General features: G+C 59.1%; 201 protein-coding genes, 3 tRNA genes and 2 pseudogenes (1 of these 206 cut by a window edge). 102 read left to right on the top strand and 104 right to left on the bottom strand.

The window, feature by feature from the left end; translation table 11 throughout:
• Positions 1-741, bottom strand: partial view of an FAD/NAD(P)-binding protein gene (locus AGR2A_RS19730; protein WP_072494970.1) — the 5' portion only. The gene continues 645 nt to the left of window position 1, outside the view; the window shows 741 of its 1,386 coding nt (coding positions 1-741); its start codon is at positions 739-741; its stop codon lies off the left edge, out of view.
• Between the two features lie 423 nt (positions 742-1,164).
• Here AGR2A_RS19730 and repA point away from each other — a divergent pair, with 423 nt between their 5' ends.
• The 6 genes from repA to AGR2A_RS19700 all read left to right on the top strand — a co-directional run bounded on the left by repA (position 1,165) and on the right by AGR2A_RS19700 (position 7,057).
• Positions 1,165-2,379 carry a plasmid partitioning protein RepA gene (gene repA / locus AGR2A_RS19725; protein ID WP_022563274.1) on the top strand — a complete coding sequence of 405 codons (1,215 nt, stop codon included), beginning with the start codon at positions 1,165-1,167 and terminating at the stop codon, positions 2,377-2,379.
• Positions 2,376-3,389 carry a plasmid partitioning protein RepB gene (gene repB, locus AGR2A_RS19720; RefSeq protein WP_072494971.1) on the top strand — a complete coding sequence of 338 codons (1,014 nt, stop codon included), beginning with the start codon at positions 2,376-2,378 and terminating at the stop codon, positions 3,387-3,389. Before repA ends, repB begins: the two co-directional genes overlap by 4 nt.
• A gap of 185 nt (positions 3,390-3,574) precedes the next feature.
• A complete protein-coding gene (gene repC, locus AGR2A_RS19715) occupies positions 3,575-4,852 on the top strand; it encodes a plasmid replication protein RepC (RefSeq protein WP_072494972.1) in 1,278 nt (425 codons plus the stop codon).
• A gap of 404 nt (positions 4,853-5,256) precedes the next feature.
• Positions 5,257-5,469: a hypothetical protein gene (locus AGR2A_RS19710; RefSeq protein WP_035207316.1), complete on the top strand. Its 213-nt coding sequence runs from the start codon at positions 5,257-5,259 to the stop codon at positions 5,467-5,469.
• Between the two features lie 65 nt (positions 5,470-5,534).
• On the top strand, positions 5,535-5,819 hold the full coding sequence (locus AGR2A_RS19705) for a hypothetical protein (RefSeq protein WP_072494973.1): 285 nt from the start codon (positions 5,535-5,537) through the stop codon (positions 5,817-5,819).
• Between the two features lie 38 nt (positions 5,820-5,857).
• A complete protein-coding gene (locus tag AGR2A_RS19700; protein ID WP_072494974.1) occupies positions 5,858-7,057 on the top strand; it encodes a low temperature requirement protein A in 1,200 nt (399 codons plus the stop codon).
• A 10-nt stretch (positions 7,058-7,067) separates the two neighbouring features.
• Here the strand turns inward: AGR2A_RS19700 and AGR2A_RS19695 are convergent, their stop codons facing one another.
• On the bottom strand, positions 7,068-8,537 hold the full coding sequence (locus AGR2A_RS19695) for a glycosyl transferase family protein (protein WP_072494975.1): 1,470 nt from the start codon (positions 8,535-8,537) through the stop codon (positions 7,068-7,070).
• Between the two features lie 142 nt (positions 8,538-8,679).
• Between AGR2A_RS19695 and AGR2A_RS19690 the strand changes: the two genes are divergently transcribed.
• Together AGR2A_RS19690 and soxR are read left to right on the top strand one after the other, a co-directional pair.
• Entirely contained in the window at positions 8,680-10,785 is a 2,106-nt protein-coding gene (locus AGR2A_RS19690; RefSeq protein WP_072494976.1) for a TonB-dependent receptor plug domain-containing protein, read from the top strand.
• 156 nt (positions 10,786-10,941) lie between these two features.
• The gene (soxR, locus tag AGR2A_RS19685) at positions 10,942-11,397 is read left to right on the top strand and encodes a redox-sensitive transcriptional activator SoxR (RefSeq protein ID WP_003584914.1); all 456 of its coding nucleotides are present in this window, start codon (positions 10,942-10,944) and stop codon (positions 11,395-11,397) included.
• A gap of 30 nt (positions 11,398-11,427) precedes the next feature.
• Here soxR and amyA read toward each other — a convergent pair whose 3' ends face one another.
• The 6 genes from amyA to AGR2A_RS19655 form a co-directional block, all read right to left on the bottom strand.
• Positions 11,428-12,915: an alpha-amylase gene (gene amyA / locus AGR2A_RS19680; RefSeq protein WP_072494977.1), complete on the bottom strand. Its 1,488-nt coding sequence runs from the start codon at positions 12,913-12,915 to the stop codon at positions 11,428-11,430.
• 111 nt (positions 12,916-13,026) lie between these two features.
• On the bottom strand, positions 13,027-14,757 hold the full coding sequence (locus AGR2A_RS19675) for an acetyl/propionyl/methylcrotonyl-CoA carboxylase subunit alpha (protein WP_072494978.1): 1,731 nt from the start codon (positions 14,755-14,757) through the stop codon (positions 13,027-13,029).
• On the bottom strand, positions 14,754-16,364 hold the full coding sequence (locus AGR2A_RS19670) for a 5-oxoprolinase/urea amidolyase family protein (RefSeq protein WP_072494979.1): 1,611 nt from the start codon (positions 16,362-16,364) through the stop codon (positions 14,754-14,756). Before AGR2A_RS19670 ends, AGR2A_RS19675 begins: the two co-directional genes overlap by 4 nt.
• A 7-nt stretch (positions 16,365-16,371) precedes the next feature.
• A complete protein-coding gene (locus AGR2A_RS19665; RefSeq protein ID WP_072494980.1) occupies positions 16,372-17,181 on the bottom strand; it encodes a putative hydro-lyase in 810 nt (269 codons plus the stop codon).
• Positions 17,182-17,192: 11 nt separating this feature from the next.
• Entirely contained in the window at positions 17,193-17,960 is a 768-nt protein-coding gene (locus tag AGR2A_RS19660) for a LamB/YcsF family protein (protein WP_072494981.1), read from the bottom strand.
• Between the two features lie 19 nt (positions 17,961-17,979).
• Positions 17,980-19,236 carry an NRAMP family divalent metal transporter gene (locus AGR2A_RS19655; RefSeq protein WP_004437230.1) on the bottom strand — a complete coding sequence of 419 codons (1,257 nt, stop codon included), beginning with the start codon at positions 19,234-19,236 and terminating at the stop codon, positions 17,980-17,982.
• Between the two features lie 266 nt (positions 19,237-19,502).
• Here AGR2A_RS19655 and AGR2A_RS19650 point away from each other — a divergent pair, with 266 nt between their 5' ends.
• From AGR2A_RS19650 to glpK, 19 genes are all read left to right on the top strand, one after another.
• Positions 19,503-20,168: a GntR family transcriptional regulator gene (locus AGR2A_RS19650; RefSeq protein ID WP_004437233.1), complete on the top strand. Its 666-nt coding sequence runs from the start codon at positions 19,503-19,505 to the stop codon at positions 20,166-20,168.
• Between the two features lie 100 nt (positions 20,169-20,268).
• Positions 20,269-20,856, top strand: a complete 588-nt coding sequence (locus AGR2A_RS19645) for an ANTAR domain-containing response regulator (protein WP_006699921.1) — start codon at positions 20,269-20,271, stop codon at positions 20,854-20,856.
• Positions 20,857-20,889: 33 nt separating this feature from the next.
• Positions 20,890-22,185, top strand: coding sequence for a CmpA/NrtA family ABC transporter substrate-binding protein (locus tag AGR2A_RS19640; protein WP_072494982.1), 1,296 nt, complete (start codon positions 20,890-20,892; stop codon positions 22,183-22,185).
• A gap of 376 nt (positions 22,186-22,561) precedes the next feature.
• Positions 22,562-23,854, top strand: a complete 1,293-nt coding sequence (locus tag AGR2A_RS19635; protein ID WP_072494983.1) for a CmpA/NrtA family ABC transporter substrate-binding protein — start codon at positions 22,562-22,564, stop codon at positions 23,852-23,854.
• Positions 23,855-23,967: 113 nt separating this feature from the next.
• Positions 23,968-24,861 (top strand): nitrate ABC transporter permease, encoded by an 894-nt coding sequence (gene ntrB, locus AGR2A_RS19630; protein ID WP_072494984.1) that lies wholly within the window; start codon positions 23,968-23,970, stop codon positions 24,859-24,861.
• 13 nt (positions 24,862-24,874) lie between these two features.
• The gene (locus AGR2A_RS19625; RefSeq protein ID WP_072494985.1) at positions 24,875-25,672 is read left to right on the top strand and encodes an ABC transporter ATP-binding protein; all 798 of its coding nucleotides are present in this window, start codon (positions 24,875-24,877) and stop codon (positions 25,670-25,672) included.
• 5 nt (positions 25,673-25,677) lie between these two features.
• A complete protein-coding gene (gene nirB / locus AGR2A_RS19620; protein ID WP_072494986.1) occupies positions 25,678-28,125 on the top strand; it encodes a nitrite reductase large subunit NirB in 2,448 nt (815 codons plus the stop codon).
• A 5-nt stretch (positions 28,126-28,130) separates the two neighbouring features.
• Positions 28,131-28,466 carry a nitrite reductase small subunit NirD gene (gene nirD / locus AGR2A_RS19615; RefSeq protein ID WP_004437252.1) on the top strand — a complete coding sequence of 112 codons (336 nt, stop codon included), beginning with the start codon at positions 28,131-28,133 and terminating at the stop codon, positions 28,464-28,466.
• 238 nt (positions 28,467-28,704) lie between these two features.
• Entirely contained in the window at positions 28,705-31,353 is a 2,649-nt protein-coding gene (locus AGR2A_RS19610) for a nitrate reductase (protein ID WP_072494987.1), read from the top strand.
• Positions 31,325-32,791 (top strand): siroheme synthase CysG, encoded by a 1,467-nt coding sequence (gene cysG, locus AGR2A_RS19605; protein ID WP_072494988.1) that lies wholly within the window; start codon positions 31,325-31,327, stop codon positions 32,789-32,791. Before AGR2A_RS19610 ends, cysG begins: the two co-directional genes overlap by 29 nt.
• A 142-nt stretch (positions 32,792-32,933) precedes the next feature.
• Positions 32,934-33,707 (top strand): DeoR/GlpR family DNA-binding transcription regulator, encoded by a 774-nt coding sequence (locus AGR2A_RS19600; RefSeq protein ID WP_072494989.1) that lies wholly within the window; start codon positions 32,934-32,936, stop codon positions 33,705-33,707.
• 108 nt (positions 33,708-33,815) lie between these two features.
• Positions 33,816-35,339 carry a glycerol-3-phosphate dehydrogenase gene (locus tag AGR2A_RS19595; protein WP_072494990.1) on the top strand — a complete coding sequence of 508 codons (1,524 nt, stop codon included), beginning with the start codon at positions 33,816-33,818 and terminating at the stop codon, positions 35,337-35,339.
• Positions 35,340-35,375: 36 nt separating this feature from the next.
• Positions 35,376-36,446: an ABC transporter ATP-binding protein gene (locus tag AGR2A_RS19590; RefSeq protein ID WP_006699929.1), complete on the top strand. Its 1,071-nt coding sequence runs from the start codon at positions 35,376-35,378 to the stop codon at positions 36,444-36,446.
• Positions 36,447-36,458: 12 nt separating this feature from the next.
• Positions 36,459-37,529 (top strand): ABC transporter ATP-binding protein, encoded by a 1,071-nt coding sequence (locus tag AGR2A_RS19585; RefSeq protein WP_080823304.1) that lies wholly within the window; start codon positions 36,459-36,461, stop codon positions 37,527-37,529.
• A gap of 2 nt (positions 37,530-37,531) precedes the next feature.
• On the top strand, positions 37,532-38,398 hold the full coding sequence (locus AGR2A_RS19580) for a carbohydrate ABC transporter permease (RefSeq protein ID WP_004437268.1): 867 nt from the start codon (positions 37,532-37,534) through the stop codon (positions 38,396-38,398).
• A gap of 3 nt (positions 38,399-38,401) precedes the next feature.
• On the top strand, positions 38,402-39,325 hold the full coding sequence (locus AGR2A_RS19575) for a carbohydrate ABC transporter permease (RefSeq protein ID WP_004437272.1): 924 nt from the start codon (positions 38,402-38,404) through the stop codon (positions 39,323-39,325).
• Positions 39,326-39,327: 2 nt separating this feature from the next.
• Entirely contained in the window at positions 39,328-39,621 is a 294-nt protein-coding gene (locus AGR2A_RS19570; protein WP_072494992.1) for a DUF2160 domain-containing protein, read from the top strand.
• 73 nt (positions 39,622-39,694) lie between these two features.
• Positions 39,695-41,416 carry an ABC transporter substrate-binding protein gene (locus tag AGR2A_RS19565; RefSeq protein WP_004437278.1) on the top strand — a complete coding sequence of 574 codons (1,722 nt, stop codon included), beginning with the start codon at positions 39,695-39,697 and terminating at the stop codon, positions 41,414-41,416.
• Between the two features lie 69 nt (positions 41,417-41,485).
• Positions 41,486-42,985: a glycerol kinase GlpK gene (gene glpK / locus AGR2A_RS19560; protein WP_072494993.1), complete on the top strand. Its 1,500-nt coding sequence runs from the start codon at positions 41,486-41,488 to the stop codon at positions 42,983-42,985.
• 6 nt (positions 42,986-42,991) lie between these two features.
• Here glpK and AGR2A_RS19555 read toward each other — a convergent pair whose 3' ends face one another.
• Positions 42,992-43,852, bottom strand: a complete 861-nt coding sequence (locus AGR2A_RS19555; RefSeq protein ID WP_035207360.1) for a LysR family transcriptional regulator — start codon at positions 43,850-43,852, stop codon at positions 42,992-42,994.
• Positions 43,853-43,950: 98 nt separating this feature from the next.
• Between AGR2A_RS19555 and AGR2A_RS19550 the strand changes: the two genes are divergently transcribed.
• Positions 43,951-44,970 (top strand): bile acid:sodium symporter family protein, encoded by a 1,020-nt coding sequence (locus AGR2A_RS19550; protein ID WP_037090407.1) that lies wholly within the window; start codon positions 43,951-43,953, stop codon positions 44,968-44,970.
• 62 nt (positions 44,971-45,032) lie between these two features.
• Here AGR2A_RS19550 and hspL read toward each other — a convergent pair whose 3' ends face one another.
• Positions 45,033-45,515 (bottom strand): heat shock protein HspL, encoded by a 483-nt coding sequence (gene hspL / locus AGR2A_RS19545; RefSeq protein WP_004437287.1) that lies wholly within the window; start codon positions 45,513-45,515, stop codon positions 45,033-45,035.
• A 151-nt stretch (positions 45,516-45,666) separates the two neighbouring features.
• Here hspL and AGR2A_RS29665 point away from each other — a divergent pair, with 151 nt between their 5' ends.
• Together AGR2A_RS29665 and AGR2A_RS19540 are read left to right on the top strand one after the other, a co-directional pair.
• Positions 45,667-45,888, top strand: coding sequence for a hypothetical protein (locus tag AGR2A_RS29665; protein WP_167378211.1), 222 nt, complete (start codon positions 45,667-45,669; stop codon positions 45,886-45,888).
• Complete coding sequence (locus tag AGR2A_RS19540; protein WP_035207362.1) at positions 45,885-46,826, top strand: alpha/beta fold hydrolase; 942 nt, start codon at positions 45,885-45,887, stop codon at positions 46,824-46,826. The genes AGR2A_RS29665 and AGR2A_RS19540 overlap by 4 nt, the downstream gene beginning before the upstream one ends.
• Before the next feature lie 21 nt (positions 46,827-46,847).
• Here the strand turns inward: AGR2A_RS19540 and hisN are convergent, their stop codons facing one another.
• Positions 46,848-47,624: a histidinol-phosphatase gene (gene hisN, locus AGR2A_RS19535; protein WP_037090409.1), complete on the bottom strand. Its 777-nt coding sequence runs from the start codon at positions 47,622-47,624 to the stop codon at positions 46,848-46,850.
• A gap of 314 nt (positions 47,625-47,938) precedes the next feature.
• A complete protein-coding gene (locus tag AGR2A_RS19530) occupies positions 47,939-48,823 on the bottom strand; it encodes an N-formylglutamate amidohydrolase (protein WP_037090410.1) in 885 nt (294 codons plus the stop codon).
• Positions 48,824-49,004: 181 nt separating this feature from the next.
• Here AGR2A_RS19530 and cpdR point away from each other — a divergent pair, with 181 nt between their 5' ends.
• From cpdR to AGR2A_RS19480, 10 genes are all read left to right on the top strand, one after another.
• Positions 49,005-49,367 carry a cell cycle two-component system response regulator CpdR gene (gene cpdR, locus AGR2A_RS19525; protein ID WP_003497910.1) on the top strand — a complete coding sequence of 121 codons (363 nt, stop codon included), beginning with the start codon at positions 49,005-49,007 and terminating at the stop codon, positions 49,365-49,367.
• A gap of 81 nt (positions 49,368-49,448) precedes the next feature.
• Positions 49,449-49,523 (top strand) — tRNA-Val (locus AGR2A_RS19520).
• A gap of 282 nt (positions 49,524-49,805) precedes the next feature.
• On the top strand, positions 49,806-50,819 hold the full coding sequence (locus AGR2A_RS19515) for a substrate-binding domain-containing protein (protein WP_037090412.1): 1,014 nt from the start codon (positions 49,806-49,808) through the stop codon (positions 50,817-50,819).
• A 70-nt stretch (positions 50,820-50,889) separates the two neighbouring features.
• On the top strand, positions 50,890-52,410 hold the full coding sequence (locus AGR2A_RS19510; protein WP_072494995.1) for a sugar ABC transporter ATP-binding protein: 1,521 nt from the start codon (positions 50,890-50,892) through the stop codon (positions 52,408-52,410).
• Between the two features lie 12 nt (positions 52,411-52,422).
• Positions 52,423-53,424 carry an ABC transporter permease gene (locus tag AGR2A_RS19505; RefSeq protein WP_037090420.1) on the top strand — a complete coding sequence of 334 codons (1,002 nt, stop codon included), beginning with the start codon at positions 52,423-52,425 and terminating at the stop codon, positions 53,422-53,424.
• Positions 53,425-53,465: 41 nt separating this feature from the next.
• Positions 53,466-54,440 carry a sugar-binding transcriptional regulator gene (locus AGR2A_RS19500; RefSeq protein WP_037090422.1) on the top strand — a complete coding sequence of 325 codons (975 nt, stop codon included), beginning with the start codon at positions 53,466-53,468 and terminating at the stop codon, positions 54,438-54,440.
• Positions 54,437-55,435, top strand: a complete 999-nt coding sequence (locus tag AGR2A_RS19495; protein WP_072494996.1) for an aldo/keto reductase — start codon at positions 54,437-54,439, stop codon at positions 55,433-55,435. The genes AGR2A_RS19500 and AGR2A_RS19495 overlap by 4 nt, the downstream gene beginning before the upstream one ends.
• Positions 55,436-55,550: 115 nt before the next feature.
• Positions 55,551-57,275, top strand: a complete 1,725-nt coding sequence (locus AGR2A_RS19490; RefSeq protein WP_037090425.1) for a glycerol-3-phosphate dehydrogenase/oxidase — start codon at positions 55,551-55,553, stop codon at positions 57,273-57,275.
• A 2-nt stretch (positions 57,276-57,277) separates the two neighbouring features.
• Complete coding sequence (locus tag AGR2A_RS19485) at positions 57,278-58,120, top strand: class I fructose-bisphosphate aldolase (RefSeq protein WP_037090675.1); 843 nt, start codon at positions 57,278-57,280, stop codon at positions 58,118-58,120.
• Positions 58,113-59,615, top strand: coding sequence for an FGGY-family carbohydrate kinase (locus AGR2A_RS19480; protein ID WP_037090427.1), 1,503 nt, complete (start codon positions 58,113-58,115; stop codon positions 59,613-59,615). The genes AGR2A_RS19485 and AGR2A_RS19480 overlap by 8 nt, the downstream gene beginning before the upstream one ends.
• A 21-nt stretch (positions 59,616-59,636) precedes the next feature.
• Here the strand turns inward: AGR2A_RS19480 and AGR2A_RS19475 are convergent, their stop codons facing one another.
• Positions 59,637-60,578 carry a bifunctional helix-turn-helix transcriptional regulator/GNAT family N-acetyltransferase gene (locus tag AGR2A_RS19475; protein ID WP_037090430.1) on the bottom strand — a complete coding sequence of 314 codons (942 nt, stop codon included), beginning with the start codon at positions 60,576-60,578 and terminating at the stop codon, positions 59,637-59,639.
• A 176-nt stretch (positions 60,579-60,754) separates the two neighbouring features.
• Between AGR2A_RS19475 and AGR2A_RS19470 the strand changes: the two genes are divergently transcribed.
• Positions 60,755-61,099, top strand: coding sequence for a hypothetical protein (locus AGR2A_RS19470; RefSeq protein ID WP_006699943.1), 345 nt, complete (start codon positions 60,755-60,757; stop codon positions 61,097-61,099).
• A 27-nt stretch (positions 61,100-61,126) separates the two neighbouring features.
• Here AGR2A_RS19470 and AGR2A_RS19465 read toward each other — a convergent pair whose 3' ends face one another.
• From AGR2A_RS19465 to AGR2A_RS19435, 7 genes are all read right to left on the bottom strand, one after another.
• Complete coding sequence (locus AGR2A_RS19465) at positions 61,127-62,275, bottom strand: alpha-hydroxy acid oxidase (protein WP_022563314.1); 1,149 nt, start codon at positions 62,273-62,275, stop codon at positions 61,127-61,129.
• Positions 62,276-62,402: 127 nt separating this feature from the next.
• The gene (locus AGR2A_RS19460) at positions 62,403-63,395 is read right to left on the bottom strand and encodes a 2-hydroxyacid dehydrogenase (protein ID WP_022563315.1); all 993 of its coding nucleotides are present in this window, start codon (positions 63,393-63,395) and stop codon (positions 62,403-62,405) included.
• Between the two features lie 60 nt (positions 63,396-63,455).
• Positions 63,456-65,078 carry an ABC-F family ATP-binding cassette domain-containing protein gene (locus AGR2A_RS19455; protein ID WP_037090434.1) on the bottom strand — a complete coding sequence of 541 codons (1,623 nt, stop codon included), beginning with the start codon at positions 65,076-65,078 and terminating at the stop codon, positions 63,456-63,458.
• A 123-nt stretch (positions 65,079-65,201) separates the two neighbouring features.
• Entirely contained in the window at positions 65,202-66,440 is a 1,239-nt protein-coding gene (locus AGR2A_RS19450) for a vWA domain-containing protein (protein WP_037090436.1), read from the bottom strand.
• A 166-nt stretch (positions 66,441-66,606) separates the two neighbouring features.
• The gene (locus AGR2A_RS19445; protein ID WP_037090437.1) at positions 66,607-67,488 is read right to left on the bottom strand and encodes a transglutaminase family protein; all 882 of its coding nucleotides are present in this window, start codon (positions 67,486-67,488) and stop codon (positions 66,607-66,609) included.
• A 4-nt stretch (positions 67,489-67,492) separates the two neighbouring features.
• Positions 67,493-69,898, bottom strand: coding sequence for a circularly permuted type 2 ATP-grasp protein (locus AGR2A_RS19440; RefSeq protein WP_037090438.1), 2,406 nt, complete (start codon positions 69,896-69,898; stop codon positions 67,493-67,495).
• Between the two features lies 1 nt (position 69,899).
• Entirely contained in the window at positions 69,900-73,226 is a 3,327-nt protein-coding gene (locus tag AGR2A_RS19435; RefSeq protein ID WP_037090440.1) for a DUF2126 domain-containing protein, read from the bottom strand.
• Between the two features lie 71 nt (positions 73,227-73,297).
• Here AGR2A_RS19435 and AGR2A_RS29660 point away from each other — a divergent pair, with 71 nt between their 5' ends.
• The gene (locus AGR2A_RS29660) at positions 73,298-73,561 is read left to right on the top strand and encodes a hypothetical protein (protein ID WP_037090442.1); all 264 of its coding nucleotides are present in this window, start codon (positions 73,298-73,300) and stop codon (positions 73,559-73,561) included.
• Positions 73,518-75,329, top strand: a complete 1,812-nt coding sequence (locus AGR2A_RS19425; RefSeq protein WP_037090444.1) for an ABC transporter ATP-binding protein/permease — start codon at positions 73,518-73,520, stop codon at positions 75,327-75,329. Before AGR2A_RS29660 ends, AGR2A_RS19425 begins: the two co-directional genes overlap by 44 nt.
• 39 nt (positions 75,330-75,368) lie before the next feature.
• On the opposite strand, the gene AGR2A_RS19420 is transcribed toward AGR2A_RS19425, so the two are convergent.
• Positions 75,369-75,563, bottom strand: a complete 195-nt coding sequence (locus AGR2A_RS19420) for a hypothetical protein (RefSeq protein WP_004437341.1) — start codon at positions 75,561-75,563, stop codon at positions 75,369-75,371.
• A 174-nt stretch (positions 75,564-75,737) separates the two neighbouring features.
• Here AGR2A_RS19420 and AGR2A_RS19415 point away from each other — a divergent pair, with 174 nt between their 5' ends.
• The 4 genes from AGR2A_RS19415 to AGR2A_RS19400 all read left to right on the top strand — a co-directional run bounded on the left by AGR2A_RS19415 (position 75,738) and on the right by AGR2A_RS19400 (position 80,464).
• Positions 75,738-76,127 carry an acyl-CoA thioesterase gene (locus AGR2A_RS19415; protein ID WP_004437343.1) on the top strand — a complete coding sequence of 130 codons (390 nt, stop codon included), beginning with the start codon at positions 75,738-75,740 and terminating at the stop codon, positions 76,125-76,127.
• A 156-nt stretch (positions 76,128-76,283) separates the two neighbouring features.
• Positions 76,284-78,527, top strand: coding sequence for a polysaccharide deacetylase family protein (locus AGR2A_RS19410; protein ID WP_037090446.1), 2,244 nt, complete (start codon positions 76,284-76,286; stop codon positions 78,525-78,527).
• 184 nt (positions 78,528-78,711) lie between these two features.
• Positions 78,712-79,752 (top strand): four-carbon acid sugar kinase family protein, encoded by a 1,041-nt coding sequence (locus tag AGR2A_RS19405; RefSeq protein WP_037090448.1) that lies wholly within the window; start codon positions 78,712-78,714, stop codon positions 79,750-79,752.
• A 4-nt stretch (positions 79,753-79,756) separates the two neighbouring features.
• Positions 79,757-80,464, top strand: a complete 708-nt coding sequence (locus tag AGR2A_RS19400) for a FadR/GntR family transcriptional regulator (protein ID WP_037090449.1) — start codon at positions 79,757-79,759, stop codon at positions 80,462-80,464.
• A 56-nt stretch (positions 80,465-80,520) separates the two neighbouring features.
• Here the strand turns inward: AGR2A_RS19400 and AGR2A_RS19395 are convergent, their stop codons facing one another.
• The 3 genes from AGR2A_RS19395 to AGR2A_RS19385 are packed head-to-tail and all read right to left on the bottom strand — an operon-like array spanning position 80,521 to position 83,794.
• Positions 80,521-81,648 carry an iron-containing alcohol dehydrogenase gene (locus AGR2A_RS19395; protein WP_037090450.1) on the bottom strand — a complete coding sequence of 376 codons (1,128 nt, stop codon included), beginning with the start codon at positions 81,646-81,648 and terminating at the stop codon, positions 80,521-80,523.
• The gene (gene pdxA / locus AGR2A_RS19390; RefSeq protein ID WP_037090452.1) at positions 81,645-82,601 is read right to left on the bottom strand and encodes a 4-hydroxythreonine-4-phosphate dehydrogenase PdxA; all 957 of its coding nucleotides are present in this window, start codon (positions 82,599-82,601) and stop codon (positions 81,645-81,647) included. The genes AGR2A_RS19395 and pdxA overlap by 4 nt, the downstream gene beginning before the upstream one ends.
• The gene (locus AGR2A_RS19385) at positions 82,598-83,794 is read right to left on the bottom strand and encodes a sialidase family protein (RefSeq protein WP_037090455.1); all 1,197 of its coding nucleotides are present in this window, start codon (positions 83,792-83,794) and stop codon (positions 82,598-82,600) included. Before AGR2A_RS19385 ends, pdxA begins: the two co-directional genes overlap by 4 nt.
• A gap of 320 nt (positions 83,795-84,114) precedes the next feature.
• Between AGR2A_RS19385 and AGR2A_RS19375 the strand changes: the two genes are divergently transcribed.
• From AGR2A_RS19375 to AGR2A_RS19350, 6 genes are all read left to right on the top strand, one after another.
• Positions 84,115-85,623, top strand: a complete 1,509-nt coding sequence (locus tag AGR2A_RS19375; protein ID WP_004437354.1) for an ABC transporter substrate-binding protein — start codon at positions 84,115-84,117, stop codon at positions 85,621-85,623.
• Between the two features lie 76 nt (positions 85,624-85,699).
• On the top strand, positions 85,700-86,614 hold the full coding sequence (locus AGR2A_RS19370; RefSeq protein ID WP_037090457.1) for an ABC transporter permease: 915 nt from the start codon (positions 85,700-85,702) through the stop codon (positions 86,612-86,614).
• 15 nt (positions 86,615-86,629) lie between these two features.
• Complete coding sequence (locus AGR2A_RS19365; RefSeq protein ID WP_037090460.1) at positions 86,630-87,553, top strand: ABC transporter permease; 924 nt, start codon at positions 86,630-86,632, stop codon at positions 87,551-87,553.
• Positions 87,546-89,189, top strand: coding sequence for an ABC transporter ATP-binding protein (locus AGR2A_RS19360; RefSeq protein WP_037090463.1), 1,644 nt, complete (start codon positions 87,546-87,548; stop codon positions 89,187-89,189). The genes AGR2A_RS19365 and AGR2A_RS19360 overlap by 8 nt, the downstream gene beginning before the upstream one ends.
• Positions 89,186-90,067 (top strand): dihydrodipicolinate synthase family protein, encoded by an 882-nt coding sequence (locus AGR2A_RS19355; protein ID WP_037090465.1) that lies wholly within the window; start codon positions 89,186-89,188, stop codon positions 90,065-90,067. Before AGR2A_RS19360 ends, AGR2A_RS19355 begins: the two co-directional genes overlap by 4 nt.
• A gap of 196 nt (positions 90,068-90,263) precedes the next feature.
• A tRNA-Ser gene (locus AGR2A_RS19350) sits at positions 90,264-90,353 on the top strand.
• A gap of 235 nt (positions 90,354-90,588) precedes the next feature.
• Here AGR2A_RS19350 and AGR2A_RS19345 read toward each other — a convergent pair.
• From AGR2A_RS19345 to AGR2A_RS19325, 7 genes are all read right to left on the bottom strand, one after another.
• A complete protein-coding gene (locus tag AGR2A_RS19345; protein WP_234797418.1) occupies positions 90,589-91,434 on the bottom strand; it encodes a DUF3387 domain-containing protein in 846 nt (281 codons plus the stop codon).
• Positions 91,435-91,500: 66 nt separating this feature from the next.
• Positions 91,501-91,713, bottom strand: coding sequence for a hypothetical protein (locus AGR2A_RS30140; protein WP_234797419.1), 213 nt, complete (start codon positions 91,711-91,713; stop codon positions 91,501-91,503).
• Positions 91,713-91,862 carry a type I restriction enzyme subunit R domain-containing protein gene (locus tag AGR2A_RS30135; protein WP_234797420.1) on the bottom strand — a complete coding sequence of 50 codons (150 nt, stop codon included), beginning with the start codon at positions 91,860-91,862 and terminating at the stop codon, positions 91,713-91,715. Before AGR2A_RS30135 ends, AGR2A_RS30140 begins: the two co-directional genes overlap by 1 nt.
• Before the next feature lie 629 nt (positions 91,863-92,491).
• Entirely contained in the window at positions 92,492-94,102 is a 1,611-nt protein-coding gene (locus tag AGR2A_RS19340) for an ABC transporter ATP-binding protein (RefSeq protein WP_072494999.1), read from the bottom strand.
• Position 94,103: 1 nt separating this feature from the next.
• Positions 94,104-95,234 carry an ABC transporter permease gene (locus tag AGR2A_RS19335; protein WP_004437370.1) on the bottom strand — a complete coding sequence of 377 codons (1,131 nt, stop codon included), beginning with the start codon at positions 95,232-95,234 and terminating at the stop codon, positions 94,104-94,106.
• Positions 95,227-96,150 (bottom strand): oligopeptide ABC transporter permease OppB, encoded by a 924-nt coding sequence (gene oppB, locus AGR2A_RS19330; protein ID WP_004437372.1) that lies wholly within the window; start codon positions 96,148-96,150, stop codon positions 95,227-95,229. Before oppB ends, AGR2A_RS19335 begins: the two co-directional genes overlap by 8 nt.
• 51 nt (positions 96,151-96,201) lie before the next feature.
• Positions 96,202-97,797, bottom strand: coding sequence for a peptide ABC transporter substrate-binding protein (locus tag AGR2A_RS19325; RefSeq protein ID WP_004437374.1), 1,596 nt, complete (start codon positions 97,795-97,797; stop codon positions 96,202-96,204).
• Between the two features lie 528 nt (positions 97,798-98,325).
• Between AGR2A_RS19325 and AGR2A_RS19315 the strand changes: the two genes are divergently transcribed.
• Both AGR2A_RS19315 and AGR2A_RS19310 read left to right on the top strand, forming a co-directional pair.
• Entirely contained in the window at positions 98,326-100,551 is a 2,226-nt protein-coding gene (locus tag AGR2A_RS19315; protein WP_037090473.1) for a bifunctional diguanylate cyclase/phosphodiesterase, read from the top strand.
• A gap of 308 nt (positions 100,552-100,859) precedes the next feature.
• On the top strand, positions 100,860-101,966 hold the full coding sequence (locus AGR2A_RS19310) for a cache domain-containing protein (RefSeq protein WP_072495000.1): 1,107 nt from the start codon (positions 100,860-100,862) through the stop codon (positions 101,964-101,966).
• 13 nt (positions 101,967-101,979) lie between these two features.
• Here AGR2A_RS19310 and AGR2A_RS19305 read toward each other — a convergent pair whose 3' ends face one another.
• The 4 genes from AGR2A_RS19305 to AGR2A_RS19290 form a co-directional block, all read right to left on the bottom strand.
• Positions 101,980-103,953, bottom strand: coding sequence for a glycosyltransferase family 2 protein (locus tag AGR2A_RS19305; RefSeq protein WP_072495001.1), 1,974 nt, complete (start codon positions 103,951-103,953; stop codon positions 101,980-101,982).
• Between the two features lie 3 nt (positions 103,954-103,956).
• Entirely contained in the window at positions 103,957-105,150 is a 1,194-nt protein-coding gene (locus AGR2A_RS19300; protein ID WP_004437388.1) for an HlyD family secretion protein, read from the bottom strand.
• Between the two features lie 297 nt (positions 105,151-105,447).
• Positions 105,448-106,401 (bottom strand): DUF808 domain-containing protein, encoded by a 954-nt coding sequence (locus AGR2A_RS19295; RefSeq protein ID WP_072495002.1) that lies wholly within the window; start codon positions 106,399-106,401, stop codon positions 105,448-105,450.
• Between the two features lie 79 nt (positions 106,402-106,480).
• A complete protein-coding gene (locus AGR2A_RS19290) occupies positions 106,481-107,446 on the bottom strand; it encodes a magnesium and cobalt transport protein CorA (RefSeq protein WP_037090480.1) in 966 nt (321 codons plus the stop codon).
• 224 nt (positions 107,447-107,670) lie between these two features.
• Here AGR2A_RS19290 and AGR2A_RS19285 point away from each other — a divergent pair, with 224 nt between their 5' ends.
• The 4 genes from AGR2A_RS19285 (at position 107,671) to AGR2A_RS19265 (ending at position 111,427) form a co-directional block, all read left to right on the top strand.
• Complete coding sequence (locus tag AGR2A_RS19285) at positions 107,671-109,356, top strand: FAD/NAD(P)-binding protein (RefSeq protein WP_037090483.1); 1,686 nt, start codon at positions 107,671-107,673, stop codon at positions 109,354-109,356.
• A 19-nt stretch (positions 109,357-109,375) separates the two neighbouring features.
• The gene (locus tag AGR2A_RS19280) at positions 109,376-110,134 is read left to right on the top strand and encodes an MOSC domain-containing protein (protein ID WP_037090485.1); all 759 of its coding nucleotides are present in this window, start codon (positions 109,376-109,378) and stop codon (positions 110,132-110,134) included.
• 361 nt (positions 110,135-110,495) lie between these two features.
• Positions 110,496-110,687 (top strand): hypothetical protein, encoded by a 192-nt coding sequence (locus AGR2A_RS19270; protein ID WP_072495003.1) that lies wholly within the window; start codon positions 110,496-110,498, stop codon positions 110,685-110,687.
• Between the two features lie 140 nt (positions 110,688-110,827).
• Positions 110,828-111,427 (top strand): hypothetical protein, encoded by a 600-nt coding sequence (locus AGR2A_RS19265; protein WP_072495060.1) that lies wholly within the window; start codon positions 110,828-110,830, stop codon positions 111,425-111,427.
• Positions 111,428-111,695: 268 nt separating this feature from the next.
• Here AGR2A_RS19265 and AGR2A_RS19260 read toward each other — a convergent pair whose 3' ends face one another.
• The gene (locus AGR2A_RS19260) at positions 111,696-113,258 is read right to left on the bottom strand and encodes an IclR family transcriptional regulator (protein WP_072495004.1); all 1,563 of its coding nucleotides are present in this window, start codon (positions 113,256-113,258) and stop codon (positions 111,696-111,698) included.
• Between the two features lie 412 nt (positions 113,259-113,670).
• On the opposite strand from AGR2A_RS19260, the gene AGR2A_RS19255 reads away from it, so the two are divergent.
• The 9 genes from AGR2A_RS19255 to AGR2A_RS19215 all read left to right on the top strand — a co-directional run bounded on the left by AGR2A_RS19255 (position 113,671) and on the right by AGR2A_RS19215 (position 124,832).
• Positions 113,671-115,281 (top strand): ABC transporter substrate-binding protein, encoded by a 1,611-nt coding sequence (locus tag AGR2A_RS19255; protein ID WP_072495061.1) that lies wholly within the window; start codon positions 113,671-113,673, stop codon positions 115,279-115,281.
• Between the two features lie 72 nt (positions 115,282-115,353).
• A complete protein-coding gene (locus tag AGR2A_RS19250; protein ID WP_004437414.1) occupies positions 115,354-116,295 on the top strand; it encodes an ABC transporter permease in 942 nt (313 codons plus the stop codon).
• Between the two features lie 29 nt (positions 116,296-116,324).
• Positions 116,325-117,182, top strand: a complete 858-nt coding sequence (locus AGR2A_RS19245; protein WP_223215483.1) for an ABC transporter permease — start codon at positions 116,325-116,327, stop codon at positions 117,180-117,182.
• The gene (locus tag AGR2A_RS19240) at positions 117,179-118,849 is read left to right on the top strand and encodes an ABC transporter ATP-binding protein (protein ID WP_052114198.1); all 1,671 of its coding nucleotides are present in this window, start codon (positions 117,179-117,181) and stop codon (positions 118,847-118,849) included. The genes AGR2A_RS19245 and AGR2A_RS19240 overlap by 4 nt, the downstream gene beginning before the upstream one ends.
• 18 nt (positions 118,850-118,867) lie before the next feature.
• On the top strand, positions 118,868-120,370 hold the full coding sequence (locus AGR2A_RS19235) for a M81 family metallopeptidase (protein WP_037090487.1): 1,503 nt from the start codon (positions 118,868-118,870) through the stop codon (positions 120,368-120,370).
• A gap of 32 nt (positions 120,371-120,402) precedes the next feature.
• The gene (locus AGR2A_RS19230; RefSeq protein WP_035207445.1) at positions 120,403-121,563 is read left to right on the top strand and encodes a M20 aminoacylase family protein; all 1,161 of its coding nucleotides are present in this window, start codon (positions 120,403-120,405) and stop codon (positions 121,561-121,563) included.
• A gap of 81 nt (positions 121,564-121,644) precedes the next feature.
• The gene (locus AGR2A_RS19225) at positions 121,645-122,775 is read left to right on the top strand and encodes a M20/M25/M40 family metallo-hydrolase (protein WP_037090490.1); all 1,131 of its coding nucleotides are present in this window, start codon (positions 121,645-121,647) and stop codon (positions 122,773-122,775) included.
• Positions 122,776-122,785: 10 nt separating this feature from the next.
• Positions 122,786-124,210 (top strand): amidase, encoded by a 1,425-nt coding sequence (locus tag AGR2A_RS19220; protein WP_037090491.1) that lies wholly within the window; start codon positions 122,786-122,788, stop codon positions 124,208-124,210.
• A gap of 259 nt (positions 124,211-124,469) precedes the next feature.
• Entirely contained in the window at positions 124,470-124,832 is a 363-nt protein-coding gene (locus AGR2A_RS19215; protein ID WP_037090493.1) for a hypothetical protein, read from the top strand.
• 176 nt (positions 124,833-125,008) lie between these two features.
• On the opposite strand, the gene AGR2A_RS19210 is transcribed toward AGR2A_RS19215, so the two are convergent.
• The 3 genes from AGR2A_RS19210 to AGR2A_RS19200 all read right to left on the bottom strand — a co-directional run bounded on the left by AGR2A_RS19210 (position 125,009) and on the right by AGR2A_RS19200 (position 128,277).
• The gene (locus AGR2A_RS19210; protein WP_037090496.1) at positions 125,009-125,938 is read right to left on the bottom strand and encodes a sugar phosphate isomerase/epimerase family protein; all 930 of its coding nucleotides are present in this window, start codon (positions 125,936-125,938) and stop codon (positions 125,009-125,011) included.
• 182 nt (positions 125,939-126,120) lie between these two features.
• Positions 126,121-127,293: a Gfo/Idh/MocA family protein gene (locus tag AGR2A_RS19205; protein WP_037090680.1), complete on the bottom strand. Its 1,173-nt coding sequence runs from the start codon at positions 127,291-127,293 to the stop codon at positions 126,121-126,123.
• 81 nt (positions 127,294-127,374) lie between these two features.
• Positions 127,375-128,277, bottom strand: a complete 903-nt coding sequence (locus AGR2A_RS19200) for a sugar phosphate isomerase/epimerase family protein (protein ID WP_037090498.1) — start codon at positions 128,275-128,277, stop codon at positions 127,375-127,377.
• On the opposite strand from AGR2A_RS19200, the gene AGR2A_RS19195 reads away from it, so the two are divergent.
• Positions 128,264-128,545, top strand: a complete 282-nt coding sequence (locus tag AGR2A_RS19195; RefSeq protein ID WP_139786391.1) for a hypothetical protein — start codon at positions 128,264-128,266, stop codon at positions 128,543-128,545. The genes AGR2A_RS19200 and AGR2A_RS19195 overlap by 14 nt on opposite strands.
• A complete protein-coding gene (locus tag AGR2A_RS19190; RefSeq protein ID WP_037090504.1) occupies positions 128,542-129,582 on the top strand; it encodes a LacI family DNA-binding transcriptional regulator in 1,041 nt (346 codons plus the stop codon). Before AGR2A_RS19195 ends, AGR2A_RS19190 begins: the two co-directional genes overlap by 4 nt.
• A 185-nt stretch (positions 129,583-129,767) precedes the next feature.
• On the opposite strand, the gene ehuA is transcribed toward AGR2A_RS19190, so the two are convergent.
• The 11 genes from ehuA to AGR2A_RS19135 all read right to left on the bottom strand — a co-directional run bounded on the left by ehuA (position 129,768) and on the right by AGR2A_RS19135 (position 141,691).
• Positions 129,768-130,547 (bottom strand): ectoine/hydroxyectoine ABC transporter ATP-binding protein EhuA, encoded by a 780-nt coding sequence (ehuA, locus tag AGR2A_RS19185; protein WP_072495005.1) that lies wholly within the window; start codon positions 130,545-130,547, stop codon positions 129,768-129,770.
• On the bottom strand, positions 130,544-131,236 hold the full coding sequence (gene ehuD / locus AGR2A_RS19180) for an ectoine/hydroxyectoine ABC transporter permease subunit EhuD (RefSeq protein ID WP_022563363.1): 693 nt from the start codon (positions 131,234-131,236) through the stop codon (positions 130,544-130,546). Before ehuD ends, ehuA begins: the two co-directional genes overlap by 4 nt.
• A gap of 12 nt (positions 131,237-131,248) precedes the next feature.
• Positions 131,249-131,914, bottom strand: coding sequence for an ectoine/hydroxyectoine ABC transporter permease subunit EhuC (ehuC, locus tag AGR2A_RS19175; RefSeq protein WP_037090508.1), 666 nt, complete (start codon positions 131,912-131,914; stop codon positions 131,249-131,251).
• 60 nt (positions 131,915-131,974) lie between these two features.
• Complete coding sequence (ehuB, locus tag AGR2A_RS19170; RefSeq protein WP_004437452.1) at positions 131,975-132,826, bottom strand: ectoine/hydroxyectoine ABC transporter substrate-binding protein EhuB; 852 nt, start codon at positions 132,824-132,826, stop codon at positions 131,975-131,977.
• Between the two features lie 60 nt (positions 132,827-132,886).
• Positions 132,887-133,900: a N(2)-acetyl-L-2,4-diaminobutanoate deacetylase DoeB gene (doeB, locus tag AGR2A_RS19165; protein ID WP_037090509.1), complete on the bottom strand. Its 1,014-nt coding sequence runs from the start codon at positions 133,898-133,900 to the stop codon at positions 132,887-132,889.
• Between the two features lie 4 nt (positions 133,901-133,904).
• Positions 133,905-135,083: an ectoine hydrolase DoeA gene (gene doeA / locus AGR2A_RS19160; protein WP_037090510.1), complete on the bottom strand. Its 1,179-nt coding sequence runs from the start codon at positions 135,081-135,083 to the stop codon at positions 133,905-133,907.
• On the bottom strand, positions 135,080-136,093 hold the full coding sequence (eutC, locus tag AGR2A_RS19155; RefSeq protein WP_037090512.1) for an ectoine utilization protein EutC: 1,014 nt from the start codon (positions 136,091-136,093) through the stop codon (positions 135,080-135,082). The genes doeA and eutC overlap by 4 nt, the downstream gene beginning before the upstream one ends.
• Positions 136,090-137,109, bottom strand: a complete 1,020-nt coding sequence (gene eutB / locus AGR2A_RS19150; protein WP_080823303.1) for a hydroxyectoine utilization dehydratase EutB — start codon at positions 137,107-137,109, stop codon at positions 136,090-136,092. The genes eutC and eutB overlap by 4 nt, the downstream gene beginning before the upstream one ends.
• A 68-nt stretch (positions 137,110-137,177) precedes the next feature.
• Positions 137,178-138,626, bottom strand: coding sequence for a PLP-dependent aminotransferase family protein (locus AGR2A_RS19145; protein WP_037090515.1), 1,449 nt, complete (start codon positions 138,624-138,626; stop codon positions 137,178-137,180).
• 169 nt (positions 138,627-138,795) lie between these two features.
• Entirely contained in the window at positions 138,796-140,199 is a 1,404-nt protein-coding gene (locus tag AGR2A_RS19140) for an aspartate aminotransferase family protein (protein WP_072495006.1), read from the bottom strand.
• A gap of 13 nt (positions 140,200-140,212) precedes the next feature.
• Positions 140,213-141,691 (bottom strand): NAD-dependent succinate-semialdehyde dehydrogenase, encoded by a 1,479-nt coding sequence (locus AGR2A_RS19135; protein WP_037090519.1) that lies wholly within the window; start codon positions 141,689-141,691, stop codon positions 140,213-140,215.
• Between the two features lie 120 nt (positions 141,692-141,811).
• On the opposite strand from AGR2A_RS19135, the gene AGR2A_RS19130 reads away from it, so the two are divergent.
• Positions 141,812-142,279: an Lrp/AsnC family transcriptional regulator gene (locus AGR2A_RS19130; RefSeq protein WP_006699972.1), complete on the top strand. Its 468-nt coding sequence runs from the start codon at positions 141,812-141,814 to the stop codon at positions 142,277-142,279.
• Positions 142,280-142,497: 218 nt separating this feature from the next.
• Here the strand turns inward: AGR2A_RS19130 and AGR2A_RS19125 are convergent, their stop codons facing one another.
• The 3 genes from AGR2A_RS19125 to AGR2A_RS19115 form a co-directional block, all read right to left on the bottom strand.
• A complete protein-coding gene (locus AGR2A_RS19125) occupies positions 142,498-142,941 on the bottom strand; it encodes an SRPBCC family protein (protein ID WP_022563373.1) in 444 nt (147 codons plus the stop codon).
• Positions 142,942-142,964: 23 nt separating this feature from the next.
• Positions 142,965-143,588 carry a TetR/AcrR family transcriptional regulator gene (locus AGR2A_RS19120; RefSeq protein WP_072495007.1) on the bottom strand — a complete coding sequence of 208 codons (624 nt, stop codon included), beginning with the start codon at positions 143,586-143,588 and terminating at the stop codon, positions 142,965-142,967.
• Between the two features lie 193 nt (positions 143,589-143,781).
• Positions 143,782-144,681 (bottom strand): LysR family transcriptional regulator, encoded by a 900-nt coding sequence (locus tag AGR2A_RS19115; RefSeq protein ID WP_004437488.1) that lies wholly within the window; start codon positions 144,679-144,681, stop codon positions 143,782-143,784.
• A 119-nt stretch (positions 144,682-144,800) separates the two neighbouring features.
• Between AGR2A_RS19115 and AGR2A_RS19110 the strand changes: the two genes are divergently transcribed.
• The 6 genes from AGR2A_RS19110 (at position 144,801) to AGR2A_RS19085 (ending at position 151,149) form a co-directional block, all read left to right on the top strand.
• Positions 144,801-145,733 (top strand): ring-cleaving dioxygenase, encoded by a 933-nt coding sequence (locus AGR2A_RS19110; RefSeq protein WP_072495008.1) that lies wholly within the window; start codon positions 144,801-144,803, stop codon positions 145,731-145,733.
• 140 nt (positions 145,734-145,873) lie between these two features.
• Positions 145,874-146,563, top strand: a complete 690-nt coding sequence (locus AGR2A_RS19105; protein WP_037090526.1) for a hydrolase — start codon at positions 145,874-145,876, stop codon at positions 146,561-146,563.
• A gap of 73 nt (positions 146,564-146,636) precedes the next feature.
• Positions 146,637-146,927 carry a XapX domain-containing protein gene (locus tag AGR2A_RS19100; RefSeq protein WP_006699976.1) on the top strand — a complete coding sequence of 97 codons (291 nt, stop codon included), beginning with the start codon at positions 146,637-146,639 and terminating at the stop codon, positions 146,925-146,927.
• On the top strand, positions 146,927-148,909 hold the full coding sequence (locus AGR2A_RS19095; protein ID WP_037090527.1) for an amidohydrolase: 1,983 nt from the start codon (positions 146,927-146,929) through the stop codon (positions 148,907-148,909). The genes AGR2A_RS19100 and AGR2A_RS19095 overlap by 1 nt, the downstream gene beginning before the upstream one ends.
• 204 nt (positions 148,910-149,113) lie before the next feature.
• Positions 149,114-149,554, top strand: coding sequence for a DoxX family protein (locus AGR2A_RS19090; RefSeq protein WP_037090529.1), 441 nt, complete (start codon positions 149,114-149,116; stop codon positions 149,552-149,554).
• Complete coding sequence (locus AGR2A_RS19085) at positions 149,551-151,149, top strand: MFS transporter (RefSeq protein WP_006700134.1); 1,599 nt, start codon at positions 149,551-149,553, stop codon at positions 151,147-151,149. The genes AGR2A_RS19090 and AGR2A_RS19085 overlap by 4 nt, the downstream gene beginning before the upstream one ends.
• 49 nt (positions 151,150-151,198) lie before the next feature.
• On the opposite strand, the gene AGR2A_RS19080 is transcribed toward AGR2A_RS19085, so the two are convergent.
• Positions 151,199-151,981, bottom strand: coding sequence for a pyrroline-5-carboxylate reductase (locus AGR2A_RS19080; RefSeq protein WP_004437508.1), 783 nt, complete (start codon positions 151,979-151,981; stop codon positions 151,199-151,201).
• Between the two features lie 119 nt (positions 151,982-152,100).
• Positions 152,101-152,952 (bottom strand): LysR family transcriptional regulator, encoded by an 852-nt coding sequence (locus AGR2A_RS19075; RefSeq protein ID WP_004437510.1) that lies wholly within the window; start codon positions 152,950-152,952, stop codon positions 152,101-152,103.
• Between the two features lie 170 nt (positions 152,953-153,122).
• Between AGR2A_RS19075 and AGR2A_RS19070 the strand changes: the two genes are divergently transcribed.
• Positions 153,123-154,601, top strand: coding sequence for an MFS transporter (locus tag AGR2A_RS19070; protein WP_376750272.1), 1,479 nt, complete (start codon positions 153,123-153,125; stop codon positions 154,599-154,601).
• Positions 154,602-154,609: 8 nt separating this feature from the next.
• On the opposite strand, the gene AGR2A_RS19065 is transcribed toward AGR2A_RS19070, so the two are convergent.
• Together AGR2A_RS19065 and AGR2A_RS19060 are read right to left on the bottom strand one after the other, a co-directional pair.
• Positions 154,610-155,767 (bottom strand): ATP-binding protein, encoded by a 1,158-nt coding sequence (locus AGR2A_RS19065; protein WP_037090533.1) that lies wholly within the window; start codon positions 155,765-155,767, stop codon positions 154,610-154,612.
• Entirely contained in the window at positions 155,764-156,462 is a 699-nt protein-coding gene (locus tag AGR2A_RS19060) for a response regulator (protein ID WP_037090535.1), read from the bottom strand. Before AGR2A_RS19060 ends, AGR2A_RS19065 begins: the two co-directional genes overlap by 4 nt.
• Before the next feature lie 298 nt (positions 156,463-156,760).
• On the opposite strand from AGR2A_RS19060, the gene AGR2A_RS19055 reads away from it, so the two are divergent.
• Positions 156,761-157,471, top strand: coding sequence for a phosphatase PAP2 family protein (locus AGR2A_RS19055; protein WP_234797421.1), 711 nt, complete (start codon positions 156,761-156,763; stop codon positions 157,469-157,471).
• Between the two features lie 86 nt (positions 157,472-157,557).
• Here the strand turns inward: AGR2A_RS19055 and AGR2A_RS19050 are convergent, their stop codons facing one another.
• From AGR2A_RS19050 to AGR2A_RS19020, 7 genes and pseudogenes are all read right to left on the bottom strand, one after another.
• Positions 157,558-157,842, bottom strand: coding sequence for a copper-binding protein (locus tag AGR2A_RS19050; protein ID WP_006698154.1), 285 nt, complete (start codon positions 157,840-157,842; stop codon positions 157,558-157,560).
• Positions 157,843-157,865: 23 nt separating this feature from the next.
• Positions 157,866-158,342, bottom strand: a complete 477-nt coding sequence (locus AGR2A_RS19045; RefSeq protein ID WP_004437529.1) for a cupredoxin domain-containing protein — start codon at positions 158,340-158,342, stop codon at positions 157,866-157,868.
• 35 nt (positions 158,343-158,377) lie between these two features.
• Positions 158,378-159,727, bottom strand: coding sequence for a multicopper oxidase family protein (locus AGR2A_RS19040; RefSeq protein ID WP_037090540.1), 1,350 nt, complete (start codon positions 159,725-159,727; stop codon positions 158,378-158,380).
• Positions 159,728-159,741: 14 nt separating this feature from the next.
• Positions 159,742-161,220, bottom strand: a complete 1,479-nt coding sequence (locus AGR2A_RS19035; RefSeq protein WP_037090542.1) for a TolC family protein — start codon at positions 161,218-161,220, stop codon at positions 159,742-159,744.
• Positions 161,217-161,447 (bottom strand): hypothetical protein, encoded by a 231-nt coding sequence (locus tag AGR2A_RS19030; protein ID WP_004437539.1) that lies wholly within the window; start codon positions 161,445-161,447, stop codon positions 161,217-161,219. Before AGR2A_RS19030 ends, AGR2A_RS19035 begins: the two co-directional genes overlap by 4 nt.
• Positions 161,448-161,533: 86 nt before the next feature.
• Positions 161,534-161,962, bottom strand: a pseudogene (locus tag AGR2A_RS19025) (hypothetical protein).
• A gap of 268 nt (positions 161,963-162,230) precedes the next feature.
• Entirely contained in the window at positions 162,231-162,677 is a 447-nt protein-coding gene (locus AGR2A_RS19020) for an acetyltransferase (protein WP_037090545.1), read from the bottom strand.
• Positions 162,678-162,908: 231 nt separating this feature from the next.
• Here AGR2A_RS19020 and bioB point away from each other — a divergent pair, with 231 nt between their 5' ends.
• The 5 genes from bioB to AGR2A_RS18995 are packed head-to-tail and all read left to right on the top strand — an operon-like array spanning position 162,909 to position 168,018.
• Positions 162,909-163,928, top strand: a complete 1,020-nt coding sequence (gene bioB / locus AGR2A_RS19015; protein WP_037090547.1) for a biotin synthase BioB — start codon at positions 162,909-162,911, stop codon at positions 163,926-163,928.
• Complete coding sequence (locus tag AGR2A_RS19010; RefSeq protein WP_037090550.1) at positions 163,925-165,070, top strand: 8-amino-7-oxononanoate synthase; 1,146 nt, start codon at positions 163,925-163,927, stop codon at positions 165,068-165,070. The genes bioB and AGR2A_RS19010 overlap by 4 nt, the downstream gene beginning before the upstream one ends.
• Positions 165,067-165,705, top strand: a complete 639-nt coding sequence (gene bioD, locus AGR2A_RS19005; protein ID WP_037090553.1) for a dethiobiotin synthase — start codon at positions 165,067-165,069, stop codon at positions 165,703-165,705. The genes AGR2A_RS19010 and bioD overlap by 4 nt, the downstream gene beginning before the upstream one ends.
• A complete protein-coding gene (locus AGR2A_RS19000; RefSeq protein WP_037090556.1) occupies positions 165,702-166,994 on the top strand; it encodes an adenosylmethionine--8-amino-7-oxononanoate transaminase in 1,293 nt (430 codons plus the stop codon). The genes bioD and AGR2A_RS19000 overlap by 4 nt, the downstream gene beginning before the upstream one ends.
• A 37-nt stretch (positions 166,995-167,031) precedes the next feature.
• The gene (locus AGR2A_RS18995) at positions 167,032-168,018 is read left to right on the top strand and encodes a beta-ketoacyl-ACP synthase III (protein WP_037090683.1); all 987 of its coding nucleotides are present in this window, start codon (positions 167,032-167,034) and stop codon (positions 168,016-168,018) included.
• Between the two features lie 14 nt (positions 168,019-168,032).
• Here AGR2A_RS18995 and AGR2A_RS18990 read toward each other — a convergent pair whose 3' ends face one another.
• Both AGR2A_RS18990 and AGR2A_RS18985 read right to left on the bottom strand, forming a co-directional pair.
• The gene (locus AGR2A_RS18990) at positions 168,033-168,926 is read right to left on the bottom strand and encodes a DMT family transporter (protein ID WP_037090559.1); all 894 of its coding nucleotides are present in this window, start codon (positions 168,924-168,926) and stop codon (positions 168,033-168,035) included.
• Between the two features lie 44 nt (positions 168,927-168,970).
• Positions 168,971-169,372: a tautomerase family protein gene (locus AGR2A_RS18985; RefSeq protein WP_034500184.1), complete on the bottom strand. Its 402-nt coding sequence runs from the start codon at positions 169,370-169,372 to the stop codon at positions 168,971-168,973.
• A 90-nt stretch (positions 169,373-169,462) separates the two neighbouring features.
• Here AGR2A_RS18985 and AGR2A_RS18980 point away from each other — a divergent pair, with 90 nt between their 5' ends.
• Positions 169,463-170,305, top strand: coding sequence for a LysR family transcriptional regulator (locus tag AGR2A_RS18980; RefSeq protein WP_072495011.1), 843 nt, complete (start codon positions 169,463-169,465; stop codon positions 170,303-170,305).
• Positions 170,306-170,363: 58 nt separating this feature from the next.
• Here the strand turns inward: AGR2A_RS18980 and AGR2A_RS18975 are convergent.
• Together AGR2A_RS18975 and AGR2A_RS18970 are read right to left on the bottom strand one after the other, a co-directional pair.
• Positions 170,364-170,437 (bottom strand) — tRNA-Gln (locus AGR2A_RS18975).
• 122 nt (positions 170,438-170,559) lie between these two features.
• Positions 170,560-170,997 (bottom strand): Lrp/AsnC family transcriptional regulator, encoded by a 438-nt coding sequence (locus AGR2A_RS18970; protein ID WP_035207623.1) that lies wholly within the window; start codon positions 170,995-170,997, stop codon positions 170,560-170,562.
• Positions 170,998-171,126: 129 nt separating this feature from the next.
• On the opposite strand from AGR2A_RS18970, the gene rocF reads away from it, so the two are divergent.
• Positions 171,127-172,047, top strand: a complete 921-nt coding sequence (rocF, locus tag AGR2A_RS18965; RefSeq protein WP_072495012.1) for an arginase — start codon at positions 171,127-171,129, stop codon at positions 172,045-172,047.
• Positions 172,048-172,060: 13 nt separating this feature from the next.
• Positions 172,061-173,116 (top strand): ornithine cyclodeaminase, encoded by a 1,056-nt coding sequence (locus AGR2A_RS18960; RefSeq protein WP_072495013.1) that lies wholly within the window; start codon positions 172,061-172,063, stop codon positions 173,114-173,116.
• 23 nt (positions 173,117-173,139) lie between these two features.
• Here AGR2A_RS18960 and AGR2A_RS18955 read toward each other — a convergent pair whose 3' ends face one another.
• The 5 genes from AGR2A_RS18955 to AGR2A_RS18930 form a co-directional block, all read right to left on the bottom strand.
• On the bottom strand, positions 173,140-174,021 hold the full coding sequence (locus AGR2A_RS18955) for a DMT family transporter (RefSeq protein ID WP_004437576.1): 882 nt from the start codon (positions 174,019-174,021) through the stop codon (positions 173,140-173,142).
• Between the two features lie 292 nt (positions 174,022-174,313).
• The gene (gene iolG / locus AGR2A_RS18950) at positions 174,314-175,306 is read right to left on the bottom strand and encodes an inositol 2-dehydrogenase (RefSeq protein ID WP_037090562.1); all 993 of its coding nucleotides are present in this window, start codon (positions 175,304-175,306) and stop codon (positions 174,314-174,316) included.
• Positions 175,307-175,539: 233 nt separating this feature from the next.
• Positions 175,540-176,790: an adenylate/guanylate cyclase domain-containing protein gene (locus AGR2A_RS18940; protein WP_037090563.1), complete on the bottom strand. Its 1,251-nt coding sequence runs from the start codon at positions 176,788-176,790 to the stop codon at positions 175,540-175,542.
• Between the two features lie 231 nt (positions 176,791-177,021).
• Positions 177,022-177,252 (bottom strand): helix-turn-helix domain-containing protein, encoded by a 231-nt coding sequence (locus tag AGR2A_RS18935; RefSeq protein ID WP_004437583.1) that lies wholly within the window; start codon positions 177,250-177,252, stop codon positions 177,022-177,024.
• Positions 177,253-177,500: 248 nt separating this feature from the next.
• Positions 177,501-178,610: an RHE_PE00001 family protein gene (locus AGR2A_RS18930; RefSeq protein ID WP_037090564.1), complete on the bottom strand. Its 1,110-nt coding sequence runs from the start codon at positions 178,608-178,610 to the stop codon at positions 177,501-177,503.
• A gap of 292 nt (positions 178,611-178,902) precedes the next feature.
• Between AGR2A_RS18930 and AGR2A_RS18925 the strand changes: the two genes are divergently transcribed.
• Positions 178,903-180,207, top strand: coding sequence for an MFS transporter (locus tag AGR2A_RS18925; RefSeq protein WP_037090565.1), 1,305 nt, complete (start codon positions 178,903-178,905; stop codon positions 180,205-180,207).
• 61 nt (positions 180,208-180,268) lie between these two features.
• Here the strand turns inward: AGR2A_RS18925 and AGR2A_RS18920 are convergent, their stop codons facing one another.
• The 5 genes from AGR2A_RS18920 to AGR2A_RS18900 form a co-directional block, all read right to left on the bottom strand.
• On the bottom strand, positions 180,269-181,606 hold the full coding sequence (locus AGR2A_RS18920) for a sensor histidine kinase (protein ID WP_037090566.1): 1,338 nt from the start codon (positions 181,604-181,606) through the stop codon (positions 180,269-180,271).
• Between the two features lie 21 nt (positions 181,607-181,627).
• Positions 181,628-182,281, bottom strand: coding sequence for a response regulator transcription factor (locus tag AGR2A_RS18915; protein WP_004437591.1), 654 nt, complete (start codon positions 182,279-182,281; stop codon positions 181,628-181,630).
• A 66-nt stretch (positions 182,282-182,347) separates the two neighbouring features.
• Positions 182,348-184,015 (bottom strand): phosphoethanolamine transferase, encoded by a 1,668-nt coding sequence (locus AGR2A_RS18910; RefSeq protein WP_037090567.1) that lies wholly within the window; start codon positions 184,013-184,015, stop codon positions 182,348-182,350.
• 186 nt (positions 184,016-184,201) lie between these two features.
• The gene (locus AGR2A_RS18905; protein ID WP_022563408.1) at positions 184,202-184,465 is read right to left on the bottom strand and encodes a spike base protein, RCAP_Rcc01079 family; all 264 of its coding nucleotides are present in this window, start codon (positions 184,463-184,465) and stop codon (positions 184,202-184,204) included.
• 241 nt (positions 184,466-184,706) lie between these two features.
• Positions 184,707-185,618, bottom strand: a complete 912-nt coding sequence (locus tag AGR2A_RS18900) for a LysR family transcriptional regulator (RefSeq protein WP_037090568.1) — start codon at positions 185,616-185,618, stop codon at positions 184,707-184,709.
• Positions 185,619-185,806: 188 nt separating this feature from the next.
• Between AGR2A_RS18900 and AGR2A_RS18895 the strand changes: the two genes are divergently transcribed.
• The 6 genes from AGR2A_RS18895 to AGR2A_RS18870 all read left to right on the top strand — a co-directional run bounded on the left by AGR2A_RS18895 (position 185,807) and on the right by AGR2A_RS18870 (position 192,947).
• Positions 185,807-187,939 carry a TonB-dependent siderophore receptor gene (locus AGR2A_RS18895; RefSeq protein ID WP_037090570.1) on the top strand — a complete coding sequence of 711 codons (2,133 nt, stop codon included), beginning with the start codon at positions 185,807-185,809 and terminating at the stop codon, positions 187,937-187,939.
• 28 nt (positions 187,940-187,967) lie between these two features.
• Positions 187,968-188,870: an iron-siderophore ABC transporter substrate-binding protein gene (locus AGR2A_RS18890; RefSeq protein WP_037090571.1), complete on the top strand. Its 903-nt coding sequence runs from the start codon at positions 187,968-187,970 to the stop codon at positions 188,868-188,870.
• Complete coding sequence (gene fhuB / locus AGR2A_RS18885) at positions 188,867-190,831, top strand: Fe(3+)-hydroxamate ABC transporter permease FhuB (RefSeq protein ID WP_037090572.1); 1,965 nt, start codon at positions 188,867-188,869, stop codon at positions 190,829-190,831. Before AGR2A_RS18890 ends, fhuB begins: the two co-directional genes overlap by 4 nt.
• A 34-nt stretch (positions 190,832-190,865) precedes the next feature.
• Entirely contained in the window at positions 190,866-191,675 is an 810-nt protein-coding gene (locus AGR2A_RS18880; protein WP_037090686.1) for an ATP-binding cassette domain-containing protein, read from the top strand.
• Between the two features lie 248 nt (positions 191,676-191,923).
• A complete protein-coding gene (locus AGR2A_RS18875) occupies positions 191,924-192,451 on the top strand; it encodes a DUF992 domain-containing protein (RefSeq protein WP_004437608.1) in 528 nt (175 codons plus the stop codon).
• 88 nt (positions 192,452-192,539) lie between these two features.
• Positions 192,540-192,947 (top strand): c-type cytochrome, encoded by a 408-nt coding sequence (locus tag AGR2A_RS18870; protein ID WP_037090573.1) that lies wholly within the window; start codon positions 192,540-192,542, stop codon positions 192,945-192,947.
• A gap of 2 nt (positions 192,948-192,949) precedes the next feature.
• Here AGR2A_RS18870 and recX read toward each other — a convergent pair whose 3' ends face one another.
• The 6 genes and pseudogenes from recX to AGR2A_RS18840 all read right to left on the bottom strand — a co-directional run bounded on the left by recX (position 192,950) and on the right by AGR2A_RS18840 (position 199,008).
• On the bottom strand, positions 192,950-193,540 hold the full coding sequence (gene recX, locus AGR2A_RS18865; protein ID WP_037090574.1) for a recombination regulator RecX: 591 nt from the start codon (positions 193,538-193,540) through the stop codon (positions 192,950-192,952).
• A 62-nt stretch (positions 193,541-193,602) separates the two neighbouring features.
• Complete coding sequence (locus AGR2A_RS18860) at positions 193,603-194,523, bottom strand: SMP-30/gluconolactonase/LRE family protein (RefSeq protein WP_006698128.1); 921 nt, start codon at positions 194,521-194,523, stop codon at positions 193,603-193,605.
• Between the two features lie 32 nt (positions 194,524-194,555).
• Complete coding sequence (locus tag AGR2A_RS18855; RefSeq protein ID WP_037090576.1) at positions 194,556-195,503, bottom strand: ABC transporter permease; 948 nt, start codon at positions 195,501-195,503, stop codon at positions 194,556-194,558.
• Positions 195,500-196,441 carry an ABC transporter permease gene (locus tag AGR2A_RS18850; RefSeq protein ID WP_004437626.1) on the bottom strand — a complete coding sequence of 314 codons (942 nt, stop codon included), beginning with the start codon at positions 196,439-196,441 and terminating at the stop codon, positions 195,500-195,502. The genes AGR2A_RS18855 and AGR2A_RS18850 overlap by 4 nt, the downstream gene beginning before the upstream one ends.
• Positions 196,438-197,901, bottom strand: a complete 1,464-nt coding sequence (locus tag AGR2A_RS18845; protein WP_037090578.1) for an ATP-binding cassette domain-containing protein — start codon at positions 197,899-197,901, stop codon at positions 196,438-196,440. Before AGR2A_RS18845 ends, AGR2A_RS18850 begins: the two co-directional genes overlap by 4 nt.
• Before the next feature lie 90 nt (positions 197,902-197,991).
• Positions 197,992-199,008: pseudogene (locus AGR2A_RS18840) on the bottom strand (ABC transporter substrate-binding protein).
• Between the two features lie 303 nt (positions 199,009-199,311).
• Here AGR2A_RS18840 and AGR2A_RS18835 point away from each other — a divergent pair.
• Entirely contained in the window at positions 199,312-200,547 is a 1,236-nt protein-coding gene (locus AGR2A_RS18835; RefSeq protein WP_037090579.1) for a GAF domain-containing sensor histidine kinase, read from the top strand.
• Position 200,548: 1 nt separating this feature from the next.
• Positions 200,549-201,271 (top strand): response regulator transcription factor, encoded by a 723-nt coding sequence (locus tag AGR2A_RS18830; RefSeq protein ID WP_072495015.1) that lies wholly within the window; start codon positions 200,549-200,551, stop codon positions 201,269-201,271.
• 4 nt (positions 201,272-201,275) lie between these two features.
• On the opposite strand, the gene AGR2A_RS18825 is transcribed toward AGR2A_RS18830, so the two are convergent.
• A complete protein-coding gene (locus AGR2A_RS18825) occupies positions 201,276-202,292 on the bottom strand; it encodes a DNA topoisomerase IB (RefSeq protein WP_004437641.1) in 1,017 nt (338 codons plus the stop codon).
• An 86-nt stretch (positions 202,293-202,378) separates the two neighbouring features.
• Complete coding sequence (locus AGR2A_RS18820; protein ID WP_072495016.1) at positions 202,379-203,608, bottom strand: PQQ-dependent sugar dehydrogenase; 1,230 nt, start codon at positions 203,606-203,608, stop codon at positions 202,379-202,381.
• A 184-nt stretch (positions 203,609-203,792) separates the two neighbouring features.
• Between AGR2A_RS18820 and AGR2A_RS29655 the strand changes: the two genes are divergently transcribed.
• Positions 203,793-203,978, top strand: a complete 186-nt coding sequence (locus AGR2A_RS29655; RefSeq protein ID WP_004437649.1) for a hypothetical protein — start codon at positions 203,793-203,795, stop codon at positions 203,976-203,978.
• Here AGR2A_RS29655 and AGR2A_RS18810 read toward each other — a convergent pair whose 3' ends face one another.
• The 3 genes from AGR2A_RS18810 to AGR2A_RS18800 form a co-directional block, all read right to left on the bottom strand.
• Positions 203,979-204,605, bottom strand: coding sequence for a class I SAM-dependent methyltransferase (locus AGR2A_RS18810; RefSeq protein WP_037090582.1), 627 nt, complete (start codon positions 204,603-204,605; stop codon positions 203,979-203,981).
• A gap of 7 nt (positions 204,606-204,612) precedes the next feature.
• The gene (locus AGR2A_RS18805) at positions 204,613-205,281 is read right to left on the bottom strand and encodes a pseudouridine synthase (RefSeq protein WP_037090585.1); all 669 of its coding nucleotides are present in this window, start codon (positions 205,279-205,281) and stop codon (positions 204,613-204,615) included.
• A gap of 136 nt (positions 205,282-205,417) precedes the next feature.
• Positions 205,418-206,005, bottom strand: a complete 588-nt coding sequence (locus tag AGR2A_RS18800) for an IMPACT family protein (protein ID WP_037090588.1) — start codon at positions 206,003-206,005, stop codon at positions 205,418-205,420.
• 68 nt (positions 206,006-206,073) lie between these two features.
• Between AGR2A_RS18800 and AGR2A_RS18795 the strand changes: the two genes are divergently transcribed.
• Positions 206,074-207,303: a TIGR03862 family flavoprotein gene (locus tag AGR2A_RS18795; RefSeq protein WP_037090591.1), complete on the top strand. Its 1,230-nt coding sequence runs from the start codon at positions 206,074-206,076 to the stop codon at positions 207,301-207,303.
• Here the strand turns inward: AGR2A_RS18795 and AGR2A_RS18790 are convergent.
• The 3 genes from AGR2A_RS18790 to AGR2A_RS18780 all read right to left on the bottom strand — a co-directional run bounded on the left by AGR2A_RS18790 (position 207,295) and on the right by AGR2A_RS18780 (position 210,447).
• Positions 207,295-208,356: a quaternary amine ABC transporter ATP-binding protein gene (locus AGR2A_RS18790; protein WP_004437660.1), complete on the bottom strand. Its 1,062-nt coding sequence runs from the start codon at positions 208,354-208,356 to the stop codon at positions 207,295-207,297. The two genes, AGR2A_RS18795 and AGR2A_RS18790, sit on opposite strands and share 9 nt — an antisense overlap.
• Positions 208,349-209,236: an ABC transporter permease gene (locus AGR2A_RS18785; protein WP_006698119.1), complete on the bottom strand. Its 888-nt coding sequence runs from the start codon at positions 209,234-209,236 to the stop codon at positions 208,349-208,351. Before AGR2A_RS18785 ends, AGR2A_RS18790 begins: the two co-directional genes overlap by 8 nt.
• Positions 209,237-209,448: 212 nt before the next feature.
• On the bottom strand, positions 209,449-210,447 hold the full coding sequence (locus AGR2A_RS18780; RefSeq protein WP_022563423.1) for an ABC transporter substrate-binding protein: 999 nt from the start codon (positions 210,445-210,447) through the stop codon (positions 209,449-209,451).
• 364 nt (positions 210,448-210,811) lie between these two features.
• On the opposite strand from AGR2A_RS18780, the gene AGR2A_RS18775 reads away from it, so the two are divergent.
• Positions 210,812-213,775 (top strand): PAS domain-containing protein, encoded by a 2,964-nt coding sequence (locus AGR2A_RS18775; protein WP_072495017.1) that lies wholly within the window; start codon positions 210,812-210,814, stop codon positions 213,773-213,775.
• Between the two features lie 17 nt (positions 213,776-213,792).
• Here the strand turns inward: AGR2A_RS18775 and AGR2A_RS18770 are convergent, their stop codons facing one another.
• From AGR2A_RS18770 to AGR2A_RS18725, 10 genes are all read right to left on the bottom strand, one after another.
• The gene (locus tag AGR2A_RS18770; RefSeq protein ID WP_037090597.1) at positions 213,793-214,737 is read right to left on the bottom strand and encodes a 2-hydroxyacid dehydrogenase; all 945 of its coding nucleotides are present in this window, start codon (positions 214,735-214,737) and stop codon (positions 213,793-213,795) included.
• A gap of 245 nt (positions 214,738-214,982) precedes the next feature.
• A complete protein-coding gene (locus tag AGR2A_RS18765) occupies positions 214,983-217,331 on the bottom strand; it encodes a polysaccharide biosynthesis tyrosine autokinase (protein ID WP_004437674.1) in 2,349 nt (782 codons plus the stop codon).
• A gap of 108 nt (positions 217,332-217,439) precedes the next feature.
• Positions 217,440-218,345: a UTP--glucose-1-phosphate uridylyltransferase gene (locus AGR2A_RS18760; RefSeq protein WP_004437677.1), complete on the bottom strand. Its 906-nt coding sequence runs from the start codon at positions 218,343-218,345 to the stop codon at positions 217,440-217,442.
• Between the two features lie 67 nt (positions 218,346-218,412).
• Complete coding sequence (locus AGR2A_RS18755; RefSeq protein ID WP_072495018.1) at positions 218,413-219,408, bottom strand: glycosyltransferase family 2 protein; 996 nt, start codon at positions 219,406-219,408, stop codon at positions 218,413-218,415.
• Positions 219,408-220,352 (bottom strand): glycosyltransferase, encoded by a 945-nt coding sequence (locus AGR2A_RS18750; RefSeq protein ID WP_037090602.1) that lies wholly within the window; start codon positions 220,350-220,352, stop codon positions 219,408-219,410. Before AGR2A_RS18750 ends, AGR2A_RS18755 begins: the two co-directional genes overlap by 1 nt.
• Positions 220,349-221,347, bottom strand: a complete 999-nt coding sequence (locus AGR2A_RS18745; protein WP_004437687.1) for a glycosyltransferase family 2 protein — start codon at positions 221,345-221,347, stop codon at positions 220,349-220,351. Before AGR2A_RS18745 ends, AGR2A_RS18750 begins: the two co-directional genes overlap by 4 nt.
• A gap of 17 nt (positions 221,348-221,364) precedes the next feature.
• The gene (locus AGR2A_RS18740) at positions 221,365-222,546 is read right to left on the bottom strand and encodes a hypothetical protein (RefSeq protein WP_037090603.1); all 1,182 of its coding nucleotides are present in this window, start codon (positions 222,544-222,546) and stop codon (positions 221,365-221,367) included.
• 65 nt (positions 222,547-222,611) lie between these two features.
• A complete protein-coding gene (locus AGR2A_RS18735; protein WP_037090604.1) occupies positions 222,612-223,403 on the bottom strand; it encodes a glycoside hydrolase family 16 protein in 792 nt (263 codons plus the stop codon).
• Positions 223,404-223,407: 4 nt separating this feature from the next.
• Positions 223,408-224,556, bottom strand: a complete 1,149-nt coding sequence (locus AGR2A_RS18730; protein ID WP_022563429.1) for an acyltransferase family protein — start codon at positions 224,554-224,556, stop codon at positions 223,408-223,410.
• 371 nt (positions 224,557-224,927) lie between these two features.
• The gene (locus tag AGR2A_RS18725; RefSeq protein WP_072495019.1) at positions 224,928-226,406 is read right to left on the bottom strand and encodes a lipopolysaccharide biosynthesis protein; all 1,479 of its coding nucleotides are present in this window, start codon (positions 226,404-226,406) and stop codon (positions 224,928-224,930) included.
• A gap of 117 nt (positions 226,407-226,523) precedes the next feature.
• On the opposite strand from AGR2A_RS18725, the gene AGR2A_RS18720 reads away from it, so the two are divergent.
• The gene (locus tag AGR2A_RS18720; protein WP_004437703.1) at positions 226,524-227,489 is read left to right on the top strand and encodes a glycosyltransferase family A protein; all 966 of its coding nucleotides are present in this window, start codon (positions 226,524-226,526) and stop codon (positions 227,487-227,489) included.
• Positions 227,490-227,540: 51 nt separating this feature from the next.
• Positions 227,541-228,506, top strand: coding sequence for a polysaccharide pyruvyl transferase family protein (locus tag AGR2A_RS18715; protein WP_004437706.1), 966 nt, complete (start codon positions 227,541-227,543; stop codon positions 228,504-228,506).
• A 180-nt stretch (positions 228,507-228,686) separates the two neighbouring features.
• On the opposite strand, the gene AGR2A_RS18710 is transcribed toward AGR2A_RS18715, so the two are convergent.
• Together AGR2A_RS18710 and AGR2A_RS18705 are read right to left on the bottom strand one after the other, a co-directional pair.
• Positions 228,687-229,676 (bottom strand): glycosyltransferase family 2 protein, encoded by a 990-nt coding sequence (locus AGR2A_RS18710; RefSeq protein WP_037090606.1) that lies wholly within the window; start codon positions 229,674-229,676, stop codon positions 228,687-228,689.
• 109 nt (positions 229,677-229,785) lie between these two features.
• On the bottom strand, positions 229,786-230,064 hold the full coding sequence (locus tag AGR2A_RS18705) for an exopolysaccharide production repressor protein (RefSeq protein ID WP_004437712.1): 279 nt from the start codon (positions 230,062-230,064) through the stop codon (positions 229,786-229,788).
• Between the two features lie 339 nt (positions 230,065-230,403).
• Here AGR2A_RS18705 and AGR2A_RS18700 point away from each other — a divergent pair, with 339 nt between their 5' ends.
• The gene (locus AGR2A_RS18700) at positions 230,404-230,670 is read left to right on the top strand and encodes a DUF6074 family protein (protein ID WP_004437715.1); all 267 of its coding nucleotides are present in this window, start codon (positions 230,404-230,406) and stop codon (positions 230,668-230,670) included.
• Positions 230,671-230,686 lie beyond the last annotated feature (16 nt).

Here is a 230,686-nt window from a genome sequence, read left to right as displayed (position 1 = left end):
AGAACTTTCAGGCAGACGCGGAGCGCTCGGCGGCACAGGCGGACTAACATGCGGATGCGGAATGAGCCCGCGGCGGGACAGGACATGGATCGGGCCCCGGTGACCTTTTCCGCGCAGCGTCAACACCTGATCGATCATCGTGAGGCCGGAACCAAGGATACAGATACGATCCCCGTTCTTCACCCGGGACAACCATCCCGGCTGCCAGCAGTGGCTCACCACGCGCTGCACGCCCTCTTCACGTTTTGCGACAGTTTGCACCGGCAAACTTGCAGCACCAACGCCGAGACACAGAACGACATTGCGTGCCTGCAATGTCTCGCCGTTTTCCAGGGTGAAGGTAAAGCCGCCTTGTGATTCGGGCCGGCAAGCGGATGCCTTCGCCCGAATAAAATCCACACGCGCCCGCTGTTCCCGGCTTCTGAGAAGACTGGCGAGCCGGTCCCGCAAATAGAGCCCATAATCGCCCCTCGACGCGAATAGAAGGGGATCGTTTCCCAGCCCGTTCTGCGCCAACCATTCGACAAAATCGTCTGGGCGGTCCGGGAAGACGCTCATACGCCCCGCGGGCACATTCAGCCGATGATAGGGTAGTTCCGTGCGATAGGCGGTTCCGCGGCCAAAATCCGACTCGTCACCAACGATGGCAATCGACGCCTCCGCTGGCAGTGATGACAGGAGATGGGCTGCTGTACAAATGGCCGAGAAACCCGAACCGACTAGAGCGACGTCATAGGACATTCAATCCTCCAACCAACGACAATGGAATTGCCCGGCAACCGGCGCGAGGCGTCCCATACTCTAGTCATGCAGTAGAGATTAACCAGCTGCGAATGTCTACCCTTGAATTTCCCAACTGCCCCGCCCTAGCGAGATAGCGAAAGTTAGCCGCGGCAAACTTCCGGCCCACCTGCTGTCATAACTCAAGCCGAGGGAGCGAGGGAGCGAGGGAGCGAGGGGAAAAACGAGGCCAAGTTAGCCGCGGCAAACCAGAAAACGCCAAGAAGGGAAAAGTGATTCTTCCACAATGCTTTAGCGGCGTCTCTGTACATGAGAAAAAAGCCTATTGCGCCAAAAAGAGAATCGGCGCTTATATCTCAGTTGCGGAAAAAACCGCCTTTTTCGAAAAAAACCGCTACTGCAATTTCGAGCGAAAGAAGACCGATGACACAGAGTGCCGATTTAAGACGTGCCGCAGGAGCACCTGACCTGACGAGTCTTATACAACAGCATTCGGCTGCGTTGTCAGCCCAGTTGCAGGCGCATAACGCAAATACATTTTCCCCCCATACCGAAAAGAGCATGCGGCATTTCTCTCCGGCGGAGACCGCAAAGCTCATCGGCATTGGCGAAGCCTATCTGCGCCAGATCGCTTCCGAGTTGCCTGAGCTTGATGCCGCGCAGGTATCCGGGCGTCGCTCCTATTCCGTAGAAGACATGCGCGATATCAGGGGTTTTTTGGACCAGGGTGCGCGTGGCACACGCCGCTACCTGCCCCACCGCCGGGAGGGCGAAGAGTTACAGGTCATCGCCGTCATGAATTTCAAGGGCGGTTCGGGAAAGACAACCACCTCTGCCCATCTGGCGCAATATCTGGCACTACGTGGCTATCGGGTTCTTGCCATCGATCTCGACCCCCAGGCCAGCCTTTCCGCGCTTTTTGGTCACCAGCCCGAGATTGATGTCGGGCCGAACGAGACGCTTTATGGCGCGATCCGTTATGACGATGAACGCCGCCCCATCGCCGAGATTGTCCGTGGCACCTATATTCCCGATCTCCACATTGTTCCTGGCAATCTGGAACTTATGGAGTTCGAACACGATACTCCGCGTGCGCTGATGCGCCGTGCACCGGGTGACACGCTGTTCTTCGCCCGTATCGGCCAGGCGATCGCCCAAGCGCAAAATTTCTACGACGTTGTCGTCATCGATTGCCCACCGCAACTCGGTTATCTGACGCTTTCGGCTCTGACAGCGGCGACATCGGTGCTCGTCACCGTCCATCCGCAGATGCTTGACGTGATGTCGATGAACCAGTTCCTCGCCATGACCGGCGACCTTCTGGCGGAAATTGGCCGGGCCGGTGCTCGGTCGGATTATAACTGGATGCGTTACCTGATCACCCGTTTCGAACCGAGCGACGGGCCGCAGAACCAGATGGTCGCTTTCCTGCGATCGATCTTTGGTGAAAACGTCCTCAATCATCCGATGCTGAAAAGCACGGCGGTCTCGGACGCTGGATTGACCAACCAGACGCTTTTCGAAGTGGAGAGGACGCAATTCACCCGGTCGACCTATGATCGCGCGCTGGAAGCCATGAACAATGTGAACGCTGAAATCGAAGGACTGATTAAAAAAGCGTGGGGTAGGGCAGCATGAGCAGAAAACAAATCTTCGCAAATCTTGGCACACCGGGTAGCGACAACAACGATACCACGCCGGAGCGTTCACGACCCCGTATCAGGCCTATCCTCGGCTCCCCCGAGCTGGTGACGGATGTTCTGAACTCCCCCGTTGGTATGATCGGTCAATCGCTGAATGAAGTCTCGGAGCGCGCCAAACGGGCTGAAGCCATTGAAAAGCAGCTCGCCGAAGGACTGACGATTGTCTCTCTCGACCCCGCGGATATCGATCCCTCCTTCATACCGGATCGTATGCCCGCTTCCGAAGAGGCCGATGCCGGTCTGGTGGAGGCAATTCGTGAGCAGGGGCAGCAGGTGCCGATTCTCGTGCGCCCGCATCCCGATTTCCCGGGCCGTTATCAGGTCGCCTTCGGTCATCGCCGCCTTCGCGCCGTTTCAAGTCTTGGCATTCCGGTCAAGGCCGTTGTGCGGGATCTCAGCGATGAACAGCTGGTGGTGGCCCAGGGCCAGGAAAATAACGAACGTCGCGACCTGACCTATATCGAGAAAGCACGGTTTGCGCAGAAACTGCAGATGCGGTTCCCTCGAGACACGATCATGGCGGCAATGTCGCTTCACAAGGGCGATCTGTCCAATATGCTTTCGGTCGTTGGACGCATTCCAGAGGATCTGGTCGATCTCATAGGCCCCGCACCCACTGTCGGCCGCCGCAACTGGATGGATCTAGCCGACCAGCTTTCCTCCTCACAGGTCAAGGAGGCGGCCCGCGCATATGTCAGCGAACCTGCGGTTGCCTCGCTTCCTTCCGAAGAACGCTTCAAGGCGCTTCTGGACTTTTTGAAGCCAAAGACACAGGTCAAGAAAACCGGCGTATGGTCTTCGGATACGGGCCGTCGCCTGGCGAAAGTGGTCGAGAGCGACCGGAAGCTGGATATATCGATCGACAAGAACGAAGCACCGGAATTTGCCGAATTCGTTCTGGAACATCTTCAGACGCTGTTTGCCGAGTACCGGTCCAAGCAGTGATTTCTAACCCGAACGACTAACAGGAGACGCATCACAAAAGAAAAAAGCCCCCGAACGTTGCCGCGCGGAAGCCTTTCTTTGATTTAAGCACCCGAAGAATCTCATTTCCGCGAATCATAGTCAAGAGTCTTGGCATCGAATTTTTCGGTGAGCGATTTTCTTTTGCCTTGTGAAAGGTGAAAGACATGAACAGCACATGTGTAACGACGCCCTTTGGGCGGCGAGCGATGTCGTTTGGCGTGCTCGCAACCCAGTTTGCCGCGCAGAAAACCAGAAAATGCGAAGCAGTCGACAAATGGAAACTCTATCGGTCCGTCTGTGAAGCAAGACCGCTGCTCGGCGTAACCGATCGCTCGCTTGCCGTTCTGAACGCGCTCCTGAGCTTTTATCCCAAAAATGAGCTTTCCAGCGAAGCCGGATTGGTGGTGTTTCCATCCAATACGCAGTTGTCGCTCAGGGCACATGGCATGGCGGAACAGACATTGCGCCGGCATCTTTCGGCTCTTGTCGAAGCCGGCCTCATCATCCGCAAGGACAGCCCGAATGGGAAACGTTACGCACGGAAGCACAGGGGTGGCGAGATCAGCGAAGCCTACGGGTTCTCACTCGCACCGCTTCTTGCCCGTAAAACGGAAATAGAGGAACTGGCCGAACGCATCATTCGCGAACGGCTCGATCTTCAACGGCTTCGCGAGACGATCAGCCTCTGCCGGCGGGACATCCAGAAACTCTGCGAAATGATTGCTGCCAGCGGCAAGATCGAGATCTTTGACGGGTTTCAGGCCCGCTACAACGACATCGCGCGGACTCTAGGGCGCAATTCGAAGACAGCTGAACTCAAGGAAATCGCCGGTTTTCTGGCTTCACTCCGCGCAGAAGTGACCAACTATCTGGAAAATCTTGAAAAATCGAAAAATTTGAGCGGCAATGACTGCCAAAATGAGCGCCTCATAAAGAATTCAGAATCCGAATCCATATCTGAACCGCAGGAATTGGAGGATGCCGCGCCGGTTCGAACTGCTGCAACAATCGCGTCCACATCCGCAGATGCCGCGGTCGCTGGTGTCACTCCTGCAAAGCCAACACCCAGGAACGATCTTCATAAGCAATTTTTTGTTCCTGATATTGTTTTGGTTTTGAAAGCGTGCCCCGATATTTCCCTCTATGCACCTGGAGGTGCGGTGACTGGCTGGAGAGATATGGAGGTGGCAACTTCCGTCATCAGAACCATGTTCAGCATCAGCCAGTCGGCCTATCAGGATGCATTAGCCACCTTCGGGAGGCAGGGAACAGCGGCCATCCTCGCTTGCCTGTTGCAGAAGGCTGATCAAATCAGTTCGCTTGGCGGATATCTGCGCAATCTCACACGTAAGGCCCAGGAAGGCAGTTTCGATCTCAAGGCCATGCTCACGGCGCAACTGCGTGGCCGAACAGACAAGCAGGAAGCGGGAACGAGATCATGAGGGCGTGATGAGCGGCGCGGCGGCAGCTTGCGAAAAACCGGCTATGCGGTTAGATTCTTGCTGTTCACGCAAACACCAAAGGATTCGTTGGAACGAAGCTGCTAGAACACTTTGTGTCCGATCGGGGCTTCCCGTGGTGAATGCACAGTAACGCAAGTTAAGTCCAATTTAGGTTTCGTTTGCGCTTTTCCGTGATTGGTTTCAATTGCTTGAGTCTGGAGCATTTTGAATGCGGAGTAGCGGTCTGAACACATCAGATTGTGCAGTTCGGGCAGAAGTTCCTCCCTGCGGCCTCGAAAAAAGTTCCGCGATATGTCGCCAATCCGCGCTACCTTGGCGCCGACGAATTGAACTTTCGCTGGCACTGCGCGTTCCAGTCAATGGTTTAACGGAACGCCACGCTCATGACATTTCCGGATGATATAGAACTGGCCGTCGCCCTTTACATGGCGGATAAAGCTCTGCCCCGACATATTGCGATTGCAGAGCTCGTGAAATCAGTCCTCGAAGACACCGGCTATCTCCCAGGGGGCGAGGGGCGGCCGCCTGAAGTCGTCGATGGGCAATCGAGCGGTGATTACGTGCAATACCGCACTTACCTTGACGGCGATACCTGAAGCTGTGCGGAACAAATGCAGGGGATGGCTGTTATTGGCGCAGATAAAAGCGTCAGGGAATTTCGATGTTACCCAAGCCCCTCTTTCTCGCCGCCGGCCTCGTCTGCGTAATGGTCGTGCCGGTATTTTCCCAGTCCCTGGAAATCAGCCGGCTGGAAGATAAAAAAGACGGTAACGCAGCGGTTTCATCGGCGCCTTCCGCCCAAAGTTACATTATTGATGTCTCCGGAAAAACGGTGCGGCTGGTGGGACCGCAGTTCCTTCCCGACAGCGCGCGTGGGCTGGAATTCCCCGGCCGCGGGTCAGATCATAACAATACCGGGGCTGAAACCCACTTCTTGCGACAGTGAGGGATTGCGATGATCTATGCTCCGCAAACGGAAGCAGAATGAGAACAGGAACCAAGATTTCCCGACGGGCGCCGAGTGCAGAAAGCTGGATCCGGCATGACGGTCAGGAGACGGGAAAGGCGACATTTCCTGAGCTGTTCTTTGATCTGGTTTTCGTTTTCGCTCTTATTCAGTTATCCCATTCTCTGGCGAAAGACTTTGGGCCAACGGCGGTGCTGGAAGCCGGCATCCTGATATTGTCCCTGTGGTGGCTGTGGATACACACCACCTGGATCACCAATCTGCTGAATACTGAGAAAGAACCGGTCAGGATTTTGCTCTTCGTGCTGATGTTTGGCGGTGTACTGCTGGCCATCGCTTTGCCGGAAGCCTTTGCCGAACAGGGCCTGGTCTTCGCGCTGATTTACAGCGTCATGCAGATCGGTCGAAGCCTGTTTGCTCTCTATGCCTTCAGGGATGAAGACCGGCAGTCGTTTCTGGTGTTCGTGAGGGTGACGATCTGGCTGGCCATCTCGAGCCTGTTCTGGCTGGCAGGCGGGTTTTGCGATCTGGGGGAACGCATTCTCCTGTGGGGCATGGCGCTCGCAATCGAGTATGCCGGTCCGGCCTGCCGCTATGTTGTCCCCGGCTTGCGTTCTCGCGATGACGACAGTCTGCATCTTTCCGGAGAGCATCTGGCGGAACGTTGCGCCCTGTTTGTCATCATCTGTCTGGGGGAAACAATTCTGACCACTGGCCGGACGGCAACCGAATATATGAACTCCGGGCTGACATTTGTCGTTTTCTGCTCCGCCTTCATCAGCACCGTCGCGATGTGGTGGATTTACTTCCATCACGGACAGGCGGAAGCCTCCAGAAAAGCCGAGAACGCCGACGAGAAGGCGAAGATCGCCCATAATCTCTTCAATTACGGACATTTGCCAATCGTCGCCGGTATCATTCTAACGGCGGTGGGAGAGGATTTCAGCCTGTCCCACGCCCACGAGGCCGCAACGATAAGGGAGGCCATCGCAATCGTCGGTGGTCCCGTCCTCTTTCTGGCAGGCAATATCGGTGTCAAGATCGCCGCGACCTATCAGCGCCCCGTCTCGCATTTTGCGGGCGTGGCAGCGCTCTGCCTATTGTTGCCGGTGCCGGGCATTCCGCTATTCATCCTGCAGCTGGTCAGCACGGGTATTCTGCTGCTTGTTGCCCTGTGGGAATATCTGGCTTTGAAAAAGTCAGTCGCCACGGCGTGATCTCGAATGCTCAGACGCTGACCAGATTGCGCGTCCTCTCGTTCCAGAGCTTAAGGCTTTTCGCGTAAGCTTCATCAAAGGAAAGCCCCATGTCATTGACGAGCATCAACGCGGCGGCGGCGGTGTATATGATGATGGTTTCCGCCCTTTCGTCTTTCGCGGCTCCCGTCCAGACTGCACGCCAATATTCGAAGGTGGTAAACATGGTTGGCATTTCGGCAGGCGGTGCTTCGCGGGCGGGGACCAGGACCTCCACGTCCCTTCCGCTTGAAAGACCGAAAATCCGTGTGCTGCGGAATGGCGTGAACTGTGCGAAATCCCGCGTGTTACCGAGTATGGCGAGATTCTCCACGGCGAGCAGGCGGGCGGTATCGCGATGCAGCTCCTGATAGGCCGGACGGGCGAGCCCTATAATGGTGCTCCTTGCGCGCAGTGGATTGAGAAGGTGGACGACAGTATGCACCGGCAGGCGCATTTCCAGAATGCCATGGAGACTGAGCAGGCTCTGGAATTGCAGAGACAGGCCGCCCAGGGGTAGATAGGCGATCCGTTCGGATGACGTGGCCTCGGCCGCCTGCGAAAGCGAATGGCAAAGGGGAATACCGCTGGCTTGTGCGGCGCGTTCAAGCTTGCCGCCATTTTCGCCCTGACCAACATGGCCGTGCAGCAGCACCCTGTATCCCGCCATGGAAACGAGGCGGGCGGAATGCACGAACCATGGCGCATCGCAGTGTTTGGGGGACATATAAGCCGGCCAGTCGAGATCGACGGTGACAGGCCGGTGCCGGTCTCGCCCGACATGTCGCCACGTGGCCTGGATGAAGCCGGCCAGTTCGGCCGCCGTCACGCCGCGATAATGCATGGTGGCGAGCAGTGCCCCGATCTGTATCGGATCGGCATCCCCTTCCAGAATGATCGACAGTGCATCCGTCGCCTCCGATTGGCTGAGCGGACGGCTGTTGCCTATTCCCATCGCAGACGTTGCAATATACTTGGCGAGCCGTTCCTGTGGGGCAGAATTGTGGCCGATGCGGGCGAGACGCTCGGCAATGTTTTCCGGCGTCGGCTGACCTTCAAGAAGAATGCTGGGGCGAAGGGAAAGTGGCGGTGCTTTCATCAATGCCGGCTGCTCCCAGCCGTTCTTATTGATGGTGGCCGGCGCGTCGGGTTCTTCCTGCGAATAATCGATCAGATTTTCGGCCTCGGCCGCCAGGGAGCGGATGCGCAGGCGCATGGCTTCGGCAAAGGGAGTGGGGCGCAGGCCTTGGCCGGTGCGGAGAAAGAGCTGGTCCCCGTATTTTTCCCGTAGCTGCTGCAAGATCCGGCTCATCGATGATGTTGGAAGTCCCATGCCCGCCGCGGCGCGGCTGACACTACCTTCCCGCAACAAAGCATCAAAAGCGACAAGCAGTTTCAGCTGCCCAAGCCTGTCGGGTTTTGCCGTGGAAGCCGGTCCGTCTTTTCTCTTGCTGGTTGTCATCTGGCGAATTTTTACTCCACTCCTCTTAAGAGGGAGCCCTTTTTGCAATTTCTAGAATTTAGAACCGTTCGAAAACAAACCTGTTGCACCCGCACCCCCTCGTAAATAAGTGGGGTACTCAAGTTAAATGCGGGGGCGTAACATGGAATTGAAGTACCGGGGCTGCAAAAAGGCTTCGATGACAATAAAGACTACTTTTTCGGCAGCAATGGCGGGAACCGCGTTAAATATTGCTCTGCCCGCTTTTGCGCAGCAGGCATCCGAAAATACCACTGTTCTTGAGCAGATCGTCGTCACCGCGTCCGGTTTCGAGCAGAATGTAAAAGACGCTCCGGCCAGCATCACCGTCGTCACACGGGAGGATCTGGAAAAGGGGGCGTATCGCGACCTGACTGACGCCTTGCGCGAAGTGCAGGGCGTGTCCGTCACCGGAATCGCCAACGAAAAGGATGTTTTCATCCGCGGCTTGCCGGGCGCCTATACGTTGATCCTCGTTGACGGCAAGCGGCAGAGCACGCGCGATGCCCGCACGAATGGCAACTCCGGCTTCGAACAGAGCTTCGTGCCGCCGGTTTCGGCGATCGAACGTATCGAAGTGGTGCGCGGTCCCATGTCCTCGCTTTATGGCTCGGATGCCATGGGCGGCGTGATCAACATCATCACCCGCAAGGTCGGCGACGTCTGGTCGGGCTCCGTCACCACCGAGGGCACGGTTCAACAACATTCGAAATTCGGCAACAGCGGCCAGGTCTCCTGGTATGCGAACGGTCCGATCCTCAAGGATCAGCTTGGTCTGCAGTTCTGGGGCAGGGGCTTCACGCGCGGCGAAGACCGCATTTTGAGCGGGACCACCGGCGCCAAGGAATATGATTTCAACGGCCGCCTGACGTTTACGCCGAACGAAGATCACGACATCTATCTCGAGGGTGGCAAGACAAGGCTACGCCGGAGCGCCGAGCCTGGCGAATCGCTCGCGGCCAATAGCGACGGCACCTACAACATCAACACGCGTGACCACTGGTCACTCTCGCACACCGGCCGCTGGGGACCGACCACATCCGAATTCTCGTTGCAGCAGGAATGGGCGGAACGCACCAATTTCACCAGAAACATCCGAACCGGCCGCGTGACTGAAAATGCACGCTCGCCGGAGGTGCGCAATACCGTGCTCGATGGCAAGTTCACCACGCCTTTCGAGCTCTTCGGCAACCACACACTGGTCACGGGCGGCCAATATTTCGAGGCACGGCTGACGGACCAGAACCCGGGCCGCCGTACCGGCCGGGACGAGACGTTTTCGGCCACGCAATGGGCTCTATTCCTTGAGGATGAGTGGCGCATCGTCGACAATTTCGCGCTGACGGGCGGGCTTCGCCTCGATAACCATGAAAAATACGGCAATCATTTCAGCCCGCGTCTTTATGGCGTCTGGAGCGCCACGGAAGAGCTGACCATCAAGGGCGGCGTTTCCACCGGTTTCCGCGCACCGGAAATCCGTCAGATCGCGCCGGGTTATGCCTATACGACAGGTGGGGGCGGTTGCACCTATGGTCCGAGCGGCACCTGCGGTGTGATCATCGGCGATCCTAACCTCGAAGCGGAAAAAAGCACGAGTTACGAAGTGGCGGCACTTTGGGAGAATGGTGACGTCGCTCTGGGGGCCACCTATTTCTACACCGATTTCAAGGACAAGATTTCCAACGCGCTGGTGCTCAATCCCGATGGAACGCCTGTCCGCTGGAGCGAAGACCGCAACTACCGCCTCTGGTATAATTACAATATCGACGATGCGGTCATTCAGGGTGTGGAATTGACGGCGACCTGGTACGCGACGCCGGAACTGACGCTGCGCGGCAACTATACCTATACGCATTCCGAACAGAAGACCGGTGATTACCAAGGTTTTCCATTGGCGCGGACACCGGAGCATATGGCCAATCTGCGCGGCGACTGGGTGACACCGATCGATGGTCTTGAAGCCTGGGCCTCGCTGAATTACCACGGATCGGAAATCAATGCCGGCCCGCGCATCGGCACGAACGGCACGCCGGTGACGATCAACGGCAAGGCCGGTCGAAAATATGACGCCTACACCACGCTTGATATCGGCGCGAAATATGCGGTCGCCGAAAATGTCGATCTCAATGCCGCCGTCTACAACGTCTTCGACAAGGATGTCGGCACCGACGATTTCAACACCATCATGGAAGGCCGTCGTTTCTGGATCAGCATGACAGCGAAGTTCTGATCCAGTCATAGCCGCGAAATTCGGAGGCGCCATAGGGCGCCTCTTTTTTTGACCGTTGGTCTATTGACCTCAACTATGGTTGAGGAATTATACCGGCTGCTCTTCGTTGTGTTTCCGCGTTTCCGAGCGGAAATCGGTCCGGAAGCAGGAGCCAGAATGGAAAATACCATACTCAAACACAGCCTGACGGTGGGAGAGGTTGCCCGCCGCAGCGGCATCGCCGTCTCCACCATCCATTTTTACGAGGCGAAGGGATTGATCGAGGGCTGGCGCACCGCCGGCAATCAACGCCGTTATCATCGCGCGGTTCTGAGGCGCATCGCCATCATCCGCATTGCACAGCGGGCGGGTATACAGCTGAGCATCATCAGGGACGCGATGGCCGACCTGCCGCAGGACCGGGTGGCGACAACAGCCGACTGGCGCAGGTTCTCCCAATCCTGGCGGGAAATGCTCCAGCTTCGCATCAACAACCTGATCATGCTGCGCGACCAGCTTACCGGCTGTATCGGTTGCGGGTGCCTTTCGCTGGATGATTGTCCGTTGCGCAATCCGAACGATGTTCTCGCCGATAACGGCGCAGGTCCCCGCCGCCTCGTTTCGGCAGAGTGAGCATAATTTTCGGACCGTTAGCCTTGTTGCTCACCCGGATTCGGCTGGCACCCAAACACTGACACTGCCGCCATTGGTGGGGAAGGCGCCCTTGCCGCTCTCATCGAGGGTGACCTCCTCTTGACGGTGCCCGAGGAAGTCGCGCCAGACCGCCCCTGCATGATCCGGACCGAGATCGACATGCTTTTCCGCCGGTTCGCCATTCGACATCACCACGACACAGCCCGGCGCATCGGCGGTGCCATGGCGAATGAAGGCGATGCAGTTCGGGTCATCGAAAATGTCCGTCTGTACGCCATTGGCGAAACGGCTGCGCGCCTCTATGAGCTTCGGCAGGCATTCGATGGCCGGCATATCGATTTTGTACTCATTGCCGTCATTACCCGTGTCGGTATAGCTCGTGCCGAACAGATCGGGATAAAAAACGCAAGGCACGCCGTTTTCACGCAGCAATATGATCGTATAGGCGAGGGGCTTGAACCAGGGCTCCACCGGAGCCTCCAGCGATTGCAATGGCTGGGTGTCGTGGTTATCGACAAGCGTGACGGCGTGATCGGGAACGGCGGAAACAAGCGCACCATCGAAAATGCTGCGCATGTCAAAATCAACGCCCTGTTTCGACGCGTCGTGGAAGCTGTGGTGAAGGGCGACATCGAAAAGCATCAGCTGCTTGTCGACGAGTTCGAGATAGCTCTTCAAGGCCTCAAGATCGGGGTGCCAATATTCCGCTACGACGAAAAGATCGGGATCAATAGTCTCGCGCATATGGCCGACCCAGTCGCGGAAGAACCATGCCGGAATATGTTTCGCGGCATCCAGACGGAAGCCGTCCACCTGGACCTGCTCGGAAAGCCAGCGGCCCCAATATTTGAGCTCTTCATAGACGGCCCGATTGCGAAACTCGACGTCCGCGCCCATCAGATAGTCGAAATTGCCGTTTTCCTGGTCGACTTCCTCGTTCCACTCACCGTCGCCATATTCGTTGACGAGCCGGAAAATGCCGTCTTCGGTCGGCTCTTCGATGTGGTCGACGCCGCTGAAACATTTCTGGTCCCAGATGAATTTGGAATGCGCGCCGCCTCGGCCGGGAAAGGTAAAACGTGTATAAGCGAGCGCGGAAAAATCCTCGTCGTCGATATCCGTGCGATCGTCCGGGTTGACGCGGCGAACCCGTACCTTTTCCTTTTCATCCGCCCCCATCTTGTGGTTGAGGACGACGTCGTGAATGACACGGATGCCATTCTCTTTCAGTGTCTTGCCCGCATGCTCTAGGGCACCACGATCACCGTATTTGGTGGCGACGGTGCCCTTCTGGTCAAATTCGCCGAGGTCGAAGAGATCGTAGGTGTCATATCCAACCGAATAACCGCCGGCGGCGCCCTTGTAGGCGGGCGGCAGCCAGACGTCGGTAATGCCCATTTTGGCAAGGCTTTCGGCCTTCTCGGCCACCTCGCTCCATAATTTCCCTCCGTCCGGATAATACCAATGGAAGAATTGAAGCAAGGTGCGTCCGGCCATATGTCCCTCACGATGGTTAGCAGGTCGCGCCATAAACGGCCCGGTGACGAAAGGGTTCCGCCACCCTGGATGCGCGATCTGCGATTATGAGGTCGTTGCGGCGCTTCAATATTAGCCGGCTATTTCGAGCACCCTATCGCCGGCCTGAAGATAGTCGCCTTCCTTGCCGATCAGGCGGACCCTGCCGGCCCTGGTGGCGACAATCTGCGTCTCCATCTTCATTGCTTCCATGATTGCCAGGAGATCACCTTCCGAGACCGTGTCGCCATCTTTTACCTTGAAGGACTGCAAGGTGCCGGAAACGGGAGCAGTGATTTCACCCTCGTTCCTGTCGACCGCAGTGCCGGAAACGGACGCCTGGCCACCGTTGACGCTGCCGAGGCTGGAAAGGAGAATGCTGGGCAGGCCGACCGAAACACGCTTTCCGTCAATCTCGAGATAGGTTCGTGTCATGGAAGGATCGTCGGCCGGTGCCGGGCGCTCCATGGCGTCGGGCATGGCGGCAAAATCGGTTTCTATCCAGCGGGTGTGGACCTTGAACCCATCCGTGCCGATGAAGTCGTCCGTCTCGATCGCGGCGCGATGGAACGGAAGAACGGTCGCGATACCCTCGATGCGGAATTCCTTCAGCGCGCGGCGGGCACGGCGCAGGACCTGATCGCGGTCGACACCTGTCACGATGAGCTTCGCCATCAGCGAGTCGAAGACACCAGGCACGACGGAGCCGCTGACGACACCGCTATCCATGCGAATGCCGGGACCGGACGGCGCGTCGAAAACCGAGATCGAGCCGGGCGTCGGCAGGAAGCCGCGGCCAGGGTCTTCGGCATTGATGCGGAACTCCATGGAGTGCCCGAGCGGTTCGGGCGTTTCGAGGATACGCAGCTTCTGGCCTTCGGCAATACGGAACTGTTCGATGACGAGATCGATGCCGGTGGTTTCCTCGGTGACAGGATGTTCCACCTGCAGGCGCGTATTGACCTCAAGGAAAGAAATGGTGCCGTCAACGCCGAGCAGGAATTCGACGGTGCCGGCGCCGGAATACCCGGCTGCGGCGCAGATCGCCTTGGCGGCGTCATGGATTTTTTGGCGCTGCTCATCGGACAGGAAGGGGGCTGGAGCCTCTTCGATCAGTTTCTGGTTCCGGCGTTGCAGCGAGCAGTCCCGGGTGCCGAGAACAAGCACATTGCCGTGTTTATCGGCCAGAACCTGCGCTTCGATATGGCGCGGCCGGTCAAGGAAGCGCTCCAGAAAGCATTCGCCACGACCGAAGGCGGCGGTTGCTTCGCGCACGGCGGATTCATAGAGGTCGGCGATCTCCTCCATTTTCCATGCGACCTTAAGACCTCGGCCGCCCCCGCCATGGGCGGCCTTGATGGCGACGGGCAGGCCGTGTTGTTCGGCAAAAGCGATGACTTCTGTGGCAGAAGAAACCGGACCGTCGCTGCCGGCCACCAGCGGTGCGCCGACGCCGGTGGCGATGCGCCGTGCTTCGACCTTGTCGCCCAGCGCCTCGATGACATGAGGATCCGGCCCAATCCAGATCAGGCCGGCATCGATGACGGCCTTTGCGAATTCCGCGCGTTCAGAAAGGAAGCCGTAACCCGGATGGACGGCATCTGCGCTGGCGCGTTTGGCAATCGAGATCAGCTTATTGATATCGAGATACGTCTCGGCGGGCCGCACCCCTTCCAGCGCATAGGCTTCATCCGCCAGCCGGACGAAAAGCGCGTCCTGATCGGGATCGGCATAAACGGCGACCGATTTCAGGCCGTAATCGCGACAGGCGCGGATGATGCGCACCGCGATCTCGCCGCGATTGGCAATCAGCACTTTTTTCATCGCTTTTCTCCTCGGGATTCTATGTTCCTGGCCGCGATTTCGGCAAAGGGGCCGATCGGGCGAAATTTGATTTTGGCGTTGACGGGGATCTGCCCGGCAAGATCGAGATGATATTCCGCTACCGCGCCGATGACAGGATAACCTCCGGTCAGCGGGTGATCGGCAAGGAAAAGAACCGGCTGGCCGCTATGGGGAATCTGGATCGCGCCCGTTGCCGTGCCTTCGCTCGGAAGCTCCGCACTGTCCTTGCGTTCCACCGGCACGTCGCCTGAGAGGCGAATGCCGACCCGGTTCGATTGTGGGGTGACCTGCCAGAGCTGGCCAGTCAGCGTCTCGATACCCCTCTGCGTGAACCAGTCCGTTCGGGGCCCGAGAACGACATCCAGTGTCACGACCTCACCTGTTGCCGGCGGCTCGAAAGCCGGAACCTCGTCGATCGATACGCTGGAAAGGCCGGACGTCTCACCCTTAAGCGGCAGGATGGCGCCTGCACCGACCGGCTCCGGGCCGACAACGGCAAGTGTATCCGTCGCGAAACTGCCGAGCACCGGCTCGACATCGAAGCCACCGCGCACCGCGAGATAACAACGCATACCTTTCGATGGTTGGCCGAAAGTGACAACATCACCGGCCTCAAGGGAAACCGGTGCATGCGCCTTTGCCACGAAACTGCGATCTGCCGCCGTTATGGTGATGGGGCAGGGGGCGCCGGCTGTGCCAATGACTGCTCGGTTCGTGCTCCTGAAAGAAAAACCGCCGAGCGTCAGTTCGAGGCACGGCGTATTGACCGGATTGCCGACGATACGGTTTGCGGCGTTGAACGCGCCGCGATCCAGCGCGCCGGAGGCCGATACGCCCTGTCCGGTCTGGCCAAAGCGGCCAAGATCCTGGAAAATTGCCGGCATCGGAGCGGCGAGCACCTCGAAATGCGGGCCGTCCTTTGTTTGCCCTTTTTCGCGCTGTGTCGGGGCTGGAATGTCGACCGATCTGCCGGCCTTGTCCATGTCGAAGAAACGGACCCGGTAACCCGGCTGGAAAAGCGCGCCGGGCTCACGGTCGATGTCCCACATCTTCACCGGCGTGGTGCCGATGATCTGCCAGCCGCCGGGGCTGTTTTGCGGGTAGACGCCGCTGAAAGCACCGGCCAATGCTACGGAGCCGGCCGGAATACGGGTGCGCGGGCTTTGCCGGCGCGGGACATGCAGCGCGGGATCGCCTCCGACCAGATAACCAAAACCGGGAGCGAAGCCGCAGAAGGCAACGGTGAATTCGCTTTCGGTGTGCCGGCGGATAACCTCCTCGATGCTCAGGCCGGTTAGTTCGGCAACATCTGCAAGGTCTTCGCCATTATAACGGACGGGGATTTCGACAAGATTGTCCGACGGCGCGATCTTTGCCGAGAGATCGCGGCTCGCAAGCCGCGCAGCCAGCGCTTCGGAGCCGATCTTCTCGGGCCGGAACCGGATCATCAGCGTGCGGGCAGCCGGCACCGTCTCTTCTATACCTTCGATGGGATCGTTCTGCAGCGAGGCGAAAAGCGCAAGCGTTTCATCGAGATCGGCGAGTTCGACAAGAATGGTGGCGAGGCTGACGGGAAGAAAACGCATCATATCCTCACGCGTGGTAGGCGGAATCGGGAATATCGGTAATGAACATGTGTCCCGGCGCATGGGTAATGGCAAAGGGAACACCGGATGCCATCACAGCCGCCTGTGGGGTGACGCCGCAGGCCCAGAAGACCGGAACCTCGCCGGGTTCAATCCGCACCGCGTCGCCGAAATCGGGCTTTGCGAGATCGGTAATGCCGATCTCCTCGGGCGCACCCACATGCACGGGCGAACCATGCACCGCTGGAAAACGTCCCGAAATGGTCGCCGCATCAGCGACGCGCGATGCCGGGATCGGCCGCATGGAAACGACCATATTGCCCTTCAGCCGACCGGCCGGACGGCAGGGGCGGTTGGTGAGATACATGGGCACATTGCTCTTGTCCGTCATATGGCGGATTTCGATACCCGCCTCCACCATCGGTGTTTCGAAGGTGAAGCTGCAGCCAATGAGGAAGGCGACGAGATCGTCGCGCTCAGCCCATGCGGCGGTGGCATCAGCGGTTTCGTCAACAAGCTTGCCGTCACGCCAGATGCGATAAAGCGGCAGATCAGTCCTGAGATCGGCGCCAGGCGCCAGAAGAGTGGTCGGCGATCCCGGATCGGACACGTCGAGTACCGGGCAGGGCTTGGGATTGCGTTGCGCATAAAGCAGGAAATCGAAAGCCCAGTCGCGCGGCAGCACGATCATGTTCGCCTGCGTGAAGCCGGGCGCGATGCCGGAGGTAGGGGCGACAAGACCGCCGCGATAGGTGGCGCGGGCCTTGCGGGCGGCGTCCGCGTCCGTGTGATTGAGATAGGATGTGGGTATCGTCATCGGCTATCCTTTCAGCGACTGGATGCAAAAGAGCGGATGTCGATGCCATCAGCCTCGAAGCGCCGGCGGATTTCCTGGGCGATGGCGACCGCACCGGGGCTGTCGCCATGTACACAGATGGATTGCGCCTCGATTTTTATAATACTGCCATCGATCGCCTCCAGCGTGCCTTTGCGGGCAAGCTGCACCATACGGTCGGCAATTTTTGCCGCGTCATGCAATACGGCACCGGCTTCCCGGCGGGAAACGAGCTGGCCCTGAGGCGTATAGGCGCGGTCGGCAAAAGCTTCGGCAACGACGGCAAGACCGGACTTGCGGGCGAGATCGAGGATGGGCGCGTTCGCAAGACCCATCAACACCAGTGAAGAATCTATGGCCTTGATGCCGTCGATCACGGCCTGCCCCTGTTTCGCATCATTGGCGATGCGGTTGTAAAGTGCGCCATGCGGCTTCACGTAACGCACCGTGGTGCCCGCAGCGGCGGCAACACCCTTCAGCGCGCCTATCTGGTAGATGACATCGGCAATCAGTTCTTCCGAGGTGGCGTCCAGATCGCGGCGGCCGAAGCCGACGCGGTCAGGATAGGAGACATGGGCGCCAACGACCACGCCCTTTTCGGCAGCGGCCTTGACGGTGCGGTAGATGCCGGCCGGGTCGCCTGCGTGAAATCCGCAGGCGATGTTGGCGCTGGAAACGATGGCGAGCATCGCCTCGTCATCACCCATACGCCATGCGCCGTAACTTTCGCCAAGATCGCTGTTGAGATCGATAGCGGCCATGTTTGCCTCCCTTATTCCATCAGTAGCCGAGCAGGGCAAAGATCGCGCCCGCCGATTTATAGGCCATATACCAGGTGAGCGCGCAGGTCAGCACGCCAAGCACCAGCAGCCAGCGCGGGTAGTGGTACCCGTGCATCAGATCCGCGCGCTTCCAGGCGGCATACATGAAGATCGAAAGACCGATCGGCAGGACGAGACCGTTGAGACCGCCGACGAAGACGAGCATGGCTGCAGGCGGGGTGGTGATGATGACATAGGCAATCAGCGAAATGGCGATGAAGCCGACCGTTGCCAGATTACGCTGACGCTCCGTTATGTCAGGCTTGAAAGCTGTCAGGAATGACACGGAGGTATAGGCCGCGCCGATGATGCTGGTCATGGCCGAGGCGAGGAAGACGGCGCCGAACAGGCGGTAGCCGATATTGCCGGCGGCGGCATGGAAAGCTTGGCCGGCCGGATTCGCCGCCTTGCCGGAGAGATCGATGACCACGCCACTTGCGACAACGCCGAGGATGGCAAGGAACAGGACGTAGCGCAGGACGCCGGTGATGGCGATGCCGCTGAGCGCCGCGCGATTGACCGCGTTGATATTTTCAATGCCCACCATGCCCTTGTCCAGCAGGCGATGCGCACCGGCATAGGTGATGTAGCCGCCAACCGTGCCGCCGACGATGGTGGTGATGGTGACGAAATCGATGGTGTCTGGCAGGAAAGTCTGGCGGAAGGCTTCCGCGACCGGCGGGCCGGAAACATATGCCGCATAAACGATCAACGCCAGCTTGACAAAGGCCGCGACGAAAACCACGCGGTCCATGGCAATGCCGGCGCGGCGGGACAGGAAGATTCCGATGGCCGCCAGTGCACCGATTGCACCGCCGATCTTCGGATCGAGATCGATCATGGCGTTGAAGCCGAGGCCCGCGCCGCCAATATTGCCGATGTTGAAGAACAGGCCGCCGATAATGACGAGAATCGCAAGCAGATAACCCGAACCCGGAATAGCGGCATTGGCAATGGCCGGTGCCCGCATGCGGGTAATGGTGACGATGCGCCAGATATTGGCCTGCACGACAAAGTCGATGAGGACGGAAATGACGATGGCGAATGCGAATGCGGCGCCCAGTTTAACCGTGAAATTTGCGGTCTGTGTGATGAAGCCCGGTCCGACGGCCGACATCGACATCAAGAACATTGCCGAAAGCAAGGCATACCGTTGATTCTTCGCCTTGCGCGCAACCTCGTTAGGGTCGGCGGGCGAGAGCTTATTCTGCTCCATGGATTTTCTCCGCTCCATTTGCAATCCGCCCCTCGCGGATGCTTTATGAGACCGAGTTTGGCCTGTTCCGCGAAATTGTCAACATTGTTCAACAATAAATAATAATCGTTCTCTTATTTTGTCTATTTGTTGGACGTTATGCGCATGAATTCAGCATGTTTTTTTCGTGCTTTGCTAATGCTTTGTGCTATGGGCAGAACATGCCGTGTCCGAACATGCCTGTCACGGAATTCCCGATGCTGCATTGCTCTTAGGAAAGGAGCGCCATGACGGAAACGATAGAGGGTCTGCCGCTTGCGGATCGATTGGCCAAGGGTATTCGTACCCTGCTGATATCAGGTGAGCTGGCGCCGGGGCAGCGCCTGTCAGAGGCAGCCTTCAGTGAACGTTTCGATGTCTCCCGCAATTCGCTGCGCGAGGCATTCCGGCTTTTGACCAAGGATGGGCTTCTGCGTCATGAGGCCAATCGCGGTGTGTTCGTCGCAGTTCCCACCATGTCCTCGGTCATCGATATCTACCGGGTGCGGCGCATGGTGGAATGCGGCGCGCTGCGGCAGGCCTGGCACAAGCACCCCGCGATCAAAACGATGCGGGCGGCGGTTGAGGATGCGAAGGTGAAGCGTGAGGCTGCTGATTGGCTGGGCGTGGGCAGCGCCAACATGAAATTTCATGCCGCTGTCGTTGATCTCCTCGACAGTGCCCGGATCAGCGATTTTTACGAGCGTATTGCCGCTGAACTCCGGCTGTGTTTCGGTCTCTTGAAAGATCCCGAACAGCTTCATTCTCCATTTGTCGACATGAACAGCAAGATTCTGTCACTGATGGAGGAAGGCAAGGCGCAGGAAGCGGGTGACGAGATGGACACCTATCTCAATCTTTCAGAGCGTACGGTCCTGAAAGCGCTCGAACGTGCCGTGGAACACGCCTCCTGACATAGCGGGAGGCGGCGGCGAAACGTCTCGTGCCGTACTGTTTCACTTTTGCCGATCAGGGCGGTTGCCAAGTTTGCTGCGCTGCGTCATCAATGCTGGCATGACGCTTCGCGACCTGACAATTCTCGTTATCGACGAAAACGCGATCCGCGCTTCCATCATAGAGGAGGGCCTGCGCGAGGCGGGCTATCAGCGCGTTACCGTCATCCACGAGGTGAACGGGGTGGCGCGCACCATCGAGACGCTGCAGCCTGATGTCATTTTCATCGATCTTGAAAATCCCAATCGTGACATGATGGAGCATCTGTTTCAGCTCACCCGCACGGTTGGCCGGCCTATCGCCATGTTTGTCGATCGTTCCGACACCGCCTCCATCGAGGCAGCCGTCGAGGCCGGTGTCTCCGCCTATGTGGTGGACGGGTTGAAGAAAGAGCGTGTGAAACCGATTCTCGATATGGCGGTCAGCCGCTTCAATGCTTTCAGCCGCCTGCAGCGGGAGCTGGCCGATGCGAAATCGGCGCTTGAGGAGCGCAAGGTCATCGAACGCGCCAAAGGCATATTGATGAAGATGCGCGGCCTTTCTGAAGAAGAGGCCTTTGCACTTCTGCGGCAAACGGCAATGAACGAGAAAAAGAAGATATCCGAGATCGCGCAAAGCGTGGTCACCGCGGCCGGTCTGTTGATGTGACGAAGACCAGCCGGACAGCGTGGAGTGAATAACATGGCGGCACCGGAACAAACGGCAGGACCAGACAGCGGAGCGACGAAAGCCCCCGGCGCACCGGCACTGGTCGGCAGTGACCGGCAGAAAATCCTGCGTGCTGGCTTTATACCCCTTGTTGACGCATCGGTTCTTATCGCAGCGGCCGAATTCGGCTTTGCAGAACGCGAGGGCATTACGCTCGATCTCGTGAAAGACGTTTCCTGGGCAAATGTTCGTGACCGGCTGGCGTTCCGGCAATTCGACATTGCCCATATGCTATCGCCAATGCCCGTCGCCTCCATGCTCGGGCTCGGTTCCAACCCGTCGCCGACGATTACGCCTTTTTCACTCGGACGCGGCGGCAATGCGATCACGCTTTCGACCCGCCTGTTTGACCGCATGGAGGCCGTGACCGGACTTTCCGAAACGGCGGGAGCGCTCGAAAATGCTGAGGCGCTGAAGCGTGTGCTCGATGATATGCGTGCCCGCGGCGAGCCGCCACCGACGCTTGGCATGACCTACCCGTTTTCCTCGCATAATTACGAATTTCGCTACTGGCTTGCCGCTGGTGGCATTCACCCCGATAACGATGTCAAGCTTGTGGTCGTGCCGCCGCCGTTGACATCGGATGCGCTCGCTGCGGGAGCGATTGACGGTTTCTGCGTTGGAGCGCCGTGGAATATCGTCGCCGCCGAACGCGGTGTCGGTCGGATCGTTGCCGCCAAGCAGGATTTGTGGCCTTCCGCACCCGAAAAGGTCATCGGCATGCGGCCCGAATGGGCGGCAAACCAACAAGAAGCGGTCGGACGGCTGCTGACGGTGCTTGATGGGGCCGCGCGCTGGTGCGACCTTGCAGAAAATCACGATGAACTAAGCCGGGCCCTTGCCGATCCGCGTTACATCGGAGCGCCTGAGGCGATTATCCGTCGTGTGCTTGCCGGTGAATTCAGCATTGATAGCATGGGGAATAGGCGCGTGATCGACAAATATTTCACTTTTCATGGCGGCCATGCGAATTATCCCCGGCAAAGTCAGGCTTTGTGGATTTACAGCCAGATGATCCGCTGGGGGCAGGCGGAATTTTCTCGCAAAGGCGTGGCGGCCGCCTTGTCTTCCTACCGGCCGGATATTTACCGGGCGGTGCTGGGCGACGCCAATGCACCTGATGATGCCGATATCCGTGTCGAAGGGCAGGAAGAAGGTGATCGTTTCGTAGATGGCCTCATATTCGATCCCGCCGACATAGAAGGCTATGTGAAGAAATTTTCAGTACGTACATCTACGGCTGTTTCTCACGCTTCCGGTGAGGCATAAACGGTCCCCAAGCTGGTCAAGCTGCGTAAAATTCAAGCGCTGGATTTCTCCATTTGCCCAAATGCAAGTCAAGAAAATCCCTGATTAAAATTTAGTCGTAAAGCTCATCTCCTGAAATACGCCTTTCTTTTCAGGGTTATAATCTAATTTTGATAAACTGGCACGCCTCTTGCTTTTTGTTTTTCGCACCGGTCAACGGCGATCGGAGCGAGCAGGGCGCGGCATAGGCGCTTTCAAAGACACAGACGTCGCAAGGTTTTGCAGTCCGGACTTCTCCCGTCCGCAGACGCAAACACCGAGCGGCGTTTTTTTATTTTCCGGTTTTTTCGCAAGCGAAAACGTCACCCACGGGTGGCCCAATAAGGGGAACATGCGAATGAAAAAGATATTCTCCGGCGCTGTCAGCCGCCGCGCGATTTTGAAGACCACGGCCACCGCAGCCCTTGTCAGTGCGGTACGCGGCGCGTTTCCCTCCGGGGCTTTCGCAGCCACCGCCGAGCCTGAGGTCAAAGGCGCAAAACTCGGCTTCATCGCACTCACCGACGCCGCACCGCTCGTTATCGCCGCGGAAAAGGGCCTCTTCGCCAAGCATGGCATGCCTGACGTCGAGGTTCTGAAGCAGGCGTCATGGGGCGCAACGCGCGACAATCTGGTGCTCGGCGGCGCTTCGAACGGTATTGACGGCGCGCATATTCTGACGCCGATGCCGTATCTGATGCATACGGGCAAGGTAACCCAGAACAATGTGCCGGTGCCGATGACAATCCTCGCCCGCCTGAACCTCGACAGCCAAGGCATCTCCGTCGCCAGGGAATATGCAGATACCGGCGTTCAACTCGATGCCTCCAAACTGAAGGTGGCGTTCGAGAAAAAGAAGGCGGAAGGCAAGGAAATCAAGGCCGCGATGACGTTCCCGGGCGGCACGCATGATCTCTGGATCCGCTATTGGCTTGCCGCCGGCGGTATCGATCCCGACAAGGACGTTTCCACCATCGTCGTTCCGCCGCCGCAGATGGTCGCCAACATGAAGGTTGGCAACATGGACGTCTTCTGTGTGGGCGAGCCCTGGAACGAGCAGTTGGTCAATCAGGGCATCGGCTTTACTGCCTGTACGACAGGCGAACTCTGGAAGGGCCATCCGGAAAAGGCGCTCGGCATGCGCGCCGACTGGGTGGAAAGGAACGCCAACGCCGCCAAGGCGCTGCTGATGGCGGTCATGGAAGCGCAGCAATGGTGCGACGAGATGGCGAACAAGGAAGAAATGTCCACCATCCTCGGCAAACGCCAATGGTTCAACGTGCCGCCGAAGGATGTGCTTGGCCGTCTGAAGGGCAATATCAATTACGGCAACGGCCGCGCGCTCGAAAACACCGGCCTGCAGATGAAGTTCTGGCAGGACCATGCCTCCTATCCCTTCCGCAGCCACGACAGCTGGTTCATCACCGAAAACATCCGCTGGGGCAAATTCGCGCCCGACACCGATGTGAAGGCGCTGGTTGCGAAGGTGAACCGAGAGGATATCTGGCGCGCGGCCGCCAAGGATCTCGGCGTAACCGATCTTCCCGCCTCCATCTCGCGCGGCAAGGAAACCTTCTTCGACGGCAAGGTCTTCGACCCGGAAAACCCGTCGGCCTATCTCGAAAGCCTGTCCATCAAGGCGGCCTCCTGAGGAGGAGACCCGGGCGTCGCCCTTCATCCGCCGGCCGCGCTTCCCAACCGGTGCGGCTGAAGACCGGGTGAGGGGCGAGCCCAGACCGTAACCGACATCAAGAGGAAATGCCCATGTCCGCATTGGCCCGAAAATTCAACGAAGAGCCGCAGCAGCAGGCAGCGAAGAAGGCAAATGTCGTGGCGCTCGCGCCGAAACAGTCGCCGCGGATTGATCTGCGCAAATGGGCTGTGGTAGCGGCCCGCAACATCATCCCGCCGTTTGTCGTTCTCGCCATTCTGCTTGCTGTCTGGCAGCTGCTCTGTTCCGCCCCCGGCGCCTCCCTGCCGCCGCCGAGCCAGGTTTTAGAGGAGAGCTACGATCTCATCGTATCGCCGTTCTTCCATAACGGCTCGCAGGATATAGGTCTCGGCCTGCGCGTGCTGGTCTCGCTGGAGCGGGTGGCCTACGGTTTCGGCCTTGCCGCCATCGCCGGCATCATTCTCGGGGCTGTCATCGGCCAGTCGGTCTGGGCGATGCGCGGGCTCGATCCGATCTTTCAGGTGCTGCGCACCGTGCCGCCGCTCGCCTGGCTGCCGCTTTCACTGGCCGCCTTCCAGGACAGCAATCCGTCGGCCATTTTCGTGATCTTCATCACCTCCATCTGGCCGGTCATCATCAATACCGCAGTCGGCGTGCGCAACATTCCGCAGGATTACCGCAACGTGGCGCAGGTGCTGCGGCTGAACCAGCTCGAATTCTTCTTCAAGATCATGCTGCCTTCGGCGGCACCCTACATCTTCACCGGCCTGCGCATCGGCATCGGCCTGTCATGGCTCGCCATCGTGGCGGCGGAAATGCTGACCGGCGGCGTCGGCATCGGCTTCTTCATCTGGGACGCTTGGAATTCCTCGCGCCTGCCCGACATCATCGTGGCACTCGCCTACATCGGCGTCGTCGGCTTCATGCTCGACAAGCTGGTGGCGGCGCTCGGCAACGTCATCACCCGCGGCGCTGCGGCCAACTGAAAGGGCGATAACTATGAACGCATATCTCAAGCTCGATCACATCGACAAATATTTCGACAAGGGCGGCTCGCGCGCCGAGGTGCTGAAAGGCATCAACCTCACTATCGAAAAGGGTGAATTCGTCTCGGTCATCGGCCACTCCGGTTGCGGCAAATCCACCATGCTGAACCTCATCGCCGGGTTGACGAAAGTCTCCGCCGGTGCCGTGCTCCTCGAAAACCGGGAGGTCAACGAACCCGGACCTGAACGCGCCGTCGTGTTTCAGAACCACAGCCTGCTGCCTTGGCTTTCGGTTTATGAAAACGTCAATCTCGCTGTCGAGAAGGTCTTTCGCAACGCCAAGACCCGCCCCGAGCGGCATGACTGGGTCATGCGCAATCTCGATCTCGTTCAGATGGGGCACGCGAAAGACAAAAAGCCTTCGGAAATTTCCGGCGGCATGAAACAGCGTGTCGGCATTGCCCGGGCGCTCGCCATGGAGCCGAAAATCCTGCTGCTGGACGAGCCTTTCGGGGCGCTAGATGCGCTGAACCGCGCCCATCTTCAGGACGCGGTGATGGAAATCCACGCCCGGCTCGGCAACACCATGGTCATGATCACCCATGACGTGGACGAGGCTGTGTTGCTCTCCGACCGTATCGTGATGATGACCAACGGTCCCGCAGCTCACATCGGCGAAGTGCTCGAGGTGCCGCTGGCACGCCCGCGCAACCGTATCGAGCTTGCATCCGACAAGACCTACCTCAAATGCCGCGAGGCCGTGCTGAAGTTCCTTTACGAACGTCACCGCTTCGTCGAAGCCGCGGAGTAACGACCATGACGCAAAAACTCGTCATCATCGGTAATGGCATGGCGCCGGGGCGCATGCTGGAAAACCTGTTCGAAACCGCGCCCGGCCTCTACGATGTCACCATTTTCAACGCTGAGCCGCGTGTTAATTATGATCGCATCATGCTCTCGCCGGTGCTTTCAGGCGAAAAGAGCTACGAGGACATCGTCATCCACAATGACGACTGGTATGCGGCCAATAATGTGACGCTGCACAAGGGTGCGAAGGTCACCGGTATCGATCGGGACAAAAAGACCGTCACCAGCGAAAACGGTATTACGGCTTCCTATGACAAGCTGGTGATCGCCACCGGTTCTCTGCCCTTCATCATTCCCGTCCCCGGCCATCAATTGCCCGGCGTGCTCGCCTATCGCGATCTCGATGATGTGACGAAGATGCTGGAGATCGCAGAAGGAAAGGGCCGCGCCATTGTCATCGGCGCCGGGCTTCTCGGGCTGGAAGCCGCCTATGGTCTCAAGCGTCAGGGAATGGACGTCACCGTCATCCACCTGATGCCGACGATCATGGAGCGTCAGCTTGATCCGGCAGCGGCCTATCTTCTGGAGAAGGCGCTCACCGAGCGCGGCATCGACATCATCACCAAGGCCAATACCAAATGCATTCTTGGCAAGGAGAAGGTCGAAGGCATCGAGCTGGAAGACGGCAGGATCATCAAAGGCGACATGGTGGTGATGGCGGTCGGTATCCGTCCCGCTTCCGGTCTTGCCAGGGAAGCCGGTCTTGCCGTCAATCGCGGTATCGTCGTTGACGATGGCATGATGACGTCGGACGCCTCGATCTATGCGCTCGGCGAATGCGCGGAACATCGCGGCATGTGCTACGGGCTGGTTGCCCCGCTTTATGAATCGGCCCGGGTGTTAGCCGACCGCCTTTGCGGCGGTTCGGCCGAATATCACGGCTCCGTCACTAACACGAAGCTCAAGGTCACCGGCATCAACCTGTTTTCCGCCGGCGATTTCGCAGAAGGCGACGACCGCGAGGAAATCGTGCTGCGAGACGCCACGGCCGGCGTCTACAAGCGCCTGATCCTCAAGGAAAACCGCATCATCGGCGCGGTGCTTTACGGCGAGACGTCGGACGGATCGTGGTTCTTCGACCTGATGAAGAAGTCCACCGATATTTCTGCCATGCGTGAGACCCTGATCTTCGGTCATGCCTATCAGGGAGGGTCGCCGCTGGACCCTATGGCGGCCGTTGCAGCCTTGCCGGATGATGCGGAAATCTGCGGCTGCAACGGCGTTTGCAAGGGTAAGATCACCTCGTCCATCACCTCCAAGGGATTGACGTCTCTGGATGATGTGCGCGCCCACACCAAGGCTTCCGCCTCCTGCGGCAATTGCACCGGCCTCGTCGAACAGCTGATGACGCTGACGCTCGGCGACAGTTATAACCCCGCTGCCGTGCAGCCCATGTGCAAATGCACCGATCTCGGCCACGACGATGTACGCCGTCTCATCAAGGCCAAGGGTCTTAAGACCATTCCCGCTGTGATGCAGGAGCTTGAGTGGAAAACCTCCTGCGGCTGTGCGAAATGCCGGCCGGCGCTCAACTATTACCTCGTCTGCGATTTCCCGGACGAATATGCCGATGACTATCAGTCGCGTTACATCAATGAGCGCGTCCACGCCAACATCCAGAAGGATGGCACCTATTCCGTCGTGCCGCGTATGTGGGGTGGGGTCACCTCCTCCTCCGAACTTCGGGCGATTGCCGATGTGGTCGACAAGTTCGAAATCCCGATGGTGAAGGTGACGGGCGGCCAGCGCATCGACCTTCTCGGCATCGAGAAGGAGGATTTGCCGGCGGTCTGGGCCGATCTCGGCAAGGCCGGGTTCATTTCCGGCCAGGCCTATGCCAAGGGCTTGCGCACCGTGAAGACCTGTGTCGGCCAGCAATGGTGCCGCTTCGGCACGCAGGATTCCACCGGGCTTGGCATCCGCATTGAAAAATTCATGTGGGGCTCGTGGACACCCGCCAAGCTGAAGCTTGCTGTTTCAGGCTGTCCGCGCAACTGCGCCGAGGCCACCTGCAAGGATATTGGCGTCATCTGCGTCGATTCCGGGTTCGAGATCCACTTCGCCGGCGCCGCCGGTCTCGATATCAAGGGCACTGAAGTTCTGGGTCTTGTCAGAACCGAGGATGAGGCGCTGGAGCATATCGTGGCGCTCACCCAAATGTACCGTGAGCAGGCGCGCTACCTTGAGCGCATCTACAAATGGGCCAAGCGCATCGGCTACGACGAGGTTCGTCGCCAGATCATGAATGATGCGGAGAAGCGTCGAGCCTATTTCGAACGCTTCGTCTTCAGCCAGAAATTCGCACAGGTCGATCCCTGGTCCGAGCGTGTGTCCGGCCACGACAAGCACGAATTCAGGCCCATGGCGGCAATCGGTTTCAGCGAGGCAGCGGAGTGAGAACGATGGAAGGCAACTGGGTCGATATTGGTGACATCTCCGACATCCCACTGCGCGGCGCACGGTGCGTAAAAACGCCGATGGGCAAGATCGCCGTGTTCCGCACAGCGGAAAATCATGTCTTCGCCATCGAGGATCATTGCCCGCACAAGGGCGGGCCGTTGAGCCAAGGCATCGTGCATGGCGCTTCAGTGACGTGTCCGCTGCACAATTGGGTCATTTCGCTGGAGACCGGCAAAGCGCTGGGGGCAGACGAGGGCGAGGTGCGGACCATCCCGGTGCGTAATCTGGATGGAAGGCTTTCGATAGCGCTCGAAACCCTGATGATTGCGGCGGAGTGAATTGCGATGGCGGTGGCTTTACCCCCCTTTGCCCTGCCGGGCATCTCCCCCTCAAGGGGGGAGATCGACAAGCGGAGGGCTCCTCGTTCCCTCTCCACCGGCGACGACGCCAGTTGTGAATGGAAGTTTGTGCCGCGATTGATCTCTCCCCTTGAGGGGGAGATGCCCGGCAGGGCAGAGGGGGGTAAGCGCTACACGTTGAGGCGGCGGAACCGCCACACGCTGAGAGGGCAAACCCATGCCCGTTGAAACCAAAACCACCTGTCCCTATTGCGGCGTCGGCTGCGGCGTCATCGCCACCGTCAACGACGATGGCATCGTTTCCATCAGAGGCGATCAGGACCACCCCGCCAATTTCGGCCGGCTGTGCTCCAAGGGCTCGGCTCTCGCCGAAACCATCGACCTTGAAGGACGCATTCTTCACCCTGAGATCAATGGCAAATGGGCAACATGGGACGAAGCGCTTGATCTCGTCGCTTCCCGCTTCTCCGACACCATTGCCGAACATGGCCCGGATTCGGTCGCCTTTTACGTCTCCGGCCAATTGCTGACGGAGGATTATTACCTTGCCAACAAGCTGATGAAAGGTTTCATCGGTTCGGCCAATATCGATACCAACTCAAGGCTCTGCATGTCGTCCTCGGTCGCCGGCCATCGCCGCGCTTTCGGGGCCGATACGGTGCCGGGCACCTATGAGGATATGGAGCTTGCCGATCTGGTGATCCTCACCGGTTCAAATCTCGCCTGGTGCCATCCCGTCCTCTACCAGAGGCTAGCGGCGGCAAAGGCGGCACGGCCGGAAATGAAAGTCGTTGTCATCGATCCGCGTCGCACGATGAGCGCCGATATTGCCGATATGCACCTCGCCATCCGCCCGGATGGAGACGTGGCCTTGTTTACCGGCCTGCTGGCGCATCTTTCCGGTAGTCCTGCAGTCGATCACGCCTTTGTGGAAGATCACACGGTCGGTTTTGATGCTGCGATGCAGGCAGCAACCGAATATAGCCTGCCTGATATCGCTGAGGCCACCGGGCTGACGATTGCCGAACTGATTTCCTTTTACGAATTGTTCGAACGCACCCAAAAAACCGTCACCTGTTACAGCCAGGGCGTCAACCAATCGCAAAGCGGCACCGACAAGGTCAACGCTATCATCAATTGCCACCTTGCGACCGGTCGCATCGGCAGGCCCGGCATGGGACCGTTTTCGCTGACCGGTCAGCCGAACGCCATGGGCGGGCGCGAGGTCGGCGGGCTGGCCAACATGCTGGCCGCCCATATGGCCATCGAAAGTGCCGGGGATCGTGATCGCGTGCAGCGCTTCTGGGCCTCGCCTGCCATTGCGGAAAAACCCGGCCTCAAAGCCGTTGATATGTTTCGGGCCGTGGCCGATGGCCGCATCAAGGCGCTGTGGATCATGGCAACCAATCCAGTGGTGTCCATGCCTGACGCCGGTGCTGTCGAAGCGGCCATCAAGGCCTGTCCATTCGTCGTGGTGTCCGATGTCATGGACAAGACCGATACGGCGCGCCATGCCCATGTGCTTCTGCCATCGCTTGGCTGGGGGGAAAAAGACGGCACGGTCACCAATTCCGAGCGGCGCATTTCCCGCCAGCGCGGTTTTCTCGATGCACCCGGTGAAGCGAAAGCGGACTGGTGGCAGATGGCGGAAGTGGGCCGGCGCATGGGTTTCGGCGCAGCCTTTGCCTTCCGGCACGCGTCGGAGATTTTCTCCGAACATGCGGCTCTGTCTGGCTTCGAAAATCTGGGCAGTCGCGATTTCGACATCAGTGGCGTCGACCCGAAAGTCTATGACGGGATGGCGCCCTTCCAATGGCCAAGACCGCAGGCAGGTGACGCCGGCACGGCGCGTTTCTTCGCAGATGGCCGGTTTTATCACGCCGATGGCAAGGCGCGGTTCATCGTCACAGCCTTGCCGGAGGTGGACAGAACGTCGGCGGACTATCCGCTGACGCTGAATACCGGGCGCATTCGCGACCAGTGGCATACCATGACCCGCACCGGCAAAAGCGCACGCCTTACCGCCCATATCGCCGAGCCATTCGCCGAGCTTCACCCGCGCGATGCACAGGCGCTGGGCATCGAAAGCGCCGATCTGGTAGAGCTGGAAAGTCCACATGGTAAGGTTCTGCTGCGGGCGTTGATCAGCGAAAGGCAGGCGCGCGGGTCGGTCTTCGCGCCGATGCACTGGAACGACCAGTTCGCCTCGCTGGCGCGGATCGATATGGTTGTGGCCCCGGTCACGGACCCTTATTCCGGCCAGCCCGCCTCGAAAAACACGGGCGTGAGGGCAAGACGTTTCGAAGCGAAGGCTTACGGTTTCGCCATTTCCCGCACCCGGCCCGATGCGCCGGACTGCACCTATTGGGCCATTGCAAAGGCGGATGGCGGCTATCGCATGGAGCTTGCCTTTGCGGAAGAGCCGCAGGACTGGACGCTCTGGGCGCGACAGGTCTTCGGCATCGACGCCGGGATCGAGCCGCTGGGTTACAGCGACCGGCAAACCGGCGATCTGCGCCTTGCCTTTTTCGATGGCGATATACTGCTGGTGGCGCTGTTCATCGCAAGGCGGCCGGTGGCTGTTGCCCGCAACTGGGCGATTTTACAATTGACCGAGCGCCATGAGGATCTGCGAATGCGATTTGCGCTGATCGCCGGTCGCCCCGGAGCCGGCCGTCCCGATCCGGGGGCCACGGTCTGCTCTTGCTTCAATGTCGGCGTCAACCAGATCACGGCCGCAGTCCGGGATGGCTGCCATAGCGTCGAAGCCATCGGCAAGGTGTTGAATGCCGGCACCAATTGCGGCTCGTGCCGCGCCGAAATCAAGGGGGTCATCAATGGATGCCTTAAAACCGCAGCGGAATGAACCGGCCCGCATGGAGAAACTCGCCAAGCTGCCGGTTTTCTGGGGGCTTGAGGGCAAGCGCGTGGTGCTGGCGGGCGGATCGGATGGGGCCGCCTGGAAGGCGGAGCTGTTGCTGGCCTGCGGCGCGGAATTGCATGTCTTTTGTGAGAGGGGTGACCTGTCCGAGACATTTGCAGGGCTCGTTGCCAGAAGCACTCGCCTGCATTTCCATGCCATGCGCTGGCATAGTGGCATATTCGCCAATGCGGAACTGGCGCTGGCGGATTGCGAAACGGATACGGAGGCGGCAGCCTTTCATGCCGCTGCGCGGGCAGCGGGTGTTCCCGTCAACGTCATCGACAAGCCGGAATTCTGCCAGTTCCAGTTCGGCTCCATCGTCAATCGCTCGCCAGTGGTCGTCTCGATCTCCACCGATGGCGCAGCACCTATTCTGGCTCAGGCCATCCGTCGGCGCATTGAGACATTGCTGCCGCCCTCGCTCAGGGATTGGGGCGCGCTTGCCCAGACCATCCGTGAGCGGGTTAACCTGCGGCTGACGCCAGGTCCGTCCCGGCGGCTGTTCTGGGAGAAATTCGTTGATCGGGCCTTTACCGAAAGGCTGGACGAAGAGAGCGCAGAACGATTGCTGATGGCTACCGGAATGCAGGCTTGCGAGGTTGGGGGGCGGGTGACGCTTGTGGGCGCCGGCCCTGGAGACGCCGAACTTCTGACGCTGAAAGCGGTGCGCGCCCTGCAGGCGGCAGATGTCATTCTGTTTGACGATCTTGTCTCAGCCGAGGTGCTGGAGCTGGCGCGGCGGGAGGCCAAGCGCATGCTGGTTGGCAAGCGCGGCGGCCGCGAAAGCTGCAGGCAGGAAGATATCAACGACATGATGATCCGGCTTGCAAAGGCGGGAAAAAGGGTCGTGCGCCTGAAATCCGGCGATCCGATGATTTTCGGGCGCGCCGGTGAGGAGATCGCCGCGCTGGCGGCTGAAAACATTCCCGTCGATGTCGTGCCCGGCATCACCGCGGCAAGCGCCATGGCCTCCCGCATGGGCATTTCCCTGACCCATCGCGACCACGCCCAGTCGGTGCGCTTCATCACCGGCCATTCCCGTCAGGGAAAGCTGCCGGAGAATATTGACTGGACATCGCTTGCCGACCCCGCCGTAACCACGGTTTTTTACATGGGCGGGCGAACCGCGGCGGCAATCCAGTCCTCCTTGCTCGCCCACGGCATGGACGCCTCGACGCCCGTTGCCGTCGTGGTTTCCGTCACCCGGGCGAATGAGCAGCGCTGGTGCGGCACACTCACGCAACTGTCTGCGGCAATCGAGCGGCTGGGGGTAAACGAGCCCGTTCTGATCGGCATTGGCGACGCGTTCCGAGGCGCTTCCCCGGCGCTGTCCTTGATGGACGCAAAGGAGATCCTTCCGCCCGTTCTGATAGCTCGATGACGGACCACGCGCCGCCCCGGCGCAAATTTTTGACACACGACGTCGACGCGGCCACCCACGGTCGGCCTAAACCATCCCTTGACATTGGTTTTTCGTTCGCTCTTCAATAAAACGAAAAAATTGAAAGAGGAGGGAGGGCGAAATGTTGCTCACACCGCGTCAGGATGAAATCGTCGCGCTGGCGAAAGCGAACGGGCGAGTGCTGGTCGACGAGCTGGCATCGCGGTTTTCCGTCACCCCTCAGACGATCCGCAAGGACCTGAACGACCTCTGCGATACCCGTGTTCTGACCCGCATCCACGGCGGCGCGCTTTTTCCAAGCGGCAATGAAAATGTCAAATACGAGGCTCGGCGGGCGATTGCTTCCGTGGAGAAACAGGCGATCGGGGCCGCTGCCGCCGCTCTCATTCCCAACAATTCGTCGCTTTTCATCAACATCGGCACGACCACGGAGGCGGTGGGCGAAGCGCTGGCGGATCATCACGAACTGATGGTCATCACGAATAATATAAATGTTGCCAACAGGTTACGCGTTTTCCCGGGTATTGAGGTGGTGATTGCCGGTGGTGTCGTGCGCGGCTCCGATGGCGGCATTGTCGGCGAAGCGGCCGTGGATTTCATTCGCCAGTTCAAAGTGGATTTCGCCGTCATCGGCGTGTCCGCCATCGATGAGGACGGCGCCCTGCTGGATTTCGATTTCCGCGAGGTCAAGGTTGCGCAGGCAATCATCTCCAACGCGCGCCATGTGATTGTGGTATCGGATTCGCTCAAATTCGAACGGACGGCCCCTGTCCGCATCGGCCATCTTTCGCAGGTTCATACCTTCATCACCGATCATTGTCCGATTGATTCCATCCGCGGTATCTGCGCCGATCATGATGTCCGGCTGATCGAGACGGAGGCCCGCGGCACCTGATCCACGGGCTGTCGGAATTTCGATTGACATTCGTTTTGTCTTCGAATTAGATGGTCGTGCTTTCAATATATCGATGAGGAGAGCGTCGATGAAAGCGCGGGAGGGTGCATGTCTGACGAGGCAATTCACGATATTTTCGTGATCGGCGGCGGTATCAATGGCTGCGGCATTGCGCGCGACGCCGTCGGCAGGGGCTATTCCGTCGCACTTGCGGAAATGAACGATTTCGCCTCCGGTACGTCGTCTGCTGCAACCAAGCTCATTCATGGCGGCCTGCGTTATCTCGAACATTACGAGTTTCGTCTGGTGCGCGAAGCACTGATGGAACGCGAGGTTCTGTGGGCGATGGCGCCTCATATCATCTGGCCCATGCGTTTCGTGCTGCCCTTCCAGAAGGGCGGTGTGCGTCCGGCGTGGCTCGTGCGTCTCGGGCTCTTCCTTTACGATCATCTTGGCGGCCGCAAGCTTCTGCCCGCCACCCGCTCGCTCGATCTGCGCCGTGATCCGGCCGGAAAGCCTTTGAAACCGATTTTCGCCCGGGCTTTCGAATATTCCGACGGATGGGTCGATGACGCCCGCCTGGTCGTGCTGAACGCCCGTGATGCCGCTGACCGTGGCGCGTTGATCCTCAATCGGACGCAGGTGATTTCCGCGCGGCGCGACGGCGCGTTCTGGCGGGTCGAGACGAGAAATGCCGCCGGAGAAACGCAGGTCCACCGGGCACGGATGTTGGTGAATGCCGCCGGTCCATGGGTCGACAGGGTTCTGTCGGCGACCTTCGGAAAAAACAACGTTCACAATGTTCGCCTCGTCCAGGGCAGCCATATCATCGTGCGCAAGAAGTTCTCCGATCCGCGCGCCTACTTCTTTCAGAATCCGGATGGCCGCATCATTTTCGCCATCCCTTACGAACAGGATTTCACCCTGATCGGCACGACGGATCGCGACTATACCGGTGACCCCCGGGCTGTTAAGATCAGCGACGAGGAAATCAGCTATCTCTGCAGCGCGGCGAGTGAATATTTTGCCGAACCGGTGAAGCCGTCCGATATCGTCTGGACATATTCCGGGGTGCGGCCGCTTTTTGATGACGGCGCGTCAAAAGCGCAGGAGGCGACGCGTGATTATGTCTTGAAGACCGAGGGGACCGACGGCGAGGCACCACTTCTCAATATTTTCGGCGGCAAGCTCACCACTTATCGGCGACTCGCCGAACATGCTCTTGAAAAGATCGGCGATGCGCTGGGAACAAAGGGAGCCCGATGGACAGCGGGTTCTCATCTGCCGGGCGGAAATTTCAATGTAGAAGCTTATGCTGCGGAGGTTTCTGCGCTGCTATCGCGTTATCCCTTCCTGGAAAAGCGTCATGCGGAGCGGCTTGTCCGCTGCTACGGCACCGATGTGGCGGCGATGATAGGCAATGCGACAGACGCGCCGGCGCTTGGGCGGTATTTCGGCGGCACGCTCTACGAAGCTGAAGTTCGCTGGCTGATGGCGCGGGAATGGGCGCTGACGGCGGAGGATATTCTGTGGCGCCGTACCAAGCAGGGGCTGTTTTTGACCCCCGACGAGGTGCGCGGGTTGGAGGACTACATCGATGACATTGCAGGTGGACGATTGAAGGCAATCTGACGATCCGGACAAAAGCGGAGGAGGCTTTGGATCACCATGCTTGAATTGCGAAATGTCTCGAAGATGGTGGGCGGTGACTATCATATTCATCCCACGGATCTGACGTTGCAGCGCGGAAGCCTGAACGTTCTGCTTGGACCGACGCTTTCGGGCAAGACGTCGCTCATGCGGCTTATGGCGGGGCTGGACAAGCCAAGCAGCGGCTCGATCCTGGTCAACGGCGAGGATGTGACCGGCTGGCCGGTCCAGAAGCGCAATGTCGCCATGGTGTACCAACAGTTCATCAACTATCCGGCGCTCAGCGTTTACGAAAACATTGCCTCGCCGATGCGGGTTGCGGGCAAGGATCAGGCAACCATCGACCGGGAAGTGAGAAAAGCCGCGGAGCTTCTGAGGCTTACACCCTATCTCGACCGTACGCCGCTCAATCTTTCCGGCGGCCAGCAGCAGCGCACGGCACTTGCCCGCGCCATCGTCAAGAACGCCACTCTGGTGCTGCTCGATGAGCCGTTGGCCAATCTCGATTACAAGCTGCGCGAAGAATTGCGCGAGGAGCTGCCGCGCATTTTCGCGGAGTCGGGCGCGATCTTCGTTTATGCCACCACAGAGCCGTCAGAGGCGCTGCTGTTGGGCGGCAATACGGCAACACTCAACGAGGGCAGGGTAACCCAGTTCAGTCGCACCATCGAGGTTTACCGGCGCCCGGTGGATATTGTGACGGCGGAAATTTTCGCCGACCCGCCGCTCAACACCATCGAGGTCATCAAGACGGGTGGAGCCTTTACCCGTGCTGATCGCGCCGTTGTCGCGGTGCCGGCGCACCTTGCCACCGTGCCGGATGGACCTTTGACCATCGCTTTCCAGCCGCATCATCTTTTCCCGCAGGCGAAGGGTGAAGCACGGCAGTCTATACGGGCGCGGACGCTGATCTCGGAAATCGCCGGGTCGGAAAGCTTCGTGCATGTGGAATTTTCGGGCCGACGCTGGGTCATGCTGGCGCATGGCATTCACGACATCGAACCGGACAGGGATATCGAGCTGTTTCTCGATACAAGCCACCTGATGGCATTCGACGCAAATGGCCGCGCCATCGGCGAAGCGGCGTAAGGGGGATCGGTCATGGCAAGTATCACGCTCGATCATATCCGCCACGCCTATAACGCCAAGGCGCAGGCTGCCGGCGATTATGCGCTGAAGGAGGTTCATCACGAATGGGAGGATGGCGGGGCCTATGCACTTCTCGGTCCCTCCGGTTGTGGTAAGACCACGCTGCTCAACATCATTTCTGGCCTGCTGCGCCCCTCCGAAGGCCGCATCGCGTTCGACGGAACAGACGTCACGGATTTTGCGACTGAAGATCGCAATATCGCCCAGGTGTTCCAGTTCCCGGTCGTTTACGACACGATGACAGTTTACGACAATCTTGCTTTTCCGCTGCGCAACCGGCATGTGCCGGAGGCCGAGGTCGACCGCCGCGTGCGGGAAATCCTTGAGATGACCGACCTTTCCGGTATGGCCAAACGCAGGGCCCGCGGGTTGACGGCGGACCAGAAGCAGAAGATCTCGCTGGCGCGCGGCCTCGTACGCTCCGACGTCAACGCCATTCTCTTTGATGAGCCGCTGACGGTCATCGATCCGCATATGAAATGGGTGCTGCGCTCGCAGCTGAAGCGCCTGCAACGCCAGTCCGGTTTCACTATGGTCTACGTCACCCATGACCAGACCGAAGCGCTGACCTTCGCCGACAAGGTGGTGGTGATGTATGACGGCCAGATTGTCCAGATCGGCACGCCGGCTGAGCTTTTCGAGCGGCCGGGGCATACATTTGTCGGTTATTTTATCGGCTCGCCGGGCATGAATGTGCTGCCCGCCAATATCGAAGGGACGACGGCCGTAGTCGGCGGTCTTGGTGTGCCGCTGGCAGGTGCGCCGACGATCGCATCGGGGCAGCGCATCGAAATCGGCATCCGCCCGGAATTCGTCCGGCTGGAACGCGGCGGCATGCCCATCACTGTCGATAAGGTCGAGGATATCGGCCGGCAGAAGATCGTGCGCGCCCGGTTCGCCGGCCAGAAACTCGCGATCGTCGTGGCCGAAGACGAGGAAATCCCGGCGGAGGCCGGTGTGCGCTTCGACCCGGCCGCCATCGGTGTTTTCGCCGATTCCTGGCGTGTAAAGATGGGGGCCTGACCATGGAAAAAAGCTGGAACAACAAGGCATGGTTCATGGTGCTGCCAGTGCTGGTGCTGGTCGCCTTCTCCGCCGTCATTCCGCTGATGACCGTCGTGAATTATTCGGTGCAGGACACCTTCGGCAACAACCAGTTCTTCTGGGCGGGAACGCAATGGTTCGAGGAAATCCTGGCGTCGGACCGGTTCTGGGATGCGCTGGGGCGCAACCTGCTATTCTCCGGCATCATCCTCGCGATTGAAATTCCGCTCGGCATCTTCATCGCACTCAAAATGCCGAAATCCGGCATCGGCGTGCCGATCTGCCTCGTCACCATGGCACTGCCGCTGCTGGTGCCGTGGAATGTGGTGGGCACGATCTGGCAGGTCTTCGGGCGCAGCGATATCGGACTTCTCGGTTATTACGCCAATCAGCTCGGGCTCGACTACAACTATGTCAACGATCCCGTCGATGCCTGGATTACCGTCGTCATCATGGATGTGTGGCACTGGACGAGCCTTGTCGTGCTTCTGTGTTATGCCAGCCTGGTTTCCATTCCTGACGCCTATTATCAGGCGGCAAGGATCGATGGCGCGTCGCGTTTTGCGGTGTTCCGGTTCATCCAGCTGCCGAAGATGAAACGGGTGCTGCTGATCGCCTTCCTGCTGCGCTTCATGGACAGTTTCATGATCTATACCGAACCCTTCGTCGTCACCGGCGGCGGCCCGGGCAATTCCACAACCTTCCTGTCCATAGATCTCGTGAAGATGGCACTTGGCCAGTTCGACCTCGGCCCGGCAGCGGCCATGTCGCTGATCTACTTCCTCATCATCCTGCTGTTATCGTGGGTGTTCTATACCGTGATGACCAGCCACGACGCGGAGACCTGAGTCATGAGCGCCTCCAATGTCACGACCGGCGTGGAACGTAACGGCTTGGTCTCCGGCTCGTCGGGCGTTGCCACGTCGGCAAGACCCAGCTTTGCCGCAACGGCGCGCTCACGCCGCCATCACGGGCCATCCCGGTTTTCCTGGCTGGTGCCGACCATCTACATCCTGCTTCTGCTCGTGCCGATCTACTGGCTTATCAATATGAGCTTCAAGACGAATGCGGAAATCGTCTCTTCCATGACGCTCTATCCGCATCAGCCGACGCTGCAGAACTACAGGACGATCTTCACCGATTCATCCTGGTATTCCGGCTATATCAATTCGATCATTTATGTCGTCATGAACATGGTGATCTCGGTGGCTGTCGCGCTGCCAGCGGCCTATGCCTTTTCGCGTTACCGTTTTCTCGGCGACAAGCACCTGTTCTTCTGGCTTTTGACCAACCGCATGGCGCCACCGGCGGTCTTTGCCCTGCCGTTCTTCCAGCTCTATTCCGCTTTCGGGCTGATTGACACGCATATTGCGGTGGCGCTCGCGCATTGCCTGTTCAACGTGCCGCTGGCGGTTTGGATTCTCGAAGGTTTCATGTCCGGCGTGCCGAAGGAAATCGACGAGACCGCCTATATTGACGGCTACTCCTTCCCGAAATTCTTCGTGAAGATCTTCATGCCGCTCATCGCTTCCGGCATCGGCGTGGCCTGCTTCTTCAGCTTCATGTTCTCGTGGGTCGAGCTTCTGATCGCCCGCACGTTGACCACCACGGACGCAAAACCGATCGCCGCGACGATGACGCGCACCGTCTCTGCCGCCGGCATGGACTGGGGCCTGCTTGCCGCTGCCGGCGTGTTGACGCTGATACCCGGCGCTCTGGTGATCTGGTTCGTGCGCAATTACATCGCCAAAGGCTTTGCGCTGGGAAGGGTTTGACCATGACGAAGATGCCCGATTTTACCTGGATGGCGTGGACGTGGCAGACGGCTGCCTTTTTCGGCACCATCGCGGTTTTGCTGGTCGGCATGTGGCTCTGGGAACGTCTCTCGCCCGGCGGCAATCCCCGCTTCGGCCTGTTGCGCTTCGAAACGACGCGTGGTGACAGGTTGTTCATCTCGCTGCTTGGCAGCGCCTTCATTCATCTCGCATGGCTCGGGCTGGTCGGCCCGAACCTGTGGTGGGCTCTCGCTCTATCCGTGGTCTACGCCGTTGGCGTTTTCCGTTTTGTCTAGAGCAGGAAAAGATGCGGCGGAGGAAACCGCATCTCGCAGACTTCATGCAATCGCAACCCTTGGGAGGACTGATATGCGACGGCATCTGATGACGACGACGGCAGCCATGCTGCTGGCAATGACAGGTTCGGCTTTTGCCGGAATGGAGGAAGCAAAGCAGTTTCTGGACAAGGAAATCGGCGACATGTCGGCGCTTTCCCGTGCAGAGCAGGAAAAGGAAGTACAATGGTTCATTGATGCCGCGAAGCCTTTCGCGGGCATGGAGATCAAGGTCGTATCCGAATCCCTGACCACGCATGAATATGAATCAAAGGTTCTGGCGCCTGCATTTACCGCCATTACCGGCATCAAGGTGACGCACGACCTTATCCAGGAAGGTGACGTTGTCGAAAAGATCCAGACCCAGATGCAGACCGGCCAGAACCTTTACGATGGCTGGGTCAACGACAGCGACCTCATCGGCACCCATTGGCGTTACCAGCAGGTGCGCAACCTGACGGACTTCATGGCCAATGAAGGCAAGGATGTCACCAATCCCGGTCTCGACCTCAAGGACTTCATCGGCAGCGCGTTCACGACGGCACCGGACAAGAAGCTCTACCAGCTTCCCGACCAGCAGTTCGCGAACCTCTACTGGTTCCGTTACGACTGGTTCAACGACGACAAGAACAAAGCGGACTTCAAGGCCAAGTACGGCTACGACCTCGGCGTTCCCGTCAACTGGTCGGCCTATGAGGACATCGCCGAATTCTTCACCGGCCGCGACGTCGGCGGCAAGAAGGTCTTCGGCCATATGGACTACGGCAAGAAGGACCCCTCGCTCGGCTGGCGATTCACCGATGCCTGGCTTTCCATGGCCGGCAATGGCGACAAGGGCCTGCCAAACGGCCTGCCGGTCGATGAATGGGGCATCAAGGTCAATGACAAGTCGCAGCCGGTCGGCTCCTGCGTGGCGCGCGGTGGTGATACCAATGGTCCCGCTTCGGTCTATTCCATCGAGAAATATCTCGAATGGCTGAAGAAATATGCGCCGCCGGAAGCGCAGGGCATGACCTTCTCCGAGTCAGGCCCGGTGCCGGCACAAGGCAACATCGCCCAGCAGATCTTCTGGTACACGGCCTTTACTGCCGACATGGCCAAGCCCGGCCTGCCTGTGGTGAACGAGGACGGTTCGCCGAAATGGCGCGTCGCACCCTCGCCGCACGGCGTCTACTGGAAGGACGGCATGAAGCTCGGTTATCAGGATGTGGGTTCCTGGACGTTGATGAAATCCACGCCAGACGACCGCGCCAAGGCCGCATGGCTCTATGCGCAGTTCGTGACCTCAAAGACCGTGGATGTGAAGAAGAGCCATGTCGGTCTCACCTTCATTCGTGACAGCACCATCCATCACAAGAGCTTCACGGACCGGGCCTCCAAGCTCGGTGGTCTTGTCGAGTTCTATCGCTCGCCGGCCCGCGTTCAGTGGTCGCCGACCGGCACCAACGTTCCTGATTATCCAAAGTTGGCGCAGCTCTGGTGGCAGGCAATCGGCGATGCGTCGTCGGGTGCCAAGACCGCACAGGCTGCCATGGACTCGCTCTGCGCTGAACAGGAAAAGGTCATGAGCCGCCTGGAACGTGCTGGCGTGCAGGGCGATATCGGCCCGAAGCTGGCGGAAGAGCATGATATCGAATACTGGAACAAGGACGCCGTTTCGAAGGGCAATCTCGCGCCGCAGCTGAAGATCGCCAACGAAAAGGAAAAGCCGGTCACCGTCAATTACGACGAACTGGTGAAAAGCTGGCAGAAGTGATGTCTGCATAAAATCTTAAATCGGGGCGGCTCTGCCGCCCCGTCATTGCGTTTGAAAGGGAGTGACATAATGGGCGGTTATATTCTGGCGATCGATCAGGGCACGACATCGACAAGGTCGATGGTCTTTGATCGCGACATGCGGGTCATCGGTGTCGGGCAGCGAGAATTTCCGCAGCATTTTCCTGCCTCCGGCTGGGTCGAACACGATGCCGAAGACATCTGGAAAAGTGTGCTTGAAACCATCCGACTTGCACTTGCCGATGCCGGCATCGCCGCAACCGATATAGAGGCGATAGGCATCACCAATCAGCGGGAAACGACGGTGCTGTGGGACCGCAACACCGGCGAAGCGGTGCACCGCGCCGTGGTCTGGCAGGATCGCCGTGCCGCCCCGGTCTGCGAGGATTTGAAAAGAAGGGGGCTGGAACCGCTCTTCTCTAAAAAGACCGGACTGCTGCTCGATCCATATTTTTCCGGCACGAAGCTGAAATGGCTCTTGGACAGCGTCAGCGGTCTTCGCGAAAGGGCGGGCAAGGGAGAAATCTGCTTCGGTACCGTCGACAGTTTCCTGATCTACCGTCTCACCGGCGGCCGCCGGCACGTGACCGACGCCACCAACGCCTCGCGAACGCTGATCTATAATATCGAAGACAATGTCTGGGATGATGAGCTCCTGTCCATCCTCGACGTCCCCCGCGCCATGCTGCCGGAGGTTCTGGATTGCGCCGCCGATTTCGGCGTAACTGACAAGTCGCTTCTGGGCGCGGAAATTCCCATCCTCGGCGTTGCGGGCGACCAGCAGGCGGCGGTGATCGGCAATGCCTGCTTCGAGCCGGGCATGATGAAATCGACCTACGGCACCGGCTGCTTCGCACTTCTCAATACGGGCACAGACCGGGTGGCCTCCACAAACCGGCTGCTGACGACGATTGCTTATCGTCTCGACGGCGTGACGACCTATGCGCTGGAAGGCTCTATCTTCATCGCCGGGGCGGCGGTGCAGTGGCTGCGTGACGAGCTTGGTTTCATCTCGGTTGCATCAGAAGTCAGCGCGCTTGCCGAAAAGGCCGATCCAAAGCAGCGCGTTTATCTCGTGCCTGCCTTTACCGGTCTTGGCGCGCCTTATTGGGATGCCGAAGCGCGGGGTGCGATCTTCGGCCTCACACGCGGGACGGGCCCGGCGGAATTTGCCCGCGCGGCGCTCGAAAGCGTTGCCTATCAGACGTTCGACCTGCTGGATGCGATGCGCAAGGACTGGGCAGGTGACAATGGCAAGACGGTGCTGAGGGTCGACGGCGGCATGGTCGCCTCCGATTGGACGATGCAGCGGCTGGCAGATCTTCTCGCCGCGCCCGTCGATAGACCGGTGTTTCTCGAGACGACAATCCTTGGTGCCGCCTGGCTTGCGGCCTCACGTGCCGGCATCTGGCCGGACCGCAAGGCCTTCGCCGACCATTGGCGGCGCGACCGCCGCTTCAGCCCCGAGATGGAAGAGAGCGAGCGGAAGAACGCTATCGCAGGCTGGCGCGACAGCGTCGGCCGTTGCCTCTCGAAACGGGACAATTAAGGCCGGTTACACGAAACTGCCGGGTGCGATGCTCTTGCTGGAAACGAGATCGGAAAGGGCGCGCACCAGCTCCGCCTCCGCGCCCTTGCTCGGTTGAAGCACGAATTCCACGTCTTCCAGCAGCGGCAGCACGCCTGCGGCAATCTCCTTCAGACCAGCCGGCGCCATGCTGCGCGGCTGCACCAGAATGCCCATGCCCGCCCTTGCTGCGGCGGTTAGTCCACTGAGACTGCCGCAAGTGCAGACGATCCGCCAGGCGAGACCGGCCCGGTCCAGCGCCTCCTGCGCCGCCTTCCGGGTGATGCTCGGTGGCGGAAAGGCAATCAGCGGGAGCGCATCCGGCTGGTTCAGCATCCGCTCAGGATCGCGCGCCAGCCAGACGAGCGGTTCGCGATAAAGGAAATGACCAAGCTTGTCGCCGAGACGACGCTTGGCCAACACCACGTCAAGTTCGCCATTGTCCTGCATCTGGTAAAGCACACCGCTCAGCGAGACCGTTAGTTCAAGGTCAACCAGCGGGTAAAGCCGAATGAATTCCTCCAGAATGGTCGTAAGGCGACTGGCGACAAAATCTTCCGACACACCAAGCCGCAGGCGCCCACGCAGGCGGCTTTCGCTGAAGAGCGAAGAGACCTTGCTATCGATATCAAGCATGTTGCGAGCGTAACCGAGTAATGCCTCACCCTCGCCGGTCAGTTTTACCTGATGGGTGTTGCGTGCGATCAATCGGCGGCCAAGGGAGGCTTCAAGCCTCTGAATATGCTGGCTGACAGTGGATTGGCCAATGCCGAGCCGTTCGGCAGCAAGGGTAAAACTGCCGGTTTGCTGGAGCATGACGAAACTGGCAAGATGTTGAAGGTTCAGCATTATCTCAAATCATGATAACTGTTAATCTTTGCATCCGAAATCATGATGAGCGATAGTGGCGCGCGTTTCAAGCAAAACCGCTGCCGGAAAGACCTCCCATGACCCGCTTCCTGCCCGACCGTTTCACCATGATGCTGGTGGCCACCGTAATTCTGGCTTCCATCCTGCCGATCAGCGGCGAGCCGGCAGAATATTTCGGGCTTGCGACAAAACTCGCGATCGCTCTGCTGTTCTTCCTGCACGGCGCGCGGCTTTCGCGGGATGTGGTGATTGCGGGCATCCTGCACTGGCGTCTGCATCTGGCGATCCTGCTCGTGACCTTCGGCCTTTTCCCGCTTCTCGGTGTGGCGATAGGCTTCATTCCCGAAAACATCCTGCCGGCACCGCTCTATATGGGCGTGCTGTTTCTCTGTGTGCTGCCATCCACCGTGCAGTCATCCATCGCCTTCACGTCAATGGCGGGCGGAAACGTGCCGGCGGCGATTTGTTCAGCCTCGGCTTCGAATATTTTCGGCATGTTCCTGACGCCGTTGCTGGTTGGCCTGCTGTTCACGGTCGGCGGCCATGGCGGCGGATTTTCGCTGGATGCTTTCCTGCAAATCTTCCTGCAGCTGCTTCTGCCTTTCATTGTCGGTCAGGTCCTGCAGCCCTGGATTGGTGACTGGATCAGGGCGCGCAAGAAATTGCTTTCTCCGGTCGATCGCGGCTCCATTCTGATGGTCGTTTATCTCGCCTTTTCCGATGCGGTCATCGAGGGCATATGGCACACGTTTTCGCTCCGGGATATCGGTGTGGTCATCGTCATCAATATCCTGCTGCTGGCGCTTGTCCTATGTGTGACGATGTTCGGCAGCCGACTATTGGGTTTCGACAAGGCCGATGAAATCACCATCACCTTCTGCGGCTCGAAAAAGAGCCTCGCCAGCGGCGTGCCCATGGCCGGCGCGATCTTCGCCGGCCAGAGCATCGGTGCCATCGTTTTACCGATCATGCTCTTTCATCAGATCCAGTTGATGGTCTGCGCTGTCCTTGCCCAGCGTTATGCCCGCAAGGCCCATGAAAAGGCAGCGATAGCCGAAGCGGCTGCGGCAGAAGGCGCCGCAGCCTCCGCTCGATAAAACGCGCTCCCGCCAACAAAAACGGCCCCTCAAGGGGGCCGTCTGTCTTGCATGTGGAATACTTAGTTGACCTGAGCCGGGGTGACCTGGGCTTCGATGGTCTTCGGCGCATCGGCGCTGTCGGAAGAGATCGCAATGCGGCGCGGCTTCATGGCTTCCGGAATATTGCGAACAAGATCGATGTGAAGCAGGCCATTCTTCAGGGAAGCGGTCTGCACTTCTACGTGGTCGGCAAGCTGGAAGCGGCGTTCGAAGGCGCGCGTGGCGATGCCGCGATACAGAAATTCGCCTTCCGTCGTCTTCTCATCCGTGGCCTTCTCGGCTTTCACGGTCAGCGCATTGGCGCGGGATTCGATGCTGAGTTCATTTTCATCGAAACCGGCAACCGCCATGGTGATGCGATAGGTATTCTCACCGGTCCGCTCGATATTGTAGGGCGGATAGGACTGGGCCTGCTCGGGCTGGCCGAGGCCGTCAAGCATCGAAAAAAGACGGTCGAAACCCACGGTGGAACGATAGAGAGGGGAAAAATCAACGTGACGCATGGTGTCCTCCTTAAGAAGCGACTGTTTGCGGTTAAGTCCGCCATCCCATTCTGGCGACGGTCGGACATTTGGCGCGGCCCCGCTTTGGCGACCGCATGAAGGAGATGGGAATGGCGTCGCGCGGCGTCAAGGGGTGGATGCAACATGAACCATGTCTGAACATCCGGTTCCGGCATCGTTCAGTTTGAGAGCCATAAAAATCCCGTCATCGGAGACATTCTCCGTGGACAGAAGCAATAACGTCCCTTCTTCTTCTGTCTTACTCGCCGGAACCGCGACTGCTTTAACCGACGGTTCCGGCAATTTTTTCTTTGACCTTCCCGCGCCGCCGACCTATCCGAAAAGAGTTGAAAAGCCGGAAAAAGACCGATGATCGAAGCCACATTGCGCGCCAGTGAAGACAATCCGGTTCCCGATAGCCATGTGGTTGGATATTTTTCTGGCCATGGCGGCAAACAGCTCCGCTATGCGATCTTTCGAACCCATCGTCATGTTGCCCGCGGAACGGTGGTTCTGCTGCATGGCAGAAACGAATGTATCGAAAAATATTTTGAAACAGTGGCCGATCTGACGGCCATGGGCTTCTGGGTCGCGACGTTCGATACGCGCGGGCAGGGCGGTTCCGAACGGCTGCTGAAAAGGCCGGGTGCCGGGCACGTGCGGCGCTTTTCCGATTATCAGCACGACATCAGCCTTTTTCTGGAACAGGTGGTGCTTCCGGATACGAGGCTGCCGTTCTTCATGATTGCACATTCTACCGGCGCGCTTGCCGCGCTTGCCGCAGCGCCCGGGCTCGCGAACAGGATTGATCGGCTGGCGCTTTGTTCGCCCTTCATAGAACTCGACAGTCAGCAATCCGTCCCGTCATCCGTTATCCGGCTGGTCGCCACGGCTTTGAGCCTTGCCGGCCTGGGAAAAGTTCAGCTTGGCAGGGACCAGCGCGAACGGGATTTTGACGGCAATCCGCTAACCTCGGACGCAAAACGTTTCGCAAGGAATCTCTCGCTGCACAGGCAGTTTCCGGAACTGTTCATTGGCGCGCCAACGGCCCGCTGGGTCTATGAGGCGTTGAAGACCATGGGCCGCGTGACCCGTCAGGATCATCTGACGAACATAACCATTCCTACCCTCATTCTGGCGCCCATGCTGGACACGATAACGCCCTATAAGGCGCAGGAAGAGCTGTCGCGCAATTTCCGGGCAGCGCAGCTTCTTCCCATCACCGGCGCGCGTCATGAACTGCTGCATGAGCGGGATGTTTTCCGCAAGCAGGCACTGGCCGCCATCGACGCGTTTTTCGCGCCGGAGTGATGGCCGCCTTGAAGGGCAGGTCTATAGTCTGGAGAGAATGGCAAGCGCCTGTTCGTGTACGGATTTAGAGCCGGCGGCCAGAATGCGGCCGCCATTTTCAGGACGTCCGCCATCCCATGTGGTGATGATGCCGCCGGCCTGCTCGATGACCGGAATAAGTGCGCCCACATCGTAGGGCTTCAGGCCGGATTCAATGACGAGATCGACATGACCCGCGGCCAGCAGGCAATAGGCGTAACAATCCACGCCGTAGCGGAAAAGGCGGACCTGATCCTGCACCTTTTCGTAGAAGGGCTTTTCCTCGGCGGTGAAAATATGGGGTGTTGTGGTAAAAAGTATTGCGTCCGATAGCGAAGTGCAGTCACGCGTGCGGATGGTTCGTTCGCCCTCGGGTCCGAAATACCAGGCGGAGGTGCCGTCGGCAAAGTAACGCTCCCCGGTGAAGGGCTGGTCCATCATGCCCATCGTGGCGCGGCCGGCAGACTGGAAGCCGATCAGAGTTCCCCATACGGGCACGCCGGAAATGAAGGCGCGTGTGCCGTCAATGGGGTCGATGACCCAGACATGCTCGCGGTCGAGACCGACATTGCCATGTTCTTCGCCGAGGATGCCGTGCTGGGGAAAACGAGCCTCGATGAGCGCACGAATGGCGCTTTCGGCCGCTTGATCGCCTTCCGTCACCGGATCATAGCCGCCATCCTGCTTGTTGGTAACGGCAACGCCCGTGCGAAAGCGGGGAAGCGTTTCGGCGCTGGCCGCATCAGCAAGTTCGAAGAAGAAATTCCGGTCGGGCAGCATGCGAAACCTCATTGCCTGAATTGATGGCCTCAATTGTGTCGCGAAATGCATAGACCGGAATCACATCCGCCGTCCACTCGTATGGTGACGAAGCCGCGGTTTCCATATTTTCGGCAAAAGCACAAAAAACATGCAAAAAATAAAATGATTGACAATTGTGCAATTACTGCGTAGCGTGATGGTACAGTCTTTGACTGTAAATACCCTCCTTGGGTGTTTCCTCCCTAGACTTGACCGCGCCAAGGCGCGGTTTTTTTTGCCCGGCGCACAGCCAGGCAAGGGGGCGAACGATTTAATTGAGAAGCTTGGCTGTGCTATTCGGCGGCAAGCGAAGTTTCGATCGCATATTCCGACACGAAAGCCCCGAGCTGGCGCATGAATATTTCCAGCGAAGCCTGAATGGCGGGGAAATCGCCTTTCTTCAAAAGCGTTTTTTCATCGACATAAAGCGACCGGTTGACCTCTATCTGCAGCGCGTGAAGCGAGCGTATGGGACGGCCGTAATGTTCGGTAATGAAGCCGCCGGCATAGGGCTTGTTGCAGACGGCGACGAAGCCAAGTTCTTCGAGGAAATGCAGGGCCGCACGCGAGACTTCCTGGGAGGCGCTGGTGCCGTAGCGGTCGCCGATAATAACATCAGGTCTGAGGTTTGACCCGGTGACCCGGATGTTGCCGGGCATCGAATGGCAATCGATCAGGACCGCCATGCCGAAATGTGCGTGCGTGCGGGACAGCAGGCGGCGCAGACAGGCGTGGTAGGGTTTGTATATGGTCTCGATACGGGAGAGGGCTTCATCCACCGGCAGGCGATGGGCATAAATATCCATGTTTTCCGCAACGATACGCGGCACGGTGCCAAGGCCGCCTGCAACCCGCATGGAGCCGATATTGGCGTAGGGCGGCAAGGTGCCCTCGAACATGCGGGGATCGAGCTCATAGGGCTCTCGATTGACGTCGAGATAGGCGCGCGGAAAATTCGCTTTCAACAGCGGCGCGCCAATCTCTGGGGCGGCGCCGAAAAGCTCGTCGACGAAGTGGTCCTCGGAGCGACGGATGTCATGCGAATCGAGCCGCGCCGATTCTAGAAAGGAGATGGGATAGCAGCGGCCGCTATGGGGGGAATTATAGACGAATGGCAGGGTTTGAACGGCAGGTTCCGTTACTTCGAACAGCTCATATTCACCTGTTACCCAGTCCATTCAGGCCATTTACCATGTCGCAAACTATCAGGAGGTTCATGTTGCCAGTTACGGTGCGGCAAGTCCATACTGTCGCCCAAGTAGCGCTATACCGATTCACGTGTTCACAGGATATTTACCGTGAAAATCCTATAATCGGGCTAGGGTATTCCAAACATTGAGCAGTTACGGTCACTTAACCATGAATCAGAAAATTCTTCTCGCTGAAGACGATAACGATATGCGCCGCTTCCTCGTCAAGGCGCTGGAAAAAGCCGGTTACAAGGTTTCTTCCTTCGACAATGGCGCAAGCGCTTACGACCGGCTGCGCGAGGAGCCCTTTTCCCTTCTGCTCACCGATATCGTCATGCCCGAAATGGACGGTATCGAGCTTGCACGACGCGCGACCGAACTCGACCCGGACCTGAAAGTCATGTTCATCACCGGCTTTGCAGCGGTTGCGCTGAATGCCGATTCGAAGGCTCCGAAGGACGCCAAGGTGCTTTCCAAGCCGTTCCATCTGCGCGATCTGGTGGATGAGGTCAACAAACTCCTTGTGGCGTAAGGCCTCTCAAAAAACCTTCACAAAACCGAAAAAAAGCAGTTGACGCATGAACCGGTTTTGTGGTCTATCCGCCGCCACGGAGGGCGTGTAGCTCAGCGGGAGAGCACTACGTTGACATCGTAGGGGTCACAGGTTCAATCCCTGTCACGCCCACCATCCGAATTCATAAAAGGGTTTCTGAGCAGTCAGAAACCCTTTTTCGTTTCTCCTTCAGCCCGGCCCTTTTTCCTCGGAAGCGATTTCTGTCGCTGCTGGCTTTCGCCTGCGATGAGCTTCAAGTCACCGCGTGGCGGGACATGCTTGCAATAAATTTCGCATTGAAAAATAAAATTCAATGCCGTTGACGTCTCCAGTTTTTCCAGCTATCCCATCAGCGTGCAATAAATTACAGAGACTAAAATTTATTGCGCGACAAGTCATTATCCTTGGGAGGGGAATATGTTGGCTTTTCTGAAATCGACCGTTGCTGCGGGTGTATTGGCCGTGGCGCTTGCGGCTGGCGCCGGTTCGCCTGCCCCCGCCGCAGGCAAGTTTGCCTGTGAACCCGGCGAAACCTATGTGATGAATGTCATGGTTTCCAGCCATCCCTATTGGGTTCCGGTATTTGAAGGGTTCAAGCAGGCCGCCAAGGCGCTCGGCTGCGAAGCTGTTTTCACCGGCACGCCGGAATATGACATCACAAAGCAGATCGCGTCCTTCGAGCAGGAGCTGGTGAAGAAGCCGAAAGGCGTTCTCCTGCACCCGATGCAGGCCGATCCTTTCATCGAGCCGATCAACAAGGCGATCGCCTCAGGTGTATCCGTCACCACTTTTGCCGCCGATTCTCCGAAGTCGAAGCGCACCGCCTATATTACCTCGGACAATGTCGCAGAGGCGAAGTTTGCGGCTGACGAAATCGTCAAGAAGCTTGGCGAAAAAGGCGAATATGCCGTTCTGGAAAATCCGGGCCAAAGCAACCATGATCTGCGCGTTACCGCCCTCATAGACTATATGGGGCGGACTTATCCGCAGATGAAGCTCGTTGGCCGGCAAGCGACCAACCAGGATGCAAACGTCGCTTATCAGGCAACCGCCGCACTACTGCAGGCCAATCCCAATCTCGGTGCATTGTGGATCCCCGAGGCCGGTTCGGCTGAAGGTGCGACGACCGCCGTTCTCGAGGCAAAAAAGAAGGTCCTGATCCTGCATGCGGATATCACGCCGGCAACGCTGGAACACATCAAGCAGGGTAATATCTATATGGCCATCAATCCCAATCAGGGGGTTCAGGGCTTCATGGGTTTCATGAACACGTTTCTCGGTGCTCATTCGGACCTGATCGACCCGTTCAACGACTACAAGGTCTCCGGCTTCAACCCGATGCAGGTGCCTTCGATGGACAATGGTTTTGCCGTCATCACCAAGGCGAACGCCGCCTCCTTCGATCTCAACGAATATATGAAGGGGCGCTGAGGCGTCGATCTGGACCCCGGCGAGGTTTACGCCTCGCCGGCCATGTGGAAAGCCGGTTCGGGAGGGCGTTATGGGTGAGGTCATCCTCCGCATGACGAATATTCATAAGGCATTCGGGCCCGTAAAGGCGTTGCGGAGTGCTGCACTTGACCTGCGGCGCGGCGAAATCCACGCGCTGGCGGGGGAAAACGGTGCCGGAAAGTCGACGCTGATGCATATCATCGACGGCATTCTGCAGCCCGATGGAGGGGAGATCCTGCTGGATGGCAAGCCGGTCAAGATATCCTCGCCTAATGTGGCGAACCGGCTTGGCATCGGTTTCGTGCATCAGGAGATCGCTCTTTGCCCTGATATTTCGGTTGCCGAAAACATGTTTATGTCAGAGACCGGTCGAAGCCGTTCCCGGTTCATGAATTACCGCGACCTGGAAAAGCGGGCGGCAGCGGTGCTGCGGGAGATCGGCGACATCGATCCCGCCAGCCGCGCGGGCGGCCTTTCGATTTCGCAGCAGCAGATCGTTGAGATTGCCAAGGCGTTGACGCTGGATTGCCGCATCCTGATCCTCGATGAGCCAACGGCAGCGCTGACAGAGACCGAAGCCCAGACACTTTTCCGGATCATGCACCGGCTGGCCGACCGCGGCATTGCCATCATCTATATTTCGCATCGCATGGCGGAGATTTTCGAACATTGCGACCGCATCACCGTCATGCGCGACGGTTGCCATATCAGGACGGAGAATATTGCTGATATTTCCCCTGAGGAAGTCGTTAACAGCATGGTGGGACGGGTAGTCGACAAGCTCTACCCGTCGAAGCTCTCGGATGATGAGAAATCTGACGACGTCATTCTCTCTGTTCGGGGTCTGAATGAAGGAAAGCGCGTTTTCGATGTCGGTTTCGATCTGCATCGGGGTGAAATCCTGGGGTTGGCTGGACTGATCGGTGCGGGAAGAAGCGAGATCGCGCGGGCGGTCTGCCGGCTGGAGGGCAAGCCGACAGGCGAGGTTATGTTACGTGGCCGGCGGCTCGGTCTGAAAGACTATCGTGACAGCATCCGGGAAGGGATCGTTTATCTTTCCGAGGACCGCAAGGGGGACGGGCTGTTCCTGAACATGTCCATCGCCGCCAATGTCTCCGCGCTCGACATAGGCAGGATATCGAATGGCATGGGTTTCATCGAACGGCGCAAAGAGATGAAGCGCGCAGATGAGCTGGGGCGCCGGCTGAAACTGCGGGCGAACAGCGTCGGTGATTCCGTCTCGACCCTGAGCGGCGGCAACCAGCAGAAGGTGGCGCTGGCGAAGATGCTGTCGGTGGAACCGAAGGTCATCTTTCTGGATGAGCCGACACGGGGGGTGGATGTGGGTGCCAAGGCGGAAATCCACCGCCAGATCCGGGAACTGGCGCGTGAGGGGGTTGGCGTGGTCGTCATCTCCTCCGAACTGCCGGAACTCATCGGCGTCAGCGATCGTGTGCTTGTCGTGCGCGAGGGGCGCATCACCGGCGAGGTCGAGGGGGACGACATGACGGAGGAGAAGATCATGCAGCTCGCGTCGATCACTATTATGCAGAATGCGGCGGAAGCCTGAGGGAGCGGGAAAATGGCAACATCGGAAACACCTTCAAGCCTTGCCGGGACGGCGGTTCGCCGGACAGCGTGGTGGGAGCCGGCGCTCAAGGCGCGGGAAACCGGGCTGATCGTAATCATTCTCGCGCTTTTTGCCGTGATGTCCTTCATCTCGCCGTACTTCCTGACCGTGGACAATCTGCGGGCCATGGCCATGGTCTTCGCTATCGAAAGCATCGTCGTGGTGGGCATGACGATTCTTCTGATCTCTGGTGGCATCGATCTTTCGGTGGGATCCGTTACGGCGCTCGCGATGGTGGCAGCCGGCTGGCTTTTCCTCAACGGCGTCGACCCCTGGGTGGCGGCGGGGTTGGCAATCTGCCTGACGACATTGGTCGGCATGGTCATGGGATTTCTGACCACGGTCATCGGTCTGCATCATTTCATCGTGTCGCTGGGCGTCATGGTCATTGCGCGCGGTGTTTGCCTGCTGGCGACCGGCGGGCGGCCGCTCGGGCTCTACTCCCTGCCGCCGGAATTCAAGTTCATCGGTCAGGGTGTGATTGGCGGCATTCCGCTGGTGCTGATCATATTTATGGTGGTGGTCGTTTCTTTCGATCTGCTGCTGCGGCGCACGACTGCTTTCCGCAAGGTTTTTTACACCGGCAGTAATCCCAAGGCCGCGGCCTATTCCGGCATCCGTGTCGGCCGCGTGGTCTTCACCACCACAACGCTTTGTTCGATGCTTTGCGGTGTTGCAGGTGTCATCTACATGGCGCGCTTCGGTTCTGCCCAGCCAAGCTTCGGCATCGGCATGGAACTCAACGTCATTGCGGCCGCGGTCATCGGCGGCGCCAGCCTTTCGGGCGGTTCGGGTACGATTCTTGGCGCGATCCTGGGAGCCATTCTTCTCTCGGTGGTTTCCAGTTCGCTTGCCTTGCTCAATGTGTCTGTCTACTGGCAGGACATCATCAGGGGCAGCATCTTGCTGGCTGCGGTACTGTTCGACCACTATCTGGTCAGGCGCCGCCGTTGAGCGCCGTTCGCTCGCCCGAAGGTAACTGGAGAAAGACGATCATGCTGGATATCAAGGACGATTTCGATCAACAGAGGCAGATGTATTCCGTCCTGGTGCTGCATTTCATCGAAGGGGTGAAACAGTCCGAAATCGCCGAGCGGCTCAACCTTTCCCACACCAAGGTGAACCGCATGATCGCGGCCGGCCGCAAGGCGGGCATGGTGAAGATCAGCATCTCCAGTCCTTATCAGCGGCTTGTGGACCTTGAAAACGAGGTCACCCGCCGGTTTGGCCTTAGACAATCCGTCGTTACGCCAACGGTATCGGACAATCCGGAAACAGCCTTGCAAATGGTCGGGCGGGTGGCCGCAAACCATTTGCTGGAAACGATCCGCGACGGCGATGTGATCGCGATTACGGGCGGCAAGGCGGTGAGTGCGGTTGTCGACAATCTGCAGGCGGAGCGCCGTTTCGATGTGCGGGTAGTGCCGCTCACCGGCGGGGTGCAGGGCAAGCATTACACCGATGTCAATCATCTCGCCACGCAACTGGCGGAAAAACTTGGCGGCAGCGCCTCGCTGCTGCACGCACCGTTATTCGCCGAAGACGAGGAACAGCGCGATCTCCTCATGAATGTTGCATCGATCCGTGAGGTTTTCGATCTGGCGCGTCAGGCGCAGGTGGCGCTGGTCGGCATTGGTTCGGTGGAGGCGCCAGGCTCTGGCTATTACGATCTTCTGCCGGATGCCGCCCGTGGCGGACAGGCGCTGGTGGATGCCGGCATTGCCGGCGAGTTCCTCGCCCACCTCACCATGGCGGACGGCCAGCTTGCCCGGATCGATCTCAACTCGCGCGTGGTGGCGCTGGACCCCGGGCAGCTTGCCCGGTGCCCAAACATCATCGGTGTCGCAGCAGGCGCCATCAAGGCCGGCCCGGTGGCGGCCACGCTTGCCGGCCACTATCTGACCTCGCTGGTCGTGGATGAAGCGATAGCCGGCTGCTTATTGGATCATGAAGGAGGGGAAACCTCGTGACGGACAACGCAATATTGACCCGGACGATAGGCAAAAGCGGTATCAACTCATCTGCCGTGGGGCTTGGAACCTGGGCCATCGGTGGCTGGATGTGGGGCGGCACCGACGAGCGGCAGTCCATAGCAGCCATCCAGGCCTCCATCGATGCGGGGATTTCCCTCATCGATACTGCGCCAGCCTATGGCATGGGGCTTGCCGAAACAATCGTTGGCAAGGCAATTGCCGGCAGACGCGACAAGGTGGTGCTGGTCACCAAATGCGGGCTTGTGTGGCATGTGAATGAGGGCGCTTATTTCTTCCATCAGGATGGCAAGCCGGTTCATCGTTATCTCGGCGCCGCATCCATCCGGTACGAGGTCGAAGAGAGCCTGAAACGGCTTGGGACAGATTATATCGACCACTACGTCACCCATTGGCAGGATGCCACGACGCCGATTGCCGAGACAGTCGGGGCTTTGGTGCGGCTGAAGGAAGAGGGGAAGATCCGTTCGATCGGGGCAAGCAACGTCTCGCAGGCCGATCTGGAAGCCTATATCGCCACCGGGGCGCTGGATGCCATTCAGGAAGAATATTCCATGGTAAAGCGCGACATCGAGACGGCGCTCCTGCCCGTTTGCCGGGAGAATGCCGTCTCGGTTCTCAGCTATTCGTCGCTGGCGCTCGGTCTCCACTCGGGCAAGGTCGGGCCGGAGCGGGTTTTTGCGGAAGATGACCAGCGCCACGGCAATCCGCGCTTCAGCCAGGCCAACCGTGAAAAGATCGCGCGTTTGATCGGCGTGCTGAAACCGGTGGCGGCCGCCCATTCCGCCTCAGTGGCACAGGTGGTGATTGCCTGGACGATTGCCCAGCCGGGTATAACATTCTCGCTGTGTGGCGCACGCGATCCGGCTCAGGCGGTTGAAAACGCCGCCGCCGCGCGTCTTCGCCTCACAGAGAGTGAGTTGGCGCTCATCAGCACTGGTATCGCGGAGCATCTCGTGGGTCTCGATACCTGATTATGTAGCTGGAACGGGGTTTCAGGCGCACATCGCATAATTTCGTTCCCTTTCTCACGTCGCTTAACGTTCAACAACATTGGGACGCTGGTCATCGCCAGCGAACGGTATTCCTATGTCCAGTTTTCGCGAGGACGCTCTCCATCGCATCCGGCAAGACGGTGATTTCGACGCCGTGGTCATCGGCGGCGGTATCAATGGCATCGCCGCCTATCGTGATCTTGCCCTGCAGGGGCTGAGAGTTCTTCTGGTCGAGCGCAGCGATTTTTCCTCGGGCTGCAGCGCTGCTCCCTCGCGGATGATCCATGGCGGCCTGCGTTATCTGGAAAACGGCGAATTCGGCCTGGTGGCCGAATCCCTGCGGGAGCGCGATGCACTTCTGAGGCTCGCACCGCATATGGTTCGGCCGCTGCCGACCACGATCCCGATTTTTTCGACTTTCAGCGGCCTGTTCAATGCGGCAGCAACCTTTGCCGGCTCCGGTGGGAAACCCGCAAGCCGGGGCGCGCTCGCCATCAAGGCGGGTCTGATGCTCTATGATTTCGTCACTCGCAAAAACCGCATGCTGCCCCGTCACGTCTTTCGCGGCGCGGCCGATACTTTGCAGCATTGGCCGGATCTGACACCGGAGATCAGATATTCCGCCACCTATTACGATGCTTGGATAAGCCAGCCCGAACGGCTTTCTCTGGAGCTTCTGATCGACAGCCAGTCGGATGCGCCGCAAAGCGTTGCACTGAACTATGCCGAACTCATCCGTGTGGGTGATGAATATGGTCTGCGGACGGAGGAAGCGGACGAAATCCTGCCGATACGGCCCCGGATCATCATCAATGCAACTGGAGCCTGGATCGACGAGACGATCGGTGTATTGGCCGATGGCCCGGCGTCGGACAGGGCAAAACCAACCGTTTCAGGCACCAAGGGATCGCATCTGATCCTTGCCAATGACGAACTTCTCAAGGCGCTGAACGGCCACATGATTTTCTTTGAAAACACGGACAACCGGGTCTGCATCCTCTTCCCTTATCTCGACCGGGTTCTTGCGGGATCGACCGATATCAAGGTGGATCGGCCCGAGCGGGTGCGCTGCGAGCCCGAGGAACGGGACTACATTCTGGACGCGATCCGGCAGGTCTTTCCGCAGATTGCCGTCGATCGCTCCGACATCGTCTTCAGTTTCAGCGGTATACGCCCGCTGCCGCGAAGCGATGCCGCCTTCACCGGGAAAATATCCCGCAGCCATTTCATCCACCGCGTTGCAAGTGATCCGCCGCAGCTCTGCATGATCGGCGGCAAGTGGACCACTTTCAGAGCTTTTGGCGAACAGGTGACCGACGAGGTTCTGGCCTTTCTTGGACGAAAGCGACTGACCGGCACCATGGACCGCGCAATCGGCGGCGGCAGGAATTTTCCGGCCGGTGCAGGCGGCCTGCCTGCCTTGTTGTCGGAGGAGTTTTCCATTGCCGAAGACCGGGCGGAGCATCTGGCCCTGGCTTACGGCTCCCGCGCGTTTGAGCTGATGGGTTTTTGCCGGGATCGTTCTGATGACGTGCGGCTTTCAGAAAAATCGCCGATCACGGCAGCGGAAGTGGTCTGGCTCATCCGTTGCGAACAGGTGCGGCACCTGACCGATCTCGTCCTGCGTCGCACGACGCTCGCCATCACCGGCGTCATCGATGCCGATCTGATCGACGCGATGCTCGCCGTTGCAGCGCGCGAGTTGGGCTGGCTGCCAAATCAGGCGTCAGCGGAACGTCAGCGGCTCATTCACGAGCTGGAGACCTTTTACGGGGTCACGCCGGCAATGCTTCAACACAGATGCAAGGAGAATGCATGATGATGCGGATTTCGAAGAAGGCGCGCATGAACAGGCTGTTCCGCAATGGCGGCTGTCTGGATGTGGCCATCGATCACGGGGTTTGTAACGAGCCGAGCTTCCTCGTCGGGCTGGAGGATATGTCGCAGACCGTGGACCGGCTGGTAGAGGCTCGCCCCGACGCCATCCAGATGGCCTACGGCCAGGCAGACCTGCTGCAGCAGCGGCCGGAGCGCGACAAGCCGGCGCTCGTCATGCGCATTGACATGGGCAACCCCTATAACTCAACACGCCACAGGACCATGTGGTCGCAGCTTCAGAATTATCGTGACCCGATCATCGGCGCGCTGGAAATGGATGCCGCCTGCGTCGTCGTGAACCTGTTCATGCTGCCGGACGAACCCGAGCTCTTTCGTCAATGTGTTGAAAACATCAGCCGCGTGCGTGCCGATTGCCATCGTTTCGGCATGCCGCTGATGATCGAACCTTTGGTCATGCTGCCGAATGATGTGCGCGGCGGTTATCAGGTGGATGGCGATGCCGAAAAGATCGTTACGCTGGTTCGTCTTGCCTCGGAAATGGGAGCCGATATCATCAAGGCCGATCCGACCAGTAACCCGCAGGACTTTCACAAGGTGATCGAGGCGGCGCGGTGCCCGGTGCTGGTGCGGGGCGGGGGGCGTGAGGACTTGCGCAATGTATTGGCGAAATCGGCGGCTCTGGTGGCCGAAGGTGCAAACGGCATGGTTTACGGGCGCAATATTTACCAGCACGACAATCCCAAGGCCGTTGTTGCGGCGTTGATGGCCATCATCCATCAGGGTGCGGGTGGTGAGGAAGCATGGGATATCTATAATCGTGGCTGACAAAAATCACATATTGGGTCTGGATGTCGGCAACACGGTCATCAAGGCCGTGCTGTTCGACACGGCGGGCCGACAGGTTGCGCAACACGCGATCGACGGACAGTCGACATTCCCGCAGCCCGGCTATGTCGAGCGCGATCTCGAGGAATTGTGGCGCAACGGTTGCGAGGCGATCCGGCAGCTTGTGGTAAAAGCGGCTGTCGACCCTCGCAGCATCCTCGCGGTAGGCTGCGCCGGCCATGGCAATGGTCTTTATCTTCTAGACAAGAAACAACAGCCCCTGATCGGCATCCAGTCGCTCGACAGCCGCGCCGCCGATGTGGCGGCCGAGCTTGACGGGAAAAGCGGAGCGCAATTGCAGGCCCGCTGCCTGCAGCGGCCATGGCCTGCGCAAACCCCGAGCCTTTTGGCCTGGGTGAAGCGACATGCACCCGATCTTTACGCCCGGACCGGCACGGTGTTGTTCTGCAAGGATTTCGTCAATTTTCGCCTGACGGGCCGCCTTGCCAATGATATTTCCGATCTCAGCGGCGCGGGACTTTTGGCTTTGCCGGAAGCGCGGCTCGACCGCGAGCTTCTGTCTCTTTACGATATCGAGGACGCGTTCGCGTTTTTCCCCCATCGCGTGGAATCGGCCGACATCGTCGGCCGGGTGACCGGCGAGGCTGCGGCCATCACGGGGCTGTCCGAAGGCACACCCGTCATCGGCGGTTTCTTCGATGTGGTCTCCAGCGCCATGGGGTCGGGCGTCATCAATGCCGGGGAAGCTTCGATCATCGCCGGCACCTGGAGCATCAACCAGGTTTTCGCAGACAGGCCGGTCATCAGTCCCGATGTCTTCATGGTTACGACCTTTGGCCGCAACCGCTATGTCAATATCGAATCCAGCGCCACCTCCGCCGCCAATCTCGAATGGTACGTGCATCGTGTTCGCGGTGACCACGGCGCCCACGCCTTCGAGCGCTGCAACGAATTGGTCGGCTCCGTTACTCCGCGCGCCGACGATCCGTTCTTCCATCCGTTCATTTTCGGCTCACGGTTGGGTGCGGAATTTCGCGGCGGCTTTTACGGCCTCGCGGGATGGCATGGTGAAGGGCACATGTTACGCGCCCTTTTCGAGGGTGTGTGTTTTGAGCATCGCCGCCACATCGGCGTCTTGCGCGAAGCGGGCTTGCCGGTGGAAAGCGCCGTGATGTCTGGCGGCGGTTCCCGCAGCCAGCATTGGCCGCAGATCATGGCTGATGTCCTGGAAATTCCGCTGCGTGTCGCGGAGGCCCGCGAGACAGGTGCGCTCGGTGCTGCCATTGGTGCGGCCGTGGCGATTGGACTTTATCCCGATTATGAGGAGGCGGTTTCGGCGATGACACGGGTTGCGAATGCCTACCAGCCGGATGCTGCGCAAGTCTCGCATTATGCGCGGCGTTATGGTCTTTATGCGGAGTTGACCGCGCAGTTGCGTGGCTTCTGGAGCGCCTTGCGGCTGGCGCGAACCTGAAAGTGCACCACGTGCAGACGATCAACCGGGCCGCCGCCGGACAAAGCGTTGCTCCAAGACCTCGTTTCCCCATTGGCTGCCCGGATATTCCTCGACGCATGTAAAACCATGGGTCTCGTAAAGGTGGCGTGCGGTCGAGAGACCGTTGAATGTCCAGAGATGGGTTGCGGTGAAGCCATTTTTGTCGACAAAGGCCAGTGCTGTTTCGAGCAGTCTGCGTCCGACACCGCTGCCGCGCACACCGTCGTCGACAATAAACCAGCGCAGATGCGCAATATCCGCTCCGAGATCTTCACCGTCGATCGCGACGGAGCCGATGATTTGCTGGCTGCGCATTGCAACCCAGATCGCGTTCTTCGGGCTGTCCAGCCGGTTGCAAAAAGCCGCGAGGCCCTCTGCTACAACGGATTCGAAACGCTGGCCGAAGCCGGATGTCCGGGCGTAATAAAGCGCATGCATCTGCGTGATGCGAGCGATGAGCCCCGGCCTGTAGCCTTCGATGACCTCGACGGCGGGAGCCGCGACATCGCCCCTGTCTCCCAGCGCATCGGCATAAAGGCGTAGCCCTTCCAGAACCGTGAGAGCTTGCGCCGGGCCGATCCGTGTTAAGGCACTCGATACCTGCCGATTTGCGAAGGCGTGAATGGTTCCCACCCTATTGTGCCCGGGTTTGGTCAGTCGGAGCCGTTTGATTCGGCTATCGTCGATATCCGTCTCCTCCAGGAGGTCTCCTGAAAGGACGAGTTTGCGAAGCATTCGGCTGACGCTCGATTTCTCCAGCCTGAGCAACTTCGCCAGATCCCGAGCTGTGATGCCCGGGCACGCCTCGATCTCGATCAGCGCGTGCACGGCGGAGGGCGGCAGATCAGTGCCGGCAAAATCTCCTCCCATAAAGCCGAGTTCGCGAACAAGCCGCCGTGAGATGGAGCGGATATCGTGTATGGGAAGGGGCTGTTCAGGCATGGTTAATCCAATATGGTTGCATGGTGCAACCATATACACATGCGGAACGGTCTGCCAAGGCCATCTCGGCATAAGGACTGGCTTTCTTGGCAAATATTGGCGATCCTCCTTCCATGCACCGATAAAGCGTCTCTTGGCCGCACCAGGGAGGTCAATAATCCGGTCAGGGAGCAGATATGCCCGATACGCCCCGCTTTTTCCGTTATGCCGTTTTGGTTGCGATGTTCCCCGTCGCCGCCCTCGGGCTTGTGGGAACGCCGAATGAATATCGCGCCGTCGGTATCGAGGCTATCGATTGCGACGGCCCTCTATCGGTTCTTGTCGCTGCCGTGCCGGCGTTTTTGGCCTATGCCGTCATCGGCTGGCTGTTTTTGTCTGGCGCCAGGCGCCATCGTTCGCTGATTTCCGGTGGCATTTGCGTGCTGGTATCCCTGGCGCTCACCTGGAACATCGGTCTGGCGCTTCAGGAACATCAACGAAACGCGGCTGAAATGGTCTGCGGTGGCAGTGGCAGGCTTTGACCTGCCCTGAGATCGTGGAACGCTTCCCTAGTCCCGGAACCGGAGGTTGCGGCGGGTCAACTGCTCGACAGTTGTGCAGCCCATCAGCTTCATGCCGCGCTCGATTTCGATACGCATTGTTTCCAAGGCCCTCTCGACCCCCGCCTGGCCTGCAGCGGCAAGCGGGAAAAGATAATAGCGGCCAAGCCCCACGGCTTTTGCCCCCAGAGACAGGGCTTTTAGTACATGGGTGCCACGCTGAATGCCGCCATCCATCATCACGTCAATCCGGTCACCGACCGCATCGACGATCTCGGCCAGCTGGTCGAAAGCGCTGCGGGAACCATCAAGCTGGCGGCCGCCATGATTGGAGAGCACGATGCCGCTGCAGCCGATCTCGACGGCACGCCGGGCGTCGTCCACCGACATGATGCCTTTCAGGCAAAAAGGTCCGCCCCATTCGCGCACCATCTGCTCCACGTCCTCCCAATTCATGGAAGGATCGAGCATTTCGGTGAAATAGCGGCTGATGGAGAGCGCTCCACCGTCCATCTTGATGTGATCGTCGAGTTGCGGCAGGCTGAAGCGCTCATGGGTCAGATAATTGATGCCCCATGCCGGCTTCATGGCAAATTGCGCAATGCCGGAAAGATTGAGCTTGAAGGGAATGGCAAAGCCGGTGCGCTTGTCGCGCTCGCGGTTTCCGCCGGTGATGCTGTCCACCGTCAGCATCATGGTTTCCACACCGGCGCTTTTTGCGCGCGCCATCATATCGCGGTTGAGGCCACGGTCCTTGTGGAAATAAAACTGATAGACCTGCGGCCCGCCGCTGATCCGGCGCGCTTCCTCCAGACTTGTGGTGCCTAGAGAGGACACGCCGAACATCGTGCCGAATTTGCCGGCCGCCGCAGCAACCGCCCGTTCACCCTGATGGTGAAAGAGGCGCTGAAGTGCCGTCGGGGAACAATAGACCGGCATTGACAGCTTCTGCCCCATGACGGTGACCGACATATCCACATCGGCAACGCCGCGCAGCACGTCCGGAACCAGATCGCATTTTTCGAAGGCGGCCGTGTTTCGTCGATACGTCACCTCGTCATCGGCTGCGCCGTCGATGTAGTTGAAGATCGGTCCGGGAAGACGCTGTTTGGCCATGCGGCGAAAATCGTGGAAATTATAGCAGTCTTTGAGTTGCATCTGTTGCCCGACCGGTCAGCTTTGAAAGCTCGAAAAAGATCGAGTGAACCTATACCGGGTCTCAGGGGCGGGCAATTGCGTCCGGGGCGAATTTTGCAGTTCTCAGGCGGTTAGCGATCCCGGCGACCTAGGTCCTCGAGACGGCATGCAGCGCCTTGCCGGTATCAAGAAAGCTCGCAATGTTGGCGATTGTCGTGACCGCAATGTTTGTGAGTGCTTCCTGTGTGAAGAAACCCTGATGACCGGTTACCAGAACATTGGGAAAGGTCAACAACCGCGCGAAAACGTCATCGCGCAACACGTCATTGGACAGATCCTCGAAAAAGAGATCGGCTTCCTCCTCGTAGACGTCAATGCCGAGGGAACCGATTGTGCCGTCTTTCAATCCGGCAATCGCGGCCTGCGTGTCGATGATGGCGCCGCGGCTGGTATTGATGAGCATTACGCCCTTTTTCAGCAGCGGCAGCGTTTCGCTACGAATGAGATGGCGGGTCTCCGGTGTCAGCGGGCACATCAGTGTGAGTACGTCCGACGCGCGGAACAGCTCCTCTCGCGTGACATAGGTCATGCCCAGCGCCACGCAATCCGGATTCTGGCGGATATCGTGGCCGAGCAGACGGCAGCCGAAGCCGGCCGCGATACGCGTGAAGATCGCTCCGATCTTTCCCGTCCCCACAACACCAACCGTCTTCCCGTGAAGATCGAAGCCAAGCAGCCCGTCAAGTGCGAAATTTCCCTCGCGAACGCGATTATAGGCGCGGTGAATCTTGCGGTTGAGCGACAGGATGAGCGCCATGGTGTGTTCCGCCACCGCATAAGGCGAATAGGCCGGCACGCGCGCAATGGTGAGGCCGAGCTTTTCGGCGGCCTGAAGGTCCACCTGATTGAACCCGGCGCATCGCAGGGCGACAAGTCGCACACCCATTGCCGCAAGTTTCTCGAGCACCGGTCCGGACAGGTCGTCATTGACGAAGGCACAGATCGCCATCGCTCCCTCCGCCAACGCCACCGTTTCGGCAGACAGGCGCGCTTCGCAATATTGCATCTTCATGCCAGGGTGGGCGGCAGCGTCAAGGAACTGCCGGTCGTAGGGCTTGGCGCTGTAAACCACGATCCGCATCTGCTTCTCCAGTCTCCAAAAGAAAGCTGCCGTCACAGGGCGGTGCGTTCGGCAGATGGCTCAGCTGTGAAGGCCCGGGGCTTCCTGTCCGGTGCTTTCGACATATTCGGTGTACCCGCCACCATATTGATGGATACCATCGGGCGTCAGTTCCAGAACCCGGTTCGAAAGGGCGGCCAGGAAATGACGGTCATGCGAAACGAACAGCATCGTGCCTTCATAATCCGAGAGGGCCTTGATCAGCATTTCCTTGGTGTCGAGATCGAGATGGTTGGTTGGCTCATCCAGCACGAGGAAATTCGGCGGATCGAACAGCATGGCAGCCATGACGAGACGGGCCTTTTCACCGCCGGAAAGAACGCGGCAACGTTTTTCCACGTCGTCGCCGGAAAAACCGAAACAGCCGGCAAGGGCGCGCAACGGTGCCTGCCCCGCCTTTGGAAAGCGCTCTTCCAGCCATTCCAGGATGGTGCTGTCACCGTCAAGAACATCCATGGCGTGCTGGGCGAAGTAACCGAGCTTGACGCTGGCGCCGAGGGTAACCTTGCCGGAATCCGGTTCCGCCGTGCCGGTCACGAGCTTCAACAGCGTTGATTTTCCTGCACCATTGACGCCCATGATGCACCAGCGTTCCTTGCGCCGCACCATGAAGTCTAGATCGCCATAAATGGTGCGGCTGCCATAGGCCTTGTGCACCTTCTTCAGCGCCACGACATCCTCACCCGAGCGGGGCGCCGGCGCGAATTCGAAAGCAACAGTCTGGCGCCGGCGTGGCGGCTCGACGCGATCAATCTTGTCGAGTTTCTTCACGCGGCTCTGCACCTGCGCGGCATGCGAGGCGCGCGCCTTGAAACGTTCGATGAACTTGATTTCCTTGGCGAGCATGGCCTGCTGGCGTTCAAACTGTGCCTGCTGCTGCTTTTCATTCTGCGCGCGCTGCTGTTCGTAAAAGCCGTAGTCGCCGGAATAGGTGGTGAGACTCCCGCCGTCGATTTCGATGATCTTGTTGACGATGCGGTTCATGAATTCCCGGTCGTGCGAGGTCATCAGCAGCGCGCCGTCATAATTCTTCAGGAAATCCTCAAGCCAGATCAGGCTTTCAAGATCGAGATGGTTGGAGGGTTCGTCAAGCAGCATCACGTCCGGCCGCATCAAAAGGATGCGGGCAAGCGCGACGCGCATCTTCCAGCCGCCGGAAAGCTTGGAAACATCGCCGTCCATCATCTCCTGGCTGAAGCTCAACCCGTCCAGCACCTCACGCGCACGGCCTTCCAGCGCGTAACCATCAAGCTCTTCGTACCGCGCCTGCACTTCGCCGTAACGTTCGATGATGGCGTCCATCTCGTCCATCCGGTCGGGATCGGACATGGCGGCTTCCAGTTCCCGAAGCTCCGCCGCGACCTCGCTGACCGGGCCTGCACCCTCCATAACCTCGGCCACGGCAGAGCGGCCGGACATTTCACCGACATCCTGATCGAAATAGCCGACCGTCATGCCCTTTTCGACGACGACCTGACCCTCGTCCGGCTGCTCCTCGCCGGTGATCATCCGGAAAAGCGTGGTCTTGCCGGCACCGTTCGGACCGACAAGGCCGATCTTCTCACCGCGATTGAGCGCGGCGGAGGCCTCGATATAGAGAATGCGGTGACTGTTCGACTTGCTGATGTTTTCGATGCGGATCATGACAGGGCCTGTGAATGGGAGCGGCCCTCCTATGCCACGGGCCGCCGCCGCTGTCACCTGCCGCACATGTTCTGTCAGCCATGCAGCGGACAAGGCGCTCCGGCGCGGCGCGCCGGAAGCCGATCAGTTGGTGAGCGTGGCTATGCTGCCTGCAGCCTTGCGGGCGATTTCGCCAAAGGCTGTTACGATCTGCTCCATGTTTTCAGGGGCGTAATAATTGTCAGCGCTCGATGCGCAATATTGCAGCAGCGCCTTGCCCTTGTCCGGCGCCATGAAGGCGACGCTGAAAATCTTGATTCCATCTTTCTTGGCAGTCTCGCAGGTGGTGCGCACCGACTGGTCGATGCTGGAATTCCACGAGGCGCTGTTTCCCGTCATTTCGCCATCGGTCATCAGAACAATATAGCGCTCGAAGGATTCGTTCCCCTGCGTTTTATGTGCCTTCGCCTCGTCGGGATTGGCTTTCTTGAGCGCGTTATAGGCGGCGTTCAGGCTGCTGCGGGCATCCGTGCCGCCGGTGGGAAATTCCGGAATCTGTTTGTCCACATAGCTGACAACACTGCTCGTGCCCCAGCTGAGGGGCTGGACGGCATAGGTCTCGTGCGTATAGACCGAGGCACCTGTCCGCACCAGTTGCGAACTGCCGTTGGCAGTGTAAGTCGGGTCGGCCTTGTTCAATGTGGCGACGAGAAATCCGACCGCGGTTTTGAGCGACGTGGCCTTGTTGACATAGCAGGGGGATGTCTTTCCCAGATTGGGATATTTACCCCAATTATCAGCCGTGTAGTTCTGGCATGACGTTTTTTTGGTATCGATTGTATCCGTCTTGAACGACATCGAGCCGGAACGATCTAGCGCCAGATACATGGAGATTGGAGCACCCTTGTTGACGGTGCTCTTTGCGGTGCCGGTTACCGAAAGATCGAGTGTTTTTGCGCCAATGAACCCGAGCAGCGGATTGAGCTGAACCTTGTGGTTGATCGTGGTTTCGATCGTGTAGGTCTTGCCGCGGGCATTTTCCGTCGTCGTAATGCTGGTTGGAGAATTCTCCTCCAGTTTCTTCTTTTCTTCTTCGGTCAGGCTTTTTTCCATCTGCGCGGCAATGAAGCCCTTGGCGATTTCCTTGATCTGCTCATCCGTCAGATCGCCCTTTTTCAGCCGCGCCTCGGTTGCCGCCGCAAGGGCGGCTGAATCCGCAGTGTTCTGCATGTCCGCTTTCACCTGCATCACATTCGCCAACTCCATGCCGGCACCGGCAAAACCTAGCAAGACAGGCAGTAGGATTGCCGTCATGATGCCGAAATTGCCGCTCTTATCGGTCAGGAAACGGCGCTTCAATTTGTCAGGTGCGGAGGCGGTCATAGGGGGGCTCACCGATTAGAATATTCGACTGAGCGCAGGAAACCCGCAAACGATGTAAAATCCGCTAAGGTGATCGGTTCAATTTTACGCAGTGGTCAAATTGACGCAGCTTTCAAAGTATTTTCAAGAATTGTCGTCGCGAAGGTCTGGAATAATACACGTTGTGTCATTGCTGGATAGGGATCACGTCGACCGCCTGTTTTATCTGCTGGTTGCCGTAGCTCTTCAATACCCCGATAACGGGGGCGACATCGGAATAATCCCTGCCATAACCGACGACGATATGGTCGCTCCCCGCCACGATGTCGTTGGTGGGATCGAGCTCCAGATAACCGGCAGCCTCGCCGCACCAGATGCGCACCCAGGCGTGCATTGCATCGGCGCCTTCAAGCCGTTCCTTGCCGGGCGGAGGAATGGTTCGCAGGAAACCGCTGACATAACCGGCGGGAATGCCGAGGCTGCGCAAGGCCATGATCATGATATGCGAAAAATCCTGGCACACGCCGCGCTTTAGTTTGAAGGCTTCCGCAGGTGTCGTATCAACGGTCGTCGCCTCGCCGTCATAGCTGAAGTCCTTATGGATCCGTTTGCACAGAGAGAGCGCAATTTCGCGAATGGTCATTCCGGGCTTCAGCACTTCCCGGGCATAGGCGGATATCGCCGTGTCCATTCCGATCCTTGGACTAGCGCCGATAAAGTGGTGCGGTGACTGGAAATCGAGCGACCACACGCCGGCGAGGTCCTGCGGCAGGCGGGAAAGCTCGGGCGAAAAATCCGCCGTCAATGCCGGGGCTTCCACCATCACCCGCGCCTGCATGCGAATATCGAGCTTTTCATGCGGTGCGCGCAGATGCACCGATGTTGCCGAGAGATGAAAGAAATCCTCGAAGACGGCCCGTTCTTCCGGCGTCGGCGAAACGTCGATGGAGCCGGCGACAAGCCGCTGTCGACCCGGGATGGAGAGCGGCAGGACGCGGATGATGTGGCGTGCGCCATGGGCCGGCGTGTCGTAGGTGTAACCCATATGCAGGGAAAGATCATAGAGCATAGGATTATCCAAGATAGGTCCGGGCCAGAACATCGGAAAGATGCTCCATGTCGGTTTCGAGCTGGCGGTAGATCGCGCCATTCATGTTTTCCGGCGTCATGACCGCCAACCCGGAATGCAGACGCATCGCCTCGCGGTAGAAGGGCGACATCTGGCCGTTGACGAAGGCGTTTGGAAGCTGCTCCACCTCGGTGCGGATCTCGTTCAGCTGAAACAGGATCGAGCGGGGATTGAGCGGGTCGAGTGCCAGAAGATCGGTCACGGTCAGACCTGCCGTATTGACGTTATAGCGCCGGCGATGGGTCATGACGCTGTCGCCGATTTCAAGCAGCATGTCATAGGATCCATCTGGCGCGTCCGGGCCGGTCATATGGCCGAGAAGACGCGTCATATGCAGTCCGCGTTCGAGATAACGGCCGATCGACAGGAAACGCCAGCCGGTAAAGCGATACATGTTTTCGTGCACCAGGCCGGCAAAGCCCGCAAGCTTGCGCAAGAGGACCGTCATGGCATGGGTCGCGTCGTCGCCGGGAGCCACTTTCGCGTGGAAACGGCGGGCTGTCTTGGCAAGGTCGTTCAGCGCCAGCCATCCGTCCGGTGAAAAGCGGTCACGAATGTTGCTGGCGGAATAAAGCGCGCTGTTGATGTTGGTAAGCAGGCTTTCCGGCACGGCATCGTTCATCTCCACATCAAGCGCTTCGAGATACCGCGTGACATGCGCGAGCAGCGGCTGGCGCGGATCAGCGGATTCGGCATAACGCCCATGCCAGGCGCGAAGGATGCGCAAGGCGCCTTCAGAGCGCTCGATGTAACGACCCAGCCAGAAGAGATTGTCGGCCGCGCGGCTTGGCAGGCTGCCCGGCATGTTGCGGGTGAAGCTCTCTTCCGCCGGCAGAAGCGTGGTGCGCTCCACCGGTCTGTCGCTGACGATCCAGACATCAGCCGCGCTTCCGCCCGATTGCATGGCGATGGCGGACACGTCGTCACCGCTGCCGATCCGGGCAAAGCCACCCGGCATGATCTGCCAGCCATCCTGGGTACGGGCGGCAAATACACGAAGGCTCATCGGGCGCGGCACGAGCTTGTTGTCAATATAGGCCGGGGTGGTTGAAAGCTTCACCACTTCCTGGCCCACCAGCCTGTGGCCATCGGAGGCAAGCCAGTCGCTGATCGATTCCTTTGCAGTTTCTCTCAGGGAAGAGCCGAGCACGGACTGGCCGTTATCGTCGAAGAATGGAAGCCGGGAATAGGCCGGGCCAATGACCATGCCTTCGATATTGCCGGCGACGTGACGGCGTTCAGCCTCCTGTCCGCACCACCAGGTGGCGATGGACGGCAATTTCAGTTCTTCGCCGAGAATGTGGCGGCAGATGCGCGGCATGAAGGCAAGCAGCGCCCGCGTTTCCAGAATTCCGCTGCCGAGCGCGTTGACGATGGTGAGCGCTTCATTGCGCAATGCCTGTACCATGCCCGGCGTGCCGATATGGGATTGCTGGTTGAGCTCCAGCGGATCGGAATAGGATGCGTCGAGACGCCGCCAGAGGACGCCGATCGGCTTCAACCCGGCAACCGTTCTGACCATGACGCGGCCATTGACAACGGTCAGGTCTTCGCCCTCCAGCAGCATGAAGCCAAGATAACGGGCGATATAGGCGTGTTCGAAATAGGTCTCGTTGGCCGGGCCGGGCGTTAACACGGCGATCCGGTCGTCAGGGTGTTTTCTTTGCGCCTGCAGCGTGTCGCGGAAAGCACCAAAAAACGAGGCCAGACGGTGAACATGGGTTTCGGCATAGATGTCGGAGAGCGCACGCGTGGTCGCCACCCGGTTTTCGAGCGCGAAACCCGCACCGGAGGGCGCCTGCGTCCTGTCGGCCAGCACCCACCAGTTGCCATCTGGCCCACGCCCGATCTCGAAGGAACAGAAATGCAGGTAATGACCGCTTGCCGGCTTTACGCCGACCATGGGGCGCAGATATTCGGGATTGGAGGCAATCAGCGCCGGCGGCACATAACCTTCCTTCACCAGTCGGTTTTCGCCGTAAAAATCGGCGACCATGGCTTCCAGAAGATTGGCGCGCTGCTTCAACCCCTCGGCAAGAACCGTCCATTCCCGGTCGTCGATCAGCACCGGAATATGGGAGATCGGCCAGTTTCTTTCGCTGCTGCCCTTGCCGTAATCGCGGTAGAACACGCCGGCATCGCGCAGATAGCGGTCAGTGCGGGCAAAACGCTCATGCAGCTCCCGCTCAGACATGCGCGAGAGGGCCTCGAGCAGGGTCTTCCAGACCGGTCTCACCGCGCCGTTATTATCGAGCATTTCGTCGGCAACGCCAGGCAAGGGCGAATATTCAAGCCCGCTTGGTCGCGCGCTCGTTTCCGTCTTGCGTTCCGTTGCCGGGGCTTTGGACAATTTATACTCCGTAAGGCCGGCGCAGATCGAGCGTCAGCGGAAATTCTGGCGACACGGTTTCCGCCCGAAGCGGATATTGCCCTGCCGTATGCCCCCATGGTTCGAAACGGGCGAGGCGGCGTGCCTCCGCCTCATTGCCGTTGACGGGAAATGTCTCGTAATTGCGCCCGCCCGGATGAGCAACATGATAGATGCATCCGCCGATCGATCGCCTCGACCATGTATCATAAATGTCAAAGGTCAAGGGTGAATTGACGGGCAGCACGGGATGCAGGCCGGAAGTGGGCTGCCATGCCTTGAAGCGGACGCCGGCAACTGCGACGCTGCGGTTTTCCGTCGGAGTCAGCGGAACGGCGCGGCCGTTGCAGGCCACCGCGTAGCGGGCGGGATTGGACGTTTCGAGCCGCACCTGCAGGCGCTCGACGGAGCTGTCGACATAACGCACGGTGCCGCCGATGGCGCCCTGTTCGCCCATCACATGCCAAGGTTCCAGCGCCTGGCGCAATTCCAGCTTTGATCCTTCATATTCCACCTCCCCGAAGAAGGGGAAACGGAACTCCTGCTGGGCGGTGAACCATTCGGGCTTCAGGTCGAAACCGTTTTCCCTGAGGTCTGCAAGCACATCCAGGAAATCCGCCCAGATATAATGCGGTAGCATGAAACGATCGGCGAGTGCCGTGCCCCAGCGCACGAATTTGCCGACGGCCGGGTTTTTCCAGAAACGCGCGATGAGAGCACGCACCAGCAACTGCTGGGCAAGCGACATGCGCGCATTCGGCGGCATTTCGAAACCGCGAAATTCCACCAGCCCGAGGCGGCCGGTCGGTCCATCAGGCGAAAACAGCTTGTCGATGCAGATTTCGGCGCGGTGGGTATTGCCCGTTACATCCGTCAGGAGATTGCGGAACAGGCGGTCAACCAGCCATGGCAAGGGCGGAACGCCTTCACCGGGCAGCGGCACCTGCGCAAGCGCGATCTCCAGTTCGTAGAGACTGTCGTGCCGGGCTTCGTCGATACGTGGCGCCTGGCTTGTCGGGCCGATGAAGAGCCCTGAGAAGAGATAGGAAAGCGAGGGGTGCCGCTGCCAGTGCAGCACAAGACTTTTCAGAAGATCGGGTCGGCGCAGGAATGGGCTGTCATTGGGATTGGCGCCGCCCACCACCACATGGTTGCCGCCGCCGGTGCCGGTATGACGGCCATCGATCATGAATTTGTCGGCACCGAGACGTGACTGGCGCGCCTCTTCGTAGACTGCGGTGGTAATGTCGACACAGTCCTTCCAGCTTGAAGCGGGGTGGATGTTGACCTCTATCACACCGGGATCAGGCGCGACGCGGATTACATTGATACGCTCATCATGCGGCGGCGCATAACCCTCTATGTGGACTGGCAATCCAAGCTCGGCGGCAGCCGCCTCCGCTGCTGCAATCAGCTCGAGATAGTCCTCGATGCGTTCCACTGGCGGCATGAAGACGCAGAGCCTGCCATCACGCGGTTCCACCGACATGGCGGTGCGCACCGCGCCGCCGATTTCGCCGATCGTCTGCTCTACGCGTTCCTGCCCCGCAGCTTCGCTGGCATGGAAAGAAGCTTCGGGCATGGCGCGGCCCGATGGCGTGAAGACGTCGGGAAGCGGACCGCGAGGGATCGAGGGGTCGGCCTCGTGAATATAGGGATAGGCGGAGGGCGGCACATAGGGCAGCGTGCCGAGTGGCAGGCGGTAACCCACCGGGCTGTCACCCGGAACGAGGAATATTTTACCGCGCCGCGTCTTCCATTTTTCGCTGATCCAGCGCTTGCCGGCGGCGCGCGCATTCCACGCCTGAACGGGAAGAATATAGCCGGTCGGTGTCGTCAGTCCCCGCTCGAAGACGCGGGCTATGCGGTTTCGCTCCTCCGGGTCCTTCAGCTTGGAATTTGACGGGTCAACATTGTCGGGAAGGCTGCCTTCCTTGATGATCCATTCCGCCGGATCCTCATAGGCCGGCAGCACCAGCTCCCGTTCGATGCCGAGATGGGAGGCGATGCCGCCCAGCAGTTTCTGCGCGTCTTCCGCCTTTGCGCCGGTATTCGCGCCCTCCTCGGCGATAAGCGCCGGGTTCTGCCAGATTGGCAGGCCATCCTTGCGCCAATAAAGCGAGAACGTCCAGCGCGGCAGGCTTTCGCCCGGATACCATTTTCCCTGGCCGTAATGCAAAAACCCACCCGGTGCGAAACGCTCGCGCAGGCGGCGGATCAGCAGGTCGGCCTTTTCGCGCTTTGTCGGCCCCACCGCACCGGTGTTCCACTCATCGGATTCGAAATCGTCGATGGAAACGAAGGTCGGTTCGCCGCCCATGGTCAACCGGACATCATGGGTATTCAGAACCTCATCGACCTCCTGGCCGAGCGCATTGAGTTCTTCCCAGCTTTCGTCCGAAAAAGGCTTGGTGATGCGCGGCGTCTCGGCAACCCGCCGGACCTGCATGTCGAAGGCGAATTCCGTGTTGGCATGGCCGTAATAGCCGCCGGAAATAGGCGCGGCGTTGCGGTAATGCGGTGTTGCCGCCAAAGGAATATGGCTCTCGCCGGTCAATAGACCGGAAGTGGGGTCGAGGCCGATCCAGCCCGCACCCGGCATATAAACCTCGGCCCATGCGTGCAGATCGGTGAAGTCCACTTCGGTGCCGGAGGGGCCGTCCAGCGCCTTGAGGTCCGGTGTCAACTGGATGAGATATCCCGACACGAAACGGGCAGCGAGGCCAAGATGCCTCAGGACCTGCACGAGCAGCCAGCTGGTATCGCGGCAGGACCCCTTGCCGGAAGCAAGCGTCTCCTCAGGTGTCTGGACGCCGGGTTCCATGCGGATGACGTAACCGATCTCCTGCTGCAGGCGGGCGTTGAGGCCGACGACCATGTCCACCGTCTGTTGACCTGGAGTGCGGTCGACAGTGGCCATGAAGGCGGCGAGCAGAGGACCGGTCGGTTCCGGCTTCATGTAGATGGAGAGATCGTCGCGCAGTTCCTGCGGATAGTCGAAGGGCCACTTTGTCGCCTCTTCCTCCACAAAGAAATCGAACGGATTATAAACCGTCATATCGGCGACAAGATCGACCTCGATCTTGAATTCACTCACCGGTTCCGGAAAAACGAAGCGGGCAAGGTAATTACCGTAGGGATCCTGCTGAAGGTTCACGAAGTGATTGGAGGGTGAAACCTTGAGAGAATGGCTGATGACGCTGGTTCTGGAATGTGAGGCGGGCTTCAGTCTGATGATCTGTGGTCCAAGGCGAACCGGATTGTCGTATTTATAATGCGTCAGATGATAGATGCTCGCTTTGATCGCCATTAATCTGCCTTGCCCGGTTTTCCGGCTTATGCGGTTTGTCCGCCCCTCTGAAATTACTCGGATTTTGTGCAATGCAGGAAAAGAAAGCAAGGATCATTTCCTGGGGCAATCGCATTGTTGGTCGAAGCCGCTTCGTTTGCCTGCACGAAGAATTGCGCGGGCTTTCAGGTTGTCGCCGCGGAGATTTCGCCGGCATTGTGGACATGGTCGAACGGCGTGTTATTGCTTGGCATCGAAAGGCGCAGAATCGCGACCGGCTTTCTTTGCCCACTGACGTTTCGGAATGGATGAATGGCAACATCGGTAAGCGACGATCAGCGCAAGGGCGCGGCTAACCTTTCGGGCTTCGATCTCGATTTTCCGGCTCAGCTGCGCGTGATGGGGCGCGCCTTCTGGACATCGCCGGTGCGCAACCGTCTGATCTTGCTGTCGATGGCCCTTCTCACGGTGATATTGCTGACGGCCTACGGGCAGATCAGGCTCAATGAATGGAATGCGCCGTTTTATAACGCGCTGGAACGGCGCGATCTCGACGCCTTCCTTCATCAGCTCGAGGTTTTCGCGGTTATCGCCGGGCTGTTGCTGCTCCTCAACGTCATTCAGACCTGGCTCAACCAGATGACGGCGCTTAACATGCGCGAGGGTCTTGCCAAGGATATGGTGGACCAGTGGCTGAAGCCGGGTCGAGCCGCCCGCCTCGCCAGTTTCGGTACGATAGCCATCAATCCGGACCAGCGGCTCCATGACGATGTCCGCAACCTCGCCGAAAGCAGTACGGCGCTTTCGATCGGTCTTGTGAACGCGACGATCCTGCTTGTCAGCTTCATCGGCGTCCTCTGGTCGCTCTCGGCGGGCTTTGCCATTACCATCAGCGGCGATACCTATGCTATCCCCGGCTATATGGTCTGGGCGGCAATCCTTTATGCCGGTTCCGCTTCCCTGCTCAGCAACCTCGTCGGTTATCGGCTGGTGGGGCTGAACGCGGAGCGTTATTCCAAAGAGGCTGAGCTTCGCTTTTCGTTGATGCGGGCCAGCGAAAATCTTGCCGCCATTGCCCTTGCGCGTGGCGAAAAAAATGAGAGGCGGCGGATTGGCGTCGATATCGATGCCGTCCTCGGTGTCATCCGGGGACTCGCCATGGCGCTGACACATCTGACCTGGGTCTCGGCGGGATATGGCTGGCTGGCGGTGGTGGCGCCGATCCTGATCGCGGCTCCGGTCTATTTTTCCGGCAATCTCACTTTCGGCGGGCTGATGATGGCGGTCGGCGCCTTCAATCAGGTGAATACGGCGTTACGCTGGTATATCGACAATTTCGGGCCGATCGCCAGCTGGAAGGCGACGTTGCAGCGTGTCTCCGTGTTCCGGAACGCTTTGATCCAGATGGACAGCGTGGAACAGCACGGCCTGACGATCGATCTGCAACGCAGCGCGGAGAATGACAGAATCCGTCTTCAGTCGGTTACGATCTGCCGCGATGCGGGCGGGCAGGACATTGAACGCGGGTTCATGCTGCATGAGGCGGATGTCGAGGTCGGGCCGGGCGAACGGCTGATGATCAATGGCGAGCAGGGTGTGAACCGGCGGCTTTTGTTCGCAGCTATGGCGGGGCTGTGGCCCTGGGGCCAGGGCAGGATAGAGATGCCGGATCAAACCGACACGCTTTTCATTGCTCAGCACGGTTATCTACCGGCAGGAACGCTGCGCGAAATCATGGCTTATCCGCGTGCACCCCAGCGCTTTGCGGATGAGGACTATGTTTCGGCGCTCGCCGCATCGGGTCTCGGCGAGATGGCCTCTCGTCTTGATGAAAACATCCGTTGGGACAAAAAACTGGATTCGGACGAACAGGCCAGCATCCGGGTTGCCAATGCGCTGTTGCTGAAACCGAAATTCATCGTCATTGACGATCTGCTGGAAGGCTTGGAAAAACAGACGCAGGACACGCTGGCCGGGGTTTTGAACGGGATCGAGGGCGCGGCGATTGTTTATATCGGCCGGTCCGAGACTTTTCTGTCGATTCTTTCTCCGGCGGTCGCCCATCTAGACCACGTCTCCCAGAAGGACGGGACCGACAGGCGCGATGGCGGCACCTCGCAATAGCTCAATGGTCGTGCTGCCGGGTGTGCCGATCGAGGCGTATCAGAGCCGCAAATGCCATTTTTCAGAGTTGAGCCGCTGTTGTTTGGCGATACTTATGGTGTTGTTCGGCTCCACCTGTGAGCGGAAAGCCAGTGTACCTGTTGCCAGGCTGATGGCGACAACGCTAGCGACCGCCAGAACTATACGATCGTAACGCTGCTGTATCGTGTTGTTTCCACTCCAGTCATAGGCCATTTGTACGCCCCCGCGCTTTTTTGGAATCGTGCCCCATCATGGTTAACCGAAGCTTACGATGCCCCTGTGATTCCTTGCGGTTTTGGAAGGGCTGCCGCGACAAATCGGCTATTGGCGGAAGGGGTGCGGTTGTTTAAGTCCGGCAGCGGGAGGTTTGTGAAAGGAATTTGACAGATGGATCAGCAGCCGCCCGCCGATATGGAACTGACGCTCAGAACGCTTGCCATGCCTGCCGATGCCAATCCGGCCGGCGATATTTTCGGCGGCTGGGTCATGTCGCAGATGGACCTTGCCGCCTTCGTCCGCGCCAATGATGTGGCCGGCGGCCGAACCGTCACGGTCGCAGTCAACGAGATCGTCTTCAAGAAGCCGGTCAAGATCGGTGATACATTGTGCGTCTATACCCGCATCGAAAAGATTGGCCGCACCTCCGTCACGCTCAAGATCGAAGCCTGGACGCGCCGGCACTATCGGGATTCGCGTGAAAAGGTGACAGAGGCCGTCTTCATCATGGTCGCCGTCGATGAGAACGGTGAGCCGCGCCCGGTTCGGAAAGACGTATGAGGCGTTGATTTTCCTTCCGGATGCTGTCCGGAACGCATCGTGGAGAGACCGGCAGCGCAAGCGCCTTGGCCTTTCCGCGACCCCCATATTTCGGAAATATCGAATTTATTTATCAATTTTTGCGATCAAGATATGGAGTAGGACGGGGATCAGGCTTTGACCATTCCAGGTGTTGTTATTGTCGGCGGCGCTCATGGCACGCTCGCCCTCGCGCGCAGCCTCGGGGCCCTGAATGTGCCTGTTTATTACCTCACCCATGACTCACCCCTGCCTAGCTGGTCGCGTTTCGTGCGGGAGACAATACGCTGGGCCGGTCCGCACGACGCAGGGGCAATGTCTTTCCTGCGGCAGATGGCCGACAGGCATCATCTCAAGGGTTGGCTGCTGGTCCCATCCGGCGATGGTGAGGTTCAGCTCGTTTCGCAGCATCACGATGAACTTTCGGCTCTCTACAAGATCGTTCTGCCAGACTGGGCGGCGCTGCAATGGCTGTGTGAAAAACCGCTGCTATACAGGCGTGCGGCGGAACTCGGCGTCAGCATTCCCAGGACCTATGCGCTGGCATCAGCCGCTGATATCGATGCGCTTGACGTGCTGTTTCCCGTCATTCTCAAGCCAAATATGGGCGGCGGCGATACTGCGATTGCCCGCGCCAAGGTCGTCCGCGCCGAAGATCGGCAGGCCCTGAAAGCCGCCTTTGCCGAGGCCAGCGAAGAGATCGGCGCCGGCAATGTGGTGGTGCAGGAACTCATTCCAGGTGGCGGACGAAACCAGTTCTCCTATGCTGCCCTGTGGCTGAACGGAGAACCAGTGGCGGAATTCACCGCCCGGCGCATCCGTCAGTATCCGGTCGATTTCGGTTACACCAGCACTCGGGTCGAGATTGTCGACAACCCGTCGGCGATCGATGCCGCCCGGACAATATTGAGGTCCGCCGGTCATAGCGGACTGGTCGAGGTGGAATTCAAGTTCGATGACCGGGACGGGACGCTGAAACTTCTCGATGTGAATCCGCGTCCTTGGTCGTGGTTCGGCCTCTGTTCTGCTGCCGGCATTGATCTTGGCGCATTGTTATGGCGTGCCGCCAACGAAGAGCCGACCGGCGAGCCGGTCAAGGCCCGCAACGGCACGTCGTGGTCCTATCTTGTCCGTGATCTTGTTGCCGCATTTACCCTGGGGCGGAGAGGGGAGGTGCGGGCTGCCGACTATCTTGCGTCCCTCGCCAAAGTCCGCAGTTGGGCTGCATTTGCGCTGAATGACCCGCTGCCGGGCCTGATCGACCTGCCGCTCACAGCCTTCAGGGTGTTGAAAAAGCGGATATTACCCGGCCTGTCGTCGCGACAACCGGCGGGACTTTTTCTGCAGCCGGTAAAACGCCTTGTGAAATACACCGTCATAAGGGCCGGGCTGGAGGTGAGTTCCCTTCCGGCTGTCCGCTCGGCATTCCCTTCGCTTGCCGGGCGAGGTGTCATCTTCACGCTTCACCACGTGCGTCCGGGCGGCGCTGTTTCGGCTTTCGCGCCCAATGTACAATTGTCCGTCACGCCGGAGTTCCTCGAAGAGGCCATACAGGCGGCGCTCGAATCGGGTCTCGTTCCCGTGCACCTGCATGATCTTCCGGCACTGCTTGCCGGCAGCGGAGAAGACCGGTCGTTTTGTGCCTTCACGCTTGATGATGGCTATCGCAACAACGCAGACTACGCCGCGCCGATCTTTCGCAAATATGGCGTTCCCTACACGATCTTCATCACGCCCGGTTTTGTCGAGCGTAAACGCGGCCTGTGGTGGGAGACCGCCGCCGCCTTGACGCAGAAGGCGGCGTGGTTCGATTTCGATTTCGGGGCAGGGCCGGAGCACGTGACATGCGGAACGCCCCTGCAAAAAGCGGATGCATTCGCGCGGCTGGAAAATTTTGTCCAAAGTGCCGCCGAAGATGAAGCGGTGGAGAGGATCGATCGCGCCGCTCGACAGTGTGGAATCGATCCGGTTGACATCGTGGACGAGCTTATCATGGATGCGGCAGAACTCAGGGCGCTGTCGGAGGATCCTCTGGTGCATCTCGGCGCCCATACCATGACCCATGTGAATATGCGCAAGATCGACGCTGAGCGCCTGGCTTACGAGATTGCGGAATCGAAGCGCCGGGTAGAGGAATATGCGGGCCATACACCGCGCTCCTTTTCTTATCCCTATGGTTGGACGAAGGCGGTGGGCGAGCGCGAGGCGAAGGCGGTATCGGACGCAGGGTTTTCCGCGGCAGTTACCACACAGGCGGGGGTTCTCGGCCTCGGCAGTCTCGAAAAGCCCACACTCTTGCCGCGTGTTTCACTGAACGGCCGCTTTCAGAAAAAGCGCTTCGTCAAAGCCCTTATCTCCGGTCTGCCTTTCCGCTTCGTTTAGCGACGCGAGGGTTCGTCATCCTTGCTGGCACCCGCTACCGGTGGGCATGGCTGATCTTGCTTTCCATTTTTCTCCGGCGACTTGAAAGGTCCGTGCGATCAATTTTGTTATTCACATCTCTTTATCTATTGAATATAAATAAATTTATCGATGTCAAACCTTACAACTTTTCGAAGGCGATGCCGTGCTGTTGATTTTTGCCGATGATCTGACCGGCGCGCTCGACGCGGCCGCCCCCTTTGCCGGGCGCGGAATGGTGACAGAGGTGGCAACGGGGCTGGAAGGCGTGCATGCGGCGCTGGCCGCTGCCCCTGCCGTTCTCAGCGTCAATCTTGGATGCCGCGATGGGAAGGCGGACGAGGCCCGACGTCGCACACAGGAACTACTGGCACTGGTTCCAGCCGACACGATCCTGTTCAAAAAGATCGATTCCCGCCTGAAGGGACATATAGCGGCTGAAATGGATGCAATTTCTTTCCGGCGCGCTCTTGTCGTGCCGGCGATTCCGGATTTCGGACGTATCGTCAGTGGCGGCGCCGTCTCGGGCTTTGGGGTTGAAACCGCCATCGCGATTGATGAAAAACTGGGAAGACATGCCCTGCGTTGTTCAATACCCGATACGCGAACGACTGACGATATCAGGCAGGCCCTTTCTGCCGCGCAGGCTGAAGGGGTTGATCTTTTCATTGGCGCGCGTGGTCTTGCTGAGACGCTGGCTTCGGTGATGGCGGCGCGCGTCCTGCCCGATGTTGCAACCGTTCCACCTGGCAAGGGGATCTTTGTCATCGGTTCCCGCGATCCGATTACATTGGAGCAGATTGACGTCCTCAAGAGCGCGGATCTGGTGTCGATCATTGAAGCGCCCAACGGTGCCGTTCCGCGGGACGAGGAGGAAGACGTCGACCTTTCCCTCATTCAGGCAACCCAGGGGGATGAGTATCTTTCTTCGCTTGAAGTTTCAGACCGGCTGGCGGAAGGGGTCGTTCCGCACTTCACGGCCGGCGCGGGCAGGCTGCTTCTGTCGGGTGGGGCAACGGCCGAGGCGGTGCTGCGCGCGATGGGCATTTTGCGGCTGCGTCTTGCCGGCGAGTGCCTGCCGGGCCTCGGTGTCGGCTGGGCGGGAAACCAATGCATCATTGCGAAATCGGGCGGTTTTGGGCAAGCTGACACACTGAAACGTATCGCGAAAATGATGCTTGGCGCGACAGATGCTGGAGAGAGCTGACCAGATGGGGCTGATGAAAGAAACGGCGCGCAAGGCACTTCCGGACATTATTTTCGAAAGGATGCACCGGGCGATAAAATCCGGCGCCTACAAGCCGGATGAAAGATTGCCAACCGAACATGAACTCGCCATGGAATTCGAAGTGTCCCGGCCGGTCGTTCGCGAGGCACTACGGCGATTACGCGAGCAGGGTTTCATTTACTCCCGCAGAGGTTCCGGCAGCTATGTCCGGGCCTTCGGTCTGCGTGAACCGCTTGGCTTCGGACAGCTGGAAAACGTTGCGGACCTTCTGAATTGCTACGAATTCAGGCTGACGCTCGAGCCCGCGGCGGCCGCTGCCGCGGCATTACGGCATGACGCCGAGAGACTTTCCGCCATCAGGAAGGCGCTTGAGCTGATGCGGGATGCGACCAACCGCCAGTCCCACCGCGAGGATGCCGACTATCAGTTCCACCTTGCCATCGCGCGGGCGGCGCGGAACAGCTATTTCTCCACCGCGATGGAGGCTCTCAAGGATCATATCGCGGTCGGGATGAAATTCCACGGCATGTCCGTAAAGCGCGAGGCCTCGGGCCTGACCCGCGTTTTTGCCGAGCACGAGGCCATCGCAAAGGCGATCGCGGATGGAGATGCCGATTCAGCCCGCCAATTGATGCTGCAGCACCTGACAGGATCGCGCGACCGGCTCTTCGAGTCATCGCACGGAGATTAGGCGGCTCAAGTAAACGGCCCGAGAACCGATGCGCGGTCACGCGCATCGGTTCTGCTTCAGTAGGCGTGACGGTAAATTCCCAGCACGTCCTGCAGGGTCATGTCGACGGGGTTGTTATCCATCAACCTGCGGATGGCATGGGCATCCTCGGCATAGCGGGTCAGTTCGGCCTCGGCTGCTCCGTGTTTGGCAAGCGACATTTCGATGCCGAGCGCCGCGCAGAAATCGGTTGCTGCCTTGCGCAGATCACCGGGCGAGAGATTGTCACGAAGCCCCAACGCTCCAGCCACTTCCGCCGTCTTCGCGGAAACCGCAGGCTGATTGAAGGCCAGCACATGTGGAAAGACGATGGCGTTGGCCAGCCCGTGCGGCAGGCTGAGACGCGTGCCGAGCGGATAGGCGATGGCGTGGCCGGCCGCCGTGTTGACCGGGCCGAGGCAAATGCCGCCATAATAGGAGGCGAGCATCATGCCTTCCCGCGCTTCCGTATCCGAACCGTCGCGAACGGCGCGGGCGAGATATTTCCCGACCAGCGTGAAGCCCATGCGGGCAAAGCCGTCAATCATTGGATGGGCCTTGCGGTTGGTAAAGGCTTCGACGCAATGGGCCATGGCGTCGATGCCTGTTGCCGCAGTTACGGCCGATGGTACGGAGTAGGTGAGTTCCGGATCGAGAATAGCGAAATCCGCGATCAGATATGGGCTTTCGACGGCGATCTTGCTGCCCTTGAGGGGATCGGTGATCAGCGAGCGGATGCCTGCTTCCGAGCCGGTGCCGGCCGTGGTGGCTATCTGCACGAGGCGCGTATCGCGACGGGCGACCTTGTTAGGTCCGGCGACGTCCTCAAGCGTCTGATCTGAATTCCACAATGCGGCGACAAGCTTTGCCACATCCATCACCGAACCGCCGCCGAGGCCGATGATGAGATCGGGCCTGGCAGTGCGCGCCGCGTTGAGAGCGGCGTCCAGTGTCGTCGTATCCGGCTCACCCGGAATGGCGTCGAAGACGGCAAAGGGCCCTTGCAGTTGCAGACGTTCGGCGAATTTTGCCGTCAGCGGCGTCGCGATTACCAGTGTTGAGGCGGTTTTGCCGGCCCAGTCACCAACCTGCGCGACGGTGCCTGCGCCAACCGCGAGCCTGCGCGGCTGGTGGATAAGAATGGGAGCCGTAGGCATGGTGCTCATCCCTTTCCACCCTTGCCTGCCACGAGCTTGCGCGCATAGGCGATGGCCGCATTCATGTTGCCGTGATTGGCGATGCCCTTGCCGGCTATGTCGAAGGCGGTGCCGTGATCGACGGAGGTACGGTCTATCGGCAGGTCGACGGAGACATTGACGGCGGTGTCAAAGGCGACGAGTTTGATGGGGATATGCCCCTGATCATGATATTGCGCGACGACGAGATCGAAAGCGCCTGAATAGGCGCGATGAAATACGGTATCGGCGGAAACAGGCCCTTGTACTTCGATGCCTTCGGTGCGTGCGGCCGCAACCGCCGGCGCGATCTGATCGTCGTCCTCGGTGCCGAAAAGACCGTTTTCGCCGCAATGCGGATTGATGCCCGCCACCGCGATGCGGGGTCGTTCGTAGCCGATGCGCTTCAAGTGGGCGTTGCCGGCGCGAATGGTGGCCAGCACCCGCTCCGTCGTCGCCCGGCGTATGGCCTCCTGCAGCGAGACGTGGGTCGAAACATGAATGACCTTCAGCCGCTCGGATGCGAGCAGCATATAAGCGGCCGAGGCACCTGTCAGGCTGCGCAGCATGCCGGTGTGGCCGTCATAATGGTGGCCCGCAAGGTTCAACGCTTCCTTATTGATCGGCGCGGTGACGATGCAGCCGATCCGCCCTGCCTCGGCGTCCCGCACAGCCGTTTGGATGAAGCGGAATGCGGCGTCGCCGGCCACCGGTGAAAGCGTGCCCCAGGGCAAAGGCGCACCCTCAACGGGCAAGTCTGCCACGTGGGGGGCAAGATCGATATCGAGACCGAGCGCCTGCCTTGCTGCCTCCAGCGTGGCGAGGTTTCCGTAAATCCGCGTTGCGGCCTGGTCGGAAGCGGACATTTCAGCAAATGCCCGGACAGTGATCTCGGGACCAACCCCGCAAGGATCGCCCATCGTGATGCCTATAATATTGCTCATCTTTTTCTCCCGTCCGCAGTTTCGGCCCAGCCGGGCTCCAGCCGCACATATTTGATGGCGCGACGATGATAGGTGTAGCTCGCGTGCAGCGCACCGTCAGGTGTCTCCAGAAGCCATGGATAGGACATTTCCAGGTTTCGGCCATCCGTCGAATCGTTCGACAGACATGTGCCCGGCCCGTCCTCGATCAGGATACGGGTCGGAAAGCTGCGCCCGTTGTCATCGGAAAGGCAGATTGTGACGGGTGCGCGCGGCACCCCCCAGACGGGCACGCATCCGCCGCTTGGATCAGCATCCGGCCTGCCATCGTCCTCTCCGAGTTCGTCATAAAGCGAGGCGCGGCGGTCGCTCGACTGGGCGGCGTTGACGGGATTGCAAATCATTGCCAGCCGGCCGCTACCGAGCCTTGTCACGGCGATGGAAGAATTGTTGTTCGGCACATCGGTCGGATGCGGCCTTGACCATGAGCGACCGCCATCCTTGCTTTCGGTGCGGTAGACAAAATCGGCCTGGCGACGGCGGAAAAAAGCGGAGTGTTGCCCGTCCGTTCCCGCCACCGGGCTCATATGCACGCAGCCGATCGAGTCCGGCAATTCCTGCAAAGTCCATGTATCGCCATCGTCCGTGGAAATGCCGAGCGCTGCCGTATCGTGGCTGCCGTTCCATTTCTGTCCGGGTCGCTGAACGCAACGGAAGATCGGCAACAGCCACGCTCTATCATCGCGGATACGCAGCGGCGCGCGGATGAAACAGCCCTTCGGAAGATCGAGAAATCGTCCGTCCTCCGAAATGAGCTTCTCCGGTTCCGACCGATTACGATGGATTTTCGCCATGCGGATGCGGCACTCATCTTGATTGCCGGAGGGCTGGGCGGTGTGAAACAGCCAGAGAGCGCCATCCGGCGCGGTGAAAAAAACAGGATTCTGTTCGGAGTGGGCCGTATCATGACTGAGGCGCTGCGGCGCTCCCCAGCGTCCGGCTCCGGGCGTCAGCACGGATGCGAAGATGGAAATATCCGACTTTCCCTCGAGCGTTCCCCCGAACCATGCGCAGAGCAGCACGCCATCGTCCAGAAGATGCAGGAAGCTCGCATGGTTCTGGATCATGGGCGATGGCAGAAAGGCTTCACGCCGTTTTTCTGACGTGACGTGGATATCTCCGGTCATGGCCTGAGCGATGTCATCAGGGGTCATCTTGATCTCCTCTTGGGCAGATGAAAACGGCACATTCGAAAAGTTGTCAAGTTTATTATGTAAAAAATATCGTGATATTCATTCGGAGTTTTATATCTAATATGTTGATTTACAATAATAAAAATTATAAACAGAGACTGATCTGAAATCGGTAAGGAAAAATAAATTGACAAAAAATGCGATAGCGTCGATGCTTTGATGACGGGTGGAGGAGACGATCATCCGCACGCCATGCTCCCCGATGCGGGAGACGGGGCCTTTAACTGCCTCTTGCGGTCCACCGCCATGTTGCTGAATTTCTGATCTGGGAGGAGAACGGAATGAAGAAGTCATTGATTGCGGGCGCCCTTGTTTTGGGTTCCCTCAGCGCCGCCGGCTCGCCGGCGTTTGCAGCTTCGGGGCCGATCAAGATCGTGCTGGCGGAAGAAGCGGACCTGCTTGAGCCCTGCATGGCCACGCGCTCCAACATTGGCCGTATCATTATGGAAAATGTCAGTGAGACCCTGACCGAGCTTGATGTGCGCGGCAAGAACGGCGTTCAGCCGCGCCTTGCTGAAAAATGGGAGCAGAACTCCGATGGCAGCTGGCGCTTCCACCTGCGCCAGGGCGTGAAATTTTCCGACGGTACGGATTTTGACGCCAAGGATGTGAAGCACAGCTTCGAGCGCATCATGAGCGACAAGAACGCCTGCGAGTCCCGTCGCTATTTCGGCGGCATGACGGTGACGCCCACGGTTGTCGACGACCATACGATCGATTTCAAGACGGATCCGGCCCAGCCGATCCTGCCGCTGCTGATGTCGCTCGTGACCATCGTTCCCGAAGAAACCAAGATGGAATTCATCCGCGAGCCTGTCGGCACCGGGCCCTACAAGCTGACCAACTGGACTCCCGGCCAGCAGATCGTACTGACGTCGCGTGATGATTATTGGGGCAAGAAGCCGCAGGTCACGGAAGCGACCTATCTCTTTCGCGCCGATCCCTCGGTGCGGGCCGCCATGGTGCAGACTGGCGAGGCGGATCTCTCCCCCTCCATTTCACAGCTAGACGCGACAAATCCGAAGACCGATTTTTCCTATCTCGACAGTGAAACGGTCTATATGCGCCTCGATCATAATATCGCGCCGCTGAACGATGTCAGGGTGCGCCGCGCGCTTAACCTTGCCATCGACAGGCAGGCATTTCTCGGCACGCTGGTTCCCGAAGGAGCGGTCCTGGCGACGGCGCTGGTTCCGCCGACCACGCTCGGCTGGAATCCCGACGTCAAGGTCTTCCCCTATGACCCTGAGGGTGCAAAAAAGCTGCTCGAAGAGGCAAAGGCCGCCGGCGTAAAGGTGGATACACCGATCACCGTCATCGCGCGCACGGCGAATTTCCCGAACGTTACCGAGATCATGGAAGCGATCCAGCAGCAATTGCAGGAAGTCGGCTTCAAGATCGACCTGAAATTCGTGGAAGTGGCCGAGCACGAAAGCTATTATTCGAAGCCATTCAAGGAAGGCCGTGGACCGCAGATCGTCGCCGCCATGCATGACAATTCCAAGGGCGACCCGTCCTTCACGATGTTCTTCAAATATGCCACCAAGGGTACCCAGTCCGGCTTTTCTGACAAGAAGGTGGATGATCTGATCGAACGCGCCTCCGCAGCCGTGGGTGACGAGCGCGCCAAGCTCTGGTCCGAACTCATCGCCTATCTGCATGATGACGTGGTCGCGGATGTGTTGCTGTTCCACATGGTCGGTTTCTCCCGTGTCTCCGAGCGGTTGGACTTCAAGCCGACCATTGCCACCAACTCGATGCTGCAGCTTTCGGAAATCGGCATCAAATAAGGTCCCGTGTCCTGTCAATGAAGAAGCGGCGGCGCGGCGGAAGCTTCGCCGCCGCATTGAAAAACCGGAGGCAACAATGCTGAGCTTCATCCGAAAACGTTCCTTTGCGAGCCTGATCTCCCTGATCGGCCTCATCGTGATGGTTTTCTTCCTGTCCCGTCTGACGGGGGACCCTGCGGCGCTGTTTCTGCCGGTGGAAGCCTCCGAGGAATTGAAGCAGCAGTTTCGCGCCTTGCACGGTTTGAACGACCCGCTGATGGTGCAGTTTCTGCGCTATGCCGGCGATGTGATGACGGGTGACCTGGGTGAATCTCTCCGAAAGGCGCGCCCGGCGCTGGATGTGGTGCTGGAGGCTTTCGTCTGGACGCTTTGGCTTGCCGTTATCACCATGTCGCTGGTCACCACGGCTGCCATCATCATCGGCTCGCTCGCGGCGTTCCGTTCCGGCGGCTTTTTTGACCGCGTCGCTTCGAGTATCTCACTCATCGGGGCATCCGTGCCGGATTTCTGGCTGGCGATCGTTGCGATCGTGGTTTTTTCCGTCAACCTGGCCTGGCTTCCCACGTCCGGCACAGGGTCTGTGCTGCACTGGATATTGCCTATCGCGGTCCTGTTTGTGCGCCCCTTCGGCATTATCGTGCAGGTGGTGCGCGGCTCGATGATCGGCGCGCTGTCCTCGGCCTATGTCAAAACGGCGCGCGCCAAGGGTGTGAAATCGGGTCCGATCATCTTCATCCACGCCTTGCGCAATGCCATGTTGCCCGTGATCACCGTTATCGGCGATCAGGCGGCGAGCCTTCTCAACGGCGCCGTCGTGGTTGAAACCATCTTTGGTTTCCCCGGCGTCGGCAAGCTGATGATCGATTCCATCCTTCAGCGGGATTTCAATGTCGTTCTGGCCGCCATCCTCGTCACGGCGTTGGCCATCTTCCTGATGAACCTTCTGATCGATATCGCCTATGCGCTGCTCGATCCGCGCATCCGGCACTGAGGAGGTCGTCCAGCCATGAGCCTTATGAACGCCGATACTGAGATCATCGATGAACCGTCTTTCGCAACCCGCATGCTGCGCATGTTGTGGGCGGACAAGTTTGCGCTCTGCGCGGCCATCTTTCTCGTCATTGTCGTCATTCTCGCTTTTGTCGGCCCGGCCTGGCTCGGCGATCTCGCGACGAAACAGAACCTGCGCGGGCGCAACCTTGCACCGTTCGACTGGCAGCGCGAGTGGTATTTCTGGCTGGGGGCGGATGCACTCGGCCGCCCGCTTCTCGCGCGCATCGTCGCCGCCACACAAAACACGGTGATGATCGCCGCCGGCGCGGTTTTTCTCTCCGCCGTTACCGGAACCGTACTCGGCCTCATCGCCGGTTTTTCCTCCAGCCGCACCGGCCAGATCATCATGCGGCTTGCGGATGTGATCATGTCCTTTCCATCGCTGCTGATTGCGGTCATCGTGCTCTATCTGCTGGGCTCCTCCATCCTCAACCTGATGCTGGTACTCGCCATCACACGGATTCCCGTTTATATCCGCACCACCCGGGCGGAGGTGCTGGAGGTGCGCGAACGGATGTTCGTGCAGGCGGCAAGGGTCATGGGCGCTTCGGGAAAACGCATCCTCTTCCGCCACATCTTGCCCGTGGTGCTGCCGACACTGACGACCTTGGCAACGCTTGATTTCGCTTATGTTATGCTCGCGGAAAGCGCGCTGTCCTTCCTCGGCATCGGCATTCAGCCTCCGGAAATCACCTGGGGCCTGATGATTTCGCAGGGGCGGCAATATCTCACCAATGCCTGGTGGCTGTCCTTCTGGCCGGGGCTCGCCATCATTCTCACCACCCTGTCGCTCAACCTGCTGTCCAACTGGCTGCGCATCGCGCTCGACCCGGTGCAGCGCTGGCGACTGGAAATGAAGGGCCGTAAAAATGGCTGATCATCTTCTCGAGGTACGCAATCTTTCCGTGGAATTCCACACCGTAAGCGGTGTCGTGCATGCGGTGAAGGATGTCTCCTACCATATCGACCGAGGTGAGACGCTGGCGATCCTTGGCGAAAGCGGTTCCGGCAAGTCGGTGTCCTCGTCGGCCATCATGAACCTCATCGACATGCCGCCCGGCCGCATCGGCGGTGGAGAAATATTGCTCGACGGCAAGGACCTGCTGACCATGCCGACCGAGGCGCGCCGCGAGATCAACGGCCGGCGCATCGCCATGATCTTTCAGGATCCGCTCAGCCATCTCAACCCGGTTTATACTGTTGGCTGGCAGATCCGCGAGGCAATGACCACGCATGGCATGGGCAAGGCCGAGGCAAAAGCGGAAGCGAGGCGGCTTATATCGCGTGTGGGCATTCCCGATCCTGACAGGGCGCTGACGAAATATCCGCATGAATTTTCCGGCGGCCAGCGCCAGCGCGTGATGATCGCCATGGCGCTGGCGTTGCGCCCAGATCTTCTGATCGCCGACGAACCCACCACCGCGCTCGACGTGACGGTGCAGGCGGAAGTGCTTTCGCTGCTCAGGGAACTGCAGCGGGAAACGGGCATGGCAGTGCTCATCATTACCCATGATCTCGGCGTTGTTGCCGAAATTGCCGACCGGGTCGTGGTGATGGAGAAGGGCGTTCTGGTAGAGGCCGGCACCGTTCGCGAGGTTTACAGCAATCCGCAGCACCCCTACACCCGCAAGCTGATCAACGCCGCCCCCGGCCGGGGCGAGATGCATGAGCCGGAAGCAACGGGTGAGCCATTGCTCAGCGTGCGGAATGTGCGCAAGCGTTACGGCGCCTTCGAGGCGTTGAAAGGTGTCTCTTTCGACCTGATGGCCGGAGAAACCATCGCCGTCGTCGGCGAAAGCGGTTCCGGCAAGTCGACGCTCGCCCGCATCCTGCTGCGGCTCGATGAGCCGGATGCCGGCAGCGCCGTCTGGAAGGGGCGTGACCTGTTCAGGCTGTCGCCAGCGGAGCTTTATGCGCTTCGGCGCGATCTGCAGATGGTGTTTCAGGACCCTACCCAGTCGCTCAATCCCCGCATGACGGTGTTCCAGCTGATTTCCGAAGCCTGGGTCATCCATCCGGACATAGTGCCGAGGGCGAAATGGCGTGAACGGGTTGGCGAGTTGCTACAGCAGGTCGGTCTTTCACCGGATCATATGCGCCGGTATCCGCACCAGTTTTCCGGCGGCCAGCGGCAGCGCATCGCCATTGCCCGGGCGCTGGCGCTGGAGCCGAAGCTGATCATCTGCGACGAAGCGGTTTCTGCACTCGACGTTTCGGTTCAGGCGCAGGTTATTGCGCTGCTGGACAAGCTGCGCCGCGAAATGGGCCTCTCTTTTATCTTCATCGCTCACGACCTGCCGGTGGTGCGGGATTTTGCCGATCACGTCATGGTCATGCAGCGCGGGGAAGTGGTGGAATTCGGCACCGTCCGCCAGATTTTCGAAGCGCCGGGCGAGGCTTACACGCGCGCGCTCCTATCAGCCAGTCTCGACCCCGACCCCGATAGGGAGGCCGGACATAACGCTGCATCGCCTGTCCAGGCCACCGGAAATTCAAGCGGAGTTCTTTCATGAGCAAACAAGCCTTCGTTGCGCTCGTCACCTGTTTTAATGAAGACGAAACCATCAATTATGAGGCGACGCGTGCGCAGGTGCGCCGTCAGGTAGCCGCCGGCAACAACATCATGTGCGCCGGTACCAACGGCGATTTTACCGCGCTGACGCATGATGAAAAGATCCGGCTGACGGAGGAGGTGGTGGATGAGGTGGCCGGCCGCGCCAAGGTCATCGTGAATGCTGGCATGCCGGCCACCTTCGAAACCCTGCAGCTCGCGAGATCCTTCGACCGTATCGGTGTCGACGGCATCGCCGTCATCACGCCCTTCTTCATCGCCTGTACGCAAGATGGCCTGATCCGCCATTTCTCGACGGTGGCCGACGCTGTCGACACGCCGGTCTATCTCTATGACATTCCCGCCCGCACCCAGAACCACATAGAACCGGAAACCGCCCGCAAGCTCGCCACTCACGGCAATATCGCCGGCATCAAGGATTCCGGCGGTGCACAGCAGACGCTCGAAGCCTATCTTCGGGTGGCGAAGGATGTGCCCGGCTTCGAGGTCTATTCCGGCCCGGACCATCTCGTTCTGTGGTCGCTGCAGAACGGTGCGGCAGGCTGCATTTCCGGTCTCGGCAACGCGCTTCCGGATGTGCTCGCCGGCATTCTCGATGCTTTCAACGCCGGCGACATCGCCGAAGCCGAACGCCAGCAGGCCATTTATGCGGCTTTCCGCACCGATCTTTATGCCCTCGGTTTCGCGCCGGCCATGGTAAAACGTTCGCTTTATCTCCAGGACCCTTCCGTCGGCGCCAGCCGACAGCCGGCGCTCCTGCCGGATCCTGATCAGGATGACCGGATCATTGACATCCTCCGGCGCTATCAGCGCCTGTAGGCCCGATCGATCAATCACACGCGCCTGGCAAAATCCGAGGCGTGTCATCAGTAAATATCGGCAAAAACAATCAAACTCCAACCCCATTCCGTGAGCTCGTTCAAGACGAATAATTGTGACACAAACGCGAAATTCCGCTTGTCAGCCCGGCCATTGATGTTTAAGAGGAGCGCGCAACGCAAGCGTTCGCGCATGCGGAGAGGTGGCAGAGTGGTCGAATGCACCGCACTCGAAATGCGGCATACCTGCAAGGGTATCGTGGGTTCGAATCCCACCCTCTCCGCCATTGATGCAAAAAAGCGTAATTTTATCAATGTGTTGTAATTAATTTGCGCCTTCGCCCCACAAAATGACCCACATAATTGTTGTGTGAGGATCATCATCGTTGGCTTGGCTGTTAGATAAGTGTCGCGAACGTCGCACCGTGGGTAAAGTCTTCGTGCCTAGGCCCCGAAAAAGTTCGCTTTGCGCTCTTGGTTGACCAAAGAGTGCAGTGGCGTTTTCTTCAGCCTCGACTTATCTCATGCAAAAGTAGCTCGCACCATTTGTATGGCCTCCTGCTCCAGGTCTGGCGGATATCCAAACTTCTTGAGGATGCGTTTCACTAGGATGCGCATCCTGGCGCGGGCACTTGCCTTGTGTTGCCAATCAACGGTGACTGAGCCCCGCATATTCTCGACCAGTTCGTGGGCGATCACACGCAACTGTTCGCTACCCATGACCTCGACGGCCGTCTCATTGCCAGCAAGCGCGTCATAAAAGGCGATCTCCTCCGGAGAGAGACCAAGCTCATCACCACGTGCGGTCGCCGTTTGGATTTCCTTCGCCAGCGCGATCAGTTCCTGAATCATTTCGACCGTCGAAATCGCATTGGCATGATACCGGGCCACCGCCTCCTCAAGGCGTCGAGAGAAGGTCTTGGACTGAACGACGTTGGTTTTGGACCGGCTCTTGATCTCCCCGTTCAGAAGCTTCTTCAGAGCTTCCAGCGCGAGGTTCTTCTTTTCCATCTTCTGGACGTCCATCAGGAACTGGTCAGAGAGAACAGAGATGTCGGGCGACTGCAGCCCCGCAGCCTTCAGGATGTCTACGATCTCGGCGTTGGCTACGGCCTGGTTGAGAAGCTGCTCCACCGCCATTGATTTGGCCTTGTCGGACATCTTGCCGGTAGCCGTGGTTTTCACCAGAGCGGCGCGAACGGCCTGGAAGAAGCACACCTCATCACGAATTTCCGTTGCCGCATCGCTGGCGGAGACAAGGGCATAGGCCTTGCTCAGCTCCAAAACCGCATCCTGATATCGGCGATGCGCCTGTTTCTTGACCTCTGGGCTTTCGACTTTTGCTGCTTCCGCCTGCTGCCACTTCAAGATCCAGGCGATACCGTCTGCCAGCGCCTTCAGCCGCTCGATAGGCTTGCCCGTGACACCCAGGCTTTAGTCATGCCCGGTGAACATGCCCCGGACGATCTCGTATTTCTCCAGGAGGACGGCGACGGTTTCCTCTTCATCAATCCCCGTCTTGTCTTGATCGGATTGAGAATACTGCGCGGGCGCTTTCTTCAGGTTGGTGGCGATGTCGATGTAATCGACCAGGAGGCCGCCTGGCTTCTCCTTGAAGACACGGTTGACGCGGGCAATCGCCTGCATCAACCCATGACCCGCATCGGCTTGTCGATATACATCATGTGCATGCAGGGCGCATCGAACCCCGTAAGCCACATGTCGCGCACGATGACCAGTTTCAGCGGATCATCGACCTTTCGCGCCCGCTTGGCGAGATCGTCGCGGCCGGACATTGCCTTGGCGACCCTCGCCGTCCGGATGCAAATCGACTGTCATGTCTGCTAACAGGATAGATCAATCCGGCGCTTGGGTGAAGCCAGTTTATGTCAAGCAGCAGCGTACTTGCGATCGATCATCAAATGAGGAAGACGATCGCCTCTGGTCGGTCGAGTGGCGTTCAACGGCTGATGAGGGCGGAAGTTTGCATGGTCCGACTGCCGGTCTTTCCTGGCGTTTCCACGTCATCAAACAATCGAAGAGGGAGTAAACAGATAACGACCAACGACAGGCGGGTAACAACGGCCTCCTGTGCTCCTAAGGGAATGACGCGTGGTCGTCAGCTCGCACGTCCGCAATGGCGAGGCGCCCTGAGGTTTTTGCGAAATCAGCACCTTCGATAGTGCCCGGCGCGTTCAATACCGGTTGCAATGACGCGCGCAACGAGCGCATCGACCTCTCAACGGTCGGCAGGCTCTGACAAGTCGCGAGCCTCACAATTGAGCGACTAAGGAGGTGCTAACCCCGATATGTTGCACTGTGCCACCCGCGCCGGACGTCATAGCCTGATGAGCACCTGCCAAAAGCAACTGGTTTCGCACAGGCGGGACTACGGCGCTGCGGTCTGCGTGCGCTCCTTTTTTATCTACGGCACGACGGCGGGCGAAAAAGCTGATTTGATAAGTGTTCTAGTGTACTCAGCCGAAGGCCGGTTGAAGATGGCGTTTGTCTCTCCCTCCTCGACAATCTTTCCGTTTCTCATGACGATGACGTAATCTGAAATGGCCTTGATGACGGACAGGTCGTGGCTGATGAAGATGTAGGAAAGGCCGTGGGCCTTCTGTAGATCACGCAGGAGGTCGATAACCTGGCCCTGAACGGACCGGTCCAGCGCCGACGTGGGTTCGTCAAGAATGATGACCTCTGGTTTGAGAATAATGGCGCGGGCAATGGCGATACGTTGGCGTTGCCCCCCGGAAAATTCATGGGGATAGCGGTTGCGGGCGGCGGGATCGAGGCCGACTTCCTTCAGCGCCTCGATTGCGCGCCTGTCCCGTTCCGCACGGTTGAGGTCCCGGTCGTGGACGAAGAGCCCCTCGGTGATGATCTCGCCTACTGTCTGTCGCGGCGAAAGCGAACCATAGGGGTCCTGGAACACGAGCTGGAGATGCCGCCGTAGCGGCCGCATGGCCTTTCGATCAAGCCCGGTGATTTCCTGTTTTCCGAAAAAAATCCGGCCATCGGCCTGGATCAGGAGCAGCAGAGCGCGACCGAGCGTGGATTTGCCTGACCCGGATTCGCCAACAATGCCGATCGTCTGTCCCTGATGAAGATTGACGTTCACGCCATCAACGGCCCGGAACTTGCTCGATTTCGACAGGAAGCCGCCCGGAATTGTGTAATCGATCGTTACGTTCTGGCCGGAAAGCACGATCGGAGCCTCTCGGCTGACTGCAGGCTTGTTCCCTCGGGGCTCGGCATCGAGAAGCATCCGGGTATAATCCGCCTTCGGGCGCTCGAAGATATCCTCCGTGGTCCCAGCCTCTACGATTTCCCCCCGTCGCATGACCGCGACGCGATCGGCAAAGTGGCGGACGACGCCGAGATCATGCGTGATCAGCACGATCGCCATCCCGAAACGCTGCTGCAGCGACTTCAAAAGATCAAGGATCTGGGCCTGGATCGTAACGTCGAGGGCGGTGGTCGGCTCATCCGCAATCAGGATGTCCGGCTCGTTCGCGAGCGCCATGGCGATCATGACGCGCTGGCGCTGACCACCGGAAAGCTCGTGAGGATAGCTGTCTATACGCCGCTCGGGCTCCGGAATTCCGACGAGCCTCAGCAGTTCGAGAACGCGTGCGCGCGCCTCCTTTTTACTGCCACCGCGGTGGTGAATGATCGGCTCAGCAATCTGCGCACCGATCCGGTAGAGAGGATCGAGCGAGGTCATCGGCTCCTGGAAGATCATGGTGACTTTCGCGCCACGGATTTTGTTCAGCTCGCCGACAGGCAGTCCAAGAAGTTCCCTTCCGCGATATTTCGCCGAGCCGCTGATCTCACCGTTGGAGGCAAGCAATCCCATGATGCCCATCATCGTCTGGCTTTTGCCCGAGCCGGACTCCCCGACGACTGCGAGCGTTTCACCCTGTTTAACGTCAAGGTCGATGCCCTTGACGGCATGGACAGTGCCATCCGGCGTGGTGAAATCGACCTTGAGGTCGCGAACGGAAAGAATGGTGTCAGTTGTCGTCTTCATGTCAACGATCCTTGGGATCGAGTGCATCACGCAACCCATCGCCGACGAAATTCAGCGAAAACAGGGTCAGCACGAAAAAGATCGCCGGGAATATCAGAAGCCACGGGGCGGACTGGATATTGTTGGCACCTTCGGAAATCAGCGCTCCCCAGCTTGTCAGCGGCGCCTGAACGCCGAGACCGAGGAAGGACAGGAAGCTTTCCAGAAGAATGACTTTGGGCACGACGACCGTAACGAAAACGACCACGGGTCCGATCGTATTGGGGATGATATGACGGCGGATAATCTGCCAGTCGCTTAGTCCCAGAGCCTGCGCCGCACTGACAAACTCCCGTCGTTTCAAGGCGAGCGTCTGGCCACGCACGATGCGCGCCATGTCCAGCCATTCCACCGCGCCGATGACGAGGAAGATCAGGATGAAGCTGCGGCCAAAAAAGACGACCAGAACCACAACCAGAAAGACGAAGGGGAGTGAATAGAGGATTTCGACGAAGCGCATCATCACGTTGTCGACGCGCCCGCCGATATAGCCCGCTGTTGCACCGTAGACCACGCCGATTCCCAAGGAAACGAGGCTCGCCAGGACACCGACCGCAATCGAAATCTGACCGCCAAGCATGACGCGCGCAAGCATGTCGCGGCCGTTGGAATCTGTACCGAAGAAAAAGTATTCGCGGTTGACGTCGCCTTCCAGCTTCAGCGTGCGTCCGTCGTCTTCGGTCGCAGTCACCTTGGTATTTTTGAATTCATTGGCACGGTCGAAGTAGCGCGTTGCGCGCGGATCGATTGCGCTGCTGGAGGTGATGGTCGCCGTGAAAGTCTGGCCTTCAACGGCAAATTCCTTCAGCTCGACGCGGGCCCGGCTCGCAACACCCTCCATCACGTCCTGAAGGTTATTCACATCCGGGCGTGGCTCGAGACTGGGTGCCACCGAGACATAGGAGGAAAACACCTGATCATAGGTATGTGCCAGGAAATGAGGCCCGACAAACGAGAACAGAGTGATAAGGAGCAACATGACGGAACCCGCCATGGCTGCCTTGTTGCGTCTGAAACGCAGGACTGCCAGCTGGAACAGGCTGCGGCTTTTGATTTGTTGCGAATGAGGGTTAGTGCCGGGGCTATCAGTCATGTCTGACCCTCGGATCAAGAAGGCCGTAGAGAATATCGACGACTAAATTGAACAGGATGACGAAAATGGCGACGAGAACAACGGTGCCCATCACCAGCGTATAGTCACGATTGATGGCGCCGAGAACGAAGTAGCGGCCGACACCGGGAATGGTGAAGATCGTTTCGATGACTGCCGAGCCAGTCAAAAGCGCGGCGGCGCAGGGAGCGAGATAGGAAACGACCGGCAGCATTGCCGCGCGCATGGCGTGGAAAACGACGACGCTGCGCGCTGGAAGGCCATAGGCCTTGGCCGTGCGGATGTGGTCCATTCGCAGTGCCTCGATCATGGCACCGCGCGTCAGCCGGGCAATGACCGCAAGCTGCGGCAGCGCAAGTGCGATCATCGGAAGAATGAGGTAGCGTAGCGACCCGTCACCCCAGCTGCCTGCCGGAAGAAGCCCGAGCAGCACGGCAAATACAAGCGTGAGAACAGGGGCCACGACGAAGTTCGGGACGGTGACGCCCACTGTCGAGATTGACATGATCGAGAAATCGAAAGCGCTGTTTTGCCTGAGTGCTGCGAGCGTGCCGGCGAGCACGCCGCCCACCAGAGCCAGCAATAGAGCATAACAACCCAGTTCGAGCGAATAGGGCAGGCCCTTGCCGATCAGCTGCGCGACGGTGTTGTCCTTATAGATGTAGCTTGGGCCAAAATCGCCAGTGACGGCATTGCCGAGATAGATGAGATACTGGCGCCATAGTGGCTCATCCAGATGATAGGTTCTCATCAGATTTTCCATGGTCTGCGGGGGGAGGGGACGTTCGAGATTGAACGGACCACCGGGCGCAAAACGCATCAGGAAAAACGAGATCGTGACGACGATAAACAACGTCGGCACGGCGCTCGCCAAACGGCGCAGAATAAACGAGATCATGTTTTTGGGCTCCGGCATGGCACGGTGGCGGGGCCACCGTGCCAGTGCTGCTTATTCGGAAACGCTCAGGAAGCGGCTGAGGTGTTGATTGGCAGCGTTGTCCACCCAACCCTTGACGCGGTTGGACACCAGCCAAAGATCGGCCTGTGTCAGAAGCGGCGCTACCGGCTGTTCCTTCATGAGGATCGTTTCGGCCTCGTGCAGCAGCTTGGAGCGAGCTGCCGGATCCTTTTCCTCATAGGACTTCTTCAGCAATGCATCATACTCGGCGTTGTTGAACTTCGAGTAATTGAAGGTCTTGTTGGACGAGATGGAGAGCGCAAGGAAGTTTTCCGCATCCGCATAGTCAGCGACCCAGCCAGCACGCGCCACATTGAACTTGCCGCCTTCCTGGAGGTAGCCGTAGTGCGAGGCAACGTCGAGGTTCACGAGGGAGACCTTGGCGCCGAAGGTGTTTTTCCACATGTCGGCAATCGCGGTCGCAACGCGTTCGTGGTTGGGGTTGGTATTGTACCGGATTTCGATGGATAAAGACTTGCCACCTTCACCGTAACCGGCCTCCTTCATGAGCTTTAGAGCTTCGTCTTCGCGATCAAGCTGCGACAGGGTTGCAAAGTCGGCCTTGGCGGGCTCACCGTAGGAATCCATGCCGGGTGGAACCATCGAATAGGCCGGAACCTGCGAGCCGCTGTAGATTTCCTTGGCGAGGAAGTCGCGGTCGACAGCCATGGATAGCGCCCGGCGCACGCGGACGTCGTCATATGGCGCTTCGCGTGTATCGAAGGTGTAGTAGTAGGTCGCGAGCGTCGGTGAAACGTGCACCTGGTCGCCATAGGATTTGCGCAGACGGTCGATCTGGTCAGCTGAAAAATTGTAGGCGAGGTCCATTTCCTTCGCCTCGAAACGGCGAACGGAGGCGGCCTGGTCGTCAACCGGGTAGAAGATCACCTTGTCGATCTTGGTATTGGCAGCATCCCAGAAATTGGTGTTCTTGACCACAGTGAGGCTGTCGTTCGGAACATGAGCTTCGAGTTTGTAGGCGCCGTTCGACACCATCACGCCCGGTTTCACGAAATCCGCGCCGTTCTTTTCGTAACTCGCCTTGGAAATGGGCAGAGCCGTTTGATGGGCGAGCAGTTCAAGGAAGAACGGCGTCGGCCGCTCAAGCGTGATCTCCAGGGTCTTGTCATCCACCGCCTTGACGCCAAGCTGGTCAACAGGCGTTTCGCCCTTGTTGATCTTTTCGGCGTTCTTGATCGGGTAGAGAATATTGGCGTATTTCGCTGCGGTCTTCGGGTCTTCGACGCGCTTATAAGAGAAGACAAAATCTTCCGCCGTCACGGGTGTACCGTCCGACCACTTCGCATCGGCGCGCAGTTTGAACGTGTAAACGGTACCATCGTCGGACAGCGTCCAGCTTTCGGCCGTGCCCGGAATGATCTTGCCGGTCGCGTCATAGATGGTCAGACCTTCATAGAGATCCTTGACGATGAAGGCCTCGATGTTGATGGAGGTCTGTGCCTGATCGAGCGTCTGTGGTTCGCCGGCATTACCGCGGTGTAACACTGTTTCTGCAAGCGCAGAGCTCGCCCCCAAGAGAAGCGCAGCCATCACCACCGCGACCCGAGACCTAGCATTTATCGACATTTTTTCTTTCCCCGTGACTATTGAGCCGACAAATATGGCCAAATCGCCAGGAAGCGCAACCGAGACGAAATCATCAGGTAAAATTGCCACTGCAGAGCCAGGGGTAGGAGAAGCGGATGCAGCGCGTGCCCGAACTTACAAATAACGAACCTCAAAATGCGCACGCCCGTGAAGCGACGGTGCTCCACCGTTTTGACCAGTCGCCCAAATTTTCTGTTATTTTGGTGCCTCATCGCGTCTGGCAACTTTGCAGTCGGGCTGAGCGCCGGCAAGCCAAGAGGTTGCCATCGTAAGCCAAGTTGGAAGCGGACCGGCACCGGGTGTTACTCCTGCGGGATGAAAATACCATCGTTACAACCATGTCGATGGAGAGATTGCCAAGCGCTCCGTGACAGCGCGATCCCTCTTTCGAAACCGTTTTGTGCGGCACCGTACGAAAGCGATTTCGACCGGACTTAACCATGTTGGTTCCAGCCGCTTTAAGTTTCGTTCACGTAGTCTGGACGAAACACAGGCGGATATGAAACGATGCAAACCCTTCTGCAGTCGAAATGGTTTTGGAGATTTAGCCTGCCCGTCATGGCGTCATTCGCCATCTGCGGGCTGCTTCTCTTGTCACTCTATTTTGCGGCGATCGCAAGCGACGGTATCGCAGTTGCAAGGCAGCGTGACGTGGTCGCCCTGACGGTATCGAAACTCAAGTCATCGATTGCTCATGATCAGGAAAGCGCCACTGTCTGGGATGACGCCGTCACGAACTCCCTTGCCCGTAATCCAGACTGGATGGAAACCAATCTCGGCGTATGGATGAATACCTATTTCGGACACGATGCAGCAATCGTGCTGACAGCGGACCTTAATCCGACCTATCAATTTCTTGTCGATCACAATGACGCGTCCACCGCCGATGGTTTGCGGACCGCCTATCTCCCGTTAGCGACGAAGCTGAAGGAACGCCTTATCGCAGGCGATCAGGACGGAACGAGTAGCAAGGTGCTCTCCATAGGAGAAGCCGACATCGTCTACGTTGGCTCACGTCCGGCGATCATAAGCATAAAACCGATCGTTTCCGACACGGGTGATATCGAGCAGCAACCGGGGCGAGAAAATCTGCATGTTGCGGTCCGATTTCTGGACGGAGATCTCGCAGCAACGGTGGGTCAGGAATACCAGTTCGAAAATCTTCGATTTGCCCTTCATCAGCCAACGGACCCGCGTTTTTCTTATCTTGCGTTGCATTCAACATCCGGACAGGTCGTTGGCTACTTCGAATGGCAGCCGTTCAGGCCCGGCCAGCAAGTCCTTGAAGCTACCATTCCCGCGATCGCATTTGCTTTTTTTGCCATATTCAGTGCAGCGAGCGTCGGCGGAAACGCCCTCTGGAGACGGTCGAACCGATTGAAGGCGAACCAGGAGCAGTTGCGGTATCAGGCGGCACACGACATTCTAACCGGCCTTGCCAATCGATCGGAATTCAATGCGAGAGTTGCGACCGCCGCGCAAAATGCGAGGGAAGACGAGGCACACGCCGTGCTGTTCATCGATCTCGACAGGTTCAAGGAGGTGAACGATTCGCTTGGACATCCTGCAGGCGATAGATTGATATCACTTGTCGGGGCGCGGCTCACGAGCCTTTTGCCCGACAGTCTTGTTGCGCGGATCGGTGGTGATGAATTTACCGTCCTTGTCACATCGAACGATCTGCTGCAGCCCGAGCATGTTGCAAAAGCCATTGTGGACGACCTTCGATTGCCGTTCGAGATCGAGGAGACGCAAGTCACGATTGGTGCCAGCGTCGGAGTGGCCGTAAAGAACGGCGCCTTTGATGCAAACGAGGCGATACGTCAGGCCGACATCGCACTGTATCACGCCAAAGCAGCTGGCAGAAATACTTACGCAATATTCGGCGACCACATGGACGAGTTGCTTCGCAAGAGAAGGGCTATGGAAGCCGACCTGCGCAAGGCGGTCAACGGCCGCGCGGAGATAGAGATATTCTATCAGCCAGTCTTCTCAGCACGGGACGGGATGCTCTGTTCCCTCGAGGCGCTGGCCCGATGGAACCACCCCACACTTGGATACGTAAGCCCCGGAGAGTTTATTCCGCTCGCCGAAGAGTGCGGTTTGATCCACGAAATCGGAGCCATTGTGCTAGAAGACGCCTGTTCCATGCTGGCGCACTTTCCCGACATCGACATCGCGCTCAACGCCTCCTTGCTGGAACTGTGTTCGCCGGCCTATCCGCTGAACGTGATTGCTGCGCTCGAAAAATGGAAGGTTTCGGCTAACCGCCTGGAAATCGAGATAACGGAAAGCGCAGCTACCGGAGAAGACGGTCGATCGGAACGGACCATTGCGGCCCTGCGCGCAGCCGGAGTAAGATTTGCGATCGATGATTTCGGAACAGGATATTCGTCATTCTCGCGGGTTCAAAAGATTGAGGTGGATCGCATCAAGATTGACAGATCATTCATCGAGGAAATCCACCGAAGCGACAACAGGGCTCTCGTCACTGCCATGATCAATGTCGCGCGGGCCAAGGGGTTGAAGATTACAGCTGAAGGTGTTGAGACAACGGAGCAGCGCGATGCTCTAGAGAGCCTCGGTTGCCATCATCTGCAGGGCTTTCTACTCGCACGGCCCTTGTCGCCGAATGCTGCTCGCGCGCTGCTCTCGGCCCCTGATCCCCTCTCGACGCTGCCCGGTCACGCGGGTTTCTGGCCTGACCGACAGTCGTACAACGTAAGCCGCTGATCAACCGTCGCACTCCGCGGCGGGCGGAGCCAGGTAACTCTGCTCCCCCGCTTGTTCCTCGTCCTGTTATCGCAAAACACGACCTGCTTCTGGCGAAATGCGTCGTTCTCCTCAACACCAATGGGATGCAAGCCTTCCAAGCTCGTCACATTGGCTCCGTGCAGGAACGAGGTTGGTCGCGATGCCTGGCAGATCCGAATTCGCGACCTCACGCCGAAAAAACAACCCCTGATAATCGGCAGATTGCTCGCCCGCCGGCCGTTATCTAGTTTCGGTCGAGGTTGACACGACAAAACGCGCGGGTGTCCATGTCCAATGAACCAAAAAGTCGCCTGCCATCGTTGAGTGCGGTCACGGCGGGCTTCATGTTTGCCTGTATCCTCGTCGGTGCCGCGATTGTGTTCAAGGTGATCGACGATCGAATGCTCAGTTTTCAGGAGGCAAGTCTGCGTACTGCCGTGGAAACGAGGGTACGGGGCGTTCAAACAGCCTTCGCCGCTTCCCTTTATCGAGAATGGACAAACCTCGAAACGCTGGGAAGGTCGCTTGCGGTGAGCCAGCCTGAAGAGATCCAGGACGATCTTTCAACGCTCGTGGGAAGCGGACGGGTTGTGTCGTGGGCAGGTTATGCCGGAAATGACGGCAAAGTCCGTGTCGCGTCAAACGGTCTGTTGGTCGGCGCCGACGTGTCATCCCGTCCGTGGTTTCAGAGGGGGCTTCAGGGCAACTTCGCCGGGGATGCGCACGAAGCGGTTCTTCTTGCGGCTAAACTTCCTGCTCCCGAAAGTGGGGAGCCGTTACGGTTCCTCGACCTGGCAGCCCCTGTAACCGGTGTTGGTCAGTCAGTAACAGGAGTTCTTGGGCTTCATCTCAATCTGGAGTGGGCAAAAGCCTACATTCGTGAGCTGAGTGATGCCCTGGACGTCGACGTCCTCATAGTCAATCCCGAGGGCAGGGCTGTTATATCGTCCACAAACGAGAGCCCTTCAAACCTGGATCTGCCAAGCTTTCGAAGAGCAAGGACAGGTGCCACCGGCGTGAGCCTCGAGTTATGGCCGGATGGCAAGAATTACTTCGTAGCCACGCTTCCCGAGGCCAGCTACCAAAGCCTACCGAGGTTCGGGTGGTCCATTGTCGCGAGGATCGATGCGAACGCATTCAGCAATGCGGCCAGTAGCTTCTCCAGCGGTCTTTTTATTAGTTTGTCTCTTCTGACCCTGCTCCTTCTGCTCCTCATGTCATTGTTCATTGTCTCGTTTATCCGGCCGTTCCATCACCTCGCCGTCAATGCCAAAGCCGTTGCGGATGGACAGAACGTATATCCCTACGAGAGCAGGAGAACTTCCGAACTAGCGACAATCGGCTCGGCAATTTCTCGCTTGCAGGCAAGTGCAGACCGGCAGGACGGCGGTTAAGTAAGCTAGACCACTACTGGCGGGCAAAACGGGTGGTGGCATCCTTGATGATCGCCGATAGCCGTGTTGACGTGACACTTGGTACGCTCCCTCCAGCGTAAAGTCTTTTCAGCAAGAGCTGGTACTGTGTTTCATCCAACCCCAGCGCAACGACCAGGCCGTCGTCGGTCCGATCCAGCACCGTGGCGGTGAAATCTCCGATTTCTTTGAGTTTCATGATGATCTGGGTAGCTATAGGCGCGTCTACCCCTCTGAGACGGGCCGTTTCCTGCGTCAGGTCCGTCATCCAGACGCGCTTCAGCGCACCGCCGAGGGATATTACGACCCGCTCGGGACGGTCCGCATAGTGTTTCTCACGTCGTGGCAACTCGACGCAGACCAGCAGCGTTACGGCAAGGATCACCAGATTGTAAACAGTCCAGAACAGGATAACGACCTTCCCGTCTCCTGCGTCATTGAACGCGAAACGGTCAGAGACCAGACCGATCAGGACCCCGGCAACGGTCAGAAACGTCAAAAGAAGGAAGGGGCGCATAAGACGCCATTGGACAACGACTTTGGTTCGGTCTCCTCCCTTTGCCGTAACACTGAAAGGGTGACCTTTCGGTTTCACAAGCCCCACAATGGCGGCTCTCGATATGGGGAGCGCACCAAGCAACTGGCTGACGTCATTGACGATGGGGATCACCATTCCGGACGAGATGAAGTTCAACACGAACAGGATCCACACCATATACGCCCCGAAATAGCTGATGACATCGGGGACAGATGCGTTGACCACCGTGATGTTGAAAAACCAGTAAAAGAGAGGAAAGGTCATGGAGGCGATGCGGAATGTGAAGGTGGTGAGCCAGAAAAATACCGAGTCAACGACGCTCCAGCGATCGCGCAGCCGCAAATTGTTCCGCGAAAAGGGACCCAGCCTTCCCCGGGCAATCTGCATGAGCCCCAGGCACCATCGCGCTCGCTGAGTGACGTATTCCTTCAACCCCTCCGGAGCAAGGCCCTCGGTCAACGCTTCGTTCAGATAGACCGTCCGATAGCCGTGCTCCTGCAACTGAAGCGTCAGCATGAAATCTTCCGTGATGCTGTCTGTCGGGAACCCACCGGAGGCCTGCACTGCCCTCCATCTGATCACCGACGACGTGCCGCAGCAGAATGCGATCCCCCACCCGTCGCGGCTTGGTTGCAAATGATCAAAGAAAAAGCGCTGCTCGTCGGGATACGATCGGCTGAGCCCGAGATTATGCTGGATAGGATCCGGATTGAAGAAGTGCTGGGGTGTTTGAACCAGTCCGACCTCCTGGTCGTGGAAAAGCGCAAGTGCGCGCGAGACAAAATCCGTGTGAGGAACGAAGTCCGCGTCCAGCACGGCTATGAAGTCTGGCGGTTGATCGTCTTGCGCAAGAACGCCCAGGGCATGATTGATGTTGCCGGCTTTCGAGCCCTTGTTATCTGGCCTGCGAAGGTATCGAACGTCGTGCTCCTCGCAGAAGTCACGCAGCCAGTCACGGCGCCCGTCATCCAGCACAAGAACCTGGACGTCCGGATGATCGCTGGCCTTTGCCCCGACGACCGTCCGTTCCAGAACGGCTTGCTCCTCGTTGTATGTGGCGATCAGAATCGCGACTTTTGGAGGCGGATCCGGTTGCCACCAGGATTTATTCTCCTCGACTTCAGGGGACCGATCGGTGGTTCTGGTCAGGATTGTAAACGCGCTCAGCGACGAGAGAACAGATAATGCTTCCAGAGCAAAGAATGACCAACTGAACAGACAATCCAGCGTGAAGCCGGGCGGGGCCAGGGTCTGGGTTCCTCGCCACCAGATATATCGCACCGCTAAAGCCATTCCGATTGCGAAAAGGAACGTCCTGTGGGTCCAGTTACGATTGTTCAGGAGGTATGGCAGGACGAGTGCGCACCCGAAGGCCAGAGCCAGATGAGCGAAGCTCGACTGAAGTTCGCTAAGATAGAGAAAACTGTCCAAGTCCTATCTCCATAGTCCTCGCAGCCAGTCAAAAGCGCGCGTTTCGAAAAACACCCTGCCCGTGCGCCCTGCGAGGCACCGAAGGTCGGGGTCGTCCCGCAGAGCCGGCACATCAAGTGCCACGTCGTACCTTTGGAGGTGGCGCTGACTCGGTGCTATTGCCATGTTTTCATAGATCGTAGCCGCGCCGGAACCCGCAAGGCGGATTACCGATCCCTGAAGAACCTGACGGCTTCGGTTAAGGCGAAAGGTCGCGGGTGCGCCGACCCTGAGGGAATTGTAGACGCTTTCCGACACGGATAAGGTCACAATTGCGGAGTCGCAGTCGATCAGGCGCATGAGGTCCTGACCGCGCTGGACCGTTTCGCCCGAAGCGGAGAGGTACTCCCACAGCGCACCATTCACATTCGCCACCAGATCTGAGGAAGAAAGTCTGTTTACACGAAGACGCTCGTTTGCCAGCCGATCGGAAATTGCAGCCAATGCCAGTTTCTTCGCCTCAAGTTGCGCTTTTAATTCCAGACGCTGCACGTCGATCTCGGAAATCCTCTGTTCGGAGTAGGGGGCGTCGTTAAATCCGTCTCCGAGGAATACTCCCCGCTCGGCCGCCTTCTGTGCCACAACGATTTCGGCGGCCTGAGCCTTTGCATTTGCGACCTCCAGCGCGGAAACCTCGGAAAGTGACTGGGCCTGTTCAAGGGACTGTGCGGTAGAAATGCCCTGACCGCTTAGCCGTGATGATCGCTCGCGGCTGAGTTCCGCGTATTTCAGACGTGCCTCGGACGCAGCACGCGAGGCGTCGGCAGACTGAGCCTGAGCCGCGAGCTGGCGTTTTCTTTCCTCACGATAGATAGCCGCGCGGGTCTGCAACTCATCAATCGATTCATCGAAAGACGTGACGACGGTCTCGAGCCTTTTTATTTCGGTCTGAGCATCGGCCTGTTGAAGTTCGAGATCAAGGAGACGGATGCCGTCAACAAGAGGATCCTCAAGAGAGCCCAGTGGATCGCCTTGCGCAACCTGGGCGCCCAGCGGCCTGGAAATCAATTCAATTTTGCCAGCGATGGGAGCGCGTATCGTCGTCAAACGGGCATTTATGAACGCATTCGCACTCGCGCCGCTAAGCTGCTCCCCAAGCACCACATAAAGAGCACCGCAGATCAGCAACAAACCGAATCCGATCTTTATGAGCTTCATGTTTCCTCCTCCGCATCTACCTAACAAAACGTACGGCCGGGGATCGGTTCACCCTGCTTGAGAAAACCCGCTCCCAGAGTTAGCGCGCGGTTAAATGACAACCGGCGCATATAGACTTTGACCTATCAAACCACCGAGCGCTAAACGTGTCTCAGGTCAAAACTTGCCCGCGAGTTTTTGTGGAGCGCTCGCTTTGCACGATTATCGACAGGAAAGGGCGAGAACGCGCGCGACGATCACCGAGAGGAGGTGGCTCGGCGAGCGTCATGGATAGATCAAGAAGTTCGGGAGACGTGACTAGGGTCGTTCGATACGCCGCGTGAATTTCGTCCAGATCGACAGCAATAAGATCGTGACACCGCCGGTCGCTATACCGATTACCGCCTGAATAAACGCGGTGGCCAGCCAATTTGTCACGGAGGGGACAATCACCAGGGTTTGTTCTATCCTTGATGCGACTGTTTCGATCAGATGTTCAGGCTGATGCCATCCGATCCCAGCGAGGCTGTGTACGATAATGCTTCCGCCTACCCAGAGCATCGCCGCCGTTCCGACGATTGCCAATGCCTTGAGAAGAAACGGTACACCTTTGACCAGGCCGGCACCGACCGTTCTTGACAAGGGTCCACCGGACTTCGTCAGGTGCAATCCGACGTCATCTGCTTTGACGATGAGCGCGACCACGCCATAAACGGCTGCGGTGAGCAGGATGCCAACCGCCGCCAGGACCCCTGCCTGGGTATAGATGCCGGAGGAGGAGACACCAGCGAGTGTCAGCGCCATGATCTCGGCCGAGAGGATAAAGTCGGTACGAATCGCGCCTGCGACCTTGCGGTTTTCCAGATCTGTTGCATCAAGCGCCGCGTTGTCGTCCGGACCGTGTTCCGGGGCATGAGCGAAAAATGCCTCATGTAGCTTCTCCGCGCCTTCGTAGCTCAAGTATATGCCACCGATCATCAGGAGCGGTGTGATGAGCCAGGGAGCGAAATATCCGAGGACGAGAGCGATGGGCAGGAGGAAGATCAGCTTGTTTTTAAGCGATCCAAGCGCAATTTTGCCAATGATCGGCAGTTCACGCGCGGGAGTCAGACCGACGACGTAGGCCGGCGTGACGGCGGTGTCGTCGATCACGACACCTGCCGCCTTCACACTGGCTTTGGCAGTCTGGGTTGCGACGTCGTCGAGGGACGCGGAGGCAGCCTTAGCTATCGCTGCCACGTCGTCAAACAATGCGATCAATCCGGTAGCCAATTTAACTCCTGAACAGGTTCAGCGTTGTCCGTGATTTGGGGCCGTTGCACAGAATGGAGAGTAAAGGTTGCTCGATATATCACAGCCATCCTGTCCTCTTGAACCGGTAATAAAGTATCGCGCAAAGGGTGATGATTACGGCGATCACGACATAATAGCCGTATTCCGATTTCAGTTCCGGCATGTGCTCGAAGTTCATTCCATAAATGCCGGCGATCGCCGTTGGGACAGCCAGGATCGCGGCCCAGGCTGCAAGCTGGCGGGTGATCATGCCTTGGCGCTGCTGTTCAAGCAGGTTCGAGGCCTCGAACACGGAAGTGATAACTTCCCGCAAGCCTGACATCATGAATTCGACGCGCCGTACATGGTCAAGCACGTCCCGAAAATAGGCTTTGGCGTTCTCGTCAATACAGGGCAGCTCCAGATTGGCGAGCTTGCCAGCGACCTCCTCCATCGGGCCCAGAATGCGCTGAAAGCGGATCACCTGCCGTCGCATGCGGAAAAGCCGTCTGATCTGCTCCCGTTCGAGAAATGCAATCAGCATGTGCTTTTCCATCTCAAGCACCTTGTCCTCCAGCGTCTCGACCATCGGCAGATAACCGTCGACGACGAAATCGATGATACCGTGCAGGACATAGTCCGGGCCATGTTCGAGGAGTTGCGGAGACTGTTCGAGATGCTCCCTCAATTCCTTGTGGGAGCGTGCAGAACCATGCCGGACCGAAATCACATGGTGCCGTCCGACGAAAATACAGGTTTCGCCATAGGCAATCTTGTCGCCCTCAAGATGAGCGGTCTTGATGATGACGAAGAGCTGATTGCCGTACACCTCAACTTTCGGCACCTGCCTCCCGTTCAGTGCGTCTTCGACGGCAAGCGGATGCAGGTCAAACATCGACTTCAGGCTCGCCATTTCCTCGACGGTCGGGTCGGTGATACCGATCCAGGCAAACTCGCCGTCCCTCTCGGGGAACGGTCGGCCAGTCAAGGGGAGTTCTTCGGCACGCTTGCCAAGGCGGTAGATGTAGGAAGCTATAACTGTCATGAAAACCGCAGTGAGTTAACCGTCATGATTTGGTATTCTGATATCGTCGTGACAAGATGGAACGGGCGATATCCTATCCGTAGCGAATCTGCACACCAGCGTCATTGGCAGAATCGCCGCGTCACGGCGCGTCCATCGAATGTAAGTTTGCCGTCACTGGAACAGTCCGCGCTGCACACCGTTATAAACCGGCGCTGCAAAGGGTGGCGTTGGAGATGGTTTGCATGAACAGTCGCATTTGCATTATCGGTTCGGGGCCTACCGGAATCTTTTCCCTTCAGCGACTTATTCATTCTCCTTCCCCAATGAGTATTACTGTTTTCGAAGCGGAAATGTTGGCAGGGAAGGGAACGCCCTATCTTCCCGGCTCAAATGATCCTGTCATGCTTTCCAACATTCCGAGCATCGAGATACCGCCGTTGCCGCTGTCACTGGTGGAATGGCTATCTCGCCAGGAAGACGATTACCTTAACCGTTTTGCCATTGTGCGCGATGCCATCAGCGAGCGTGCGTTTTACCCGAGGTTGGTTCTCGGGGATTATTTTCAAGAGCAGTTCAGTGCGCTTGTGGATTATGGAGTCGAGAAAGGTCATCAGATCGATATCCGCCCCGGGCACCGCGTCAGTGATATATCGCTCGACGTCGACCATATCCGAATTTGCGTCGAAAGCCCTGACGGAAAGTTCGACGCGATCTATGACCACGTCGTGATGGCAACGGGCCATAATTGGCCTGATAAGACCGAAGTGCAGCCAGGCTACTTTGCGTCTCCGTGGCCCGCTTCCGCGCTCAAAAGTTCCTGCTATGGAAGGCTTGGGATACTTGGGACGTCGCTCAGCAGTATCGACGCGCTTTTGACCGTCGCGGTATCCTGCGGCTCGTTTGTTTATGACGACACGGGAACAATGAGGTTTCACGCATCCACCGGGCACGAAAACTTCACAGCCGTGATGATGTCCCGCAAGGGACTGTTACCGGAGGCGGATTTCTATTGCCCGCTTCCCTACCGGACACCGAGTGTTTGCACGCAGGAAGCTGTCAATGGAGAAATCGAGATTGGCTCTGCCGGTTTGCTCGACAGGGTTTTCGAGCTCTTCAAGCGGGAAATCGCGACCGCCGATCCTGACTACGCAGCCGAAATAGGGCTAAATTGCCTGACGGCAGACACCTTTGCTGACGCATATTACTCTCGCCGGTCGGGAGTGGATCCGTTTGTCTGGGCAGCAGCAAACCTAGCCGAAGTCGAACGCAACGCGGAGCTGCGGTTCACTGTGCCTTGGCGCTACGCCATACTCATCACACATGAAATCATCGCCAGAGCAATCCCGCACCTGGACACGCGTGACCTAGCGCGGTTCAACCGATCGTTTAAAAGTATATTCATCGATGAATATGCGACCGTACCCCACCTTTCGATCAAGCGTTTGCTTGCGCTTCGAAACGCTGGCAGGTTGGAAATTATCGCGCTGGGAGAAGATTACGCAATAGACACGTGTGGCCTTGCGCGGGGCGCCAGAGTGACCACGGGCGACTCGGAAGAAGTCTTCGAAAGTTTCATCGATGCGACCGGCCAAACGGCGTTATCGGCACGGGACCTCCCGTTTCCTTCGCTCGTGAAGCAGGCGGCTGTCAAACCGGCTGTCACGCGCGTGGCTTCGACTGGATTAATAGCCGATACTACAGGCCACAACTTCAAGAGGACCGGCGGTATCGAGGTCGACGAATGCTATCGTCCACGCGATACCGGCTTGTTATCCAACCGGCTTTATTGCGTGGCGATACCATTCCTGTTGCATAAGAACCCCTTTGTACAGGGTATCACCAGCGCCGCTGAGTTAGGGCAGGCGGCCGCGCAGGCTATCCTCGACGATATTCGGGCGACGACAGCCGACTTGCTGCTCACAGCCTGACATAGCGGACAGAATAGATATGACGGTCACTTTTCGCTCAAAACACGCTATCGGGAAAGTCGCTGAGATCTGGCGTTTCCCGGTAAGTTCGCTTGGTGGAGAACGATGCAAATGCGCCGAAATTGAGCCAGGGGGCATCGTCGGCGACAGGCGTTTTGCGCTGTTCGACAGTGTATCCGGCCTCGCGGCAGCGCCGGAAAAAGACGTTCGATGGCGGCCGGCACTTTTCCTCCGCAGCGCCATTGATGATGGCGGTGTGCGGATCACGTTTCCAACTGGGTGTAATTTCTATATTGAAGATCCTCAATTAGGACTGGAACTTTCGAAGTATTTTGGTTTTGACGTCGGTATCGGAAGTTACATCGATGCTGACCCGCTTGCCCCTTCTCTTCCCACCGTTGAGAACCGATACTCGAGATCGGCACTTCACTTGGTCACCACTTCGTCACTGGCCGAGCTTCAACAAATGTTATCGGATAGTACGGTTGACCGTTTGCGCTTTCGGCCAAATATTCTACTCGAAACCAGTAATGTGACAGGTTTTGCTGAGTTTCAATGGATCGGTAAGGTCATTCGTTTCGGGCTGGCGGAGGTCGAGGTGACAGACCTCACAAAACGGTGCGGAATGATCCTTGCCGCACAGCCTGATCTGCCGGAACAGCCGGAGATTCTCAGAACGGTATTGAGAAAAGCAGGTCGCGCGTTCGGAGTTTACTGCGAACCTGTCAAAATAGGAAATATCGAATCCGGCCAGCGCGCAGAGTTGATTTCCGGCTAGTCATTCCAAAGGTCGATTTCCAGGGATTAAAAGCAGGCCGAAAACCCTATAAATTATGCGGTATTTTACGCCATTTCTTCTCTTCAGTAGCGCGACATTGGCTTTTGGTCATTCCGCCATCGATGGCGTCTTGAACTGGTCGCCCGGCGCAGATGGTACGCCGAGGTTGTTCCGGAGCTTGATGACAAGACTGTCGGGGTTGAGACTTCTCCGAACGCGCGTCCTGTAGTAGAAGAAAAGGCAGCGGTCCGAGAAGGCGAAGTCTCGCAGGCGGAGCCTCCGGCAAGGCAGTTGAACCGCCTTGATGAACTGAGGCAGGAGCGCGAAGACAAGCGCGATCGAGACGACCAGGAACGGTAAGATGAACGGAAAAAGCCTGCTTCACATGTACCACGAGCAGAAATTGGCGGACGAGTTTGCGCGTGATCGCAATCCTGAGGTGCCAGCGATTTTTGTTGCGGTCGCACTGTTCGTTGTAGTGTTCGTGGTGGGTGCAGCGCTCGACACCGCTTGGGTCTACCTACAGCAATGGTATCACGTCGCCACCAGCTAATGGCCGTTCCGATGAGTAATGAAAGCCGGGTTAGCCCGGCTTTCTGATTTTGAACGCACGAGAGCCCTTGATTGCAGACGGACGCCCCTCCTTCGTACAGCTTTACCACGCAAGTCGTGATGCCTCGCGTGGGATCCACAATGATCACAACCGCTTACGTCATCGACGCCAAAGGCCTTTTGGTGACGCAGGCAGGATCCGTCCGTCTCATCCCGTGGACCTCTATTCGGTTCATACACGTTCACGTAACGAGTGGGGTCGGCTCCACCGGTTTTCCCGTCTACAGCGCCCGTTTGCGGATGCTCTTCGCGTCGAGGGAGATATCCTCGCTGCATTGGCAGGGAGAGGCACGTACCGATCAATCAGCCGGCTACGTTCGCTTCATGGAAGAACTTATTCCATTTGCAATCGCCCGTAACCCGCGGATTCGCCTCCGACACGGTGGCGACCCTATGCTCGAGGCAGCGATCCCGACGGTGCTGTTTCTCGTCTCCATGCCATTCTTGGTGATACCGTTCTTGATCGTTAAACCGCTTGGTGCTCTTGTTTCCGGCTTCAAATTTTCCGGGTTGAACAAATTCGGAACCAGGCCCGTAGTTGCTGCGATCATCGCGGGGCTTGGTGTGGCGCTCAACATGCTTCCCTGGTCGACCGGCAAGCAGTTCAAGGTCGACGATCTGCCAACCGCAGAACTTCCGCCGAAATATCGGAAAGCTCGCGTCTCATCTCATGTGGGATGAAAGCGCGGGTAGTTCCATAATAGAGCTTAGCCCGAGGGAGTCTGGAAACGTTCATGCTGACAGCTGCAGTCGGGAGCAATGGACGGTCGGTCGAAAACTGGTTCGCCGATTATCGGTGCTCGTCATTATGGCTTCGGCTCGATGTCACTGCTCAAGCTGTGAAACCAGCGCCTGCATGTTCACACGCAGTCCGTCAGGACCGTAATTGATCCCGACGCCCCCCTTCCCGGGAGGCCCATGCGGATCAGAACATCGGGTGAGGCAGGTCTTATCCGCCACGGGCGTGGGACACCAGCAGGGGCACGACTTCGCGCTCAAGCCGCTCGACAGACCAGCTGTGCACAGGAGCGGATACGACGATGGCTCCCGCCGGACGACCCTCTGGCCCTGGTACCGCAGCGGCAACATTTACCTCGTCGCGGATCGACTGGCGATCCGTGAAAGCCACGCCTCGAACGCTTGCCTCCAGAATCTCTGTGCGGATTTCGTCCTTGTTCGTAACGGTAAAGGGAGTACCGGGCTGGACGGGGCTTTCCGAAAGAATTCTGCCAATCTCTCCAGGTGGCAGCCACGACAGGATCGCCCGACCACCGGAGGATGAAACGGCTGGAAGTCGCCTGCCCGGATAGGCGGTTCTGAAAGCCGGTTGTGGTCGGCTTTGAACATGCAGCAGGTGGATGATTTCCGTGCCATCCAGGATGCAGAAGGAACAACGCAGCCCGCATTCTTCCCGCAGCCTTACAAGCCGAGGCCATACCGACCGGAGCAACGCGTTTCCCATCTGGAAACGATAAAGAAGATCAAGCGCCCGCTCCGAGACATGGAAAGCGCGTTTGGGCTGGTCTTTCTTCAGATAGCCCAGTCCCGCCAGCGTATCTGTAATGCGCTGGACAGTCGGCACCGGAAAACCGGTCTGCTGTGAAAGTTGCGTCAGGGTGAGCAGCGGCGTTTGTGGGTGGAAAAACTGCAATAAATGCAGGCTTTTGGAAACTGCGGTCACCGCGAGCGGATCATTCTCGTCGTCGACCAGCGGCCACAGCGTGCGTGGATTTGGCTCGAGGTTGGCCGGGCGTACCGCCCGTGTCACCATCAACTCCCCCATGCGTGAGACGGTTTCGCAAAGTTGCCCGGTCACCGTGCCTGCTGCCTCTGTGTCTACAGGACCGGAAAGCGAAATCGCAGCAAGCGGCTGGCCGGCTGCATCGCGAAAAGCGGTCGCAATGACTTGGCGGGATCCGCCTTCGACAGTACCGTCAAAGGAAAATCCCATGCTGCGCTCAGAGGCTATCCGCTCGCGCAGCAAACCCGCGTCGCCTGTCCATGTTGCCAGAAATGTATCGAGTGTTGTCGCATCCATAAGAGACAACAGCGCCCGGCCTGGCGCGGTCTCGGCAAGTGCGACGCGGCTGCCAACCGGGGCAAGTGCCAGGGATGCGGCGGGTGAGGGGACCCGGGCCAGCGTAACGGCGGTCTTGCCGTCGAGGAGCCAGAGGTCGGTGCTGAGGCCGGTGCGTGCATTCAGTTCGACGACCAGCGGCATCACGAGATCGATCAACTCGTTGCTATAAAGATAGACATGTGCGGGATAACACGCCCGGTGCCCGAGAGAAAGGACACCGCTCAGTGCGTCGCGTTCAAGCCAATGGGATTTGACAAGTGTATGAACCAGACGCTGGGCGCTGGACCGGTTCATCGCGCCTCGCCTCGCAACATCGGCAATTCTCAGTTCAGGCGTTTCCGGCCCGAACATCTCAAGAACGGCAAATGCCTTCTCCAGCGCGGCAATACGGGCCCGGTGATCGAACCCTTCTGAGGGTTTGGTAAAATTCATTTTGCGACGCAGCAAGATCGTTGACAAGGCTTTCAACGAACCTATAATCGATAGTCGAGAATAGCAATCGCATCGCGGTAAAATAATCCTAAGGGGAACGCCTTGCACTCTATGCCAATCGGAATGACGTCATAGTCAGCTATGCCCACATGCTCGCCATGTGACGGTAAGCTGAACCTTGCAAGCCTGTCGCGTTGCGGTCTCACAGCCGCAGTTGCGCAAGATATTGCAGTCGTATGTTTCGCCGCACCTTTGCGGCGGTACAAGTGCTCTTCGCTGCGCAAACTTTGAGGGATCGCAGCGACATTATCGAAAACGGTCCGGATCGGAAGGGTGCCGTGCGCTTGCGTGCGGGCCAATGCCCGCGCGTTTCGGTCGCTACCTGCCAAACAAAAAAGGGAACAGCGAAATCATGCACGCTCAGTTGACCAGAAAAGCAAGCCGGGCAAGAAGCGGGCTCGTTGCGGCGATCATCGCCCTTTCAGCCTGTGTTGCGGGCTTTGGAACGGATGCCTCGGCCACAACAATGATGGCCGTACCGCATTCTGGCCTGCGTATTCTCGATCCGATCATCACGACCGCTCATATCGTGCGCAATCACGGCTACATGATCTATGACACGCTGCTGGCGCTTGATGCCGATTTCAAACCGCAGCCCCAGATGGCTGACTACACTGTTTCGGATGACAAGCTGACCTATACATTCACGCTGCGCGACGGTCTGAAATGGCACGACGGCACACCTGTGACAGCAGAAGACTGCATTGCCTCGCTTCAGCGCTGGGGCAAGCGGGATACTTCCGGTCAGATCCTCTTCGACAAGACAGAAAGCCTGACGGCTACGGACGACAGGACCTTTGTTTTCAAGCTGAAGGAACCCTTCGGCTTCTTACCCAACGTTCTGGCCAAGCCGTCTTCGGTCGTGCCGTTCATGATGCCGAAACGTATTGCCGCAACCCCGGCCGATACCGCCATTACCGAATTTGTCGGTTCCGGCCCCTTCAGGTTCGTCACGGCCGAGTACCAGCCGGGCGTCAAGGCGGTCTATGAAAAATTCACCGATTACGCACCGCGCAACGAGCCTGCGAGCTGGCTGGCCGGCGGAAAGGTGGTCAAGGTCGACCGTGTGGAATGGTTGAGCATGCCCGATGCCCAGACCGCAATCAACGCTATCCAGTCCGGGGAGATCGACTATATCGAAGCTCCGCCGGTTGATCTTCTACCACTTGTCGAGAGCAATGACGAACTGACCGTCAAGACGCTAAACACGCTTGGCTCGCAGACCATGGGCCGCATGAATTTCCTCTACCCGCCATTCGATAACAAGAAGATCCGCCAGGCTGCTCTCAAAGCGATGAACCAGAAGGATGTTCTCGACGCGCTGATCGGCAATCCGGACTACTACACCATCTGCGGCTCCGTCTTCGGCTGCGGCACGCCGCTTGAAGCACTGGCCGGTTCGGAAAGCCTGACCGGCGCGGGCGATATGGAAAGCGCAAAGGCACTCCTTAAGGAGGCCGGTTACGACGGAACTCCCGTTGTCATCCTTCAGCCAACCGACGTCGTGACCGTCAAGGCCCAGCCCGTCGTGGCGGCGGCTGCGCTGCGGGCTGCGGGCTTCAACGTCGAACTTCAGCCCATGGACTGGCAGACGCTCGTCACTCGCCGCGCCTCGCAGAAGCCGGTGGCTGAGGGTGGCTGGAACATGTTCTTCACCAACTGGATTGTGCCGGAAATCATGACGCCGCTTAACAATCCGATGTTGAACGGTCGCGGCGCCAAGGGATTTTTTGGCTGGCAGACAGACGAGAAGCTGGAAGCGTTGCGCGCCAAATACATCGCCGCGGCGACAGCTGAAGAGCAGAAGGCTGCGGCCGCCGAGCTTCAGGCCCATGCCATGGACGAGGTCAGCTACGTTCCACTTGGCCAGTACAAGAACCCCTCCGTGTGGCGCAACCAGCTTTCCGGCTTCCTGGAATCGCCGGTTCCCGTGTTCTGGAACATCGAGAAAACAGAAGACTGAGCCTCGTGGAAGAACATGGCGGCATCCTGCGGATGCCGCTGCCCTGCCTGCCCAACCGACGTGAGGATGCTTATGCTCGCCTATACGTTCCGCCGAATTCTGGCCTCCGTTCCGGTAATGATCACGGTCGCCGTCTTCGTTTTTCTCCTGCTGCGCATAACGCCCGGCGATCCGGCCGCCATCATCGCCGGCGACATGGCCACGCCAGAGCAGCTTGAGAAAATCCGCGCTGCCCTCGGCCTCGACAAACCAATCGTCGTGCAATTCGTCTCGTGGTTCTGGTTGCTTCTCCAGGGCGACCTTGGCGTGTCGCTGATTTCCAATACGCCAGTCACTGCGATGATCGGCAAGCACATCGAACCGACCGTGAGCCTTGCGCTCGTCACGATCGTCCTGTCGGTGCTGATTGCCGTTCCACTTGGGGTCATCGCTGCGTGGCGCCACGGCACGTGGATCGACTATGCCGTCATGACGGTGTCGGTCGTCGGCTTCTCCGTGCCGGTTTTCGTGATCGGCTATATCCTCATCCAGGTCTTCGCCATCGACCTCAAATGGTTTCCGGTGCAGGGCTTCCGGAGCATCACCAAGGGCGTCGGTCCTTTCGCGGAACGCGCCATTTTGCCGGCCCTCACACTTGCTTCCATTTATATCGCGCTGATCGCCCGCATGACACGCGCCTCCGTGCTCGAAGTGCTGGGCGAGGATTATGTGCGAACCGCCCGCGCAAAAGGGCTGAAGGAAAATACCGTCCTGTTCCGCCACGCGCTGCGCAATGCCGCGGTTCCTGTGCTCACCATTATCGGCACCGGCTTTGCGCTGCTTATTTCCGGCGTCGTGGTAACGGAGAGCGTATTCAACATTCCCGGCATTGGAAGGCTCACGGTCGATGCCATTCTTGCCCGCGATTACCCTGTCATTCAGGGCATGATCCTGCTGACAAGCGGCATCTATGTGATGGTCAATCTCCTCATCGACCTCTCCTACTCCTTCTTCGATCCGAGGATACGGTACTGATGGCCAATTCCACGCTTTTTGGTGCCGCCATGCGGCTGCCCGTTTTCGCCGGCAGAAAAAAACGCGGACAAGCTGTCCTCGTCCCTGCCATCGCGCTTGCAATTCTTATCCTGATCATTCTCATGGCTGTTCTCGCGCCATGGCTTGCTCCGCATGATCCCGTGGCCATGACGCCCTCTGCCCGCCTCAAGCCCGCCAGCGATATTTACCCGCTCGGTTCCGATGCCTACGGACGGGACCTGCTGTCGCGTGTGCTCTACGGGGCTCGCATCTCCCTTTTTATTGGTATCGGAGCGACTGTCATCTCGGTGGCTGTCGGACTGGGGATTGGCCTGGTCTCGGGCTTCTTTCGGTTCCTCGACGCCGTGGTCATGCGGATCATGGACGCACTGATGGCAATTCCAAGCCTGCTGCTCGCCATCGCCGTGGTTTCGCTCACCGGGGCAAATATCTGGACCGTCATGTTCGCCATTACTGTCCCGGAAATTCCTCGTGTGGTGCGTCTTGTTCGCTCGGTGGTGCTGACTGCACGCGAAGAGCCCTACGTCGAGGCCGCGATCGCTGCCGGTTCGGGCCTTCCGAAAATCCTCTGGCGGCATCTGATGCCGAATACCCTGGCGCCGCTCATCGTGCAGGCCACCTATGTCTGCGCCTCGGCGATCCTTACAGAAGCGATCCTGTCTTTCCTCGGGGCTGGTGTCTCCACGGAAATACCGACATGGGGAAATATCATGGCCGAGGGACGCGCCTATTTCCAGATCAATCCGCAACTGATCTTCTGGCCAGGTCTGGTGCTCTCGCTCTGCATTCTATCCATCAACCTTCTCGGTGATACGGCGCGCGATCTGCTCGATCCGCGCATGAAGAAAAGGGAGGCCGCGAAATGACGGCTGTTGCATTCGATCCCGCCACCGCGTCCGAAGTATTGCGCGTCGAGAACCTCGTCATCCGCCTGACCGGAGACGATGACAGCGTGCCGGTCCTCAACGGCATTTCGATCACCATCCGAGCCGGAGAAACTGTGTGCCTTGTGGGCGAGAGCGGTTCTGGCAAATCGGTGACCTCGCTCGCTACGATGGGGCTCCTGCCGCGAAATTCTCTTGAACCTGCAGGGGGTACAATCCTCTTTGAAGGTGAAGACCTCCTCAAGGCCGACGCCGGTCGCATGCGGGCACTGCGCTCGAAAAATATTGCCATGATTTTCCAGGAGCCGATGACAGCACTCAACCCGGTGCTGACGGTTGGCAGGCAGATTTGCGAGGTGCTTCAGGAGCACACGACGCTTTCAGCAAGAGAGCAGAAGATCGCCGTTCTTGAGATGATGCGGGAAGTGCATCTGCCCGATGTCGAGCGGATATTCGCAGCCTATCCCCATCAGCTCTCGGGTGGACAGCGCCAGCGTATCATGATCGCCATGGCCTTGATCCTCAAACCCAGACTGCTGATCGCCGACGAACCGACCACGGCCCTTGATGTGACGACCCAGAAGCAGATCCTCAAGCTCATCAATGAACTTCAGGAAAAGCAGGGTACCGCCGTTCTCTTTATAACCCACGACATGGGCGTAGTGGCCGAGATTGCAGACACCGTCTACGTCATGAACCGTGGCAATCTCGTCGAGAGTGGTCCGGTCGACACGATTTTAAGAGCGCCGGAAATGGACTACACCCGCACGCTTCTTTCTTCCGTGCCAAGCCTTCAACCGCGCGAGCCGCGCCCCGCGCTCTCGGACGAGGTCGTGCTCTCGGCCTCGGAGCTTGAGAAGGTGTATGGCAAAAAAGGCTTTTTCGGAAAAACCGCGGCCGGAACAAAAGCCGCGACGGATGTGTCCTTCACACTGAAGAAGGGTCGTACTCTCGGTATCGTCGGTGAAAGCGGCTCTGGCAAGTCGACCGTCGCTCGCTGTATCATGCGGCTGATCGATCCCACCTCCGGCTCGATCCGCATTTCGGGACAGGAAATCGCCGATTTCTCCCGCCGGACCCTGCAGCCATATCGCCAGCATATCCAGATGGTGTTTCAGGATCCCTATCGCTCGCTCAACCCGCGTATCACGGTGGGGGAAAGTATCATTGAAGGGCCAGTAAATTACGGTACGCCGAGGCGGGACGCCCTGAAGCGAGCGCGCGAACTTCTCGCAATCGTCGGCCTGCCCCCGGATGCAGTGGGCCGCTATCCTCACCAGTTCTCAGGCGGCCAGCGCCAGCGCATCGCGATCGCCCGTGCCGTTGCCATGAGCCCGAAGGTTCTCGTGGCCGACGAGGCAGTGTCGGCACTCGACGTATCGGTTCAGGCACAGGTACTCGACCTTCTTGCGGACTTGCAGGAAAAGCTCGGTATTTCCATCCTGTTCATCACGCATGATCTTCGCGTTGCCGCCCAGATATGTGACGACGTGATCGTTATGCAGAAAGGTCGCATTGTGGAATATGCCAGCGGCTACGAAGTGCTCACCAGTCCGGTTCATGCATACACCCGCCAGCTTATCGATGCCGCCCCGGGGCGGCATTGGGATTTCGCCAATTTCCGGCCGCTTGCCCCCGAAGCTGCATAATTTCCAGGAGAATGACCGATGACGTCCCGGCGTGTCGCCTTTGCCGGTTTCATTCATGAGACCAATACATTTGCTCCCACCAAAGCCACTTATGACGCCTTTCTGAAGGGATCCGGCCATCTGCCGCTCTGCCGTGGCGAGGAGATGATCGCTCTCGTCCGGGGCGCCAATACCGGTATCGAGGGCGCGCTCGATTACGCCCGGCAAGCAAACTGGGAAGTTGTTCCTATACTGCGGGCCAGCGCCGTTCCTTCTGCTCATGTTACCGAGGATGCTTTCGAGCGCATTGCCGGTGAGATCGTTGCCGGCATCGTGGCAGCGCTGCCCGTCGACGGAATCTACCTCGATCTTCATGGAGCCATGGTCTGTGAACATCTGGACGATGGCGAGGGCGAACTTCTCGCCCGCATCAAAAGCGCAGTCGGCCACGACATCCCCGTCGCTGTCAGTCTCGACCTGCACGGCAACATAACTAGGCGGTCGGTCGACGACGCCGATGTCATGATCGGCTACCGCACCTATCCGCATGTGGACATGGCCCTGACTGGCAAACGTGCCGCGGGTTTGCTTGACCGCCTGATGGATGGTGAGCGTTTTGCGAAGTCCTATCGTCAGATCGACTATCTGATCCCCATATCGTGGCAATGTACTGAGATGGAGCCGGCGCAATCCATCTACGCCCGCCTCGCAGGACTGGAAGAAGAGAAAACAATTGTCTCGCTCTCCTTCTTTCCCGGCTTCCCGGCTGCCGATTTCAACGATTGCGGTGCGACTGTTCTCTCCTATGGAACGACGCAGGAAGCAGCTGATCTTGCCGCCGACGAGCTGAAGGCCCTGATCGACGCCAGTGAGCCCGCCTTTGCCGGGCGCGTCTACAGCGCTGATGAGGGCGTAAAGGAGGCAATCCGTCTTTCCGCAACCGCCGCAAAGCCTGTCGTGCTTGCGGATACGCAGGACAATCCCGGCGCCGGTGGCGATTCCGATACGACCGGAATGCTGCGGGCTCTCATCGACAACGGTGCACAGAACGCGGCGCTTGGCCTGCTCTATGACCCTGAGGCTGCGCTGGCAGCACAGGCAGCAGGCGTCGGCGCAACGATCCGCATCGCACTCGGTGGAAAATCCGGCATTCCCGGTGACGAGCCGCTTGAGGCCGAGTTCATCGTCGAAGCATTGTCCGACGGGTTGACACGCGTCACCGGTCCCTACTACGGCGACACCCTGATGCGGCTTGGACCTTCAGCGTGCCTCAGGATCGGTGGCGTTCGCGTAGCCGTAGCCTCTCACAAGGTGCAGATGGCCGACCGCGGGCTGTTCCGTTATCTCGGCATCGAGCCGGAAACGTCGAGCATTCTCGTCAACAAGAGCTCGGTGCACTTCCGCGCAGATTTCGAACCGTTTGCCGAGACAATTCTCGTTTGTGCCGCACCCGGTCCAATGGCCGTTGACCCGGCTGCCCTTCCATGGAGGAGGCTTCGCCCGGGCGTCCGCCTCTCCCCTCTCTCTGCCGCCCTCTCCTGATCCGTCACTTTTTTGAATTCAAGGATACAGCAATGCCCGTTATCGAGAAAATTGCCGCCTGGCACGATGAAATGACTGCCCTTCGCCGTGACATTCACGCTCATCCGGAAATCGGTTTTGAGGAGATACGAACTTCCGCCATCGTTGCCGACAAGCTGGTGAGCTACGGCATCGAGGTGCATCGCGGCATCGGCAAGACCGGCGTTGTCGGCGTTTTGAAGGGGGCTAAGGGGAGGGGGCGTACCATCGGCCTGCGTGCCGACATGGACGCGCTGCCGATGGAGGAGCGTACCAACCTGCCTTACTCGTCGAAAATCGCGAACCGCTTCCACGGCTGCGGCCATGACGGTCACACGACCATGTTACTTGGTGCCGCGCGATACCTCGCCGAAACCCGCAATTTTGCCGGCACGGCCGTATTCATTTTTCAGCCCGGCGAAGAAGGCTGCGGAGGGGCTCGCGCCATGCTTGCAGACGGCCTGTTTGAACGTTTCCCCTGTGACGAGCTCTACGGGTTGCACAATATGCCGAACGAAGAGCCGAACAAGATCGGCATCAAGCCGGGCACCGCAATGGCCGGCGCTGATTTCTTCGATTTTCACATCAAGGGACGCGGCAGCCACGGTGCGCGTCCCGAAGGGTCGAAGGATCCCGTCATTGTCGCAACTCACCTGGTCTCGGCTCTGCAATCGATCGTGTCGCGCAACATTTCTCCACTTCGGTCAGCCGTGGTGTCGGTCACGCAGATTCATGCCGGCTCCGCCTATAATGTCGTTCCGGAAGAGGCGACAGTCTCCGGCACCGTGCGTTATCTCGATCGCGAGGTGAACGAACAGATCCGTGAGCGTATGCGCACCATCGCAGCCGGCCTTGCCGCGTCTTTCGAAGTCGAAATTGTAACAGACATTCGCAATGTTTTCGACGTCCTCATCAATACGGAAGAACTTGTAGAGGGCTTCGCTGATGCCGCCCGCGACATCGTGGGTGCAGACCTTGTCTATACGAAGGACGAGCCTGTCATGGGCAGCGAGGACTTTGCCGATATGCTCTACAAGGTGCCCGGCGTCTACTGCACCGTTGGCCATGCCGGATCGGTACAGCTGCACAATCCGGGCTTTGTTCTGGATGACAATATTCTGCCGGTTGGTGCGAGCCTTCTGGCGCGTGTCGTCGAAAAACGTCTGGCCGCCTGACGCCCATGCCCTGCCACAAGATCGGGATTGCTCCCTCCCTTGAGCGCGGGCGTCCCGTCACGATGAAACGAGCCCCCTATTATGGATTTCACCAAACTTCCCCTTGATATAGACGCCATGCTGAAGCGTCTCAGGCCCTGGATAGAATGCGAAAGCCCGACATTCGATGCTGCAGCCGTAGATCGCATGATGGATCTTGCTGCCACCGATTTCGCAACAATCGGTGGCACAATAGAACGAATCCCCGGCCGTATGGGACTTGGCGGCAGCCTTCGTGCACGTTTTGGCGACACCCGCGACACGCCCGGAATTCTCGTCTCCGGTCATCTCGATACGGTTCATCCGGTTGGCACGCTGAAAGAACTCCCGTTTCGTATCGAGGATACACGTGCCTACGGCCCGGGCATACTCGACATGAAGGGTGGCAACTTTCTGGTCTTCGAGGCAATGAGGCAGCTTCTGAACACGGGCATCGGCACCCGCCTGCCGGTCACCGTCTTGCTGACCCCCGACGAAGAGATCGGCACACCCTCGACGCGGGACCTGATCGAGGCTGAGGCCCGGCGCAACAAATACGTGCTGGTTCCCGAACCGGCACGGGAGGAGAACGGGGTGGTCACCGGTCGCTATGCCATCGCCCGCTACAACCTGGTGGCCCGCGGCAGACCCTCGCATGCCGGCGTTTCGCCGAAATCCGGGCGGTCTGCAATTCGCGAAATGGCCCGCAGGGTGATTGAAATAGATGCAATGAGCGACGACGACTGCACTTTTTCCGTTGGCGTCATGCATGGCGGGCAATGGGTCAATTGTGTCTCTTCGCTGTGCACGGCCGAGGCACTGTCCATGGCGAAAACCGATGACGATCTCGCGTCCGGTGTCGCCCGAATGCTCAATTTGTCAGGGGTGGAAAACGAGGTGGAGTTCTCGGTCACCTGCGGCGTCACCAGACCCGTCTGGCCACCGGACCGTCCGGAAACCATGGCGCTTTACGAAAAGGCTCGTTTGCTTGCCGACAGTCTTGGGGTTTGCCTTCCCCACGGCAGTTCAGGCGGCGGTTCCGACGGCAATTTTACGGGCGCGCTCGGCATTGCCACGCTCTGTGGCCTGGGGCTGCGTGGCGCAGGTTATCACACCCTCGAAGAGCACATCGAAATTGACAGCCTGATTGATCGCGGCAGGCTGATGGCCGGTCTTCTGGCGACGCTGGATTGAGGACAGAGTAATGACAGGCGACATCACCCGGCTCTCCGCAGCCGCGCTTTCCAGGGCAATCCACCTGCGGCAGGTTTCCTGCCTCTCCGTGATGGAAGCCTATCTCGATCGCATCGACAGTCTCAATCCGGCCGTGAATGCGATCGTCTTTCGTCGACCAAGCACACAGTTGCTGGAGGAGGCGCGCGCCTGTGACCGGGAACTTGAGGGGGGTCGCTCGCGCGGATGGATGCACGGGTTTCCCCAGGCGGTAAAAGATCTCTCCGAAGTTCAGGGCCTGCCGTGCTCCTGGGGGTCGCCGCTCTTTGACAATTTTGTTTCCACCGCCGACAGTCTCCATGTGGAACGTGTTCGCGCCGCCGGCGCGATTTTCATTGGCAAGACCAACACGCCCGAATTTGGCCTTGGGTCCCATACGACCAACCCTGTCCATGGCCCAACCCGAAACCCCTATGACAGGACCAGAAGCGCCGGTGGTTCTTCCGGTGGCGCGGCGGCGGCGCTCGCCTGCCGGATGCTGCCGGTCGCAGATGGCTCTGATATGATGGGCTCGCTGCGCAATCCTGCCGCCTTCAACAACGTTGTCGGCTTCCGGCCGAGTTTTGGGAGGGTTCCAGGCACAAAAGGGAACGAGTTTTTCCTTGGCCAGCTTGCCACTTCAGGCCCCATGGGCAAGACGGTGGAGGACGCCGCTTTGCTTCTCGCAACGCAGGCAGGTTATGACCGGCGCGACCCGCTATCTCTGGCGGACGAAAGTCTCGCAATCCGAGGTCCTGCAACGACACAGGGAATGAAAGTCGCCTGGTTTGGTGATTTCGGTGGATATCTTCCCTTTGAGCCCGGGGTTCTGGATGTCGATCGCAAGGCTCTCGCCGTCCTGGCGAACATGGGCTGCGATATCGATGAACTCGTGCCGGATTTCGAACTGCCGAAACTCTGGGAAGCGTGGATGACATTGCGCAGCTTCAGCGTGACCCACGGCCTGCGCGCCTTTTATGACCAGCCGGAAACACGGTCGCTTCTCAATCGGCAACAGATGTTTGAATTCGACATCGCGCTTTCGTGCAGTGCCGCCGATATCTTTAATGCGTCCGTCGTCCGGACAGCCTGGTACCAGTATCTCTGCAGATTGTTTGAACGGTACGATTTTATTTTGATGCCGAGTGCACAGGTATTCCCTTTCGATATCGATCTCTCGTGGCCGACCGAAATCGACGGCAAAGCCATGGACACCTATCATCGCTGGATGGAGGTCGTGATCGGTCCCACGCTGGCTGGACTTCCCGTGGCGGCCGTTCCCGCGGGATTCGGGGTTAACGGATTGCCGACTGGTATACAGCTGGTGGGACCACCACGCAGTGACCGGGCAACCCTTGAATTTGCACTGGCGTATGAGCAGTCAGCTGACATCCAGACGGGTGATGCGGTCATGTAAACCCCTTTGGCGCTCCTGGGCTTTCTTTGAAGCGCGAGCCGGTCTGAGACGGATAGCTTATGCGGCTTGTAGCAAGTAATATCGTCTCGTTGGACCGGGTCTTGCGTTCAATTGCAGAGCCATGAGTATGGTTTCTGTTGCATCCCGGGCTTCCGTCTGTTCGCAACAACAAATCTCTGCCATTGCCTGTAGCGGCTGAGGCGCTATCATGGGAGTGCTGTGGGGCGCTAAGCTTTGGGAGGAGCGATACGTGAGACGGATGTGGCCAGATGAATTTGCCTTTCTGCTGGACGATGCGGAAGAGGTCGACTTGCATATTCCACCGGTGGCACATGAGGAAGGATCGCCGGGAAAAACCATTTCCAGGAAAGCCTTGAAAGTTCGTATCAGCCAGCAGGACTTCGAGAAAATTTGGCCGCTTGCCGAGGCTCGCTATCGGTTGAACGGCAGGTTTGCGGGCAAGGCCATTACGCTGATCGCCAATAATCCCCATTACCAGAAGTGGCATCCCTCCGATGGCGGCAGTGTCGAAAGCGTGTCGGATAGCGGTCAAAAATACACCACGCCTTATGTGATCGTGCACTTTCTGCTGGATGATGTCCGCGAGCCTGTCGAGGTTTAGTTCGCAGAGCCGGCTCTGTCGTCAGGTAGCCCCAGCCTTTCATGGCGTCGCGATATTGGCGTTGAGGGAATAGTGTCTCGCTTCAAAAGCTCTCGCATATGATCGAACGATCGTTGAAGATTGAGGCAGCCATGGTATGAAAACGGGAGACGCGGCCGCTGGCCGCGCCCTTCGGTTCAGAAGCCGCTTTTTGCAAGAAATGCCCTGCTGGCTGCCAGATCATCGAGAATGCTGCCAGTATTACGCGGATCGCGTTCCTGTTCGATGGTAATATAGCCGCCATAACCAAGTTCGGTCAGGAGGCTGCGGATGGCTGGATAGTCAATCGAGCCGCGGCCGATCGGACACATCACGCCCTTGGCGCAGGCCTCGAAGAAGCGGATGCGCTCCGCCATCACCTCCTGAAAGACCGCGGCGTCGATATCCTTGAAATGAATGTAGTCGACGCGATCCCAATAGCGGCGCAACGTGGCGACGGGGTCCATGCCGGAATAGGCCATATGGCCGGTATCGAGGCAGAAACCCGCAAGATCTGCGGGAATGTCCTCAACGATCTGCTGCAACTCATCGGCAAACTCGATGTAGCCGCCGGCATGGGGATGTAAGGTGGCGCGCACGCCATATTTGTCCCGGGCGAGCGTTGCGATGGCCCGGATGTTCTCCACCATGCCCCGCCAGGCGGTTTTATCGAGACGTGGCGCGCGGTCAGAATGTCCGGCGGCATAATCACGCTCGTCATGGCCCCAGTCCATCACCGTCAGATAGGGAGCGGAAAAGCGTTGGCCCGCATGGGTTTCCGGCTTTGGCAGGCGCGTTATCAGCGCGCAGATCTCCTCAGTCTGGCGTAGCAGATTGTCGCGATTTCCGGGTGAGACCAGATCGTCGAAGATGGTGCCGGCGACGATCTTGAGGCCTCGTTCATCCAGCGCCTGCGAAACGCGCCTGAGGTCGAGCGGCAGATAACCGTAGGGGCCGAGTTCCAGACCGCCGAAACCGGCTGCTTTCGCTTCGTCCAGCACCCTTTCCCAGTGGGGAAGATGCGGGTTCTTGACATCGTCGACGCCCCAGCAGCAGGGAGCGGTGGTGATGGTGATCGGGTTGGTCATTTGATCCTCATGGCGGCAGCGGCATCGGCCTGTTCTCTAGCCCGGTGCAACGTCTTATCGGCTGATGGCGGCTTGCAGGGCAACGATGGAGGGCCGGCTGTCCGCTTGGTGAATATGATGAAATCCTCACATGAAGGCTGACCCAGCCGGAGGAGGATTGATCCGGAATGCCCTTAAATCCATTATGCGAAATCGACCCAGGTGGCACCGGCATCGGCCGAACGAACGCAGTTTTCCAGCCAGCGAACGCCTTCTGTGCCGGCTGCGATGCCGGGATAGTGATGGGTCTTGAGAAAAGCCCTGTCACCGCGATTGGCCGCATCGATTGCCTGGGCGATCCAGAGGTAAATGTTCGACCAGCTATCACCGAGACCTTCGGTGTGCAGCGCGCCCATACGATCGACAGCAAGGCTCTCCTCTTCCAGATACGGCATGCCGTGATGCAGGATACGCTCCGGCTCGCCCTGAACCTGATAGATCAGCTGATCGGGACGCGAATCTGACCATTCAAGCGATGCCCTGGAACCGATGAAGCGGTAACGCTGCGACCCCATATTGCCGGCATTGACGGAAGAAACCCACAGACGCCCGCGTGCGCCATTATCATAATGCATGAGAACCGTCGCATGGTCCTCCAGCGGCGCCCGCGTCGGGATGAAGGCCTTCCGGTCGCAAAGCAGTCGTTCCACCTTCATGTGCGGCAGCACGATTTCCGAGAGATAATAGAGATGCGTACCGATATCGCCGAGCACGAAGGTCGGGCCAGCGGTACGGGGATTGGTGCGCCATTTGACGGCCTCGCCTGCGCCCACATCGTCGCCGGCATTGAAGCCGTGGGTATATTGCAGATCGACGATGCGGATATCGCCCAGCATCCCCTTTTTGACCATGGCCGCCATCTGGTGCACCAGCGGATGGCCGGTATAGCCATAGGTGACGCCGACGATCAGTCCCTTCTGTTCGGCCAGCCGCGCCACCTCGTCACATTCTGCAACGGTGAAGAATAACGGTTTTTCGCAGATGACGTGCAGCCCGGCTTCAAGGCAGGCCTTGGTGATCTCGTAATGGGTAAAGTTGGGGGTGGCGATGGAGACGACGTCGATACCGTCTTTGCGCGCGGTTTCGCCAGCTATCAGTGCCCTGTAATCCGGATAGCAGCGTTCCGCCGCCACGCCGAGATTGACGCCGAAATCGCGGCCCATTTCGGCATCGAGGTCGAAGGCACCGGCGACGAGCTGGTAATTGCCATCGCGCAGAGCGCCGGTGCGGTGCTTGTATCCTACCTGTCCCGTGCGGCCGCCGCCCACCATGGCCCAGCGCAGCGGTCGCGAAATCAGTCTTTCTCCATTGATCATGTCGATCGTCTTTCCGTCGGATGTTTCGAATGGCGTAGCCAGAGGCAGGTTCCGCCTGGGCACCGGCACCGGTTTTTCGCGTTATTTCTTGAAATAGAGGTCGATATAGTCCTGCATCTTGGCGCGCATGAACCGGCTCGATTCATCCGCCCTGTCTTCCCAGGCGAAGACGCAGGAGGTCATGATGCCGTCAAAACCGATTTCAGCGAGCGTGCCGAAGAAGTCGTCCCATGGCACTTCGCCCTGACCGATATTCAGGTGCTGGTGCACCCTTGCCTGTGTACCGGGCGGGTTGAGAATGTAGCGGAGCCCAGAACTTGCCCTGTGGTTGAAGGTGTCGCCGACATGCACATGGGCCAGCACGTCCTTGGCTTCCCGAAGCATCGCCTTGGTGTCGTCGCCGAAATAGAAGGTGTGTGGCGCGCAATAGAGGAATTTGACGTTCCTGGAGTTGACCGTGCGGATGATATCAAGCGCCGGCTGCAGCGTTTCGCACCAGTCTTCCGGATGCGGCTCGACATGCAGGCTGATGTTCTCGCGCTCGAAGATCGGTACCAGCTCTTCCATCGAGCGCCACCATGCATCCTCGCAGGCCTCGATCATCGAACCCGTATGGCAGCAATAACATGAGCCCTTGTCGGGATGCGGTCCACGGCCGAACTCCGAGTTCATCGTGTCGACCTCAAGTTCGATTGCGATCTCGATAGCGCGTTTCCAGTGCTTGACCGCTGCCTGCCGCTCGATTTCATCATTGGAGGCCCAGCGATACATTGGCAGCAGCGCGGCGATGCCGACATCGGCGTCTTTCAAAGCCTTCTTGAAGGACCTGATACGTTCGGGAAACACGCGCGGCGCCTTGAACCATTCGAGGAAATCGGCGCGCGGGCTGAGTTCGATCCAGTCGTAACCGAGCTCCTTAACTTTGGCGGGCAGCTCATCGAGGCTGGTGAAACGGTGCATGTGGGGGTCGATGGCGATTTTCATTGATCTTGATCCTTCTTATGTCTCGACCGGATGGCGAGGGCGGATGGCCGCAAAGGCACTGGACGCCATCACAAGCGACGCGGTTCGTATCGCGAAAGATTTTCTGAAAAATGCCATTGCTTCCTCCCCGCCCATCCTCCCGATGGGCCTGAATGACAGGCCGATTTATATCTTTCATTTTCGCGGAAATGGAATTTATATTTCATTTGGCGTTGCATTTCGTATCATTTCATGTCATTCATCAATGATACGATTGAGGGCGCCATGAATCGACCCACCATTGCCGATCTTGCGAGAGCCGCGGGCGTCAGCATCTCCACTGTCAACCGGCTGCTGCACGGTTCGAGCGCCGTACGTCAGGATACGATCGACCAGATTCTCAAGGCGGCGCAGGAGATCGGGTTTTATGGTCTGGGCACCATCAAGGACCGAAGGCGCGAGGCCTTGCCACATTACAGGCTGGGCTTCCTGCTGCAGCAATCCCACCGGCCGCTTTACCGCCTTTGGGGAGAAGGGATCGTCACTGCCGCACATCAGAGGCTGGAAAGCGTCATCGAGCCGGACGTGGTTTTTGAGGACGATCTTTCACCGGAGGCCGTTTCCGCCAATCTCCTGAAGATGGGGCAGTGCTGCAACGCAATTGCGGTTGTGACTGCCGATCACCCGCTGGTGAGCCAGGCCATTGATGAGTTGCGGAGCAAAGGTGTTCCCGTGGTGACCTATGTGTCCGATCTGTCAGCGGCGAGCCGGGCGGGTTTTGTCGGAACCGACAGCTGGAAACGCGGCCGGACGGCCGCCTGGTTCCTCAGTCAGACCGTGAAAGGCGAGGGGGTGGTCGTGCCCCTGATCGGCAGCAACCGTTATCAGTGCCAGGATGTTTCAGATGCCAGTTTTCGCTCCTACATGCGCGAGAACACGCCGGAACTGCAGGTAGCGGAAACACTGCTGACCCATGAAGAGCCGGAAAATGCCTATGCCGTCATTCGGGACATCATTGCTGCCGAACCAGGGCTCAGGGGGGTATATGTCAATGGCGGCGGCATATCGGGCGTCTTGCGGGCGCTCAGGGAGCTGCCTGCGGAGAAACAGCGCGGCATAAAGATCGTCTGCAACGATATCGGCCCGGAAACGCGCAAGGGCTTGAATGAGGGGCTGATTACCGCTTCGCTGCCACTGCCCCTCGACGGGATGCCGCAACAATTGATCGACGTGATGTTGCGACGCATCGAGAACGCGGATTCGTCTTCCGTCGAACAGCGGATCGTGCCCTTTGAAATCCTGACGCCGGAAAGCATCTGGACATGATCGCAGGGTAACGGGAATTCAAAATCCCCGAACCGCGTGAAATTATCGATTGGGAAAAGCCAATCCACACCAAGGCCGGTGGTGCGCGCGCCTGCTACGATACGTGGTGAAGAATGGCAGCGGTCGGTGGCACGGTGCGAGAACGCGGACGCTTTTCGTAGTCGGCTTTTTATGGGCAACCATGTTTACCGCAGAACCGAAGAGAGAAACTCGCGGGTCCGCTCCTCTTTCGGCTCTCCGAAAATTTCCTCCGGCTTTCCCTGTTCGCAGATGCGCCCCTTGTCGAAGAAGCAGACCCTGTCCGATACCTCACGGGCAAAGCGCATTTCGTGGGTGACAAGCAGCATCGTCAGATCGTGCTCATGCGCGAGATCGCGGATGACGGAGAGCACTTCGCCCACCAGCTGCGGGTCCAGCGCCGAGGTCGGCTCATCGAAAAGCAATACACGCGGGCGCATGGCGAGCGAGCGGGCGATGGCGACACGCTGCTGTTGTCCGCCGGAAAGCTGAACCGGATAATGATCTTTCTTGTCCGCAAGCCCCACCATTTTCAATAGTTCGATCGCACGCGCCTCAGCCTCTCCACGGGCGATACCCAGAACACGCACCGGCGCCTCCACGATGTTGCGCAGCACGGTCATATGCGGAAAGAGATTGAAGCTCTGGAAAACCATGCCGACGTGGTTGCGGATCTGGCGCAGGTGTTTTTCCGAGGCCATGAAGGGGCCCTTGCCTCCCGGCTCATGATAGGACATGTCAGCCAGCGTCAGTTTTCCCTCCTGGAAGGGTTCGAGTGTCATGAGAACGCGCAGGACCGTCGACTTGCCGGAGCCGGAAGGGCCGATGAGGGTGACTTTTTCACCCTTTGCCACGCTGAAATTGAACTGGTCGAGCACCGTCAGAATGCCGAAGCGTTTCGTGACATCCGAAAATTCGATCAGTGGCTGATTGGTGGTGTTGGTCATCGCAAGGGTATTCCTGCTTTTGGGAGCGCCCTTTGCAGGCGGCTGAGGCCTGCCGAGCAGATTATGGTCAGAAGGAGGAAGATCAGGCCGACAAGCGTCAGCGGCACCAGATATTCAAAGGTGCGTTCGCCGATCATGTTGGCAAGTCCCATCATCTCGAGAACCGTGACGACTGATAGCACCGGCGTTTCCTTGATCATGGCAACGAGATAGTTGCCCATGGCTGGAACGATGCGCGGAATGGCCTGGGGAATGATGATATCGCGATAGGTTTGCATGCGCGTCAGGTTAAGCGCGGTCGCCGCTTCCCATTGGCCATGGTGTATCGCCTCTATGCCGCCGCGATAGACCTCGGAAGTATAGGCCGCATATTGCAGGCCGAGCGCCAGCGCGCCGGTCAGAAAAGCGGGCAAGACGATGCCGAAATCCGGAAGCACGTAATAAAGAAAGAACAGCTGCACCAGAAGCGGCGTATCGCGCAGGAATTCGACCACCAGCGCGGTCGGCCAGGAAATCATCTTTACCCGGCTGCGGCGCAGCAGCGCAAAGACAAGTCCCAGAACCAGTGCGATGGCAAAACCGGCGGCGGCTGCCTTCAGCGTCACGGTCAGACCGATCAGGATGATGGGCAGGATGGAGGTCGTGTAGGTAAGCCAGGTGGTCGTGTCCCATTCGTAACCATACATCATGAGAAGATATCCTTACGAATGGCGCGTGCGCGGGAAGACATTGCCGCGCCGCACGAAGCGTTCGATCGCCCGGATGACGACCATCAGGATCAGCGACATCGCGAAGTAACAAAGCAGCGTGACCGAATAGATGCTGGCGCTGTCCAGCGTCAGGTTGCGGATCGACTGTGCCGCGAAGGTGAGATCGGCAATCGAGATCAACGAGACGAGCGAGGAAAGCTTTAGTGTCTCGATGGCCAGATTCCCGAAAGCCGGCATCATTTCGACGATCGCCTGTGGCAAGGAAATGCGAAAAAGCGTCTGCATGCGTGTGAAGTTCAGCGCGCGTGCGGCTTCCAGCTGTTGCACCGAGACGGAGGACAGCGCGCCGCGAACGATTTCCGCGCCGTAGCCGCCAGCATGGGCGGCAAGCACCAGCACCCCCGTCGTGATCGGATCGAAGCTCAACCCGACCAGCGGCAGGGCATAATAGAACCAGAATAGCTGAACCAGCAGCGAGGTGCCGCGGAACACTTCCGTATAACAAAGCGCGATTGCCGACAGGATCGGTCCGCCCTCGACGCGCAGAATGCCGAAGAAAAAAGCGAGTACGGTGCCGACGACAAGTGCTGCCACCGTAATCGTCATGGTGACGACGGCGCCTTGCCACAACATCGGCAGATAGGCAGTCATGTCCATCTGGAGATTTCCCGAATTCCCGAGGAACGGCGCCCGGTTATGCCCGGGCGCCGGCTGGCATTATTTGCCGGCGCAGAGATCGGCGACCTTCTTTTCGGCCGCTGCCGCGATACTCTGTTCGGAGAGACCGTATTTGGCGAGAATTTTCTTGTAGTCGTCGGTCTTGCGGAATTCGACCAGGGCAGCGTTGAAGGCGTCACGCAGCTCCTTGTCTTCCGGGCGGAAAGCGAAACCGCCGTAGTTGCGCACCGGCGCATCCTTCACGACCGGATCGGTGAAAGGCTTTACCTGCTCGACGTTCGCCTGACCCTTGGCGAGTTCCGAAACCGTCAGCTCCGTGGCCGCATAGGCGTCGGCGCGGCTCTGCACGGTTGGGATGGCGTCGGCATTGGCTGGGATGAAGACGATCTGTTCTTCCTTGACGCCAACGGCGCGCAGGAAGTCGACATTGTTCGCGCCCGACACGACGGCCACCTTCAATGAAGGGTCCTTTGCGATATCGGCATAGGTGGTCAGCTTTTTCGGATTACCCTTTTTCACCAGCAGGCCTTCGCCATAGGACGAGTTCGGCTCGGTAAAGGCAACCTGTTTGCAGCGCTCGGGCGAGATATTCTGTTCCGCAGCCGCAAAATCGAAGCGACGGGCCTTGAGGCCGGGGATCAGCGTGCCAAAGGGCGTCACCGTCCAGTTGACCTCTTCGATGCCCATCGATTTCAGAACCGCATTGGCCACATCCGGGCCGATGCCAGCGGAGGTGCCATCCGGCTGCATGTAGGAATAGGGCACTTCATTAGCCGTGGCGGCGCGAATGTAGCCCTGGCTTTTGACTTCTTCGACGGTGAGCGCGCTGGCTGACGTCACGCCGATGGTAAGGGCGAGGGCGGAAAGGCCGGCGAATTTGGTGATCTTCATGTTCTAACTCCTCTGGTTGGGTTGCGTGGTCCGTTTTCGGATCTCACGGTGTTCTGGTGGCTAGGTATTCTCCGTGACCGTGGCGATGACGGAAAGGCAGTCTCCAGCCTTGATGAGGCCGGGTACGTGGCGCGCGGCAAGCAGCCCTGACATGGAGGCGCGGTAATCGACCGGTGCGAGGCCGGTTTTCCCGATGGGATAAACCCGTGCGATTGTCTCACCAACCGTGACCGCGTCTCCCAGATCGCGGACAAAGGCGACGAGACCGTCGTCTTCGGCAAAGGTGAAGCAGTCGCTGGAGGGCATATCCAGCCAACGGCTTGGCGCGGCAACGGGCGAACCGGCCAATATGCCTGCATGTCGCAGCAGATTGATGGTGCCCCTGCGGGCGATATCGATCGATTTCGCGCTCGCCGTGCCGGCGCCGCCGAGTTCGGTGGTGACAAAGACCTTGCCCATTTCCTCGACGGTCGTGTCCAGCATGCCGACGGCGTCGATTTCCAGCATCTTCATCGAATAGGGGGCAGCAAAAGCGGCCACGGCATCAAAGCAACGGCTTTCCTGAGTTTTGTCGGGCAATTCGTGAGCCGCTGCATAGGGCAGGAAATCAAGCGTCCTGCCGCCGGAATGAAAATCGAGAACGATATCCGCGAGCGGTATCAGATGACGGGTGACGTAGTCGGCAATCTTCTCCGTCACGGTACCGTCAGGGCGACCGGGAAAGCTGCGGTTGAGGTTTCCCCGGTCGATGGGTGAGGTGCGTGTACCTGCGCGAAAGGCCGGGTAGTTGAGTGCCGGGACAATGATGATGCGGCCTTTCACTTCGGCCGGATCGAGCGTCTGGGCGAGTTCGAAAAGCGCCGCCGGCCCCTCATATTCATCGCCGTGATTGGCGCCGGTCAAAAGGGCGGTCGGCCCCTCACCATTGGCGATAACGCAGATCGGGATCATCACCGAGCCCCAGGCACTGTCATCGCGGCTGTAGGGCAGCCGCAGATGACCGTGTTGCACGCCCCTGGCGTCGAAATCGACGGAGGGCGTGATCGGGGAGGGACGAAGCGCGGTCTTCAACATCGTCTCAGCCCTTCACGAAGAGTTGCCGCGGTACATTGGAAAGGCATTCGACACCGGTGTCGGTAATCGCGATGCTCTCGGTGATTTCGAGCCCCATGTCTTCCAGCCACAGGCCGGTCATGAAATGGAACGTCATGCCGGGTTTCAACTCCGTGCGGTCGCCGGGGCGAAGGCTCATGGTGCGCTCGCCCCAATCAGGCGGATAAGAAAGTCCGATCGGATAGCCGGTGCGGTTGTCCTTGATGATCCCGTATTTTTTCAACACGGCAAAAAAGGCATTGGCGATGTCTTCGCAGGTATTGCCGGGCTTGGCTGCGGAAAGACCGGCCTCCATGCCCTCGAGCGTTGCTTTCTCTGCGTCAAGGAATGCCTGTGTCGGTTTGCCGAGAAAGACCGTGCGTGACAGCGGGCAATGATAACGACGGTACGCGCCGGCGATTTCGAAGAAGGTACCTTCGCCTGAGCGCATCGGCTTGTCGTCCCATGTCAGGTGCGGGGCGGAAGCGTCGGCACCTGAAGGAAGTAGCGGCACAATGGCGGGGTAATCGCCGCCGAATTCTGCGGTGCCACGAATGCCGGCATCGTATATCTCTGCCACGAGATCGCACTTGCGCATGCCCGGTTCAACGACGTCGACGATACGCTTGTGCATCAGTTCGACAATCTTGCCCGCCTTGCGCATATAGTCGAGTTCGGTCGGGCTTTTGACAGCACGCTGCCAGTTCACGAGGCCGGCGGCATCCTTGAAACGTGCGTTTGGCAGATGTTTGTTCAGTGATGCGAAAGCTGCTGCCGAGAAGTAATAATTGTCCATTTCGACACCGACCGTCAGGCCTGACCAGCCCCGTTCCTCGATGATCTCAGACAACAGGTCCATCGGGTGCCGTTCGGTCGATTGAACATAGTGATCGGGATAGCCGATGATATTGTCATGGGCGAGGTACGCCGTGCGCCTGGCGCCATTGGCATCCTGTTTGCGACCGTACCAGATCGGCTCACCATCAGGTGGCACGAGCACAGATTGGTGGACGTAGAAGGACCAGCCGTCATAACCCGTCAGCCAATGCATGTTGGACGGGTCGGTGACGACAAGCAGGTCGATACCGGCACTTTCCATGGCTTTACGGGTTTTAGCCAGGCGCGCGGCATATTCCTCGCGCGTAAAGTTCAGCGTTACACTCACGCTGCGTCTCCCATTTTTACGCTGTTTTCGATGATTTGGCCGCTGCCTGCGTCTTTGGCGCGGGCAAAGGCGAGATTGGCGATGGCTGTGTCCTGCACGCCGGTGCCGGTCAGATCGGCAAAGGTGATGTCTTTGTTCGAGAGGCGGCCCTGTGACTTGCCGGCAATCACCTCTCCAAGCTCCGCGAAGGACTGATCCCGCTCGACGTAACCCGCGGCAATCGCGTGATGCAATTCGCCGAGAATGCGGGTCTGCGTAAGCCTGTCCGCGACATAGCGCACTCTGGCGAATACGGCCGGATCGATTTCGTTCTTGTGTTCGGCATCCGATCCCATCGCGGTCAGATGCTGGCCTTGTTCCAGCCAGTCGGCGAGCAGGATTGGCTTTTCGGCCGGTGTCGTGGTGACGATGATGTCTGCGCGCCGCACGGCCGCCTGGGGATCGGCCACCGCGGAAACTTCGATGCCGTGTTCCCTGGTAAAATCGTTTGCGAGCTTTTCAGCCTTGTCATGGTTCCGAGCCCAGATCCGGACGGATTTGATCGGGCGTACCAGCGTCAAAGCCTCAAGCTGCAGACGCGCCTGCATGCCCGCCCCGAAAATCGTTGCGACGGACGCGTCCTTTCGCGCCATGTGCCGCGCCGCGACTGCGCCAGCCGCAGCGGTGCGCACATCGGTGAGATAACCGTTGTCGAGAAGCAGGGCCTCCACCAGGCCGGTCCTCGCGCTGAAGAGGATCATCAGGCCATTGAGGCTCGGTAGCCCAAGCCTCGGATTGTCGAAGAAGCCGGGGCTGACCTTGATGGCAAAGCCGTCGAAACCCGGCACATAGGCAGTCTTAACATCCACTTCGCCGCGAAATTCGGGAATATCGAGCCGGAGGATCGGCGGCATGGCGACAGCTTTGGTGGCAAGGGCGCCCAAGGCCTGCTCCACGCAGTTGACCGCGGAAAGGTCGAGCTTAACGATGGCGCGCAGGTCTTTTTCGGTGAGGATGGTGATGCGGCTCATGCGGCTCCCCTGTCGATGATGGTCTTGTGGAGCGCCGGATCGATGTTTCCGCCCGATACGATGATCGCGGTCGGGCCGCTGATGTTGACCTTGCCCGACAGGACGGCAGCGAAGGCAACGGCGCCCGCGCCTTCCACTCTCAGGCCTTCCTCGTGCGCCGCATGGCGGATGCCTGCTGCGATCTCGTCTTCGGAAACCAGCACGATGTCATCAAGCAATGCCTGGCAAAGTGCAAAGGTCACACGGTTCGCCAGTCCAATCCCGCCGCCAAGCGAATCCGCCAGCGTTTCTTCCTCCTGGACCGAGACGGGGCGACCGGCTTTAACCGACGCATGCATGGCCGCACCCCGCTCCATGGAAATACCGACAACCCGCGCCCTCGGCTTCAACGCTTTCACCGCAACGGCGATACCGCCCGCAAGGCCTCCGCCCGACAAGGGAACGAGAATTGTCGCCAGTTCAGGCATGTCCTCGATAACCTCGAGACCAATCGTGCCCTGGCCTGCCACGACGTCGCTATGATCGAACGGAGGTATAGCGGTCAGGCCACGGCTTCTGGTCAGGCGCTCCACTTCCTCCTGCGCGTCATCCTGTGATCTGCCGACGATCCGGATGTCGGCGCCAAGCGCGCGGATTGCCTCCACCTTGTTTGCTGGCACCAGCTCCGACATGCAGATCGTGGCAGGAATACCGAGTTTCTCTGCCGCATAGGCCACCGCCCGGCCATGATTGCCGGTGGAGGCGGTGACGAGGCCCCGCTGGCGCTTCTCATCGTCAAGAGAGAGAATGGCGTTCATCGCGCCGCGCAGCTTGAAGGCGCCAATAGGCTGAAGGGTTTCAAGCTTCAGATGAACGGGATAACCAACGCGTTTGGAAAGATTGTCCGAGCGAACCAACGGTGTTCGCTCAACTCTTCCCTCGAGCCGCACCGCAGCCTGCTCTATCGCTTCCACTGAGACCGGCAGCGGGTTCTTGTACACCGATATGGACGGGTTTTCGCTCTTCATGATTGTCATGTTGTGAGCGAAGTAAAATCATGTCAATTATTATATTGTAATGATTCAATGATTTTCGATCGACAGCCTCAGCCGATCGAGCCGATATCGTAGACGGGCGGCAGTTGTTCGAAGGTCTGCCGCACTGTGGTCAAAGCTTTGATGAGGGCTGCATGATTAAGGCGGCCGCCGAGGCATATGCGAATGCCGCCGCCATGGCCGGGTCCGGCAATGAATGGTTCTGATGGGGTCACGGCGACATTTTGGGTCGTCAGCGCGCGCACCAGGCCGTCCTCCGTCCAGCGCGTCGGGACCTTCAGCCAAGCGCAGAGGGAAAGGGGATGGGTCGAGGCGATATGCTGGCCTAAGATATCTAGGGCAATTTTCTGCCGCGCCCGCGCTTCGGCGCGCTGCACATCCAGTAGCCGTAAGGCAGTGCCGTTTTCGACCCAGCGCGTCGCTATTTCGGCCGTGAGATAGGTTCCGCTCCAGCTCGATACCCGCAGGATTGAGGCGGCGCGGATGGAGTAGGCGGGTGGCACGACGAGATAACCAACGCGCAGCCCGGTCAGCACCGTCTTGGTGAAGCTGGTGACGAAAAAGCCGAGATCAGGCAGCATTTCAGTGATGGATGGCAGATCCTCCTCGATGATCGGCCGATAGACTTCGTCTTCAATGACAAAGATGCCATAGCGTTCAGCGATCGCGGCGATCGCCTGCCGTCGCGCCGGGCCCGATACATGCCCGGTGGGATTGTTGAGGGTCGGAATGAGTACCAGCGCTCGCACACCACCGGCTGCGCACGCGGCCTCCAGCGCATCGGGCAATATGCCCTCGCCATCCGTGGGCAGGCCCTTGAGACTGAAACCGAGGATGTTCGACAGGCCGATAATGCCGTGGTCCGTGAGGTTCTCGCAGAGAACCACGTCGTTCGATCGAATGATGCAGCTCAGGGCAAGGAAAATGCCGTGGGCTGCGCCGTTAGTGACGAGGATACGCTCCGCACCGGCGGTCACGCCCATCATGGTGAGCCAGGTTCGGGCGGTTTCCCGATGGCTGTCAAGGCCGGCCACCGGCCTGCAGGGGCGCATGAAACCCGAATTGTCACCATCGGCCAATTCACGAAGGATGGCGCGTGAGGCGTTTTCATGCTCGTCGAGATAGACGCCGCGGATAATGGAGAGATCGAGGACCTCAGTCGGGCTGTGGTCGAGCATCATGCGGCCCGCCCGGTCCGTCACCCGTGTCTTCACGAAGGTGCCTCGGCCGATTTCGCCGCTGAGATAGCCGAGCCGCTCGGCCTCCTTGTAGGAGAGGCTAACGGTCTGGACGGAAAGGCCGAGTTCACGGGCGAGGTCGCGATGGGTCGGCATGCGGTCCATCGGCTTCAGAACGCCGGCGTCGATATCGGCGATGATGCGTTCGGTCAGTGCCGAATGTTTCGTTTCGCCCTTCTGCTTCGCGAGAACTGGCCGCCATGCCACCGGTTTCGTTGCGGGAACCGGATCGAGGCTGAGCGGATTGGCTTGACGGCGCATGAAATTGTCTCGTTTTAGACGAAGATGATTTCATGACATTATGCACGGTTCGGTGAAAAGATGAAGCCTTATGCAGCGTAGATGACAATTGCATCCAAAACAGGCGCAATCGTCATCTCCCTGCTGTCCAGACGAGCAGTTCCCGGTCCGGTAAAAGCCTGGCTGGTGATCAGATTTTTTCGCCGGCCTGGACCAGATCATCCATGACGCTGCGGACGGCGGCTTCGGCGATGGCGATGATCTCGTCCACCTCCGCCTTCGTCGTCACGAGCGGCGGTGCAAAGCCCAGAATATCGCCATGCGGCATGGCCCGCGCAATAAGGCCGCCATTGCGTGCTGCCTTCGAAACGCGTGCACCAACCGCAAGACCCGGTGCAAAACGTGTCTTCTTTTCCCGGTCCGCCACGAATTCGATGGCACCCATCAGGCCCACGCCACGCACCTCGCCGACGATTGGAAGCTGTGCGAACCTTGCTTTCAACTGCTCCTGAAAATAGTTGCCGACGGCCCGTGCATTGCCCGGCAGGTCTTCCTTTTCCACGATATCAAGCACGGCGTTTGCCGCAGCCGCACCGATGGGATGTCCGGAATAGGTGTAGCCGTGCGAGAAGGCGCCGACGCGATCAGCGCCGTCCTCCATCACCTTGTAGACTTTCTCTCCTACGATCGAGCCGGAGAGCGGGAAATAGGCTGATGTCAGCCCTTTGGCGACGGTGATCAGATCCGGCTCGATGCCGTAATGTTGTGAGCCGAACATGGAGCCTGTACGCCCGAAGCCGGTAATCACCTCATCGGCAATCAACAGGACATCGTATTTTCTGAGAACATCCTGTATCGCCGACCAGTAGCCTTCCGGCGGCGGCGTGATACCCCCCGTGCCAAGCACCGGTTCAGCAATAAAGGCACCGATTGTGTCGGGGCCTTCGCGCAGAATGAGCTCTTCCAGTTCGTCGGCGCGCCGTTTTGAGAATTCCAGTTCGGTTTCACCGGCTTCAGCGCCCCAATAATGGTGTGGGACGCCGGTGTGCAGCACGCCAGCGCGCGGCAGGTCCATGTGGTCATGATAAAAGCTCATGCCGGTCATGGAACCGGAAACGACGCTGCAGCCGTGATATCCCCGCTCGCGGGAAATGATCTTCTTCTTCTCCGGCTTGCCGCGCAGATTGTTGTAATACCAGACGAGCTTGGCCTGGGTCTCGTTGGCGTCCGAGCCGGACATGCCGTAAAACACCTTGCTCATCTTGCCGGGCGCCATCTTCACCAGCCGGTCGGACAGGATCGCCAGTTCGTCCGTCGTGTGGGCGGCGTAGGAATGATAATAGGCGAGCCGATAGGCCTGACGGGAAATGGCTTCCGCCACCTCGGTGCGACCGTAACCGACATTGACGCAATAAAGACCGGCAAAGCCATCGATCAACTGCTTGCCGTGGGCGTCCTGAATGCGGATGCCCTTGCCGGTTTCAACGATGGTCGGTTCCCCGAGCTTACCGCTGGCGAAGTCTTTCAGCTGCGTGAAGGGGTGCAGAACCGCATTTCGATCCATTTCCGCGATATTTTTGATGTCGATGGTCATAGGCGGGTTCCTTTCAGGCAGCCAGATTGCCGAAGCAGACATATTTGGGTTCGAGATATTCCATCAGGCCGTGGCGCGAGCCTTCGCGACCGAGGCCGGATTGTTTCCAGCCGCCGAAGGGAATTGGCGCACCGGTGAATTTCGGCGTATTGACGGCAACCATGCCGTATTCCAGCTGGTCGGTCAGGCGCATCGCCCGGCCCAGATCGTTGGTGTAGACATAGGCCGCAAGTCCCATCTCGGTTGCATTGGCGCGGCGGACGACCTCATTCTCGTCATCGAAGGGAAGGATGGCTGCCACAGGCCCGAAGGTTTCCTCACGTGCGATCAGCATGTCGTCAGTCACATCAGCCAGCACGGTTGGCGTTACGAAATTACCGCCGAGCGGACTGTCCTGCCCGCCGCAGACGAGGCGCGCGCCGGCGGAGAGCGCCTGTGCGATCTGCTGACGGCACTTTTCGGCGACCGATGGCCGTGTCATCGGCCCAATGTCGATGCCCGGTTCAAGGCCGTGGCCAACGGTCAGTCTGGAAGTTGCGTCGGCAAACCGATCGATGAAGCGGTCATAGAGCGTTCGCTGAACATAGATGCGATTTGCCGCCAGGCAGTCCTGGCCAGATGTAGCGAATTTGGCGCTGATGCACCCCGCCACCGCTTGAGAAAGATCAGAATCCCCAAATACGATGAAGGGTGCATGACCACCCAGCTCCAGCGACGCTTTCTTGACGGTTGCCGCCGACTGGGTAAGGAGCAGCCGCCCGACCTCCGTCGAGCCAGTGAAGGAGAACGCCCGCACATCGGTATGCTCCAGAAGACGACGCGCCAGAGGCGCGGCTTCACCGGGCAGTACCTGCAATACGCCGGCCGGCATGCCTGCCTCCTCCGCAAGTTTTGCCAGAGCCAGCGCCGAGAGCGGAGTTTCGGGTGCCGGCTTGACGATCATGGTGCAACCGGCGGCAAGGGCCGCTCCTGCCTTGCGGGCTATCATGGCTGACGGGAAGTTCCATGGCGTGATCGCTGCCGTTACGCCGATCGGCTGCATCCGTACGGAGAGATTGCCACCTTTCAGGTGGCTCGGTATTGTCTCGCCATAGGATCGCTCGCCTTCGCTCGCGAACCAGTCGAGAAAATTGGCCGCGTAGGAAATTTCCCCCAGCGATTCTTCAAACGGCTTGCCCTGCTCGGCGCTGATGATAATGGCGAGATCGCGCGCATTGTCGCGCATCAGTCTGCCCCAGCTCCGCAGGATGTCGCCGCGTTCTACCGGCAGCGTCTCGCGCCAGTGAAGGAAGGCTGCGCTGGCGGCCTCTATGGCGGAATCGACATCATCGAGAGAGCAGGCGGTCACATCCACGAGATGGTCGCCGCCTGCTGGGTCGATGACGCTCAGCCTCTCGCTGCGCTCCACCCATACCCCGTCCAAAAAGGCGCGATGCTCGATCAGATCGGGCCGGCGAAGGTTCTTCAACGCGGCGCTGGCAATACCTTTCATGAATATGCTCCGTTTTCATTTGCGTGGAGCTTAGCGTCGCTGCATGATCGATCTCCGGCATTTATTTCCTGTTTGACGCAGGAATAATGCTAATTTTACCCAAATACGCAGGAATTCTGCATGACCAATATTGATCGAGCTGACAGGGCGCTGCTTGACGCCGTGCAAAAGAACAACCGTCTGACGTCGGAGGAGCTGGCGCGGATCGTCAATCTCTCGCCGACGGCCTGCCAGAGGCGGCTCAAGCGATTACGGGAGGAGGGAGTGATCGAGGCGGATGTGGCGATCATCTCGCCCAAAGCCGTGGGACGGGGCATCACCATGATCGTCCTCGTGTCGCTGGAACGGGAGCGCGCGGACATCGTCGATCGCTTCAAGGCGGCGATCCGTGCGACGCGCGAAGTCATGATCGGCTATTATGTCACCGGTGATGCCGATTTCATTCTGGTAATCACGGCAAAGGACATGGAGGACTACGAGGCCTTCACCCGCCGCTTCTTTTATGAAAACCACGACATTAAAGGGTTCAAGACAATGGTCGTCATGGACCGCGTGAAGGCCGGATTCGCCTTTCCTATCGAAGACTGACCGGCCAGAGGTCTGCTAACATGTCTGTGTCGGGACTTCCGCCTTTTGTACGGTCGTTCTAGTTCTGGACGGGCTGCAAGACCCTGCCCAAGCAGCGGGGAAAGGAAGGAGGCCCGGATATCCGTGCGATGACAGATCCGGAGCCTCCGGGAGCTGGGAGTTCATGTAAGCCCTGCGCAGGCAGATCATGCGCTCGCAATTTGGAACATTGTCGCGCGCTATTGCGTGATTTCGGGTTCCACGAGTTTGGCAAGCTTGCGCAGTGACTCTTGCCAGCCGAGATAACACGCATCAGCCGGAATGATATCCGGCACGCCCTCCTGTTCGATATTCACTTCGGTGCCGGATGCCACTGCCTTCATGTTCACCGTGACTTTCATTTCGCCAGGCAGGTTGGGATCGTCGAAGCGGTCCGTGTAGACAAGGCGCTCTCCGGGCACGAGTTCAACATAGGTCCCGCCAAAGGAATGACTGTCGCCCGTCGTGAAATTTCGGAAAGACATCCGGTGATTGCCGCCGACCTTCGCATTCAGTTCATGAACGGTACAGGTGAACCCGAATGGCGGGAGCCAGCTTGAAATCGCATCCGGTTCGATGAAAGCGCGATAGAGCTTTTCGGGTTTCGTTGCGAAGACGCGATGTAGACGAATGACGCTTGGCATGGTTTCCTCCTGTTGATGCGTTGTCATTCAACGTGGTCGATCATTGTCGGGCTGAACAGCAGCCGGATATAGCGGTGAAGATGGTCGAGGCTTTCGACGGCTTGCTGCGGATTCCCGCTCGCTTTTGCCAGAATGAAGGCGCCCTGGATGACGGCTTGAATGTGCAGGGCAAGACTTTCCGCCGTAAATGTCTCTGTTATCCTGTATTGATTCAGGGCTGCTTCGATATCGCTGACAAGTGTTTCGGCGTGGCCTGAAATGCTGGTCCAGCACGCTTGCCGGATCGCCTCGCTGGTCTCGTAAACCTCCTGCGCCATGGTGCCGACAAAGCAGGTAAAATCCGGCAAGTCGCCCTGTATCAACTGCTTGCGGAAGGCGACATAGTTCAGCAGTCGCTCCAGTGGATCAGCGGCATCGTGATAGGACGCGGTTTCGAACACGGCACCGGTTACCTCCGACCAGTGCTGGGCAGCCGCGACCGCCATTTCCTCCTTGCTGGAGAAATGGTGAAAGAATGCACCTTTGGACAGCTCGGCCTTGGCGCAGACATCGTCAACTGTCGTCGCGGCGTAACCTTTCGTCCGGATGACGGTAAATGCCGCCTCCAGCAGGCCCGGCCTGGTCAATGGGTTCTGTTTCCTTGCCACATCAAATCTCCCTTGCTTGATTAAATACAGACTAGTCGGTATTTAATCAAGCGGAATTTTACTGGTGTGTTGTCCGGTGACTTCCCGGTCCAATATCGTTGGGCAGGATGGCGCATAACAGAAGGCGCGCGCTCGATCCCGCGAGGGAGCGCGCCGCTCCCGCGCCGTCATTAATGCGCAGATCCGGGCAGTTCTACTCCAGCGCCACCATATAGGCTGGTAACTGTTCTTCGAAAAATTTCGAGAAAGTTGCGATGCGGGGCGGCAGGGCCTGATAGGGCGGATAATAGAGCGTCAGCCAGAGTTCCGGCGGCGACCAGCCGGGCAGGACATGGACGAGGCGGCCACTGTGGATATGCTGTGCGATGTTGAAGCCCGGCAGCAAGGCGACCCCTGCGCCATCCGCAGCCATATCGGCCAGAACCTCGCCACTATTGGCGCTGAACGCACGACCTGCCGTTATCGTGATACTTGACCCGCCATCTGACAGAACCCAATTCTCCCGACGGCTCTCGCCGCTGTAGGCAAGGCAATCGTCAGGCGTCAGTTCAGCGGGGTGTTTCATCTGCGCGAACCGGCTGCCCGGAGCCGCCACCAATATGCGCGGCACAGCCCTGATCTTGCGCCATATGGTGAATTTGTCCGATGGGGCGGACGAGATACGGATCGCCAGATCGTAGTCATCATCCACGATATTGACCAGGCCGTCCGATAACGAAATCTCGAAGCACATTTTCGGATAGAGTTCCCGGAAGCCCGACAGGATCGGCGGCAGCACCGTTTTGCCGAGCCATGTCGGCGCGCTGATCCTCAGGCGTCCCTCGTCGGCCTTGTGGGCGTTGCGAACATCGCGCCGGGCGTTCTCCAAAGCCTCGACCGCCGGCTGAATCTGTGCGGCGAAGACGGCACCGTCCGTCGTGAGCGATACCTGACGGGTGGTCCGGACGAATAATTGCACGCCGAGATCATCTTCAAGTGCTGCAATCGCACGGGTGACGGCCGCTGCCGTCATACCGAGTTCACGGGCCACCTGCGCGAAGTTGCGCTTTTCGGCCGCCATCAGGAAGGTTTTGAGAGCTTTGTGATCGTTCATCTCTATTATTTCAAAAATCGCAATTCATTCGAGAAAAATATTGCAATTCCGCGATACAATCAAGCGGGTTACATCTTTCTCCATCGAAACGGGCACACCAACAGCGAAAGGCGCCGACGATGATCAAGGATATCAAGGGCCTGCACCACGTTACCTCGATGGCGTCGGATGCGCGGCAGAACAACAGCTTCTTCACCGATACGCTCGGCCTGCGCCGGGTAAAGAAGACCGTCAACTTCGACGAGCCAAGCGTCTATCACCTTTATTACGGTGACGAAAAGGGAACGCCTGGCACGGTCATGACGTATTTTCCCTTCGCCAACATGATGGCCGGCCGTCCGGGCGTCGGCGAAGTGGGCGAGACACAGTTTTCCGTCCCCAAGGGTTCGCTCGGCTTCTGGAAAGATCGTCTCATTACGAAAGGTGCCGCCGGCCTTCAGGCCGATACGGTCTTCGGTGCACAGCGCCTGCGTTTTACCGGTCCGGATGGCGATGGACTCGCGCTGATCGAAACGGATAACGATGCTCGCGCTCCATGGCTTGCCGAGGGCATCTCCGAAGACAACGCCATACGCGGCTTCACCGGTGCGCGCTTCAATCTGAATGATACGGCCGCGACCGAGGAACTGCTTCGCTTCATGGGATATGAGCGCGCCGATGTAGAAGGCGATGTAACCCGCTTCGTCATTCCCGGCGGCAACGGCGCCGATACGATTGATCTCGCCACACTGCCAACGACGCCCTTTGCCCGTCCGGGAGCCGGTTCGGTTCATCACATCGCTTTCGCGGTTGAAAACCGTCAAAAGCAGCTGGACGTGCGCAAGGCGCTGATGGACACCGGCTATCAGGTCACCCCTGTCATCGACCGCGATTACTTTTGGGCGATCTATTTCCGCACGCCGGGCGGTATCCTGTTCGAAATCGCCACCAACGAACCCGGTTTCGATCGCGACGAGGATACCGCGCATCTGGGCGAAGCGCTCAAGCTGCCAAGCCGTTATGAGCCTTTCCGCAATCAGATCGAGGCTAACCTCGCTCCCCTTGCGGCATAAAGCGGGTCGTTGATCCGCATCCACTGAAGAAATCATATCCACGCTTTCAAGGCGGCTGCCCCTGCCGGGCAGCCGGCCGGCGAAGCCTTGTCAATTTCACCGCCGTCGATCGGCAATCATCACCTGAACGGAGAACCACCATGTCGAAGCTTGAAGTCCTTACTCCCGCCAACAGCCAGATCATCTTCATCGACCAGCAGCCGCAGATGGCTTTCGGTGTGCAGTCGATCGATCGCCAGACCCTGAAGAACAATGTCGTCGGCCTCGCCAAGGCGGCAAAGATCTTCAACATTCCGACGACCATCACCACGGTTGAAACGGAAAGCTTCTCCGGCAACACCTTCCCGGAACTGCTGGCAGTATTCCCGGAAAACGACATTCTCGAGCGTACCTCGATGAATTCCTGGGATGACCAGAATGTCCGCGATGCCCTGGCGAAGAATGCCGCCAACGGTCGCAAGAAGATCGTTGTTTCCGGCCTCTGGACGGAAGTGTGCAACACCACCTTCGCTCTTTCGGCGTTGTATGATGTCGCCGATTACGAAATCTACATGGTGGCGGATGCATCTGGCGGCACTTCTGTCGATGCGCATAAATATGCCATGGACCGCATGGTGCAGGCGGGCGTCATCCCCGTCACGTGGCAGCAGGTGCTGCTGGAATGGCAGCGCGACTGGGCGCGCAAGGAAACCTATGACGCCGTCACCTCGCTGGTGAAGGAACATTCAGGCGCTTACGGCATGGGCATCGATTATGCGGTCACGCATGTTCATGGCGGTGCTGAGCGCGTCAAGCACGGCAAGCGCATCGGCCCCAACCCCGCGAAATAAGCTTTCAACCCTGGCGCGCCGGCGGGATCAATATCCCGGCCGGCGCGGCTTCATCCATCCAAAGGAGGTTTCCATGAAAGTCTATCTTCTGTCGCTTGGCGCCGGCCTGCTCGTCGGCATCGTTTACAGCCTGCTCAATGTGCGTTCGCCCGCGCCGCCCGTCATTGCCTTGGTCGGTCTGCTGGGCATCCTGGTCGGAGAACAGATCATCCCTTTCGCAAGAACGATCATCGACAGGGAACCGGCCGCCGTTTCGTGGTTCAACCAGATCAAGCCGCACATGTTCGGTCATATGCCCAGGGGTGGTGTCGAAACGGTAGATATTGCCAAGGGCAACGCACCCATCGAGAGGGAGAGAAGCTGATGCCGACACGACGCACTTTCCTCGGCGCGGCATCCAGTCTCGCCTTTCCGAATCTGTTTTCACCGGCTAAGGCCGCTGATCCCATCAAGAGCGGAGCTTCGTCCATGCATCCAGATACCATCCTTCACAATGGCCGCGTCACGACACTTGATCGTGGCAATCCGAATGCAACGGCAGTCGCCATCAAGGATGGTCTGTTTCTCGAGGTGGGAAGCGATACCGAGGTCATGGCCCTTGCCGGGCCGGAAACGAAGATCATCGACCTCAGGGGCAAGCGGGTTCTTCCGGGCCTGATCGACAACCACACCCACGTCGTGCGTGGGGGCCTGAACTTCAATATGGAACTGCGCTGGGACGGCGTGCGCTCGCTTGCCGATGCCATGGACATGCTCAAACGCCAGGTCGCGATAACGCCAGCCCCGCAATGGGTGCGCGTCGTCGGTGGTTTCACAGAGCACCAATTCGTCGAAAAGCGTTTGCCGACCATCGAGGAGATCAATGCGGTCGCGCCGGATACGCCGGTCTTCCTTCTGCATCTTTACGACAGGGCGCTGCTGAACGGCGCGGCGCTGCGTGCCGTCGGTTATACCAAGGACACGCCGAACCCGCCCGGCGGCGAGATCACCCGTGATGCCAACGGCAATCCCACCGGCCTGCTGCTCGCCAAGCCGAATGCCGGCATTCTCTATTCGACGCTTGCCAAGGGGCCGAAACTGCCGCTCGACTATCAGGTCAATTCCACCCGCCATTTCATGCGCGAGCTGAACCGGCTGGGTGTGACCGGCGTGATCGATGCCGGCGGCGGCTTCCAGAATTATCCGGATGATTACGAGGTGATCCAGAAGCTGTCAGATGAGAACCAGATGACCGTTCGGCTGGCCTACAACCTCTTCACGCAGAAGGCGAAACAGGAAAAGGAAGACTTCCTCAACTGGACGCAATCGGTCAAATACAAGCAGGGCAACGATTATTTCCGGCACAATGGTGCGGGCGAAATGCTGGTCTTTTCCGCGGCCGATTTCGAGGATTTCCGTCAGCCGCGGCCCGATATGCCGCCGGAGATGGAAGGCGAACTTGAAGATGTTGTCCGGATTCTCGCGGAAAACCGCTGGCCCTGGCGTCTGCATGCCACCTATGACGAGACCATTTCGCGGGCGCTGGATGTCTTCGAAAAGGTCAATCGTGATATCCCGCTCGAAGGGCTTAACTGGTTCTTCGACCACGCAGAAACCATTTCTGACCGCTCCATCGACCGTATCGCCGCGCTTGGCGGTGGCATCGCCACCCAGCACCGCATGGCCTATCAGGGCGAATATTTCGTTGAACGTTATGGTCAGGGCGTGGCCGAAGCCACACCACCGATCCGGCGCATGCTCGATAAGGGTGTGAACGTTTCGGCTGGGACGGACGCAACGCGCGTCGCCTCCTACAATCCGTGGGTGTCGCTCTTCTGGATGGTGACCGGCAAGACCGTTGGCGGCATGCAGCTTTACCCGCGCGCCAATTGCCTAGACCGCGAAACGGCGCTGCGCATGTGGACGGAAAAAGTCACCTGGTTCTCGAATGAAGAAGGCAAGAAGGGCCGCATCGAGAAAGGCCAGTTCGCCGATCTCGTGGTGCCGGACAAGGACTTCTTCTCCTGTGCGGAGGATGAAATCTCCTTCCTTACCTCGGAACTGACGATGGTGGGTGGCAAGGTCGTCTATGGCGCCGGTGACTTCAAGGCACTGGACGAGAGCAATATTCCGCCGGCCATGCCAGACTGGTCGCCAGTGCGCAAGTTCGGCGGCTACGCCGCCTGGGGTGAACCGGATGGCGCCGGCGCCCGCTCGCTGCGCCGCACGGCCATCTCCACCTGCGGCTGCGCCAGCGATTGCGGTGTGCATGGTCACGACCATGCCGGTGCCTGGACATCGAAGCTGCCGATTGCCGATCTCAAAGGCTTCTTCGGTGCCCTGGGCTGCTCCTGCTGGGCGGTATAAGCTTCATCGGCAAAAGAAGCCCACTCACGGGCGGCGCATGTGCCGCCCGTGGGATACGACCAATAACCGATAAAAGAATATTACAAATTACGCAATTATATCGAAACTATTGATGCAATTGTTGGCGGTAATCCTTTGCGCCAATATCGCTCCATCAGATGAACGCCAGCGCCGCTCGAACCGAACGGCCAGTAGGAGCACATTATGACTGAGCCGTCTTCAACCCTTCGCCTTCGGGTCTTCCTTGCGGATATCGTTGCCGCACCCGCCGCAAAAACCCTTGCGCTTCTGGCGCTTTGCTCGGCCTATATTCAGGGACCGCTGACGAAGATTTTCGACTTTCCCGGGGCGATTGCCGAGATGAACCATTTTGGCCTTCAGCCGGCGGCCGCATTCGCCGTGGTCGTCATCCTGTTCGAACTCACCGCCTCCGCTCTGGTCGTGTCGGGCTTCCTGCGCTGGGCCGGAGCTCTGGCACTGGCAGGCTTCACTCTTGTCGCCACCTTCATTGCTCTCCGCTTCTGGGAAATGGCGCCGGGCATGGACCGCATGATGGCCACCAATGCCTTCTTTGAACATCTAGGTCTCGCTGGCGCATTTGTCGTCGTCGCTGCAATCGATCTCACGAAAGGAACGGGCAAATGAGCGCCGCAAAATCCTCCGCAAGCAGTTTTGCTCCGCTTGCACAACCGGTCTTCGCCGTCCTCTGGGCCGCGACGGTGCTGGGCAATACCGGCAGCTTCATGCGTGATGTCGCGAGTTCATGGTTGATGACCGATCTTTCGGCCTCTCCGGCGGCTGTCGCCATGGTGCAGGCCGCTGGAACCCTGCCGATCTTTCTTCTGGCGATCCCGGCCGGCGTGCTGACCGATATTCTCGACCGCCGCAAGTTCCTGATCGCAGTTCAGCTGTTGCTGGCCTCTGTCAGCGTCACACTCATGGTTCTTGCGCACACCGGCCTTTTGTCCGTCAGCGCCCTGATCGGTCTCACCTTCCTCGGCGGTATCGGTGCGGCGCTGATGGGACCGACCTGGCAGGCCATCGTGCCGGAGCTGGTGAAGCGCGAGGATATCAAGAGCGCCGTGGCTCTGAACTCGCTCGGCATCAATATCGCCCGTTCCATCGGTCCGGCTGCTGGCGGCATCCTGCTTGCGGCCTTCGGCGCGGCCTTTACCTATGGCGCCGATGTCGCCAGTTACTTCGTCGTCATCGCCGCCCTTTTGTGGTGGCCGCGGGTAAAGAACGCTGATGATGCGCTGGCCGAAGGTTTCCTCGGCGCTTTCCGGGCGGGCCTTCGTTACACCCGTGCCAGCAAGCCGCTTCATGTCGTGCTGCTGCGGGCCGCGATCTTCTTCGCTTTCGCCAGCGCCGTCTGGGCGCTGCTGCCCCTGGTTGCCCGGCAATTGCTCGGCGGAGACGCCAGCTTCTACGGTATCCTGCTCGGTGCTGTCGGCGCTGGCGCCATCGGCGGCGCGCTGGTCATGCCGAAGCTGCGCGAACGTTTCGATGCAGATGCCCTGCTTCTCGGTGCTGCCGTCATTACCGCACTCGTCATGGCCGCGCTTTCGCTCGCACCGCCGAAGTGGCTTGCCATCATCGTCCTGCTGTTCCTCGGCGGCGCATGGATCACGGCTCTAACGACGCTGAACGGGGCCGCCCAGGCAGTTCTGCCAAACTGGGTGCGTGGCCGTGGCCTTGCTGTCTATCTCACCGTCTTCAACGGCGCGATGACAGCCGGCAGCCTTGGCTGGGGTGCTGTTGGTGAAGCCACAGGTGTACCGGGTGCATTGCTGATCGGTGCTGCGGGACTGCTGGTTGCGGGCCTTGTCATGCACCGCCTGAAACTGCCTGCGGGTGATGCGGATATGGTGCCATCCAACCATTGGCCGGAACCGCTCGTTGCCGAGCCGGTGGCCCATGATCGCGGCCCGGTGCTGATCCTGATCGAATATAATGTCGAAAAGCATCACCGCTCCGCTTTCCTGCATGCACTCGACGAGCTTTCCCAGGAACGTCGCCGCGATGGCGCCTATGGCTGGGGTGTCACGGAAGACTCCGCCGACCCGCAGAAGATCGTCGAATGGTTCATGGTGGAATCCTGGGCGGAACATCTTCGCCAGCACAAGCGGGTCTCCAATGCCGATGCAGATTTGCAGGGCAAGGTGCTGGCTTATCATTCCGGGCTGGAAAAGCCTGTCGTGCGCCACTTCCTGACGATCAACCGTCCGGGCAAGGCATAAACAGAAGGGGCCGAAAGGCCCCTTTTTGTTCCTACCGTTGCACCGGCTGCTATCGCGCAATCCGCTCGAGCACGCGGCTCAATGCATCTTTCAAGGCCTTTGAACCGCCTTTGCCATCGAAGTCTTTGAGCACCTGTTCGTTGAGGCCGCCTTTGGTGGCGAATTCACGGCTGATCTCGTTAAAATCCGCCTTACTTCCGGCCAACACCGCCACCTCGGAGAGGCCGCCAAAGAGGGGTGCAAGATAGGCGCGCGCCTTTTCTTCTGGCAGTCCGTTTTCGGCCAACCATTCCGTTGCCGTCTGCATGATGCCGAAATAAGTAGCCATCAGAGCGCTTCCGGCGGCCAGAAGGTCGTATTCGGCCTTGGTCTCGCATTCCACCGCATTGCCGAGCACGTTGAAGATTGCTGCCGAGTCCCTATCGGCGGGATAAATGGCGGTGACGCCTTTGCGGCGGGCGACGAAGGGCAGCGGGATCGCCTGGGTGAGATGAACATCCGCATCGATCCAGTCGAGAAGGGCTTCCCGGCTGGTCGCAGCCACGACGCTGATGACTTTCTGTTCGTCCCTGAACCGTAGCGGCCGGATGACCTCCTCGGCGATCTGGGGACGGATTGCCAGCATGACGGTATCGCAGCCATCGACGATCGCCTGATTGTCGCTTGAGACGATCACCTGCGAAAAATCGGCAGCCAGTTCAGCCGAAACATCCGCGCTGCGCTGGGACACCATGACATGTGGTACGGCGGCGGGTCTGGCAAGCAGGCCGCGTACCATCGCGTCGGTGATGGCGCCTGTTCCGATAAAACCGATTTTTTGGGGCAGGGACATGAATACTCCACTGTGGCGGCTGGATCGAGAGATGGTCGGTCCTTCCAGTTTGGCGCGATGCTAGATTTTCCACCAGTAAATGTCGACAGGCGGTCGGGCCATCTGTAACGCCACGGCACTTAGGTCGGCCGATGCTCGCGAAAAGCGGCAGCGAGCGTTCGCAACGCCTCACGCGATCTGCTGTCCGTCAGGGTCGAGAACATGATGATTTCGGTGGAAGGCAGGGAAGGCAGCCCAAAACGCTGGCTCACCTCCACGGTGCCGGGTGGGGCAAGACGGGAGGAGAAGGCGGAAATCGCAAGTCCCGCCGAAACGGCCGCGGTTACCATGGACGATGTGCCGCCGAGGAAAACCTCCGTCCAGGCTATGCCAGCCCCGTCCAGGGCGCGGGTGGCTATATCACGCACGCCACAGGCGGGAGACAGTGCCGCAAGCCGCAACGGTTCACCCTGACGATGTTCGAATTGCGGGGTTGCATACCAGCCGAAATGCTCCGGTCCGAGAACCTCGCCGTCGCGCCGGTCGTCCTCGCGTCTGATGATGGCCGCATCGATTTCCCCACGGTCGAACGCGTCGAGCAGGGAGCGCGAATGGTCCATCCGCACTTCAATCGTCAGGCCCGGATCATGGTCGTTGAGGCGGGCCAGAAGGGTTGGCACCTCCGGTCCTGCCACGTGGGCGGCAATGCCGAGGCCAAAACGACGGCGCGGTGAGGAAAGTCCTGCCAATGCGCGATCGTGTGCGGCGAGAAACTCGCGGGCGGGCGCCAAAAACACTGCACCCTGCGCGGATAGCCGCACCGAACGCGGTGTGCGTTCGAGCAGCCGCTGGCCCAGCCTGTCTTCCAATCGCTTGAGCTTGACGCTGATCGCGCCCTGGGTGGTGCCGAGCGCTTCGGCCGCGCGGGTGAAGCTCTGCATATCGGCGATGGTAACGAAGGCTTCGACGGCCTCCACATCCAGCGTGCTCATGTCGACTATTCCAATTTGTTGTCTCTGAAATAGCCAATCATCCAATTCAGTTATGGTCAAGCTTTGTCTAGCCTGTCGCCTCGTAGATCGGTTTCACAGTTGCGAGCCGAGCCAAGAAAGGCTGAAGAATGACCCTTGTTATTACCGAACAAACGGGCAGCAGAAGCGCCATGGCGCTCTCTGCCGTTTGTCTCTCCGCTCTTATGTTCGGACTGGAAATCTCCAGCGTTCCTGCGATCCTGCCGACACTGGAAGAGCTACTGCACGCGGATTTCCGGCAACTCCAGTGGATCATGAATGCCTATACCATCGGCGTGACCATGGTGCTGATGGCAACCGGTGCGCTGGCCGACCGCTTCGGCCGCAAACGTGTCTTTATTGCCAGTATTGCTGCCTTTGCCCTGTCTTCCCTTGCCTGCGGAATGACGCAGAATGTTCCGGTGCTGATCGGCGCGCGCTTCTTTCAGGGCTTGAGCGGCGGGGCGATGCTGGTGTGCCAGATCGCCATTCTGTCGCACCAGTTCCGTACGGCGCGGGAGCGCGGCATGGCCTTCGGCTGGTGGGGCATCATCTCGGGCGTTGGGCTCGGTTTCGGCCCGATCATCGGTGGTGCCATTGTTGCGCTGTGGAGCTGGGAATGGGTTTTCCTCGTTCACGTAGCGCTCGCCATCGTGACGTGGCTGCTTGCTTCGGGCGGTGTGAGAGAATCGCGTGACCCGGAGGCGGCACGTCTGGATATAGCCGGCATGGCCACGCTCTCGCTGTCCGTTTTTTGCCTTGCCTTTTTCATCACACAGGGACCCGAGCTTGGTTTTGCGAGCCCGGCGGCGCTTCTGATCCTTGGCGCCTCGGCTGCGAGCTTCATCGCCTTCCTGATTGCCGAAAAGCTTAGTTCAAGACCGATGTTCGACTTCTCAGTGTTCCGCATCCGGCCTTTTTCCGGGGCGATCATCGGTTCGGCCGCGATGAATATCAGCTTCTGGCCGTTCATGATCTATCTGCCGATCTGGTTTCAGGCTGGCCTCGGTTATGACAGCGTCACCGCCGGGCTCGGCCTGCTTGCCTATACGCTGCCAGCCTTGGTGGTCCCGCCTCTGGCGGAACGCCTGTCGCTGCGCTACCAACCCCGCCTCGTCATTCCGGCAGGACTGTTCACCATCGGCCTCGGCTTCATGCTGATGAAGCTGGGAAGCGGTATCGAAGAGGCGAACTGGCTTACAATGCTGCCCGGCTGCATCCTCGCCGGAATGGGGCTCGGACTTACCAATACCCCCGTTACCAACACGACCACGGGCGCGGTTTCGCCCGCCCGTTCGGGCATGGCTTCGGGCATCGACATAAGCGCACGCATGATCTCGCTTGCCATCAACATTCCGATCATGGGCTTTATTCTGGTCGAGGGCGTGGGGGTGTCGCTTCGGGCGAACCTGCCGATCGGGGCGGATGTGTCTCATGTGCAGTCGCTGGCGGAAAAGATCGCCGCGGGAACTGCTGGCGCCTCGGCGCAGGGCGTTTCGGAAGAGCTTGTCCACCGGGCGCTTGCGGATGGGTTCGGCCTGGTCATGCTCTATGCCGGCATCAGTGTATGGCTACTCGCCGCCATCAGCTTCATGATCTTCGGGCCGGCGCGAAAGCCTGCCCGTGACTAGGGTGGAGTTCAGGATGCCTCCCGGAAAATGACGGTCACGATCGTTCCGCCGTCCGGGCGCGTCTTTATCTGCAGATCGCTGTCATGCGCCTGTGCGATTGCGCGGGCAATGGACAGGCCGAGACCTGTCCCGCCGGTCTTACGCGCGCGTGACGGTTCCATCCGCCAGAAGAGTTCGATGCCGTGCGCCTCGACGCCGGCGGGGAAGCCCGGCCCTTTATCCTCGATCGAGACGAAGGCGCGCCCGTCCTGAAGCCCGGTCGAGCAACGCATAAATCCGCCGCTCGCCGCGTAGCGGCGCACATTGTCCATCAGGATAAGCAGCAGCTGCCGAAGGCGTTGACGGTCGCCGCAAACTGATGCTGCCTCCAGCGACATCTCGAGATCAATGCCTGCTTCGTTCATGAGCGGCCGTGCCGCCTCCGCCACGGCCGCGCATTCGGCGGCAAGATCAAGTGGCTCGGTATCTTTGACGAGGCTGTTGGTTTCGGCCAGAGAAAGCGTGCGCAAATCATCCACGAGACGTGCCAGCCCCTCCACATGGACGATGAGGTGGCGAATGGCTTCCTTGTCGAGGGGAAAGAGATCATCGGCAATGCCGTGCAAACGGCCCTGCAGGATCGTGAGCGGGGTGCGCAGTTCATGGGCTACCGCCATCGTGTTGAACTTCAACCGGTGCTCCATCATCTGAAGTTCCCGGATCAAGCTCTCGAAACTGTCGACGAGAAATGCGACCTCTGCGATTTGGCTCCCCCTGATCTCTGCTCCTCCGCTGAAGTTGCCGGTCGCCATGCGCCGCGCTGCATCGGCAAGTTCGCCGAGAGGTGCCGCAATGCGCCGAGAGATGAAGTAACCAAGCAAGCTGCAGAGAAAGACACCGAGCAATCCGAAAATGAACACGGATTTGATAAGCTCGTTATCGGCCTCGTCCTCGAGGCCCGGCAAAACCCTGACAAGGGCCTCAAGCTGACGCTGGTCCGGCATCACACCCCGGTCTATATCCGAGAAGGCCTTGGAGGCATCCGGCGATAGCTGGGCGATCATGCGCTCCTGAATATTGTCCGCATACCAGGAAACGCCGAAATAGACCAACGCAACCGCAAAGATGAGCATTGTAGTAATCGTGATCGCCGTCATCGTCCGCAGGCGGAGCCGCCAAGGCTTCATGGTTTTTGCTCCCCTGCCAGCCGATAACCGATGCTGCGCACCGAGACGAGATAACCGCAGGCGCCATGGTCCGTCAGTTTTTTGCGCAGATTGGCGATGTGTGTGTCGATGGTGCGCGCCAGCGCATCGCTTTCCGGCAGGCAGGCGTCAAGAATATCGGCACGCTGAAAGGCGTGGGTGGGACGACGCGCCATATGGGCGAGGATCCTGAACTCGCTCAGCGTGAGCGGCAGAACGGCCCGCTGACCGTCGTTGCAGACGGCTGCGACATAGGCTTCGGTGTCCACCTCAATGGGCCCGAAGCGTAAAACCCCTCCAGAGCCCGGTTGCCGCGTGCGTTTCAGCACGGCATTCACCCGCGCGATCAATTCATGCGGATTGAAAGGTTTGACGATGTAGTCGTCAGCGCCGGGGCGAAGGCCCGTCAGCTTGTCCATGTCCTCGGCGAGAGATGTGACCATGATGACAGGCGTCTCCCGTTCCCGCCGGATGCGGTTCAAAACCTCGATGCCGTCGAATTTCGGCAGGCGAATGTCGAGGAGAACCAGATCAGGTCTCAACATGGAGAAATGGGTCAGCGCCGTTTCTCCGTCGCTGGCTCTGACGGTTCTGTATCCTTCGCGAACGAGATAGGCGTCCAGGATCTGAATAATATCGGGGTCGTCTTCGACGATTAGAATTAGTCCTTTGTCCATACTCAATCCGCAAGTTTACTGGTGTCGGCCGTGGCGGCGCCGGGACGCTAAGCGGATGCGGAACATCGGGCAAGAGCCGCTGTGCCTGAATGAATGCCACCGGCACTCCTTTCCATACACTCTTGTGTCTTTCTCCGCAGAGCCTTGACATTTCTGCGGGAGAGAACTGGCCATGCACCAGTCTCTCACCCATAAAACCCACCCCAAAAAGCGGCGTTTGACCCAACGGTCGAAATTTCGTGTCAACTTTATTTCTGTCGTTCGTCAGGCATTTGCGCGTGCCTCCTGCAGTCCCTTTGTGCTGGCTCTTCTGGTCGCCCTTGCGATGATGATTGTCTTTACGATCAGGCCGGATATCGATCTTGAAGTAAGCCGGCAATTCTGGGCGGAAGGTTTCACACTCGGCGAGGACGAGTTCCTGATTTCCGTCCGTGATCTGAACCGCAGGCTTCCCTGGGTCTTGCTGTCCGGACTTGTGTTCATGCTTGTCGTAATGCCCTTCTCGCGCGGCTTGCCACGGCTTTTTCCACCACACAGACTGCTGCTTATTATCGTCTTTTTTGCCCTGGGACCGGGCGCTGCGGTGCATGCCCTGAAAAACCTGTTCGGCAGGGCAAGGCCGCGGCATCTCGCAGAGTTCGGGGGAGAGCTGGTTTATACACCGGTTCTTTCCCTCGGTGGCAGCTGCACCCGAAACTGCTCTTTTCCTTCCGGTGAAAGCGCTTCCGCAATCGCCCTTGTGGCCTTCATCATTCTCCTGCCAGAGAAATTTCGCCTGATCGGCACCGCGATATTGACGCCGTTCATCGTGATTTTCTCCCTGAACAGGGTGGCGATGGGAGCTCATTTCCTCTCGGATGTCCTGATTGCATGGCCTTTGATGTTTGCGGTATTTCTTCTGCTCCATCGGCCGTTCATCAACAATCGGCGTGCGATCGACGCGACTTTTTCGCGCAAGAGCGATGGTGCGCGGTGCTCCGCCGAAACAAGACCGTTTGCCGAACAATAACGCCCGTCGGGCATCCGACCGCTAATATCAAAAGGGCAGCGGAAACCGCTGCCCCTTCCGTTTCTTCTGCGCAGATGATGGCAGCCTTATTTCACCTTTGCGACGACAAGCTTGCCGTCGGCGCGTTCGGCGATGAACTCGATATTGGCGCCTTCCTTGAGCTTGGCGAGCATCGCATCGTCCTTGACGCGGAACACCATGGTCATGGCTGGCATGTCGAGGTTCTTCAGTTCTTCATGGATGATCGTGACCTTCTTGGCGGCAGCATCGACTTTCTTGACTGTTCCCTTGGTGAATTCCTCTGCAAATGCGCTGAATGGAGCGGTGAGTAGAAGTGCGGCTGCGACGGTGATCTTAATGACGGTCTTCATGGTGAGATTCCTTCGGTTGCGGGTTACTTGGCGGATACTTTGAGATCGCCGCGCATGCCGGCCTCGTAATGTCCGGGTTTCAGGCAGGCGAATTCGAACATGCCGTCATTGGTGAATTTCCAGATGATTTCGCCGCTTTCTCCCGGCGCGAGGGTGATAGCGTTCGGGTTGTCGTGTTCCATCTCCGGCGCCTTGGCCATTGCAGCCTTGTGCTCCAGATTGGCTTTCTGCTCGTCCATGATGAATTCATGGTCCAGCTCGCCGGCATTCTTGACAGCGAAGCGAACCGTCTTGCCCTTCTTGAATTCGAATTTGGCGGGCGTGAACAGCATCTTGCCATCGGGTGTCTCTTTCATCGTCACCTGAATGGTCTGGGTCACCTTTGCCTTGTCGCCCGGTTCGCCCACCGCCATCGCTTCATGGCCGCCGCCGTGGGTGCCGGATGCGAGCGCTGGCGTGGCAAGAGTGGTGAGAAGCAGTGCAATTTTCAGTCTGGTCATGTCATTGTTCCTTGGTTTGTAAGGGTGGGTCGTTTTCAGCCGTGTTTCATCGGATGCGGCGTGATCTGCGTTTTGGGGTCGGTGTTTTTTTGGCTGTTCGGCAATTCGCCGGTCCATTCCCAGGCCTGCGTGCCGGGCGGATTTTCGTACCAGCCGGGGTCTGCGTAATCGCCCGCGGAAATGCCTTCGCGAACCTTCACGACAGAGAACATTCCGCCCATTTCGATCGGGCCGTGCGGGCCCCACCCCGTCATCATCGGAACGGTATTTTCGGGGATTTCCATTTTCATCGCGGCCATATCGGCCATGCCGGCGGTGCCCATCGGCATATATTCCGGCCGGACCTTGCGGATCTTTTCGGTGACGCTTTTTTTGTCGACGCCGATGAAGGTGGGGACGTCATGTCCCATGGCGTTCATCGTATGGTGTGACTTGTGGCAATGGATCGCCCAGTCGCCGACATATTTGGCGTCGAATTCATAAGCCCGCATGGCGCCGACGGGAATATCGATGCTGACCTCCGGCCAGCGCGCCTCCGGCCGCACCCAGCCGCCATCCGTGCAGGTCACCTCGAAATCGTAACCGTGCATGTGGATCGGATGGTTGGTCATGGTCAGGTTACCGACGCGCACGCGCACCCGGTCGTCCCTGGAAACCACCAGCGGATCGATGCCCGGAAACACCCGGCTGTTCCATGCCCAAAGATTGAAATCCGTCATCGTCATGATTTTGGGGACGGAGGCGCCGGGATTGATGTCGAAGGCGTTGAGCAGGAACACAAAATCGCGGTCCACCGGCATGAAGGTGGGGTCCTTCGGATGGACAACGAAGAAGCCCATCATGCCCATCGCCATCTGCACCATCTCGTCCGAATGTGGGTGGTACATGAAGGTGCCCGACTTCAAGAGGTCGAACTCGTAGACGAAGGTCTTGCCGACGGGGATATGCGGCTGCGACAGTCCACCCACCCCGTCCATGCCCGATGGCAGGATCATGCCGTGCCAGTGGATCGTCGTATGTTCCGGCAGCTTGTTGGTAACAAAAATGCGCACCCGGTCGCCTTCCACGGCCTCGATGGTGGGGCCCGGTGACTGGCCGTTGTAACCCCACAGGCGGGCGGTCATGCCCTCGGCCATTTCGCGTTCCACCGGCTCGGCGACAAGGTGGAATTCCTTGACGCCATTGTTCATCCGGAAGGGCAGGGTCCAGCCGTTTAGGGTGACGACGGGGTTGTAATCGGGACCGGTGGTGGGCTTTACCGGCGCCTGCGTTGCCGCCGTTTCCATCACTGCCGCTTCCGGCAGGCTGCTGTTGGAGGTTTTCGCCCAGGCCGCCGAGGAGACCATAGCGGCGCTGACGCCCAGAAGTTGTCTTCTATTGAACATGGTCTTTCCCTTTCTCAATGTCCGCCACCACCGCCGCCGGAAGCGGCGGCAACCTCGGTCTCTCCGCCAGACGCGCCTGCGCCGCCGCCATAAATGGCGGGGGCGAGGCCGGCTTCGGCGAGCCAGAAGTCGCGTTTGGCATTGATGGCCAGCAGGTTTGAATTGACCTTCTCGCGGCTGTCGGCCAGCAGCTCGAACGTGTTGGTGAGCATGCCGTTATAGGTCAGCAGCGACTCTTCCTCGATCTTGGTGCGCAGGGGCACCACGCTGTTGCGGTAATGCCGGGCGATATCGTAATTCGAGCGATAGGCCTGATAGGCCGAGCGGGCCTCCGAGCGGATATTGACCGCCTTTTCCGCCAGCAGATTGGCTGCACGCATATAAGCGAGCTCGGATTCCCGCATGCGCGCCTGACCGGAATCGAAGATCGGAATGACGAATTCCAGTTCCGCCTTGCCGGTCGTCTGCTTGTGCTTTTCGCCGTCTTCCAGCTCGCGCTCGGTCTCGAAACCGGAGCGCAACTCGAGATCGGTGACGTAGCGGGTGGCTTCCGTGAGCTTGAAGGAGCGCGCGGTCGCCTCAAGATCGAGTTTTGCCATCTGCAGATCGACGCGGCGTTGCAGCGCCTCCGCCTCGATCATGTCTCGCTTGGCGAGTGTTTTTGGAAGCTGCGGCAGGCGGTTGGGAATGGCGTATTCGATATCCGCTCCCCATAGACCCATCAGCCGCGTCAGTTCTTCCTTGGCAAGGCGGGCTTCAAGCCGCGCCTTGGCGATCTGGCCCGTCAACTCGGCATAAAACACCTGCTCGCGGGCCTGGCCTTCCTTATTGAGCGAGCCCGCCTCGCCAAGCTTCTTGGCGAGTTCAGAGGCGGCGTCCGCCGCGGTCTGCGCCTGCGCCAGTTGGCCGACATTTTCGAGGGCGGCAACGGCGTTGATCCATGCCCGGCGCGTATCTGCCGCCAGTTGCAGCGTTTTCAGCGCGGCGGCAAGCTGCGCCTTGCGGAAGTTGGTATCGGCAATCGCCACATTCTGCTTGAGGGTGGCGATTGCCAGGATATTGGTGACGACCACACCCTCGATTGACTTATAGGCCCTGAGGCCGGGGGTGCCGATCCCCGTCAGCCCGATGCCGACCCGCGGATTGACCAGCATGGTCGATTGCCAGGCGGTAGCGGCGGCTTCCCCCAGATCGGCATAGGCCGCCTGCAGGCCCTTGTTGTTCAGCAGCGCAACCTGTACGGCGGTTTCGGCATCTAGGACCTTGCTGGCCGCCATCAGCCTTTTGACGCGGGCCTGTGTTGCCTGCGCTTCGACCCGGTTCTGCACCCAGATGGCCTGTTTTCCGGTCGCTTCCGATGTCTTTGCCGAAACATTGATGAACCCAGCATCCGACGCCGCATATTGTGCGGCCGAGACACAGCCACTGAGAAAAAGCGGCATGGATAGAACGGCTGCCAGTTTTGCGCCGAGTTTGAATGCACGTGGTGTCATGATGCGTCTCCTTTTGGAGCCTGCGCATCGTTCTGGTCACGCCAGGGTTTGGGATCGACCGGCATGCGGGCCGTGTATGCCGAGACCGGGCTTTGGTAGCGGAGGGGGGCGACGGCAAGCGTCGGGTTCGCCGCGTCGTCATAGGAGGCGGCGTCATTCATCATCGATGTGGCTGTGCAGCCGCCCAGAAGCAGGGGCGCCGCAACCACAATATAAATTGGGTTCATGGGTCGTTTCCGAACAGGAGATGTAACGGCGTAGCGGCGTTACAGCCGCTCACGCACGGTCATTGCCCAAGGCGGGCTTTGCCTGTTCAGATGTTCGGGGGGCGGTGAAGAAGCGGGGTCTGCCCCAGCGCCTTGCTGTCGTCGAGGAAGGAGCGGATGCCGCTGACGACGGGCGTGCCGACTGTGCCGTGATCGATCAGAACCGCCATGCCGAGACAGAAATCGCCGCAGCATTGTGGCTTCGCGGTTTTTTTGACACCACCGTCCTCGTCGGACATTCCCTGCAGGTCCTGGACGCCGTGGCGACCATGAGTGTCAGACATCATCGCCGAGCCGCCATGATCCATCATCTTGCCGTGATCCATCGTCGCGGATTAAGCGTGCAGCGTTCCTCCGGCGTCGGGACCATGCATTGCGGCATTCACGGCGGAAACGCTGTAGCCAGCCAGTGATAGGATCATCACCAGTCTAAACATAAGGGCCAGCAATTTCGATGCTCGCAACGTTTCACGCATGGCCTTTAGAAAAGCCGCTGTCCCGTGATTTGTCAATGGATATGGTTCATAACCATTGATGAAAACCTTGACGTGAAGCTGATCGCCCATCCGATTTCATGCGAAAGACCACAGCCTGATGCGGTCCTTTCGCTGACGATGCGGGTAATATCGGCCTCGGCGATGAATTCGGGAGGAGGCAGCGCAAAGCGGCTCCGTCGCAGAAAATGCGGGCTCAGAAATGGATGACGGTGTGCATGGCACTGTCATCCCCCGCGCCGCCGGCGGTCTATTCTTCCGTCGGGCGAAATCGAAGATGGATGAGCGGATAGGGCCGCCCCTGTCCGTCGAGATCGGAGCGTCCCGTCGGCTTGAAGCCCAGCTGGCGATAAAAGCCCAGTGCTTCGCCGTTTTGCTCGTTAACGTCGGTTGTCAGTGCCGGGTGAAGCGCAAGCGCACTTTCCACCAGGGCCTTGCCGATGCCTTTGCCGTGATGGTCCGGATCGATGAACAGCGCCTCCATATGGCCTTCATGCAGAAACATGAAACCCAGGGCGCGGTCTGTTTCGTCGACGGCAAGCGTCAACGGCGCCTGCGGCAAAAATGCCGTGACTTCCTCGCCGATCGCAACGCGATCCTGCGGAAGTAGAAAGCCATGGGTTGCGTCAACGGCCCTGCTCCATATGTCGAGGATGCGCGCCGAGTCGCCATTGGTGGAGGTGCGAAGTGATATCATTCCCGAGCTTTAGCAATTCGGACGGTTTCGCGCCATGGGCCTGCTCGATCTTTTCGTGGGGCAAATATGTGGGGAATTGCCACCCTCGAAATGCGGCCTGTTTGTCCCGATCGATCCTGTCTGCCTTTCGCGTCGAAAAAACTCTCAAGAAAAAAGTGCTTGCAAAATGCCATCGGGAAAAAATAGATAAAAATAAGTTCTATCTATTTATTTAAGGATTGGGAGTGACGTATGGATCAGATGGCGCTGCGGACTGACAAAAAACCGGCTACTTTTAGCGACGATGAAACGAATTCCGCCGTTGAAGAGGCAAAAATTATCTATAATTTACCCTTTAACGATCTTTTGTTTCGAGCGCAGCAGGTGCACCGGCGTCATTTCGATGCCAATGCAATCCAGATGAGCCGGCTTCTTTCGATCAAAACGGGCGGCTGCCCCGAAGATTGCAGTTACTGCAGTCAGTCCGCCCGAAATCCGACCGGTCTGAGGGCTTCCAAACTCATGGAAGTCGAGCGGGTGCTGGCGGAGGCGCGCAAGGCAAAAGAGGGTGGGGCGACGCGGTATTGCATGGGCGCGGCCTGGCGTAATCCCAAAGAGCGCGACATGGAGGCTGTGGTCGCCATGGTCGAAGGCGTGAAGGCGCTCGGCATGGAAACCTGCATGACGCTCGGCATGCTGACGCCGGAACAATCCGAGCGGCTGGCCGATGCCGGGCTGGACTATTACAATCATAACGTTGATACGTCAGAGCGGTTTTATTCCGAGATCACTACGACCCGCACCTTCGAGGACCGGCTGGCGACGCTCGCCAATGTCCGCGATGCCGGCATCAAAGTCTGTGCCGGCGGCATTCTCGGCATGGGGGAGACGGTCGAGGACCGGATTTCGATGCTGGTGACGCTCGCCAACCTTCCGGCTCCGCCGGAAAGCGTTCCAATCAACATGCTGATCCCGATCCCCGGCTCGAAACTGGCCAATGCCGATCCTGTCGATCCGATCGAATTCGTCCGCACCATCGCGCTTGCGCGCATCCTGATGCCGCGTTCGCATGTAAGGCTTTCTGCCGGGCGTACCGAGATGAGCGATGAGACGCAGGCGCTCTGTTTCCTCGCCGGCGCCAATTCCATCTTCATCGGCGAAACGCTGCTGACCGCGGATAATCCGGGGGAAGATTACGATACGGCGCTCTTCCGGCGGCTTGGCCTGAAGCCGATGGAATTGCCGCCTGCGGAAGCAGGAGGCTGCCGGTGAACCTTGCGGCGCTCTCCCCCTATGAGGCGAAGCTTGCCGGCCTCAGCCGCAAATCGCGGCTTCGTGCGCTTGCACCGCGCGAGGGGGTCGATTTCACTTCGAACGATTATCTCGGCCTTGCCGAAGCGCCGCGCCTGAAGGCGGCAATCGTTGATGCCATGGCAAGAGGCGTGCCGGTGGGCGCCGGTGGCTCGCGATTGCTGCGTGGCAATCACCCCGAACACGAGGCGTTGGAAGCGGAAGCGGCGGCGTTCTTCGGGGCCGAAAAAGCGATCTATTTCAGCAGCGGTTTTGCTTCCAATGTCGCGCTTTTTTCCACCCTGCCGCTGCGGGACGATCTTGTCCTACATGATGCCCTGATCCATGCCAGCGTGCATGATGGCATTGCGGCGGGAAAGGCCAAGGCGGTGGCTGTGCCGCATAATGAGGTCGAGGCATTCGAGCGGGAAATAATCCGCTGGCGGCAGGCGGGCGGTAAGGGGCGACCATGGATCGCTGTCGAAAGCCTTTATTCCATGGATGGCGATTGCGCGCCGCTCGCGGCGCTTGCCGATCTTGCCGAACGGCATGGTGGTTTTCTGGTTGTCGATGAAGCCCATGCCACCGGCGTCTTCGGCCCCGGTGGGCGTGGACTTGCTGCGGCACTGGAAGGCCGTGGCAATGTGGTGGCGCTTCACACCTGCGGCAAGGCGCTCGGGGCCTCCGGCGCGCTTTTGAGCCTGCCTGCGGTTCTTGCCGATTATCTCGTCAACCGCGCCCGCGGTTTCATTTATTCCACCGCGCCTTCGCCGCTGATGGCGGCGGCGGTGCGGGAAGCCCTGCGCGTCGTCGCGGACGAACCCTGGCGGCGGTCGCGACTGGCAGAACTGGTCAGTTTTACCGGCGAGGAGTTACAGCGCCAACTCGGCGTGACGCCAAGCGGTTCACAGATCCTTCCGGTGATGATCGGCGACAATGCACGCTCGCTGAAGATTGCCGCGCGGCTGCGGCAAAGGGGCTTCGATGTGCGGGCGATCCGTCCGCCGACAGTGCCGGAAGGCACAGCGCGGCTGCGCATCGCCATCACGCTCAATGTGGAGGAAAGCCAGATTGCGGCCATGATCGGGTTGCTTGCCCTCTCGTTGCGGGAGGACGCGGCGTGAGCCCCCGTTTTGTCATCTCTGGCACCGATACTGGCATCGGCAAGACGGTTTTTGCCGCAGCGCTTACCCATGCCCTCAAGGCTCATTACTGGAAGCCCGTGCAGTCAGGGCTTGAGGAAGAAACCGACAGCGAGACGGTGGCAAGGCTTGCCGGCGTGCCGCACACGCACATCCTGCCGGAAGCCTATCGTCTGAAGACGCCGGCCTCGCCGCATCTTTCGGCTCGTCTCGACAATGCCACGATCGATCCCGCATTTTTACAGCCGCCGCGACTGGATGGACCGCTTGTCATCGAAGGGGCAGGCGGACTTCTGGTACCGCTGACGGAGAGCGTGCTCTTCGTCGATATCTTTGCCCGCTGGCAAATTCCGCTCATTCTGTGCGCCAGAACCGCGCTCGGCACCATCAACCACACGCTGTTGTCGCTCGAGGCGTTGCGGCAACGCGCCATTCCGGTGCAGGGCGTGGTTTTCATCGGTGAGGAAGACAAGGAAAACCAGCGCGTCATTTCGAATATAGGCGCGGTGCGTCCGCTCGGCCGGTTGCCACGCCTGGCGGATCTGACCAGCGACGCGCTGCATCAGGCCTTCGCCCAACACTTCAATCTCGCTGATTTTCTGGAGGCACCGGAATGAGCCGTTCCCCGGTCTGGCATCCCTTCACCCAGCATGGGCTGGAACCGCCGATGAAACATGTGGTCTCGGCGCAAGGGGCGTTTCTGGTGGATGAGGATGGCAATCGCCTGTTCGACGCCATTTCATCCTGGTGGGTCACCACCCACGGGCACCGGCATCCGGCGATCATGGCGGCCATCCGCGCCGCCACCGAGACATTGGACCAGGTTATTTTTGCCGAGTTTTCCCATGAACCGGCCGAGACGTTAGCCCGGGGGTTGATCGAGCTTGCACCTGCCGGACTAAGCCATGTGTTTTATTCCGACAGCGGCTCGACGGCGGTGGAGGTGGCGCTGAAAATGGCGCTCGGTTATTTCCACAATCGCGGTGAAAAGCGCGATCGTATCGTGGTGATGGAGCATGGCTATCACGGTGATACGATCGGCACCATGTCGACAGGCGAGCGCGGCGTGTTCAATGCCGCCTATGAGCCGCTGCTTTTCGGCGTCGACCGTCTGGCCTTCCCGGAGGCGGGCAGCGAGCAGCGCACATTGGATATGTTCGAGGTCTATTGTCGCTCGGGCCGCATTGCCGCCCTGCTGATCGAACCTCTGGTGCTCGGAGCCGGCGGCATGAAGATCTATGGCGCCCATGTTCTTGCCGGGCTGAAACAGATAGCCGAACGCCACGGCTGCCTCGTCATCGCCGATGAGGTGATGACCGGCTGGGGCAGGACCGGAACCCTGTTTGCCTGTGAGCAGGCGGCAATTTCGCCGGATATTCTCTGCACCTCCAAGGGGCTCACAGGCGGTTCCCTGCCGCTGGCGGCAACGCTGTGCAGCGCAAAGATTTTCGATGCGCATTTTTCGACCGACCGTCGCAAAACCTTTTTCCATTCGAGCTCCTATACGGCCAATCCGATCGCCTGCGCCGCTGCCGTCGCCAATCTTCAGGTCTGGCGGGATGAACCGGTTCTCCAGCGCATCGGGCAGGTGCAACAGGCGCTGGGCGATAATATCGGGCGATTTGCAGATGATGGCCGTTTCGCCAATCTCCGGCAGGCGGGCACCATCGCCGCGCTCGATCTTGTGGTGCCGGTCGGTGGTTATCTTTCCGAGGCCGGCCCGCGCATGCGCCAGCTGTTCCGCGAGCGCGGTTTCCTCATCCGCCCGCTCGGTAACGTGCTTTACCTGATGCCGCCCTATTGTTCGACGCCTGACGACCTGACACGCGCCTTTGACGTCATCGATGAGGTTGCCGGGATCGTTACTCAGGCTGCACCGGTAAATTCGCGCGCCGCCGGGAGCTAGGAATGGAGATGCCAGGACCGTTGCGAAAGTCATGACAATGCAGACACGCTCTTCCCGTATAGCTGGTTTCGGCCATGCCGTTCCTGCCCGTTGCGTCGGCAATGCTGAAATAGAGGCCAACCTCGGGTTGGAGGCCGGCTGGATCGAGCGGCGCACCGGCATTTGCTCCCGTTATTGGGCAGAGAAGGACGACACGTTGAGTGGCCTTGCGGAAAAGGCGGGCCGGATGGCGCTGGCGGATGCCAAGATCGATCCCGATAACATTGCGCTTACGCTGCTTGCCACCTCCACGCCGGACCATCTTCTGCCGCCTTCCGCGCCGCTGCTGGCACACAGGCTCGGTTTGACTTGCTCGGGCGCGATCGATCTTGCAGGAGCCTGCTCCGGTTTTCTTTATGCGCTCACCCTCGCGGATGGTTTTGTCCGTATCCATGGCCGCGCCGTCCTTGTTGTCGCGGCCAATATTCTCAGCCGTCGCATCAATCCGGCGGAAAGGGCGAGCGCCGTCCTGTTTGCCGATGCCGCCGGCGCGGTGGTGCTCACCCCTAGCCCTGAGGCGAAACGCGGGCTGTTGTCGGCCGATCTGGTTGCCGATGGAAGCGGTTACGATCTCATCCAGATTGCGGTAGGCGGCAGCAGCCGGCCCTTTTGCGCTGATATGTCCGCCGAAGATGCCCTGATGACGATGCGCGATGGCCGGGAGGTTTTCTCCCGCGCCGTGGCGCTGATGAGCGAGACCTCACAGCGCGTGCTGGAAGAGGCGGAACTGACCGCAGCCGATATCGGCCGTTTCGTACCGCATCAGGCCAATGCCCGCATGTTTGATGCCGTCTGTGGCAATCTTGGTATCGAGCGGGGAAAGACGGTTCGCACCATAGAAAGCTTCGGCAATTCCTCCGCCGCAACCATTCCGCTTTCGCTGTCCATGACCAACAGCGGGCGACCTTTCGCGAGCGGCGAAAATCTGCTCCTGACGGCAGCCGGCGCGGGCATGACGGGCGGAGCGGTTGTTTATCGCATCTAACCCCGCGGCGGCCTTCAGCGCCAGAACACGAGCGCCATGCCGATAACAACAAGAGCGGCTCCCACCCACGCACCAGATGCGGGCCGCTCCCCGGTTCTGAGCCAGAGTAATGGCAGGATGATGACCGGCGTGGTGGCCGAAAGTGTGGAGACAATGCCGACCTTTCCGCCAGAAAGCGCAAACAGCAGCAGCGTCATGCCGAAGCCGAGCGCGATCGTGCCGGTCAGCGCCGTCTGGAGGAAAATGCTGCCCGTCAATGGCCCCTTGGGTTTTACGGCCTTGATGGGGAGCATTGTCAACATCGTAAGGCAGATTGCGGCGACGCCCACCCGCAGCATGGATGCGGCGATGGGATCGACACCTGCTGCCATCACAGGCCTCGCGATCAGCGAGCCAACGGCTTGGCTGAGAGCTGCGAGAAGGCCGACGAGGACGCCGAGCCAGAGCGGTCCCTTCACGCTTTCCCATGCGTGCAGCTGCGACTTGCGCTTGCCGAAAAGGATGGCCAGCAGAACGCCCGCAAGGGTGAGTCCTATGCCGGCTATGGCTGTCACGGAAAGCTGTTCCCCGAGAACAGCCCAGCCAAGCACGGCGGCGATGGGAGCGTTGAGCGCAAACAGGATTCCGGAGCGGCGTGGCCCCAGCCGGTTGAGGCAGGTGAAAAGCAGCGTGTCGCCAACGAAGATGCCGATGAAGCCGGAAAGCAACAGCGCCCACAGCGCATCCGGTTGCAGGTCCCGCCAGGTTCCTGAAGCGAGGACGTAAAGACCGAGCACCGAGGCGACAAAAAGCTGCCTTGTCCTGTTGAAGGCAAGCGCACCAAGATGCCCCGCCGGGCGGGCGGCGAGCAGTCCCGTTATCGCCCAGCAGGTTGCAGCGCCCACGGCGGCCAGTTCATAGAGTACCATCTCGTTCCACTGCTCCGCGGGCTTTTCTTATTAACCCGCCCCGATCATGCGTGCTTGCGCGCCCACCGCAGGTTCTGCGTTTGCCCGCCATAACCATAGGTGTCGCCATCCACGGCGTGAACCAGCACATAGCTTGCTTCGTGCACGGGGCCAAGCAGCCTGTTCATCTCTTCATAAACACGGCGTACCCATTCGGTCGTCTCGTCCTTGATGTTTGTGTGATCGGTAATCGAAACCTCGACATAAAATGTGCCGACCTTCTGTTCGGCGACGCTCGATCCGGCGATGATCCAGTCGGCGGGATCGGCACTTTCGACGAGAACGGCGGTAACCGCCGGGTCTTTGTGCAGGATGTCCGCAGTCAACCGGGACAGGAGAGCGGCGATTTCCAGCTTCGGATCGTCAGCGTCTTGAGGTTTGGTGTAGCGGGTTTTGATCATGGGCATGGTGTTTCTCCTTGTTGCCGAAAACCACCTTGCGTAAATTTCATCATAATGAGAAGATAATGAATACTATTCTATTCATAGCGATTTTATATGATTGACCTTGAAAGCGTCCGCCTCTTCATTTTCGCCGTTGAACTGGGCAGCCTGACTAGGGCGGCCGACGCTGCGGGAACCGTGCAGCCCGTCGTCAGTCAGAAGCTGAAGATGCTGGAGCAGCGTCTCGGCAGACGGTTGATCGACCGCTCGCCACGCCACCTTCGGCTGACGGAGGATGGGCAGGTGTTTCTGCCGAAGGCCCGCGAGCTGCTGGCCAAACATGAGGATGCGCTGAACTTCAGTGACGAGCCACCGCTGCACTTTGCACTGGCGGCCAGCGATCACGCGATCGGGACCCGCCTTTCGGCGGCGATAAGAGCAATGCGCGCGTCGCTGCCGGCCAATGCTGTGATTGATGTGACCTTGGGTTTTTCCCGGCGGGTGAAGGAAAGCTTCGCTTCCGGACTGGCCGATGCCGCCATCATCCGTCGCAATGGCGGCGGGTCCGATGGCGAAGTGCTGCGCACCGACAGGCTGGGATGGCGTGTGGCCCCGGACTGGCGACCGCGCACCAATAGCGCCGTTCCGCTCGTCTCTCTTGGGGCGGGGTGTGGTGTCCGGGATATTGCGATAGCCGAGCTCGGAAAGGCTGCCGTCGCCTGGCGCGATGCGTTCACCGCTGGAAGCTGTTCTGCGCTTCTGGAAGGAGTGCTTGCCGGCGCAGGCATCGCAGCCCTCGGCGAGATCAGCGCGCGAGGCTTGCCGGATCGCGGCCCCGAGCTGGGCCTGCCACCGTTGCCAATCTCTGACATCGTGCTTCTTTCCCGCGCGCGCACACCGGCCCACGCCTCAGCCATCAGGGCGCTCGCCGCCGCGATATCGGCCGCGGGCGAGTAGCATCGGAATGATGTCCACTACGAGACAAAAATCGAGGATGTAAAGGGAGTTAAGGTGTTGGCTGGGGAACCTGGATTCGAACCAAGATCGACGGAGTCAGAGTCCGCTGTTCTACCATTGAACTATTCCCCAAAAGCCTGAAACGCGTTGTCGCGTTCGCTTTGGTGGGTCGTCATATAGATGATTTATTCCGGGGCGCAAGTCGAAAAAATCGAAAAATGCGTTTTATCCTGCTTTTGCCTTTCGTCTCTGTGTCAGAGCCTTGCGCGGGTGGAACGCGGGGTGGAGAGCAGCAGGCTGGTCTCGCTGCCGGTAATCCCGGGCACGAGGCGGATGCGGCGGAGCACGGCGTCGAAATCGCTAAGTGTCGCGGCATTCAGTTCCACGATCAGATCCCAGCGGCCGTTGGTGGTGTGGATTTCGGAGATTTCCGGAAAGCCGCCGAGCGTGCGGATAACGCGGTCCGTCACATGGCCTTCGATCTCGATCATCATGATGCCGCGGATTGCGGCTTCAACGGCGTCGGCGCGCAGGATAACGGTATAACCGATGATCGTACCGTCATTTTCCATTCTTTCGATGCGCGAGCGAACCGTCGCGCGCGAGGTTTCAGTCTCCACGGCCAGGTCGGAGATGCTACGCCGGCCGTTATGCCGCAGAAGGGTGATGAGGCGTTCGTCGAGTTTGTCCATGCCTGCCATTTCGATAAAATAATTTTACCAAAACGGTAGCTTATTTCGATAATATTGCCAATCTTTGATGTTCGTTCTGCCATGTCTCCGTGGTCTAGTGGAGTTATCGGTAGGGAAATGAGGACGGGAATGGATATCAGGCTTGTTGGTGCGCCGTTGCAGATCGGGGCCGGGCAGTTGGGATGCGAAATGGGGCCGAGCGCCTATCGCGTCGCGGGGCTTGCCCATGCCCTCGAAGAGCTGGGGCATCGGGTGGTGGATACGGGCAATGTGATGCCCGCGCCGCTTCGGGAATTTTGCCATCCGAATCCTGCCGTACACCATCTTTCCGAAACAGTGGCCTGGACAGAGGCGCTGACGGAAGCGGCCTATCGCGAAAGCGCGGACGCCGTGCCGATCTTCCTCGGCGGCGACCATGCGATTTCGGCGGGGACGGTTGCCGGCATGGCGCGCCGCGTGGCTGAGACGGGTCGGCCATTCTTCGTCCTCTGGCTCGATGCTCATACAGATTATCACACCCTTGAAACCACACGCAGCGGCAATCTGCATGGCACGCCGGTCGCCTATTTCAGCGGGCGTGACGGTTTTTCCGGTTATTTCCCGCCGCTTTCCCATGCTGTTCCGGAAGAGAATATCGGCATGATCGGCATCCGCAGCGTCGACCCTGCCGAGAGGGCCGCTCTGGAAAAAAGCGGCATCACCGTTCACGACATGCGTTCGATTGACGAGCATGGCGTTGCCGTGCTGCTGCGTGAATTCCTGGCGCGGGTTCAGGCGGCAAACGGGCTTTTGCATGTCAGCCTGGATGTCGATTTTCTGGAGCCGTCCATCGCGCCGGCTGTCGGCACCACGGTTCCGGGCGGCGCGACATTCCGCGAAGCCCATCTTGTCATGGAGATGCTGCATGACAGCGGGCTGGTCTGCAGCCTCGATCTCGTGGAACTCAATCCGTTTCTCGATGAGCGCGGCAGGACCGCGACGCTGATGGTGGATCTTGCCACCAGCCTGATGGGCAAGCGGGTCATGGACCGCCCGACGCGGGCCGGCTGAAAGGGGTGATGTGATGACCGTGATACCAAACCTCAATATCGTGCCTTTCGTCAGCGTCGATCACATGATGAAGCTGGTGCTCAAGGTGGGCATCGACACGTTCCTGCGTGAGCTCGCCGATGTGGTGGAGGAGGATTTCCGTCGCTGGCAAAGCTTCGACAAGACCCCGCGCATCGCCTCCCATTCGATGGAGGGTGTCATCGAGCTGATGCCGACCAGCGACGGCACGCTTTACGGCTTCAAATATGTCAACGGCCACCCGAAGAACATGAAGGAGGGCCGCCAGACCGTGACGGCCTTCGGCGTGCTTTCCAATGTGGGCAATGGTTATCCGCTGCTTCTGACCGAAATGACGATCCTGACCGCGCTGCGCACCGCCGCCACCTCCGCCGTTGCGGCGAAATATCTCGCCCGCCAAAACGCCCGTTCCATGGCCATTATCGGCAATGGCGCACAGAGCGAATTCCAGGCGCGGGCGTTCAAGGCCATTCTCGGCATCGATACGTTGCGGCTGTTTGATATCGACCGCTCCGCCAGCGAGAAATGCGCCCGCAATCTCTCCGGGCAGGGCTTTGCCATCAAGATCTGCGACAGCGCGGAAGAAGCGGTGGAAGGCGCGGATATCGTCACGACGGTCACTGCCGACAAGCAATATGCGACGATCCTGACTGACAACATGGTCGGCCCCGGCATCCACATCAACGCTGTTGGCGGGGATTGTCCCGGCAAGACGGAATTGCACCGGGACATTCTGTTACGATCCGACATTTTTGTCGAATATCCGCCGCAGACGCGTATCGAGGGCGAAATTCAGCAATTGCCGCCGGATTACCCCGTTACCGAGCTGTGGCGGGTCATAACGGGTGAACAGCAAGGCCGGGCAAACGACAGGCAGATCACACTGTTCGACAGCGTGGGTTTCGCGACTGAGGATTTTTCGGCGCTGCGTTATGTACGCTCAAAACTGCCGTCCACTGGGCTCTATACGGAGTTGGACCTGCTGGCGGACCCGGATGAGCCGCGGGATCTTTTCGGGATGCTGCTGCGCTGCGAGGCGGCTCTCGTCTAGGCCGGCTCCGGCCGGCAAGCATATCAGCCTTGCCGGCGACCCTTCCGTGCGGTCATGTGTTCCCGCCAGATGGTGAAAAGACCTGCTGCTATGACGATGGCCGCGCCGATCACCATATTGGAAGTCACGACCTCGCCATAGATGGTAACGCCGATGATGGAGACGAGCACGAGTTGGTAATAGGAAAAAGGCTGCACGGAAGCCGCATCCGCCAGTTCGAAGGCTTTAATTAGGCAGTAATGGCCGCTCATGCCGGTAATGCACAGGGCCAGCATCCATCCCCAGTCATGGGGCGCCAGACTGACCCAATAAAACGGGCCAACCAGCGTCAGGGCGGCCGCGCCCGCCACGCCGGTATAAAAGAAGCTTGTCATGGCCGTATCGCTCCGGCTGCCGAGCCGCGTCAGCACACCATAAAGCGCCAGCATGAATGCGGCGACGAAGGTGATCAGCAGGCTCTTGTCGAAACCTTCGCCATCGGGTTTGAGAATAACGAGAACGCCGATGAAACCGACAAAAATAGCGCACCAGCGCCGCCAGCCTACTTTTTCTCCCAGCAGCGGCACGGAAAGCGCCGCGACGATGAGCGGGGCGGAAGCGATGATGGAATGGCTGTGGGCAAGGCCGACGATTGCGAAGGAGAAAATCGAAAAGACGATCTGTACGGCAAGGAGGACACCACGGCTGATCTGCAGCCAGGGGCGATTGGCGATGGCGGCACCGCGAATGCCGCCTGAAGACTTTGCCGCCATCAGCAGAACGAAAACGGCAAAGGCCCAATAGCGCAACATGGCGACGAAGACGGGTGGATAGGCGCTGCCCAGATGTTTCGATATGCCATCCTGCGCCGCAAAGATCGTGAAGGCGACAAGCGCATAAAGAAAACCGGTCTTGGCTGATGGCATGGAAAAACCGCTGTCCGGAGTTTGCCGGCAAAAAAAGATTCGGCGTGAATGAGATGGATATGGCCATATGTTATGGCCGCACCTTGTCAGACAACCTTATTTTCCGAATAGCAGCCATGCAAGCCCGGAAGCAGCCTGTTGTGGATTTGAGCGCCGCGGATCAATGTGGGATCTGGACGATGTGCCCGATATGCCCGCTGGCGAGGCCTTGGGAAAGGCACGGCTGTCCGCCGTCGACAATTGCGCGGCGGACAGAGAGTTCGGCAAGACGGGCGGCGCTACGGCCGATACCTCAGGCGATCGTCACGACCGTTTTCGACGTTGCGGATTTCAGCGCCGCATCGGCGAGCTTCAGCGCGATCAAACCGTCCTTGATGGAAGGAGAGGGCGCGGTGTTATTTTCAATGCTGTCAATGAAAGCAGTGATTTCCGCAGCATAGGCTGCCGTGTAACGCGTCATGAAGAAATCATGCAGCGGTGGCCGGGTGTAGCCATCCGCATTGGCGATTTCGATGGAAACCGGGCGCTGGTTTTCGGCCGCTGCCGAACCGAGCGAACCGTGCACTTCGATGCGCTGGTCGTAACCATAGGTCGCGCGGCGAGAGTTTGAAATAATCGCCTGCCTGCCGCTTTTCGTCGTCAGAACGATGCTGGCGCTGTCGAAATCACCGAGTGCGCCGATCTCCGGATTGACCAGAACGGAACCGGTGGCGAACACGCTTTCCACTTCCTCACCGAGCAGGAAACGGGCCATGTCGAAATCATGAATGGTCATGTCGCGGAAAATGCCGCCGGAAACCTTGATATATTCGGCCGGGGGCGGGCCGGGATCGCGACTGGTGATTGTCACCATTTCGACCTTGCCGATGCGGCCGTCGTCGATCGCCTTGTGAACAGCCTGAAAATGCGGGTCGAAACGCCGGTTGAAACCGAGCATGACCTTTGCACCGGTCTGTTCCACCACCTTGGCGCAGGCTTCCGCGCGGGCAACATCGAGATCAACGGGCTTTTCGCAGAAGATCGCCTTGCCGGCGCGGGCGAAACGCTCGATCAGATCCGCATGGGTGTTGGTCGGCGTGCAGATGATGACCGCGTCGATCGTTTCGTCGGCCAGAACCTCCTCGATCGTGCTGACCTTGCAGTGGGCCTCCTGCGCGATTGCTTCCGCAGCGCCGGCCATGGCGTCCACGACAGCCACCAGCTGCGCGCGGCTGTCGGTGGCGATCGCCTTTGCATGGACCTTGCCGATCCGTCCGGCGCCAAGCAGGGCCAATTTCGTAACCATTTTTCCTCCGGTTCCTTCACACGTCCGCCCGTCACTCCCAGAGAGGCAGAATATGAATGCAAACAATGTTTCGATATAGAATATATGTTCCATTTTGCTAGATCGACAGGCATGGCGTGTCAAGCGATTTGACGTCGCGCAGGGCAGCCGAAATCACGGCTCCGGAGGGTGTCGGGGAGATGGCCGTTCGGCTTAAAATGCCCCGTTACAAGCCGGGCAGCCAGCGCAGCCAATCAGGCGGCGACGGGCTCCGATGCGGGATTTTGCGGAAGAGCGTAAACTTCGACCGGGGTTTCGAGGCCGCGCAACAGCCAAGGGCCCAGACTTTCGAACCCGGTCCCGTTGCCAGCCATGCGCACGAATTCTTCGGAGAAGAGAACGTTGCGCCCGGTTTCCTTGGTCAGCGTCTCAAGCCGCGATGCGATGTTGACGGCGGGTCCGATGACGGTGAAATCAAGCCGGGTTTTCGAGCCGATATTGCCGTACATGACATCGCCGACGTGAACGCCGATGCCATAACCCAAGGGGTCATGGCCTTTTTGCCGGTTGATCTCGTTGAGTGCGATCAGGCTCCGTTGCGCCCTGGCAATGGCCTTCAGGAGGTTTCCGCAAGCGTCCGGGTTGCTGAGCGGGAAGATCGCCAGCAGCCCGTCGCCCATGAATTTCAGGATTTCCCCGCCAAATTCCTCGATCGGATCACACATGGCGTCGAAATAACCGTTCAGAAGCTCGATCACATCGTCACGCGGCCATAGATCGGAAATATGGGTGAAATTGCGCAGGTCGCAGATCAGGATTGCTGCTCCCACCGTCATGCCGCTGCCGCGTGTCGTGGCGCCGTTCAGGATTTTTTCGCCCGCATGTGGTCCCACATAGGTTTCCAGAAGGGTGCGTGTCATCCTGTTCTTCAGGCGTATCTCGCTCACCAGCGCGAGCGCGGGCAGGAGGTTTTTCAGCGCGACGATCTCCTCGTCGGAAAAGCCGCCGGGGCGATCGCTGGAAAACGATGCGACGTGGCGTTTGCCGAACGTGTGCTCGATAGGCCAGGCGCAATAATCCGTCAGCCCTTCCGACCGCAGCTCCTCATAGATCGTGTAACCTGTTTCGTCGATGGCGTCGACGTTCAGGCGATGCCGGATTTCGCTGGCGCCCTGGTGAATGTCCCTGATCGGGCTGTTGAGATATTCGGGGGTGTTTTCCGAGCCGTAGCCATAAGTGACGATCTCGGCTTCGGACATGCCGGCTTTCCATAAAATCCGCGCGCCCAGCCATTGCGGATGGCGGATACGGAAAGCCAGAACGCCGCGCGCCACCGAAATTCCGCTTGCCCGCAAGCGGTTGCAAAGCTCCACGAAGATTTCGTCGATGAAGCGTTCGTCCTTGGTGCCGGTGACCAGCCAGTCGAGAGTCTCGGTTTTCTCCGCCGGCCACAATTCAGCCAATGCTGAAGAAACCCGTTCTTCGGTGTCGAGCGTAAATGTCATGGCAGGATTCCGGAGGTTGTTGCTGCTCTCGGCGGGCGGGATACATGTCGAATGTCGCTGAACGTCCCCGCTCGCGAATTGCATGTGGTGCCGGATAACGAAAATGTTAAGGGAGCGGATGCGGAAAATGTTCCGAAAGAACCGGCAGCCTCCGGGCTGCGTGCGCCGCCTCGATGTTCCCGGGAACATCTTCCCGGCGGCGCTGAGATTTTTCGTGATCGATAGGAAAGATCAGATAACGGTTTCGACCGGAATATGCAGCGCGGCGGCAACACGCCGGATGCGCAGGGGATCGCTGTCCGTGCCGTCTTCCAGGGCACGTATTTCGCTCGTGGTGAGGCCACAGGTCACGGCAAGCTGCTCGATCGTATAGCCGGCAAGATTACGCGCTGCCAGGACCTTTTTGGCGAAAGGAGCATCGGTTTCGTGATCGGAATCGGGTTGTGAAACTGAAATTGTCATTATTGCATCTCCCTGATGATGGACACTTAAATGCGGGCGGCAGAGAAAAGTTGCCGGGCCGAATGCGACCGCGTTGCCGGAGAAGAAATCGGTGTTGCAACGCAGCGAGGAACATAGCCGCTTCGTTGACCTACGCAATAGTTAAATTTTGTTAAGATTCGTGATCGTCGAATTGACGAGGCACGTTTCCATGCGAAAGCGGCTGCGAAACGGTCCTTTTTACCTTCCGGATCGTCTGCAAGGGGCCGCTACAGCATGCCCCAGGCGCGGAAACGGCCGCGACCGGTAACCTCCCGCAATTCCAGCTGGTTGGCGAGGCCGATTGCGCCCTGTGGCGTAGTGCCGAGTTCCTTCACGATCATGGCTGCCGAGACCACAGGGCGGGAGACGACCAGTTCCACGAGTTCGGGCAATCGCGAAGAGGAACGGCGGCCGGCCAACTTGCGCATCATCCGCTCCCGCGCATGGCTCAGCCGGTCGTGTTCCTTCATGCTGGCCAGCGCCGCCTCATAAAAACTGTCGAGAAGTGCGAGGATGCGCTGTGTCTGGTTCCTGGCGTGCCGCCGCTCCCGCGGGATGGCACGAAGACCGGCGCTCAGGGCCGGCAGGTGATTGGGCGTGACAGCGCCATCGCGCAGAAAAGCCGAGGCCAGAAGCCGCCCAAGCCAGGGGCTGCGCTGGAGCACCTCTATCATGTTCCAGGAATCAAGCAGGATGGCGGTGCGCAGAATTGCTGGCAGTTCCTCCGTCCGCGACTGCACGTCCCACCATTCTTTCAGCCGTTCGTCTTCGTCCCAGTCAGGCTCGTTGATGAGCGCATGGCTTTCCTCCCTGTGCATCGACGGAAGCGCGTTTCCCGTGGTGATCGCATCGAGCGTGGCTGCGCTTCGCGCCAGAAGGGCGTCGAGTTCGGAAAAAGCGCCGTCCAGCGATGTCTCAGCCTCATGTGCCTCCTCACCCGCAGGCTGATCGACGGTCTGCCGTGCGGGTAGCATCTCTTCGGCGGCGGGCGACGCCCTGCCGCGCAGCCGGGAAAGACCCGGTGCAGTGAAAGCCCAGCCGGCCGCATTGGCAAAGATCAGCCGCCGCGAGCGGAGGATTCGGTGTGCCGCCGTCATTTCATGGCTTGGCGCACGCACATCCATATGGGCGTCATGCAACACGAGGTCTTCCATGTGCACGAGTTCGCCGTCCACCCACATGGAGGAGATGGCGTCGGTGAAATCCTGCCTTTCGATGAAGCCCTGTTTCATCGGCGATCGGCTTATCCGCTCGTCCAGCCGCGCCAGCGCTTCGCCCGCGCGGGCGGCGGCGATGAGGACCTTTTCGAGCTGGATGTCGGATATGTCGTAAATCATTGATATATTTTAGTTTGAGCAAGCGCGGCTTACAAGGCGCTTCAAGGTCGTCCAGTTTTCCTTCGATGGTTTCTGCCCAGCAATCGTGATAAAAACGGGTGGCGAAAATGCCGGGGAGGAGGAAGTCTTTCAGACGCCACGGCTGCTTTTTCAGCAATATTGCAACGCGGTATAAACTTGCGCATCGCAGCTTGGCGGGTATATACCCTCGACAGGAGCGACAAATTATCACACCTTCCGTTCGCCCTTCCATCTCCAGACGAAGATGAATTGGAGTCAACCCGTGAATATTATGGCAAATGGTCCCGCCGCCGCGCCGGACCAGAAAACCCGTTTGAAATCCATTATCGGCGGATCGGCGGGTAATCTCGTCGAATGGTACGACTGGTATGTCTATTCGGCTTTCACCCTTTATTTCGCGCCGGTGTTCTTCCCCTCGGGCAATCAGACGGCTGAACTCTTGAGTGCCGCTGCCGTTTTTGCCGTCGGATTTCTGATGCGGCCCATCGGGGCCTGGTTCATGGGCACCTATGCAGACCGCAAGGGCCGCAAGGCGGGTCTGACCCTGTCCGTCACGTTGATGTGTCTCGGTTCGCTGCTGATCGCGATTACGCCCGGCCACGAAACGATTGGCATTGCCGCCCCCGCCATTCTGGTATTTGCAAGGCTGCTGCAGGGCATCAGCGTTGGCGGCGAATATGGCGCAAGCGCGACTTACCTCAGCGAAATGGCCGGCAAGAACCGCCGTGGTTTCTTCTCCAGCTTCCAGTATGTGACGCTGATTTCCGGCCAGCTCCTTGCGCTTGCCGTTCTTCTGGTATTGCAGCGGGTTTTGACCCCAGAGCAGCTCGGTTCCTGGGGCTGGCGGATTCCCTTCTTCATCGGCGGCCTTCTGGCCATCGCGGTATTTTATATCCGACGGGGCCTCGCCGAGACCCAGTCGTTCGAAAACGCCAAGACCGGCGCCGCCGACAAGCCGAAATCCAGCGGATGGGCGCTTTTCAAGCATTATCCGAAGGAAGCGCTGATGGTCATGGCGTTGACGTCGGGCGGCACGCTCGCCTTTTACGCCTACACCACCTATCTGCAGAAGTTCCTCGTCAACACCTCGGGCTTCAGCAAGGAAAGCGCCACGGAAATTACCACGGCGGCGCTTTTTGTCTTCATGCTGTGTCAGCCGCTTGCCGGTGCGCTGTCGGACAAGATCGGCCGTAAACCGCTGATGGTGGGCTTCGGCATTCTGGGAACGCTGTTCACCTATGTCATTTTCAGCACGCTTTCGACCACAACCGATCCGATCATGGCTTTCGGCCTCGTGCTGATCGGCCTGCTGATCGTCACCGGCTATACCTCGATCAATGCGGTGGTGAAGGCGGAAATGTTCCCGACCCATATTCGCGCGCTCGGCGTGGCGTTACCTTATGCGCTGGCAAACACCATATTCGGCGGAACGGCGGAATTCGTCGCCCTGAAGTTCAAGCAGATCGGCCACGAGAACTGGTTCTTCTGGTATGTGACGATCATGATCGCGTTGTCGCTGGTGGTTTACGTGAAGATGCGCGACACGCGCGACCACAGCCATATCCACGAAGACTGATCGGCTTACACAAAAACCAGCAAAGCCCCGCCCTTCCGGCGGGGCTTTTTCTTTTTTGCGTTCAGGCGGCTTCGTTAGGAATGATCACGCGGGCTTCAAAACCGTCCTGCTGACCTTCTGCGGGAGAGGAAAGCACCAGTTTCCCGCCGGTCTGTTCCACCAGGCTTTTGACGATGGCCAGACCTAGCCCGGTGCCGTCAGCCGTAGACTGGCCTCTGGTGAAACGTGTCGTCAGCTTGGGCAACAACACCGGATCGACGGTCGGCCCGGCATTTACGACGCGGATCGCGCCGTCTGTTTCCGCAATCACCTGCACGGGGCTTTTCGGCGGGCTGTGAATCAACGCATTTTCGAGAAGGTTGCGGATGATGATACCGAAGGCATCCGGACCGATCCTGCCGGACAGGGCGCCTTCACAGCGATTGGTGAAGCGGATGCGAGACGCCCCTATCGCCGTCCTGCTCATATCGTCGATAACGAGTTCGAGCACGGGGATGAGATCGCTTGTCTTATCCGTGAGCCCGATCCTGGCTTCAGCCCGGGACATCTGAAGCAGTTTCTCAGCGAGGTGGGCGAGGTGCTGCAGGGATTTTTCGATGTTTTCAACGCGTGGCGCAAGCTCCGGGGGGATATCGGCGTGCAGCCGCTGCGCCTGCGCCAGCGCACCGGCAATCGGGGTTCGCAATTCGTGGGCGCTATTGGCGGTGAATTCCCGCTCGGCGTCGATTGTCGAGCGCAGCCGCCCAAGCAGCAGGTTGACCGATCGCGCAATGGGGTGCAGTTCGGGCGGGAAGGGTTGAGTTGCAAGCGGCGCGAGATTGCCGCCGTCCTTCTTGCCGATTTCGTCGCGTAAGGTTTGCACCGGCTGAAGCGTTCGCCGCACGACGACGATGACCGCAAAAATGCTGGCAGGAATGAGAATGAGCACGGGCAAAACCAGCGCGGTGCCTGCCTCCACGATTGCCTCGCGGCGATTTGCGAAGGCATCGGCGACCTGCAGGAAATAGTTGCCGTCGGGTGAGGCGACCGTGAAGATGCGCTGCGACGATGTTTCTGAAAAACCGGGGTCGAGAGAGACTTCGAAAGGCTCCGTCGAACTGTCATGCGAATGCAGCACGACCTGGCCTTCTCGGTCGCGAACCTGATAGGTCAGATATTCCGCTCCCTCCGCCGACTGGTTGAGTTTCTGCGCGGCCGGCGCGGTATTGTTCTCACGCAGGTCGTCGAGCAGAAGCGGCAGCAGTCTTTCCGCGGTTTCCTCGAGACCGGCATCGAAAATCTCAGCGAACTCGTCCTGCATCACCATGACGCCCAAACCGCAGGCGAGAAGCCATGATATGGCGACAACGCTGGTCAGCGCCATCACGAGTTTGCGGGTCATGCTGGTCGGTCTGGCCATCTGTATCTGCCTGGGGTTCGTCTATTTGATCGTGTAGCCAACGCCACGCACCGTCTCGACGCGGTCATGGCCGATTTTCTTGCGCAGCCGGCTGATATAGACTTCGACCGTGTTGCTCTCTATTTCCGCGCCGAATTCGTACAGGGTGTCGTGCAGCTGCGCTTTCGAGACGACTGCGCCGGGATGCTCGACCAGTTTCTCCAGCACGGCCCATTCGCGGGCGCTGAGCGTCTGCGCCGTGCCATCGACCGTGATGTTGCGCGCTACCTGGTTGATCTCGATGCCGGGCAGGCGGATGACGGGGGCGGAACGCCCCTCGTAACGACGCGAGACCGCCAGCATGCGTGCTGAAAGTTCGTTGAGATCGAAAGGCTTGACCAGATAATCGTCCGCGCCGGCATTGAGCCCGGCAATCCGGTCGGAGACCTGGTCATGCGCCGTCAGAATGATGACCGGCGTGGCGTCGTCGCGCTTGCGCAGGCTTTGCAGAAGGGTGATGCCCTCGCCGTCAGGCAGTCGCATGTCGAGCAGGATCAGGCCGTAACCCATCGTCAGCGTCGCCGCCATGGCGTCGCCCAGCGTCTTGAACCAGTCGACAGCGTGACCCGCCGCGGCCACATGGTCCCGCAGCGCCTCCCCCAGCACATGATCGTCTTCAACAAGCAGAACCCGCAAGACAGCTCCCTCTATCGCGTCGTCTTGCGTATCTTGTTCTCCGGATAAGCGTCAAGCACTGTCTGTTCAGCTCGTCCGGCGTTGGGTACAGCCGCTGAAGACATCGAGCGAGGGATCGTAGACCGAGGTGGAGACGTTCATCATTCCAAGGATGCTGTGGAAATAATTGTCGTGCGAGCGCCCGCCCTCTGACGCGCTTTTCGCAAGGCAGGCCTTGTCCAGTCCCATGGATTTGGCAAAATCGTCATCGAACCACACGAGAAACGGCACATGGGTCTGCTGGTCGGGCGCGAGGAGATAGGGCGCGCCATGCAGGTAGACGCCGTTTTCGCCAAGCGACTCGCCGTGGTCCGAGGCGTAGATCATGCCTGTTGCCAGCTTGTCGGAACGCGCCTTCAGCTTGTCGATCACGGTCGAGAGGAAGTGGTCGGTATAAAGAAGCGTGTTGTCGTAGGAGTTGACGATTTCGGCGTCGCTGCAATTGCCAAGCTCGGCGGTGCGGCAGTCCGGCGTGAACTTGCGGAACTCGTCGGTGTAACGCAGGTAGTAGGTCGGACCATGGCTGCCCATCTGGTGCAGCACGATGACACTATCCTTCTTGACGTTATCGAGCCAGGCGTCGAGCTTGTCGAAAAAGATGTCGTCGCGGCATTCCCCGCCGGTGCAGAAGCGGCTGTCATTGGTGGAAGGCAGGTCGAAATAGGGGATACGGTCGGCGACGTCCTTGCTACCGGTATTATTGTCCAGCCAGGTCGCGCTGACCCCTGCATGGACGAGGACATCCATGACATTTTCATTCGCAAGCGCCTTCTTGTGGCTATATTGCGAGCGCGTGAATTGCGAGAACATGCAGGGAATGGAAATCGCCGTCGCGGTGCCACAGCTCGTTGTGCTGGGGAAATAGACCACATCGCGCTTCTTGAGCTCCGGATTGGTTTCCCGCCCGTAGCCATTCAGCGAAAAATTCGCCGCGCGGGCAGTTTCGCCCGCAACGATGACGGTAATGCGTGGCTTATGCACGTTACCCAATGCGGGCAGGACTTTGGCGTCCTTGCCGATTGGGCTGACTTGAATATCGACTTCCTTGCCGGCCTGCGTGAAATAATGCACCGTCGACATGATCGGTGACAACGGATTGACGCTCTTGACGATATCCTTGTGCTGGCGAATGGCGGTGGTGAAGGTCTTGGAGTTGGCGAAGCTGATGATGCCGGTTATGGCAAGGCAGACCAGGATGCTGATCGTGTTCCACAGAAGCTTGTCGAGGATCGGCCGATGCCGGATGCGGACGGCGACGACGACGAGGGACGGCACCAGCCCGTAAATCGCCATATGCCAGAGAAAGCCGGGCGTGATCAGATTGCCCGCTTCCGCCTGCGTCGTCTCCATGGCGTTGCGGATCATGTCGCTGTCGATGACGATACCGTAGCGATCCATGAACCAGGACGACGCCGCCGCCGCGAAGATCAGGACGATCAGAAACGGCCTGAGGAGATATTTGGCGGAGAAAATCGTGATGAGCGCGCCGAAAAAGGCGATCATGGCAACATAGAGCGCGACGATGGCGACCGGATAGGCGGAAAGATAGGTATGAACCTTCGACCAGAATGTCCGGTTCGTGAAAAACAGGAGATAAGCCGCCGTCAGCAGGCTCAGCGCCACGCTGCCGATTTCCGGACGATAAGTTGTTGTTCCCGTCGCTTTCGCGGTAAAAAGAGCCACTGCCAGATCCACCAAATTTTCGATAGGCCGGCGGCAATGACAAGCGAGCGCAAACGCCCCTTTCCGGTTTGCCGCATGGGCCGGTCAATGGCGCATGCAGGATTTTGCTGACATCAACCTGAAAGCTTGTCATGAAAGTGTCATGTTGCATGGCATTGCCTCCATAGTGTGTGTGGCGCTGTTGCCGCGGAAAGACCATCAGTTGAGCCCGACAATGCCGGTTGCGGTGGTGCGCGTCGAAAATATCCGCGTTGCGCGGACCGGCAGCAGGCTGCCGGCGGGCAGGTTCTGGAAGGTCACGGTTGCCCCGGAAAGCACAGTCAGGCAAAGATGTCCGCCATTGCCCACATAGATCGCGCGTGTGGCGCAAGGAAGCGGCTTTGCATCGTCCGGAACGACGTCAAAGGCGTGGGAAGCCGGTGATTCGAGGCCGGCGGCGTAGTGGTCGTAAATCTCAGCCATTGCTGTCTCCCATAAATCGAAATCTGTCGCGATTATGCAGTGGGCCGGGGCGGCGGGGAGATGCGGGGAAGGAGATTTTTTACCCCGGTCGCCGGAACGACGTCCGGCAGGCAGCCATCTGCCCGGCAATCCGGGCATTGCGGCGCACCGTCGTCGCTCGATCAATGCCGCGCGACGGAGGGCGGCCGATTTTTCGTCCCCGGCGAACAAGGTGCGACACGGATATTTCCCTCCACGCGGCTCAATTGCGGGCGTGGAGAATGAAGGCCCTGACGGCGGGGGAGGCTTCGGTTTTCCGGTGGGCGATGGCGAGGTCCGACGTCGTGGCGCTTGCCGCAAGCGGCACATAGCGCACGCCGGGCAACCGCAGGCAATCAAGCGAGCGCGGCACCAGCGCAACGCCAAGGCCAATGGCCACCATGCTGACAATGGTCGTGTAGTCCCTGCCTTCCGGGCTGATTGCCGGCTGGAACCCGGCTTCGTTGCAGGCCTCGATGGTGTTGTAATGAAAGCCGACATCCGGCGGCTGTCGCGGCGTGATGAAGGCTTCACCGGAAAGATTTTTCAGATCGACCTGCGGGGCAAAAGCCAAAGGATGGTTTTCCGGCAGCGCTGCCATCAAGGGCTCCCGCAACACCACGTGGGTTGTCACACCTTCCGGAACAGGGGCGGGCGGGCGGATAAAGGCGAAATCCAGATTGCCGTCGGCAATCCTGGCCAGTTGTAGCCGCATTTCCATCTCGATCAATTGCAGCTCCACATCGGGATGGGAGGCGCGGAAACTGGCGATCGACTGTATCATCAACCCGGAATAGGCGGCGGAGGCGACATAACCGATGGAGATGCGCCCGGTTTCGCCGCGGCCGACACGCTTCAGCGTTGCAAGCGTCGCTTCGGCATTCGAAAGGATTTTCCGGGCATCCTCGTAAAGAAGCTGGCCGGGCATGGTGAGCTTCACGGACCGCCTTGTGCGATCAAGCAACGGCATGCCGACGATCTGTTCAAGCGCCATGATCTGCTGGCTCAAACCCGGCTGGGCAATGCCGAGGCGGGCAGCGGCGCGCTCGAAATTGCGCTCGTCCACCAGCGTGGTGAAATAGCGCAGATGCCGCAGCTCGAACGCGTCAGCCCGGTTCGCCGGTTTTCTGCCCATTGTCAGCGCCTTTTTTGGCAGGTTTTGAATAATTCCAAACTATTATGGAGAGAGATTTCATAATCAAAAATTATGAAAAAATCCAGTTTCACTTATTGGATCGAAATCCACACCTTGCGTAATAAGATGACTTTAATTCTCCAGTAAATGACTGCCTATGGCTGGTGCGGGTGACGAGGGATTTTGGCGTGCAGGGAAAAACCAAACACATTTCCATTCTGGCTGGTGGCTGCGCCGCCATTGCTTATGTGGCGTTCCTGGCCCCGGCTTCCGCCCTTGCTCAGGACGCCGGAACCACGGTGCTGCAGACCATCACCGTTGACGGCGCGAAAAATCAGGACCCCAAGGCGCCCGTGAAGGGTTATGTGGCAAAAACCAGCGCCAGCGCCACCAAGACAGGGCGATCCCTGATCGAGACGCCGCAACCGGTATCCGTCATCACCAGAGATCAGATGGATGCGCAGGATGTCCGCAATCTCGGCGAGGCGCTGAATTACGTCCCGGGGGTGGTTGCGCAGCCGTTCGGCGCCGATCCGCGTTTCGACGCGCCGCGCATTCGCGGCTTTCAGGGGAATCAGCTGCAGTTCCTCAATGGTCTGCGGTTGATGCGGACGGCCGGTGCGCCTTCTTTTGAGGTCTACGGTCTGGAGCGCGTGGAGGTCATTCGCGGGCCCGCTTCCGTGCTCTACGGGCAGGGCAATCCCGGCGGCCTTATCAATCTCAGCAGCAAACGGCCGACCTTCGAACGGTTCGGTGAAGTCGGTGCGCAGATCGGCAGCTTCGATTATTATCAGTCGATGTTCGATATTGGCGGCCCGGTGGCGGATAGCGACAGTTTCGCCTATCGCCTGACCGGCCTTGCGCGCAACGCCCATGCCCAGACGGACAATTTGCAGAACGACCGTTATTTCATCGCGCCGGCTCTCACATGGCAGCCGGACGAGGATACGAAGCTGACTGTTCTTGCCTCCTATCAGCACGACAATCCGAGTTCGCCCTCCGGCCTGCCGCCGGCGCTGACCTATTTCAGACCCGGCAATATGCTGGACCGCAGCTTTTATGTCGGTGATCCGTCCTTCGATACATCAAACCGCAAGTTCACCAATATCGGTTATGAATTCGAACACCGCTTCGATGAGACTTTCACCTTCCGTCAGAATGCGCGTTACTCCAATTTCGACTGGTCCTACCGCGCGCTCGGCATGTCTTCGACCAGCGGCGGCATGATAGGCAATCTCATCCGTCGCAATGCGACGTTCCAGGACGAGCTGCTGAACACCTTCAACATCGACAACAGCCTCCAGGCGGATTTTTCCACGGGGCCGATCGATCATACCCTGCTTGTCGGGCTGGATTACCGCTATTTCGACAATAACGTCAAAACCGAGTTCTGGGCCGCAACGCCGCTCAATCCCGTCAATCCTGTTTATGGCGGGCCGATCAGCCTTACCGCGCGCACGCTTTATGCCGATGTGAAGACCGATATTTCCCAGATCGGCCTTTATGCGCAGGACGAGATGGCGATCGAGAACTGGCGCATTACTGCCGGCCTGCGGCAGGACTGGGCAAGCACCAGCGGCACGACCTTCAATGGCACCACCTATCGCACGCTCGACAAGGATGACCACAAGCTGACCGGTCGTGTCGGCGTCAGCTATCTGTTTGATGGCGGAATCGCGCCCTATGTCAGCTATGCAACCTCCTTCGAGCCGGTGCCGCAGCCGGCCGTCGGTGATGCGCCAAAACCGACCACCGGTGAACAATGGGAAGCGGGTGTCAAATACCAGCCGGAAGGTTTCGACGGTTTCTTTTCGGCGGCGATCTACGATCTGAAACAGAAGAACGTCACAACGACGGTGGGTGGCGTGACGCAGCAGATGGATGAGGCGAACGTGAAAGGCCTAGAGCTTGAAGGCGTTGCAAGCCTTGTCGACGGGCTCGACCTGCGCGCGGCCTATACCTACATGGACAGCGAGGTCTCCGGCCGTGTGAATAATGAGAACGAGCTTGATAGCACCCCCCGGCACGCCGCCAGCCTTTGGCTCGATTACACCTTCCCGGAAGATACCGCGCTCGAAGGTTTCGGCGTCGGCGGCGGTGTTCGTTACGTTGGAAAACGTTATGGCGATGCCGCCAATACCTTTGAGATGAAGGGGCTCGCCCTGCTCGATCTCGGCGTGCATTACGAGAAGAACGGCTACCGCGCCTCGCTTATGGTGCAAAACTTGACTGATAAAGAATATATTTCTAGTTGCTCCACTTTCGGATGCTATTACGGTGACGGAAGAACGGTCATGGGCAAGCTGACCTATCGTTGGTAACGCCACATCTAAGTGAAACAGCAGGGGCATGACGCGCAAGGATCGATGGATGTCTCCCGTTTGGGGACGGCGGGAGTTTTTGGCCCTGCTCGCTGCTGCGGCCTTTGCTGGCGCGACGCGGGCACAGTCGACCCCGCGCATTGCCGCCATTGACTGGGCGATGCTCGAAACAGCCGTGGCCCTTGGCGTCATGCCGGTGGCGGCGACCGAGCTTATCCAGTTCCGGGCGGGTGCGGTGGAGCCCGAAATCCCGGAAACCGTCGCCGATCTCGGCCTGCGCGGCGCTCCGAATTTCGAGCTCCTGCAACTGACCCGACCCGATCTCATTCTGATCTCGCCCTTCTACACCCGCTACACCGGCAGGCTTGAAGCTATCGCGCCGGTCTTCTCGTTGCCCTTTTACGTAAAGGGCGAGCCGCCTTTCGCAAAGGCGCTGGCGGCAGTCACGGCGCTTGGTGAAAAGCTCGGGCGGGCCGAAGAGGCGCGCAGGGTTCTGGGTGAAACGGAAGCGGCGCTGCACGCCATGCGGACCCGCCTCGCCGGATTTGCGGCGCGGCCGACCTATGTGATCAATATCGGCGACGCGCGGCATTTTCGCGCTTTCGGCGCGGACAGCATGTTCGGGGATGTTCTTGGCCGGCTGGGGCTCGCCAATGCCTGGGTGGATCGTTCGCAATTCACTTTCGCGGCTCCGGTCCCGATTGAACACCTCGCGGCCTCGCCGGATGCCCGTATCGTCGTCGTCTCCGATATTCCGGTCGAGGCACGGGAAACGTTGCGCAACAGCGCAATCTGGCGGGCACTGCCTGCCGTGCGGGAAAACCGCGTTGTGACGCTTGCCAATGTCGCCCCTTATGGCGGCATCACCGCCGGCATGCGTTTTGCGCGGCTTCTGACCGAAGCGCTTTCGGTGCGGGGGGAAGCCCTGTGACGGCGCGCCCTCTCCAGATTGTCCTGGGGCTGCTGTTCGCTCTCGCCTGCGGGCTCTCCTTGCATGCAGGGCTGCTCCGGCTGCCGTTCAGCGCATGGCCCAGTCCACCGTTCGATGCTGCCAAGCTGTCGATGGATCAGGTGATTTTCGCCTTCAGCCTGATGCCCCGCGTGGCGGTTTCCGTTCTGGCGGGCGCGATGCTCGGTCTGTCCGGGGCGCTTTTCCAGCAATTGCTCCGCAATCCGATTGCCGATCCTTCGACGCTCGGCATCTCGGCCGGCGCGCAACTGGCAATCGTCATCGCCACCCTGTTTTTTCCATCTGTTCTGGATGGCAACCGCGCCTTGGTGGCGCTTGCCGGGGCCGCTGCGGCCGCGGGTATTGTCTTCCTGCTTGGCTGGCGGCGCTCCTTCGAGCCGGTGACCATGGTGGTGTCAGGATTGCTGGTCGGCATCACCGCCGCTTCCGTTTCCGCGGCGCTGACGCTCGCGCAGGGCGAATATCTGATGTCTCTGGTGGTCTGGAACGGCGGCTCGCTTAGCCAGCAGGACTGGTCGAACGCCCTGTCTCTCACCTGCCAGCTTCTGGCAGGGCTCGTTCTGACCGGCCTGCTGATAAGGCCTTTGACGATTCTCGGTCTCGGCGATTCTGGTGCTCGATCGCTCGGCGTATCGCTGTTTTCGATCAGGCTCGCGGTTGCGGCCGTCGCGGTCATGCTGGCCGCCTTCGTTGCTTCTGCGGTCGGTCTCGTCAGCTTTATCGGTCTTGCCGCACCGGCACTCACCCGGGCGCTGGGCGTGCGGCGCTCGTCTTCCGTTCTGTTCGTTTCGCCGCTGCTCGGCGGTCTGCTTCTATGGTTCTGCGATAGTCTGGTCCAGCTTCTGGCAAGCACGACGGCGGAAGTTTTTCCAACGGGAGCGGTGACGGCCCTGATCGGCGGTCCGCTGCTTCTGTGGCTCCTGCCGAAAATCCGGCCGACAGACGTGCAGCGCGGTGAAGGCGTCGAGCTTGCGACAAGACGCCGGCTTACGTCCCTGCTGCCTGCACTGGCCATCATGGCGGTGCTGGTGTTTGCCGCACTCGCCGTCGGCAAGGGACCGGATGGCTGGGAAATGCTGAAGGCGGACGATCTGCAAAGCCTGTTGCCGTTCCGCTGGGCCCGGCTGCTGGCCGCCATGGCCGCTGGCGGTCTTCTCGCGATGGCGGGTGCTCTTTTGCAGCGACTGACAGGCAACCCGATGGCGAGCCCGGAGGTGATCGGCGTCAGCGGCGGTGCGGGCCTCGGTTTTGCCGTCGCCATCACCATTTTTCCGGCAGCAGGCCTGCTGGAACTGTTTTGCGGCGCCGGCATCGGCTCGGCGGTCGTCATGATCCTTGTGCTCTTCTTCGCCGTGCGCAGACACCTCCCGCCGGAAAAGATGCTGCTCGCGGGCATTGCCGTCAGTTCGCTCTGCTCGGCGGTGCTTTCGGCGCTGCTTGCCATTGGCGACCAGCGGGCATGGCAGATCCTCGCCTGGCTCAGCGGCTCGGGTTCGACGGCAACGCCGGCTTCGGCGATCTTTCTCGCCGTTCTTTCCATCGTGCTTCTGGCGGGAGCGTTATCGGTCACGCGCTGGCTGACGATCCTGCCGCTTGGTCGGGATGTGCCGCTCTCCCTCGGCCTGCCGCTCGGTGCTGCGCGAACCGCCGTCATCGCCGTGGCCGGCATTGCCACCGGTGCGGCCTCGCTGCTGGTTGGTCCCCTGAGTTTCGTCGGGTTGATGGCGCCCCATATTGCGCTGCGCTCTGGTTTCACAACGCCACGTGACCATCTCTTCGCCTCCTTCCTGTTCGGCGCGGTGCTGATGGCGCTTTCCGATCTTGGCGCGCGGACGGTGACCTTTCCCTATGAACTGCCGCTCGGACTTTTTGCGGCGCTTGCCGGCGCGCCATATCTGATCTGGCTTTCAGGCAGGCGATGATGAATTTTTTGAAAGATGTATGGAGATGAGAAGCATGGGTCAGGCAGTGCCTGCGGCCGGTTATGATGATATGCCGCTTTTTTCTCTGGATGGCGTCACCATGGAAGTGCCGGGCAGGACATTGCTGCAGCCGCTGACGGCCAGTTTTGCGACCGGCAAGACCATCGGCCTGATCGGCCATAACGGTTCGGGAAAATCCACGCTGCTGAAGATTCTCGCACGGATACAGGAGCCGACGGCGGGCCGGGTGTCCTTCGAAGGGAAGGCGCTTGCCGCCTGGGGCAATCGGGAATTTGCGCGAAAGCTCGCCTATCTGCCGCAATACACGCCGGCCGCTTCCGGCATGCTGGCCAAAGAACTGGTTGCACTTGGCCGTTATCCCTGGCACGGCGCGCTGGGCCAGTTTACGAAGGCGGATCAGGAAAAAGTGGACGAGGCGATCGAGCTTACCGATACCGTTGCCTTCCGCGACCGGCTGGTGGATACGCTTTCGGGTGGCGAGCGTCAGCGCGTATGGCTTGCCATGCTGGTGGCCCAGAATGCCGAAAGCCTGCTTCTCGATGAACCCATCTCCGCACTTGACCTGGCGCACCAGATCGAGGTGCTTTCGCTGGTGCAAAGACTGTCGCGTGAAAAAGGCCTTGGCGTCATCGTCGTGCTGCACGACGTCAACATGGCGGCACGCTTCTGCGACGAGATCGTCGCGCTGCATTCCGGCCGGTTGATTGCCCGGGGAACGCCGGAAGAGATCATGACGCCGGAGACGCTGGAGCGCATCTATGGCGTGCGAATGGACGTGATGACCCACGCAGCCACCGGCCTTCCCGTGGCCCTGCCGCTCTGATGTTGTTGCTGCAGAACCACGCCCGCCAACGCTTGCTGTTGATGGTGATTCCGCACGCATTTCCCGCCCTAACAATGTCTTAATGGCATCCTACCGCCATCAGACATTGTTAACCGTTCGGCTTTCATCGCCTCCAATTAAGTTGTTTTGGATCGATTTCAGGGAACAAACGTTAACAGTGCGGAATTCAATATCCGGAGAGGGCAAGAAGGGCTGCTGCGGGTAGGAATAAAACAGGAGATAATCAGATGAAAAAGGCTGTTGCCGTAACTTTTGCCGCATTGACGATGGGCCTTGGCGGAACCGCATCCGCACTCGCTGCCGACCTTGCACGATACGAGCCGGCTCCGCAGGAGCAGGACGATCGCAACGGCGTCAAGATCGGTTACCTTACCTGCGATATCGGCGGCGGCGTCGGTTACGTTCTCGGCTCGGCCAAGGAACTGGATTGCACCTTCCAGTCCACGATCGGCGCACGTCGTACCGACCACTATAGCGGCGCTATCCGCAAGATGGGCGTTGACCTTGGTTTCACCACGCAGGGCCGTCTGGTCTGGGCCGTTTTCGCCCCTACCGCCGGTTACCACCGCGGTTCGCTTGGCGGCCTCTATCAGGGCGCAACGGCTGAAGTCACCGTCGGTCTCGGCGTTGGCACGAACGTTCTCGTCGGCGGTACTTCCGGCTCGATCCAGCTGCAGACAGTGAGCGTGACCGGCCAGGTTGGCCTCAACCTCGCCGCCACCGGCACCTCGGTGACGCTGACGGCCATGAACTGATCCGGCTGATGCCCGGAGGCTAGAGCCGGGCATTAGGTCGCATGACAAACACGCCCTCTTCGTTGTCAGACGCAGAGGGCGTTGTATTATGAGGGGTATGATGTCCCCGATCAAAAAAGTCGCGGCCGCGGTCGCGTTCATCCTCCTCCCGGCGTCGGGCGCTTTCTCCGAAGGCGATGCTGCGCATGGCGAGAAGGTTTTCAGCCGCTGCTCCACCTGCCACAGCATCGACGCGCCGCGCACCCGCATGGGGCCACATCTGATGGGCGTGGTCGGAAGACCCATCGCATCCATCGTTGACTACAGCCACTATTCACAGGCTCTGAAGGATGCTGGAGCGGCAGGCAGGGTTTGGTCGGAGGAGGAGTTGCAGAAATTTCTGTCCAGTCCGAAGAAGGCGCTCCCGGGAAATGCAATGCGCTTTTTCGGCCTCTGGAGCGAGAGTGATATCGCCGATCTCATCGCTTATCTGAAAACCCGTCCACTGCCGCAATAACGTCAGAGCGGTGCTTCCGACAAAATATCTTCCGCTTCTTCCGTCGTCATCGACATAACCTTCGACCCGATTTCGAAACCAAAACCATTGCGGGCAAATGCCGAAAACTCCTTTGCTCTGCGCTTCTCATCAAGCTCGGCCCGACGGTAAGGGCCAAAAGCGCGTTTTCGCGCGAAATTGATGGCTGCGACCAGATCGTTGGTTTCCTGAAGGGCGACGGCTGCGGTCTCCCGGTCTATCCCCTTAAGCTGCAGCTTTTGCGCCAGCCCCCGTTTCGATTTGCCGCTGCGCTGCCCGCTTCGCACGGTGATTTCCGCAAAGGCTGTATCGTCAAGCGCCTTGATCTCATAAGCGAAACGCACCGCGAAATCGCCAAGCGCCTTTATCTGCGCGGCGCCGATATCCTCGAATTTTTCCCGTGCCTTGCGCATGATGGCGTCGCGCAGCTGCTTTTCCGTCATCATGCGCTGTTCCAGCCGGTATAGAGCGGAATTGCGTGCCCAGGAGAGCATGCGGCTGGTTGGTTCAACGGCCGGCGCTTTGCCGTCGAACTCCATATCGTCAGTCAGGAAGAGGTTGGAATCGTCACTCATGGGCCAATTATAGCGCTCTGAAGCGATCTTGCCACTTCCTGCCAGACCAGCGTTTTTGGATTTCAGGGTGTCTGTGCACCGGTTGCGGCGACATAGACCGAATAGAGCGATTTTGTCGCGGTGATGAACAGGCGGTTCTTTTTCGGCCCGCCGAAGGTGAGGTTCGCCACTGTCTGCGGCACCTTGATCTTGCCGATGAGTGTGCCGTCAGGCGCAAAGCAGTGCACGCCGTCACCGGCGCTCGTCCACAGATTGCCGGCCGTGTCGAGGCGAAAGCCATCTGGCAGGCCATTGTCGATATTGCAGAATTCCCGGCCGTTGGCGAGTTTTACGCCATCCACGACGTCGAAGACGCGGATATGGCGGGGTCGGGTGACATCGTGGCTGTAGGAACTGTCGGCAATGTAGAGCTTCGTTTCGTCAGGCGAAAATGCGAGGCCGTTCGGCTGCACGAAGTCGTCGATGGCGATGTCGATCTTTCCGGTAGCGGGATCGAGCCGGTAGACATTGCGGGTCTTCTGCTCCGGCTCGGCCTTGTAGCCCTCGTAATCGGACAGAATGCCGTAGGTCGGGTCGGTGAACCAGACGCTGCCATCTGATTTCACCACCACGTCATTGGGCGAGTTCAGCCGCTTGCCGTCGTAGCTATCGGCAAGGACGGTGATCGAGCCGTCGACCTCGGTGCGGGTGACGCGGCGGCCCCCATGTTCGCAGGACACAAGACGTCCCTGCCGGTCGCGGGTGTTGCCGTTGGTGAAGTTGGAGGGCTGGCGATAAACCGAGATTCCGCCATCCGGCACCCAGCGAAGCATGCGCTCATTGGGGATATCGCTGAAAAGCAGACAGTTCAGGTCGGCGAACCACACCGGTCCCTCTGCCCAGCGGCAGCCCGAATAAAGCTCTTCCAGTTCGGCATTGCCGACGATCAGGTGGCGGAAACGGTCGTCGTGAATTTCGTAAGGTGAAGTCTTGTCTGTGGTCATGAGCGTGGTCCGCTTTGGCTTGTCGTTCGGGGTCAGCGCGTGGCCTTCGGGCCACTCGCCAGAAGAATGACGGAGATGATGATGAGACCGGTGAGGATGAGGCGGATGCCCGCGCCGAAACCATAGGTATTCAGCATCGAGACCACCAGGAACATGAAGAGCGATGCGCCCCATATGCCGGGCACGTTGGAATCCCCTCCCGCCACCGCCGTGCCGCCAATGACAACGACGGCGATGGACATCAGCAGATATTCCGAGCCCATGTTGAGCGCCGCACCGCCGGAGAAGCTGGCGAGCAGATAACCCGCAATTGCTGCCAGTACCGCGCAGAGGACGTAGGTGACGAAGCGTGCGCCATCCACGGGAATGCCGGTCATGCGGGCAGCGAAGGTGCTCTGGCCGATGGCGGCAATCCAGCGTCCGTAGAAGGAGCGGTCCAGCAGCAGCCATGCAATGACGGAAAGCAGCAGGGCGACCAGGGCGACATTGGGAATGCCGAGAAAACTCGATGTGGCGAATGTGGCCAATGTTTCCGGCGGCTTGATGCGCAGGCCGCGGTTCGACCAGATGGCGATGGACTGCACGATGAAGCTCATGGAGAGCGTCGCGATGATCGGCGGGATGCGCAGGAGCTTGATCAGGGCATAATTGCCGATGCCGATGGCGATACCGGTGAGGATGGCGATCAGCAATCCCGGCAGAATGAGGCTGTCCGATACATCCATGAACTTCAAGGCAAGCGTCCCCGACAGCGTCATCGTCGCGGGAACGCAGAGGTCGATATTTCCGGGCCCGAGCGTGATGACGAACATCTGGCCGATGCCGACGATGACAGAAAAGGCCGCGAAGGTGAGTGCTGCGTGCGACAGGCCGAATGAGCTTGCGCCGCCAGTGAAGAGCACGGTGATGATCCACACCGCAATGGTTGCGGCAAAGGACCAGATCCACGGTTTTCTGGTGAGGGAAGAGAGCCCGTTCATTGGTTTTTCTCCCGCTTTTCGAGACGGTTGAGCAGGATGCGCAATGCCAGCACGATGATGAGGATTGCCCCTTGCGCGCCAATCTGCCAGTCCGGCGAAATCCGCATGAAGGAGAGGAAGGAGCCTGCAAGCGTCAGCGTCAGCGCGCCGATGACGGCACCGATGGGCGATACTCTTCCGCCGACGAATTCGCCGCCGCCGAGGATGACGCCGGCAATCGACAGTAGCGTGTAGCGCAGCGCGATATTGGCGTCGGCCGATGTCGTCAGGCCCACGAGGGCGATACCGGAGAGCACCGCGAAGAAACCGGCCAGCGCAAAGGTAGCGGCGCGGATGCCGATGACTGACCAGCCGGAACGCTCGACAGAGCGGAAATTTCCGCCGACGCCGCGCATCAACACGCCGAACGAGGAGCGCATGACGATGTAGTGGGCGATGACCGCAATCAGGATACTGGCGACGATCGCGATCGGCACGAAAGGCGGTTTCGCCGTCATCAGCGTGCGGATGAAGGCAGGCGCCTGGCCGCCGGGCGAGGGGAGAATGAGCACGGCGAGGCCGCCCCAGACGAAACTCATGCCGAGTGTGACGACGATGGAGGGCAGGGCGCGGATATGGATGATGGCGCCAAGCAGTGCATAAACCGCGATCGCCCCGGCAAAGATCGCAATACCGAGCAATGGCGTCGTTTGCAGGAAGGTGGCAGTGACGCAGGCGCAGAAACTGACGAAGGTGCCCATCGACAGGTCGAGATCGTTGACCGACATGATGAGCATCTGCGCAATGGTGGCGAGTGCAATCGGCACTGCCAGATTGAACAGGAGGTTCAAGCCGGTGTAGCTCATGGCACGCGGCTGCATGTAGAAGACCGCGGCGAGCAGGAAGGCGAGCGAGGCGGCGGGAATGATGAGGCGGAGCGCGTTTGCCGAAAGTTTCATGCGTGGTCTTCTCCGGCAAAGGAAGCGGCCAGCACATTCTGCTCGGTAACGTCGTCGCCGACGAGTTCCGCCTGGATGGCGCCGTCGCGGAAGACATAAACCCTGTCACAGAGACGGATTTCATCCATCTCGGTCGAGTACCAGATGAAGGTGCGGCCGTGAGAGGCTTCAGTTCTCAAGATATCGTAGACCTCCTGTTTGGTGCCGATATCGACGCCGCGCATCGGATCGTCCATCAAAACGGTGCTGGCGGTGGTGGCGAGCGCACGGGCAAAAAGCACTTTCTGCTGGTTGCCGCCGGAGAGAGACAGGATCCTGTTGCCCATGTCGGGCGTGCGAATTTCGATGCGCTTTTTCCACTGCGCGCCCAGTTCGCTCTCCTTGCTCCTGTCCACAATGCCCGCGGATGAAATATCCCGCAGCGACGCGATGGAGAGGTTCTTCAGGATGCTCCACAGCGGGAAGGTGCCGTTGAGGCTGCGGTCGCCCGCGACGAAAGCGATATCGGTCTTGCGCGTCGGCAGCCAGCTGCTGTTGCGGGCAAGATAGAGGTCGAGAAGCGCTTCGGTCTGGCCATGTCCGCCGAGGCCGGCAAGGCCGATGATCTCTCCGCGGAAAGCCTCGAAGGCAAGGCCTTCGCCCCGGCGCGCCGGCATGGAAAGCACCTTTTCGCCCGCCTTGCGGCTCTCACCCTTTTGCCTGTCCTGCGGCTTGACGACGCTGCCCATGGCCTCCACCAGCGTCCGCGTGGTGAAGTCGGCGGCGGGCCGGTTGGCCACCACGCGGCCATCCTTCATGACAACGATGCGGGTGGCGGTTGAAAGAATTTCACCGAGAATATGCGAGATCAACAGAACGGAGCCGCCGGTGCGCACAAAACGCCGGACATAATCCATCAACTGTTCGGCAAGGCCCGCGTCTAACGAGGATGTCGGCTCGTCGAGAATGACCAGCCTCGGGGCTTCAGGCGTGCGGCAGAAATTGATGGCGATTTCCACCATCTGCCTCTCTGCAATCGAAAGCTCGGCAATCGTCAGTTCGCAATCGATGCCGTGGCCGGGAAAAATCTCGTCGAGCGTCTGGCGGATCATGGAAAGAGCGCGCCCGCGCCAGTTCCGCCCGTTCATGGCGGCATGCATGATGCGGACGTTTTCGCTGATTGTCAGATTGGGGCAGAGCGAGAGTTCCTGAAAGACGCAGCGCACGCCGCTCGCACGCGCAGCGGCTATGCCGTGGCGGTTCTGGTTCCCACGATAGGAAATGGAGCCTTCATGCGGTGTGAGCCCGCCATTGATGACATTGACGATGGTGGATTTGCCTGCGCCGTTGTGGCCGACGAGCCCGAGGCATTCCCCGGCGCGGATGACGAGATCGGCCCCATCCAGCGCCCTGACCGCGCCGAACACGACCTTCACGCCGCGCGCGGCGACGACTTCTTCCGCCTCGATGATGTCATTCATGAGCAATTACGCCAGTGATCTGAAATTGAATGTAGGCATCACTGCGGCGCTTCCTTCGAAAGCGCCGCAGGATCAGGTAGGAACCGCGGGTTACTTCGCCGCGGAAATCACCTTCTGGGCATCCTCAAGCGAATATTCCACATTCGCCACGCCACCCTTCTGGGTGTTCTTGAGGTTGTCCTCGAGATTGGCCTGGTCGATGCGCAGGAAGGGCACCGTCAGGTCCTTCTTCACATCCTTGCCGTCGAGAATTTGCTGCGCCACCCAGAAAGCCAGCGTCGAAACACCGGGTGCGATGGAGACGGACATGGTCTCATAGCCGCTCGCATCCTTCTGCTGTTTCCACCATTGCAGCTCGTCTTCGCGGTTGCCCATGACGATGGTCGGCGTCGGGCGCTTGGCGGCGGCAAAAGCCTGGGCCGCACCGTAACCGTCACCACCCTGCGTTACGACGGCCGCGATCTCGGGAAGGCTTGGCAAAATGCCGGCAACGGCGCGCTGGGCGACATCCTGTGCCCAGTCGCCATTGACCGAACCAACGATCTTGAATTGCGGGTTCTTGGCGACGGCGTCGACAATACCGGCATGGATTTCGTCATCCACGGAAACACCGGCCAGGCCGCGAATTTCGAGCAGGTTGCCGCCCTTCGGCATGGCCTTGGCAAGGTAGTCGATCTGGCTTGCGCCCATGGCCTTGAAGTCGACCGCAATGCGCCATGCGCAAGGCTCGGTGACGATGCCGTCGAAGGATACGACGGTGATGCCGGCATCGCAGGCTTCCTTCACCGCGCCGTTGAGTGCAGTCGGCGAAGCGGCGTTGATGACGATGGCGTCGTAACCCTGCAGGATCAGGTTCTGGATCTGCGCCGCCTGTTCGGTCGCCTGGTTTTCGGCTGTCGTGAAGGCGTCAGCTGCGGCCACCTGCTTGTCGGCAACCGCCTGCTTGGTGATCTTGTCCCAGCTGGTCAGCATCGCCTGACGCTAGGAATTGCCCGCGTAATTGTTTGAAAGCGCAATCTTTTTTGCCGACGTATCGGCATGAGCGGTGATCGGCAGCGCTGCACATGCGACAGCGGCCGATGCCAGAAGCATCTTCCTGAAAGCCATTTGATTTCCTCCCTCGTGGCTTGCCCTTTTCGAGCCCGGAATTCTCGCACGCCGCAAATCTCCTCGGCGGCAGGCGGAATTCCTTTGCACTGGAGCTCCTTTCCCCAGTAGAAGCGAGAATGACCAAGAAGATTTGGCTTGTATAGGCGGATCGCGGCAATCTTCCTGCGGATTTCCGCATAAAGCTTGCGGGAACCCGCAGGACGAAAGGCTGCTGCCGGGCGCAGAATGAAGAATGCGGACCCGATAGGTTAAATCTTCGCCGCAGGGATTGGAGGCAGACGCTTGGGAGGGCGTCCGCGCATGCTGGATACGCCGAAAAGCGCTCTTTTTCATCACTATATGGGCATTTCGAGGCTGCTCGCCGGGCAGCTGGAGTTTAATGCCATCATTCAGGCGGTCGCAACCGAGATCAGCCATATCATCCCGCATGATCACATGGATGTCTGCATCAAGCAGCTGGATGACAAGTATCACATTGCCTATGAGAGCGGTCTGGTCAGCGCCTGGAGCCGACAGCCGCCCGCACTTCTCACCGGAAGCCCGATCCGGTCGCTGTTGTCGGGCTCGGTCGAATATCTTTTAAGCGGCGACGCCTGTTCCGATCCGCGCTTTCATTTCGAAGGGTCATTTTCCAGCCCCATCATCGAACTTGGCCTGCACAGCCGCCTGCATGTCCCCATGAAGGTGCATGGCGACATCATCGGTGCGCTCAGTTGCTCCTCGCACCAGTCGAACGCCTATACGATAGAAGATGTCACCAATGCACGCGCCGTTGCGGATTTGCTGGCGCCCTATTTCTACGCCATTCGTGCCGCTGAACAGGCCAAGCGCTCGGCCATCGAGGAGGCGCGCGCCAATGCCCGCGAAGAAGGCCTGCGCCTCGGCGCGCTGCAATTGACGGAAGCGTTGGAGGCCGAGCGGCAGCGCATCGGCATGGACCTGCATGACCAGACCCTAGCCGACCTGACGCGGCTTGCGCGGCGTATCGAGCGCATGAGCCACACTCCCGATATTTCCGGCGAGATGCTGGAGCCGGTGGTGCGCAGCCTGCAGCATTGCATGCAGGATCTGCGCGAGATTATCGAGGAGGCGAAACCCTCGATCCTGCAGTTGTTCGGCGTCGTTGAAGCCATCGAGACCTATGTGGACCGCTCCGTGCGCGACAGCGGATGCGCTATCGACTGGTCAGTGACGGACGAGACGGAGGGGCTGGTTGAAAGGCTGGACAAGACGGTGGCCATATCGCTCTTCCGCATCGTGCAGGAGGCCGTGAACAATGCCATTCGCCATGCCCAGCCCGAAACGATTGCCGTGAGACTGGCCGCAATCGACGGCGGGTTGCGGGTGACGGTGAGCGATGACGGCAATGGCGGCGGTGACAGTGGTGCCCCCGGCGGTCTCGGCATGGGCAACATGACGACGCGGGCGCGGCTGATCTCTGCCCGGTTCGACAGAGGCGGCAACCGTGATGGGGCGGGTACATGCATCACCGTCACCCTGCCTGCGGGCGCTTTCAATTTCCGGGAGGAGATGTGACATGGACGTGCTCATCGTTGAGGATGATGCCCTGCACCGGGCCTATCTGAACGAGGCGGTAAGAGCCGCCCTGCCGGAATGCGACAAGGTGCTGGAGGCGGCAAACGGCAGAACCGGCGAAAAGCTGGCGCGGGAAAATCGCGCCGCCCATATCGTCATGGACTTGCAGATGAACGAGCGCAACGGCATCGAGGCGGCCCGCACCATCTGGAAGGAAAGGCCGGATACCCGCATCCTGTTCTGGTCCAATTATTCCGACGAGGCCTATGTATGTGGCGTTTCCCGCATCGTGCCTGAGGGTGCCGCCTATGGATATGTGCTGAAATCCGCCTCCGATGACCGACTGCGGCTGGCCCTTCGCAGCATCTTCATCGAGGCGCAATGCGTGATCGACCGGGAAGTGCGCGGCCTGCAGGAGAAGAGCCTCGGCAAGGCGCATGGTTTTACCGATTCCGAATATGAAATTCTTGTCGATGTCGCGCTTGGACTTACCGATAAGGCGATTGCGCGCCGGCGGAACCTGTCGCTGCGCAGCGTGCAGAACCGCTTGCAAAGTCTCTACGAGAAGCTGAACGTGCATCAGGCGGCCGGCGATGACGAGGCGGAAGGCCGGTATAATCTTAGAACCCGCGCCGTTACCGTCGCTTTCCTGCGCAAGCTTTTGAATTACAGCGCGCTGGAAAAGGCCGAGCGCGAACTGGCGGAATGGGTGGGAGGCCGCTGACCTGTCAGGGTAAAAAGGCCAGCAGGCGTCTTTCGTCCGCCCTGAGGCCGGAGACGGGTTTTGCCCCGACCTTCAAGATGCGGCTGAGCTTTTTCTGGGCCTTTTCCTCCGTGGCGATATCGAGAACAGCGGGGTGCACATAGCTCTTGCGGCAGATGGCAGGCGTATTGGAAAGCTCGGTCGCCGCAGCCTGGCACATGCCTTTTATGCTCGGTTTTTCACCGGCTGCCACATGCTCCATGGCGTTGCAGAAGGCCGCGAGCGTTCCGCCCCAGGTGCGGAAGGTCTTGGCGGAAATGCCCTGGCCGCCGATGCGTGAGAGATATGCGTTGAGATCGCTGGAATCGACGGAGTGAACCCGGTTTTCACTATCCTGCCAGACGAAGAGTTCCTTGCCGGGAAGATCGGCAATCTCCTCCAGGATTTTCTGTAGCCGCGGGTGTCGCAATTGCCTTTTCACCTTCTGCCCGCCTTTGGCGGCGAAGCGCAGTTCAATCGTTTCACCGAAGGAAACGTGGCGCTTGAGCAGTGTCGTTGCGCCATAGGTGCCGTTACTCTCGAGATAGGAGCGATTTCCGACGCGCAAATAGGCGGCATCAAGCAACAGGGTGAGGGCTGCAAGCGTCATTTCCTGGCCGTGGTCCTGTTTACCGACGTCGGCCATGGCGCGACGGCGGATGGCAGGGAGCGCCCTTCCGAAGCTTTTGAGCTGGAAGAACTTCGTTTCTCCCCTGAGCGTATGCCAGTCGGGATGATAACGATATTGCTTTCGGCCGCGGGCATCAAACCCGGTGGCCTGCAGATGCCCCGACGGGTCGATGCAGATCCAGACATCCTTATACGCGGGCGGTACACCGAGCGATTTGATGCGCTTCAGCTCATCACTATCGCAGAGGAGTTCGCCGCCCGGCAGCCGGTAACAGAAACCGCGCCCGCGTTTCTCGCGGGAAATACCCGGTTCCTGATCACTGACATAGGCAAGTCCGATTTTGGCAAGAAGGCGGGTTGGCGGCTGTGGCATTGTTTTTCCCGGCAGGTTTCACGCTGCGGCAAACGAAAAACAGGCCGCCTTCGTTCCGGCGGCCTGCTGTTCCTGTCATCGCTTTCTCAGGTGGCCTTGGCGATCCGTAAAATTTGCGAGTTGCCGCCGCCGCGTTCTTCAGTCACGGCATAGACAGCGCCATCCGGACCCACTTTCACATCACGAATGCGCGCTTCCAGCGGCAATCGGCTTTCCGTCGCAACCCTGTCGCCGTCAATGTGCAGGATGACGAGGCCCTGGCTCACCAGACCGCCGACGATGAAGGCCCCTTTCCACTCGGGAATCTGGTCGCCGTCGTAAAAGGCCATGCCGGACGGGCCGATGACGGGGTCCCAATAATAAACCGGCTGTTCCATGCCTTCCTTGGCTGTTGCACCCTCGCCAACCGCCCGGCCGCTATATTCCACCCCGTAGGTAATCACCGGCCAGCCATAATTGAGGCCCGCTTTCGGCAGGTTCAGCTCGTCGCCGCCCTTCGGCCCATGCTCGACGGTCCAGAGCCGGCTCTGACCATCCAAAGCCGCGGCTTGAAGATTGCGGTGGCCGTAGCTCCAGATTTCCGGAAGAGCATTCTGCTGTCCGGCGAAGGGATTTCCCTCGAAGGCCTTGCCATCGGCATCAATCCGGAAGACTTTTCCGAGACCGCTCGACAGATCCTGCGCCTGCACGCGCGGCGTGGCATCCGAACGCTCCCCGACGGTGACGTAAAGTTCGTTGTCCGGTCCGAAAACCAGCCGTGATCCGAAATGCTTGTCGCCATCATAGGTCGGCATCTGGCGGAAGATCACCGAGACGTCTTCCAGTTTCGCCGCTCCACCGTCTTCTGTCAGTTTGGCCGATGCGACGGAGGTGCCGTTACCGCCCTCACGCGGCTCGGAAAAGGAGAAGAAGATTTTACGGGAGGTTTCGAAATCGGGCGCCAGCGCTATGTCGAGAAGCCCGCCCTGTCCATCGGAAGCCACCTCCGGCACGCCTTCTATCGCCGGCCCGGCCTTGCCGTCAGCGACGATATGCATGGCGCCCTCCTTGGCAGCGACGATCATGCGACCATCGGGCAGGAATTCCATGGACCACAGATGCGGCAGACCATCGGCGACGACGGTTTTTTCGATGCTCGGCTGGGCAGCAGCCTGCGGCGCGCGCGTCTGGCCCTCAAAAGCCGGTTTCTGATCCGGCGCATTCGGCCGTTTCGTTTCGGCAGCCGGGGCGGTCTGTGCGTTGGCTGCGCCGGCCAAAGGAACGGCAAGCATCGCGCACAGGATCGTCGAATTCAGAAATCGGTTGTTGTGGAACATGGGTCTCCCTTCCGTCGTTTAGGTCACGCAGGAAACCATTTGGGGAGGATTTCGTTTCCTTCGACAGTTTCAAGAAAACTTGATCATTGCGTGTGCAGGCGTCACGCTCTTTTCTCATCCATGCGAATTCATAGGGAACCGTGAGCCGTGCGCTGCGTTTGGCCTCTGTTATACGGAGGGCGCCATGCAAATCATCGACAACAAGACCATAGACGCGAACAGAACCAAGCCGATCCTCAACGTGGCGGAGTTCTGCCGCCGTTATCGGCTCGACAAGGCCGAGGAAGTCAGGCTCAGAAAGCTGTTCGGTGAGTTCGCCTCGCGGCATGAGCTTCTGATGAACGCGCAGCGAAAGCCGAACTTCCGCTGATCATTCATCCTCGTCGTGGGATTTTCCGAAGATCATGAAGACATCATAGCGGGTGTTCTTACCCAGTATCTGATGTGATGGCTTGCGAACACCCGGCATCGGGTCGGCGCGGAGCGGCCACTTCAGAACCACCCGCTTCGTCGCATTCTCCAGCGCAGCCTCCATCAGCTCAACCTGGTCCGGGTCGGCGCCGACCAGTTCTCTCAGAACCCGCATCTCTTTTTTCACCAACGCCGTGTTGTGGCGCGGCGGATGCATGGGGTCGACAATCACCACCTCCGGTGACAGCTCTTTCAGCAAATGCCGGGAGTCGCCGTGGAGCAACGTCATGCGCGCCGCCGCCTCGGCATAAGCGCCGCCCGCTTCCAGTGCACGACGAATGCCGTCAGCGAGGTGTGCGTGCATTTCCGGCGAGCGCTCGATGAGGGTGACGTCAGCCCCGAGCGATGCGAGCAGGAAGGCATCCCGCCCGAGGCCAGCCGTGGCATCGACGATTTTTGGCGTGCGGCCCTTGGTGAAACCTGCGGCCTTGGGCAGTGCCTGTCCGCGCCCCTCGCCGGAACGAAAACGGTGCCCCACCGCGCCGCCGACGAAATCCACCACGAAACTATCGTCTTGTTCCTTCATATCGACCTCAGAACGGAGAGGGCACGGTATAGATGACATCCCGGCCGTCCGGATGACGGAATGCCACTTCCTGCGCATGCAGCATCAGGCGGGGCGCGGCGGAAAGCGCCTCACCTTCGGCATAAAATTCATCGCCGAGAATGGGATGGCCAAGCGCCTTCATATGTACCCGCAATTGATGGGTGCGCCCGGTGAGGGGAGTGAGCGCCAGCCGCGTCGCTGGAAGCGGCAGTCGTTCCAGCACCTGCCACAGGCTCTGCGCGGACTTGCCATTTTCGTGGTCGACCCGGTGGCGGGGCTTGTTCTCGGGATCGATGGCGAGCGGCAGGTCCACTTCTCCGGCCTCTCCCTCAACCTCTCCCCAGACAATGGCAACATAGGATTTGCGCGTCTGGCGGTTTTCAAACTGCGACGCAATTGCGGCGTGCGCCTTGCGGTTCAGCGACATCAGCACGATGCCCGAGGTGTCCTTGTCCAGCCGGTTGATCATCAGCGCTTTCGGGAACTGCTTCTGCACACGCGTCATGAGGCTGTCGGAAAGCGCCGGATCGCGCCCCGGCACCGATAGCAGCCCGCTCGGCTTATCAAGCACCAGCAGATCGTCATCGCGGTGCACGATGGTGAGCCAAGGGTCGAGTGGCGGATTGTAGATGAGGTTGGAAAGCTCGGATGACATGTCGCTTCCTTAGCACGAATTGCGCATTCGGACAGGCGCTAGAGCATTTCCGAGAAAATGGCCCCGGTTTTCCGACCGGAAATGCGCCGAAATAAAGAGTTTGAGTGTTTCCGCGATTCGAAGAAAAGCGAAAACTCTAGTCGGGAATATGGAGATTCACGCGTCCGCTGGTCAGGTCGCTGAGGAGCCGGGTCAGTCGTTCGGCTTCCACGGCCGGAACCGAGAGCAGCATATTCGCGCCGGTGCCGGTAAAGTCCTCCCTCTCAAGCCGCAGGTTCGGCGTGGCGGAAAGGCGTGATTTCACCAGTGCCAGGTCTGAGAAAGGGCAACTCAGCGTGGCGCTGACATAAGCGATGACCGGTGACGTCTCGCCGAGGCGAAGACAGGCGGCCGCCGTGCCGCCATAAGCGCGCATCAGCCCGCCGCTGCCGAGCAGAATGCCGCCAAACCAGCGGATGACGAGAACCGCGACATTGTCGAGTGCCTGACCGTCGATAGCCTGAAGGATCGGTTTGCCGGCCGTTCCCGAGGGTTCGCCGTCATCGCTAAAACGATAGGTCTGACCCGCTCGCCATGCCCAGCAATTATGGTTTGCATCGGGATCGGAATGCGCTGCAAGAAAGTTCTTCGCGTCCTCTTCACCCGTCACCGGCGCGGCAAAGGCGATGAAGCGGCTTTTCTTGATATCCTGCGAAAAGGTGACGGGGCGGTCGAGCGTGAACATGGGCACTTCAATATCGCATATATTCGCCTGCGGAAATCGCTATAAGGCTTTCAACGGTGAAGATGGCAATGGAGAGGGTTTTGGGCGAGGCGAGGCAGGTCGCGATTATCGGCGGCGGACCGGCGGGGCTGATGGCGGCGGAGATGCTCTCGGCTGCAGGCCATGCCGTGACGATGTTCGAGGCGATGCCGACCGTGGCGCGCAAATTGCTGATGGCCGGAAAATCCGGCCTCAACATCACCCATGCCGAAGACTATGACAGTTTCCGCTACCGGTTCGGCGATGCGGAACCGAGGCTGCGCGCCGCTCTCGATGATTTCACGCCGGATATGCTGCGCGACTGGGCGCAGGGGCTGGGGCAGGAAACTTTCGCCGGCACTTCGGGCCGGGTGTTTCCCACCGTCATGAAGGCTTCGCCGTTGCTCCGGGCATGGCTCGCCCGGCTGGAGGCGCAGGGGGTGACCATCAGGACGCGGCATCGCTGGACGGGTTTTTCCGGCGAGCACCTGGTTTTCGCGACACCGGAGGGCGAGATCATCATCAAGGCCGATGCCGTTCTTCTGGCGCTCGGTGGCGCAAGCTGGCCGCGTCTCGGTTCGGACGCCGTATGGGTTCCGGCGCTGGCGGAGAGAGGCGTGGCGCTTTCCCCGTTCCGCCCCGCCAATTGCGGTTTCGACGTTGACTGGAGCGATGTCTTCCGCTCGCGTTTTGCGGGGGAAGCGGTGAAATCCACCATCACCATTTCGCCAGCCGGAGCCTTTCAGGGCGAATTCGTCATCACGAAGCATGGTATTGAGGGCAGCGTGATCTACGCCCATTCCGCCGCGCTGCGCGACCGGCTGGACGAGGCGGGCAAAGCGTCGCTCGCAATCGATCTTGCGCCGGGACGTACGGTGGAACGCCTCAGCGGCGATCTGGCGAAACTCGGACGGAAAGAGAGCTTTGCAAACCGCATGCGCAAGGCGGCCGGCTTATCGGCTGTGAAGGTCGGGCTTCTGCGGGAAATATTTCCCGATATCGCGGCCATGCCGGATGAATTCGCCGCCGCGAGAATAAAACATGCGGAGATTCCGCTTTTGCGGACGAGGCCGATTGCCGAGGCAATTTCGTCCGCCGGTGGTATCGCGTGGAACGGCCTTGATGAAAACTACATGCTGGAAAAGCTCCCCGGCATATTTGCTGCCGGGGAAATGCTGGATTGGGAAGCGCCCACCGGCGGTTATCTCCTGACCGCCTGTTTCGCCAGCGGCAAGGCGGCCGCAAAGGGCATGGCCGCGTGGCTCGAAGGCTCAGCCTGACAAACGTTCAGCCATGCCTGCTTCCTCACCATGTGCGGTTCGGACGAGGCAGCGCATGATGGCATCGGTGGTGATTGCACCAAGCGCCTTGCCGTTTTCTCCGACGACCGTGGCGCTGCTGACATTTTCCCGGACCAGCGCGCGCAGGCCTTCTTCAACCGTCATATCCGCATCGAGCTGAAGGCGGGACTGGCCGGCAAATTCCGGCTGCACCACGGCACCAAGGCGAATGACGCGGCCGCGATTGACCTCTTCCACGAAGGCCTCGATATAACTATCCGCCGGCGACATGACGATTTCGGCGGCCGTTCCCTGCTGGATGATTTCGCCATCGCGCAGAATGGCGATCTTGTCACCCAGCCGCAGCGCTTCGTCGAGATCGTGGGTGATGAAGACCACGGTCTTCTTCAGCTCCTTTTGAAGTTCCAGCAGCACCGTCTGCATGTCGACGCGGATGAGCGGATCGAGGGCCGAATAGGCCTCGTCCATGAGCAGGATTTCGGCATTGTTGGTGAGCGCCCGGGCGAGACCCACACGTTGCTGCATGCCGCCGGAGAGCTGGTTGGGGTAATGGTTGGAGAAGCCCTCCAGGCCGACCCGCCTGATCCAGACCTCTGCCCTTTCTTCGCGCTCGCGCTTGTCGACGCCCTGCACCTCAAGGCCGTAGACGACATTCTGCAGCACGTTGCGGTGGGGCAGGAGACCGAATTTCTGGAACACCATCGCCGTCTTGTGGCGGCGGAATTCCAGAAGATCCGCTTCGTTGAGGCTGCACACGTCTGTGCCGCCATAGAGGATTTCACCGGCGGTCGGGTCGATCAGCCGGTTGACATGGCGGATCAGCGTGGATTTGCCGGAGCCGGAAAGGCCCATGATAACGGTGATCTGCCCGCCCGGCATGGTGATGTTGATGTCACGCAGGCCGAGCACATGACCGTGCTTGGCGTTGAGTTCCGATTTGGACATGCCGGCTTTGACGGCTTCGACATGATCCCCCGCTTTGGAGCCGAAAATCTTGTAAAGACTGCGAATTTCGATCGATTGACTAGCCATGCGCCACTTCCCGGTGTTTTTGCAGGCGAAGGCCATAGGCCTGGCTGATGCGGTCGAAAATGATGGCGATGCCGACGATGGCAAGCCCGTTGAAGACGCCGAGGGTGAAATATTGGTTGGCGATGGCTTTCAGCACTGGCTGACCAAGACCCTGGACGCCGATCATGGAGGCGATGACGACCATGGCGAGCGCCATCATGATGGTCTGGTTTATGCCAGCCATGATGGTGGGCAGCGCGAGCGGCAGCTGAACTTTAAAAAGTTTCTGGCGTTTGGAGGAGCCGAAGGCATCGGCCGCCTCCAGAACGTCACGGTCGACCATGCGGATGCCGAGATTGGTGAGCCGGATCATCGGCGGAATGGCATAGATGACGACGGCGATGACACCTGGCACACGGCCGATGCCGAGCAGCATGACGACCGGAATAAGATAGACGAAACTCGGCATCGTCTGCATCACATCGAGAACGGGGTTTATTACGTTCTGAAGGCGGTTTGAGCGCGCCATGGCAATGCCGATAGGCAGGCCGACGATGATGGACAGCACGGCGCAGACGAAGATCATCGAAACGGTCTTCATCGTGTCTTCCCACATGCCGAACCAGCCGATGGCGAAGAGAATGCCGCAACAGAGCGAAACAATGGTGGCGCTGCGGCTGCCGAACCAGGCAAGAGCGCCGACAATAAGAATAACGACCGGCCAGGGGGCGCCGATCAAAAGCCTTTCCGCCCAGATGAGGAAGCTCTGGAGTGGGGTGAACAACCCCTCGATTGCGCCGCCATAGGTTCGGGTAAAGGCCCGGAACCCCTCGTCGATGACTTTTTTCAGCGCGCGCAGAGCATCGTCATTCATGGTCGGAAATTTGAAAAGCCATTCCATATCCTGTTCTCCATGACGAACCGGAGGCGGGGATCGATGTCCTCCGCACTCCGGGAGTAAAATCGCCAGAGCGCCGCGCGGCCAACTGGACGCATGGGCGGAACGCTCTGTTGAACCGGCGCATCGTTATCAGCCAAAGCCGGGTAGCCGATGCGGTTCGGCGTCGCCGCGGGAGACGCCGGTTGCCGGGCAGATATGTCAGGACGCGCTTTTTAAAGGGCGGCCTTGACCTTTTCCGCGACCTCGGGCGAGACCCAGCCCTTCCACAGGGCTTCGTTTTCCTTCAGGAACTGCTTGGCGCCGTCTTCACCGGTCGCCTGGTTATCCGTCATCCAGGCGATCAGCTTGTTGACGGTGGCGTTGGTCCAGGCGCGCTTGTTGAGATAATCCATTGCCGGACCGGCACGATCGGCAAAGGATTTGCTGACCAGCGTCTGTACGTCATCGATCGGCCAGGCGTTCGGCTTCGGATCGGCGCAATCGGCAACGGATGTGCAGCGTTTCCATTCGGCCGCGTCGTACTCAGTGCCGAATCCAAGTTTCACCATTTCGTATTTGCCGAGCAGGGAGGTGGGCGCCCAGTAATAGCCGACCCAGGGCTGCTTGGCTTCATAGGCCTTGGCGATGGAGCCGTCGAGACCTGCGGCAGAGCCGGTGTCCACGAGGGTGAAGCCGGCCTTCTCGCCGCCAAACGCCTTGAACAGCTGCGCGGTGACGACTGTGCCGCCCCAGCCCTGCGGGCCGTTGAACACAGCACCCTTGGACTTGTCTTCAGGCGATGGGAAGAGCTCGGGATGCTTGAAAAGATCAGGAATCGTTTTGAGATCGGGGTTGGCGTCAGCGACGTATTTCGGAATCCACCAGCCCTGAACAGCGCCATCGGAAAGGATTTTTGCGGCCGCGACCACTTTGCCGCCTTCCAGACCCTGCTTGACGATTTCCGGCTGCAGGCTGACCCAGGCCTCAGGTGCGATATCCGGCTGGCCTTTTTCGGCCATGGAGGTCAGTGTCGGCACCGTATCGCCGGTAACGATTTCGGCGGAGCAGCCATAGCCTTTTTCGAGAATGAATTTGTCCAGGTTGGCGGCAACTTCAGCGGATTGCCAGTTCATGCTGGCGATTGTTACGTTTCCACAGTCGGCGGCATAGGCTGCGCTGCCTGAAAAGGCGAAGCCGGCGGAAAGAATTGTGGCACCCAAAAGTATTTTCATTGTTGTTCCCTCTGGTCGCGGTGTGGCGATGACCCGGGCGCTGACGGCACCGCGACCGCCAGCACCCTTATTGAGGCTTAATAAATCTTTTGTCGCCATCCCGTTTGCGGCAATTTCTGGCGTATTGAGGATGCCATTCGCCGGACGAAGGCGCGATCGCAGGGCCATATTAGCGAAAATTTCGGAATTAAGATATTGAAACATATAGTTGTTTAGCGGCGCATCAACGATATTTCGCAAGCGAGGGAACTTTTTCATTTTTTTGAAAAGTCCGGGAACAATCAGGAGAAGTTTCTGTTCTCTTGGACTTTTATCCCGTTCTGTATTACGGGAGATTTCTTCTCGATTTTTGTGGTGATTTTGAATGACCAATCTTCGTGCTGCCCCGGTATGGCCCATCGGCGGCGGTGAAACGGGTGAGCTTGTGCGCCGCTTCGACTGGTCGAAGACATCGCTTGGTTCGATTTGCGACTGGCCGCAAAATCTGAGGCAAAAAGCCAATTCCGTCGTCAATTCACCTATTCCGCAGGTGCTGATGTGGGGCCGCGATCATGTGATGATCTACAATGACGGTTATGCGGAGATCGCCGGTAATTACCATCCGCAGGCGCTGGGCGGCACGGTGCCCGGCATCTGGCCGGAAATCTGGGACTGGAACAGCCGCATTCTCGAAGCCGGTTTTCGCGGTGAAGTGTTGGCCTATCGCGACCAGCCAATGACGCTTATGCGACATGGCATACCGGAAGAGGTGATCTTCGACCTGTTTTACACGCCGATCTATAATGAAGGTGGCACGGTTGATGGCGTATTGTGCACCGTGCTCGAAAATACCGACAAGGTGAAAGCCGTTGAGGCTATGGAGCAGAGCCGCAAGGAATTGAGCCGGCTCACCAACGCCCTGCCCATTCTGGTCGGATATGTCGATCGCGATTACATCTATAAATTTGCCAATGACGGTTATCTCGAATGGTTCGGCCGAAGTGGTGAAGACGTCATCGGCCGCAGCGTTCCCGAGATTGTCGGCGAGGCATTTTTCGATGCGCGAAAGGCCTATCTCGACCGGGCGCTTGCCGGTGAGAAGATCGTTTCGGATACCGTCATCAGCAGACCGGATGGCACCAAGCGCGCCGCTGAAATCCGGTATGTTCCGCGCTACATTGCCGACGGCTCCGTCGACGGCATCTATGTCCTGATCATCGATATCGAAGAGCGGAAGCGCTCGGAGCAGGAAATCCTCATCAGCAACAACCGTTTTCGCGCGGCGGTGGAGGCCGTGCACGGTGTGCTGTGGACCAACAGTGCCGAAGGCAGGATGCTGGGTGAGCAGCCGGCATGGGCGGCGTTGACGGGCCAAACGCCCGAAGAATATCAGGGCTTTGGCTGGGCGGACGCCGTTCATCCGGAAGACAGGCAGGGTTCAGTCGATAGCTGGAACAAGGCGGTCGCGGAAAAATCGACCTATATCTGGGAACATCGCGTGCGCAGACATGACGGTGTCTATCGTACTTTCGCGATCCGCGGCGTGCCGATTTTCGACAAGTCAGGTGCTATTGCCGAATGGGTCGGCGTTCACACCGATATCACCGAGCAGCGGCGTGCCGAAGACACCCTCAAGGAACATGCGAGCAACCTTGAGCGTGAAATTCGCCATCGCATCCGGGCGGAAGAGCAGCTCCGGCAACTGAATGAGGGGCTGGAAGCCCGGGTCGAAGCTGAAATGGCGGAGCGCCGTCAGACCGAAAAGGCCCTTCAGCAGGCGCAGAAAATGGAATCGATCGGTCAGCTGACCGGTGGCGTGGCGCATGATTTCAACAATCTACTGCAGGTGATCGCCGGCAATCTGCAATTGCTGTCGAAAGATGTGATCGGCAATGAACGTGCGGAGCGCCGGCTGGAGAATGCGCTCGCGGGCGTCCAACGTGGCGCGAAGCTCGCGAGCCAGCTTCTGGCCTTCGGCCGCCGCCAGGCGCTGGAGCCGCGGGTCATCAATATCGCCCGTTTCGTAACCGGCATGGATGACCTGCTTCGCCGCTCGCTTGGTGAGGCGATCGAGGTGGAGGTCATCACGTCAGGTGGCCTCTGGAACACCTATGCCGACCCCAACCAGGTGGAAAACGCGCTTCTCAATCTCGCGATCAACGCGCGCGATGCCATGGAAGGGCACGGAAAGCTCACCATCGAGGTAGCCAATGCTGTTCTCGACCGCGATTACGCCCGCAAACATTCCGAGGTCACGGCCGGGCAATATGTGATGCTCGCGGTCACCGATACGGGTTCGGGCATGTCGCCGGAGATACTCGAAAAGGTCTTCGAACCGTTCTTCTCGACCAAGCCCGAGGGCAAGGGCACGGGCCTTGGCCTTTCCATGGTCTATGGTTTCGCCAAACAGTCCAGCGGGCATGTGAACATCTATAGCGAGGTGGGGCAGGGCACCACGGTGAAAATGTATCTGCCGCGTTCCGCAGCCGATGAGGACAGGGAGGTCGTGGTGCATAACGGCCCTGTCGAAGGTGGGACGGAGACGATCCTCGTGGTTGAGGACGATGAAGAAGTGCGCGGTACTGTCGTGGAAACTCTGAGCGATCTCGGTTACAGGGTGCTGACCGCACGCGACGCACAGGCGGGTTTGACGGTGGTGGAAAGCGGCATTCCGATCGATGTCATCTTCACCGACGTGGTGATGCCAGGCCCCTTGAAAAGCCGGGAAATGGCGCGTCGCGCACAGGAGCGGTTGCCCAATCTCGCCGTTCTTTTCACCTCGGGTTACACCGAAAACTCCATCGTGCATGGCGGCAAGCTGGATGCAGGTGTGGAACTGCTATCCAAACCCTATACGCGTGAAGCGCTGGCGCGGCGCATCCGCCACGTCATAGCCAACCGCAAGCAGATTTCGCTGTCGAGGGCGCGGCCTGGTTCTTCAAAAATCCCCGAACCCGCCATGGCGGTCGACAACCGGGAGCGGTCAATCCAGGTTCTTCTGGTCGAGGATGACGAGCTGATCCGGATGAATTCCATGGAGATGCTTTCGGAGAGCGGCTTTGCCGTTGTTGAGGCTGGCAACGCGGCGCAGGCGCTGAAGGTTATCGAATCGGAGCAGATCGACGTTCTCGTTACAGATATCGGCCTGCCGGACATGAAGGGCGGTGAACTGGCGGTGGAGGCCCTGCGCCGCAGGCCGGGTCTTGCCATCGTCTTTGCGACGGGCGACAGCCATCTGCCGGAGGGGGCGCCGGAAAGCGCAGTCCTGCTCACCAAGCCCTACGATGAACAGCAGATCATTGCCGCCGTTGAAAAGGCCCATACGGCCAGGCCGGTGGCGGCCGAATAGGCCGCCTTGATGCTGGTTCAGTAACCGCGGTCCATGTCGACGGTTTCCGGCAGCTTGCCTGTTTCCCGCCATGTGCGGACGTTGCCGGCCACGATCCGCGCCGAACTCTCCCGGCTTGTCGGCGCGGAAATATGCGGCAGGACGGTAACTTTGGGGTGCTGCCAAAATGGCGAAGCCGCAGGGAGTGGCTCGTGTTCGAAGACATCGAGTACGGCATGCGAGAGCTTGCCGGAATCGAGCGCCGCGATCAACGCATCGGCGACGATGACGGCGCCGCGGGCGAAATTGATGACTGCCGCGCCCTGTTTCATTGCGGCGAGACGGCGGGCATCGAGAAGACCGCGCGTCGCATCGGTAAGCGGCACAAGGCAGATGAGAATGTCGCTTTTTTCCAGCAATGCCTGCAGCCCTGCATCGCCGGTCAACGTTTCCACGCCTTCGATTGTTTTGGCCGAACGGCTCCATCCTGCGACGTTGAAGCCGGCATGGATAAGGCGCTCCGCCGCGGCCGCGCCGAGTGCTCCGAGCCCCAGGAGACCGACGGTCATCTCGCCGGGGTGGCGGTAATCCAGTTCCTGCCAGAGCGCCTTTCGCTGATTTTCGCGATAGGCGGGCATGTCACGCTGCAGATAATAGGTCCATGCCAGCACCGCTTCGGCCATGACGCGGGAAAGTTCCGGGTCCTTCAGCCGAACGATGGGGGGAGCCTTGCTGCCCAGTTCCAGCACCAGCCGCTCCACGCCCGCCCATAGGCTGTGGATCCATGAGAGGCCCGGAAGAGCGGCGATATCGGCCGGATCGGGATTGGCGACAATGGCAAATTCCACTGCCCGCCGCTGCTCGTCCGTCAATTCGGAAAAGGAGAGGATCTCCTCCTCCGGCATTGCGGCGCGCAACGCCTGTTTCCAAACGGCCTCCGTCTCTGCATTCATCCGTGAAACAAAGGCGATTGGTGAAGACATGGTATTGGTCCTGCTTGCGATTTTTGCGTGACGCCATCAATGCGCAATTTCGGCGGGTAATGCCATGGGTGGAATGGGGGAATTTGTGATTCTTCCGTCATGCCGGACTAGATCCGGTATCCAGCCGCCGCGCGTCCGCGCGGCGCCAAGACTTCTTTCAGCCCAAGGACTTGGGCTGGCTGGACCCCGGCTCGGGGGCCGGAGTGACGGAGTGTGGATGCAACCGGCCTGTTAAATCTCTGCCACTACGCATCTTCTTTCACCGGCGGCTTTGCATCGCCGTAATAGGCCGAGAACGACTCGTGGTAATGCTCCGAACCGCCAGGTCCGGCATAACGCTGCAGTTCCGTCATGTCGGTCTTGTTGAGCACGATGCCGAGCGTCTTGTTGGCGATCTGCGGTTCGTTGGCCATCAGGTTCTGCACCATCTGGATCGGTGTCTTGCCCCATTCGGTGACGAAGACGAAGCCGTCCACCTGCGGCGCAAAGGCCTTGGCGTCGATGACGGGCACAACGGGTGCAAGGTCAACGATGATGTAGTCGCAGGCCTCGCGGGCCGAGTCGATAAACTTGCGCATGCCGGAAGAGGAGAGCAATTCGCTTGAATGGGCGAACTGGTTGCTGGTCGAAACCGGCAGAATGCCCATCTTGGTGCGCGTGTCCACTTTCACCGCCTGCGTCCATGGCACCTCGTCAAGCACGACCTCCACCAGACCGGCGGATTGGCGCGTGGTCAGCATGCGGCTGAGACCCGGATTGCGGATGTCGGCATCCACCACAAGCGTGCGCTTGCCGGTGGAGGCGATCAGGCCCGCGAGGTTGAGCGCAACGACCGATTTGCCCTCATTCGGCAGGCAGGAAATGACGCCGATGACCCGGCACTGGCGCTCCTGAATGACGACATCCGCCGTCAGTTTCACGTTGCGCAGCGTTTCCGCAAAACTGGAGCGCGGACTGTCAACGGCAAGGCGCAGCATTTTCTGGAACGAAACCTGGCCGCTGTCCTCAAGCGTGGCGTTCTCGCCGCCGGGGGTTGCGGCGCTGTTTCCGGTCTTGGCGTTTTCCACACCCCTTTCGCCGATGAAGGGAAGGTAGCCGAGAAAGCGCATGCGCAGGTTATCACGCACATCGTTGCCGGTGTGGAAGAAGCGGTCGCGGAATTCGAGAAGTGCCGCAATGCCCCCACCCAGCATCAGGCCCAGTACGACCGAAAGTGCCATTGTCATGGTCTTTTTCGGGCTGGAAGGCGATGTGGGAAGACCGGCCTCGGAGATAATGCGGGCTTTGGCGATCGGCAGCGACTGCTTCTGCGAAGCCTCTTCGAAGCGTCCGAGATAGGACTGGTAGAGGGTGCGCAGGGCCGTCGCCCGCTGCTCGAGCTCGCGCAGCTGCACCATGGTGATATTGGCTTCCGAATTACGGCCAGCCACCTTGTCGATACTGTCGCGCAACGACTGTACGCGCGAATTTGCGACGTCGTATTCGTTCTTGAAGCTGCCGGTCAGCTGCTGCAGTTCCTGGAAAATCTGCTGCGCCACTTCTTTCTTCTCGGCGTCCAGCGCGGCTGCCTGCGGATGGTCTGCTCCGAACTGCTGCACAATGCCCCGCTGCCGGTCGGAAATGGTGATGTAGCGCTTGCGCAGATCCTGAATAACGGAATTGTCGGTATCACGGGCCGAGACGACGGCGTTGTCGACGGCCGTTTCCGGGCCGCGGTCGATGATGGATTTATACTGATTGTAACGGGCGGAGGCCGTCGCGGCATCCGCCTGTGCCGCAATCAGCTGGCCATTGAGATCGGCAAGCTGGCCTTCCGACATCAGTTCGCCGCGCGAGGACACGATATTGTTGTCGGACCTGAATTTCTGCACCGCAAGCTCTGCCGCCTGGGCGCGCTGGTTAAGGTCGGTCAGGCGTTCCTGCAACCAGACAGAGGCCCGCTCGCTGGCGTCAAAATTGGCGTTCAGCTGCTCGGTGAGATAGGCCTGCGCGTAGGTCTTGGCGATGTGTGCGGCCAGCTGGCGGTCAGTCGAACGGGTGGAGATTGCGATGACGGAACTGCGACCGACCCGCTCCACAGTCAGCGACTGCTGCAGCACGGCAGCGGCCTTTTCGCGGCGTCCGGCGCGGATTGCGGCTTCGGAGACCGGCGGATCGCCCGGCAGGACGAGATCGAGGATACCGCGCACGGAGGATTTGACGAGCTCGACCGGCGACATCGGCGGATTGACGATGGTGTCGTTCTCGTCAAGCTTGGCCTTGTCCACCACGGTCAGCGCCATTTCCTTGGATTTGAGGATTTCCACGGCGCTGGCAATGCGGTTGTCGACGATCTGGGCAGCGGGCACAGGCGATTCCTCTTCCGCATAACGGGAGAGGCTTTCATCGAGCAGCACCTGCGTCATCGCCGTATAAACGGGGGTCGCAAGCACCAGGTAAAGTCCGGCCAAAACTACGGCGGCAATGACGGAGGCGGCAATGACGTTGGCACGGCGCACCACGGCGGCCCACAGGCGGTCGAGGTCGATGAACGTGTCGGAATCCTTGCCGGATTCCGGAAAACCGATATTGGATTTAAAGGTCTTGTGGTGCATGGACCTACCTTGTGAATTAAAAATGGTACGCGGGAAGCCGAGCAACTCTCGCCTTCCCGCCTCCCGTTATTGGTGCGCCGGCCGCCTCCCCCGGCGGCGCGATGAAAGTCAGGCCGCCTGCACGCGGCTTTCGTGGTTTGCCACCAGTTCCTTCACCGAAGCGAGAACCTGCGCTTCCATGTCGGCGCGCAGCAGCGAGAAGGCGACGTTGGCGGCGATGAAGCCCTGCTTGCTGCCACAGTCAAAGGTGCGGCCGCTATATTTCTGCGCATGGAAGGCCTGCTTTTCGGCGAGCCGCTTCATGCCGTCGGTCAGCTGGATTTCGTTGCCCGCGCCGCGCTCCTGCTTGGCGAGAATATCGAAGATTTCCGGCTGCAGAATATAACGGCCATTCAGGTAATAATTCGAAGGCGCCCTGGATGGTTCCGGCTTTTCGACCATTTCGGTCACGGCGAAGCCGTGATTGACCTTCTGGCCGACGCCGACGACGCCATAGGACGAAACTTCTTCCGGCAGGCATTCCTCGACACCGAGAATATTGCCGCCGACTTCATCGTAAAGCTCCATCAGTCCGGCAATGCAGCCGCGCGCGCCATAGGAGACCATGTCAGGCAGCAGCAGCGCAAAAGGCTCCTTGCCGACCAGTTCACGCGCACACCAGACGGCATGGCCGAGGCCAAGCGGCACCTGCTGGCGGGTATAGCTGACGGTGCCGGCAACCGGCAGCATCTTTTCCAGCTGCAGCACCTGCACGGTCTTGCCGGAGCGGGTCAGCGTGTTGATGAGTTCAGGTGCGCTGTCGAAATAGTCTTCGATGGCGGTCTTGTTGCGGCTCGTGACGAAAATAATGTGCTCAATGCCGGCCTGCATGGCTTCATCCACGGCATATTGAACGACCGGCCGGTCAACGATCGTCAGCATTTCCTTTGGCATCGCCTTGGTGGCGGGCAAAAACCGCGTGCCGTTGCCGGCTACCGGAATGACGGCTTTTCTGACAGTTCTCTTCAGGTCCATCGCGTTCTCCTTCATCAAGGTTTGATCTGTCCCCAGTCCCCGCGCAGACATGGTCCGCGCGCAAATTTTATGAAATCTGCCTTTTCACCCCTGTATTCGTCGCGGGCGCAAACACGGCGTCCCGCAGCCTCCTCAGCCGCACTGCAATCGGCATTCTCAGGTGCCCCAGCACGGCGGGATCTCGGATTGTGGTCTTCAAGGCGCCGATTACCGAGCGGCGCTTGATGTTTTCCACCAAAGTCAAAAAATTATGCGCCAGCCGCAGGCTGCGGGCTCTCGCCTGCTGCGCGTCCATGGCGGCCGGCAGCAAGGTGTAGTGGCTCAGGAATTCTTCGTCCGCCCGCATCATCGCTTCGACGTGATGAAGTTCGAGGACGCGGGAAATCGAACCTTCGCGGATATTGTAGATGTAACCCGGCTTCGGTTCGATGACGCAGAGGCCGCCAGCGGCAAGCGCCGAGGCGAGAAGAATATAGTCTTCGCCGATGCGGATATCCTCACGGAAGCGCAGTGCTTCGTTATTAAGGAAATCGCGCCGGAACATCGGTTTCATGTAGCCGAAGTTAAAGGTGGAGCGGAACAGGATGTTGGAGGAAATGAAGTCCTCCAGCGTGAGAACAGGCCGTTCCTCCAGAAACTCTTCGGGAAACATCGTCTCCATCGGCCGGCCATCGGTGTAGACGACATCGAGATTATCGACAGCGATGTCAGCGTTGGCGGCTTCTGCCCGGCACATCATGCAGGCGGAGCGCTCCGGGCGGATGACATCGTCGGAGTCGAGCACGGCGATCCAGCGCCCTGTCGCGGCCTCGATGCCGGCATTGCGGGCGCCGCCCGGACCGCGGTTTTCTTCGAGCGCAAGCAGCCGCACGCGCGTATCGATTGCGGCGATCGCTTCAACGAAGGAAATGGTATCGTCAGCAGACTGGTCGTCGACGACGATCACTTCCAGCGTCACCCCCTGCTGATCGAGCGCGCTTTGAACGGCGGCCTCAATCGTATCGGCGGCATTAAAGGCGGCGATGACGAAGCTGATGTCTGGCGGAGAGGTGAGGTTTTCCATCAGGTCGCCTCCACGGCACCATATTGGCGGATTTCGCGCACACCGAAGGCGCCGCTCATTGAACCCATATGCAGCGCGCCTCGCAACGCATAACGGTTGCGGCGTACGGCATTGAAACCGCTCAAGGCGGCAAAAAGAGCGCAATAAAGTACTTTCGAACCAGCTTTCACCACCTGGACGACGCGGCGCGCACCGGGTTTCTTTTCAGCCAGCACCCGTCCATGGGTCTGGCCGGAACGGAACCGGCGCTTGGCAAGCCATAGAAAGCTTGCCCGATTTTCCGGAACCGGCTCCGACAAGACAGCGTCTTCCGCAAAGACGATACGGCCGCCGGCGGCGTGGAGATGCGAGAAGAAATGTGTGTCTTCGCCGCCGCTCTGGCCAAGCGCCAGCGCGAAGCGCCGGCCCTTTATCGATGGCGCTTCCATCCTGAGCAGCGTGTTGCAGGTATAACCGGTGATGATCTCGCCATTGACCCAGACGGGAACGGTCGAGTGGAAATCTCCGCGTTTCATCCAGCCCGGCGCGTTGTCCCGGTAAACCGCAGTGACGGGGCCGAGAACGGTTTCTGCACCGGTCTCGTCGGCCTTTTCCAGAAGCGCGGCCAGCCAGTGTGGCGGCGCCGTTTCGTCATCATCGATAAAGGCGAGATAATCCGCCTTGCATTCCGACAGGCAGGCATTGCGGGCAATCGAAATATTAGATTTCGGGCAATGCACATAGGTGATCTCGAAGGGGGCGGTTTCGCGCAGGCGATCGACGCTTGCCTTTGCGCTGGGCTCCTCGTCATTATCGGCGACAATCAGCCTAACTTTCACGCCTTCAGGCACATCCAGCTCGAAGAGTGACAGAAGTGTGGCGACAAGCGCCGGGCGTCTGTAGGTGCAGATGCCGATATCGACGGTCTTGAGATATTGCGTGCCGGTGACGGTGTTGTCGGTCATGAGACAGCCTTTCTTCCCCGGAATTTCAGGAGTTCCAGCCAGAAGCCGGTGGACCAGGCCAGATGCATCACCATTGCCGAAAAAGCGGCGAGCGGGCCGTATGGATTTTTCTGACCTATTGCCATCCACAAGCCATAACCCACACATGCGGCAATCCAGAGGCCGAGCGGAATAAGGGCTGCCCAATGCACCAGCGACAGCAGCGCGAAGATGAAGACCGGCAGCACGGCGAGCGGAATCATCTGGCGGATTTTCGGGATTGAGCGATGTTTCAACAGGTTCTTCGCCCGGCCGCGGCCATAGGCGAGATATTGCTTGAAGAGCGGCATGACGCTGGCGCGCGGATAATAGGTCATGCGGGTCTTGTCGGTCATCCAGATGCGGAACCCGGATTTGCGCAGCCGGAAATCCAGCTCCGCATCCTCGTTGTGGCTGAAGCTCTCATCATAACCGCCGACCGCATCGAAAGCGGCGATCCGCATCAGCGCGTGGTGGCCGTGGTCGATCCAGTGGCCTTTTGCGCCTTCGCGGTGCTTGGAACCGCCATTGCCGAGCTTGGAATTCTGGGCAATGGCAGTCGCCTTCTGGAACAGGCCGTGGCCGACCGTATCCATCGCAACGACAACGGAGTCCGCACCCGTCCGTTCCGCATCCTCGATCAGCCGCTGGCAATAATCATCGGGATAATCGCCATGGGCGTCGATGCGGATGAGATAATCGAAATCCTCGCCGAAGGTGGCGACGGCAAGGTTGATGCCGGCGCTCTGGATACGCTTCGGATTGGCGAGAAGCGTGACGCGTTCGTCCTTTGCCGCAAAGGCGGCAACGATATCGCGCGTTCCATCCGTGCTGCCGCCATCGGCGACGACGATGCGGAACAGGCGCCCCTGCATTGCGCCGGTGAATTTGACAAGCAACCCCTCGATCGTCTTCGCCTCATTGAGGCAGGGTATGACGATCAGCGTTCTGATGCCGGAATGACCTGGACCTTCCATGATTTGCCCCCTACGCACTACACGGGTGAAAACTGCGCTTCACGGGCGTGGCCGGAAGCGGATTTGGCGAGTGAGGACAATTGCTGCACCAGCAGACGGCAATCGTCGCGGTCGGTCAGCCATTGTTTCCTGTCTGTTGCCGACAGGGTGTGGAAGGCATCCGCATAGGTTTGCGGGGTCATCCGGTTGAAGAGGGCGGCAAGATCGTCAGCGCCCGCCTGTTGCAGGACGAAGCCGATATTGCGTTTTTCAATGAAGCGAGCCGTTTCCGTGCCAGCAAGTGCAATCGGCAGAGTGCCGTAAAGGCAGCCCTCGTAAAGCCGGTTGGGCAGCAGCCAGCTGGAATTCTGGCCTTCCTCGAAAAAGTCGATCGCCCAGGTAAGTTGCACCTCGTTATAGATCGCGGCTAGATCCTCGGGGTTCCTGTATGGCCCATGGAAATGCACATGCGGCGCTGCGGCCACGAAGCCATCGAAATCAGCAAACTCCGAATAGGCCGGCCGGCCACGCAGGATGATTTCGACCCTGCCTTCCATGCGGCGAGCGAACTCAGCGAGAATTTCAAGCGATTTGCGGCAGCGAAGCGCGCCGAACCAGCCGATTTTCCATGGCTCGCCGGGCGCGGGCGCCCGTGGTCTTGGCGTGGCGGCAATGGTGTCGTCGAGCGCCAGCACCTTGTTTTCCTGCAACAGGACAGGAAGGTCGAGGCCCGACACGGGCTTGAAATAATGCTCCACGAATGCCGGGGAACTTGTCACCAGAAGCTTTGCGTCGCGTGCGAAATAACGCTGCGCGGCATTCAGCATCTGTCCGGGCTTGCCTTTGTTGAGCAGCAGACGGTGAATATCGAGACATTCGTAAACCAGCGCCGGGCGGCCGGTATAGATCGACATGGCGCGCTTTGCCAGAGCCAGCATTTCGAGGTTCCTGGCGAGAACGACGTCGGGTGCCGGAATTCCGTTCAAGACTTTGCCGAGCGAAAGGCTGGATTTCGCCACCGCCGCCATGCGCTGCAGAAATTGCCCGTCGGCGGTTTCCCCGAGCACGACGGGTACGACGCCTTCGATCTCCGCCAGCCGGTTCTGTCCGCGCCGGAAACCGGCCAGCGTGACCCGCGCCCCGCCCGCAAGCAGCGTCAGCACCCGCCGACGAATGGCGGGGTCTGACAGATCATGCGCGAGGTAGAGAATATGGATCATGCAGGGTTCCGGTCGGTTCGCGGGTCAAAGACGCCGCAGCACAGGATTTGGTTCAAAAAAATCGATCAATTCAGAGCGCAGGCAATGCTTTCCGGGAACTGGCATTTGTCACCGAGCGCCGTGAAGGCGAAGCGGTCAACGACCATTTGCGACGGCCCGGCATAAGCAAACTTGCCCATCCAGTCCTTCAGCGTGTCGGTTCCCCACAGGCTGAAGAAGATTTTCTGAGCGTTCTGCGGAATTTTCGTCGCGTCCGTCACCTCATGAACGAGCTTGCCGTTGACGTAATAACGCAGGCGCTGCGGTTCCCAGACGAAGGCATAGTCGTTGAAGCCGGCATCGGCCCCGCCTTCCACCGGCACCAGCTTCTCATTGCCGCCCTTGGCGGACACATATTGGTTGAGCTGCACCTGACCGGTATTTTTGCCAAGAACCTCAAAGTCGATTTCGTCGTGCGGTTTTTTGTCGGTCGGGCCGATATAGGTGAAGAAGGCGGAGTTCAGGCCAGGGCCGGTGGCGGCCTTCATGCGCGCTTCAAAGGTGCCGTAACGATAACGGCCCTTGGTCTGGATTTCACCGCAGGCGAAGTTGCGGTCGCCCGCCTTGGCTTCCTCGAAGCCCAGCGTCAGCTGGCCGTTCTCCACCGTTGCCAGCTTCTTCGACCAGGTGCAGTTCTGGTGTGCGCCATTGTTCCAGCCGTCAGAAACGTACCAGAAGCTTCTGTCCATCTGGTCGAAACTCTCCATGAAGGACGCGCCATTGCCCTCTTGGGCTTTGACGGGGGCCGTGAATGCCGTTGCAGTGAGGGCGGCGGCAAGAAGAATGCGTGTCTGAACGCGGGTGACAAATGTTGTCATTGGTTCACCTCTGTCGTTGCGAATAAAGTGTTTCGGATGTGGGTGGGCCTATCGTGGAAGCCCGTTTGGCCGCGAATTCGGCCTTTGCCTTGCCTTTGCCGCTGCGGCTTCCGGTCAGTACGGCATAGACGGCCGGCAGGTATTTGCGGGTCTGGGCATTGCTGATCACCAAAATGACGAAGGCGCAAAGCGTCGCGCTGATGTAGAAAGCGGGATAGAAATCCGGCCCACCCTTGTTCCAGACCATCCACATGATGACCAGCAGCGGGTAATGGGCGCAGAATATCCAGAAGCTGAGACTGCCGGTCTCGGCAAGCCTCTGACCAAGCCGGCTGCGGATCAAGATCGATGAAGACACCCAGAAGCCGAGCGCGCCGAAGACCGCGAGCAGATTGCGCGACATATTCAGCCAGAATGTGAATTCAGGGCCAGTAAAATAGAGACCTGTGGCGAGAATGGCCGACGCGGCAAATGTCAACAACATGATCGGCAGGGCATAAGGATCAAGTGCCTTGACGTCGACCCGGTGCAGCGCAAGCGCGATGCCGAGCGAAAAGCTGAAGAGGATGGATTTTTTCTGGACAATGAAGATCTTCAGGTCCGGCATGGCCGTGACGATCAGCAGGATTACGAGCGTCGGCAGCGCAAAGCGGCGCATCAGAAATGCGAGCACCGGCGACAGCAGAATGCAGACAAAAAGGTCGCGCAGGAAATAAAGTGGCACATTCACCGGCAGCTCTTCCAGCGCCGTACCATGGCTGAGTATTTCGCGCGGGCTGGCGTTCCATAGGTCGGGAAAATATCCGACGCCAACCTCGAACAGCTGGATCAGCAGCACGGCGGCAAACAGTGCGCCATTCCACAAGAGGAATGGCAGCAGCACGGTTTTCGTCTTGGAGCGGATCGTCGCCGGATAATCGAAAGCGCTCATGCCGCGGCGAAACAGCAGATAACCGGAAATGGCGCTGAGACAGGGCACGCCGATGCGAAACAGCGCGTCGCCCAGGAAAACCCGCAGCCAGTCGAAAAAGCCGTAAAGGCCAAGAAAGGGGCTGGTTTCGGCATTGTGCGGCACATGCACGAACACGATTCCTGAAATCAGCAATATGCGCATCAAGTTGATACGGGAGGATAGGTTCTGATCGACAGTCACATCAGTCACCCCTATTGGGCGGCGTCTCCCCACGCCGCGTTGCAACCAGAGCGAACTTAAGCCCGCACTGGGAAGTCTGGTTTCGACTTTGGGATAAAATGTGGCGACGCGGGAAAAACACAAGATTAGATTTTGCGGGTGAATGTCTGGCGTCAGCGCAGTTTCTATCGCGTGAAAAAATTAAACGATTGAAATAAATGAATTTTATCTAAACTCACGCTTCATTAAAAATCTCTGAAGCGTGCGAATTTGTCATTTGCCGTGATGTTGCGCTGCAAAAAGAGCGCCGAACCCACCTTGCCACGGCGAGAAAAATCACCGTGGCAAGGCCCCTTAACGGCAGAAATGAGGCGCATTTTTCTGTGATATTTCTAACCTTGGGTTGCGGTATTCGGCATACGCCGTGATTTGACCATGCCCAGGATTTTTCCCAGCAGGGCACGTTCAGTCAGCAGGATCAGTATTGCATAGATGGCGCCGCCCACGGCAGCACCGATAAGAACCTGAAGGGTGGCATTGGGAACGCGATCGGCGAGAAGGTGAAGCAGATAGCGCACCGCAACGGCCATCACGAAAGCGGCTATCATCGGTCGACTGCTGACATAAAGGCCCCGGAAGAAAGGCGTGTCGCTGGCCTTGAACACGGCCCAGGAGTAAGCGACCAGTGTGACCGCGTTGACGATGCAAAGCCAGACCATGGCGTCGATCAGCGTGCCATAAAGTGCGGCGAGCCACACTGCCACGGTGGTGACGATGGCGCGGATCGTCGCCGACCAGAACAATACGCGACCGTAACCAGCACCCTTCAGATACGGGATGAAGGTGCTGCACGGTGTGAGAATGGCCTTGGACAGGGCGAGGAGCCCGAGGACAGGCCAGGCATAGGCCCAGTTCTGGCCGAAGATGACAAGCATGGCCGGCTCGGCCACGGCCCAGAGACCGAACATCATGGGCGCGAGCAGTACGGTCAGCACCTGCGTGCTGAACATCAACGCATCACGACGGCGCTGCGGGTCGTCCATCATGCGGCTGAAGGCGGGAAACAGAACCCCCATGACGGCGGATAAAACCACCTGGTTGGGAATGCTGGCGAAACGGTTGGAGGCGGAATAGGCGCCGGCATCCGCCAGACCCAGGTGACGGGCAATGACCACCATCGGCGATTGGAAGGTGACAAAATTGGCGATTTCGGAGCCCATCAGCCCCGAACTAAAGCCGAGAAGCGGCACCAGCCGGCGTGGCTTCATGACAAAACGCGGGCAATAGCGGGAAACCGCATAAAGCCCGACGAGACGGATGAGAGCTGCGGCAAAAAGCTGGATGATAAGTGCCCAGACGCCGAACCCCATGAAGGCGAGCGCGACCGCGACAATCGCTGCGATGCTCTCCGAGGCCATGCTCCAGAGCGCATCCTTGCTGAAGTTCATCCGTCGCGCCAGCAGCGAATAGGCGACATCGCCGGCAAGCTGCAATGGAATGAGGAAGGCCATGATGCGCAGCAGGTATGCGCTTTCCACCGCCCCCAGCAGTCCGCCGAAAAATTCCGCCCAGATGTAGAGGACGGCTGCCATGGAGCAGGAGATCGCCAGATTAGCCCAGAAGACGGTATGGATCGTTTCCATATCCTCTTCCTTCTCAACGATGAGAGCGGAGGTGAGCCCCGCGCCGGCAATCATGGTCAGGAACTGTACAACCGTTAGTCCTACCGCTACCACCCCGAATTCCTCCGGGGAAAGCAGCCTTGCAAGAATAGGGACCGTGACAAATTTAAGCCCGAATGTCCCTGTTTTTGATAAAACGCTCCAGCCGACATTCGTGGTGATGGTCTTTACATTTGGCGCTGGGGGCATACAAGCATCCTGTTTCTGGAGGCCGGCGGGAGGAAGCCGGTTGGGAGTTGCCGATACCATCGGGGCCGCTTTTAGGATCGGGCCCGACACTTCTTGATCAACGCAAGGGGCGAAACAATGGCAAGATTTACTGTCGTCATTCCCTACTATCAAAAGCAGCACGGTGTCCTGGGACGTGCACTCGCATCGGTTTTTGCGCAGACCTACCAAGACTTCGATCTTGTCATCGTCGATGACGAATCGCCATACCCGATCGATCAGGAACTTGCGGAACTTTCGCAGGAACAGAAAGACCGGATTCTTGTCATTAAGCAGGCCAATGCCGGCCCGGGCGGCGCCCGCAACACCGGTCTGGACAATGTGCCTGACGGCACCGACTACGTTGCCTTTCTTGATTCCGACGATATCTGGACGCCCGATCATCTGCGGAATGCGGCCTTTGCGCTCACGACCTATGGCGGCGAGTGCTACTGGGCGTCCATGCAGGCAAGTGACGAATTTTATTATCATTTCGCCATTTCCGAGCTGGAAAAGAATGAGGGTGCGGCACGGCTTTCGGAGAAGCCGCTGGTGATCGAACTGCCGGATCTCGCAAGCGTCATGCTGCGGAACTGGAGCTTCCTGCATCTCTCCTGCATGGTGATCGGTCGTCCTCTTTTCGAGAAGATCCGTTTCGATCCGGCGCTCAGACTGGCGGCGGAAGACGTGCTGTTTTTCTGCGATTCCATCCTTGCATCGAAGCGGACACTGCTCTGTGACGACGCCGGCGCGATGCGCGGCATGGGCGTCAATATCTTCCACAGCATCGACAATACCTCGCCGGAATTCCTGCGCCAGCAGTTCAATACCTGGGTGGCGCTCGATACGCTGGAGGGACGTTTTTCTCGCCGGCCGGCCGATGTGGCGTCCATCGCTTCCTATAAAAACACCGCGCGCAAACAGGCTCTCTGGAGCCAGGCTGGCAACCTGAAACGGCGCAAGGCTCCCGAATTCGGTTTGCTCCTAAAATGGGCAATGCGCGATCCGGCACTGCTGCGCGCCGCTTTCGAACTCGGCGCCGGAAAAATCGTCCGCTCCAGATGAGCGAATTTTCGCCCGCAACAATTTATATGTTTTTCACCCAGGAGTGACCTCATGAAACCTTACCACTGGGAATCTCATCACGGAAATTTCGGTGACGATCTCAACCTGTGGCTGTGGGACTTTCTGCTTCCGGGCCTGCGCGATGTGCATGACGATGTCATGCTCGTGGGCGTCGGAACAGTGCTCAACGACGTTCTTCTGCCCGCCAAGCAGCGCAAGCTGGTGATCGGCAGCGGCTATGGTTATGGCGCGGTGCCGGATACCAGCACCGAGTTCTGGGATATCCGCTGTGTGCGCGGCGAAAAAACCGCCGCCAAGTTGGGGCTCGCTCCCGAAAAAGGCATTGTCGATCCCGCCGTGATGGTCACCGAGATGCCTGATTTCAAAGGGCTGCCGAAGCTCCACAAGAAGACTTTCGTCCCCCATTGGGAATCGGCGGAATTCGGCATGTGGGAAACCGTCTGTGAACCGGCAGGACTCACCTATCTCGACCCGCGCGGCGAGGCAAAAGCGGTCATCCGCGCCATTGCCCAATCGGAATTCATCGTGGCTGAATCCATGCATGGTGCAATCCTTGCCGATGCCTTCCGCGTGCCGTGGGTCGCAGTCAGCACTTCACCATCGATCAACAGCTTCAAATGGAGCGATTGGGCGGGCAGCGTCGGAGTCGAATATCAGCCGCGCTATGTACCGGTTTCGACCCGCGCGGAAGCGGCGAAAAAGGGCTCACGCTTCTGGGGTATGAGCTTCCCCCCACCGCCCGCCCCCGTTGTCACCGCCGATTCCGTCTCTGCGCTTGAGGGCCGGGCGCATGAGGGCGATGTAATGGTGCGTCCGCAGGAAACGCAATCCCGCTCGTTGCGGAAGCTCGCCAAGCAGGTGCTGGCCGCACCTTCCACACTGGCGCTCTGGCAGGCAAGCCGAGCGGAACCGCGTCTTAGCCCGGATGGCAGACTGGAAGAACGCAAGGAGCGTTTCGCCGCCGTTCTGGAAACGGTAAAGCGGGATTATCTCTAGAGGTGAGGAGCGGATGCCGCAGGGAATTTTCTGCGGCTTTTGCTTGAGGACACCGTTGCCGCATCGCCAGCTTGGGCCTGTCCCGAGCATCTGCGACTGAACGCTTAGAGGATACGTGAGCAAATCCCCGGGGCAAGCCCGGGAAGGACGGAAGAGATTTGTCGTGAGTTGTCTTTTCCCTTAGGAAACCGGCGTGCCGTCCAGCAGATAACGCACGTCCCGCACCGGCGCCGCTTTGCGGAAGCGGGCGGTCTTGTCGCTCCAGATACCGCGTGTAATGGCGGGCAGGGCGGGCAGACGCGCAAGGGCGTGGCTCAGCGCTCCGCCCACACCCTTCTGTTTTTTTGTATCGAGAAAATGGCGAAGCTCGAATTTGGCGCGGATGTGTTTCTCATGCTCGCGCAGGATCGCCGTTTCCTCTGCCGAGAGCCGGCAACCGGCGAGAATCGACCTGTCTGCTTCGTAGAGAAGACGGAGATCTTCGGTTCGGTGGCGGCCACTCAGCGAGTTGCCGCGAACGATCGCACCGTAACCGCAATGACGGATGACCTTGTAGCGCGCGCCGGCCGCCAGCGCGCGCACGTAAAGTTCGTAATCCTCGCCAAGTCGCAGAGCCTCGTCATAACGCAGCGCATGTTTGTCGAGAAAGGCGCGGCGTATCACCGGTTTCAGGAAGCCGGTTTCCCCGCGCTCCACACCCGGCCTGGAAATATTCCCTTCCACGAATTCCGTCAGCGACAAAAACCGCGCCTGGGGCTCGAAGCGGGCCGGCTGCATGGAGGACGCGCCTGGAACGGATTGCTGGATGAAGGCGATATTATCGGCCACGAGGTCCCAGTCGTCATCGGCCAGCATGGCGGCGAAACGGCCGCGGAAGAAAAAATCGTCCGCATCGAGAATGCTGATGAGGGGAGCGGAGGATATCGAGATGGCATGATTGCGCGCAGCCGATGGCCCGCGGTTGACGTCGAATCGCACCACCCGCAGACGGCCCGTGCCGTCATCCGCCGCATGCGCCACGTCGCTCGTTGTATCGGTGGAACCATCGTCGATCACCACGACTTCACCGACCTCTGGCTCCGCAAGGGCGGAACGAATGGCGATATCGATGGTATCAGATGCATTCTTTGCAGCGATGATGACGCAAATGGGCTGTGAACCGCTCACCATGGGGTGTCCTTCTGCTTTGACGAACCTTCAGGATTTGGCCAGCAGAAAGTGTCAGCGATATGGATGCAAGCGATTTTTTGAGATGCAATAAAAGCGGATGCGAAAAAACTTACATATCCGTCAGCTTTGCCCCATGCGGCGGTGCGCTTTTCGCGGTGTCTGCCGCAATTGTTTCAGCGCTGAGGTCCCGGGAAAAGGTCTCCCGCATCCGGCGTTTTTCACGGGCGACCAGAACCAAAATCGCCACGAAGTAACCGACTTGCAGAATGACTGCGCAAATGAGGGTCTGAATGAACGCCGTATAGAAGGAGCCGTGGATGAAATATGTCGCAACCGCAAAAGCAAGCAAAGCACCGATCATGCTGAAAAAAACACGAGGTGCATACATGTTGCTCTCCTCCCGAGAACGATTTCTCCATTTTTGACTGCGCTGCGGCATTTTTCTTCTTTGCAGGAAATATACGATGAGACCGGTGCTGTTTCAACACACATATACTTCTTCTACCTCCCGCGGCATGAAATTTCGGTAATCTTGATTGGTAAATTCCTCAGTAACTGCCGATTCGCATCGATGACGTCGGCCAGACAACAGTGATGCCTGCTTCTGATAAGTCTAAAACCGCCTCCGGTGCAGGCCTTGCGGAGTGTCTGGCTCGCTCTGCAGACTTCGTTAACCATCTCGCCTTTAAAAAGTCGGTATTGATTCCTCGAAGAGCAGGGTGCCCGCGTGACGACGAGTTCAGAAGTAATCGCCTTTCCGGCAAAGAACCGCATTGCCGACGTAAAACGATGTGCAACCATGCTCGACCGGCTGCATGGTGTGGAGGCGAATGATTTCTGGCGCAGGGAGTGCCGTGAACTGGCCGCCCGTCTGACGGCGCTTGGCTATGAGGACGCCGCCATGCGGCGCGAGGTCATGGAATTTCAAAACGCCGTGCAGGCTGAATTGTGGGCGGTGGATGCCGCGCCCGAGGCACGCCGCGACAGCCATTGATGGTTCTTTTTCTTCA

Origin of the sequence: Agrobacterium genomosp. 2 str. CFBP 5494 (genome assembly GCF_900013495.1) — a bacterium.
GTDB classification, from domain to species: Bacteria; Pseudomonadota; Alphaproteobacteria; order Rhizobiales; family Rhizobiaceae; genus Agrobacterium; species Agrobacterium pusense.
The sequence above is the reverse complement of the archived record's forward strand: the minus strand, read 5'-3'. Positions and strand labels throughout refer to the sequence as shown.

Coding starts and splice junctions, on each gene's coding strand:
- AGR2A_RS18845 (WP_037090578.1), bottom strand. CDS start 197,901: ATGAATGACATCATCGAGGCGGAAGAAGTCGTCGCCGCGCGCGGCGTG.
- AGR2A_RS19145 (WP_037090515.1), bottom strand. CDS start 138,626: ATGCGCCGTCAAGCCAATCCGCTCAGCCTCGATCCGGTTCCCGCAACG.
- AGR2A_RS18800 (WP_037090588.1), bottom strand. CDS start 206,005: ATGTTCACGCTCGACCGCCCCGTCACCTTTTCGCAGGATATCAAGAAA.
- AGR2A_RS18980 (WP_072495011.1), top strand. CDS start 169,463: ATGATTGACCTTGAAAGCGTCCGCCTCTTCATTTTCGCCGTTGAACTG.
- AGR2A_RS19255 (WP_072495061.1), top strand. CDS start 113,671: ATGCACGCTCAGTTGACCAGAAAAGCAAGCCGGGCAAGAAGCGGGCTC.
- AGR2A_RS18955 (WP_004437576.1), bottom strand. CDS start 174,021: ATGCCATCAGCCAAGACCGGTTTTCTTTATGCGCTTGTCGCCTTCACG.
- AGR2A_RS19325 (WP_004437374.1), bottom strand. CDS start 97,797: ATGTCGATAAATGCTAGGTCTCGGGTCGCGGTGGTGATGGCTGCGCTT.
- AGR2A_RS19645 (WP_006699921.1), top strand. CDS start 20,269: ATGACGCTTCGCGACCTGACAATTCTCGTTATCGACGAAAACGCGATC.
- AGR2A_RS18870 (WP_037090573.1), top strand. CDS start 192,540: ATGAGGGGTATGATGTCCCCGATCAAAAAAGTCGCGGCCGCGGTCGCG.
- amyA (WP_072494977.1), bottom strand. CDS start 12,915: ATGGCCGGACGCACCTTGCTTCAATTCTTCCATTGGTATTATCCGGAC.
- ehuB (WP_004437452.1), bottom strand. CDS start 132,826: ATGAAGATCACCAAATTCGCCGGCCTTTCCGCCCTCGCCCTTACCATC.
- AGR2A_RS19550 (WP_037090407.1), top strand. CDS start 43,951: ATGACCCGCTTCCTGCCCGACCGTTTCACCATGATGCTGGTGGCCACC.
- AGR2A_RS19020 (WP_037090545.1), bottom strand. CDS start 162,677: ATGATATCACTTCGCACCTCCACCAATGGCGACTCGGCGCGCATCCTC.
- AGR2A_RS19045 (WP_004437529.1), bottom strand. CDS start 158,342: ATGACCAGACTGAAAATTGCACTGCTTCTCACCACTCTTGCCACGCCA.
- AGR2A_RS19240 (WP_052114198.1), top strand. CDS start 117,179: ATGACGGCTGTTGCATTCGATCCCGCCACCGCGTCCGAAGTATTGCGC.
- AGR2A_RS18720 (WP_004437703.1), top strand. CDS start 226,524: ATGGCAAGATTTACTGTCGTCATTCCCTACTATCAAAAGCAGCACGGT.
- AGR2A_RS19130 (WP_006699972.1), top strand. CDS start 141,812: ATGACCAATATTGATCGAGCTGACAGGGCGCTGCTTGACGCCGTGCAA.
- AGR2A_RS19610 (WP_072494987.1), top strand. CDS start 28,705: ATGCCCGTTGAAACCAAAACCACCTGTCCCTATTGCGGCGTCGGCTGC.
- recX (WP_037090574.1), bottom strand. CDS start 193,540: ATGAGTGACGATTCCAACCTCTTCCTGACTGACGATATGGAGTTCGAC.
- repC (WP_072494972.1), top strand. CDS start 3,575: ATGAACAGCACATGTGTAACGACGCCCTTTGGGCGGCGAGCGATGTCG.
- AGR2A_RS19135 (WP_037090519.1), bottom strand. CDS start 141,691: ATGAAAGGTATTGCCAGCGCCGCGTTGAAGAACCTTCGCCGGCCCGAT.
- AGR2A_RS19625 (WP_072494985.1), top strand. CDS start 24,875: ATGAACGCATATCTCAAGCTCGATCACATCGACAAATATTTCGACAAG.
- AGR2A_RS18900 (WP_037090568.1), bottom strand. CDS start 185,618: ATGGGCAGAAAACCGGCGAACCGGGCTGACGCGTTCGAGCTGCGGCAT.
- AGR2A_RS19670 (WP_072494979.1), bottom strand. CDS start 16,364: ATGCGTTTTCTTCCCGTCAGCCTCGCCACCATTCTTGTCGAACTCGCC.
- AGR2A_RS19540 (WP_035207362.1), top strand. CDS start 45,885: ATGATCGAAGCCACATTGCGCGCCAGTGAAGACAATCCGGTTCCCGAT.
- AGR2A_RS18850 (WP_004437626.1), bottom strand. CDS start 196,441: ATGAAACTTTCGGCAAACGCGCTCCGCCTCATCATTCCCGCCGCCTCG.
- AGR2A_RS19265 (WP_072495060.1), top strand. CDS start 110,828: ATGATCACAACCGCTTACGTCATCGACGCCAAAGGCCTTTTGGTGACG.
- AGR2A_RS18765 (WP_004437674.1), bottom strand. CDS start 217,331: ATGCACCACAAGACCTTTAAATCCAATATCGGTTTTCCGGAATCCGGC.
- AGR2A_RS18890 (WP_037090571.1), top strand. CDS start 187,968: ATGACGCGCAAGGATCGATGGATGTCTCCCGTTTGGGGACGGCGGGAG.
- AGR2A_RS19225 (WP_037090490.1), top strand. CDS start 121,645: ATGGATTTCACCAAACTTCCCCTTGATATAGACGCCATGCTGAAGCGT.
- AGR2A_RS19315 (WP_037090473.1), top strand. CDS start 98,326: ATGCAAACCCTTCTGCAGTCGAAATGGTTTTGGAGATTTAGCCTGCCC.
- AGR2A_RS19420 (WP_004437341.1), bottom strand. CDS start 75,563: ATGGCCTATGACTGGAGTGGAAACAACACGATACAGCAGCGTTACGAT.
- AGR2A_RS19500 (WP_037090422.1), top strand. CDS start 53,466: ATGCTGGATATCAAGGACGATTTCGATCAACAGAGGCAGATGTATTCC.
- AGR2A_RS18925 (WP_037090565.1), top strand. CDS start 178,903: ATGGCAAATGGTCCCGCCGCCGCGCCGGACCAGAAAACCCGTTTGAAA.
- AGR2A_RS18750 (WP_037090602.1), bottom strand. CDS start 220,352: ATGACCGACAACACCGTCACCGGCACGCAATATCTCAAGACCGTCGAT.
- ntrB (WP_072494984.1), top strand. CDS start 23,968: ATGTCCGCATTGGCCCGAAAATTCAACGAAGAGCCGCAGCAGCAGGCA.
- AGR2A_RS19190 (WP_037090504.1), top strand. CDS start 128,542: ATGAATCGACCCACCATTGCCGATCTTGCGAGAGCCGCGGGCGTCAGC.
- AGR2A_RS19415 (WP_004437343.1), top strand. CDS start 75,738: ATGGATCAGCAGCCGCCCGCCGATATGGAACTGACGCTCAGAACGCTT.
- AGR2A_RS30140 (WP_234797419.1), bottom strand. CDS start 91,713: ATGCAGGCGATTGCCCGCGTCAACCGTGTCTTCAAGGAGAAGCCAGGC.
- AGR2A_RS19285 (WP_037090483.1), top strand. CDS start 107,671: ATGAACAGTCGCATTTGCATTATCGGTTCGGGGCCTACCGGAATCTTT.
- AGR2A_RS19340 (WP_072494999.1), bottom strand. CDS start 94,102: ATGAAGACGACAACTGACACCATTCTTTCCGTTCGCGACCTCAAGGTC.
- AGR2A_RS18820 (WP_072495016.1), bottom strand. CDS start 203,608: ATGTTCCACAACAACCGATTTCTGAATTCGACGATCCTGTGCGCGATG.
- AGR2A_RS19030 (WP_004437539.1), bottom strand. CDS start 161,447: ATGAACCCAATTTATATTGTGGTTGCGGCGCCCCTGCTTCTGGGCGGC.
- AGR2A_RS18940 (WP_037090563.1), bottom strand. CDS start 176,790: ATGACATTTACGCTCGACACCGAAGAACGGGTTTCTTCAGCATTGGCT.
- AGR2A_RS19585 (WP_080823304.1), top strand. CDS start 36,459: ATGGCAAGTATCACGCTCGATCATATCCGCCACGCCTATAACGCCAAG.
- AGR2A_RS18905 (WP_022563408.1), bottom strand. CDS start 184,465: ATGGCTGAGATTTACGACCACTACGCCGCCGGCCTCGAATCACCGGCT.
- AGR2A_RS19230 (WP_035207445.1), top strand. CDS start 120,403: ATGCCCGTTATCGAGAAAATTGCCGCCTGGCACGATGAAATGACTGCC.
- AGR2A_RS19600 (WP_072494989.1), top strand. CDS start 32,934: ATGTTGCTCACACCGCGTCAGGATGAAATCGTCGCGCTGGCGAAAGCG.
- cpdR (WP_003497910.1), top strand. CDS start 49,005: ATGAATCAGAAAATTCTTCTCGCTGAAGACGATAACGATATGCGCCGC.
- AGR2A_RS18835 (WP_037090579.1), top strand. CDS start 199,312: ATGCTGGATACGCCGAAAAGCGCTCTTTTTCATCACTATATGGGCATT.
- repB (WP_072494971.1), top strand. CDS start 2,376: ATGAGCAGAAAACAAATCTTCGCAAATCTTGGCACACCGGGTAGCGAC.
- AGR2A_RS19035 (WP_037090542.1), bottom strand. CDS start 161,220: ATGACACCACGTGCATTCAAACTCGGCGCAAAACTGGCAGCCGTTCTA.
- AGR2A_RS19570 (WP_072494992.1), top strand. CDS start 39,328: ATGACGAAGATGCCCGATTTTACCTGGATGGCGTGGACGTGGCAGACG.
- AGR2A_RS18785 (WP_006698119.1), bottom strand. CDS start 209,236: ATGGAATGGCTTTTCAAATTTCCGACCATGAATGACGATGCTCTGCGC.
- AGR2A_RS18755 (WP_072495018.1), bottom strand. CDS start 219,408: ATGGAAAACCTCACCTCTCCGCCAGACATCAGCTTCGTCATCGCCGCC.
- AGR2A_RS19365 (WP_037090460.1), top strand. CDS start 86,630: ATGAGCCTTATGAACGCCGATACTGAGATCATCGATGAACCGTCTTTC.
- AGR2A_RS19000 (WP_037090556.1), top strand. CDS start 165,702: ATGAGCCGTTCCCCGGTCTGGCATCCCTTCACCCAGCATGGGCTGGAA.
- AGR2A_RS18920 (WP_037090566.1), bottom strand. CDS start 181,606: ATGGCCAGACCGACCAGCATGACCCGCAAACTCGTGATGGCGCTGACC.
- ehuC (WP_037090508.1), bottom strand. CDS start 131,914: ATGGACATGACTGCCTATCTGCCGATGTTGTGGCAAGGCGCCGTCGTC.
- AGR2A_RS29660 (WP_037090442.1), top strand. CDS start 73,298: ATGCAGGAAAAGAAAGCAAGGATCATTTCCTGGGGCAATCGCATTGTT.
- hisN (WP_037090409.1), bottom strand. CDS start 47,624: ATGCTGCCCGACCGGAATTTCTTCTTCGAACTTGCTGATGCGGCCAGC.
- AGR2A_RS30135 (WP_234797420.1), bottom strand. CDS start 91,862: ATGTCCGGCCGCGACGATCTCGCCAAGCGGGCGCGAAAGGTCGATGAT.
- AGR2A_RS19375 (WP_004437354.1), top strand. CDS start 84,115: ATGAAGAAGTCATTGATTGCGGGCGCCCTTGTTTTGGGTTCCCTCAGC.
- AGR2A_RS18760 (WP_004437677.1), bottom strand. CDS start 218,345: ATGGACCTGAAGAGAACTGTCAGAAAAGCCGTCATTCCGGTAGCCGGC.
- AGR2A_RS18985 (WP_034500184.1), bottom strand. CDS start 169,372: ATGCCCATGATCAAAACCCGCTACACCAAACCTCAAGACGCTGACGAT.
- AGR2A_RS18825 (WP_004437641.1), bottom strand. CDS start 202,292: ATGCCACAGCCGCCAACCCGCCTTCTTGCCAAAATCGGACTTGCCTAT.
- AGR2A_RS19235 (WP_037090487.1), top strand. CDS start 118,868: ATGACGTCCCGGCGTGTCGCCTTTGCCGGTTTCATTCATGAGACCAAT.
- AGR2A_RS19300 (WP_004437388.1), bottom strand. CDS start 105,150: ATGAAGCTCATAAAGATCGGATTCGGTTTGTTGCTGATCTGCGGTGCT.
- AGR2A_RS19215 (WP_037090493.1), top strand. CDS start 124,470: ATGTGGCCAGATGAATTTGCCTTTCTGCTGGACGATGCGGAAGAGGTC.
- AGR2A_RS19660 (WP_072494981.1), bottom strand. CDS start 17,960: ATGGCCGCTATCGATCTCAACAGCGATCTTGGCGAAAGTTACGGCGCA.
- nirB (WP_072494986.1), top strand. CDS start 25,678: ATGACGCAAAAACTCGTCATCATCGGTAATGGCATGGCGCCGGGGCGC.
- AGR2A_RS19360 (WP_037090463.1), top strand. CDS start 87,546: ATGGCTGATCATCTTCTCGAGGTACGCAATCTTTCCGTGGAATTCCAC.
- AGR2A_RS18935 (WP_004437583.1), bottom strand. CDS start 177,252: ATGACAATTTCAGTTTCACAACCCGATTCCGATCACGAAACCGATGCT.
- AGR2A_RS18745 (WP_004437687.1), bottom strand. CDS start 221,347: ATGGAAGGTCCAGGTCATTCCGGCATCAGAACGCTGATCGTCATACCC.
- AGR2A_RS19260 (WP_072495004.1), bottom strand. CDS start 113,258: ATGAATTTTACCAAACCCTCAGAAGGGTTCGATCACCGGGCCCGTATT.
- AGR2A_RS19280 (WP_037090485.1), top strand. CDS start 109,376: ATGACGGTCACTTTTCGCTCAAAACACGCTATCGGGAAAGTCGCTGAG.
- AGR2A_RS19690 (WP_072494976.1), top strand. CDS start 8,680: ATGGAATTGAAGTACCGGGGCTGCAAAAAGGCTTCGATGACAATAAAG.
- AGR2A_RS18830 (WP_072495015.1), top strand. CDS start 200,549: ATGGACGTGCTCATCGTTGAGGATGATGCCCTGCACCGGGCCTATCTG.
- AGR2A_RS19710 (WP_035207316.1), top strand. CDS start 5,257: ATGACATTTCCGGATGATATAGAACTGGCCGTCGCCCTTTACATGGCG.
- AGR2A_RS29655 (WP_004437649.1), top strand. CDS start 203,793: ATGCAAATCATCGACAACAAGACCATAGACGCGAACAGAACCAAGCCG.
- AGR2A_RS19385 (WP_037090455.1), bottom strand. CDS start 83,794: ATGACCCCTGATGACATCGCTCAGGCCATGACCGGAGATATCCACGTC.
- AGR2A_RS19085 (WP_006700134.1), top strand. CDS start 149,551: ATGAGCGCCGCAAAATCCTCCGCAAGCAGTTTTGCTCCGCTTGCACAA.
- AGR2A_RS18805 (WP_037090585.1), bottom strand. CDS start 205,281: ATGTCATCCGAGCTTTCCAACCTCATCTACAATCCGCCACTCGACCCT.
- AGR2A_RS18725 (WP_072495019.1), bottom strand. CDS start 226,406: ATGCCCCCAGCGCCAAATGTAAAGACCATCACCACGAATGTCGGCTGG.
- AGR2A_RS19505 (WP_037090420.1), top strand. CDS start 52,423: ATGGCAACATCGGAAACACCTTCAAGCCTTGCCGGGACGGCGGTTCGC.
- AGR2A_RS18960 (WP_072495013.1), top strand. CDS start 172,061: ATGACCGTGATACCAAACCTCAATATCGTGCCTTTCGTCAGCGTCGAT.
- AGR2A_RS18930 (WP_037090564.1), bottom strand. CDS start 178,610: ATGATTTACGACATATCCGACATCCAGCTCGAAAAGGTCCTCATCGCC.
- AGR2A_RS19530 (WP_037090410.1), bottom strand. CDS start 48,823: ATGGACTGGGTAACAGGTGAATATGAGCTGTTCGAAGTAACGGAACCT.
- AGR2A_RS29665 (WP_167378211.1), top strand. CDS start 45,667: ATGTCTGAACATCCGGTTCCGGCATCGTTCAGTTTGAGAGCCATAAAA.
- AGR2A_RS19460 (WP_022563315.1), bottom strand. CDS start 63,395: ATGCGGATCGTGGTTTACAGCGCCAAGCCCTACGACCGGCAGTTCCTT.
- AGR2A_RS19700 (WP_072494974.1), top strand. CDS start 5,858: ATGAGAACAGGAACCAAGATTTCCCGACGGGCGCCGAGTGCAGAAAGC.
- AGR2A_RS19250 (WP_004437414.1), top strand. CDS start 115,354: ATGCTCGCCTATACGTTCCGCCGAATTCTGGCCTCCGTTCCGGTAATG.
- AGR2A_RS18715 (WP_004437706.1), top strand. CDS start 227,541: ATGAAACCTTACCACTGGGAATCTCATCACGGAAATTTCGGTGACGAT.
- AGR2A_RS19400 (WP_037090449.1), top strand. CDS start 79,757: ATGGGGCTGATGAAAGAAACGGCGCGCAAGGCACTTCCGGACATTATT.
- AGR2A_RS19705 (WP_072494973.1), top strand. CDS start 5,535: ATGTTACCCAAGCCCCTCTTTCTCGCCGCCGGCCTCGTCTGCGTAATG.
- AGR2A_RS19065 (WP_037090533.1), bottom strand. CDS start 155,767: ATGAAGCCTTGGCGGCTCCGCCTGCGGACGATGACGGCGATCACGATT.
- AGR2A_RS19640 (WP_072494982.1), top strand. CDS start 20,890: ATGGCGGCACCGGAACAAACGGCAGGACCAGACAGCGGAGCGACGAAA.
- AGR2A_RS19650 (WP_004437233.1), top strand. CDS start 19,503: ATGACGGAAACGATAGAGGGTCTGCCGCTTGCGGATCGATTGGCCAAG.
- AGR2A_RS19590 (WP_006699929.1), top strand. CDS start 35,376: ATGCTTGAATTGCGAAATGTCTCGAAGATGGTGGGCGGTGACTATCAT.
- AGR2A_RS19075 (WP_004437510.1), bottom strand. CDS start 152,952: ATGAGCACGCTGGATGTGGAGGCCGTCGAAGCCTTCGTTACCATCGCC.
- AGR2A_RS19565 (WP_004437278.1), top strand. CDS start 39,695: ATGCGACGGCATCTGATGACGACGACGGCAGCCATGCTGCTGGCAATG.
- AGR2A_RS18735 (WP_037090604.1), bottom strand. CDS start 223,403: ATGACAACATTTGTCACCCGCGTTCAGACACGCATTCTTCTTGCCGCC.
- AGR2A_RS18775 (WP_072495017.1), top strand. CDS start 210,812: ATGACCAATCTTCGTGCTGCCCCGGTATGGCCCATCGGCGGCGGTGAA.
- AGR2A_RS19510 (WP_072494995.1), top strand. CDS start 50,890: ATGGGTGAGGTCATCCTCCGCATGACGAATATTCATAAGGCATTCGGG.
- AGR2A_RS19105 (WP_037090526.1), top strand. CDS start 145,874: ATGTCGAAGCTTGAAGTCCTTACTCCCGCCAACAGCCAGATCATCTTC.
- glpK (WP_072494993.1), top strand. CDS start 41,486: ATGGGCGGTTATATTCTGGCGATCGATCAGGGCACGACATCGACAAGG.
- AGR2A_RS19370 (WP_037090457.1), top strand. CDS start 85,700: ATGCTGAGCTTCATCCGAAAACGTTCCTTTGCGAGCCTGATCTCCCTG.
- AGR2A_RS19555 (WP_035207360.1), bottom strand. CDS start 43,852: ATGCTGAACCTTCAACATCTTGCCAGTTTCGTCATGCTCCAGCAAACC.
- AGR2A_RS18810 (WP_037090582.1), bottom strand. CDS start 204,605: ATGAAGGAACAAGACGATAGTTTCGTGGTGGATTTCGTCGGCGGCGCG.
- AGR2A_RS18880 (WP_037090686.1), top strand. CDS start 190,866: ATGGGTCAGGCAGTGCCTGCGGCCGGTTATGATGATATGCCGCTTTTT.
- AGR2A_RS19450 (WP_037090436.1), bottom strand. CDS start 66,440: ATGACCGCCTCCGCACCTGACAAATTGAAGCGCCGTTTCCTGACCGAT.
- AGR2A_RS18795 (WP_037090591.1), top strand. CDS start 206,074: ATGGAGAGGGTTTTGGGCGAGGCGAGGCAGGTCGCGATTATCGGCGGC.
- iolG (WP_037090562.1), bottom strand. CDS start 175,306: ATGGTTACGAAATTGGCCCTGCTTGGCGCCGGACGGATCGGCAAGGTC.
- AGR2A_RS19455 (WP_037090434.1), bottom strand. CDS start 65,078: ATGATCCGCATCGAAAACATCAGCAAGTCGAACAGTCACCGCATTCTC.
- AGR2A_RS19110 (WP_072495008.1), top strand. CDS start 144,801: ATGATCAAGGATATCAAGGGCCTGCACCACGTTACCTCGATGGCGTCG.
- AGR2A_RS18990 (WP_037090559.1), bottom strand. CDS start 168,926: ATGGTACTCTATGAACTGGCCGCCGTGGGCGCTGCAACCTGCTGGGCG.
- AGR2A_RS19475 (WP_037090430.1), bottom strand. CDS start 60,578: ATGCCTGAACAGCCCCTTCCCATACACGATATCCGCTCCATCTCACGG.
- AGR2A_RS19080 (WP_004437508.1), bottom strand. CDS start 151,981: ATGTCCCTGCCCCAAAAAATCGGTTTTATCGGAACAGGCGCCATCACC.
- hspL (WP_004437287.1), bottom strand. CDS start 45,515: ATGCGTCACGTTGATTTTTCCCCTCTCTATCGTTCCACCGTGGGTTTC.
- cysG (WP_072494988.1), top strand. CDS start 31,325: ATGGATGCCTTAAAACCGCAGCGGAATGAACCGGCCCGCATGGAGAAA.
- pdxA (WP_037090452.1), bottom strand. CDS start 82,601: ATGAGCAATATTATAGGCATCACGATGGGCGATCCTTGCGGGGTTGGT.
- AGR2A_RS19435 (WP_037090440.1), bottom strand. CDS start 73,226: ATGGCGATCAAAGCGAGCATCTATCATCTGACGCATTATAAATACGAC.
- soxR (WP_003584914.1), top strand. CDS start 10,942: ATGGAAAATACCATACTCAAACACAGCCTGACGGTGGGAGAGGTTGCC.
- AGR2A_RS19665 (WP_072494980.1), bottom strand. CDS start 17,181: ATGACGATACCCACATCCTATCTCAATCACACGGACGCGGACGCCGCC.
- doeB (WP_037090509.1), bottom strand. CDS start 133,900: ATGTTGAAGACCGCGCTTCGTCCCTCCCCGATCACGCCCTCCGTCGAT.
- AGR2A_RS19210 (WP_037090496.1), bottom strand. CDS start 125,938: ATGACCAACCCGATCACCATCACCACCGCTCCCTGCTGCTGGGGCGTC.
- AGR2A_RS19445 (WP_037090437.1), bottom strand. CDS start 67,488: ATGCTCTATGATCTTTCCCTGCATATGGGTTACACCTACGACACGCCG.
- AGR2A_RS19310 (WP_072495000.1), top strand. CDS start 100,860: ATGTCCAATGAACCAAAAAGTCGCCTGCCATCGTTGAGTGCGGTCACG.
- AGR2A_RS18770 (WP_037090597.1), bottom strand. CDS start 214,737: ATGTCTTCACCAATCGCCTTTGTTTCACGGATGAATGCAGAGACGGAG.
- AGR2A_RS19575 (WP_004437272.1), top strand. CDS start 38,402: ATGAGCGCCTCCAATGTCACGACCGGCGTGGAACGTAACGGCTTGGTC.
- AGR2A_RS18970 (WP_035207623.1), bottom strand. CDS start 170,997: ATGGACAAACTCGACGAACGCCTCATCACCCTTCTGCGGCATAACGGC.
- nirD (WP_004437252.1), top strand. CDS start 28,131: ATGGAAGGCAACTGGGTCGATATTGGTGACATCTCCGACATCCCACTG.
- AGR2A_RS18790 (WP_004437660.1), bottom strand. CDS start 208,356: ATGGCTAGTCAATCGATCGAAATTCGCAGTCTTTACAAGATTTTCGGC.
- AGR2A_RS19070 (WP_376750272.1), top strand. CDS start 153,123: ATGGCGCTCTCTGCCGTTTGTCTCTCCGCTCTTATGTTCGGACTGGAA.
- AGR2A_RS19220 (WP_037090491.1), top strand. CDS start 122,786: ATGACAGGCGACATCACCCGGCTCTCCGCAGCCGCGCTTTCCAGGGCA.
- AGR2A_RS19090 (WP_037090529.1), top strand. CDS start 149,114: ATGACTGAGCCGTCTTCAACCCTTCGCCTTCGGGTCTTCCTTGCGGAT.
- AGR2A_RS19270 (WP_072495003.1), top strand. CDS start 110,496: ATGAACGGAAAAAGCCTGCTTCACATGTACCACGAGCAGAAATTGGCG.
- AGR2A_RS18740 (WP_037090603.1), bottom strand. CDS start 222,546: ATGATCCATATTCTCTACCTCGCGCATGATCTGTCAGACCCCGCCATT.
- AGR2A_RS19595 (WP_072494990.1), top strand. CDS start 33,816: ATGTCTGACGAGGCAATTCACGATATTTTCGTGATCGGCGGCGGTATC.
- AGR2A_RS19515 (WP_037090412.1), top strand. CDS start 49,806: ATGTTGGCTTTTCTGAAATCGACCGTTGCTGCGGGTGTATTGGCCGTG.
- eutC (WP_037090512.1), bottom strand. CDS start 136,093: ATGAGCCGCATCACCATCCTCACCGAAAAAGACCTGCGCGCCATCGTT.
- AGR2A_RS18875 (WP_004437608.1), top strand. CDS start 191,924: ATGAAAAAGGCTGTTGCCGTAACTTTTGCCGCATTGACGATGGGCCTT.
- AGR2A_RS19695 (WP_072494975.1), bottom strand. CDS start 8,537: ATGACAACCAGCAAGAGAAAAGACGGACCGGCTTCCACGGCAAAACCC.
- AGR2A_RS19050 (WP_006698154.1), bottom strand. CDS start 157,842: ATGAAGACCGTCATTAAGATCACCGTCGCAGCCGCACTTCTACTCACC.
- rocF (WP_072495012.1), top strand. CDS start 171,127: ATGGATATCAGGCTTGTTGGTGCGCCGTTGCAGATCGGGGCCGGGCAG.
- AGR2A_RS19470 (WP_006699943.1), top strand. CDS start 60,755: ATGCCCGATACGCCCCGCTTTTTCCGTTATGCCGTTTTGGTTGCGATG.
- AGR2A_RS19355 (WP_037090465.1), top strand. CDS start 89,186: ATGAGCAAACAAGCCTTCGTTGCGCTCGTCACCTGTTTTAATGAAGAC.
- AGR2A_RS19580 (WP_004437268.1), top strand. CDS start 37,532: ATGGAAAAAAGCTGGAACAACAAGGCATGGTTCATGGTGCTGCCAGTG.
- AGR2A_RS19245 (WP_223215483.1), top strand. CDS start 116,325: ATGCGGCTGCCCGTTTTCGCCGGCAGAAAAAAACGCGGACAAGCTGTC.
- AGR2A_RS18705 (WP_004437712.1), bottom strand. CDS start 230,064: ATGTATGCACCTCGTGTTTTTTTCAGCATGATCGGTGCTTTGCTTGCT.
- AGR2A_RS18855 (WP_037090576.1), bottom strand. CDS start 195,503: ATGAACGGGCTCTCTTCCCTCACCAGAAAACCGTGGATCTGGTCCTTT.
- AGR2A_RS19040 (WP_037090540.1), bottom strand. CDS start 159,727: ATGTTCAATAGAAGACAACTTCTGGGCGTCAGCGCCGCTATGGTCTCC.
- AGR2A_RS19200 (WP_037090498.1), bottom strand. CDS start 128,277: ATGAAAATCGCCATCGACCCCCACATGCACCGTTTCACCAGCCTCGAT.
- AGR2A_RS19140 (WP_072495006.1), bottom strand. CDS start 140,199: ATGACCATCGACATCAAAAATATCGCGGAAATGGATCGAAATGCGGTT.
- AGR2A_RS19205 (WP_037090680.1), bottom strand. CDS start 127,293: ATGATCAATGGAGAAAGACTGATTTCGCGACCGCTGCGCTGGGCCATG.
- AGR2A_RS19425 (WP_037090444.1), top strand. CDS start 73,518: ATGGCAACATCGGTAAGCGACGATCAGCGCAAGGGCGCGGCTAACCTT.
- AGR2A_RS19060 (WP_037090535.1), bottom strand. CDS start 156,462: ATGGACAAAGGACTAATTCTAATCGTCGAAGACGACCCCGATATTATT.
- AGR2A_RS19675 (WP_072494978.1), bottom strand. CDS start 14,757: ATGAAAAAAGTGCTGATTGCCAATCGCGGCGAGATCGCGGTGCGCATC.
- AGR2A_RS19290 (WP_037090480.1), bottom strand. CDS start 107,446: ATGACAGTTATAGCTTCCTACATCTACCGCCTTGGCAAGCGTGCCGAA.
- bioB (WP_037090547.1), top strand. CDS start 162,909: ATGGATCAGATGGCGCTGCGGACTGACAAAAAACCGGCTACTTTTAGC.
- AGR2A_RS19485 (WP_037090675.1), top strand. CDS start 57,278: ATGCGGATTTCGAAGAAGGCGCGCATGAACAGGCTGTTCCGCAATGGC.
- ehuD (WP_022563363.1), bottom strand. CDS start 131,236: ATGATGTATGGTTACGAATGGGACACGACCACCTGGCTTACCTACACG.
- oppB (WP_004437372.1), bottom strand. CDS start 96,150: ATGATCTCGTTTATTCTGCGCCGTTTGGCGAGCGCCGTGCCGACGTTG.
- AGR2A_RS19335 (WP_004437370.1), bottom strand. CDS start 95,234: ATGACTGATAGCCCCGGCACTAACCCTCATTCGCAACAAATCAAAAGC.
- AGR2A_RS18995 (WP_037090683.1), top strand. CDS start 167,032: ATGCAGACACGCTCTTCCCGTATAGCTGGTTTCGGCCATGCCGTTCCT.
- AGR2A_RS18780 (WP_022563423.1), bottom strand. CDS start 210,447: ATGAAAATACTTTTGGGTGCCACAATTCTTTCCGCCGGCTTCGCCTTT.
- AGR2A_RS19490 (WP_037090425.1), top strand. CDS start 55,551: ATGTCCAGTTTTCGCGAGGACGCTCTCCATCGCATCCGGCAAGACGGT.
- AGR2A_RS19395 (WP_037090450.1), bottom strand. CDS start 81,648: ATGAGCACCATGCCTACGGCTCCCATTCTTATCCACCAGCCGCGCAGG.
- AGR2A_RS19655 (WP_004437230.1), bottom strand. CDS start 19,236: ATGGAGCAGAATAAGCTCTCGCCCGCCGACCCTAACGAGGTTGCGCGC.
- ehuA (WP_072495005.1), bottom strand. CDS start 130,547: ATGACCAACACCACCAATCAGCCACTGATCGAATTTTCGGATGTCACG.
- eutB (WP_080823303.1), bottom strand. CDS start 137,109: ATGACAATCATGAAGAGCGAAAACCCGTCCATATCGGTGTACAAGAAC.
- AGR2A_RS18710 (WP_037090606.1), bottom strand. CDS start 229,676: ATGGTGAGCGGTTCACAGCCCATTTGCGTCATCATCGCTGCAAAGAAT.
- AGR2A_RS19635 (WP_072494983.1), top strand. CDS start 22,562: ATGAAAAAGATATTCTCCGGCGCTGTCAGCCGCCGCGCGATTTTGAAG.
- repA (WP_022563274.1), top strand. CDS start 1,165: ATGACACAGAGTGCCGATTTAAGACGTGCCGCAGGAGCACCTGACCTG.
- AGR2A_RS19095 (WP_037090527.1), top strand. CDS start 146,927: ATGCCGACACGACGCACTTTCCTCGGCGCGGCATCCAGTCTCGCCTTT.
- AGR2A_RS19100 (WP_006699976.1), top strand. CDS start 146,637: ATGAAAGTCTATCTTCTGTCGCTTGGCGCCGGCCTGCTCGTCGGCATC.
- AGR2A_RS19195 (WP_139786391.1), top strand. CDS start 128,264: ATGGCGATTTTCATTGATCTTGATCCTTCTTATGTCTCGACCGGATGG.
- AGR2A_RS18860 (WP_006698128.1), bottom strand. CDS start 194,523: ATGACCACAGACAAGACTTCACCTTACGAAATTCACGACGACCGTTTC.
- AGR2A_RS19125 (WP_022563373.1), bottom strand. CDS start 142,941: ATGCCAAGCGTCATTCGTCTACATCGCGTCTTCGCAACGAAACCCGAA.
- AGR2A_RS19115 (WP_004437488.1), bottom strand. CDS start 144,681: ATGAACGATCACAAAGCTCTCAAAACCTTCCTGATGGCGGCCGAAAAG.
- AGR2A_RS19465 (WP_022563314.1), bottom strand. CDS start 62,275: ATGCAACTCAAAGACTGCTATAATTTCCACGATTTTCGCCGCATGGCC.